This is a genomic window from Mucilaginibacter terrae (genome assembly GCF_031951985.1).
GTDB lineage: Bacteria > Bacteroidota > Bacteroidia > Sphingobacteriales > Sphingobacteriaceae > Mucilaginibacter > Mucilaginibacter terrae_A.
Map to the genome: position 1 here is coordinate 4,036,387 of NZ_JAVLVU010000001.1, position 230,686 is coordinate 4,267,072.

The 230,686-nt window shown below is 43.8% G+C and carries 174 protein-coding genes and 1 pseudogene (2 of these 175 running past the window's edge); 128 read left to right on the forward strand and 47 right to left on the reverse strand.

From position 1 onward, the window contains the following. Together QE417_RS17280 and QE417_RS17285 are read right to left on the reverse strand one after the other, a co-directional pair. Positions 1 to 129, reverse strand: partial view of a putative signal transducing protein gene (locus QE417_RS17280; protein WP_311951720.1) — the 5' portion only. Its footprint begins 84 nt before the window's first position; 129 of the gene's 213 nt are visible here — the first part of the coding sequence; its start codon is at positions 127 to 129; the stop codon falls past the left edge of the window. Further along, positions 129 to 1,061 (reverse strand): CPBP family intramembrane glutamic endopeptidase, encoded by a 933-nt coding sequence (locus QE417_RS17285; RefSeq protein WP_311951721.1) that lies wholly within the window; start codon positions 1,059 to 1,061, stop codon positions 129 to 131. The genes QE417_RS17280 and QE417_RS17285 overlap by 1 nt, the downstream gene beginning before the upstream one ends. Before the next feature lie 45 nt (positions 1,062 to 1,106). On the opposite strand from QE417_RS17285, the gene dusB reads away from it, so the two are divergent. Together dusB and apaG are read left to right on the forward strand one after the other, a co-directional pair. After that, positions 1,107 to 2,099, forward strand: coding sequence for a tRNA dihydrouridine synthase DusB (dusB, locus tag QE417_RS17290; RefSeq protein ID WP_311951722.1), 993 nt, complete (start codon positions 1,107 to 1,109; stop codon positions 2,097 to 2,099). Positions 2,100 to 2,132: 33 nt separating this feature from the next. Then, complete coding sequence (gene apaG / locus QE417_RS17295; RefSeq protein ID WP_311951723.1) at positions 2,133 to 2,522, forward strand: Co2+/Mg2+ efflux protein ApaG; 390 nt, start codon at positions 2,133 to 2,135, stop codon at positions 2,520 to 2,522. A gap of 27 nt (positions 2,523 to 2,549) precedes the next feature. Here the strand turns inward: apaG and QE417_RS17300 are convergent, their stop codons facing one another. Next, positions 2,550 to 4,409, reverse strand: coding sequence for a mechanosensitive ion channel family protein (locus QE417_RS17300; RefSeq protein ID WP_311951724.1), 1,860 nt, complete (start codon positions 4,407 to 4,409; stop codon positions 2,550 to 2,552). 125 nt (positions 4,410 to 4,534) lie between these two features. Between QE417_RS17300 and QE417_RS17305 the strand changes: the two genes are divergently transcribed. Beyond that, positions 4,535 to 5,302, forward strand: a complete 768-nt coding sequence (locus QE417_RS17305; protein WP_311951725.1) for a carboxypeptidase-like regulatory domain-containing protein — start codon at positions 4,535 to 4,537, stop codon at positions 5,300 to 5,302. A gap of 59 nt (positions 5,303 to 5,361) precedes the next feature. Next, complete coding sequence (locus QE417_RS17310; protein ID WP_311951726.1) at positions 5,362 to 6,216, forward strand: DUF2927 domain-containing protein; 855 nt, start codon at positions 5,362 to 5,364, stop codon at positions 6,214 to 6,216. 51 nt (positions 6,217 to 6,267) lie between these two features. Here QE417_RS17310 and QE417_RS17315 read toward each other — a convergent pair whose 3' ends face one another. From QE417_RS17315 to QE417_RS17325, 3 genes are all read right to left on the reverse strand, one after another. Next, positions 6,268 to 7,005, reverse strand: coding sequence for a zinc metallopeptidase (locus tag QE417_RS17315; protein ID WP_311951727.1), 738 nt, complete (start codon positions 7,003 to 7,005; stop codon positions 6,268 to 6,270). Between the two features lie 357 nt (positions 7,006 to 7,362). Further along, the gene (locus tag QE417_RS17320) at positions 7,363 to 8,664 is read right to left on the reverse strand and encodes a UDP-N-acetylmuramoyl-tripeptide--D-alanyl-D-alanine ligase (protein WP_311951728.1); all 1,302 of its coding nucleotides are present in this window, start codon (positions 8,662 to 8,664) and stop codon (positions 7,363 to 7,365) included. Positions 8,665 to 8,744: 80 nt separating this feature from the next. Then, positions 8,745 to 9,371, reverse strand: coding sequence for a LysE family translocator (locus QE417_RS17325; RefSeq protein WP_311951729.1), 627 nt, complete (start codon positions 9,369 to 9,371; stop codon positions 8,745 to 8,747). Between the two features lie 102 nt (positions 9,372 to 9,473). Here QE417_RS17325 and QE417_RS17330 point away from each other — a divergent pair, with 102 nt between their 5' ends. Then, positions 9,474 to 10,001 (forward strand): ABC transporter substrate-binding protein, encoded by a 528-nt coding sequence (locus QE417_RS17330; protein WP_311951730.1) that lies wholly within the window; start codon positions 9,474 to 9,476, stop codon positions 9,999 to 10,001. A gap of 45 nt (positions 10,002 to 10,046) precedes the next feature. On the opposite strand, the gene QE417_RS17335 is transcribed toward QE417_RS17330, so the two are convergent. Continuing rightward, positions 10,047 to 11,087: a DUF6438 domain-containing protein gene (locus tag QE417_RS17335; protein WP_311951732.1), complete on the reverse strand. Its 1,041-nt coding sequence runs from the start codon at positions 11,085 to 11,087 to the stop codon at positions 10,047 to 10,049. Between the two features lie 207 nt (positions 11,088 to 11,294). Between QE417_RS17335 and QE417_RS17340 the strand changes: the two genes are divergently transcribed. Further along, positions 11,295 to 12,587, forward strand: a complete 1,293-nt coding sequence (locus QE417_RS17340) for an HAD-IB family phosphatase (RefSeq protein WP_311954681.1) — start codon at positions 11,295 to 11,297, stop codon at positions 12,585 to 12,587. A 152-nt stretch (positions 12,588 to 12,739) separates the two neighbouring features. Continuing rightward, the gene (locus QE417_RS17345) at positions 12,740 to 13,228 is read left to right on the forward strand and encodes a universal stress protein (RefSeq protein WP_311951735.1); all 489 of its coding nucleotides are present in this window, start codon (positions 12,740 to 12,742) and stop codon (positions 13,226 to 13,228) included. Positions 13,229 to 13,336: 108 nt separating this feature from the next. Here the strand turns inward: QE417_RS17345 and QE417_RS17350 are convergent, their stop codons facing one another. Next, positions 13,337 to 14,404, reverse strand: a complete 1,068-nt coding sequence (locus QE417_RS17350; RefSeq protein ID WP_311951737.1) for a branched-chain amino acid aminotransferase — start codon at positions 14,402 to 14,404, stop codon at positions 13,337 to 13,339. A 238-nt stretch (positions 14,405 to 14,642) separates the two neighbouring features. On the opposite strand from QE417_RS17350, the gene QE417_RS17355 reads away from it, so the two are divergent. Further along, positions 14,643 to 15,791, forward strand: coding sequence for a TlpA disulfide reductase family protein (locus tag QE417_RS17355; protein WP_311951739.1), 1,149 nt, complete (start codon positions 14,643 to 14,645; stop codon positions 15,789 to 15,791). Between the two features lie 201 nt (positions 15,792 to 15,992). Here QE417_RS17355 and purD read toward each other — a convergent pair whose 3' ends face one another. Next, positions 15,993 to 17,267 (reverse strand): phosphoribosylamine--glycine ligase, encoded by a 1,275-nt coding sequence (gene purD, locus QE417_RS17360; RefSeq protein ID WP_311951741.1) that lies wholly within the window; start codon positions 17,265 to 17,267, stop codon positions 15,993 to 15,995. Positions 17,268 to 17,687: 420 nt separating this feature from the next. Between purD and secA the strand changes: the two genes are divergently transcribed. From secA to QE417_RS17375, 3 genes are all read left to right on the forward strand, one after another. Next, the gene (secA, locus tag QE417_RS17365) at positions 17,688 to 20,861 is read left to right on the forward strand and encodes a preprotein translocase subunit SecA (RefSeq protein WP_376717532.1); all 3,174 of its coding nucleotides are present in this window, start codon (positions 17,688 to 17,690) and stop codon (positions 20,859 to 20,861) included. 127 nt (positions 20,862 to 20,988) lie between these two features. After that, positions 20,989 to 21,480: an SPOR domain-containing protein gene (locus tag QE417_RS17370; RefSeq protein WP_311951742.1), complete on the forward strand. Its 492-nt coding sequence runs from the start codon at positions 20,989 to 20,991 to the stop codon at positions 21,478 to 21,480. Next, the gene (locus QE417_RS17375; RefSeq protein WP_311951743.1) at positions 21,480 to 22,664 is read left to right on the forward strand and encodes a M20 metallopeptidase family protein; all 1,185 of its coding nucleotides are present in this window, start codon (positions 21,480 to 21,482) and stop codon (positions 22,662 to 22,664) included. Before QE417_RS17370 ends, QE417_RS17375 begins: the two co-directional genes overlap by 1 nt. Positions 22,665 to 23,116: 452 nt before the next feature. Here the strand turns inward: QE417_RS17375 and QE417_RS17380 are convergent, their stop codons facing one another. The 3 genes from QE417_RS17380 to asnS all read right to left on the reverse strand — a co-directional run bounded on the left by QE417_RS17380 (position 23,117) and on the right by asnS (position 28,949). Beyond that, positions 23,117 to 26,353 carry a S41 family peptidase gene (locus QE417_RS17380; RefSeq protein WP_311951745.1) on the reverse strand — a complete coding sequence of 1,079 codons (3,237 nt, stop codon included), beginning with the start codon at positions 26,351 to 26,353 and terminating at the stop codon, positions 23,117 to 23,119. Between the two features lie 144 nt (positions 26,354 to 26,497). After that, positions 26,498 to 27,250: an SDR family NAD(P)-dependent oxidoreductase gene (locus QE417_RS17385; RefSeq protein ID WP_311951746.1), complete on the reverse strand. Its 753-nt coding sequence runs from the start codon at positions 27,248 to 27,250 to the stop codon at positions 26,498 to 26,500. Between the two features lie 262 nt (positions 27,251 to 27,512). Continuing rightward, on the reverse strand, positions 27,513 to 28,949 hold the full coding sequence (gene asnS / locus QE417_RS17390; RefSeq protein ID WP_311951748.1) for an asparagine--tRNA ligase: 1,437 nt from the start codon (positions 28,947 to 28,949) through the stop codon (positions 27,513 to 27,515). A 182-nt stretch (positions 28,950 to 29,131) separates the two neighbouring features. Here asnS and dnaG point away from each other — a divergent pair, with 182 nt between their 5' ends. From dnaG to QE417_RS17405, 3 genes are all read left to right on the forward strand, one after another. Then, positions 29,132 to 31,105 (forward strand): DNA primase, encoded by a 1,974-nt coding sequence (dnaG, locus tag QE417_RS17395; RefSeq protein ID WP_311951750.1) that lies wholly within the window; start codon positions 29,132 to 29,134, stop codon positions 31,103 to 31,105. Positions 31,106 to 31,372: 267 nt separating this feature from the next. Beyond that, positions 31,373 to 31,741, forward strand: coding sequence for a YraN family protein (locus QE417_RS17400; protein ID WP_311951753.1), 369 nt, complete (start codon positions 31,373 to 31,375; stop codon positions 31,739 to 31,741). Between the two features lie 4 nt (positions 31,742 to 31,745). After that, positions 31,746 to 32,816 carry a glutaminyl-peptide cyclotransferase gene (locus QE417_RS17405; RefSeq protein ID WP_311951755.1) on the forward strand — a complete coding sequence of 357 codons (1,071 nt, stop codon included), beginning with the start codon at positions 31,746 to 31,748 and terminating at the stop codon, positions 32,814 to 32,816. Positions 32,817 to 32,911: 95 nt separating this feature from the next. On the opposite strand, the gene QE417_RS17410 is transcribed toward QE417_RS17405, so the two are convergent. Both QE417_RS17410 and pgi read right to left on the reverse strand, forming a co-directional pair. Beyond that, entirely contained in the window at positions 32,912 to 33,187 is a 276-nt protein-coding gene (locus QE417_RS17410) for a hypothetical protein (protein WP_311951756.1), read from the reverse strand. A gap of 429 nt (positions 33,188 to 33,616) precedes the next feature. Continuing rightward, a complete protein-coding gene (gene pgi / locus QE417_RS17415; protein WP_311951757.1) occupies positions 33,617 to 35,263 on the reverse strand; it encodes a glucose-6-phosphate isomerase in 1,647 nt (548 codons plus the stop codon). Positions 35,264 to 35,544: 281 nt separating this feature from the next. On the opposite strand from pgi, the gene QE417_RS17420 reads away from it, so the two are divergent. From QE417_RS17420 to QE417_RS17440, 5 genes are all read left to right on the forward strand, one after another. Continuing rightward, positions 35,545 to 35,982 carry a hypothetical protein gene (locus tag QE417_RS17420; protein ID WP_311951758.1) on the forward strand — a complete coding sequence of 146 codons (438 nt, stop codon included), beginning with the start codon at positions 35,545 to 35,547 and terminating at the stop codon, positions 35,980 to 35,982. A gap of 93 nt (positions 35,983 to 36,075) precedes the next feature. Further along, a protein-coding gene (prfB, locus tag QE417_RS17425; protein ID WP_311951759.1) for a peptide chain release factor 2 occupies positions 36,076 to 37,168 on the forward strand; the annotation gives its coding sequence in 2 pieces (ribosomal slippage) (positions 36,076 to 36,135 and positions 36,137 to 37,168; 1,092 coding nt in all). A gap of 71 nt (positions 37,169 to 37,239) precedes the next feature. Further along, entirely contained in the window at positions 37,240 to 38,157 is a 918-nt protein-coding gene (locus QE417_RS17430) for an alpha/beta hydrolase (RefSeq protein WP_311951760.1), read from the forward strand. Between the two features lie 6 nt (positions 38,158 to 38,163). Beyond that, positions 38,164 to 38,760, forward strand: a complete 597-nt coding sequence (locus QE417_RS17435; RefSeq protein WP_311951762.1) for a hypothetical protein — start codon at positions 38,164 to 38,166, stop codon at positions 38,758 to 38,760. 381 nt (positions 38,761 to 39,141) lie between these two features. Next, a complete protein-coding gene (locus QE417_RS17440) occupies positions 39,142 to 39,468 on the forward strand; it encodes an Imm32 family immunity protein (protein WP_311951764.1) in 327 nt (108 codons plus the stop codon). Between the two features lie 51 nt (positions 39,469 to 39,519). Here QE417_RS17440 and QE417_RS17445 read toward each other — a convergent pair whose 3' ends face one another. From QE417_RS17445 to QE417_RS17465, 5 genes are read right to left on the reverse strand one after another with little or no spacing between them, the layout of a single operon-like run. Further along, entirely contained in the window at positions 39,520 to 40,137 is a 618-nt protein-coding gene (locus QE417_RS17445) for a DUF4846 domain-containing protein (protein WP_311951766.1), read from the reverse strand. Continuing rightward, positions 40,088 to 40,282: a hypothetical protein gene (locus QE417_RS17450; RefSeq protein ID WP_311951768.1), complete on the reverse strand. Its 195-nt coding sequence runs from the start codon at positions 40,280 to 40,282 to the stop codon at positions 40,088 to 40,090. The genes QE417_RS17445 and QE417_RS17450 overlap by 50 nt, the downstream gene beginning before the upstream one ends. Continuing rightward, on the reverse strand, positions 40,279 to 41,004 hold the full coding sequence (locus QE417_RS17455; RefSeq protein ID WP_311951769.1) for a M23 family metallopeptidase: 726 nt from the start codon (positions 41,002 to 41,004) through the stop codon (positions 40,279 to 40,281). Before QE417_RS17455 ends, QE417_RS17450 begins: the two co-directional genes overlap by 4 nt. 44 nt (positions 41,005 to 41,048) lie before the next feature. Continuing rightward, complete coding sequence (locus QE417_RS17460) at positions 41,049 to 41,582, reverse strand: GNAT family N-acetyltransferase (RefSeq protein ID WP_311951770.1); 534 nt, start codon at positions 41,580 to 41,582, stop codon at positions 41,049 to 41,051. A gap of 16 nt (positions 41,583 to 41,598) precedes the next feature. Further along, a complete protein-coding gene (locus QE417_RS17465) occupies positions 41,599 to 42,456 on the reverse strand; it encodes a transglutaminase-like domain-containing protein (RefSeq protein ID WP_311951772.1) in 858 nt (285 codons plus the stop codon). Between the two features lie 44 nt (positions 42,457 to 42,500). On the opposite strand from QE417_RS17465, the gene QE417_RS17470 reads away from it, so the two are divergent. From QE417_RS17470 to QE417_RS17580, 23 genes are all read left to right on the forward strand, one after another. Continuing rightward, positions 42,501 to 43,094, forward strand: coding sequence for a hypothetical protein (locus tag QE417_RS17470; RefSeq protein ID WP_311951773.1), 594 nt, complete (start codon positions 42,501 to 42,503; stop codon positions 43,092 to 43,094). A gap of 330 nt (positions 43,095 to 43,424) precedes the next feature. Then, positions 43,425 to 44,570, forward strand: coding sequence for a polymerase (locus tag QE417_RS17475; RefSeq protein ID WP_311951775.1), 1,146 nt, complete (start codon positions 43,425 to 43,427; stop codon positions 44,568 to 44,570). Between the two features lie 637 nt (positions 44,571 to 45,207). Further along, positions 45,208 to 46,188, forward strand: coding sequence for a deoxyhypusine synthase family protein (locus QE417_RS17480; RefSeq protein WP_311951777.1), 981 nt, complete (start codon positions 45,208 to 45,210; stop codon positions 46,186 to 46,188). A 585-nt stretch (positions 46,189 to 46,773) separates the two neighbouring features. Next, positions 46,774 to 48,036 carry a c-type cytochrome gene (locus QE417_RS17485; protein ID WP_311951779.1) on the forward strand — a complete coding sequence of 421 codons (1,263 nt, stop codon included), beginning with the start codon at positions 46,774 to 46,776 and terminating at the stop codon, positions 48,034 to 48,036. 40 nt (positions 48,037 to 48,076) lie between these two features. Next, positions 48,077 to 51,118 carry a TAT-variant-translocated molybdopterin oxidoreductase gene (locus tag QE417_RS17490; RefSeq protein WP_311951781.1) on the forward strand — a complete coding sequence of 1,014 codons (3,042 nt, stop codon included), beginning with the start codon at positions 48,077 to 48,079 and terminating at the stop codon, positions 51,116 to 51,118. Between the two features lie 27 nt (positions 51,119 to 51,145). After that, on the forward strand, positions 51,146 to 52,618 hold the full coding sequence (gene nrfD, locus QE417_RS17495; protein WP_311951783.1) for an NrfD/PsrC family molybdoenzyme membrane anchor subunit: 1,473 nt from the start codon (positions 51,146 to 51,148) through the stop codon (positions 52,616 to 52,618). A gap of 2 nt (positions 52,619 to 52,620) precedes the next feature. Then, complete coding sequence (locus QE417_RS17500; protein WP_311951785.1) at positions 52,621 to 53,160, forward strand: DUF3341 domain-containing protein; 540 nt, start codon at positions 52,621 to 52,623, stop codon at positions 53,158 to 53,160. Next, on the forward strand, positions 53,141 to 53,728 hold the full coding sequence (locus QE417_RS17505; RefSeq protein WP_311951787.1) for a c-type cytochrome: 588 nt from the start codon (positions 53,141 to 53,143) through the stop codon (positions 53,726 to 53,728). Before QE417_RS17500 ends, QE417_RS17505 begins: the two co-directional genes overlap by 20 nt. A gap of 13 nt (positions 53,729 to 53,741) precedes the next feature. Continuing rightward, on the forward strand, positions 53,742 to 55,013 hold the full coding sequence (locus QE417_RS17510; protein ID WP_311951788.1) for a quinol:cytochrome C oxidoreductase: 1,272 nt from the start codon (positions 53,742 to 53,744) through the stop codon (positions 55,011 to 55,013). Between the two features lie 49 nt (positions 55,014 to 55,062). Then, entirely contained in the window at positions 55,063 to 56,274 is a 1,212-nt protein-coding gene (locus QE417_RS17515; RefSeq protein ID WP_311951790.1) for a cytochrome c oxidase subunit II, read from the forward strand. Positions 56,275 to 56,292: 18 nt separating this feature from the next. Continuing rightward, on the forward strand, positions 56,293 to 58,176 hold the full coding sequence (locus tag QE417_RS17520; protein WP_311951792.1) for a cytochrome c oxidase subunit I: 1,884 nt from the start codon (positions 56,293 to 56,295) through the stop codon (positions 58,174 to 58,176). 79 nt (positions 58,177 to 58,255) lie between these two features. Continuing rightward, positions 58,256 to 59,317: a COX15/CtaA family protein gene (locus QE417_RS17525; protein ID WP_311951794.1), complete on the forward strand. Its 1,062-nt coding sequence runs from the start codon at positions 58,256 to 58,258 to the stop codon at positions 59,315 to 59,317. Then, entirely contained in the window at positions 59,314 to 60,189 is an 876-nt protein-coding gene (gene cyoE, locus QE417_RS17530; protein WP_311951796.1) for a heme o synthase, read from the forward strand. The genes QE417_RS17525 and cyoE overlap by 4 nt, the downstream gene beginning before the upstream one ends. A gap of 5 nt (positions 60,190 to 60,194) precedes the next feature. Next, entirely contained in the window at positions 60,195 to 60,779 is a 585-nt protein-coding gene (locus QE417_RS17535) for a cytochrome c oxidase subunit 3 (protein WP_311951798.1), read from the forward strand. A gap of 25 nt (positions 60,780 to 60,804) precedes the next feature. Then, a complete protein-coding gene (locus tag QE417_RS17540; RefSeq protein WP_311951800.1) occupies positions 60,805 to 61,530 on the forward strand; it encodes a cytochrome c oxidase subunit 3 in 726 nt (241 codons plus the stop codon). Between the two features lie 28 nt (positions 61,531 to 61,558). Further along, positions 61,559 to 61,918 (forward strand): cytochrome C oxidase subunit IV family protein, encoded by a 360-nt coding sequence (locus tag QE417_RS17545; protein WP_311951802.1) that lies wholly within the window; start codon positions 61,559 to 61,561, stop codon positions 61,916 to 61,918. A 7-nt stretch (positions 61,919 to 61,925) separates the two neighbouring features. After that, a complete protein-coding gene (locus tag QE417_RS17550; RefSeq protein ID WP_311951804.1) occupies positions 61,926 to 62,624 on the forward strand; it encodes an SCO family protein in 699 nt (232 codons plus the stop codon). 2 nt (positions 62,625 to 62,626) lie between these two features. Continuing rightward, entirely contained in the window at positions 62,627 to 63,205 is a 579-nt protein-coding gene (locus tag QE417_RS17555) for a DUF420 domain-containing protein (protein WP_311951806.1), read from the forward strand. A 68-nt stretch (positions 63,206 to 63,273) separates the two neighbouring features. Further along, complete coding sequence (locus QE417_RS17560) at positions 63,274 to 63,504, forward strand: hypothetical protein (protein WP_311951808.1); 231 nt, start codon at positions 63,274 to 63,276, stop codon at positions 63,502 to 63,504. A gap of 52 nt (positions 63,505 to 63,556) precedes the next feature. After that, positions 63,557 to 63,955: a DUF983 domain-containing protein gene (locus tag QE417_RS17565; RefSeq protein ID WP_311951811.1), complete on the forward strand. Its 399-nt coding sequence runs from the start codon at positions 63,557 to 63,559 to the stop codon at positions 63,953 to 63,955. Beyond that, positions 63,942 to 64,604, forward strand: coding sequence for a DUF2461 domain-containing protein (locus QE417_RS17570; RefSeq protein ID WP_311951812.1), 663 nt, complete (start codon positions 63,942 to 63,944; stop codon positions 64,602 to 64,604). Before QE417_RS17565 ends, QE417_RS17570 begins: the two co-directional genes overlap by 14 nt. 171 nt (positions 64,605 to 64,775) lie before the next feature. Further along, a complete protein-coding gene (locus QE417_RS17575; RefSeq protein ID WP_311951813.1) occupies positions 64,776 to 65,606 on the forward strand; it encodes an OmpA/MotB family protein in 831 nt (276 codons plus the stop codon). Positions 65,607 to 65,833: 227 nt separating this feature from the next. Beyond that, positions 65,834 to 66,598: a metallophosphoesterase family protein gene (locus tag QE417_RS17580; protein WP_311951815.1), complete on the forward strand. Its 765-nt coding sequence runs from the start codon at positions 65,834 to 65,836 to the stop codon at positions 66,596 to 66,598. A gap of 75 nt (positions 66,599 to 66,673) precedes the next feature. Here the strand turns inward: QE417_RS17580 and rfbC are convergent, their stop codons facing one another. Genes rfbC through QE417_RS17595 form a run of 3 tightly spaced genes read right to left on the reverse strand, consistent with a single transcriptional unit; the run spans position 66,674 to position 69,371 of the window. Further along, positions 66,674 to 67,222: a dTDP-4-dehydrorhamnose 3,5-epimerase gene (gene rfbC / locus QE417_RS17585; protein WP_311951816.1), complete on the reverse strand. Its 549-nt coding sequence runs from the start codon at positions 67,220 to 67,222 to the stop codon at positions 66,674 to 66,676. A 7-nt stretch (positions 67,223 to 67,229) separates the two neighbouring features. Continuing rightward, positions 67,230 to 67,532, reverse strand: coding sequence for a DUF4286 family protein (locus QE417_RS17590; protein WP_311951818.1), 303 nt, complete (start codon positions 67,530 to 67,532; stop codon positions 67,230 to 67,232). Positions 67,533 to 67,550: 18 nt separating this feature from the next. Continuing rightward, positions 67,551 to 69,371, reverse strand: a complete 1,821-nt coding sequence (locus tag QE417_RS17595) for a tetratricopeptide repeat protein (protein ID WP_311951819.1) — start codon at positions 69,369 to 69,371, stop codon at positions 67,551 to 67,553. Between the two features lie 154 nt (positions 69,372 to 69,525). On the opposite strand from QE417_RS17595, the gene QE417_RS17600 reads away from it, so the two are divergent. From QE417_RS17600 to QE417_RS17610, 3 genes are read left to right on the forward strand one after another with little or no spacing between them, the layout of a single operon-like run. Beyond that, positions 69,526 to 71,415: an alpha/beta hydrolase family protein gene (locus tag QE417_RS17600; protein ID WP_311951821.1), complete on the forward strand. Its 1,890-nt coding sequence runs from the start codon at positions 69,526 to 69,528 to the stop codon at positions 71,413 to 71,415. Positions 71,416 to 71,421: 6 nt separating this feature from the next. Beyond that, positions 71,422 to 73,068, forward strand: coding sequence for a sensor histidine kinase (locus QE417_RS17605; RefSeq protein WP_311951822.1), 1,647 nt, complete (start codon positions 71,422 to 71,424; stop codon positions 73,066 to 73,068). A gap of 3 nt (positions 73,069 to 73,071) precedes the next feature. Further along, a complete protein-coding gene (locus QE417_RS17610; RefSeq protein WP_311951823.1) occupies positions 73,072 to 73,764 on the forward strand; it encodes a response regulator transcription factor in 693 nt (230 codons plus the stop codon). A gap of 271 nt (positions 73,765 to 74,035) precedes the next feature. Here the strand turns inward: QE417_RS17610 and QE417_RS17615 are convergent, their stop codons facing one another. The 7 genes from QE417_RS17615 to QE417_RS17645 form a co-directional block, all read right to left on the reverse strand. Beyond that, on the reverse strand, positions 74,036 to 74,674 hold the full coding sequence (locus QE417_RS17615; protein ID WP_311951825.1) for a class I SAM-dependent methyltransferase: 639 nt from the start codon (positions 74,672 to 74,674) through the stop codon (positions 74,036 to 74,038). 1 nt (position 74,675) lies between these two features. Continuing rightward, positions 74,676 to 75,551: a hypothetical protein gene (locus QE417_RS17620; protein ID WP_311951826.1), complete on the reverse strand. Its 876-nt coding sequence runs from the start codon at positions 75,549 to 75,551 to the stop codon at positions 74,676 to 74,678. Positions 75,552 to 75,818: 267 nt separating this feature from the next. Beyond that, positions 75,819 to 77,117 (reverse strand): metallophosphoesterase, encoded by a 1,299-nt coding sequence (locus QE417_RS17625; RefSeq protein WP_311951828.1) that lies wholly within the window; start codon positions 77,115 to 77,117, stop codon positions 75,819 to 75,821. Between the two features lie 168 nt (positions 77,118 to 77,285). After that, positions 77,286 to 78,788 (reverse strand): sigma 54-interacting transcriptional regulator, encoded by a 1,503-nt coding sequence (locus QE417_RS17630; RefSeq protein WP_311951830.1) that lies wholly within the window; start codon positions 78,786 to 78,788, stop codon positions 77,286 to 77,288. An 86-nt stretch (positions 78,789 to 78,874) separates the two neighbouring features. Beyond that, positions 78,875 to 79,972: a vWA domain-containing protein gene (locus tag QE417_RS17635; RefSeq protein WP_311951832.1), complete on the reverse strand. Its 1,098-nt coding sequence runs from the start codon at positions 79,970 to 79,972 to the stop codon at positions 78,875 to 78,877. Positions 79,973 to 80,310: 338 nt separating this feature from the next. Continuing rightward, on the reverse strand, positions 80,311 to 83,697 hold the full coding sequence (locus QE417_RS17640) for a glycosyltransferase (protein ID WP_311951833.1): 3,387 nt from the start codon (positions 83,695 to 83,697) through the stop codon (positions 80,311 to 80,313). 75 nt (positions 83,698 to 83,772) lie between these two features. Beyond that, positions 83,773 to 83,934: a FeoB-associated Cys-rich membrane protein gene (locus QE417_RS17645; protein WP_311951834.1), complete on the reverse strand. Its 162-nt coding sequence runs from the start codon at positions 83,932 to 83,934 to the stop codon at positions 83,773 to 83,775. 226 nt (positions 83,935 to 84,160) lie between these two features. Between QE417_RS17645 and typA the strand changes: the two genes are divergently transcribed. After that, complete coding sequence (typA, locus tag QE417_RS17650; RefSeq protein WP_311951835.1) at positions 84,161 to 85,975, forward strand: translational GTPase TypA; 1,815 nt, start codon at positions 84,161 to 84,163, stop codon at positions 85,973 to 85,975. Between the two features lie 64 nt (positions 85,976 to 86,039). On the opposite strand, the gene QE417_RS17655 is transcribed toward typA, so the two are convergent. Then, the gene (locus QE417_RS17655) at positions 86,040 to 86,807 is read right to left on the reverse strand and encodes an FkbM family methyltransferase (RefSeq protein WP_311951837.1); all 768 of its coding nucleotides are present in this window, start codon (positions 86,805 to 86,807) and stop codon (positions 86,040 to 86,042) included. A 29-nt stretch (positions 86,808 to 86,836) separates the two neighbouring features. Here QE417_RS17655 and QE417_RS17660 point away from each other — a divergent pair, with 29 nt between their 5' ends. From QE417_RS17660 to mfd, 5 genes are all read left to right on the forward strand, one after another. Further along, complete coding sequence (locus QE417_RS17660; protein WP_311951838.1) at positions 86,837 to 88,174, forward strand: flippase; 1,338 nt, start codon at positions 86,837 to 86,839, stop codon at positions 88,172 to 88,174. Continuing rightward, positions 88,171 to 88,818: an FkbM family methyltransferase gene (locus tag QE417_RS17665; protein WP_311951839.1), complete on the forward strand. Its 648-nt coding sequence runs from the start codon at positions 88,171 to 88,173 to the stop codon at positions 88,816 to 88,818. Before QE417_RS17660 ends, QE417_RS17665 begins: the two co-directional genes overlap by 4 nt. A 4-nt stretch (positions 88,819 to 88,822) precedes the next feature. Next, entirely contained in the window at positions 88,823 to 89,596 is a 774-nt protein-coding gene (locus QE417_RS17670; RefSeq protein ID WP_311951841.1) for a class I SAM-dependent methyltransferase, read from the forward strand. 13 nt (positions 89,597 to 89,609) lie between these two features. Beyond that, positions 89,610 to 90,521 carry a glycosyltransferase gene (locus QE417_RS17675; protein WP_311951842.1) on the forward strand — a complete coding sequence of 304 codons (912 nt, stop codon included), beginning with the start codon at positions 89,610 to 89,612 and terminating at the stop codon, positions 90,519 to 90,521. A 227-nt stretch (positions 90,522 to 90,748) separates the two neighbouring features. Then, positions 90,749 to 94,102: a transcription-repair coupling factor gene (gene mfd, locus QE417_RS17680; protein WP_311951844.1), complete on the forward strand. Its 3,354-nt coding sequence runs from the start codon at positions 90,749 to 90,751 to the stop codon at positions 94,100 to 94,102. A 134-nt stretch (positions 94,103 to 94,236) separates the two neighbouring features. Here mfd and QE417_RS17685 read toward each other — a convergent pair whose 3' ends face one another. Both QE417_RS17685 and QE417_RS17690 read right to left on the reverse strand, forming a co-directional pair. Beyond that, positions 94,237 to 95,436 carry a DUF1501 domain-containing protein gene (locus tag QE417_RS17685; protein ID WP_311951846.1) on the reverse strand — a complete coding sequence of 400 codons (1,200 nt, stop codon included), beginning with the start codon at positions 95,434 to 95,436 and terminating at the stop codon, positions 94,237 to 94,239. 91 nt (positions 95,437 to 95,527) lie between these two features. Continuing rightward, positions 95,528 to 96,913, reverse strand: coding sequence for a DUF1800 domain-containing protein (locus tag QE417_RS17690; RefSeq protein ID WP_311951848.1), 1,386 nt, complete (start codon positions 96,911 to 96,913; stop codon positions 95,528 to 95,530). Positions 96,914 to 97,104: 191 nt separating this feature from the next. On the opposite strand from QE417_RS17690, the gene QE417_RS17695 reads away from it, so the two are divergent. From QE417_RS17695 to QE417_RS17705, 3 genes are read left to right on the forward strand one after another with little or no spacing between them, the layout of a single operon-like run. Beyond that, the gene (locus QE417_RS17695; protein ID WP_311951849.1) at positions 97,105 to 97,860 is read left to right on the forward strand and encodes a segregation and condensation protein A; all 756 of its coding nucleotides are present in this window, start codon (positions 97,105 to 97,107) and stop codon (positions 97,858 to 97,860) included. A 25-nt stretch (positions 97,861 to 97,885) separates the two neighbouring features. Further along, entirely contained in the window at positions 97,886 to 99,157 is a 1,272-nt protein-coding gene (locus QE417_RS17700; protein WP_311951851.1) for a serine hydroxymethyltransferase, read from the forward strand. Positions 99,158 to 99,173: 16 nt separating this feature from the next. After that, positions 99,174 to 102,305, forward strand: a complete 3,132-nt coding sequence (locus QE417_RS17705) for a PAS domain S-box protein (RefSeq protein ID WP_311951853.1) — start codon at positions 99,174 to 99,176, stop codon at positions 102,303 to 102,305. A 570-nt stretch (positions 102,306 to 102,875) separates the two neighbouring features. Here the strand turns inward: QE417_RS17705 and QE417_RS17710 are convergent. Together QE417_RS17710 and rlmN are read right to left on the reverse strand one after the other, a co-directional pair. Next, positions 102,876 to 103,568, reverse strand: a complete 693-nt coding sequence (locus QE417_RS17710; RefSeq protein ID WP_311951854.1) for a ComF family protein — start codon at positions 103,566 to 103,568, stop codon at positions 102,876 to 102,878. 102 nt (positions 103,569 to 103,670) lie between these two features. Continuing rightward, on the reverse strand, positions 103,671 to 104,735 hold the full coding sequence (gene rlmN / locus QE417_RS17715; RefSeq protein WP_311951855.1) for a 23S rRNA (adenine(2503)-C(2))-methyltransferase RlmN: 1,065 nt from the start codon (positions 104,733 to 104,735) through the stop codon (positions 103,671 to 103,673). Positions 104,736 to 104,909: 174 nt separating this feature from the next. Here rlmN and QE417_RS17720 point away from each other — a divergent pair, with 174 nt between their 5' ends. The 14 genes from QE417_RS17720 to QE417_RS17785 all read left to right on the forward strand — a co-directional run bounded on the left by QE417_RS17720 (position 104,910) and on the right by QE417_RS17785 (position 118,713). Further along, complete coding sequence (locus QE417_RS17720; protein WP_311951857.1) at positions 104,910 to 106,076, forward strand: amidohydrolase family protein; 1,167 nt, start codon at positions 104,910 to 104,912, stop codon at positions 106,074 to 106,076. A 55-nt stretch (positions 106,077 to 106,131) separates the two neighbouring features. Next, on the forward strand, positions 106,132 to 106,407 hold the full coding sequence (locus QE417_RS17725; protein WP_311951858.1) for an acylphosphatase: 276 nt from the start codon (positions 106,132 to 106,134) through the stop codon (positions 106,405 to 106,407). Between the two features lie 365 nt (positions 106,408 to 106,772). After that, positions 106,773 to 108,275: a polysaccharide biosynthesis C-terminal domain-containing protein gene (locus QE417_RS17730; protein ID WP_311951859.1), complete on the forward strand. Its 1,503-nt coding sequence runs from the start codon at positions 106,773 to 106,775 to the stop codon at positions 108,273 to 108,275. Next, positions 108,272 to 108,706 carry a dUTP diphosphatase gene (gene dut, locus QE417_RS17735; RefSeq protein ID WP_311951860.1) on the forward strand — a complete coding sequence of 145 codons (435 nt, stop codon included), beginning with the start codon at positions 108,272 to 108,274 and terminating at the stop codon, positions 108,704 to 108,706. The genes QE417_RS17730 and dut overlap by 4 nt, the downstream gene beginning before the upstream one ends. A gap of 11 nt (positions 108,707 to 108,717) precedes the next feature. Beyond that, positions 108,718 to 110,445, forward strand: coding sequence for a tetratricopeptide repeat protein (locus QE417_RS17740; protein WP_311951861.1), 1,728 nt, complete (start codon positions 108,718 to 108,720; stop codon positions 110,443 to 110,445). Further along, complete coding sequence (locus QE417_RS17745; protein WP_311951863.1) at positions 110,423 to 111,226, forward strand: DUF4292 domain-containing protein; 804 nt, start codon at positions 110,423 to 110,425, stop codon at positions 111,224 to 111,226. Before QE417_RS17740 ends, QE417_RS17745 begins: the two co-directional genes overlap by 23 nt. A gap of 20 nt (positions 111,227 to 111,246) precedes the next feature. Beyond that, positions 111,247 to 112,560 carry a murein hydrolase activator EnvC family protein gene (locus QE417_RS17750; protein WP_311951865.1) on the forward strand — a complete coding sequence of 438 codons (1,314 nt, stop codon included), beginning with the start codon at positions 111,247 to 111,249 and terminating at the stop codon, positions 112,558 to 112,560. Between the two features lie 55 nt (positions 112,561 to 112,615). Further along, positions 112,616 to 112,942, forward strand: a complete 327-nt coding sequence (locus QE417_RS17755) for a Sec-independent protein translocase subunit TatA/TatB (protein ID WP_311951866.1) — start codon at positions 112,616 to 112,618, stop codon at positions 112,940 to 112,942. An 18-nt stretch (positions 112,943 to 112,960) separates the two neighbouring features. Then, positions 112,961 to 113,131, forward strand: a complete 171-nt coding sequence (locus QE417_RS17760; protein ID WP_311951868.1) for a Sec-independent protein translocase subunit TatA/TatB — start codon at positions 112,961 to 112,963, stop codon at positions 113,129 to 113,131. 100 nt (positions 113,132 to 113,231) lie between these two features. Then, a complete protein-coding gene (gene gatA / locus QE417_RS17765) occupies positions 113,232 to 114,662 on the forward strand; it encodes an Asp-tRNA(Asn)/Glu-tRNA(Gln) amidotransferase subunit GatA (RefSeq protein ID WP_311951871.1) in 1,431 nt (476 codons plus the stop codon). Between the two features lie 45 nt (positions 114,663 to 114,707). Further along, positions 114,708 to 115,994 (forward strand): lytic transglycosylase domain-containing protein, encoded by a 1,287-nt coding sequence (locus tag QE417_RS17770; protein WP_311951873.1) that lies wholly within the window; start codon positions 114,708 to 114,710, stop codon positions 115,992 to 115,994. Between the two features lie 131 nt (positions 115,995 to 116,125). After that, on the forward strand, positions 116,126 to 116,719 hold the full coding sequence (locus QE417_RS17775; protein ID WP_311951875.1) for a hypothetical protein: 594 nt from the start codon (positions 116,126 to 116,128) through the stop codon (positions 116,717 to 116,719). Positions 116,720 to 116,910: 191 nt separating this feature from the next. After that, positions 116,911 to 117,657 (forward strand): hypothetical protein, encoded by a 747-nt coding sequence (locus QE417_RS17780; RefSeq protein WP_311951877.1) that lies wholly within the window; start codon positions 116,911 to 116,913, stop codon positions 117,655 to 117,657. A gap of 528 nt (positions 117,658 to 118,185) precedes the next feature. Continuing rightward, entirely contained in the window at positions 118,186 to 118,713 is a 528-nt protein-coding gene (locus QE417_RS17785; RefSeq protein WP_311951879.1) for a hypothetical protein, read from the forward strand. A 199-nt stretch (positions 118,714 to 118,912) separates the two neighbouring features. Here the strand turns inward: QE417_RS17785 and QE417_RS17790 are convergent. Further along, positions 118,913 to 119,824: pseudogene (locus QE417_RS17790) on the reverse strand (IS982 family transposase). Positions 119,825 to 120,454: 630 nt separating this feature from the next. On the opposite strand from QE417_RS17790, the gene QE417_RS17800 reads away from it, so the two are divergent. The 11 genes from QE417_RS17800 (at position 120,455) to QE417_RS17850 (ending at position 132,240) form a co-directional block, all read left to right on the forward strand. Then, a complete protein-coding gene (locus QE417_RS17800; protein WP_311951885.1) occupies positions 120,455 to 120,658 on the forward strand; it encodes a hypothetical protein in 204 nt (67 codons plus the stop codon). Positions 120,659 to 120,827: 169 nt separating this feature from the next. Next, on the forward strand, positions 120,828 to 121,133 hold the full coding sequence (locus QE417_RS17805) for a hypothetical protein (RefSeq protein WP_311947754.1): 306 nt from the start codon (positions 120,828 to 120,830) through the stop codon (positions 121,131 to 121,133). Between the two features lie 2 nt (positions 121,134 to 121,135). Then, positions 121,136 to 122,008 carry an IS3 family transposase gene (locus QE417_RS17810; protein ID WP_311954588.1) on the forward strand — a complete coding sequence of 291 codons (873 nt, stop codon included), beginning with the start codon at positions 121,136 to 121,138 and terminating at the stop codon, positions 122,006 to 122,008. Positions 122,009 to 122,295: 287 nt separating this feature from the next. After that, on the forward strand, positions 122,296 to 124,698 hold the full coding sequence (pheT, locus tag QE417_RS17815; protein WP_311951887.1) for a phenylalanine--tRNA ligase subunit beta: 2,403 nt from the start codon (positions 122,296 to 122,298) through the stop codon (positions 124,696 to 124,698). A gap of 146 nt (positions 124,699 to 124,844) precedes the next feature. Continuing rightward, complete coding sequence (locus QE417_RS17820; protein WP_311951888.1) at positions 124,845 to 125,135, forward strand: hypothetical protein; 291 nt, start codon at positions 124,845 to 124,847, stop codon at positions 125,133 to 125,135. Between the two features lie 24 nt (positions 125,136 to 125,159). After that, positions 125,160 to 125,453, forward strand: a complete 294-nt coding sequence (locus QE417_RS17825; protein WP_311951889.1) for a cell division protein ZapA — start codon at positions 125,160 to 125,162, stop codon at positions 125,451 to 125,453. 206 nt (positions 125,454 to 125,659) lie between these two features. Beyond that, complete coding sequence (gene rny / locus QE417_RS17830) at positions 125,660 to 127,222, forward strand: ribonuclease Y (protein ID WP_311951891.1); 1,563 nt, start codon at positions 125,660 to 125,662, stop codon at positions 127,220 to 127,222. A 76-nt stretch (positions 127,223 to 127,298) separates the two neighbouring features. After that, the gene (locus QE417_RS17835) at positions 127,299 to 127,784 is read left to right on the forward strand and encodes a hypothetical protein (protein WP_311951893.1); all 486 of its coding nucleotides are present in this window, start codon (positions 127,299 to 127,301) and stop codon (positions 127,782 to 127,784) included. A gap of 199 nt (positions 127,785 to 127,983) precedes the next feature. After that, positions 127,984 to 130,797, forward strand: coding sequence for a TonB-dependent receptor (locus QE417_RS17840; protein WP_311951895.1), 2,814 nt, complete (start codon positions 127,984 to 127,986; stop codon positions 130,795 to 130,797). Between the two features lie 74 nt (positions 130,798 to 130,871). After that, a complete protein-coding gene (locus QE417_RS17845; protein ID WP_311951896.1) occupies positions 130,872 to 131,663 on the forward strand; it encodes a hypothetical protein in 792 nt (263 codons plus the stop codon). Between the two features lie 160 nt (positions 131,664 to 131,823). Then, the gene (locus tag QE417_RS17850; RefSeq protein WP_311951898.1) at positions 131,824 to 132,240 is read left to right on the forward strand and encodes a hypothetical protein; all 417 of its coding nucleotides are present in this window, start codon (positions 131,824 to 131,826) and stop codon (positions 132,238 to 132,240) included. Positions 132,241 to 132,335: 95 nt separating this feature from the next. Here the strand turns inward: QE417_RS17850 and QE417_RS17855 are convergent, their stop codons facing one another. Then, a complete protein-coding gene (locus QE417_RS17855; protein WP_311951900.1) occupies positions 132,336 to 134,090 on the reverse strand; it encodes a lysophospholipid acyltransferase family protein in 1,755 nt (584 codons plus the stop codon). Between the two features lie 60 nt (positions 134,091 to 134,150). On the opposite strand from QE417_RS17855, the gene QE417_RS17860 reads away from it, so the two are divergent. The 45 genes from QE417_RS17860 to QE417_RS18080 all read left to right on the forward strand — a co-directional run bounded on the left by QE417_RS17860 (position 134,151) and on the right by QE417_RS18080 (position 214,233). After that, positions 134,151 to 135,008 carry a helix-hairpin-helix domain-containing protein gene (locus QE417_RS17860; RefSeq protein WP_311951902.1) on the forward strand — a complete coding sequence of 286 codons (858 nt, stop codon included), beginning with the start codon at positions 134,151 to 134,153 and terminating at the stop codon, positions 135,006 to 135,008. Positions 135,009 to 135,145: 137 nt separating this feature from the next. Beyond that, on the forward strand, positions 135,146 to 135,448 hold the full coding sequence (locus QE417_RS17865) for a hypothetical protein (protein WP_311951904.1): 303 nt from the start codon (positions 135,146 to 135,148) through the stop codon (positions 135,446 to 135,448). A 70-nt stretch (positions 135,449 to 135,518) separates the two neighbouring features. Then, the gene (locus tag QE417_RS17870) at positions 135,519 to 137,063 is read left to right on the forward strand and encodes a DUF4394 domain-containing protein (RefSeq protein ID WP_311951906.1); all 1,545 of its coding nucleotides are present in this window, start codon (positions 135,519 to 135,521) and stop codon (positions 137,061 to 137,063) included. Between the two features lie 154 nt (positions 137,064 to 137,217). Then, positions 137,218 to 137,964: a rhamnogalacturonan acetylesterase gene (locus QE417_RS17875; protein ID WP_311951908.1), complete on the forward strand. Its 747-nt coding sequence runs from the start codon at positions 137,218 to 137,220 to the stop codon at positions 137,962 to 137,964. A gap of 87 nt (positions 137,965 to 138,051) precedes the next feature. Next, positions 138,052 to 139,713, forward strand: coding sequence for a glycoside hydrolase family 28 protein (locus tag QE417_RS17880; protein ID WP_311951910.1), 1,662 nt, complete (start codon positions 138,052 to 138,054; stop codon positions 139,711 to 139,713). A 7-nt stretch (positions 139,714 to 139,720) separates the two neighbouring features. Then, positions 139,721 to 140,725: a pectinesterase family protein gene (locus QE417_RS17885; RefSeq protein ID WP_311951912.1), complete on the forward strand. Its 1,005-nt coding sequence runs from the start codon at positions 139,721 to 139,723 to the stop codon at positions 140,723 to 140,725. 377 nt (positions 140,726 to 141,102) lie between these two features. Continuing rightward, positions 141,103 to 143,010 (forward strand): glycoside hydrolase family 88 protein, encoded by a 1,908-nt coding sequence (locus QE417_RS17890; protein WP_311951914.1) that lies wholly within the window; start codon positions 141,103 to 141,105, stop codon positions 143,008 to 143,010. A gap of 18 nt (positions 143,011 to 143,028) precedes the next feature. Further along, positions 143,029 to 144,534, forward strand: a complete 1,506-nt coding sequence (locus QE417_RS17895; protein WP_311951916.1) for a tagaturonate reductase — start codon at positions 143,029 to 143,031, stop codon at positions 144,532 to 144,534. Between the two features lie 6 nt (positions 144,535 to 144,540). Then, positions 144,541 to 146,193, forward strand: coding sequence for a UxaA family hydrolase (locus tag QE417_RS17900; protein WP_311951918.1), 1,653 nt, complete (start codon positions 144,541 to 144,543; stop codon positions 146,191 to 146,193). Positions 146,194 to 146,516: 323 nt separating this feature from the next. Then, on the forward strand, positions 146,517 to 147,353 hold the full coding sequence (locus QE417_RS17905) for an amidohydrolase family protein (RefSeq protein WP_311951920.1): 837 nt from the start codon (positions 146,517 to 146,519) through the stop codon (positions 147,351 to 147,353). 8 nt (positions 147,354 to 147,361) lie between these two features. Beyond that, a complete protein-coding gene (locus tag QE417_RS17910) occupies positions 147,362 to 148,375 on the forward strand; it encodes a zinc-binding alcohol dehydrogenase family protein (RefSeq protein ID WP_311951921.1) in 1,014 nt (337 codons plus the stop codon). Positions 148,376 to 148,664: 289 nt separating this feature from the next. Beyond that, entirely contained in the window at positions 148,665 to 150,239 is a 1,575-nt protein-coding gene (locus QE417_RS17915) for an MGH1-like glycoside hydrolase domain-containing protein (RefSeq protein ID WP_311951923.1), read from the forward strand. A gap of 389 nt (positions 150,240 to 150,628) precedes the next feature. After that, positions 150,629 to 153,403 carry an alpha-d-galacturonidase gene (locus QE417_RS17920; RefSeq protein ID WP_311951925.1) on the forward strand — a complete coding sequence of 925 codons (2,775 nt, stop codon included), beginning with the start codon at positions 150,629 to 150,631 and terminating at the stop codon, positions 153,401 to 153,403. A 440-nt stretch (positions 153,404 to 153,843) separates the two neighbouring features. Then, complete coding sequence (locus tag QE417_RS17925) at positions 153,844 to 156,720, forward strand: glycoside hydrolase family 95 protein (protein ID WP_311951927.1); 2,877 nt, start codon at positions 153,844 to 153,846, stop codon at positions 156,718 to 156,720. 10 nt (positions 156,721 to 156,730) lie between these two features. Next, complete coding sequence (locus QE417_RS17930; protein ID WP_311951929.1) at positions 156,731 to 160,459, forward strand: malectin domain-containing carbohydrate-binding protein; 3,729 nt, start codon at positions 156,731 to 156,733, stop codon at positions 160,457 to 160,459. Positions 160,460 to 160,465: 6 nt separating this feature from the next. After that, complete coding sequence (locus QE417_RS17935; RefSeq protein WP_311951931.1) at positions 160,466 to 163,279, forward strand: family 78 glycoside hydrolase catalytic domain; 2,814 nt, start codon at positions 160,466 to 160,468, stop codon at positions 163,277 to 163,279. Between the two features lie 209 nt (positions 163,280 to 163,488). After that, positions 163,489 to 164,616 (forward strand): glycosylase, encoded by a 1,128-nt coding sequence (locus tag QE417_RS17940; RefSeq protein ID WP_311951933.1) that lies wholly within the window; start codon positions 163,489 to 163,491, stop codon positions 164,614 to 164,616. A 341-nt stretch (positions 164,617 to 164,957) separates the two neighbouring features. Next, positions 164,958 to 166,169, forward strand: coding sequence for a sugar-binding domain-containing protein (locus tag QE417_RS17945; protein WP_311951934.1), 1,212 nt, complete (start codon positions 164,958 to 164,960; stop codon positions 166,167 to 166,169). After that, positions 166,141 to 167,361 carry a DUF4982 domain-containing protein gene (locus tag QE417_RS17950; protein ID WP_311951935.1) on the forward strand — a complete coding sequence of 407 codons (1,221 nt, stop codon included), beginning with the start codon at positions 166,141 to 166,143 and terminating at the stop codon, positions 167,359 to 167,361. Before QE417_RS17945 ends, QE417_RS17950 begins: the two co-directional genes overlap by 29 nt. Before the next feature lie 252 nt (positions 167,362 to 167,613). Beyond that, entirely contained in the window at positions 167,614 to 168,174 is a 561-nt protein-coding gene (locus QE417_RS17955; RefSeq protein ID WP_311951937.1) for a sodium:solute symporter family transporter, read from the forward strand. Continuing rightward, entirely contained in the window at positions 168,122 to 169,192 is a 1,071-nt protein-coding gene (locus tag QE417_RS17960; RefSeq protein WP_311951939.1) for a sodium:solute symporter family transporter, read from the forward strand. The genes QE417_RS17955 and QE417_RS17960 overlap by 53 nt, the downstream gene beginning before the upstream one ends. Before the next feature lie 31 nt (positions 169,193 to 169,223). After that, the gene (locus tag QE417_RS17965; protein WP_311951941.1) at positions 169,224 to 170,174 is read left to right on the forward strand and encodes a dihydrodipicolinate synthase family protein; all 951 of its coding nucleotides are present in this window, start codon (positions 169,224 to 169,226) and stop codon (positions 170,172 to 170,174) included. A gap of 472 nt (positions 170,175 to 170,646) precedes the next feature. Further along, complete coding sequence (locus QE417_RS17970) at positions 170,647 to 172,275, forward strand: fucose isomerase (RefSeq protein ID WP_311951944.1); 1,629 nt, start codon at positions 170,647 to 170,649, stop codon at positions 172,273 to 172,275. A gap of 12 nt (positions 172,276 to 172,287) precedes the next feature. After that, on the forward strand, positions 172,288 to 172,983 hold the full coding sequence (locus QE417_RS17975) for a DUF3826 domain-containing protein (protein ID WP_311951946.1): 696 nt from the start codon (positions 172,288 to 172,290) through the stop codon (positions 172,981 to 172,983). 164 nt (positions 172,984 to 173,147) lie between these two features. After that, positions 173,148 to 176,462 (forward strand): SusC/RagA family TonB-linked outer membrane protein, encoded by a 3,315-nt coding sequence (locus QE417_RS17980; RefSeq protein WP_311951947.1) that lies wholly within the window; start codon positions 173,148 to 173,150, stop codon positions 176,460 to 176,462. A gap of 11 nt (positions 176,463 to 176,473) precedes the next feature. Then, entirely contained in the window at positions 176,474 to 178,297 is a 1,824-nt protein-coding gene (locus tag QE417_RS17985; RefSeq protein ID WP_311951949.1) for a RagB/SusD family nutrient uptake outer membrane protein, read from the forward strand. Between the two features lie 382 nt (positions 178,298 to 178,679). Next, on the forward strand, positions 178,680 to 180,341 hold the full coding sequence (locus tag QE417_RS17990) for a polysaccharide lyase (RefSeq protein ID WP_311951951.1): 1,662 nt from the start codon (positions 178,680 to 178,682) through the stop codon (positions 180,339 to 180,341). A 79-nt stretch (positions 180,342 to 180,420) separates the two neighbouring features. Beyond that, the gene (locus tag QE417_RS17995) at positions 180,421 to 183,510 is read left to right on the forward strand and encodes a DUF6298 domain-containing protein (protein ID WP_311951953.1); all 3,090 of its coding nucleotides are present in this window, start codon (positions 180,421 to 180,423) and stop codon (positions 183,508 to 183,510) included. Between the two features lie 6 nt (positions 183,511 to 183,516). Then, the gene (locus QE417_RS18000; protein ID WP_311951955.1) at positions 183,517 to 184,914 is read left to right on the forward strand and encodes a glycoside hydrolase family 140 protein; all 1,398 of its coding nucleotides are present in this window, start codon (positions 183,517 to 183,519) and stop codon (positions 184,912 to 184,914) included. Positions 184,915 to 185,044: 130 nt separating this feature from the next. Next, entirely contained in the window at positions 185,045 to 185,953 is a 909-nt protein-coding gene (locus tag QE417_RS18005; protein ID WP_311951957.1) for a glycoside hydrolase family 43 protein, read from the forward strand. Between the two features lie 21 nt (positions 185,954 to 185,974). Then, positions 185,975 to 187,819, forward strand: coding sequence for a six-hairpin glycosidase (locus tag QE417_RS18010; protein ID WP_311951958.1), 1,845 nt, complete (start codon positions 185,975 to 185,977; stop codon positions 187,817 to 187,819). Next, on the forward strand, positions 187,819 to 189,255 hold the full coding sequence (locus QE417_RS18015) for a sialate O-acetylesterase (protein ID WP_311951960.1): 1,437 nt from the start codon (positions 187,819 to 187,821) through the stop codon (positions 189,253 to 189,255). Before QE417_RS18010 ends, QE417_RS18015 begins: the two co-directional genes overlap by 1 nt. 10 nt (positions 189,256 to 189,265) lie before the next feature. After that, complete coding sequence (locus tag QE417_RS18020) at positions 189,266 to 189,748, forward strand: sugar-binding domain-containing protein (protein WP_311951961.1); 483 nt, start codon at positions 189,266 to 189,268, stop codon at positions 189,746 to 189,748. Further along, positions 189,645 to 192,056 carry a glycoside hydrolase family 2 protein gene (locus tag QE417_RS18025; RefSeq protein ID WP_311954682.1) on the forward strand — a complete coding sequence of 804 codons (2,412 nt, stop codon included), beginning with the start codon at positions 189,645 to 189,647 and terminating at the stop codon, positions 192,054 to 192,056. The genes QE417_RS18020 and QE417_RS18025 overlap by 104 nt, the downstream gene beginning before the upstream one ends. 2 nt (positions 192,057 to 192,058) lie before the next feature. After that, complete coding sequence (locus QE417_RS18030; protein ID WP_311951963.1) at positions 192,059 to 194,824, forward strand: alpha-L-rhamnosidase; 2,766 nt, start codon at positions 192,059 to 192,061, stop codon at positions 194,822 to 194,824. Positions 194,825 to 194,854: 30 nt separating this feature from the next. Beyond that, positions 194,855 to 195,580: a DUF3826 domain-containing protein gene (locus QE417_RS18035; RefSeq protein WP_311951965.1), complete on the forward strand. Its 726-nt coding sequence runs from the start codon at positions 194,855 to 194,857 to the stop codon at positions 195,578 to 195,580. A gap of 9 nt (positions 195,581 to 195,589) precedes the next feature. Then, positions 195,590 to 196,738, forward strand: a complete 1,149-nt coding sequence (locus QE417_RS18040; RefSeq protein WP_311951967.1) for a sialidase family protein — start codon at positions 195,590 to 195,592, stop codon at positions 196,736 to 196,738. 118 nt (positions 196,739 to 196,856) lie between these two features. Next, entirely contained in the window at positions 196,857 to 198,260 is a 1,404-nt protein-coding gene (locus QE417_RS18045) for an alpha/beta hydrolase family protein (protein WP_311951969.1), read from the forward strand. A 298-nt stretch (positions 198,261 to 198,558) separates the two neighbouring features. After that, on the forward strand, positions 198,559 to 199,461 hold the full coding sequence (locus QE417_RS18050) for a sugar phosphate isomerase/epimerase family protein (protein WP_311951971.1): 903 nt from the start codon (positions 198,559 to 198,561) through the stop codon (positions 199,459 to 199,461). A 144-nt stretch (positions 199,462 to 199,605) separates the two neighbouring features. Further along, positions 199,606 to 202,155, forward strand: coding sequence for an L-rhamnose mutarotase (locus tag QE417_RS18055; RefSeq protein WP_311951973.1), 2,550 nt, complete (start codon positions 199,606 to 199,608; stop codon positions 202,153 to 202,155). Positions 202,156 to 202,206: 51 nt separating this feature from the next. Next, entirely contained in the window at positions 202,207 to 203,292 is a 1,086-nt protein-coding gene (locus QE417_RS18060) for a Gfo/Idh/MocA family protein (RefSeq protein WP_311951975.1), read from the forward strand. A 9-nt stretch (positions 203,293 to 203,301) separates the two neighbouring features. Then, entirely contained in the window at positions 203,302 to 204,897 is a 1,596-nt protein-coding gene (locus QE417_RS18065; RefSeq protein ID WP_311951976.1) for a sodium:solute symporter family transporter, read from the forward strand. A gap of 3 nt (positions 204,898 to 204,900) precedes the next feature. After that, positions 204,901 to 208,197, forward strand: a complete 3,297-nt coding sequence (locus QE417_RS18070) for a glycoside hydrolase family 2 TIM barrel-domain containing protein (RefSeq protein WP_311951977.1) — start codon at positions 204,901 to 204,903, stop codon at positions 208,195 to 208,197. A 248-nt stretch (positions 208,198 to 208,445) separates the two neighbouring features. Next, complete coding sequence (locus QE417_RS18075) at positions 208,446 to 211,811, forward strand: glycosyl hydrolase (protein WP_311951979.1); 3,366 nt, start codon at positions 208,446 to 208,448, stop codon at positions 211,809 to 211,811. 382 nt (positions 211,812 to 212,193) lie between these two features. Then, a complete protein-coding gene (locus QE417_RS18080) occupies positions 212,194 to 214,233 on the forward strand; it encodes an aceric acid hydrolase (protein ID WP_311951980.1) in 2,040 nt (679 codons plus the stop codon). Between the two features lie 80 nt (positions 214,234 to 214,313). Here the strand turns inward: QE417_RS18080 and msrA are convergent, their stop codons facing one another. Continuing rightward, positions 214,314 to 214,859, reverse strand: a complete 546-nt coding sequence (gene msrA / locus QE417_RS18085) for a peptide-methionine (S)-S-oxide reductase MsrA (RefSeq protein WP_311951982.1) — start codon at positions 214,857 to 214,859, stop codon at positions 214,314 to 214,316. 170 nt (positions 214,860 to 215,029) lie between these two features. Between msrA and QE417_RS18090 the strand changes: the two genes are divergently transcribed. Beyond that, positions 215,030 to 215,872, forward strand: a complete 843-nt coding sequence (locus tag QE417_RS18090) for a ThuA domain-containing protein (protein WP_311951983.1) — start codon at positions 215,030 to 215,032, stop codon at positions 215,870 to 215,872. Positions 215,873 to 216,039: 167 nt separating this feature from the next. Here the strand turns inward: QE417_RS18090 and QE417_RS18095 are convergent, their stop codons facing one another. After that, a complete protein-coding gene (locus tag QE417_RS18095) occupies positions 216,040 to 217,923 on the reverse strand; it encodes a DNA topoisomerase IV subunit B (RefSeq protein WP_311951985.1) in 1,884 nt (627 codons plus the stop codon). A gap of 163 nt (positions 217,924 to 218,086) precedes the next feature. Then, positions 218,087 to 218,749: a hypothetical protein gene (locus tag QE417_RS18100; protein WP_311951987.1), complete on the reverse strand. Its 663-nt coding sequence runs from the start codon at positions 218,747 to 218,749 to the stop codon at positions 218,087 to 218,089. Between the two features lie 104 nt (positions 218,750 to 218,853). On the opposite strand from QE417_RS18100, the gene QE417_RS18105 reads away from it, so the two are divergent. After that, positions 218,854 to 220,188 carry an APC family permease gene (locus QE417_RS18105; protein WP_311951988.1) on the forward strand — a complete coding sequence of 445 codons (1,335 nt, stop codon included), beginning with the start codon at positions 218,854 to 218,856 and terminating at the stop codon, positions 220,186 to 220,188. 26 nt (positions 220,189 to 220,214) lie between these two features. Here the strand turns inward: QE417_RS18105 and QE417_RS18110 are convergent, their stop codons facing one another. Beyond that, positions 220,215 to 220,808 (reverse strand): helix-turn-helix domain-containing protein, encoded by a 594-nt coding sequence (locus QE417_RS18110; protein WP_311951989.1) that lies wholly within the window; start codon positions 220,806 to 220,808, stop codon positions 220,215 to 220,217. 204 nt (positions 220,809 to 221,012) lie between these two features. On the opposite strand from QE417_RS18110, the gene QE417_RS18115 reads away from it, so the two are divergent. Both QE417_RS18115 and QE417_RS18120 read left to right on the forward strand, forming a co-directional pair. After that, positions 221,013 to 221,594: a Crp/Fnr family transcriptional regulator gene (locus QE417_RS18115; protein WP_311951990.1), complete on the forward strand. Its 582-nt coding sequence runs from the start codon at positions 221,013 to 221,015 to the stop codon at positions 221,592 to 221,594. A 98-nt stretch (positions 221,595 to 221,692) separates the two neighbouring features. Next, positions 221,693 to 222,766, forward strand: coding sequence for an SDR family oxidoreductase (locus QE417_RS18120; protein ID WP_311951991.1), 1,074 nt, complete (start codon positions 221,693 to 221,695; stop codon positions 222,764 to 222,766). Between the two features lie 81 nt (positions 222,767 to 222,847). Here QE417_RS18120 and QE417_RS18125 read toward each other — a convergent pair whose 3' ends face one another. From QE417_RS18125 to QE417_RS18155, 7 genes are all read right to left on the reverse strand, one after another. Further along, positions 222,848 to 223,258, reverse strand: a complete 411-nt coding sequence (locus QE417_RS18125) for a nuclear transport factor 2 family protein (RefSeq protein ID WP_311951992.1) — start codon at positions 223,256 to 223,258, stop codon at positions 222,848 to 222,850. A gap of 346 nt (positions 223,259 to 223,604) precedes the next feature. Beyond that, positions 223,605 to 224,246, reverse strand: coding sequence for a PAS domain S-box protein (locus QE417_RS18130; protein ID WP_311951993.1), 642 nt, complete (start codon positions 224,244 to 224,246; stop codon positions 223,605 to 223,607). After that, on the reverse strand, positions 224,212 to 225,057 hold the full coding sequence (locus QE417_RS18135; RefSeq protein WP_311951995.1) for an alpha/beta fold hydrolase: 846 nt from the start codon (positions 225,055 to 225,057) through the stop codon (positions 224,212 to 224,214). The genes QE417_RS18130 and QE417_RS18135 overlap by 35 nt, the downstream gene beginning before the upstream one ends. Positions 225,058 to 225,180: 123 nt before the next feature. Continuing rightward, a complete protein-coding gene (locus tag QE417_RS18140; protein ID WP_311951997.1) occupies positions 225,181 to 225,318 on the reverse strand; it encodes a hypothetical protein in 138 nt (45 codons plus the stop codon). A gap of 22 nt (positions 225,319 to 225,340) precedes the next feature. Continuing rightward, complete coding sequence (locus QE417_RS18145) at positions 225,341 to 227,176, reverse strand: ATP-dependent nuclease (RefSeq protein WP_311951999.1); 1,836 nt, start codon at positions 227,174 to 227,176, stop codon at positions 225,341 to 225,343. A gap of 90 nt (positions 227,177 to 227,266) precedes the next feature. Beyond that, positions 227,267 to 228,859: a 2-oxoglutarate dehydrogenase complex dihydrolipoyllysine-residue succinyltransferase gene (odhB, locus tag QE417_RS18150; protein WP_311952000.1), complete on the reverse strand. Its 1,593-nt coding sequence runs from the start codon at positions 228,857 to 228,859 to the stop codon at positions 227,267 to 227,269. 114 nt (positions 228,860 to 228,973) lie between these two features. Continuing rightward, positions 228,974 to 230,686: the 3' portion of a 2-oxoglutarate dehydrogenase E1 component gene (locus QE417_RS18155; protein ID WP_311952001.1), read on the reverse strand. 1,101 nt of this gene lie beyond the right edge of the window; the window shows 1,713 of its 2,814 coding nt (coding positions 1,102–2,814); its start codon lies off the right edge, out of view; its stop codon occupies positions 228,974 to 228,976.

Genomic DNA, 230,686 nt, shown 5'->3' on the forward strand with positions numbered 1-230,686 from the left:
GTTTTGGTGCGATGAAGCCTGCTTATTGAGCAGTACGGCACCAATTTCGTGCTCTAAAAGCACCTGCTTTATAATTTCGGCCTGATAGTAGTTTGAAGAAGTATAAATTTTAACCCAGTTTTTTTCCATTAAATGCTGCCGGCAATTGTTTTGCGAGAGGCCACCTTGCGGTAACCCAGCAACAAAGCTACGGTAAAAAGTATACTTAATAGCGGTAAAATGTAATCAAACTTAGCATCAAGTTTTACATCACCGTTTAGCCCGTATATATAAGCAAATACCACAGCCGTACCATTGTTTAAAAAATGGGCCCAAACAGCGGGCCATATGCTGCCGCTCCAAACGGTAAAGTAGCCAAACAGCACACCTAAGGCCATGCGGGGTAAAAAGCCATAAAACTCCATATGAAAGGCACTGAATAAGATGGCTGTAAGCCAAATGCCCACATGTGCGTTTTTTTGCCAGCGAATTAAAATGGTTTGCAGGCATCCTCTAAACATCAGTTCTTCGGCAATGGCGGTGGCTAAGCCTACCAGCAGCAAGGCTTTGATCATATCCCACCACGAATTCATTTTGAGCAGAACGGCGGTAACTTTTTGAGCACTTGCTTCAGACTCCTTTACAAATTTTTCGAGTTTTTTTAAGGAATCGGGAAATACCATTTTTCGATTGAATGTAATCAGCGATTCCATAAAGGGCATTGATGCAGCCATAGTAGCTAACACAATGAGTATAAGTAGTGCCGAAAATTTGGTATTTATGCGCAAATAGGCCTCCGGCTCATGCATAATAAGCTTGCCAAAAACAATGGGTATAAAAAGTATAGGTAGCGTTGTACCAACTACCTGGAGTAGCCACAGGTTATTTAAAACCACGGGCGAGGCTAAGTTGAGCGAGGCTAATTGTGATACAGCAGCAGGTCCGTAACGTAAATATATATAACCAAATACAATAGCTGTCCCAAGTGTTAGCAGGCCTATGGTAAGTCCGGTAAAGGCTACTAACTGCATTGCCGGACTCATAGCCCGGTTGTGGTTATAATATGGTTTTTCTGTGTTCATTGATTTTCTGCAAATTATGTATTTTTGCAGTTGTTAAATATAGGCATGTCTGTACAAATAGGAAATATTGATTTAGGAGAGTTCCCGCTGCTGCTGGCACCAATGGAGGATGTAAGCGATCCGCCGTTCCGTTATGTGTGCAAGCAAAACGGGGCCGATATGATGTATACAGAGTTCATCTCATCGGAGGGTTTGATACGTGATGCCGCCAAGAGCCGTAAAAAGCTCGATATATTTGATTATGAACGCCCGATAGGCATACAGATTTTTGGCAGCGACATTAACAGCATGCGCGAGGCCACCGAAATATCAACCCTGGCCAATCCTGATCTAATGGACATTAACTACGGCTGCCCGGTTAAAAACGTGGCTTGCCGTGGTGCAGGTGCCAGTTTATTACAGGATATTGATAAAATGGTGGCCATGACCAAAGCTGTTGTGGAAGCTACCCATTTACCGGTAACCGTAAAAACCCGCTTAGGCTGGGACGATAACACCAAAAATGTTTATGAAGTAGCCGAACGCTTACAGGATGTAGGCATTAAGGCTTTAACCATACATGGCCGTACCCGCGCACAAATGTATAAGGGCGTGGCCGATTGGTCGCTCATCCGCGATATTAAAAAGAACCCGCGTGTTAAAATTCCCATTTTTGGGAATGGAGACATCGACTCGCCCGAAAAAGCAGCCAACTGGAGGCTTGAATATGGCGTTGATGGTATGATGATCGGCCGTGCAGCTATTGGATACCCGTGGATTTTTAGAGAAGTGAAACATTTTTTTGAAACCGGCGTACACCGTGAAAAGCCAACTATAGCAGAACGTGTTGATGTATGCAGAACGCATTTGCAAAAGTCAATTGAATGGAAAGGCCCTAAAACCGGCGTTTTTGAAATGCGCAGGCACTATTCTAACTATTTTAAAGGGCTGGAAAATTTTAAAGAATTCAGAACCAGGTTTGTGAGTACCGAGAATATTGACGAATTATACGATATTTTAGAAGAAATTACCGAACGTTACACAACTGAACTGGCTTGATTATTGATTAATAGGTACTTTAACCTTAAACACATGGCAACAACTATTATTACAGATGGGGTTAAGGTTTCGGTTGAAACGCAGTATCAACCTGAATATTCAAACCCGGCAAGCGAGCATTACATGTTTGCCTATAAAATACATATCGAAAATTTAAGTGAGTATACGGTGCAATTAATGCGCCGTCATTGGGATATATTTGATTCTAACGGTACCCACCGCGAGGTAGAGGGCGAAGGTGTGGTAGGCTTACAGCCCATCATCGAACCCGGACAATCGCACGAGTATATATCGGGCTGCAATCTTAAAACCGATATGGGCAGCATGAAAGGCCAATACCAAATGCTGCGCTTGTTAGACAATACTTTATTTGATGCACATATACCGGAATTTTACCTGGTAGCACCGTTTAAAATGAACTAAATTAATGAGCCGCAACAGCGTTTTTTTTTATTTTTTTAAATTAAAGCCCGGCGACGTGTAATCTTTAGGCAAATGCTCGGGTGGAATGGTTGAGGTATTGCCATCGCGCACGGCATGGTAACTCGGAGATAATAACTCGATACCTGCCTCGTTAAACTTATCCTGCAAATTTTTATATAACTCCGAATAAATTACAGCTTGTTTACTGGCTTGTTTAGTGTATGCGTTAATTTGATACGCCACGCTAAAATCGTCGAAACTGGTTTGCAGTACATATGGCCCGGGCTCAGCTTCGATCATAGGAGTTGCTTTGGCCGCATCAATTAAAATTTCATGTACTTTGCGCCACGGAACATCATAGCCTATGGTTACGGTTTTGTATATGATCAGTCCTTTATTGGCTGTTTCAATAGTGTAGTTTACGGTATGGTTATTCATCACCATAGAATTAGGGATGGAGATAACCTCGTTTTTAATAGTACGAATGCGGGTGACCAAAAGTGATTTTTCGATGATATCGCCCGTGGCATCACCAATTTGTACGCGGTCGCCTATTTTAAATGCACGCATGTAAGTGAGCACCAGCCCGGCTACCACATTACCCAGGGCACCTGCCGAACCAAAGGTAAACAGCACCCCCACGAATACCGATACGCCCTTGAATATGGGCGACTCGGACCCCGGCATGTACGGAAATATAACAATGAGCATAAAGGCCAAAACCAAAATGCGGATGATCTGGAAAGTTGGATTGGCCCAATCGGTATAAAAGCCCGGTATACGCAGTACTCCCCGTTCTACCTCGTCCTTTAAAAAACGCAAAAACCTGATGATGTACCTGAACACCAGCACCAGCACGATGATGGTAATGAGGTTAGGGATATAATCCCATATGGCTGCCAGTATTTTTTTAACAGGGTTAATGAAGTAGCTGAGCAGTTTTACCGAGTAATCCTTCGTCCACGGGAATATGCCGAAGAGTATGGGCAAGGCCAGGTAAACTACCAGTAAAATAAAGAACCATTTGATAAGGGTATCGGCAACTAACAATGCACTTACCGAGCGGTCGGCCGTTAACAACTCATAGTTTTTAATGCGCAGGCCTTTAATAAGCTTGCCTTTTTGTGCTATAATTTTTTGCTGGCTCCAGCTAAAAAGACGACTAATAGCATAAATAAGCAGTAAGGTAATAGCAATAACGCCCAAAGCCATTCCTGCCTCTTTAAGTAAGGTTTGCCAGCTTGTTTCACGCTGGTAATTTTGTATGGCTTTACCTATAATGCTTTTGTAGGTTGCAGCAAGCTGGTTAGGTTTAGTATTCATCCACAACGCATCAATGGCGGCAACACTCATAATCAGAGTACTGCCATATTGAATATCGGTTGTTTGCTCGGCTTCAATAATTTTGAGTGAATCGGGGGAAAACAAATGATCGTTACTAACCTTTTCAATGCGCTGCGATATAGCATTAGCCCTGTCATGAGCCGAAAAACTACCTTGCCTTGTATAAACGTTAAACAGTGTGTCATTAAAAAACACCGCCGGAAATCCCTTTACGACCTTCCTCAATGAATCGACCTGTTGTTTTTGCCTGGCCGCCCGTAACGAATCTTGCCCTTTAAGCTGCGCCAGTTCTTTTTGCAGTTCCGATTTGCGCAGGTTATCGGTTGATTTAAGCATGCTGATCTGAATTTGCAATGCTTCTTTCCTGAGCGAATCGGCCACATGCTCAACCTGTAATTGTTGCAGCCGGTTTAGCTGTGCGCCAATGGCTTTATTTTGAGTGGTATCTGTAGCTTTATTGGTTGCATTAATGGTGTCTTGAGCAATGGAATGCATCGCAGTCAAGTTTAAAATGGTAATTAAAATAAATCTATAAATGCTCATTAACGGGTTGGTTGGTATACAATGATAACTAAAAATGATACATTGTGTTTAGCTGCTCAAAAAACCAATAAAATTACCTCTGCAACACTTAACTTTACATTACCAATTTAATAAACCTAACCTACATGAAAAGCTTGCTGTTTTTAATTGCATGTTTGCTTTTGCCATACTTACTGTTTGCCCAAACCCTCCGCGGAATGGTTTACCACGAAGGCACCGACAGCGTTATAGCCAATGCCAGCGTTTACTACAGCGGCTCAACTATTGGCACAACAACCAACAGCATCGGGGAGTTTCATTTGCAGGCCAAAAGCGGACAAGTGCCTTTGGTTATTAGCTGTGTTGGCTATCAATCGGCCGAAGTAAGTAATTATACACCTGAGCAGCCTTTAAAAATTTATCTCAAACCAAAGCAATTTGAGTTGGAGGGCGTAATCGTAACTTCTGATGGAATGAGCCGGGAAGAAAAGGTGCGCATTTTTACCCGGGAGTTTATAGGCACATCACCCTATGCCCAAAGTTGTACCATTGAAAATATTGATGATGTTGACTTATATTACAACAGGGGAACTCAAACGCTCACAGCTGAGTGCAGTAGGCCCCTCATTATTAACAATAAGTTATTTGGATATAACATTAATTATTATCTCAATAATTTTAAAAGAAGTAATGAGCATATATCTTTTACAGGTAACTATGTTTTTAAAGATGTGGCTTTACCTGCCGATCAAAAAAGGGTGATCCGTAATCGTGCCCATGTTTATGAGGAATCACGTATGCAGTTTATCAGGGCATTGTGGAGTCGCACACTCAATAATAACGGGTTCAAAATATATCGCACTAATTACACACGGTTAAACGCGATTCGGCACGACAGCAATACTTGTATTTAAAAAAACGAATTATTATAGCCCAGCACGTTAGCGGCGGCATGCTGACCTATACAACTCTTATGCCGCTAACCAAGTTTTCGTACATTGATAAAGATGGATTTTATGGCGCAGGGCTACGGTGGTCGGGTAAGTTGAGTAACCAGCGTATTGGTGATTTGTTACCGTTCGAATATCAGCCCCAAAACAAAATAATTAACAAAGCAGATACAAACGACGACCAGATAAACGCCGTGTTTGATAATGAAAAAGTAGCGGAAACCATTAAAAGCGTATCTATAAATAAAAGTAAATCCCTCAAGCTTTTTAAAAGCATTGTTTTAGGCAAAGGCTATGTGGCCAATGATCTGCAGTTTGTGCGTAAATGGCAAAGGCCGGTTTACTACAAAATATATGGTGATCTGAATGATACCAGCAGTAACAATGCGCTGCAATACAATATCAGGCAGTTTTTTAAGCGCTTAGCAGGTGTCTCGGGGTTAACTATACAATCTGCAACAAGCGATAGTTTGGCCAACTTCAGCATTGTATTGGGCGATATAAAAAAGTACTACGATGTGATTGCCGATGATGCCCGTGCATACTTTACGGCCAATAAAAGCAGTACAGGGTATTCAAATTACAATCCCAACGGTATAAGCCGTACAGTACAGCGCATTGCGGTTGATGGCTTTACCTATCAGCTGACCTGGGTAAAGGTGCGGTCGCAAATTTTGAACGGGTTGGGTTTTATGGGTAAGGTTAATGCTCCGGCCAAAAGTCTTTTTTATGAGGGGGTGTACTCGTGGTCGCCGGGCAAGCCTTTTGAAGATTTTGATGATGAAATAATAAAGTCTTTGTACAGCAACGCTGTACGCACCGGTATGGAGGATGCCGATCTGGATAATTTAAAAATAACTCCAACGATAAATAATTAGTAACAAAAAAGGCCGCCAAAAAATGGCGGCCCTTGGCATTTAAAGTAATATTTAGTCTCTGCGGCTGTTTAGCAATTGCAGGTAGTACAATAAAGTAGCTAACGAACTTAATGCCGCTACTACGTAGGTCATGGCGGCCCACCATAGGGCATCTTTGGCTTCGGCATGTTCCTGCTTGGTTTGCATAACGTTGTAATTGTTATCTAACCAGGCCAAAGCACGACGACTGGCATCAAACTCAACCGGTAGTGTAACAAAGCTGAATGCGGTTACCACACCCAAAGCAACTACACCAATGAATAGTACGGTAGGGCTGTTTGAAAAAAATAACAGCATAACACCAATCATTAGCGTCCACTGCACCATGGTTGAAGCTGTTTGCACAATAGGCACCATGGCCGAACGGAAGCTTAACCAGCTGTAAGATTGCGCATGTTGAACGGCATGGCCGCATTCGTGCGCAGCAACGGCAGCAGCGGCAACGCTACGGCTGTGGTAAACATCGGGGCTCAAATTTACTGTGCGATTTTCGGGATTGTAATGGTCGGTAAGTTGTCCTTCAACCGACATTACCTGTACGTTGCTGATACCATGATCGCGCAGCATACGCTCGGCCACTTCAGCACCCGATAATCCTGATGTTAGCGGTATTTCAGCGTACTCTTTAAACTTGCTTCTGAAACGCCATTGTACGATCATGCTGATGATAGCAATTGCAATCATCAGCAACCAGCCCGAATTTAATCCGCCGGCACCTATATAATTTAGTATGATGAGGTAATTATTCATGTTTTTCTAATATGTATAGCTAAACAACATCAAAAAGCGTTCCCTCCGGGTTTGAAAAGCTATCCTGCTGATAATGAGTATGGGTGCTATGTCAATTATGCAGGTATGATGAAAAAATGGCGCTAAATCTTATGATTTTCTAATAAGTTGTAGCGTAAGTGTATGCAATTACGTAATAACATCAACAAAGCATTGTACACACGAGGTACTTGCTTGTTAAAAAGAATTTATACTCATGTAAACTTTATCACAGCTTGGCGCTTAGGTGTGCGCACAAGCAATTGTTTTGGGTTTTAAAGCCGGGTAATGTGCGAGGGGTTGTACATCCCGGCACATGAGTATATTTAAAAAGGTGAATTATAAATGGGCTACCAAACGTTCAAGTGCCATGCCGCGCGAGCCTTTGATAAGCACCGTGGCTTGAGTTACAGGATTGGCTTTTATGCTTTCAATTGCCTCCTCGGCAGTTTTGTAAAAAGTGCCTTTACCGGGGTTTTGTGCGTAAAACTCATGGCCAACAAAAATATGTTCATCGGCTGGTGTGGCTAAAGCCAGTTTAATTATCGATTGGTGTTCGGCAGCGGCCTCTTTGCCCATTTCAAACATATCGCCCAGTATCATTACTTTACGGTCGGCCTGTAAGTTATTTAGGTTGGCAATGGCCACGGCCATGCTGCTGGGGTTAGCATTATAATAATCGCAAATCAGTGTATTGGTATTGGTTTTAACAATTTGCGATCGGTTGTTTTTAGGCTGATAGCCCTCAATGCCGTCGTTTATCTGCGTAGCCGATAGCTCAAAGTAATTACCAATGCAAATAGCAGCTAAAATATTATCAAAGTTATACTCGCCGGTAAGGTGCGAGGCAATATGCTGCTCGGTTAAGTTATTAGCCGTTGCCCATTGTAACGACAAGTAAGGCGCATTACCGGTTAGGTTACCATGCACTGCCGACATAGCCGATTGCCCGTAATACACCACGTTGGTCAATTCGCGGGCTTGCTGCATGAGCATTAAATCGGCACTGCTGCTGTTTATAAATGCAACCCCGTTGGTGGTTTTCAGGTAATCGTACAATTCGCCTTTGCCTTTTTTAACGCCTTCCATACCGCCAAAGCCTTCGAGGTGGGCTTTGCCAATATTAGTTATTAAACCGTGGGTAGGTTGGGCTATGGTGCATAAAAACTCTATCTCTTTTTGATGATTGGCACCCATTTCAACCACTGCCATCTGGTGGCTGTTATTTATACTTAAAACAGTAAGCGGAACACCAATATGGTTGTTTAAGTTACCTTGCGTAGCCAGCGTGTTAAACTGTTGCGATAGCACGGCATAAATGAGCTCTTTAGTGGTGGTTTTTCCGTTAGAACCAGTTAAGCCGATAACAGGTATTTGTAGTTGTTTGCGGTGGTATCGGGCTAAATCCTGTAAGGTGGTCAGCACATCCTCAACCAAAATAAACTGCTCCGAAACGCGGTAAGCTGCATCATCAATTACAGCATAAGCAGCCCCGGCTTCTACGGCTTGGGCGGCAAAGGTATTGGCATCAAACTTATCGCCCTTTAAAGCAAAAAATAAACTGCCGGGGGCAATTTTGCGCGTATCGGTACTGATAATAGGGTGCTGCTTGTAGAGGGCGTATAATTGTTCGATTACCATAGGGCAAATATAACGGAGAAAAGGATTGGTAATATACCTTGCTGGCAAGTGCCCGAAATTAGTTTCGAATTAAAATATATTTATGCAACCTTAAAGAAAGCCAAATACACCTGCTTACCCACATGATACAGCGCCAAAGCAAAAAATAAAGCCGCAATACTTTTGTTAATGAGCTGCGTGCTCAGTGCAAACTTACTTTGAATATATTTGGCAAAATGCGCGTAAGCATACAGGCATAAAAATGAACCACAGGCCGAACCCAAGCTAAATACACAAAGGGCAAACATGCCGGGCAATATCCACTCATGGGCCAGCATGTAAGTGCCGGCTATCATCCAAAACGGAATTTGCATGGGGTTTATAAAACCCATAATAATGCCATAGCGAATGCTCTCGCGATCTGAATACTTAGGCTTGGGTGGTTTATTGCGGTTAAGCCAGGTAATGGTTCCCATGGTGGTGAATAGGGCGATCATCACCCAATCAATAATGGTGCTTACGTGCGGCTGCTCGGCCAGCCATTGCGCGGCCTGCATAATAAACATGGTGAAAAAGAACTCAACGCAGGAAAAGGCGGTAACAAATCGCAATGCCTGACGCATACCGCGGTTAATGGTAATTTGCGTAAGTGTTAGGTTGATATTACCCGGTGGAATATAGCCGATAAAATTAGCTATCAGTCCCAGGAAAAACGTCAGGAAAATCATTGCTCCAAAATTAATCCGTTTTTTGAAATTAGAGCCATCATTTTATTTTGAGTTACAAACTAAAATAAACTTTCTTTGCACTTTGTTTTTATTTGGAATTGAATGCCCGCAAACAACATTATATACCAACTCTCTAATATTACCCAGCAATCATTAGAAGAACTACAGGAACGCCTGGATATTATTGAACACAAGCTTAAGTTTATTGATAAAAAGCCAACGGTAGCTTGCCTTGAATGGCTCGACCCGTTAACTATTGCCGGAAACCTGTTGCCCGAAATGGTAACTATAGCTGGAGGTACCCCTGTTTTAGTAGCTGCCGGAGAGCAATCATTGGCAATTGACTGGCAAGACATTCAACAAGCCGACCCCGAAATTCTTGTTGTGATAGTTCGTGGTTTATCAGTTGAGCGCACCATGCGCGAAATTGGCCTCCTGTTGCAACAGCCCGGCTTTGCCGATTTGCAGGCTATCAAAAACAAACGGCTATATATAGCCGATGGTGAACAGTTTTTCTACTACAACAATGCCGGTATAGTGGATTCGATAGAAATGCTGGCCGAAATTATCCAACCTAAACAATTTATTTTTGGTAATGAAGGGGAGGGGTGGATTAAGTTTGAGGTGTGAAGTAGGTTTTATGTTTATACGTAACGCGTAACTATACTATTTAAACTAATGGCGCTTGATAAACTTCTCATTCCGTTCAAAAAAATTATAGCCTAAATCATAGCTAATGGGTTTCGCCTTTTCATATTGCAATGTAAATATCCGGCCGTCGGTCACTACATAATTTTTTGGTATTTCATTGGGGGCTTTACTATTAGCCTTGGTTTTTAATATTTTATTACTAAAAGGGCTTTTGCGAAGTTGATTGACTAAATAAAACCATTCTATGGAAGATAGAATAATAGGATGGTACTTGTTATTTGTTAAATAAGCTTCACCATAAAGCTCCCGGCTAACACTTGGTAGCTCAATTCTGCTTTTGATTTTTACTTGCTGATATAGATATTGCAGAGACCTATATGCATTTTGAAACTCAACTGGACTGGAATATGCATAGTCCGAAATTTGCTTAATTATTTTACCATCTTTAACAAATGCAATATAGGTCGTGCTCATGTCGGTAGGGCCGTCTTCATAACTGTTGTTTAGTTGTAAGGGGGTACTTTTTTTAAATGCCATTTCAACACTGTCAAATTTTGCCTTACCAATATTGGAGGTAAATGTGTAGTTAATAGTATTATATTCCAACCCATGAAAAACAAATTCGCCATTGCGCTTTAACGAGATGAAGTTTATTGGGCAATAGCCATAGCACCCCGATGAATATAAGATAACTTCGTCAAACAAAGGTTTGCCATCATCATGGTGCCTCATTTTTACGTATCTAAAAGATATGCTGTCGCGATATAAGATCAGTGTATCTGCTGTAAGCTTACAAATCTTAAACTTATTACTCCGTTTATTGAAAATATCAACAAAGTTTAATGTGCTATCATGAAGTTTATAGCTGCTTTTGTTCCCCTTATAAATTACTCTTGACGAATCTCTGATCGCTTTCCGCTCGTAATCCCAATAGCCGACTTTATTGTCGCAAGTTTCATCGTCATAAAATATGAACCCTCCTTGATATGGTTCTAATTCATATTCGTAGGAATTAACGTATTTGTCTATATAACTTACTTTTTTAGCCTCGTGCCAATAATCCACAAACGTCCACTCCCCTAAAATTAACTTCTTGTTTTTTTGCGTTAATGGGTTGCACGAGTAAAAAGCCAGTGCCAACAAAAGTAATAATAAGGTGCGGTTTTTCATTGTAAATGAGTGAAGATGCTAATATGATAAAAAAGCATGATTAACTTGACCGCTAATCGGCAACTCAACCATTCAACAAAAAAACTATATTTGCCCGCAACCATGGGCCAGTATTATATTATAGATTTTGATAGCACTTTTACGCAGGTTGAAGCGCTCGACGAGTTAGCGCGCATTAGCCTTAAAGATCATCCCGGTCGCGAAGAAGTATATCAGCAAATAGAACACCTTACCAATTTAGCTATGGAAGGCAAGCTCTCGTTTGCCGATAGTTTAGAAGGTCGCATTAAGTTACTTAAGGCTAACCGCAATCACCTCGATTTGTTGGTGAAGCATCTGCGCAAAAAGGTATCACCGTCGTTTTCGCGTAACAACAAGTTCTTCAAAAATCACCAGGATGAGGTATTGATCGTGTCGGGCGGATTTAAAGAATTTATTACGCCCGTAGTAAGCGAGTATCACATTAAAAAGGAAAATATCTACGCTAACGATTTTGAGTTTGATGCCGAAGGCAACATTGTTGGTTACGACCGTAAAAACCCGCTTTCGCAAGAAGGCGGTAAGGTAAAGCTGTTGAAAGAGCTTAACCTGCCAGGCGATATTTTTGGCATCGGCGATGGCTATTCCGATTTCCAGTTAAAGGAATCGGGCCTGATCAAAACTTTCTTTGCTTTTACCGAGAACATCGAACGAAAATCGGTAGTGGAAAAGGCCGACCACGTAACGCCAAGCCTTGATGAGTTTTTGTACATCAACCGCTTGCCAAGGGCTATATCGTATCCTAAAAACCGCATTAAATGTTTAGTGGTAGGTAATGTGGAAGAAGAAGCGCTATCGCAAATGCGCAAAGAAGGCTATAATATTCGTCACCAGGAAGAAATTTTGGACGAATACCTGCAACAAGCCGGTGTGTTGTTTTGCGATGAAAACCATCAGCCTACGCCCGAGCAACTTCAAAATGCAGGACGCTTAAAGGTAATTGGTTGTTTTGGTAAAATAAACAACCGCAAAGTACTTGATGCTGCTTGCGAAAACGGTATCATTATTTTTGACGACCCTAAGCACAATCCACGCAGCGCCGATTTTATTCCTAAACGCGTAATTGCCTTTATGAACGAGGGTAAAACGCACATCAGCTGCAACTTCCCTGATTTGCAGCCGCCACGCATCAATAATGCACACAGGCTCATACACATCCATAAAAACATACCCGGCATTCTGGCTAAAATAAACGAAGTTTTTGCCCGCCATAACATTAACATTGTAGGCGAGTTTTTGGTAACCAACCCGCAAATTGGCTACGTAATTACCGACGTTGATGCCGGTTACGATGAGCAGGTATTAAGCGAGTTAAAAAGCATTGAGCATACGATAAAGTTTAGATTACTCTATTAAGAGAATCAAGAATATAGAGTCAGGAATCAAGAGTGGGATTTGACAGTAAAAAAAGTTGTCTGTACTCTTGATTCTGTATTCTTTACTCTCTTCTCAAAAACATATCGTGTTTCGCCTGTTTATAATAATAAAACCATTAAGCCTTGAAATATATGGAAACTAACAGGATTTTGATTGGTGTAGATGAAAGCAAGTACGCCGATCATGCAGCTGCCTACGGATTTAGCCTGGCGCGTAAGCTGAACGCGGCGGTGGCTATCGTAAATATAATTGAACCGGTTATTGCCCCGGTATCACCCATGACCGATACCACTTTTGGACTTACTTTTGAGGGTACGGCCGATGTTACGGCTTTGGATATGGTTTCGGCCCAAAATCAATCTGCCGATAGTTTGCTTCACCGCATAACCCAAAAATACGGCGAAGGGTTAGAGGTAACCCAATACACCGACCATGGTGCCGCAGCCGATGCTATAATTGGTTGTGCCGCCCAGTTTAACGCAAGCATGATCATTGTAGGTACCCATCACCGCAGTGGTTTCGACCGTTTACTGATGGGCAGTGTGGCCGAGGAGGTTGTACGCAACTCTGAAATACCGGTACTGGTAGTGCCACTTAAAGACGATAAAAACGAAGAGTAATCTTATCGCATAAAAAAGAAAACCGCTTTACATTTTTGCAAAGCGGTTTTTCTTTTTTTGGATGAATTTGAATATTTATTACTCCCCCTTCAGGAGGGGCAGGGGGACTTAGATCATATAGTTCCAACCATGCGTATCAGCCGCACGTCCGTAACGTATATCGTTAAGTGAGCTTAACAGTCTGGTCGAAAATTCGCGCGTTGATGGATCACTCAATTTAAACTCTTCACCTTCATGGTTAATAGCTCCGATAGGAGCAATGGTAGCAGCGGTACCGGCACCAAAGGCATCGGTAAGTTTTCCGCTACGGGCAGCCTCAACAATTTCGCTGATTGGCACACGTCGCTCCTCAACGGTAATGCCCCAATCTTTAGCCAGGTTAATTACCGTGTCGCGGGTTACGCCATCCAAAATGGTATCGCGGGTTGATGGCGTGATCAATTTACCATCGATCATAAACATTACATTGGCTGCGCCTAATTCTTCGGCATATTGATGCTCTTTCGAGTCGGTCCAAATCATTTGGTCAAAGCCTTCTTCAACCGCTTTGCGGCTTGGCAGCATAGAGCCGGCGTAGTTACCGGCAGCTTTGGCAAAACCAAAACCACCTTCGGCAGCGCGGGTATATGTGGTTTCAAACTTAACACGCAGCGGCTTGGTAAAATATGGGCCAACAGGGCAGGTTAATACGATGAATTTATAAGTGCTTGATGGTACCACGCCCAAATATGGGTCGGTAGCAAACATAAACGGGCGGATGTATAACGAATAACCATCTGCAGCAGGTACCCAGTCACGCTCCACATCAACCAGGGCGGCAATGCTTTGCACAAATAGGTCTTCGGGTATTTGAGCTGCACATAAGCGCTCGGCCGATTTGTTAAAACGTGCCGCATTTTTATCCGGACGGAAAACCGACACGTTACCATCAGCATGGCGGTAGGCTTTTAAACCCTCAAAAAAGGCTTGCCCGTAATGTAGCGATGAAATAGCTGGGCTAAGGGCAATAGGGCCGTAAGGTAAAATTTCAAAGTTTTTCCACTCGCCGTCGGCATAATCGGCCACCAGCATATGGTCGGTAAAAGTGTGTCCAAAGGTCAACTGGCTAAAATCGGTTTGAGCCAGGCGCGATTGGGTGGTTTTTGTTATCTTGATGTCAAGCGTTTCAGTAGTCATGGCCTGATGAAATAAAAATGTAAGGCTGGCAATTTAAGGTTTTTTGACCTAAATGGCTAATAATAGGCGAATTAAAACTGATTTGTGTCAGGATTTACATAGTTGCCTTGTATAAATGCCAAATTGTAGTATTAATTACAAGTTTGTAAAAAGTGGTTAAAAGCTTGTATTTGAGTGCAGGAACATTAGATTTGTAATACATAAATCCTTACTCATTTATTATAGAAACAATTAAATCATGAAGAAAATATTATTAACCGCACTTGCTTTACTACCTGTTGCAGCAATGGCGCAAAGCGGTACTTTTACCGTTAAAGGAAAAATAGGCAACGTTAACGCACCGGCCAAAGCCTACATTCAATACCGTAAAGATGGTAAAACCATCATGGATTCGGCTGTGGTAAAAAATGGTGAGTTTGAGTTTAAGGGTGATGTGGCTGCGCCAAGCCAAGGCTATGTTCTTTTAAATAAAAAGGGCGATGCCATGAACAAAACCCGCGATTACCAGCAGATTTATTTTGAAACAGGTACCATTAATATTAACAATACTGCCGACTCGTTAGGTACGGCCACCGTAAGCGGTACGCCAACCAACGTTGAAAATCAGGCTTATAAAATCATGAACAAGCCGGTTAGCGATGCTTACGCTGCTATGAGCGCTAAAATGAAAGCTGCTACTCCGGCTCAGCGCGAATCGGCTGAGTTTAAAAAGGAGATGGAAGAAATTGAGAAAAAAGCCGATGAGCAGGGCGATGTTATTAACAAAAAGTTTGTTAAGCAATACCCTAAATCATTAATTAGCTTAAACCTCATCAGCAGCCTGGCTTACGGTATGGATTATGCCGAAATTGCACCATTATTTGAATCTTTGGCTCCAGCTGTAAAAGACAGCGAAGCGGGTAAAAGAATGGCCGACCAGTTAGCTAAAATGAAGGTTGTAGCCATTGGCGCCGTTGCTCCTGATTTTGCCATGGCCGATACAGCAGGCAATATGGTTAAGCTATCATCATTACGTGGTAAATATGTATTGGTTGATCTTTGGGCATCATGGTGTGGCCCTTGCCGCCAGGAAAACCCTAACGTGGTACGTACCTTTAATAAATACAAAGACCGTAACTTTACCGTTTTAGGCGTATCGTTAGATCGCCCTGATGCTAAAGATAAATGGCTTGCCGCCATCAAAAAAGACGGCCTGACCTGGACCCACGTATCTGATCTTAAATTCTGGGACAACGAGGTTGCAAAAGCATGGGGCGTACGTGCTATCCCTCAAAACTTTTTGTTAGACCCTAACGGCAAAGTAATCGCCAAAAACCTTCGCGGCGATGCGCTGGATGCTAAGTTAGGTTCTATATTAGCTAAGGCTGAGAAAGTAAAAGCTGAGTAATCAATATTTAACATACAACGAGAAAAGGCCACAATTAGTGGCCTTTTCTCGTTGTATGTCTTTTGTATGTATGTCCCGTTTCATACTCCTGTCATTTCGAGTGATAACGAGAAATCTTGTTCGAGCGTATAAGTTTTGCAATTTGAACAGGATTTCTCTCTCCGTTTAGAAATGACAGGGAAGGGTAAAGATTGATGTCACCTATATCAAATCAAACCCAATATCTTTCCTAAAGTATTTGCCATCATAGTAAATGCGGCTGGCGTCTAAGGTAGCTTGTTGCAGGGCGGTAAACATATCATCCTGTAACGAGGTTATGGCAATTACGCGGCCGCCGGTGGTAATCACGTCATCGCCTTGCATGCCTGTACCTGCGTGAAAGGCAATAGAGCCGCGAACATTTTCCAGGCCGCTCATTACTTTGTTTTTAAGATACTCGCCGGGGTAGCCACCTGCCACACACATAACGGTAGCCGCCACTTTGGGCGATATGGTGAATTGTTTTTCGATCAGGTTTCCTTCGGCAACGCCTAACAACAAGTCAACCATGTCCGACTCAATGCGTGGTAGCACACTTTCGGTTTCCGGGTCGCCCATGCGGCAGTTGTATTCAATTGTGTATGGCTCACCCTCACAGTTCATCAGGCCAATAAAAATAAAGCCTTTGTAAGGAATGCCTTCTGCTTTTAAGCCTTCAACGGTAGGTATAACAATGCGTTGCTCAACCTTGGTTAAAAACTCTTCATCAGCAAACGGAACTGGCGATACCGAACCCATGCCGCCGGTGTTCAACCCGGTGTCGCCCTCGCCAATACGTTTATAGTCTTTGGCCGAAGGTAATATTTTATAGCTGTTGCCATCGGTTAATACAAAAACCGAAAGCTCAATGCCTTGTAAAAACTGTTCAATAACTACTTTCGAGCTGGCATCGCCAAATTTGGCCTCGTTCAGCATCTCAATAAGTTCCTGCTGTGCTTCCTGCAGGCTGGTGCAAATTAAAACACCTTTACCGGCAGCCAAACCATCAGCCTTTAAAACTATGGGTAAGCCTTGTGTGGCCAGGTATTCCAAACCATCCTGCAATGTATCGCGTGTAAACGTGCGCGATGCTGCGGTTGGAATATTATGGCGCTGCATAAACTGTTTCGAAAAATCCTTACTGCCCTCTAATTGTGCGCCTTCTTGTTGCGGACCAATTACGGGTACGTTTTTCAACTGTTCATCAGCCAAAAAGAAATCATGAATACCTTTTACCAACGGCTCTTCGGGGCCAACCAAAACCATGTTAATGCCTTTTTCGAGCACAAGGGTTTTGATGCCTTCAAAGTCGGTAACCTTTAGGTTTACGTTAGTGCCGTACTGGCCGGTGCCGGCATTACCCGGAGCTATGTAAAGCTGCTCGCACAGCGCACTTTGTGATAATTTCCAGGCAAAAGCGCTCTCGCGGCCGCCCGAACCAATGATCAGGATATTCATGCGGGCAAAGATATGCTTTATGTTGTGAGTTGCGGGTTGTGAGCGGTGAGATTTTAAAGTTTAGCTGTCAAAAAGCCACCTGTTCGGAAGATGTGTCATGGAAATATCATCAAAGTTCGATTTATCCTGCTCAATCATTTCCGATAGTACTATCATGATTGAAGGTGCTTAGTTTAACTATCCTGTTGCAAACTATGAACTAAAATTTATAAAGCGTAACTTCGCGCCTGTCATAATGCCACTATTGGGCGCGTTGGCTTAATTGTTGGGATAGGGGACGTATTATATCAAAATTATGTTAGGATTTATTAGTAAGCTTTTTGGAAGTAAATCAGAGCGCGATGTGAAAAGCATCCAACCGCTGGTTGTGAGAAAATAAAAAGCGAATTTGCCAAGCTCGAGAACCTGAGCAACGATGAGTTGCGGGGTAAAACCATATACTTTAAAGAGAAGATAGCCGAAGGCTTAGCCTCAATTGATGAGCAGATACAAGCTATTAAGGCTGATATTGATGCTAATCCTGATATGGATGTAAACGCCAAAGTGGAGTTATACACCAATATAGATAAGTTAGAAAAAGACCGCAACAAGGAACTTGAAGTTATCTTGTTGAATATACTGCCCGAGGCATTTGCCGTGGTTAAAGAAACTGCACGCCGCTGGGCTGGTAACCCGCATATTGAGGTTACCGCAACCGAATTTGACCGCCAGTTGGCTGCCCGCAAAGGCAACGTGGTAATACAGGGTGATAAAGCCTTGCACGCCAGCAGATGGATAGCCGCCGGTAACGAGGTTAAATGGAACATGGTACATTATGATGTACAGTTGATAGGTGGTAGCGTATTGCACAGCGGTAAAATTGCCGAGATGGCTACCGGTGAGGGTAAAACCTTGGTGGCTACCTTACCTGCTTACCTTAATGCGCTTGCCGGACAAGGCGTACACATTGTAACCGTGAACGATTACCTTGCCCGTCGTGACTCGGAATGGATGGGTCCGCTGTATGAGTTCCACGGTTTATCGGTTGATTGTATCGACAAGCATGAGCCTAACTCTGAAGCCCGCCGTAACGCTTACCTTGCCGATATTACCTTTGGTACCAATAACGAGTTTGGTTTTGACTACCTGCGCGATAACATGACCCGTACGCCCGAAGAGCTGGTGCAACGCAAATTGCACTTTGCCATGGTGGATGAGGTTGACTCGGTGTTGGTGGATGATGCCCGTACCCCGTTAATTATTTCAGGCCCTATTCCTCGCGGCGATGAGCACGAGTTTTATATGCTTAAACCACGCATTGAGCGTTTGGTTAATGCACAAAAAGATTACGTAAACAAAGCTTTAAACGAGGCTAAAAAACAAATAAACGACGGCAAAACTGGTACCGATGAAGGCGGCATGGCCTTAATTAGAGCGCACCGTGGTTTACCTAAGAGTAAGGCTTTAATTAAGTTTTTGAGCGAAGGTGGTAACCGTACCGTATTGCAAAAAACTGAGAACTATTATATGCAAGATCAGGGCAAAGAAATGCCTAAGGTGGATGCAGAACTGTTCTTTGTTATCGACGAGAAAAACAACTCGGTTGAACTGACCGAAAAAGGTATTGAATTGATCACGGCATCGGGCGAAGATCCTAAATTCTTCGTGATGCCTGATGTAGGTACTGAGATAGCTAAAATTGAAAAATCGGATTTGAGCGCCGAAGATAAAGTTGCGCACAAAGACGAGCTGATGCGCGATTTTTCTATCAAATCTGAGCGTATTCACTCTATAAACCAATTGCTTAAAGCCTACACTTTATTCGAAAAAGATACCGAATACATTGTTGACGAAGGCAAGGTTAAAATTGTAGATGAGCAAACCGGCCGTATTTTAGATGGCCGCCGTTACTCTGATGGTTTACACCAGGCAATTGAGGCTAAAGAGAACGTTAAGGTGGAGGATGCTACCCAAACCTTTGCTACCATTACGCTGCAAAACTACTTCCGTATGTACCACAAACTTTGCGGTATGACGGGTACTGCCGTAACCGAAGCTGGTGAGTTGTGGGAAATTTATAAGTTAGATGTGGTTGAGATACCTACCAACGTTATTGCCAAACGCGATGATCGCCAGGATTTGGTATACCGCACCATGCGCGAAAAATACAATGCCGTTGCCGAAGAAATTGTTACGCTAACCACAGCCGGAAGACCGGTACTGGTGGGTACAACCTCGGTAGAAATTTCGGAATTACTGAGCCGTATGCTTAAACTGCGCGGCATCAAGCATAACGTACTCAACGCCAAAATGCACCAAAAGGAGGCCGATATTGTGGCCGAAGCTGGTAAGGCAGGTACAGTTACCATTGCTACCAATATGGCTGGTCGTGGTACGGATATTAAGTTAGGCCCTGGCGTTAAAGAAGCCGGAGGTTTAGCCATTGTGGGTACCGAGCGCCATGAGTCGCGCCGTGTCGATCGCCAGTTGCGCGGTCGTGCCGGTCGTCAGGGCGATCCGGGTTCGTCACAGTTCTTTGTATCGTTAGAGGATAACCTGATGCGTTTATTCGGATCGGAGCGTATCTCTAACCTCATGGTGCGTATGGGTATCGAAGAGGGCGAGGTTATTCAGCACTCAATGATCTCTAAATCTATCGAGCGTGCGCAAAAGAAAGTAGAAGAAAACAACTTTGGTATACGTAAACGCCTGTTGGAGTATGACGACGTAATGAACTCGCAGCGTACCGTTATTTACACCAAACGTAAAAATGCCTTGTTTGGCGAACGTTTGGATGTGGATATTAACAACACCATTTATGATGTGGTTGAAGATGTGGTAAGCGAATACAAAGAATCGAACAATTACGAAGGCTTCCAGCTGGAAATGATCCGCTTGTTTTCGGTTGACCCTGAGGTTACACCTGAAGAATTTGCCGGTGGCAATGCCAATAAAATTACAGAAGCAGTTTTTGCAACTGTAACCGCATTCTATCACCGTAAAATGGAAAGCATTGCCGAGCAGGCTAACCCTGTATTGCAAGATGTTTACCGCACCCGTGGCGAATACATTGAGAATGTAATGGTTCCGTTTACTGATGGTGTTCATGGCATACAGGTGGCTGTTCCGTTGAAAAAGGCAATTGACAATAATGGTTTAGAGGTGTTTAAATCGTTTGAGAAAAACGTGAACCTTTATCTTATTGATGATGCCTGGAAAGAGCACCTGCGCGAAATGGACGAGTTAAAGCAATCGGTACAAAATGCTGTTTACGAGCAAAAAGATCCGTTGCTGGTTTACAAATTCGAAGCTTTCGAATTGTTCCGCCAGATGCTGGCCAACGTGAACAAAGAGTTGGTTAGCTTCCTGTTCAGAGGCGGTATTCCAATTCAACAGGCTCCCGAAGAAGTACACGAGGCTCAGCCTCTTCCACGTACCGATATGCGCCAAATGCGCATGAGCAAGCCGGAATTAGTGCACGAAACCAACGGCGTGCCTGATGAGGAACTTGTTCAGGAAAAACAGCAACCGGCACGTGCCGAGCAAAAAATAGGCAGAAATGACGCTTGTCCGTGCGGCAGTGGTAAAAAGTTTAAAAACTGTCACGGCGCATAATTAGAGCTGAATAACAGCAATATAAAATAGTACGTCATTGCGAGGTACGAAGCAATCTCTGCATAGGACAGTAACCACCAGAGAGATATTCGTATTTTGCAATGGCGTTTTTCATTATAACAGGTACATGGTATATAATAGCAGCATCAAATTAATAACAAAAACTATTCGCTCGTTGCGGGTTTTGATGGCTATAGCTGGCTTTTTGCTGTTATCCCACTTACCGGCCCTGGCCCAAGCCCAACAACCCGAACGCGGTAAGCTCGAGGTAATTAAAGACCCGCGTATCGACTCATTAATAGCAAACCGTGCCGAATTATCAAAAGGTATGGGGCGCGCAGTAAGCAACGCATCGGGTTACGGCTACCGGGTACAGTTTTTTATTGGCCCAAACCGAAAAAATGCTTTTGATGCGCAAAACAGAATGCAGCAAATGCATCCCGAATTACGTACTTACATCAATTACGCCGAGCCTAATTTCAAGGTAAAAGCCGGCGATTTTCGTACCCGGCTCGAAGCCAGTAAACTTATGCAGGAATTGAAGGGGACATTTTCCTCTTTATTTATCATATCCGAAAAAATTAATCCGCCCAAACTGGACGCTAACCCCAATTTGTAATGATCAAAGAACAAATACAGGAATTATCGAAAAATATATTTAACAACATAGTTGGCTATCGCCGTCACCTGCATGCCAACCCCGAGCTGTCGTTTAACGAGGTGCAAACCTCTGCTTACGTAGAAGCGCGTTTAGATGAACTGGGTATTCCGCACAGCCGCTTAGCCAATAACGGCGTGGTGGGCTTGCTGAAAGGCAATAAGCTATCTGATAATGTAATTGCCTTACGTGCCGATATGGATGCCCTGCCTATTACCGAGGCTAACGATGTGCCCTACAAATCGCAAAATGTGGGCGTAATGCATGCTTGCGGTCATGATGTTCATACCTCATCATTATTAGGTACTGCCACCATTTTAAGCAGCCTTAAAGACGAGTTTGGCGGCACCATTAAACTAATATTTCAACCTGCTGAAGAGAAGCTACCCGGCGGTGCCAATCTCATGATACAGGAAGGTGTGCTGGAAAACCCTAAGCCGCAGGCTGTATTGGGTCAGCACGTAATGCCTTTGATAGATGCCGGTAAGGTAGGCTTTCGTGCAGGTAAATACATGGCCAGTACTGATGAGATCTATGTAACTGTACACGGCAAAGGTGGACATGGTGCACAACCGCAACAAAACATTGACCCGGTAATTATTACCGCGCACATACTTACCGCGCTGCAACAAGTGGTTAGCCGTTTTGCTGATCCTAAAAGCCCGTCGGTACTATCGTTTGGTAAGGTAATTGCCAATGGTGCTACCAACATTATTCCTAATGAGGTTTATCTTGAAGGCACCTTCCGTACCATGGACGAGCAGTGGCGCAAAGAGGCCCACATTAAAATGAAAAAGATGGCCGAAGGCATTGCCGAAAGCATGGGTGGCAGCTGTGATTTTGAGATCAGGAATGGTTATCCCTTCCTCATTAACGAAGAGAAATTGACCGCCGCCGCACGTGGCTACGCCGAAGATTACTTAGGTAAAGAAAACGTGCTCGACCTGGATATATGGATGGCCGCCGAAGACTTTGCCTATTTCTCGCAAGCTGCCGATGCCTGTTTTTACCGCCTCGGTACCCGCAACGAAAGCCGCGGCATAACCTCAGCCGTACACACACCAACGTTTGATGTGGATGAAAATGCACTGGCTATAAGTACTGGCTTAATGGCTTATATGGCCGTTAAGCAGTTGGGGAATTGAGGGTTGGGAGAGAGTCAAGAGTACAGAATCAGGAATACAGAGGAGGCTATAAATGATAACGACTTATCATCTCGAACGATAGTGAGAGATCTTGTTCAATTGCAAAGCTTGTCCGCATTAACAAGATTTCTCCTTGGGTCGAAATGACAGGTAGTATAGTTATTCCTGGCGCAAGTATGTAGCGTCGGAATGTGTAATGGCTACTTGTGCATAAGTACAAGGCACAAGTAGCCACCGCATAGTGGCCAGCCCCACATACTTGCGCCAGAAAAAAGGAATACATTAAACGCAGAAAGCGGCTCCATGGAGCCGCTTTCTGCGTTATAAACCCCTCGTCATTGCGAGGTACGAAGCAATCTCTGAACTATGCATATTCGCTTTGCATCCGCAGAGATTGCTTCGTACCTCGCAATGACGAGGGGTAAGTTTACTTAATTGTACTCAACATCTCCTTAACCGCAGTTTCCATTTGGCTGGTCTTGCCCGTTCAGGAATTTGGTGTATTCGTTTAGCACTCTAATATCTGGTTCAACCTGTGCGTTTTCGGTAGGGTGGGTATCGCCTATGCCCCAGGTTGATACCATGGGTATACCGAATACAAGCGTGCCGTCAATTTGACGTTCCCACCAAACGGCGGTACCTGTTCCTGCTACCGGCATACCTATCAGCTTGCCCAGTTTCAAGGTTTTGTAAGCCCATGGGAAGATGAATGCATCCGAATAGTTGCCCTCGCTCATTACCACACAGCTTGGTTTATTCCATTTGCTTAATGATTCGCCGCCCTCGGTTGGATGCCCTTGCGGACGCAGTTCCATGTACATTTTACCGCCCAAAAAAGTAACCAACTCATCATGCAGCCAGCCGCCGCCATTAAAGCGGGTATCAACAATTAATGCTTTTTTGCTAAAGTTTTTACCCAATACTTTATCAAACGTTACGCGGTAGCTCGGGTCGTTCATGCCTTGTACGTGCACGTAACCCACTTTTCCGTTCGAAAGGCTATCAACTAAATGCTCCATCATACGGGTCCAGCGGTTGTATAACAGCACACTGCGCTCATAGCCCGGTGGAACCGGTTTTACGTTTTCCTCGTAAGTGGCATTGGTTTTAGGGTCGTGGAAACTGATGAGCGTGTACTTATCAACCTTGCGGTTAAGCAGCTTGGCCCAGTCGGCATCACCGGTAATAGCTTCGCCGTCAATTTTATCAATCACATAACCTTTTTTCATTTTGGTGCGCGCCACATCAAACGGGCCACCCGTAATAATATCGGCTACCACAAGTCCGTCGCCGCCTTTGGTTTGGTCGTATAAAAGGCCTAAAGCAGCTGTAACATCCCCATTAGGAAATTGCGGCGAATAACGGCCACCGGTATGCGAGCCATTCAGTTCGCCTAAAAACTCGCTCAGCAATACCTGGAAATCGTAATTATTATTAATGTGCGGCAGGAATTTGCCGTAAGTGTTGTGGTAATAGGTCCAGTCAACACCCTGCAATTTAGGGTCGAAGAACTTTTTGGTCACCTGTTTCCATGAGTGATCAAAAATGTAGGCTCGCTCGGCAGCGGCATCTAAATCCATGCTGCTGTTAATTTTAACAGGCGTTACTTTACCATCGTCAACTCCAACCTTCATCACGTTGCCACCGGCCAGTACAAACAGGGTCTTGCCATCGGGCGTAAGTTCAAGCGAGCCACCGCCTGAATTTAGTGCGGCCAACACCTTGGTTTCTTTGGTGCGGGTAGATGTTACCCATAAATCGTAACCCTTATCATAACGGGCCAGGTAAAACAGTTTCTCACCATCTTTCGACATTACGTCGTCGGCCATATCGGCCGAGCCAACGGTTAAGCGCACGGTACGGTCTTCCAGGTTTTTAAAGTTTGGCTCGTAAGCATACGGCGCAATACCGGCGGGAGTTTTGGCATTTTTAGGGGTGGATTTTGTGGTTTTATCGGCAACTTTGTTGGTCGAATCACGCTTTTCCTCTTGCTTGCGAATGTCTAAGTCCTCTTTGCTCAGGCGGAACCTGTCCCAGGCTGCCTGGTCAAAAAACATGGCATACACATCAGTTTGTGATCCGCGCGATAGGTTCTTCATACCCAGGCGGTCGCTTTGCCAGTACATCATTTTGCCGTTCATTCCCCAGCGTGGGCGGCCGTCGTCAAAACCGCTTTCGGTAAGGTTAAGGCGCTTGCCGGTACCATCGGCCTTAACAAACGCAATTTCGCTGCGGCCAAATGCTCCCTCTTCTGATTGAATGAGCAGATACTTACTGTCGGGCGACCATGAAAAATATTGGTCACCATCGGAATAAGAAAAATTAACACCCTCCGGAAGCACGGTTGTTGTCTTTTTGGTGGCAATATCAAATACTTTAACAATGTTACGTTCCTCCAGGTAAGCTATTTTTTTGCCATCCGGAGAATATATGGGCTGAAACTCTTCTTTATCGGTATTGATAACCGGCTCGGTTTTAAGTGTGGTTGAGGCAAAAAAGTAAGGCTCGGTAGCACTGGCTAAAGTGGTTTTGTAAATGTCCCATGAGCCTGCGTTTTCTACCGAATACAGCAAAGTGCGGCCATCTGGACTAAATTGTACCATGCGTTCCTGGTAAGGGGTGTTGGTAATGCGCTTGGTAATATTGCCATCAACTGATGTTACAAATATTTCGCCTCGGTAGATCAAGGCTACTTCCTTACCATTGGGCGATACCGCAATTTCGGTTGCATCGCCGCGTACCGGCATGTTTTGCACCTGGCTACCGTTAAAATCGGCACTCAGGCTAATGTTTACTTTTTGGGGCTGACCGCCATCTTTCAAAGTGTACAATTCGCCGCATTGGGTAAAGGCTAAGGTGCCATCCTCGGCGCGCGACAGGTTGCGAACCGGGTCTTTAGTAAAGTTGGTTACCTGTGAAGGAGTATTAGCAGATGCCAAACTTGCCTTAAACAGGTTTTGGTTACCATTGCGTTCGCTCAGGTAATAAAAATTATCGCCGCTGCCCCAAACCGGTTCGCGGTCTTCACCCACAAAAGGCGATACCTTGGTGTAGGCTTTGGTTGAGGTATCGTAAACCCATATATCGCGCGTTACGGCCGATGTATGGTGCTTGCGCCAGGGGTCTTCATAGCCTTTACGATCCTGAAAAATCATTTTATCGCCTGCCTTGTTCAGGTGCATGTTGTCCATACCTGCGGCGTTCACCATAATGCTGCGGCCGCCTTTTGCCGGTACAGTATACAGTTTCATAAACAGGGCATTGCTTGGGAAACGCACCGATGAGGCCAGGTCATTACGGTCGGTACCGAAATACACCTTTTGATTATCGGTCGAAAACTCGTACGGAATATCCCGCTCTGATGCAAAGGTTAAGCGGGTTGCAGATCCTCCGCTGGCAGCCATAATATATACATCAAAGTTACCATAACGGTCGGATGCAAAGGCTATCGACTGCCCATCGTGGCTCCAAACCGGGTAACCGTTATAGGCACTGTTAATGGTTAAGGGGATGGCGGTACCACCAGCCGACGGTACTTTAAACAGGTTGCCTTTATATTCAAAGGCTATCCACTTGCCATCGGGCGATAGGGATGGTTGCTGCATCCACAATAAATGCTCTTGTTGCTGGGCAAAAGTTGGTTTTTGCGTTAGTACAAAAGCCGAGAGCAGGAGTAATAATTTTTTCATGAGTTGGCTTTATAGAATGTTTAACACTCTAATGTAGTTAAAAACAATATCACTTGCCTTTGCCTCATGATAATTTACCTGTAACGCACAAGGCCGGTTAATTTTAACCGGCCTTGTGCGTTGTATAATAGAAGTAGTTGTAGCTTATACGGCGGTATAACCCCCATCAACCAGGTAATATGCCCCGGTCATAAAAGAGGCTTTATCCGAACTTAAGAACACAACCAGGTTAGCAACCTCCTCGGCTGTACCCAGGCGGCCAATAGGGTGTTTTTGCTTTAATGCCTCAAGCTGTTCGGGCTTCAGATTTTTCTCTAACAAAGGGGTATCAATATAAGCCGGACCAACCGCATTACAACGGATATTCTTTTTTGCATACTCGGCACCAATATTTTTGGTTAAGCCCACCACGGCATGTTTTGAGGTAGTATAAGCGCTCGAAAATGGAGCCGCCACCGAACCATGAATTGACGCCATATTAACGATAGAACCGCCGCCGTTTTGCTCCATGGCCGCAAGCTGATATTTACAGCCGTAAAATACACCGTCGAGATTGATGTCGAGTACTTTCTTCCAGCTCTCGAGAGAATAGTTGGCCGTTTCGGCTGCATCGCCGCCAATACCGGCATTGTTGCAGGCAATATCCAGTTTGCCAAAGGTTTCAACTGTGGCTTTTACTAATGCTTCATTATCTTCAGCGGTAGAGGTATCTGCTTTAAAAAATGAGGCTTTACCGCCTTCTTTCTCAATTAAAGCAACGGTTTCTAAACCGGCCTGCTCGTTAATGTCTGATACCATAACAGCTGCACCTTCGGCTGCATAACCAATAGCCACCGCTCTGCCAATGCCCGAACCCGCTCCTGTTACCAAGGCTGCTTTGTTTTCTAAACTTTTCATGGTAGAATATTTAAAATTGATAGATGATGTACAACATAAAGTTTAATTAATGTTGTGACATGTATTTAACGCTACAGGAATGAAAATGTTGGAAGTGCAGGTGTCATTTTAATGCAATGGTTCAACAAATGCTTCAAAACACAAGAGCCGATTGATTTACTCAACCGGCTCTTGTGTTACTTTATAGTACTCGTCATTGCTTCGTACCTCGCAATGACGGTAGGAGAGTATTTAGCCTATCGTTGGTGTTATCACCAACCAACTAAAACTCTGCGTTTTTAGGGAAACGTGGGAACGGAATAACATCGCGGATGTTACCCATACCGGTAACGAACAATACCAAACGCTCAAAACCCAAACCAAAACCGGCATGCGGACAACCACCAAAGCGGCGGGTATCCAGGTACCACCAAAGCTCATCTTTAGGAATACCTATTTCATCCATACGTTGTTCCAGTCTTTCTAAACGTTCTTCACGCTGCGATCCGCCTACAATTTCGCCAATACCGGGGAAGAGAATGTCCATAGCGGCAACGGTTTTACCGTCATCGTTTTGGCGCATGTAGAAAGATTTGATCTCTTTAGGATAATCGGTTAAAATAACCGGTTTTTTAAAGTGTTTCTCTACCAAATAACGCTCATGTTCCGATTGTAAGTCGGCACCCCAGCCCTCAATAAGGTATTGGAATTTTTTCTTTTTGTTAGGTGTCGAATCTTTCAGTATCTCGATAGCCTGAGTATAAGTTAAACGCTCAAAATCGTTGTTTAAGCAGAATTGGAGTTTCTCCAGTAAGGTCATTTCTGAACGTTCCTGTTGTGGTTTGCTCTTCTCTTCTTCTAACAGGCGTTGGGTTAAAAACTCAATATCCTCAGCGTTGTGCTCAAGGGCGTAGTTAATCACGTATTTCAATAAACCTTCGGCCAGGTCCATGTTATCGGCCAGGTCATAAAATGCCATTTCGGGCTCAATCATCCAAAACTCGGCTAGGTGGCGGGTAGTATTTGAGTTTTCGGCACGGAAAGTAGGGCCGAACGTATAAATGTCGCTCAGGGCCATTGCACCCAGCTCACCCTCTAACTGCCCTGATACGGTCAGGTTAGTAGCACGACCAAAGAAATCTTGTTTGTAGTCAATTTCGCCGCTTTCGGTACGTGGAAGGTTATTTAAATCAAGATTGGTTACTTTGAAAGCCTCGCCGGCACCTTCAGCATCTGATGCTGTAATTACCGGGGTATGCAGGTAAACAAAGCCTTTTTCCTGGAAAAACTGGTGTACCGCAAATGATAAACTGTTGCGTACCCTGAAAATAGCACCGAACGTATTAGTACGGAAACGCAGGTGAGCAATTTCGCGCAAAAACTCAAGGCTGTGTTTTTTAGGCTGTAACGGGTATTTTTCCGGGTCGCTGTCGCCCAGTATTTCAATGCTGGTGGCTTTTACATCAACCGCCTGGCCTTTACCTAAGCTGGCTACTAAAATACCGGTAACGCTAAGTGCCGCACCGGTGGTAATACGCTTTAATAAGGCTTCGTCGGTATTCTGAAAATCAACAACTATTTGTATGTTGCTATTGGTTGAGCCATCATTTAAAGCAATAAACTGGTTATTACGAAAGGTGCGTACCCATCCTTTAACATTTACTTCCTGTTCTGCCGGCGTGGTTTGCAGCAGTGCTTTAATCTTAATTCGCTCACTCATATATCTTAAAAATTGAGCGGTAAAAATACAATTTAGATGTAAGAAACAAGAGGTAAGAAACAAGAGATATGTGGTGTTTATGCTGGATTAAAATTTCCATGTTTTTAAACCGTTTAAAATTACTTACCTTCATGGTTGGGGGCATAAAATGCTTACCTTTGCAGCCCTGTTTTTTAGCGCACATGATAACTAAAGTCACCATTGATCGAATAATGGAAGCCGTCGACATCGTCGAGGTTATTGGCGAATTTGTGCAGTTAAAAAAGCGTGGTGCTAACTACGTAGGCCTTTCTCCATTTGCTAACGAAAAAACACCTTCGTTCACGGTATCTCCGGCAAAAGGAATTTTTAAGGATTTCTCGACAGGCAAAGGCGGTTCAGCGGTTACCTTCCTCATGGAGCTTGAAAAGTTTTCGTACCCCGAAGCTTTAAAGTGGCTGGCCAAAAAGTACGGCATCGAGGTTGAAGAGCTGCAGGACAAGCCCGAAAATATAGAGGCCGACAACCGCCGCGAAAGTCTGATGGTGGTAAGTAATTACGCCGCCAGGTTTTTCCAGGAAGCCATGTGGGAAACGCCCGAGGGCAAAAGCATTGGCTTAAGCTATTTCAGGGAGCGCGGTTTTACCAACGAAACCATTAAAAAGTTTGAATTGGGCTACTCGCCCGATCAATGGGAGGCTTTCACCAGCGAAGCCATTAAGAATGCCTACCAGCCCGATTTTTTGATAGAGAGCGGCCTCTCGGTAAAGCGCGATAATGGCACCCTGTACGACCGTTACCGTGGCCGTGTAATGTTCCCTATTCATGGTTTTACGGGTAGGGTAATTGCCTTTGGCGGCCGTACGCTCAAAACCGATAAAAACGTACCCAAATACGTTAACTCGCCCGAATCGGAGATTTATCATAAATCGAACGTTTTATACGGGTTGTACTTTGCCAAAAAGTCAATTCGCGATGAGGATAACTGTTACCTGGTAGAAGGTTATGCTGACGTGCTATCGGTACACCAAGCCGGTATCGAAAACGTAGTAGCCTCATCGGGCACCTCACTTACGGTTGAGCAAATACGTTTAATAGGTCGTTTTACCAAAAACATCACCATTTTGTATGATGGCGATGCCGCGGGTATTAAGGCATCATTACGTGGTTTGGATTTAATTCTGGAAGAAGGCCTCAACGTAAAAGTAGTTTCATTCCCTAATGGTGATGACCCCGACTCGTATATACGGAAGGTGGGTAGCAGTGCCTTTAAAACACACATCGAGCAAAACAAGAAAGACTTTATTCTTTATAAAACCAGCATCTTACTCAAAGAAGCTGGTAACGACCCTATACAAAGAGCCAATGTAATCCGCGAAATTGTAGAGAGTATTGCTAAGATACCTGATTCTATTAAGGCGTCGGTATTTATACGTGAGTGTAGCCAGCAGTTACAGATTGATGAGCGCATCCTGTTATCGGAACTGAACAAGATGAAGCTTGGCAGGGCCAAAAAGGAGCAACAAAAGCAGCAGTCGCGGCCTGAACAGCAAGCGGAAGCTTTAGAAGGCAACCCGTATGGCGATATGCCGCCGCCTGATGAACTTGGTTATTATGACGAGCAGGCTGCCCCGTCAAAATCGGTGGAAGCCAGCCTTAATCAGGAGCGTGAGATTATCAGGCTGTTATTAGTTTACGGGCACCAGATCATTAATTGGGATAATATTACCAATATCTATATAGGTCCGTTTATAATTGCCGAGCTGGCCGACGTGGAGTTTGAGAACCCGGCTTGCAAAAACTTTGTAGCGCTGTATAAGCAGCAGTTAGAGAACGGTGTACTGCCCGAAGAGAAATTCTTTATTCATCACCCTGAAAAAGAAATGGTTGACTTGGCGGTTGATATGCTCTCCACCAAATACACGTTGAGCGAGAACTGGTACAACATGCATAAGATATTTATTTCGGGCGAGGAGGCCAATATGAAGGGTACTATCCTGGGTGCTATATTTCACCTCAAAAAACAGAAGGTGGGCAAGATACTCGACCAACTGCGCACCGAGTTGCAAAACACGCAAGACCCGATTGATCAGGATGCCATAATGGGGCGGTACCTGCAAATGAAGAAGATAGAGAAGCATATTTCTGATTTTTTGGGGTCGGTTATTATTAAATAACAATGATTAGGTACGTTTATCTTGCATTATTTTTCATATTTCAATTTTGTGCCACATGGTTCTTTTCAACCTTAAATGAACCTTATGCCATGATAGGCTCATTTTTATTAATTTCTATCACAGGAGTTTTAATTTATAAAAACACCAAGTTTAGCACACCTATTAGAAATTTGGGATGGGGAATTATGTTTGGAAGCTTCACATTCTTGTTGTTTATAGTTTCATTATTTATTATTCTTGGGATTGGTTTGTTGATTCAACAGTCTAATGGCTAAGCACCACGAACTCGGCCGCCGCGGCGAAGCCTTAGCCAAAGCCCACCTCGAAGCTGCCGGTTACGAAATACTGGACGAAAACTGGACTTTTGGCAAAGCCGAGGTAGATTTAATTGCTTATAAAGACCGTATCATTATATTTACCGAAGTAAAAACCCGTACAGGTACCGGCTTTGGCCAACCCGAAGATTTTGTAGACACACGAAAGCAAAAGCTGCTGGCCGGTGCGGCCGATGAATACATTTACCTTATGAACCACCAGGGCGAGGTGCGTTTTGATATTGTATCCATACTATTTACACCCCAAAATACGTATACACTAAAACATATTGAAGATGCCTTTTGGCCATCGCCTTATTAAACACATGAAACGTACATATATCCTTGGCATAGCCACATTTATATTAGCACTTTACAGCTGCGGCGATAAAAATAAACCCGTAAACATTAGCATTAGTCCCGATGCGGGCACCAGCTATAAACAGGGCGATAAGGTGGCTGTTAAATTGACTCTCCCGGCCGATTTTAAAGCCGATTCGATAGTTTACCTGGTAGATTCGGTACGGTTGGCTGCCAAAACCGACTCATCTTCCTATAGCCTTGCAACCGATAGTTTGGGTTTAGGTGCCAGAGTATTAACAGCCCGCATATACAGCGCCGGGAAAGTTGAGGAGCAAAGCACCAATATTAACCTGCTGGCAGCCAAAGCCCCTGAGTTGTATACCTACCAATTAGAGAAAACCTTTGCACACGATACGGCTTCGTTTACCGAAGGATTGGAGTACCACGATGGTGTTTTATATGAGAGTGACGGCGGTTACTGCCGCGAAGGTTTAAAATCGAGCCTTCGTAAAACCAATGTAGACGGCAAAGTACTTCAAAGCATTGATATTGATTGCAACACATTTGCCGAAGGTATTACTGTAATTGACAATAAAATTATCCAGCTTACTTACCGTGAGCGGGTAGGTTATGTGTACGATAAAGCTACACTTAAGCTATTATCCAACTTTACTTTTACCCAGGGCGATGAAGGCTGGGGCATGTGTAACGACGGCAAGAACCTGTACTGCAACACTGGTTCGAACCAGATATACGTGATGGATAAAACCAGCTTCCGCACGCTGCGTAACATTGATGTATACGACGACCAAGGGCCTATTGACGACCTGAACGAGATGGAATACATCGACGGCATGATATACGCCAACGTTTGGCAAAAGGATGATATTGTGGTTATAGACCCTAAAACCGGCGCCGTAGTAAAACGTATTGACCTAAGCGAACTAACCAAACAAGCCACCGTAGGTATTAATAATAGTGATGCCGTACTAAACGGCATTGCCTGGGATGCAGCAGGTAAACGCCTGTTTGTAACCGGTAAAAACTGGCCTAAATTGTATCAAATCAAGGTGGTGAAGAAACAGGGAGTTTAAGTTGTGCTTATCAGTATTGCTCATTACTTTCCAGCAATATCCATTTAAAACAGAAGTGCCGCTTTAAAGCGGCACTTCTGTTTTATACACGTCGCTTATATATCAGGTTGATGATATTTACTGGCGGGTTCCCACTTATCTAACTTACCGTTCACAAAGTATAGCCAGTAACCATCTGATTTTTGGCCGTTAAAATGTTCGTTGTATTCCAACACTTCTATAACTGTTTTGGTTTCGGGATAGCTTTTGGCAGATATGGTGCCGTAGGGTTTCTTTTTTAAAGCTTCTTCAACCTCTGCTTTGGTCATGCCTATTTTAAGCACCGAGGTGTTAACACTCCTCAACGACGAGCAAGAGGCAATGATTGCCATCAAACAACTGCAGATTAAAAGTTTTACTAAGATTTTCATAGGTTGATGTTGTATTGTTGTTTGATGGGTTTTAACAGCACATGGTTTAACAGCAAATGGGTAAAAATGTATAGCGTAATATTAAAATTACAGGTAATGAAGAAAAGATAAAGCTATCCGACCAGGTCTGGCAAGACTGTTTTTTGACATAACCCACGCCGATATGCAAACCACCATTGTCCGGTCTGCGGTTATGACTTTTAAAATGATGCTGATAGAGGCGGAGTAGCACATAAACAAAAAATGTCATCTCGAACGATAGTGAGAGATCCTGTTAATTATGCAAAGTCGCCGCCTGCATGTTTTAACAAGATTTATCGTTATCACTCGAAATGACAAGTTTTTATAAAAAGTCTTGATTCCTGGCTCTTGTCTCTTAATTCTATTCCCTTATCTCCACTCTTTATACTGATTGATCAAACCATTAGTCGATGCATCGTGAGTACTCACCTCGTCGGCAGTACGTAGCTCAGGTAGTATTTTGCCGGCCAGTTGTTTGCCCAGCTCTACACCCCATTGGTCGAAGCTGTAAATGTTCCATATAATGCCCTGTACAAATATTTTGTGCTCATACATGGCAATTAACGAACCCAGCGCACGCGGGGTGATCTTTTTAAGCAATATAGAGTTGGTTGGGCGGTTACCTTCAAATACCTTGAATGGTGCCAGGGCTTCAATTTCTGCTTCGGTTTTACCGGCGGCTTTCAGTTCGGCTACTACTTCTTCGTAGGTTTTGCCGTTCATTAGGGCTTCGGTTTGGGCAAAAAAGTTTGATAGGAGCAGGGTATGGTGCTCGCCAACCGGGTTTTGCGACTGTGCAGGCGCAATAAAATCGGCAGGGATCAACTTGGTGCCCTGGTGTATTAACTGGTAAAACGCATGCTGTCCATTGGTACCCGGCTCGCCCCAAATAATAGGACCGGTTTGGTAATCTACAGGTTGGCCGTTGCGGTCAACGTATTTGCCGTTGCTCTCCATATCCCCTTGTTGAAAATAGGCAGCAAAGCGGTGCATATACTGGTCGTACGGTAAAATGGCCTGGCTTTCGGCATCAAAAAAGTTATTGTACCATACGCCTAACAGGGCGGCAATAACCGGTATGTTTTGTTCAAATTCAGTTTCTTTAAAGTGGTTGTCCATAGCATGGGCACCACCTAATAACCCTTCAAAGTTATCAAAGCCAACGCTCAGGGCAATTGATAAGCCAATAGCACTCCATAACGAGTAACGACCGCCAACCCAATCCCAAAAACCAAACATGTTTTGCGTATCAATACCAAATTTTTCAACCGCGGCAGCATTGGTGCTCAAGGCAGCAAAGTGCTTGGCAATATTAGCCTCGGCAGCGCCGCCGGCTAAAAACCACTCGCGGGCACTGTTGGCGTTGGCCATGGTTTCCTGCGTGGTAAAGGTTTTTGATGCTATGAGGAAAAGCGTAGTTTCGGGATTTAACTGTTTTAACGTTTCGGTAATGTGCGTGCCGTCAACGTTCGATACGAAGTGCAGGTTCAGGCGGGTTTTGTACGGCTTTAAAGCCTCGGTAACCATCACCGGCCCAAGGTCCGATCCGCCAATGCCTATGTTTACCACATCAGTAATTTCTTTGCCGGTGTAGCCTTTCCATTCGCCGCTAATTACTGCTTCGCTAAACTCTTTCATATGCTGCAGCACGGCGTTTACATCGGGCATAACATCTTTACCTTCAGCTAATACCGGTGTATTGCTTTGGTTGCGCAAGGCGGTATGTAGCACCGGGCGACCTTCGGTAACGTTAATAGCTTCGCCGTTAAACATGGCGGCAATTGCCTCATTTAACCTACACTCTTTGGCCAACTGTATTAATAAAGCTATAACCTTATCGTCGATGCGGTTTTTTGAATAATCGAAGAGCATTTCCTCAAAATAAACCGAAAACTTGCTAAAGCGTTGTGGGTCAGTTGCAAACAGGTCTTTAAGTTGCTTAGGCTCCAGCTCGGGGAAGTAGTCGGTTAAGTACTCGTAAGCCTGGGTGGTGGTAAAATCAATGTTTGGCAGCATAATTGATATGTTATAGTACGCCCAAATGTAAGCTTTTAAACCGCTTTGCAAGTAAAATTTTTCATCCGTTCAACCGGGGCTTAGCGTGTTAAATACACTAAAACTTAATGTAAAATCTACACTAAATCTTAGTGTTTTAAATACACTTTCAAATTGTCATATTTTCAAAATATTTCACAAAATATTTTGATTTTAAAAACAATTATTTATTATATTTGATTTACTGTTAAAATATCAGCCGAAACACAACCATTTTATTAATCTGCTAAAAAATGAAGGCCATGTTTGAAAAACTTTTTTTATTGGTAAAAAATAATGCCGGAATGGCAATTATGAACAACCCGGTAATTCCTGCCGGTTCGCGCGAGGCGGTGTTGACCGAGGCCTCAAGCTCAATTATTGATGTGTTAAAGAATTTGATGGAGACAGGACGTGTTAATGACATTATTAAGTTCTTCCAGTTTTCGGGTTCGTACAACCAAAGTTTGGTAAGCAGTATAACCAACAAGTTTGCAAACAGGTTAAATAAGTTTTACAGTATTGATATGCCTGCTGCTCAAGCTGCAGCAGCTTCATTAATACCCGCTGTAATGACACAGTTAGTACAGCAAAGCAACAGCAAGCAAACCGAAGAATTTGCTTTAGGCACCATGCTATCACAACTAAACGGAAACCAGGCCGATTTAAACGGACTGGTGAACAAGCTGATGATTGCCTAAAGACAACCTTCGCAGATAATAAGAAAAAGGCTTGCCAAACATGGCAGGCCTTTTTTGTGTTTTGAGCTAAACCAATTACCTATATTTGCCATTATGACTAAAGAACAAGTACAAGACTTGAGGGATAGAACAGCTTCCCTGAGGAGGCATCTTTGACATTGATAACAAGCTTGAAGAATTAGCCCGCGAGCAGGAAATAACTATTGGCCCCGATTTTTGGAACGCACCCAAAGAGGCCGAAAAGGTATTGGCATCCATCAAACTTAAAAAAGTATGGACCGATGCCTACCAGAAAGTATTAGCCAGTGTAGAAGATACCGGTGTACTATATGAGTTTTACCAGGCTGGCGACGCTACCGAACCTGAAATGCAGGAGCAGTTTAATTCATCGTTAAAGGCGGTAGAAGAACTGGAGTTCCAAAACATGCTATCGGCCGAAGAAGACCAATTGAATGCCGTATTGCAGATTACCGCAGGTGCCGGTGGTACCGAAAGTTGCGACTGGGCAGCCATGCTGATGCGTATGTACATTATGTGGGGCGAAAAGAACGGCTACAAAGTAACCGAGCAAGACTCGCAGGAAGGTGACGTAGCCGGTATAAAAACTGTAACCCTACAATTTGAAGGCGATTTTTCGTATGGCTATTTAAAAGGTGAAAACGGGGTGCACCGTTTGGTGCGTGTATCGCCGTTTGATGCCAATGCCAAGCGCCATACCTCGTTTGCATCGGTGTATGTATACCCGCTGGTTGATGATACCATTGAGATAGATGTTAACCCGGCCGATATTGAGTTTGAAACCTTCCGCTCGGGCGGTGCCGGTGGACAAAACGTGAACAAGGTTGAAACCGCCGTGCGTTTATACCACAAACCATCGGGCATTGTGATCAAGAACCAGGAATCGCGCTCGCAGTTGCAAAATAAAGATAATGCAATCCGTTTGCTAAAATCGCAGTTATACGAAATTGAGATGCGTAAGCGTATGGAAACCAGCAACGCTATTGAGGGTAATAAAAAGAAAATAGAATGGGGATCGCAAATACGTAACTACGTACTGCACCCGTACAAACTGGTTAAAGACCTCCGTACCGATCACGAAACCTCCAACGCACAAGCCGTGCTCGACGGCGATTTGAACGAATTTCTCAAAGCATACCTGATGGAGTTTGGCGGGCCAAAAAGTTAAGTAAGAAGAAATAACAACAGCTTGCTTATTACAAAGCATAGGGTTAGCTTTGGTGACCAATACTCTTTAAAATGAGAAAAACCATACTACCTCTATGCTTTGCTTTTGTTATGGCTACTGCAAGTGCACAAACTAATCCGCCCATTAAACTTTACCCTAAAGGCGTACCCAACTCCAAACCCGCCCCGGCTACCTACGTAGAAAAAAATGAGGGCAACCGTGTAGGCATGGTAACCGACCCTACACTTACCCCATTCTTCCCCGAAAAAGGCAAAGCCAATGGTGCCGCCATAATTGTGTGCCCCGGTGGTGGATACTCGCGTTTGGCTATTGACCACGAAGGTTGGGCTGTAGCTAAAAAGTTTGCCGATATTGGTGTTACCGCATTTGTGCTCACCTACCGTTTGCCCAGTGATGTTATTATGGAAGATAAATCCATTGGGCCGCTGCAGGATGCACAACGCTCGGTACAGTTAATACGCCAGCGTGCAAAAGAGTGGGGGATAGATACGGCAAGGGTAGGCATCATCGGCTTCTCGGCAGGCGGGCATTTGGCTTCAACAGCTATTACACATTTCAACAAAGCGGTAATCGATAATAAAGACAACATTAACCTGCGCCCAAGCTTTGGCGTACTGCTGTACCCGGTGGTTACCTTCGGTCCCGAAATGCACCGTGGCTCTAAAGAAAACCTGATAGGCAAAACACCAACCCCCGAACAAATAGACCTCTATTCTAACGAAAAACAGGTAACCCCGGCAACCCCGCCTACGTTTTTAGTACACGCCCAGGACGATAAAACCGTACCCGTTGCCAACAGCATTATGTTTTACCAGGCCATGGTTAAAGCCGGTGTAAAAGGCGAACTGCACGTATACCAGGCAGGCGGCCACGGCTTTGGGCTGGTTAACAAAACCACTAAGGACGAATGGTTTGAGCTTTGCAAACATTGGATGGATGCTAATGAGTGGTTAACGGCGGCGAAGTAATCGTTAATGCAAAATCTCGATAAACTTCAGGCGCAATTAAAAACCGGTTCGGAGCCATTGATTGCAGATGGAAATAGACTCGGTTTTTCTCTACTGGATTTTTGGCAATGGAGCGTATCTGATATTTTGAGTAATGCCACGCGGGGGCGATTTGCCGAATTTATTGTAGCTACTGCTACAGGCATAGATATAAAACAAGTTAGAGACGAATGGGCAGCTTATGATTTAGAAACACCCGACGGAATAAAGATCGAGGTAAAGTCGGCTGCATACTTACAATCCTGGTATCAAAAGGTGTTATCCAAAATATCATTCAGTATTAAACCGGCATTTTATTGGGATTATGAAACCAATAAACCATCACCCGTTGCAAAACGCACTGCCGATGTCTACGTATTTTGCTTACTGCATTACAACGATAAGCAAACCGTAAACCCGTTGAATCTTGACCATTGGGAGTTTTATGTTGTGGCTACCGCTCAACTCGATTCACAGTTTCCAAATAGTGGTTCGATAAGTTTAAATAGCTTGAAGAAGTTAACTGAAGAAGTTTCTTATCATAAATTGTTACCAGAGATAAACCGGCAGAATAATGCTGTTTAGTAGCCTATAGCTAACGATTCACTAACAAGCATGCGAAATTACTTTAAGCCATCATTTTTTGTAACCATTATATCGGGTGTAAATTTGCTATTGCATTATTCGTTCTGGTTTCATTTAATAAGGTTCAAAGGATATGAATATTCTTTCATTGTATTGATGGGATTTTATTTTCCCGTAGTTCTTTTTGTTGGTACGGTCATCGTTATGTTTTACCGTAACAAAGCAAATTTGAATCAATGGACAATTCTTTTGATAAACGCAGTAACCATTGTAACTACCCTTTATAAATTATGGCAGTTACAAGTAAATATTTAAGTTCAAAGTCCAAATTCGCGTAATTTTAGCCTATGGTTGGCGTTGTCACAACCATTTACATATTTTATGAAAAATTACCAATCTGAAATTACAGGCCATGTAGATATTTTCGTTGCCAATAACGAAGAAGAATTTGAAGGCACAGTAGAAAAGTGGCAGGAAGTATTAATTCATGGCGACCCTGAAGGACTGAGATCATTGGCAAAACTTTTAGTTAAAATTGCCGATTTTAACCAGGAGGATGAAATAAGTTTACCAACAGGAGCAAGAGAACATGTGCATTTGCGACCTGATTTACATATAAGTAAAAGTTCGGTACAAGTTATTGTAGGTAGACTTGACGCAAAGAGTACAGGTGCTTTTTATGACCGCTACGTGCCAAAGTCTAAATAATTTGCAGCTAAAACTAAACAATTCGTATTAATTCCCTAAATTAGTTTTAACTCAAAACCTCCTCAAATAAGTAAAATCAACCAATTCCCCATAAGGTATATTAGCAGGCTGCCCCAAACTAAACCATGGCGAACCATTTTGCACGATCTGGATGTTTTGCGCAGGCATAAAGCTTTGCGCTAACAGGAGCACCTTTTTACCATTGGCAGCTGTGGCAGTGTTTACCACTATAAAGCAATGCCCCGGCGATCCGCCTTTAATAAATACATCGCCAATTTGCAGGTCGGCGGCGTTGGTTACCTTTTTCAGTTCTTTTTCGAGCGATAGGGTACCGGCGTATGAGAACACGAGGTTCATGTAACGTAAAAAGTTTTTGTAGCTATAATCTCTGGCAGACTGTTTTTTCCAAGTGCCGTTTTGCTGATAGCGATAGCCGTTGGCATAATGTACAAAATCGCATTTAAAGCCGCTGGTGAAGTTAAAGCTGATGGCATCATAATCTTTACGGGCAAACAGGTATTCTGCACGAAGGCGCATAACCGCATCGGCACATTGCTGTAAGTCCTGGCTGCCAATGCTCATGTTAATTACTCCCGCGGTATAGGCGTCGGTACGGGCTTTATTGCCTTGATAAGTAAGCGTGTGCGTTCCGGCAGGCAACAGGGGCAAGGTTTTGCAAATAACTGGCAAAGCTTCCGGCTGGCGTTGTTGCTGTTTTATACCCCTGTGGTGGAGCGAAACGTTGTTGCACAGTATCGGGTTTGGTAAAAGCCATTAGCAGACTTACCGATAGTAGTAAAATTAATTTTTTCATAAGGTAGAGGCTTTGATAAGATTTTGATACGGATTAAATGGCACCGGCAATCCGTTCACCAACCTGAATGCCGAAAAGTGCAAATGTGTAGGCGAACGCTTTTTGTAAGCATTCAATCCTGTGCGACCAACCTCGGCAATTTTTTGTCCGCGTTTTACCACATCGCCGGTTTTTACAAAAAGCTGTCGGTTGTGCGCGTAATAGCTAAATAAGTTTAAACCGGGGTGATACACCCATATGCATTTGCCGCCCCTTAACGCACTACCTACATCCCATTGCGGTGTGCACGATACTACAACCCCGTCTGTTACGGCCAACACCTCTACCGGTTTCAGGGTTTTATCATCAAAGGTGTCCTGGTTGCGGTCGGTAATAAAAATATCATGGGCGGGGTGCGCCGTGTGTTTATTGCCATCTAAAAAATGATAGCCCTTGTCAAAATAACCATTGCCCTTAACCCCGCCAATAGCATTGGCCTTGTAGCCTTTCAGCGGAAAGGTCCAGGCATCGGGACTATTGAAACCGGCATTTTTGTCGATTTGGGTAATGAGGTGGGTCAGCTTTTTAGTTGCCGTTTTACGGTCGATGGTATTATTGGTAACTGTTTTATTTAGACTATCTAACTGGATACAATAATTTACTACCGCATTTTGCTGGGCATATAGTTTAGTGCCGCAAAAGATAAAAAGCAGTATGATGGTCAGAAATTTAGGCGTATTCATGGCATGCCCAAGGTAGACATTTCTTTCAGGAATTTAATCTGGGTTTACTTCTTTTGCCAATCGGCTTTATCAATACCATACACAAAATTCAACTTTGGTGCTTCGCCGTAATAAGTTACCTCCTGCTCGCCGGTTTTATTAGCGCCCAACCGGCCAATGGCAATTTGCGAACGGATATTATTTGCCCCAATATGAAAGTAAACGCTCTCCACAAACTGAAAAGCATAATCCAACATCAGGGCTTTAACCACCGGGTTTATACCTTTGCCCCATGATGCTGTGCCGTAAAAGGTGTAACCAATAAACAGGTTTGAATCTTCGGCATTGTAATCATAAAAGCGCGTGCTGCCAATGGTTGCCCCTGTTGTTTTATCAATAACCTTAAACGCACCACCACTTTGTATAGCCCCATCAAAAAAGTTCCGGAAAACGTCTTCCTTCCAGCGATCCTTGTTAGGATGCTGTGCCCATACCTCCGGATCGGATGCCACGGCATATAGCGCGTCAAAGTCTGCTTCGTGTAACGGAATGAGAGCGATGGTTTCGTTTTCGAGTACGGGTTGCAGTTTAATGCTCATTTGGGCTAAGCTTTATTTATTGCAATACCGCCAATAGCTCATTCAGCTCCTGTACTTTCTCCATCGACCCTAATTGTTCATAGGAACTGATGAGGTTGCGCAATATGCGGCGCACAATATCGGTATTGGTGCAGGGTTCATAAAACTGCTTGTCGGTATTGAGGTTAAGCTGTTTTAAAAACATATCTACATCGCGCCTGCCAAATATGTGGCCTTTATTAAAGGCATTGATGTAAAATAGCACCCCGCTCTCAAATTCCGATTTGGCAGCCTCATCCATGTAAGCCAGTATAAAATGCTGCGGCAGGTTTACCCCATATACAGGAATATCCAGCTTTTGCGCAATTACCGAATAAATAATAGCCAGCGATATCTGATTGCCTTTTTTGCTTTCCAAAACCTGGCTCAGGTAACTGTTTTGCGGGTCTTGATGATTGCTGGTATTACCACTAAAACCATGCAGGTTGTACAGCACATGGTTTATGAGTTTTATCTGATCGGCAGGGCTGCCCTCAAACATCATTTGCATCCATATATCGCGTTTTATTTCCTCGATCTGGTTGATGATCTTTTGCTCGTCGAGGTCGGGGTACTGGTATTTATTGATGATGAGTGCACCGCGTAACAGGTCGAATGCGCCGCTTTGATGCCAAAGTTCCAGTTCGTTTTTAGTGATGCTGAATTGTATTTCGTGCACCAGGTTGGCTATGCGGTCTTGTTGTATGGGATCAAAAGCCTGCTCCCAGGCGTTTTCCAGGTAGCCAATTGCCTCGGGACCATATGATATCAGTTTATCATGTACATGTTCAAAAATCTCGCGGTCGGGATCATCCAGCAAACGGATGAGAGAGTTTATTTCAGCTTCGTTAATCATGTTCACCTCTTTCAAAATGTAAAGCTTTGTCTATTTTTACAACCATGTTCAGCCTTAAGTTTGCTTTCAGCCATTTTTTGCATCAGCATAAAGCCATAAACCGGCATGGGCTGCATTCGCCCTTTGTGTACCGGTTGGTTGATGAGGTAATTTACGATTTTTCTGAAAAAAAAGTATACGCCGATATTGAAAAAAAGCTCTCCACAGGCAAAAAATTAGATGGTACCGACAAACTTCTGCACCGTTTAATAGCAGATGCCAAGGCTCAAAATGTATGGGTTTTAGGCAAGTATCAGGCTGTAAAACAGCTGGTTATTGACGGTTCAGCAACTGCCCTGAGTCTGAAAAATATCAATAAGCCAGAGGACTGGAAAGACAGTACAGCGCCTGATGTGATTTACCTGGATGCCAAGCTCAATCCGCAATCGGCTATGGATTATTTCAACAAGGTAATACCCCGTATGCAGGCCGATACATTGCTTGTGGTGGATAATATTCACCATAACCCGCTAACCAAAACCACCTGGGGTATCATGACCTCACACGTTAAAGTAACCGCATCAGTTAACCTGTTTTGGCTGGGGCTGGTTTATTGCCGGCCAGGGCAGGTGAAAGAAGATTTTTTCATCAAGTTTTAGTTGGGGAGCGAGGATGGGGGAGCGGTTTGAATGGTGTTTGAAGTTGCCCCGCTCTCCGCTCCAGCCCCCTCGCTCTTAACACCTGTTATTCTCCGATTTTTTCTTCTGAAAACCACGAAATTACACGAAAAGTTACGGTTTTTTCATGGTGTTCAATTTTAGTGTTTCATAAAGGTATTAAACGCATGCAACGCAGTTGAACACCTTGAACACCGACATAATCCTGTCGGTACTTTTTGGGGGGTGGGGGAGGAGTGATTACAAACCAGCTGCACTTTGCAAACAATAACCCTACCTTTGCGCTTTAATCAACCTGTGGCCGCTGCTTAAATGAAAAAATACTTTATACTTTTTTTACTGTGTACCCTAAGTGCGTTGCCCGCGCTTGCCCAACCTAAATTCATAAAAAATATTACCCCAAAATTTGTGCGCAAAATGCTGTTCGAAAAAGACAGCAGCCGTAGTGCCAGCTTCTTTTTGCTGCCTGTAGTTAGCTCGGCACCCGAAACCGGTTTGGAGCTGGGTGCATCAACCCTTTACTCGTTTTATACCGATACCAGCAGTATAACCCGCGTATCAAATGTGTTTGCCTATGGCACTTTTACCACCGAAGGGCAGCAGCGCGTTAGTGTAAGCACATCCTACTGGACGGCTCAAAACCGTTACCACTATAACGGGTTGGTGAGCTATGTTAATTTCCCTTTCAATTTTTACGGTATAGGTAATAATACGGTGAAGGCCGATGAGCAACGCATCAGCGAAAAACGGCTGCGTATAAATTTTAACGGCGAAAAGCGTTTTGGTAACTGGTACCTGGGCTATGTACTGGGCGGTTATAACTACACTTACCGTATTGATAATTTAGGCAAATCTTTTGAAGCACAACTTACGCCTTACGACCGCAACGGCGGCGCCGGTATTTTTGCCGGACCAAACATCACCTTTGATAACCGCAACAATAACACCTACACTACCAAGGGTATGGTGGTAAACGCTTACCTAAACGTTATGCACGGCCTTTTTGCCGATAATAACTACAAAGGAAGCCTTTTTAACATCGAGTATGCCCAGTTTTTTAAACTGCATAAGCGCTGGGTGCTGGGTATAGATATTCAGGAGCAAAGCTTACTGGGCAGCCAAACCCCATTTTACCTGCTGCCCGAAATGGGTAACGACGAAATAATGCGGGGCTATTACAACGGCCGCTACCGCGACAAAAACTTGCTGGCCGGCCAAACCGAACTGCGTTACCGCCTGAGCGACCGTTTTGGCCTGGCTGCCTTTGCCGGTACTGGCGCTGTTTTCAGGAATGATTTAAACCTTAAACAGTTTAAGCCCAACTACGGCGGCGGTTTACGTTATTTCTTTGATACCGAAAAGGGCTTAACCATGCGTGTTGATTACGGCGTAGGCCAGCAAGCGGCAGGGGAGAAGCGGCAGCAAGGGTTTTATATGAGTTTAGGGGAGGCGTTTTAGGTAGAAGACACACACCGGGCCTACCCGGGAGGGAGGGGAATATGCGTCATTGCGAGGTACGAAGCAATCTCTGCGGATGCAAAGCGTACATGCACAGTTCAGAGATTGCTTCGTACCTCGCAATGACGTGAATTGTTACTGCAGTTTGCGTTAGGGATAGTAGTGGAAACCCCGGAACGCAGCATAGCGGAGTGAGGAGTTGGAACGAATAGCCCGGGCCGGAGGCAACGCCCATATTTAAATTATTAAGTTATTGGGTTAATTAGTTATTAGTTTGCAAGTGTTCAGTAGCACAAGTCACCTATCTCACCACTCATCCGCGCTAAAACTTGCGTTAAAAACGTATTGTGATTTTCTCCTTGGGTCGAAATGACAGGATGGAGGATTATATCAAAAAGCATTCTGTCAGTTCTAAAACTTCCATCCAATTCTGGTTCAAGAAATGTTCAGAGGTTGCTTCGACGGCACTGCTTTTGCCCCTCTCTGTCTCGCAAGGACGTGTTAGGAAGTTCAGCCGATATTCTGTTAATTCTCCAATTCTGAAAATTCTGATCCAGGCACTTCCCACACAAAACTTTAATAATTCTTTAATAAACAAAATAGCTACTTTTGCGGCTATTATAAAAAACGATTGATCATGAGCACTACAAGAGGACCCATATCGCAGTTTATTGAAAAAAACTACCTGCATTTTAACGCTGCGGCTCTAATGGACGCGGCCAAAGGATATGAAACACACCTGCTGGAAGGCGGTAAAATGATGGTAACCCTGGCTGGTGCCATGAGTACTGCCGAGCTGGGTATTTCGCTGGCCGAAATGATCCGTCAGGATAAAATTGATATTATTAGCTGTACAGGCGCTAACCTCGAAGAGGATATTATGAACCTGGTGGCGCACTCGCACTACAAACGCGTGCCTAACTACCGCGATTTGAGTCCGCAGGACGAGTGGGATTTGTTAGAGAACCACTACAACCGCGTAACCGATACCTGTATACCCGAAGAAGAAGCTTTCCGTCGTTTACAAAAGCACATCCACAAAATATGGAAAGATGCTGATGATGCCGGTGAGCGTTACTTTCCGCATGAGTACATGTACAAAATATTGTTGAGCGGTGAGTTGGAGCAGTATTACGAAATTGACCCTAAAAACTCGTGGATGCTGGCCGCTGCCGAAAAGAACCTGCCTATCGTAGTACCAGGTTGGGAAGACTCGACCATGGGTAACATATTTGCCTCCTATGTAATTAAAGGCCAAATTAAAACCACTACCATGAAAAGCGGTATAGAATACATGGCATGGCTGGCCGACTGGTACCCGAAAAATTCGGGCGGTAAGGGCGTAGGTTTCTTCCAGATTGGTGGCGGTATTGCCGGTGATTTCCCAATTTGCGTGGTACCTATGCTATACCAGGATATGGAGATGGAAAATATTCCATTCTGGAGCTATTTCTGCCAGATTTCAGATTCGACCACTTCGTACGGTTCGTACTCGGGTGCAGTACCTAACGAGAAAATTACCTGGGGTAAACTTGATGTAAATACACCTAAGTTTATTGTAGAGAGTGATGCTACTATTGTGGCTCCGTTGATATTTGCCTGGTTGTTGAATCAATAACCTCTCCTAAATCCTCTCCAAAGGAGAGGACTTCATAAAGTTATTTGCAGGGCTTTCCGAAAGGGAGGCCCTGTTTTGTTTTCGATTTTTTAGTCATGCTGAACTTGTTTCAGCATCCCACAGGACAAGTATATAGCTTGACAGGCATTAACGGAGAGCTTAGCATATGAGGTGCTGAAACAAGTTCAGCATAACGTGTAGGTGATAGATACATACAACCTGCCTTTCCCATAATTTAAAAGCAACTTGCCACCACTCTAACTCATGATGTACATCAAATTTTAAAGTGACTATCAACAGTAGAATTTACCTCTGCTTCAAAACAATAAAATACTTTTTTGAAATTGCAACAGTCTTGTTGCAAGATAATTATATTAATAATAAAGAAAATGTGCCATTTAAATGCAAATTAGGCATTTTTGCGAATTGTTTAGACTGATTATAAATTAGAAACAACTGTCACTAATTTGTCAGCCATAGTTTATAAAATTTTACTTTTGTGGACTGAAATTTTAAGGATAGTTACGCCCTTTCAGTAAAACGTTTATCATAAACACAAAACTTATCTTAGTATAAATACGCTTTATGAGGAATATCTCATTACTTTTTAAACAGTTTTCAAGGACAGTTTTACTTATTGCAGGATTAACTGCATTAAGTTTTGCTGCCCAGGCTCAGGGTGATAAAGCCAAGGGCGAAGCCTTGTTTAAGGCAAAATGTTCTGCATGTCACAAACTGGACATCCGTGTGACCGGTCCGGCTCTTGGTGCTTTAATGACTTCGGAGACTGATGACAAGTGGTTAACCAAATGGATTCAGAACAACCAGGCCCTTATTGCTGCCAAAGATCCTAAAGCGCTAAAAATTTACAACGAGTACAACCAGGCGGGTATGACCGTGTTCACCGAGTTGAGCGATGGTGATGTGGCCAACATCATTACTTACGTTCGTGAAGAATGGAAAGTGATGCAAGAGCAACCGAAAGGTGGTGGCGGAGATTCAGTTGCAGCCGATAGCGGTCCAAGCAGCACCATGGTGTTTGCCTTAATCGGTATCATCATCGTAGCGTTCATCGTAATATTGGTTTTAAACCGCGCCATTGGTACTTTAGAGCGTTTACTGGTTAATCGTAAAGATTTAGTAGTGCCTGCCGAAATTACCGAAGGTGTTGAGGTTGATCGTTTTGCTACTTTCAAAAGGTTAATTAAAAATAAAAAACTGGTATTCTTTGTGGTATTAGCAGGTACGGTTGCCTTTGGCAGCTTTAGCTGGGTAACCATGTGGAATACTGGTGTACAGCAAGGTTATCAGCCGGTACAGCCAATTGCTTATTCGCACGAGTTGCACGCCGGTGTAATGAAAATTAACTGTCAGTACTGTCACGGTGGTGCTTATAAGAGCAAGAATGCATCTATACCATCACTTAACGTATGTATGAACTGTCACAAAGTGGTTAAAACCGAGTCGAAAGAAATACAGAAAATTTACACTGCTTTAGGTTACGACCCGGCTACGCAGAAATACGATACCACCAAGGCTCGTCCTATTCAGTGGGTACGTATTCACAACCTGCCTGATTTAGCTTACTTTAACCACTCGCAACACGTTAAGGTTGCCGGTTTAGAGTGTCAAAACTGTCACGGTCCTATCCAAACCATGAAAGAGGTTTACCAATACTCTCCTCTAACCATGAAATGGTGTGTGCAGTGTCACAAACGTACCAACATCAATGGTTTAGGCAATGCCTACTATGATAAGATGGTGGATGTGCACGAGAAGCTGAAGAAAGGTGAGAAAGTAACCGCCGCTATGATGGGTGGTTTAGAGTGCGGCAAGTGCCACTATTAATAATTAAGAAACTTAGCAATTTACAGTTTATATAGCTTAAATGGAAAGCAATAAGAAATACTGGAAAGGTTTAGAGGAGCTGAACAACACACCAGAGTTTGTTGAAACAAGCAAGCACGAATTTGCTGAGCCTATTCCTTTAGAGGAAGTGCTGGGCGGTACCGGGCTTATGGGCAAAACACCTCGCCGTAACTTCCTTAAAACAGTTGGTTTTGGTATTGGTGCCGTGTCGTTGGCTGCTTGTCAAAAAGCTCCTGTTCACAAATCTATCCCTTACTTAATTAAGCCCGAAGAGGTAACTCCGGGTGTAGCTAACTTCTACGTATCAAGCTACGAAGGTCAGGCCATATTGGTTAAAACCCGCGAAGGTCGTCCTATTAAAGTAGAAGGTAACCCGGCCGATGTATTTGGCCAGGGTGGTGTTAGCGCACAAACGCAGGCTTCGGTATTAAGTTTATATGATACCAACCGCTTAAAAGGCCCTATGCAAGACGGTGGCGACACTGCCTGGAGCGCTTTAGATAGCTTTGTTAAAAACGAATTAGTTTCGATCAAAGCAAGCGGTAAACAAATACGTTTGGTTACTTCAACCATTAACAGCCCGTCTACCTTAGGCGTAATTGCTGCTTTTGCTGCCCAGTATCCAACTGCTAAACACATTACTTATGATGCCGTATCATATACCGGTATCATTCAGGCTAACCAAAACAGCTTTGGTAAAGCCGTTTTACCTCACTACAACTTTGATAAGGCCGACCTTATTGTAAGCTTCGGTGCCGATTTCCTGGGTTCATGGATCTCACATTCTGAGTTTACCCGTCAGTACGTATCAAAACGTAACGAGGCAGCCGTAAAAAGCGGTAAAATGTCGCGCCACATTCAGTTTGAAAGCGGCATGAGCTTAACCGGTAGTAATGCCGACGTGCGTATACCCATCAAGGTTTCGCAAGAAGGTTTAGCTATTGTTAACCTGTACAACGCTATTACCGGCACTACTTTACCTGGTTCTAAAAAATTAGGCAATAACATTGCCGATAACGCCATCATTCTTGCTGCTAAAGAACTGGTTGCTGCCAAAGGTCGTGCCCTGGTCGTATCAGGTAGTAATGATGTTGCTGTTCAGGTTTTGGTAAATGCTATCAACTCTATCTTAGGCAGCTACGGTACTACTATCGATCTGGATAATCCATCATACCAATATAAAGGTAACGATGCCGACATGGTAGCTTTAATTGAGGAAATGAAACGCGGCGATGTAGGCGCGGTAATGTTCCTTGATGCCAACCCGGTTTATAACTTCTACCAAGGTGCTGCATTTGCAGATGCTTTGAAAAAAGTTCGCTTAAAAGTATCATTTGCACCTTATGCTGATGAAACTGCTGCGGCTTGTAACATTGTAGCTCCAAACCACCACTACTTAGAATCATGGGGTGATGAAAACGCTGTTGAAGGTTACTATACCTTAGTACAGCCAACTATTAACCCGGTTTATGATACCCGTAAGGCTGAGCAAAGCTTACTGGTATGGAGCGATAATGCTGTTAAAGATTACTACACCTTTGTACGCAATACCTGGAATACCAGCATTTTAGCCAAAGGTGGTTTAACCGGCCAAAACGGTTGGGAAACTGTACTGCAAAGCGGTATTGTTAAAGTTGCAGCAAAACCTGCTACCCCGGTTACCTTTAACCGTGATTTAAATGCAGTTGCTCAAACCATTATTAGCAGCGGCGCTAAATTAGCAGCAGCAGGCGAAGGTAAATTAGAATTACAGGTTTACGAAAATACTACTGTTGGCGATGGTAAACACGCTAACAACCCATGGTTACAGGAATTGCCTGAGCCGGTATCAAAAGTTACCTGGGATAACTTTGCTGCCATTGCTCCAAAAACTGCCGAAGAGCATAAACTGGAGCAAGGCGATCTGATTAAAATTACTGCCAATGGTTACAGTATCGAATTACCGGTATTGATACAACCGGGCCAGGCACAGGGCACCTTATCAGTAGCCTTAGGTTACGGCCGTACCAAAGCTGGTAAAGTAGGCGATGGTGTTGGTAAAAATGCTTATCCGTTCATGGCACTAAGCAACGGTACCTTCCAGGGTAATGCAGTTGCCGAAATTGAGGCTTTGGGTGGTGACAAATTTGTTTTTGCTCAAACTCAAACTCACGGTTCATACGAAGGCCGCGACATTATTCGTGAAACTACTTTACAGGAGTACCTGAAAAAGGCCGAAGAGAAAGAACAAGAAGAGAAAAAAGAAACCTACGATTTGTGGGAAGCTCATGACCGTCCGCGTTATGACTGGGTTATGGCTATCGACCTTAACGCTTGTACCGGTTGTGGTGCCTGTGTGGTAGCTTGTAACGCTGAGAACAATATCCCGGTTGTAGGTCGTGACGAGGTTCGTCGCAGCCGCGAAATGCACTGGATACGTATCGACCGCTACTATAGCTACGACGAGAAAGGCAAAACCGTTACCGAGGAAAAAGAGATCAATAAACTGGAAGACTTAGACCACGTATCGGTTACTTACCAGCCAATGCTTTGCCAACACTGTGACCACGCACCTTGCGAAACAGTATGCCCGGTATTAGCAACTACTCACTCGAGCGAAGGTTTAAACCAGATGACGTACAACCGTTGCGTGGGTACCCGTTACTGCGCTAACAACTGTCCGTACAAAGTACGTCGTTTCAACTGGTTTAACTACTGGAACGATTCGCGCTTTGAGAACTACCTGCAAAATGATTACACCGAGCTGGTGTTAAACCCTGATGTTACTACCCGTTTCCGTGGTGTAATGGAAAAATGCTCGATGTGTGCTCAACGTATACAGGCCGGTAAATTAAATGCCAAGTTGCAAAAACGTCCGTTAGAAGACGGTGATATTAAAATGGCTTGTCAGCAAACCTGCTCGGCCAACGCTATCATTTTCGGTAACCGTAAAGATCCTAACTCAGAAGTATCGAAAGCGCTTGCAAGCGACCGTACTTACTATGTATTGGAAGAATTGAACGTGCAACCAGGCATCGGTTACCAAACCAAAGTAAGAAACAGACTGACAACAGAGGCTTAAACTTAAAATACGAGATATTAATACACTATGGCATCTCACAGTGAATCAATAATCAGGGAACCGTTAATTACGGGCAAGAATATTACCTATGCCCAAATTACTAACGAGGTTTTAGCCCCTGTAGAAAATAAACCCAACATGGCCTGGTGGATAGGCTTTGTACTCTCGGTAATGGGAGCGAGTGTTTGGCTCTTCTCTATCAGCTGGACCTTTTGGTACGGTATAGGCGAGTGGGGTTTGAACAAAACAGTAGGCTGGGCTTGGGATATCACCGGTTTCGTGTGGTGGGTAGGTATTGGTCACGCCGGAACACTTATTTCGGCAGTACTCCTAATCTTCCGTCAAAACTGGCGTAACTCCATCAACCGCTCTGCCGAGGCGATGACCATCTTCGCGGTAATTTGTGCGGCCACCTACATCTTCGGTCACATGGGCCGTGTATGGTTAGCCTACTGGACTTTACCTCTTCCTAACCAATTCGGTTCGTTATGGGTAAACTGGAACTCGGCGCTAATGATGGACGTGTTCGCGATCTCAACTTACTTTTCAGTATCGTTAGTATTCTGGTACACCGGTTTATTACCTGATATTGCATCAATCCGCGACCGTGCAACAGGCTTACGCCGCCGTATTTATTCAATCATGTCTTTCGGTTGGACCGGTTCGGTAAAAACCTGGCAGCGTTTCGAAACGGTATCATTAATTCTTGCAGGTATATCAACTCCTCTGGTACTTTCGGTACACACCATCGTATCATTTGACTTTGCAACCTCGCTTGAACCAGGATGGCATACTACCATCTTCCCTCCGTATTTCGTTGCAGGTGCGATCTTCTCAGGTTTTGCCATGGTACAAACCCTGTTGCTAATTGCACGTAAAGTATTAGGTTTAGAGAACTACATCACCATGTTCCATATCGAATCGATGAACAAGATCATCGTGTTAACAGGTTCGGTTGTGGGTGTGGCTTATATTACTGAGTTCTTCATCGCATGGTACTCTGGTGTTGAATACGAGCAATATGCATTCATCAACCGTGCAACCGGTCCGTATTGGTGGGCATACTGGAGCATGATGACCTGTAACGTAATTACGCCTCAGCTATTCTGGTTCAAAAAAATCCGTATCAACATTCCGTTATCATGGGTTCTGTCGATCATTGTAAACATTGGTATGTGGTTCGAGCGTTTCGTAATTATTGTTACCTCGTTACACCGCGATTACCTGCCATCAAGCTGGGTTATGTTTTACCCAACCTGGACAGATGTGGGCATCTTCGTTGGTTCGATAGGCTTCTTCTTTGTGATGTTCCTGTTATTCTTACGTGTACTTCCATCAGTAGCTATGGCCGAGGTGAAATTACTGTTGAAAACATCAAGTGAGCAAGCTAAGAAGAAACTGATTGACGAAGGTCATCTTGACCCAACTCATGTTGACGATTACGTAACATCATTAGAAAAATACGACAGTGTTGATTTAACTCAATACCATAAAGCATAATCATGAGCAGCACTAAATTTATATTAGGTTGTTTTGAGGATCCGGACCAAATGATGGATGGGATCACCAAACTTCAAAAAAATAGTATTCCGATTTATGACGTTTATACCCCAATGCCTATTCACGGTATTGAGGCTAAACTGGGCGTTAAAGAATCACGTTTGGGTTACGCAGCATTTTGCTGTGGCTGTATAGGTGCTACTGTTATATTCAGTATTGTATACTACACCCTGGTACACGATTGGCCGATGAATATTGGTGGTAAGCCAAATTTTTCTATTCCAAACTTTGTACCGTTTACCTTTGAGTGGACTATCCTTTTCACCGCTTTCGGTATGGTGGCCACCTTCTTTGCAGCTACACACCTGTTCCCGGGCCGCGCTCCACGTGTAATGGACCTGCGTGCTACCGACGACCGCTTTGTAATTGCAGTTGATGCCAAAGGTAATGTACCACATGATGATATAACCCGCCTGCTTGAAGAAGCCGGAGCTGTTGAAGTAAAGCACAATAAGAGAAAGTATGTTAGCTATGATGAATAAGATCAAGATATTCGGCGCAACCATGATCGCTATTGCTGCTATTGCGGTAACGTCATCATGTCACGATAAAAGAAGCACGGGTTATGAGTATGCTCCAAACATGTATGAGCATATTGCTTATGATCCTGACCAAAAGAACCCTAATTTTAAAGACGGTAAAACAGCACAGGTTCCGCCTGCAGGCACTACGCCAATTGGCTTTACCCGTTTTGATTATCCTAATACTAAAGCCGGTTACGACCAGGCCAGTTTAGAGGTTAAAAATATGATAGCTGCTACCCAAGCCAATTATGCTGAAGGTAAGGTATTATATGAACACTTCTGTTCGCCTTGCCATGGTTTACAAGGCCAGGGTGACGGTACTGTGGTAGCCCACGGCTATCCTGCTCCGCCATCATACTCAAAAGGACAATCATCACGCGGTGGTGCCATGAAAGACCTTACCGATGGTAAAATTTATCACACAATTACTTACGGCGTAAATGCCATGGGTTCATACGCTTCACAGTTAGCTCCCGAAGAGCGCTGGAAAGTAATCATGTATGTTCACAAATTGCAAACCTTATAATTATTAAAGCTGAATGGGCACTCATCATCCACATAGTTTTGACGAACGTTTTGAATTTGCCGGCAAAGCAAAAACATTTAGCCTGGTGGCTATTGTAATTGGTGTGCTGGGCATTGTGTACGGCTTTGCGATCGATCATCATGAGCATCACGCGGTTCGTACATTTTCAAACCTGCTGCTTATGAGCTACTATTTTGTAGGCGTTTGCGTTGCAGGTGTATTTTTCCTGGCTTACCAGTATATGGCACAAGCAGGCTGGTCGGTAGGCTTATTGCGCATACCACAGGCTTTTGCCCGCATATTAGGTATAGCTGTATTAGTTTTATTAATTGTAGTAGGAGCAGGTTTATTTTTAACCCACCCCGAAATGCATGAAGGCCATCAGGTTGATGCTCCTTACTTATATGCACACTGGGCCACTAAGGGTTTAGCTATTGAAGGCAGCCCTATTTATGATGCCGTAATAGCAGGTAAATCAGCATTCCTTAACAAGCCTTTCTTTTACGGAAGTTTAGTGGTAATGCTTGGTTTGTACTCATTGTTTGGCAAATTACTGGTAGATTATTCTAACAGTGAAGATAGCTTAGGCGGTATGCTTAACTATAACAAGAGCTTTAAAATCTCGGCTATATTCCTTGTTATATTTGGCTTCACTTTCCCAATCTACTCATTTGGTACCATCATGTCTTTAGAGGCACACTGGTTTTCAACAATGTTTGGTTGGTATAACTTAGCTGCGGTACACGTTAGCGGTTTAGCTGTAATTGCCTTAACACTTGCCATCCTTAAAGAGAACGGATATTTTTCATGGGTTAATGAAAACCACATGCACGATTTAGGTAAACTGATCTTCGGTTTCTCTATCTTCTGGACTTACGTTTGGTTTGCACAATTCTTCCTTACCTGGTATGCTAACATGCCCGAGGAGAGTGTTTACTTCTACCGTCGTTGGGAGCCTGAGTACAAATGGTGGTTCTGGTTAAATATTGTATTAAACTTCTGTGCACCATTATTCCTGCTGATGAAGAACGACAACAAACGTTCATTTACACGCATGAAAATTGTAACTATCATTATTATCATCGGTCACTGGTTAGATTACTACCTGATGATTATGCCGGGTACAATGGAGAACCATAGAGAGTTTGGTATCACTGAACTATTTACTTTCATAGGTTTTGCAGGTTTATTTAGCTTCCTGATGCTTAATGCATTAAGCAAGTTCGAATCATTAGTGCCTAAGAAACACCCTTTACTGGACGAGAGCCTGCACCACCACATTTAATAATTGCTAACTTTGTAATACATTTTAGAATATCAAACCACTGATACAAATGGCATTCAAGCATCTGATAAATTATAAAAAGTTCTTATCGCTGTCGGCGATGATGCTTTTGCTGGGTACCAACCTGGTAATGGCACAAGCTGCCAGTTCAAACTCTACTGCTACCGAAACCGGTAATACATCTGCACAAACAGCCGGTGTATGGACAACCGCAGGTTACTACACTCTATTGTTTTTAATTGTGTGTATTGCCGTAGCTGTTATCGGTAAAATATTTAAGGTGTATGACCTTACCCTGCAAATGCAAGGTAAAAAGGGCGTAAACTGGAATAACGTAATGGCAGTTGGTTTCCTTATTTTCCTTGTTGCCGGTATAGTTGGTGTTTACTATTCATTTAGTGTACAGGGTAGCATGATTATAGGTGATGCCGTTTCGGTACATGGTAAAACACTTGATAGCATGTTCTGGATAACATTTGGTATCACTTTCGTAGTGTTTTTACTTACCCAAATTTTGCTGTTTACCTTCTTGTTCAAATACAAGGGATCTGATAAACGCAAGGCTTACTACTATCCGCATAACAACACTATTGAGAAAATATGGACTGTTGCACCGGCTATCGTATTAACTGTTCTGGTAGTGTTCGGCTTCCTAACCTGGAGAAAGATCACCAACACGGTTGACGCTAAAGGCGAAGTTGCTTCATTAGATATTGATGTTACCGGTCACCAGTTTGCCTGGGAACTACGTTATCCTGGTAAAGATGGTAAATTGGGTAAAAAGAATTACAAGCTGATTAATGGTACCAATAAACTTGGTGTTAGTTATGATGATAAAAACAGCTTTGATGATTTACAGGCAGATACACTGGTAATACCGGTTAACAAATCGGTTCGTCTAAACATTATTGCCCAGGATGTGATCCATAGCGTTTACATGCCAAACTTCCGTGTACAAATTAACGCTGTACCGGGTTTACCAACCTACTTTAAATTTACGCCAACTGCTACTACTGCCGAAATGCGCAACAAGTTGGATCAGCCAGACTTTAATTATCACCTGTATTGCAACAAAATTTGCGGAGGAAGCCATTACAACATGCAAAAAGTAGTATTGGTGGTTACACAAGCCGAGTATCAAAACTGGCTTGCACAGCAAAAACCTTATTTAACCGACCAGTTAAAAAAGGAGCTTAAGCTGGCAGATAACCCGCTTTACAAGCAAACAGTATTACAAAACAGATTAGCGTCAATTAATTAATCAAGATATATAGCGATTATGTCAACATTATCAGTTCACGATCACGGCGTTGCACATCATGATCACGATCACGAACATCATCATAACGAAACATTCTGGACGAAGTACATCTTCAGCCAGGATCACAAAATGATAGCACGCCAGTTTTTAATAACTGGTATAATCATGGCCGTAATTGCCATGATACTTTCTATCCTGTTCCGTATACAACTGGCTTACCCCGAGAAAGCATTTCCTTTACTGGAAGTATTACTGGGTCGTTTTGCACCAGGTGGTCGTTTAGATACTAACTTTTACCTGTCGTTAGTTACCATACATGGTACCATCATGGTATTCTTTGTGTTAACAGCAGGTTTGAGCGGTACATTCAGTAACTTATTAATTCCTTACCAATTAGGTGCGCGTGATATGGCTTCGCCATTCATGAACATGCTTTCGTACTGGTTATTCTTTATTGCCAGCGTTATCATGATGGCTTCTTTCTTTGTTGAAAAAGGCCCTGCCGGTCCGGGTTGGACTATATACCCACCACTATCTGCTTTGCCAAAAGCAATGCCGGGTTCGGGTATGGGTATGACGTTATGGTTAGTAAGTATGACCTTATTTGTTGCATCGCAATTAATGGGTGGTATTAACTACGTAAGTACCATCTTAAATATGCGTACCAAAGGTATGGATCTGTGGAAAATGCCTTTAACCATCTGGGCATTCTTCTTAACTGCTATCTTGGGTGTATTAGCATTCCCTGTACTGGTTGCAGGTGTGGTATTATTAATATTCGACCGTAGCTTTGGTACAAGTTTCTACTTGTCAGATATAGTTATTCAAGGTCAGGTAATGCCTTTTGAAGGTGGTAGCCCGATACTGTTCCAGCACTTATTCTGGTTCCTGGGTCACCCTGAGGTATACATCGTTATTATGCCTGCACTGGGTATATCATCTGAGGTTATTGCTACTAACTCACGTAAACCAATTTTTGGTTACCATGCCATGGTTTACTCACTAATAGGTATTACAGTATTGTCGTTCATTGTATGGGGTCACCACATGTTTGTTACGGGTATGAACCCGTTCCTGGGCGGTGTGTTCATGATCACTACCTTGATTATTGCGGTACCTTCGGCTGTAAAAACATTCAACTATTTAGCTACGCTTTGGCGTGGTAATATACAGTTCACTCCGGCTATGTTGTTCGCTATCGGTTTGGTATCATTCTTTATCTCTGGTGGTATTACCGGTATCTTCTTAGGTAACGCTGCGCTTGATATTAACCTGCACGATACTTACTTCGTAGTAGCTCACTTCCACTTAGTAATGGGTTCGGCAGCTATATTTGGTATGTTGGCCGGTGTATACCACTGGTTCCCTAAAATGTTCGGCCGTATGATGGACGAAAAATTAGGTTACCTGCACTTTTGGTTAACTTTCATCGGTGCTTACCTGGTATTCTTCCCAATGCACTTTATGGGCTTGGACGGTGTACCACGTCGTTACTATTCATTCACCGAAATTGAGTCGTTAAAACAATGGGTATCGGTTAACACCTTTATTACCTGGGCTGCTATATTCTCTGCATTGGCACAAGTAGCATTCCTGTTTAACTTCTTCTATTCAATATTCTTTGGTAGAAAAGCGCCTCAAAACCCATGGAACTCTACTACCTTGGAGTGGACTACACCGGTTGAGCACATCCACGGTAACTGGCCTGGCGAAATTCCAACCGTATACCGTTGGCCATATGATTACAGCAAGCCTGGCCATGACGAGGACTTTATACCTCAAACAACACCGTTCTCTCAAACATTGAGTTCGAACTTGCCGCACGATTTTGAAGACCATGCGTCGCACGATAATGGCGAATGGGTAAACACCCAAAAGTCAAACGAGGAAGAAGTTAAATAATTCCTTCCTGAAAACATGATTTAGGGTATCTGTACCGGGAAGTATCCCTCACAGATACCCTAATTTTTTAGCAGTATAAATGAGTAAAGCAACTAACAAAACAAGATTTAAACAAGCCAGCCTTATTACAATTGTTTTGCTTTTTGCATTGATATTAGCCGGAGGTATAGTACGTAGTTCGGGTTCGGGTATGGGATGCCCAGATTGGCCTAAGTGTTTTGGCCGCTACATTCCACCTACCGATGCAAGCGAGTTACCTGCCGACTATAAAGAAACATATGTAGCCAAACGCGCTGCCAAAAACCAACGTTTTGCCAAAACCTTAGATGTATTTGGTTACAGCGAACTGGCAACCCGTATACGCGAAGATAAATCGATATTGGTACCCGAAGAGTTTAATGCTGCCCGTACCTGGACAGAGTATATAAACCGTTTGGTGGGAGCTCTATCAGGGGTTGGATTACTCGCCATTGTGTTCTTTTCATTCAGTTACTGGTCCGAAAATAAGTGGATACCTGTTTTAAGCGTTATAAACTTGCTTTTAGTAGGGTATCAGGCCTGGTTAGGATCAATAGTGGTGTCAACCAACTTAGTTGATTGGATAGTCACCGTACACATGCTGTTGGCGCTGGTTATTTTAGGCATTACCATTTATGCTTATCATTTAGCCAAAGTACAGGGCAAGCCCTTACTAAAAAGCGATGTGCTATTGAAAGTGATAGCATTTATAGCCATTGCATTAAGCGTACTGCAAATTACCTTTGGTACCGAAGTACGCGAAAAAGTTGATGAGGTTGCCGACCATATGCAGGGCGCCAACCGAGACCAATGGGTAAGCAAGGTAGGTGAGATATTTATAACCCACCGCGATCTGGCTTTACTGGTTTTAGTAATAAACGTTATGATGTACGCTTTAACCCGTCGTAATTTTGACAGGCATTCGTTACAGCAGCAGTTAATGAGTTTTATATTTTTGATGATAGTGTTACAGATAGGGGTGGGGATAGCGTTATCATACGCAGCATTACCACCTGTGGCACAGGCATCACACATAGTATTGGCCAGCCTGGTATTTGGAGCACAGTTTTACTTGTTACTCAACTTTAGGCGTACAGTAAAATACACGGAGGTGAGCAGATGATTTGGAGGGATTTAATAAAGCTTGTTAAATTAAGGCTTACGTTCCTGGTGGTGTTTTCGGCCTCCATATCATTTTTGATAGGGAGCCAGGTTCCATCAGAACATAACCCGCTTGGCGTTATTAACTGGCTTAATTGGGCAAAGCTTATTATCGGCGGTTTCCTGATCACTGGTGCTGCAAACGGTTTTAACGAGATCATTGAAAAAGACCTCGACCGATTGATGACCCGTACCGCCGACAGGCCTTTACCGGCCGGCCGTATGACCAATGGACAAGCGCTGGTGCTAAGTTTATTAATGGGCATATTTGGTACTTACCTGTTAGGTAGTTTGAATTTGCTGACCGGATTTTTATCGGTATTTGCCATTATATTATATGCTTTTGCTTATACTCCGTTAAAGCAAAAGTCGCCCATATCGGTATTTGTAGGTGCAATACCCGGAGCGCTGCCGCCGCTGATTGGTTACGTAGCAGCTTATCCTAAAATTGATGATATTGCGCTGATTTTGTTTGGCATACAGTTCATCTGGCAGTTTCCGCACTTTTGGGCTATTGCCTGGGTGCTGGATGATGATTATAAGTTGGCTGGTTTCAGGTTATTGCCAACCGGCCGCCGCGACAGAATGAGCGCTGTGGTTGCTTTTATATTTACATTGGTATTAGTTCCGGTAAGCTTGTTACCAACCTTCTATCATCATGGCGGTTATTTTGTAGGAGGAGTATCATTAGTGTTTAGTTTGGTGTTCTTATACCAGGCCTTCATGCTGATGCGTAATCTGGATATTAAATCGGCCAAGACATTGATGTTCGGGTCGTTTTTATACCTGCCGGTAGTACAGTTAATGTTTTTGTTTGATTTTATAGGGAAGTAGAAAAGATGATGGCACAGTTTCAGCAAGACAAAGGGAAATTAGATTTAACGCCTAAGCGGTTTAACATGTGGCTGTTTTTGTTCACATCGTTTATGTTTTTTGCGGCGTTAACCAGCGGTTTCATTGTATATATTGGTGGGAAAGGGCATGGCCTCAGCATTAAAATGCCCGATGCATTTATGTACAGCACTGCTATAATTATGGTGAGCAGTGTATCCATGTTTTTTGCATCAAAAGCTGCTAAACAAAGTGACGTTAGCAAACAGCGTTTATTTATTTGGATAACGTTGCTATTGGGTGTTGCGTTTTTTGCTATGCAGGTTTACGCCTGGAATGTGCTTACATTTAAAATGCATGCCTGGTTTGTTAACGCTAATGCAGCAATTTCGTTCGTATATGTATTTTCGGTAATGCACCTGCTACACATTTTGGCAGGATTAGTGTTACTTATTATAAGCCTGGTAGGCACCTACCGGAAAAAGCCTCAGGCAATAAATTTATTCCGGATGGAGATGTCCTCATTATTTTGGCATTTTGTCGATATTATATGGATTTATCTCTATGTTTTTTTACTTTTGAACCAGAATTAATCAATCTACACAATAAGAAGTACAAATGAGTACAACAGCGGTTACATCCCCTATAGACGAAGTTAAGTCGACGCCATGGGCTGGCGGAAGAGAGCCATTTTCGGTAGAATACGGCAAGATGATGATGTGGTTTTTCCTTTTATCGGATGCCTTTACATTTTCATCTTTATTAATTGCTTATGGCGCTTTGCGTTTCAGCTCAACAGCATGGCCGGCTGCCGACCATATTTTCCAATCGGTTCCGTTAACCTCCATTGAGCACGGTGCTCCACTTGTATTTGTGGGTATCATGACGTTCATCCTCATTTTAAGTTCGGTTACTATGGTACTGGGCGTTGAGGCTGGTCACCGCGGTGCTAAAAAAGAAGTTGCCGGTTGGTTAGTTGCTACCGTAATTGGTGGTTTCATGTTCCTGGGTTGCCAGGCTTTAGAGTGGAGCCACTTATTTCACGAAGGATTTGGCTGGGGTAAAATTCCTCCTGCTGAGGAGCTGAAGCATTTCTTCCCTCACGGAGTTGAACCATCGGCTGTATACACGCAACAGTTTGCAAATCTTTTCTTTACCATTACAGGTTTCCACGGTTTTCACGTATTTACAGGTGTAATTATTAATATTATCATTTTAATCAACGTTTTAGCAGGTACTTATGAGCGCCGTGGCAGCTACCTTATGGTAGAAAAAGTAGGCCTTTACTGGCACTTTGTTGATTTGGTTTGGGTATTCGTATTTACCTTCTTCTACTTAGTTTGATTTCCATTCAACCATTTACAAAAAGATTATGTCAGATATTAAGCATACAGAATTACACCACGACGACCATGCAGAACATGGTGGTATGACCCGTGGTAAAATATGGCAGGTGTTTTTCATCCTGTTGGGTATTACCGTTATTGAGTTTTTTATAGCCCTTTACATGGTGCCTAAAGGACACATGACTTTAAATGTAGCAAACCCTATTTATATCCTTTTAACGCTTGCTAAAGCCTTCTACATTGTAGCGTTCTTTATGCACTTAAAGTTCGAAAAAGTAGGTTTAATTTATTCTATACTGGTACCAACACTGTTCATCATTGGTTTGATCCTGGTGCTTACCAATGAAAGCCACCACTGGGTTGATGTTTGGCAATGGATAAGGTAAGCTGCTAATGAGCAAAGTATCCTCTTCTGTAAAAAAGGTATTAATCCTGGTGCTCATATTAGCAGTACCAGGATTTTTATATTATTTACTAACCGCAAAAGGTAAAAACAGGTATAAACCACTGGCTATTTACGGGCCAAAACAAGTAGCTAAAACTGGCCACAAGTTCCATGGTAATTATATACCCGATACCATTTACCACAAACTGCCCGGCTTTCAATTAACCAACCAGTTGGGTAAACCGGTAACCTCTAAAGATTTTGACTACAAGATATTTGTGGTGAACATGTTTTATACCCACTGCCCTGAAGTTTGTGGTGTGGTAAACAAGAATATCGATCGCCTTGCAGGAGCATTCCGCAAAAACAGGATGGTTAAATTTGTGAGCATAACCGTTGACCCCGACCGGGACAACGAAGCCGCTCTGCAAGCCTATGCCAAGCCATGGGGCTATGCTGCCGATAAGTGGATGTTTTTGAAAGGTGATACCACTGCTGTGTACAACCTTGCCCGTAATGGCTTACTTATAAATGCCCTGAAGGTTAACAACGAATTTGTATTTGATAACAAACTGGTGCTCATAGACGCGGAGAAACGCATACGAGGCTATTACGATGGCACCAATTTGCAAGATATTGTGAAGCTGAACGATGAGATCAAAGTACAGATTGCAGAAGAATTGCGTAAAATAAAAGCCCCTGATTGATAATGAACGTAAGCGATAAATTCATATTCCGGTTTGTGGCCGGCATTTCCATATTTGTGTTGTTGGTGGTTATTATACTTAACCGCAAAGTATTACCAGCTCCGGCTATTTCGGCCGATTGGTTGTATTTTTTCCCTAAGCTCAACGCCATACTCAATGGTACTTGCAGCGTGTTACTGGTTATTTCTCTTTACTTTATACGTCACGGGCAGGTAACATGGCATAAGCGTACCAATATACTGGCGTTCGTGTTGTCGTCATTGTTTTTGGTATCGTACATACTGTTCCATTGGCTGGCACCGCAAACCTTGTACGGAGATTTAGATGGCGATGGAGTAGTATCGGCACAAGAACTGGCTAATGTAGGGGGTATGCGTACCGTTTACTACATAGTTTTAATTCCGCATATTATACTTGCGGCCATTGTATTGCCGTTAATACTGATGAGCTTTTACCGAGGCTTACAAATGGATATTCCCAAACACCGCAAACTGGTACGCTGGACTTTTCCTGTTTGGTTTTATGTTACCGTAAGCGGTGTAATTGTGTACATGTTAATACAGCCATATTACAACTTTTAATTATAATTAGGTATTTTTGCTATATGAAGAGTGTGAAGGTCTTAGTTCTTGGTTTTGTTCTCGGGCTGATGCTTATAGGTAATCAACCTGCAAAGGCGCAATGTGCCATGTGTTCGGCAACCGCCGAGGCTGGTGTTAAAAACGGTAATACCGAAGCTAACGGGTTAAATAACGGCATCTTGTACTTACTGGCAGCACCCTACATTGCACTTGCCGTAGGCGGTTATGTTTGGTACAAAAAATATCGCCGTAAAGACGTTGACCTCAATATGCAAAAACAAGAACTACACTTAAATTAATATTACTAAATCCGGCTTACGCGCCGGATTTTTCATATAAACACATCTGCTTATGCCCCAAACACCACAAGGCCCTGCAATGCTGCAGGCTAAATGCCCTCGCTGCCGTAGAGGCAAAATGTTCAAGGGAGGCGTTTATCACTTTGGCGGCAACAAAATGCTGGAAAACTGTCCGCGCTGCGGCTTGCATTTTGAATTAGAACCAGGCTATTTTTACGCCGCAATGTATGTAAGCTACGCCTTTAACGTTGCCGAAGCCGTAATACTGGCTTTTATAACTTACTCTATAACCGGCAATATGGAATCGCCCTGGTTATACCTCGCCGTTATTTTAGGCGGATGTTTTATACTGGCACCGTTCAATTATCGTTATTCGAGGGTGATATTACTCTATTGGTTATCGCCCAAAATACATTACCAGCCACATTTAGATACCGATGCTACAAACTGATACCCTAAACTTTCTAACCAACCTCAAGGAAAATAACAGCCGCGAGTGGTTTCAGGCTAATAAGGAACGTTATGATGAGGCACACCAGGATATGCTGGGCTTTGCCACTCAACTTATAAAAGAGTTAAGTAAAGCCGATACCGGTGTTGACAGTAATGTGGAGCCTAAAAAGAGTTTGATGCGCATTTACCGCGACATCCGTTTTAGTAAAGATAAAACGCCTTATAAAACACACTTTGCAGTGGGCAGGCTAACCAAACATAAGTCGGTAGAGATTGGCTATTACCTGCAAGTTGAACCGGGTAATAAATCGTTTATTGCCGGTGGTTACTGGATGCCGCAGGGTGAGCATATTAAAGCCATAAGGCAGGAAATTGATTATAATGCCGCCGACCTTACAGCTATCATTGATGAGCCACAGTTTAAAAAAGCCTTTGGAGAGTTTCGCGAACAAGAGAAACTGAAAACATTACCCAAAGGCTACGAGGCCGATAACAAGCATATAGAGCTTTTAAAACTCAAAAGCTTTATAGCCTACCGCAACCTCACCGATAAGGAAATACTCAGCGCTGATGCGCCTAAAAAGATAGCTACGCTATGCGAGCAGATACATCCTTTAAATGTGTTCTTGAATAATGCCATTGGTTAAACTTCAGCAACGATGCTATTAACAATTCCTGATTTCACAGGTAGTTTCAAAATTTCTGTGTGGCAAATAGCAGCAGTTTTAGCTATTATAGCTATATTAATTTATTTGTTCAGGAGAAAGCGTACATAAACTTTAAATCCGCATTTCATCCTTTCAATTCAACTTACATCTATGAAGATAAAAATCTTTTTTTTTGCCCTGATTTGTGGAATGGCACTGCATTCCTGTAAAGTAATGTCGCCTAAGGCTTACAAAGCATTGATTGCCGGGCGCGATTCATTGCAAGCCCGTACAAATACTTTAGAAGAAGAGCGTGCTAAACTCCAGGCCGATACCGCACACCTGCACCGCGAACTGAATGATTTGCAGTTAACGTATAACGAGCTGAACGCTAAGTATACCATGCTGAATAAAAATTACAGTGCAAACTCAACCAAACTAACCCAGCTATCGGGCGATTTACAAAAACGTGAAGCCCGCTTGCACGAAGTAGAAGATATTTTACGTAAGCGCGATGAAGCCACCAATGCCTTAAAGAATAAATTGCAAAAAGCCTTATTGGGCTTTCAGCAGAGCGGGCTTTCGGTTGATGTGCGTAACGGAAAAGTTTATGTATCACTAACCGATAAATTACTTTTCCCATCAGGAAGTATAGTAATTGACGATAAGGGCAAGCAAGCCTTAAAGCAACTGGCAGCCGTACTGAATAAAGAAGCCGACATTAACCTTTCGGTTGAAGGCCATACCGATAACCAGCGTGTGGTAAATCTTGGCCAAATAAAAGATAACTGGGACTTGAGCGTACTGCGTGCCACATCGGTAAGCCGCTACTTAACCGAGGTTGAAAAGATTGATCCTACCCGGATTACTGCAACAGGTAAAGGCGAGTTTCAACCCCTCGACCCAGCTAAAACGCCTGAAGCCCGCGCCAAAAACCGCCGTATAGAGATTGTGCTTACCCCTAAACTTGACGAACTGTACAATTTGATCAATAATAAATAAGCAGTATTTTATTCTGCACTGAACGCCATTTCGAAGTAGGAGAAATCTTGTACGGTTAAACTAATCAGCTGTATAAGATTCCTCTCACATTCAGAGTGGCATTTTTTTGTTTGGGCAGTATTATATTATTGATTTAACTATGGTAACAAATTAGCTTTCGTTTGCGTATAATTAAGCCAAACAAGCTCAAATGAGCCACGTTTAATTTAATCTATACTAAATTCACTATGAAAGCTTACGCCATAATATCTGACGTGCATGGCAACTGTTTGGCCCTACAGGCCGTTTTAGCCGATATTAAAGCCAAAAAAATCAATACCATCATTAATTTGGGCGACCATGTTTTTGGTGCACTCGAACCCGAAGAATGTGCTCAGATTATACGCAATACCCCCATGTTTTGTATCAGCGGCAATACCGACCGTGAAATACTGGAAAATCTCGACAAAACATCCGAAAAGGAGAATATGGAGCGGGTAAAAAGTGCGCTTTCTAAAGACAGCATTACCTGGCTTAAAAGCCTTCCGCCAACTGCCGTTTTTGATGATACCTTTTTTGTTTGCCATGGCACTCCCGAAAGTGATAATGAATATTTGCTCGAAAAAGTGACTCCCAATGGCGTATTTGTTTATAACGACGAAGATCTGGTAGATAAAACAGCTCATATACAGCAAAAAATTATCCTGTGCGGGCACTCGCACGTAAACAGGGTAGTTTATTTAAGCAATGGTAAAATTATACTTAATCCGGGTAGTGTTGGGCTGCCGGCTTATTTGGGCGTGGGCGAGCACCGCTTTGCCATGGAATCGATGACACCGCACGCAAAATATGCCATTGTGTGTACCGATGGTGTTACTGTAAATATTGAGCAGGTGAACGTAAGCTACAACTGGACCCGCGCCTCAAATGTAGCTAAAGCTAATGGAAGTAAAAATTGGGCATACTTTCTGCTCAACGGACGTATGCCTAAGGATTTGAGAAACCCCTCCTAAATCCTCCCCAAAGGGGAGGACTTTAAAATATTTTTTTTGTTTTGCTCCTCTCCTTTGGAGAGGCTGGGTGAGGTCTTAAAACGGGCTCACAAAGTCGGCAAATTTAGGCAGCAGCTCATCTTTGGGCGATAATAATACTTCGGCTTCGTTAGTACCCCAGCCAATGCCTAAAGTAGGGTCGTTCCATATCACGCCAATTTCTGATGCTTTATCGTAAAAATTGGTTACTTTATAAGTGAAGATGGTATTGTCTTCGAGGGTTACAAAGCCATGCAAAAAGCCCGGCGGTACCCAAAATTGCTTGTGATTATCGCCGCTCAATTCTACCGAAACATGCTGTCCATAGGTTGGAGAGTTTTTTCGAATATCAAGAGCTATATCCAGTACCCGGCCTTGCAGCACGCGTACCAGTTTTCCCTGGGCAAACGGCTCGGCCTGTCCGTGTAAGCCACGTAAGGTGCCTTTTTGCGAAAAAGACTGATTATCCTGAACAAAATCGGCAACTATGCCGGCTTCGGCAAATTTGTTTTTGTTGTAGCTTTCGTAAAAGTACCCGCGGTCGTCGGGGAATATGCGCGGTTCGATAATAAGCAGGCCTTCAATGGCGGTGGTAGTAACTTTCATGAGGTTATTAGTCGATGGTTTTCATCAGGCTGTTAAACAATACGTAACGGTTTTCAAATTGTTGATGGTGGCGTACATGTAATTCGTGTACGTGCTTTTCGTGAAACTGCTGGTATTTTGCCAAATCGGGCGTTTGGTACTGAATACAATAAGTAACGCCCTCGTTAGGCGAATCCAAAACTTCCAGTATTTGATGGCCGCTAAAGCAACCAGTTTGCATAGCCGCCGGAATATGTTGCTGCTGCATCCATTGCAGCCACTCGGCACCGGCGCTGGCTTCAACCACAAAGGTTTCGTTGTAAATTATCATCGGCAGCAAAAATATAAATTAAGAGGAGCTATCGGGCTTATCACCGCGTAATATTCTGAAATGTTTACGGGCATCGCCAATCCATATGCTGCCGGGGTAGTCGGTTATAATTTTCTGATAGTAACTCTTGGCGGTTTCTTTATCGTTGAGTTGTTCTTCGTAAATGGTGCCCAGCATGTACACGGCATCATCGGCCCAAAGGTCGTACTGGTGTTCGGTCACTATTTGTTTAAGCGGAACTACTGCTGCCGCATAATTTTTTTGTTGAATGAGTATCCGCGCCTTAGCCATTAAAATATCATCGGCTAAAGCGTTGTTAGGATATTTCTTGTCGATGCTGTCTAAAGTTATTAATGCCTTTGCGGGTTCTTCCTTAAAAATTTGCAAATCGGCATGTGCATACATTTTAAGGGCTTTGCCAGCGGTATCGGCCACCAGGTTATCGCCAATTAATAACGACAAGTTAAGCGCATCGTTAGCAATTAATTGCGAGGTGGCTGCTTTGAGTACTTTAAGCTGATTTTTAGCCCATTTAAAATCGCCGGTGTAGTAGGAGAGTTTAGCATTACGATAATTAGCTTCCTGCGCCATGGGTGTACCTTCAAAGGCTTTTTCAACCTGGCTGTAGGTCAACGTTGCTTCCCAGGGTTGGTTGTTGATGAGGTATAAATCGCCCAAATCAAGTTTACATGAGGCCAGGGTTTGCGGTCGGAGCGCTGTAATGCTCACGGCTTCTTCCAATAACTTTTGAGCCTCGTTTAGCTTGTGTAGTTTGAATGCCTGTAAATTAGCCAGCCTTTGCATAGCGAAGGCTGTACCCGCATTTTTACCAAATTCGCTTAGTAAATCGGTATAATCTTTTTCTAAACCCAGCAGATCGGCCTGTACATATTTGCCTGATGTTATTTTGAGATTTTTGGCATTGACCAACTCAATTTTAGTGGGAATATATAGGTCGTCGGTTTTGGCATTTTTCCCAATTAAATACTCATATCCGCGTATGGCGGTATCATAAGCACCGTTGGCTACCAGCGTTTGGCACAGTTCAAAAATATCGCTGCCATTACTGTTGGCTTGCCTGCGGTTTAAAGCCAGGGCTTGGTTCAATGCCTGGTCGTATTGCTTTTGCTGCAAATACTGCCATGTTAATAGGCTGGTAAAAACAACCTGCTGCGGGTCTTTTTGTATCCGTTTTAATAAGGCCGTGCGCAGCATATCATAATCGGCCTCGCCCTCATATAAAGCCCCGAAGGCGTTTTGAGCCTGGTTGATGTAAATAGGATTAACCGAAAGTACGTTCAAATACTCGTTGGTAATGGCAGCTTTATCGCGTTTTAAGCGATAAAGGCTAATGAGTTCCGTGCCAAACATCTCCGGGTTGTGCAGTATATCGCGCCCTTTAAGCAGTATTTTAATGGCAAAGTCGGTGTTTTCGGCCTGGTAAAACTGGGTGGCTAAACCACTTATTGCAGCCTGGTTGGCCGGGAGGTTTTTTAATAGGCCTTCGTAAACGGCGTTGGCTTTATCGCTGTGACCTTGCTCATTATATATTTTGCCTAATAATATAGCGTATTGGGGTTCTTCGGGGTGCTTGCGTACAATTTTTTTGGTAATACTTTCGGCCTCGTCGTATTTTTTTAGGTTAATGAGGCTTTCTGTATAAACAAAAAAATAGGTTTCGTTATCCTGCCGGTACAAGCGCTGGTATATATCGGCCGCTTTTTGAAATTCGCCGTTTTGGTTGTATTGTCGCGCCAATAGCAATTCGTTATTATCCTGTGCATGCAAGCAAATTGTTACAGCAAACAAAGTAAAAATCAGGACAAGTAAGCGCTTCATGTATCTCAAAAATAATAAATTGCAGCCCAAACCAATTATATATTTACTAATAGTTTAGGTACATTACTAACGGGTAAAATTGTGGTGACATTATACTGTAGGTTAGTAAATTTATATAATTTGACCTAATTTGAAAGAGAATGGACCTATAAAGATGCTTAGCCGATTAAAATATTTTTTACTGATCATAATTCTGCCCGTATTTTTTTCGTGCCATGAAGAAGAACACAGGCAAATACCTGTGCGTGATTTTTTTAAAACCCCCGATAAAAGCTTCTTTAAAATATCGCCCGATGGCAAATACCTGTCATACCTAAAACCTTATAAAGAACGCCAAAACCTTTTCATTCTTTCGCTGGCCGATGGCAAAGAGCGTATGGCTACATCATTTACAGATAACTCCGTACGTGATTATACCTGGACTTTTAATAACCAGCTCATATTTAGCCAGGATGTAAACGAGATGGACGAGTTTAAAATGTATGCCTTAGATGTAAATACATTACAAACGCGTACACTCCTAACACAAAGCAAAACCCGCATTAAACTTTTAAGCCGTAACCGTTTGAATCCAGCAGAGGTTACCATCATCATGAACAAGCGTAATCCGGCTACGTTTGATGTTTATCGCTTAAACACCAAAAACAATGAATTAACGCTTTATATTAACAATCCCGGCAATATTACCGATTGGTACCCTGACAACAACGGCAAAATATTATTGGCCAAAGCATCAGATGGTGTTGACGAAACCATACTGTACCGCGCTAACGAGCAAGCTCCTTTTAAGCCCATCATTAAAAATAACTTTAAAAACAAGGTTGACCCTGTTGCCTTTACTGCTGCAGGCAAAACTTTTTATGCCCTATCAAACGTAAACCGCGATAAAACTGCGTTGGTAGAAATTAATGCAAATACAGGTCGTGAGGAAAAGTTTATTTATGCTACTGATAAAGCCGATATTTTAGACGTAAGCTACTCGCGCAACAAGCACCGGTTAGAATATGTAGGATGGGAAGATGCCTGGCCGCACAAGCATTGTTTAAACGCAGAGATGGATAGCATTTATAAAAACCTGAAAAGGAAACTAAATAAAGGCGCCATCAGGTTTGTAGATCGGGATACTGCCGAAACTAAATTTGTAATTACCACCTATACAGATCGTAACCCGGGCACTTCTTATTTGTACGAAAAGGCTACCGATAAACTTACCCAGCTGAGTAACCTCAACACCAGCTTAAAACCCGAAGAGTTATGCGCCATGAAACCGGTATCGTTTAAAGCGAGTGATGGCATGCTCATTAACGGTTATTTAACTTTGCCATTGGGCAGCAAGCAAAAGGACTTACCGGTGGTGGTACTGCCGCACGATGGCCCCTGGAACCGTAACAACTGGGGATATAGTGCAGAGGTACAGTTTTTAGCCAACAGGGGGTATGCGGTGTTTCAAATTAACTACCGTGGTTCTACCGGGTATGGCAAAGCATTTATGAGCGCCGGTTTTAAGCAAATAGGGGGCAAAATACAAAGCGATATTTACGATGGTGTGCAATGGCTGATAAAAGAAGAAATTGCCGACCCTAAAAAAATAGCCATCATGGGTGCCCGTTTTGGCGGATTTTCGGCTTTATACGGCATGTCATTTCACCCCGAGGTTTATAATTGTGCCGTGGTGCAGTATGGGCTTATCAACTTTTTTAATTACTTAAAAGATGTGCCGCCGTTTTTTAAACCGCGTCTGCAAATGACATACGAAATGGTAGGCAACCCCGAAACCGATGCCAATATGTTCAGGGCTATATCGCCGGTTTTCCACACCGATAAAATTAAAGGACCGGTCCTGATGTTTCAGGGAGCAAAAGACCCACGTGCCAATATTAGCGAGTTAAACCAGTTTGTACGGGCACTGCAAAAAAATAACGTAACAGTTAAGTACGTTTTAAAAGATAACGAACGCCAGTTTTTTAAAAGCGAGCATAACCGTATGGATATGTATTCTGAGATTGAAAAGTTTCTGAATAACCACATGAAAGTTAAGCAATAACTTATCATGGTTACCAAGGCACATAATAACGTTTACCAGAAAAATTTTTCGCTCATAGGTGCTTTCCTGGTGCTCATATCTATTATGGTGGTTGTGGCGCTGGTTATTGCTTACAATTTTACTGCACGCTTGGTTGAAAACGAGTTTGCCTCCAAAAAACTCGACGTACTGGAACAAACCATTAAACCGTACAATAACTTTTTTCAAAACCGCATTCCCGAAATTACTTCATACCAGGGCTTTCTCGATTCATCTTCGGCCGCCAATTATGCCCGTTCGGTGTTTCAAGATTACCCTTTTGTAAAAGTTATACGCTATGATGAAATTGCCATAGGCAGCCAGCCTGGCAGTAACACGGGTAATGCTATGGGTATATCGGTAAAAGCGGTTTACGAGTATCGGCAGGTAAATAAGCAGGTGCAGGGCCTAAGACAATCAATTGCCACAGCTGGAGATGAATTTAATACCATGGCTGCCAAGTTTAATTACTTTTTGGTAAATGCCGATACCTCCCGTGTGCCCAATCAGGATGAAATTTACCGTACCTTTTATGATGTTAAGCCCAGCAAAATAAGCTACTTAAATATTCCCCGCCGCGAAGAAATACGCCAGTACCGGGAGTTACAAAACGGTAAGCGGGTTTTGGCCGTATACAAGCAAAACATGATGACTTTTATGCTTGATGTATATACCATTAAGCTTAAAAATACACATCCCGAGCTTTATGAACACGTATCTATACAACCGGTGGTTTACGACCCTTTAACCACCGATAACAGCGAAATACGTACCGAAGTAGCTTTCCCAGGTGCATTTGCCGATTATAAACTCTACTTCCGCTCAAACCGCGAACATTTAAACGATGAAATTAACCGGCACTTTATGCCTACAGCCGCCGTGGTAATTCTTATCTATATATTTCTGGTTTTAATAGGCTGGCTCATATACCGCAACCTCAACGTTAACCTCAAGCTTTTTAAGCTCCAGTATGATTTTATTAACAACTTTACTCACGAGTTTAAAACCCCGGTAAGCGTTATAAAAATTGCCGGATCGAACTTACGTGGAGATGGTGAGTTAACCGAGCGTCAGCGCAAGCACTACGGTAAAATATTGGATGAAGAGGCCGATAAGCTTAACGAACTGATGAACAAGCTGCTCTCGTTCACCCAAATCGAAAATCGTTCCATCAAGCTCAATAAAGAAGAAATTAATATCGAAAATTTTGTACAAAAGTATATCAATACTTTCCGCATCAAGTACCCTGATTTTGAATTGGCATATAAAGTGGAAGAGGTATCGAATTTTTATACCGACCCCGTGCTTTTAGGCAGTATTTTCCAGAATTTAATAGAGAATGCCTACAAGTATTCAAACCCCGGTAAAAAAGAGTTGTTTATACATATTGGCTACGAAAAACGGAATATTGTTTTTTCATTTGCCGATAAAGGAATAGGTATTCCAAAGAGTGAGATAAATAATATATTTAAAAAGTTTTACCGCATCGAAAACCAGTACAACCAAAACGGCAGCGTAGGGCTGGGTTTGGCTTTTTGTAAAGAACTGGCTAACTTTATGAACGGAGATTTGCAGGTAAAAAGTAAAGTAAACGAAGGCTCGGAATTTATTGTAACCCTGCCGTATGAAAATTAAAGCATGAACACAGAAATTAAGATTGCACTGGTTGAGGATGATGAGAATTTACGCTTTTTAGTAGCCGAACGTCTCGAAACCGAGGGTTATAAAGTACTGGAAGCAGCCAACGGCATTGATGCCGAGCAAATGATTTTAGAAGGCAGCCCTGATATTGTACTGCTGGATTGGATGCTGCCCGGTAAGCAGGGCTCTGAAGTTTGCACCACTATACGCGAAAAAGGCTTTGATAAGCTGGTGATCATGATGACCGCCAAAGCGCAGGACGTAGACAAGATAGAAGCTTACAATTTTGGCGTTAGCGATTATATAACCAAGCCGTTTAACATGGACGTGCTGGTGGCCATGATTGATAATAAGATCAAATTCTCGTTAAACAGCGAAAAATCGGAAGTGCACCGCTTTGCCGATATGGAGCACCACCCCAACACCCACCTGTTGATTAAGGGTGGACGTAAGGTTGAGTTAACCATTTTAGAGAACCGCATTTTGCTATACTTCCTCAAAAACAAAAACAAGGTAATTAACCGCGAAGAACTGATGATGGAGGTATGGGGCTATAACGCCGATGTAAATACCCGTACGCTCGATATGCACATTGTTCGCCTGCGTAAAAAGATAGAAAACAACCCCGATTCGCCGCAATACCTGCAAACGGTACGAGGTGTGGGCTATAAGTTTGCTTACGAAGCATAGAGGGAAGTATTAACTCAGGATGTCATTTCGAGTGATAACGAGAAATCTTAGATAAGCAGCTTGACTAAATGTCTAAGATTTCTTTTTAAGTCAAGCTGGACTGCTTTAACTTAGATAACTAATCAACCATTCAACTAATTAATTAAAATTGGGGCGTTTCCGCCTCAGGCGGATCAGGCTATCCGTTACAAGTCCCCGTTTCGCTATCGCTGCACTCCGGGCTTTCCACTTATATCCCTAATGCAAACTGCTATATGATGGTAATAATCATTCAGCAATTTAAATTTCTGCTACTTCTTGTGTACACCCGCGCTGCAATAAAACTGCCGTAATATAGCTTCTCGTTAGTTTGATGATAGCCGTATTGTTCAAACACTTTTCGGGTGTTGGGCAGCTTGGTTACTTTAACAGCCTTCATCAGCTTAAAAAATAAATACATACTTTTAAGCATTAGCTTTTGCCATAAAGGGCCTGTTAACTGGAAATCGGTATTGAGCCATATACCACCTTGCTTTACCCATTTATCTATTTGAGGGAATATGGAAGCCAAAGCATCATTCGAAAAATTATCGAACAGGAACGCGGTAATAACCACATCAAACTTGTGCGTAAAAGTTATACGGGCTATATCATCAGTAATAAATTCAACCTTGTTTTGCCCAATATTGCGTTTGCGCGATAATGCCATCATTTTGGGCGAAATTTCAACATACGCTATATTCAATCCCGAATGATGTAACCGGTTGATACTTTCGAGTATTTGGCCGGTACCGCCGCCAATAATTAGGAGATTTGATTGCGGTTTAATTTGGTTAAGAAAATACTCCTGCGCCTTTACCTGCGCCTGCCCAAACACCACTTTTGATAAGCTTTCGTAAAACCAGGTGGTATTATCGTATCCGGCAGCCATGTTAAAAAAGCTTAAACACCTGCAATGCTACATATTGCAGTATGAGCACACCATCGAGGTAAAAGAAATAGTAGTACTCGTTGCGTTTCCAATTCGACTTAAAAATTAACCAACCTGTAAGTATGGCAACCAGCGATAGTGCAAAAAAATCGCTCGTGAGGCGATAGTTACGCAACAGGAGCAACAGTATAATATGCCCGGCCAGTAAAAACTGGCAAATAATGTAGGCCGTTTTTTCGCCAAAGGCTACGGGTATGGTTTTAAGGCCAGCAATCTGGTCCTGAAATAGGTCGCGTATATCAAACGGTACGGTAAGCGCCGCTATAAATAAAAAGCGCTTAGCTAAAATGATCAGGGTGTTGGTGTTTGATACCGCAATATGCATGGTATATTTTGCCTCAAAAATGGGTAGCAATACACAGCTTAAAACCCAAACCAGGGTAATAAGTAATGCCTTTAATCCGGGCACATTGCGCAGGCCTGTTTTGCGCCCTTTGTTACTAAATAACGGCAAGCCATAACCAAATGATAATGCCGCCAAACAAAGCAGCAGTATTTTAGACTGATTAGCCAGCAAAAAGAACAAGGGTATAAGAGCCAGCAGGCAAACAATGGTAATGCCTATCATTAAACTATGATGCTTAAAAAACCAGCGCACACGTAAGTAAGGAGAGCTTTCGGGCTTTTTGGGGCGAATGATGAGAATGCAGAAATTATACAAGCCCAGTGTAGAGGCAAACAACAAGGCCAGCACCGGCACCGATGGCTGCGACCCCAGTATATGAAAAGTAACCAACCCCTGTGCTACGGCACAAAGCGCCATAAACACATTGCTAAATAGCAACGCATCTAAACCGGCTTGCAGGAGTTTTTTCATTGATCATACAATGATAAGCACTGTTTGATGGTATTCCGAAATTCGAATGTTCAATTTCGAATTTTATTTCATGATAACATTGTCTTTGCGAGGAGCCGTCAGGGCAAAGGTGTGGTGGGGCGACGTGGCAATCCCAGCCGTTTCAACATTGCAATGGGAGATTGCCACGCTATCGCTCGCAACGACACTGACTGTTAGTTAATTATGCTTAATGTCTTATATTACACAACTTGAACCTGTGGTTGGTGTTGTCACCGCGCCACTCCACTATCCCAACTTAGGATCTTTCCCCGAGCGCAATTCAAATATGCTAATCTCCGGCAAAATACCTACCCGGCCGGGGTAGCCTAAAAAGCCATAGCCTACGTTCACATAAATTTGCTGCTGTCCTTCGCGGTACAGGCCGCCCCATTCTTTGTATACGAACTGGATAGGGCTCCACTGAAAATGTTCGGTACGTACACCAAACTGCATGCCGTGGGTATGCCCCGAAAAGGTCATGTCGATTTGCGGGTATTGCGGTATAATTTGTGCGCGCCAGTGCGATGGATCGTGCGAGAGGAGCAGCTTAATCGGCAGGTCGTCGGTGTTCTTTACGGCCTCGTCCAGTTTGCCATACTTAGGAAAACGGCTTAGTGCCCCCCAGTTTTCAACGCCCAAAATGCCTATTTCTTCGCCATCTATCTTTAAACGGCGGTTCTCATTCATTAATAAGTCCCAACCCATGTTTTTGTGGGTAACCATTAAATCGTTGAGGTTTTTTTGTTTGGATGCCGCATCGGGCCACCAGGCGTAATCGCCATAATCATGGTTACCCAATACCGAGTATACACCCAGCGGTGCTTTTACTTTGGCAAAAATATCCTGGTATTCGCGCATTTCATTACTCAAGGTATTTACCAAATCGCCGGTAAAGAAAATGAAATCAGCCTTTTCGCCCATCAGCATTTCTACACCACCTAACACAGCTTTTTTGTTATAAAAGCTACCCGAATGTATGTCGGAAATCTGCCCCAGTTTAATGCCGTCGAATTTTTTTGGCAGGTTGGGCAGGTAAATAGTGCTGCGCCTAACACGGTAATCGTATACACCGTTAATGATGCCGTAAGTTAAGCCGGCCAGTGGCAGCGAGCCGGCGAGTAAACCGGCTTTCAATAAAAATTGCGAACGGGTAATGTCAGTTGGCTTAGCACTTTCCGGCTCAACTTCGGGTTGTCTTACGGGTTTGGGTGCCGGTTCAGGTTGCTTATCTCCGCGTGTAAATTTCAAAAAAAGCCGACGTAGGTCATCAATCAAAAATAGCGGTAGCATGCATACCTTACAGCTTAACAGCAAAAAGAACAGCATGAGTACCGCACCCTTAAACCCAACACTAAATTTAATATAGATGCTTGCAATTAGGCCCGATATTAAAAAAATAGAAACCGCCCAGTAAACACGCAAAAAGAACTTGCTTTGCAAAAAACACCATTTTTTGAGGCCTTTGCGTAGGGTATTGGTAATATAAAAATCGACCAGGACAAGGCCAATACAGATCAGGAAAATTACAGGGGCTTGTCCCTCCATGTGTTGTTAAGCTTTCTATGTAAAGTAAAGCGTCATTGCGAGGTACGAAGCAATCTCTGCGGATGTAAGACGTTATGCACAGTTAAGAGATTGCTTCGTACCTCGCAATGACGCGGGGTTATTATGTTATATTCCTTCCGCCTTAGGCGGAGAGGGTAGGTGTGAGGCTTAATACCTATCGTCGTCTAACTCATCCTCATCATCGGGCTGCAAGTTAAACAGGCTGTCGAACATGTCCGAAAACGCAAAGCCGTTGTCAAGGAAACCTTTGCTTAGTTGCGAAAACTCGGCCAGGCCATGCAGTACAAACTCCATCAACAGCAATTGCTGGTTTTCGCTCAAACGTGGATGAAACTGTTTGATTACATCCTTTAAACCAGTTACCGAGTTCAGTGCTTTTTTATATTCAGCTAAAGGTAAATCATCATTTAAAGATAAATTGTTGCCACTTGCAAACCAGCCAATTACCTCATTGTAAGGGTTAGCCTTTTTGCTTTTCTTGGCCTTTTCCGGGTCGGGGAAGAATTGCAGCAATAGCGTTTTGATGGCCTTGCCAATTAATATGTTAGCCACTTTGGCCGGGCCTTCCAGCTCACCTTCGTAAACCAGTTCAATTTTACCGGTAATAGCCGGAATTACACCTAAAAAGTCGCATATGCGTACAAAGGTGTTTTTCTCGCCATTGATGATCATCCGGCGTTCGGCATTGCTAATTAAGTTTTCGTAAGCCGATATAGTTAAACGTGCCGAAACCCCCGATTTTTTATCGATATACTCCGAATTACGTGCCTCGAAAGCAATTTGCTCAACCAGGTCTTTTACTAAACCATCAGCTTCTACTGCGTTGCGCTGCTCATCGGTTAGTAAAGCTTCCTGCTGCGTTATTTTACGCGATATTTCAACCGAGCGTGGGTAGTGCGTTAATATCTGGCTTTCAATACGGTCTTTCAACGGCGTAACTATCGAACCACGGTTGGTATAATCCTCAGGGTTGGCGGTAAACACAAATTGCAGATCTAAAGGCAAACGCAGCTTAAAGCCACGGATTTGAATGTCTTTTTCCTGCAAAATATTGAATAGTGATACCTGTATACGGGCCTGCAAATCGGGCAACTCGTTTATTACAAATATGCCGCGGTGTGCACGAGGGATCAACCCGAAGTGAATTACGCGTTCGTCGCTATAAGTTAGTTTTAAGGTTGCCGCTTTAATCGGGTCAACGTCGCCAATTAAATCGGCCACGGTAACATCGGGTGTAGCCAGTTTTTCGGTGTAACGCTCAGAGCGGTGTACCCACGATATGGGGGTTTCATCGCCCAGGCTTTCAACCTGGCTATGGCCATACCATGATATAGGTGCCAGCGGATCGTCAAACAGTTCCGAGCCGGTAATGTACGGCATGTATTCGTCCAGCAGGTTAACCATGAGTCGTGCAATACGGGTTTTTGCCTGTCCTCGTAAGCCCAGCAGCAATATGTTATGGCGTGATAGTATTGCTGTTTGCAAATCGGGTATTACAGTATCCTCAAAGCCAATAATACCCTCAAAGCCGCCTTCGTGCTTTTTTTGCAGTTGTTTTATCAGGTTCTCTCTTAATTCTTCTTTAACCGACCTGCTTTTGTAACCGGTTTGCTTTAACTGACCAAGGGTTGTTATATTCTTAATGTTCATTTAGTGTTTTATGGTAGTATTATTTGCCTAAGCAAACAGGTAATGTTATTTAAATTTGCACATCTGCATATCCACGCATTTGCACATTATCTCACCGTTTTCCTTCTGTTCTTAATGTAATCCTCAAATATGTATTCGCCCAAACCATTCAACGAGCTGTAGAACGCACGGCCGCCGTTGGTTTCGGTAAACTTGCGTACAAACTGTTGCAGGTAGGGGTCGCGGGCAATCATAAACGTGGTAATGGGTATTTTTAAACGTTTACATTGTGCGGCCATATTCAGGGTTTTGTTTACCACCTTGCGGTCAAGACCTATGCTGTTTTTATAATACTTGGTACCCTCTTTTAAACAGGTTGGTTTACCATCGGTAATCATGAAAATTTGCTTGTTGTGCGTTTTACGGCGGCGAAGCAGATCGGTAGCCAGTTCAAGCCCTGCATAAGTATTGGTATGATACGGGCCAACCTGCAAATAAGGCAAATCTTTAATGGTAATAGGCCAGGCATCGTTGCCAAACACTACAATGTCAAGTGTATCTTTAGGGTACTTGGTACGAATAAGCTCCGATAGTGCCATGGCTACTTTTTTAGCCGGGGTAATGCGGTCTTCGCCGTACAAAATCATGGAGTGCGAAATATCGATCATGAGCACCGTAGAAGTGAGGGTTTTGTAGTCCATTTCCTCTACTTCGAGATCGCGCTCGGTCATCATAAAATCGCCGATGCCGTGGTTTACCTGGGCATTGTGGATAGATTGGGTCATGTCTATCTGGTCTAAACTATCGCCAAACTCAAACTCACGGCGCTCAGAGTTTTTCTCATCGCCCTGGCCCGATTGTGGTGAACGGTGATTACCCTTACCCGATTTTTTGAGCTTGCCAAAAATCTCTTCCAACGCCGATTGCCTGATGCTTTGCTCGGTTTTGGCCGTAATGTTAAACTCGCCTTTTTCGTTGTCTTCGCTCAGGTAACCTTTTTGTTTAAGGTCGTCAATAAAATCGCCCATGCCATATTCGTCATTGGTGATGTTATATTGCTTGTCAAGCTCGTTCATCCACTGCAAAGCCTCACCGGCATCGCCCGATGAATAGTTAAGCAATTCCAGGAAGAGTTTCAGAAGTTCGTCAAACCCGCCTTTGGGTAATTCGTGGGGTGTATATTTTGAGAAGCCGAAGCCACGCATGTGCTATCCTTTCTTTAGAAATAAAGTAACGGAAAAATATTGGTTAAAGTTTGAAGTGAACACGCTGAAACTCTCACAAGTGTTGAATTAATAGAATTGCATGACAAATTGAGGAGAGTCAAGAGTATAGAATCAGGAATCAAGAGAGGTGGAGAATGATGTTTAATATTTCCCATTATGTCATTTCGATCGATAGTGAGAAATCTTATGAAAGCGATTAGCTTCTCAACTCGAAAAGATTTCTCCTAACGTCGAAATGATATGAATGTTAGAAAATTAGTGAAACTGCATATGTTCACTTCAAACCAATCAAGGCTAAGCGCTTGTTATAAATGATTTTAATCCGTCTTTGGCTGTTCCACCTTAACATTACCCGTACGTTTTAAATTACCCCAACCGCTGTGCTGGCCTTTTAATGCTCTGCGTAACGACTTAAACAGGATATAATACATCAACTGCCTCCACACAAAACGTTGCGGAATAATATATATCAGCTTGCGATAGTCTTCTTTTTCCATCTTGAAAGCAATAACCGCTACCAGTAGATCAATAACGATGAATGCGAGGTAAAAGAAGAATATCTTTTCAGGGTGATCACTAAAGAAACCGGCGATCATCATTAAATCGGCCAGGGGCGAAAACAACGGCAGTATAATCTGGAAGATGAGGATATTAGGCATACCCACCATACCAAAATATTTGTACTTGCTGTTAAATAATACTTCGCGGTTCTTCCAAAAGCTCTGCATTACCCCAAAACTCCACCTAAAGCGCTGTTTCAACAACATCTCAATAGTTTCTGGAGCTTCGGTATAGGCAATGGCTTCGCCCGCGTTGCGAATAATGTAGCCTTGTTTCAGTATGCGCATGGTTAAGTCACAATCTTCGGCCAGGGTATCAGTCGTAAATCCACCCGCTTTTGCCACGGCCTCTTTCCTAAACGCACCAATAGCACCCGGAACTACGGTAATGCTGTTGAGCAGATCAAATGCCCGGCGATCCATGTTTTGCGCGGTAATGTACTCGATGGATTGCCAACGGGTAATCATGTTGGTTTCGTTACCTACTTTAACGGTACCTGCTACGGCACCAATTTCGGCATCGGTAAAGTAAGCCATCATGTGCATAATGGCGTCATTTTTTAATAAGGTATCGGCATCAATGCAAACCACAAAGTCATATTTAGCCTGTTGAATACCAAAGTTTAAGGCTGATGCTTTGCCACCGTTTGGCTTGGTAAGCACCCTAACCGACGGGTGATTTTGATAGGCTGTGTTAACTATCTCAAACGTTTTATCTTTAGAGCCATCATCAATAAATAAGATCTCCATCTCCGGATATTCGAGCAGGAGCAGGCTTTGGATGGTTTTTATGGCAGTTACCTCTTCGTTATATGCAGGTACAATTATACTTACCGGCGCAAGTGCGCTTACATCAACATTATGGTCGGGGTTCTTTTTGTTGACTGCAAACTGGCGCATGGCCAGTATACCTATCAATATAATACGGCCAACCGCCAAAAATATAGCCGATAAAAACAGGTATAGCAATACCCAGTTGGTGTAAAACAGGCCAACGTTAAACATGTCGTAAAGCCTACCGGTAACACCTGTATCTGCATCATCTTTTACAGGTGGCATCAAATCGTCCTTCTTTTTATGAAGAACATCGGCAATGGTAGTAAACTCGTACTTATGCACGCCATCGTAAGTATGGGTTTTAAAGTACTCAATAATGCGCGGAAGTGCTTTGATGGTTTCTTCGCGGGTATCGCCGCCGGCATCGTGTAATAATAACATGGAGCCATTATTTGCCTGTTGTATGGTGCGTGCCACAATACTATCGGCCGTAACGCCGGGCTCCCAGTCGTGCGGGTCAATAAATTCGCCAATATTAATATAGTTCTCTTCCTTGCTCTTGGCCACCGGTATAATTTCGGCTATGGTTTGCGGCTCGGCATCGGCGTTAAAAGGCGCACGAAAAAGCACCGTACTATGCCCGGTAATTGATTCGATAAGCTTACGGGTGGCATTCAGCTCAAAACTTACCCGCTGCACGCTTATTTGCGAAATATCGGGGTGGAAGAAGGTGTGGTTACCAATTTCATAGCCCTCATCATAAATGCGCTTAAGCAGCGGCATGTTTTTTTCAACCATTGATCCTACCACAAAAAACGAGGCCGGAACATTTTCTTTTTTCAGAATATCGAGTATGCGCGGAGTATAATTTGGGTCGGGACCGTCATCAAACGTTAAAACTATTTTGCCCGGTGCATAACCGTAACGCCTTATAACATATTTGGTAGGCAGCTTAACATACTTTTGGTTGGTTATGGTAAATGTTTTAGGGTCAAAATCTACATCAATTTGCCCGGGTTTTGGAGTGGTGATCAAATCGAGTACCTCGCCGTCGCCCGTGTAATCAATACGCTGATTTAAACCCACTGTCGAAAATTTCTTTAGGTCGATACCGGTTTTACGCAACGAATCGGTTGAGAGATTTTTGGCAAAAAACGACCACAAGCGCGGGTCTTCTGAGCCTAAGCGCCACAAGGCCACGCCACCCGTAGCCCAATCATCGGCCATGCGAATGATATTGAAATTGGTAGCAGCATCGGCAAAGTAAACCGTGTGGTTCAGCGTATCAGTACCCTTGTAGGTATACATCAAATTAGCCGATTCGGGGTCGTAAATTACCTGGCTTTTGTTTTCGGCAGCGGTACTCACTGCCTGCTGGTAGCCAATGGAACGTCCGTATTGGTTTTCGGGCCAATCGTAACCACCGGCCGCAAACGTAAGGATGATCTTATTGCTCGGTATTTTCTGGCAAACGGCATCAAGCTGCTCTTCTACCCAATGCTGGTGCGATACATCGCCTGCATTACTGCTCTCGTTATGCTGGTCTATGGCCATGGCAAACAGGTAGTCGTTATTCTTTTGCAAAAACTGGAGGTCGTACCCATCATCCTCAGGCCAAAAGCTTTGGGTTACTAAAAAGCCTTGCTCATGCAGGGTGGCATATAACTCTCTTTGGAAAGCCAGGTAGTCGGCCGATTTTCGGTTCTTGATGTCGTCAAAATTCAGATCAAGACCGCGAAGCTTATATTGCGTAAGCTTATCGGCAATATTGTTTATAAAAGCGGTACGCAGCTTCTTATTGCCAACAATGCGCATTACATCTTTTGAATCGAAACCTCCGGTATTATTAGTTTTATTAATGTAATTGGTGAGCCTTACAATAATCGGTTTTTTGTAACGCTTGTTCAGGTTGGTTAAGCCGGTATCAAGCTTTACAGTTATGGTGTCTTTACCGGGAGTCATGGCAAAACCTTCGCTCACGATCATATCCAGCCTTGATATATTCTCGGCAAGCGAAAAATAAGCCTGAGGCTCCCAAGCCAGGTAAAAGCCAACGTTTAAGCGGCTGGCGTTATTAGGATATTTAAGCTGATGGCGTTTGAGTGCGCGACGGGTTTCTTCAATGCGTTGTTTTTCAACCTTAAAATCGCGGTACTCAGCCGATTTTTTTAATTTGCTCAGCTCAGCGGTGGTTAGTTTTTTTTGCGTGGGTACAAGATTGGGTAAGCTGGGGTACTGCTTAGAGGTAACCGTAATAGCAGCAGCCACCACACCACTTAAAAGAACGATTATAATAAAGCGGCTAAGCCATTTAAAATTATTCCAACGTTTAGGGTTATCAGCCTGAAAAATCTGTTTATGAGCCATTGGCACTTAATAGGTTGCACAAAAAGGCAAAGCTAACGGTTTTAGGTGTAAACCGTATTAAAAGAAGATTAGTAATTAAGTGCGGGGCTTGGGTGTGTCGATATCAGAGAAATCGACCCCGCACTTACAGTTTGAGCCGCAGCCTTTTTTAACATACAAGCTACGGTATAGCATGCGGCCCACATAAATTATAGCGGCAGCAAACAGCAGTATGATAATTATGGTTTGAAAACTCATAGTGCAAAATTAAGAATTGTTATATAATGTTAACGTAAAAATGGCAGGATTGGTTCAGGGGCTTAAAATAATGGTTGTTTAACTTATTAAGTGCATTATAACCTTTAAATTCATAATATGTAACTGCTTGTTTATTAATTATATTCACAAAATTGTAAAAAGCTAACAACTCTTTTAAATGCCATAAATTAAGCCTATCTTTGCGCAAAATTTAAGAGGCATTTTCATGCAAAATCAAATTCGTAATATTGCTATTATAGCACACGTTGACCACGGTAAAACCACTTTGGTTGATAAAATCCTTCACAGCTGCGCAATTTTCCGCGACAATCAGGAAACCGGCGAGCTTATACTCGACAACAATGACCTGGAGCGCGAACGTGGTATTACCATCGTTTCTAAAAACGTTTCGGTTCAGTATAAAGGCATCAAAATTAACATTATTGATACCCCTGGTCACGCCGATTTTGGTGGTGAGGTTGAGCGTGTATTAAAAATGGCCGATGGCGTTTTGTTATTGTGTGACGCCTTTGAAGGTGCCATGCCTCAAACCCGTTTTGTAACTCAAAAGGCTTTGGCTTTAGGCTTAAAACCAATTGTGGTTGTAAACAAGGTTGATAAAGAAAACTGTCGTCCTGAAGAAGTTTACGAACAAATTTTCGAATTGTTCTTTAACCTTGATGCTACCGAAGAGCAACTGAATTTCCCGGTTATCTACGGTTCATCAAAGCAAGGTTGGATGAGCACCGACTATAAAGTTAAAACCGAAGATATCTTCCCGTTAATGGACGCTATCTTAGAAAATATTCCTCCTGCGCCAATTAGCGAAGGTACTTTGCAAATGCAGATCACTTCGTTAGATTACTCATCTTTCGTTGGTCGTATTGCAGTTGGCCGTGTTGCCCGTGGTACCATTAAAGAAAACCAGCCGGTATCTTTAGTAAAACGCGATGGCACTATCCAAAAATCACGTATTAAAGAGCTTTATACTTTCGAAGGTTTGGGTAAAGTTAAAGTTCAGGAAGTAAAATCGGGTGATATTTGCGCTGTTGTAGGTATTGATGGTTTTGATATTGGTGATACCATTGCCGATTTTGAAAAACCGGAACAACTGGAAGTAATTCACATCGACGAGCCTACCATGAACATGTTGTTCACCATTAACACTTCACCGTTTTTTGGTAAAGAAGGCAAGTTTGTAACATCACGCCACCTGCGCGATCGTTTGTACAAAGAGATGGAGAAAAACCTGGCCTTAAAGGTTGTTGAAACAGAATCGCCTGACTCTTACTTAGTATACGGTCGTGGTATTCTTCACTTATCGGTATTGATTGAAACTATGCGTCGTGAAGGTTACGAGTTGCAGGTTGGTCAGCCACAGGTAATTGTTAAAGAAATTGACGGCGTTAAATGTGAGCCTATTGAGGTTTTAACTGTTGACGTACCTGGTGATGTTGCCGGTAAAGTAATTGAACTGGTAACTCAACGTAAAGGTGATTTATTGGTAATGGAGCCTAAAGGCGATTTACAGCACCTGGAGTTTGATATTCCTGCACGTGGTATTATTGGTTTACGTAACAACGTATTAACTGCAACCGGTGGCGAGGCTATTATGGCTCACCGCTTTAAAGCATACGAGCCTTGGAAAGGTGTTATTCCTGGTCGTGCAAACGGTGTATTGGTATCAATGGATACCGGTAAAACTACTGCATTCGCTATTGATAAATTACAAGATCGTGGCCGTTTCCACATCGATCCGGGAACCGATATTTACGAAGGTCAGATTTTGGGTGAGCACATCCGCGATAACGATTTGGTTATTAACTTAACTAAAGGTAAGCAGTTAACTAACATGCGTGCATCAGGTAGCGATACCAACGTGCGTATAGCACCTGCTATCAAATTCTCATTGGAAGAATCGATGGAGTACATACAGGCCGACGAGTACATTGAGGTAACTCCACAAAGTATCCGTATGCGTAAAATTTACCTGAGTGAAAACGAACGTAAAATCAACGCTAAAAAGTTTGTAAATCAATAAGCATTGATCAGCATATAAAACAACAAACCCCGGCAATAGTCGGGGTTTGTTGTTTTATAGTGTTTTACACTTGTTTAAACAGTAGCGTACGGAGCGTTTTGTTTACTATACGGTAACCCTGGTCGGCCAAAAAGCTGTGCGCTTCAGAGGCATCAAGGTGGCTAAAATTATCGTCAACATCTTCAACCAATACAAACTTCGGGCGGTACTTACTCCAGTTGTTCGATTGCAATACCTTTACATCAAGCCCGGCCACATCAATGCTCATAAAATCAATAACAGATTGACCTGCGGGCAGGTGCTGGTTTAAAACCTCGGCAAGCGTATATATTTCAACCTCGGCTGTTTCAACTACGTGAAAGCTGCTTTGATCTTTATCGCGCTGGCGGGCGGTTGGCTCATCAAAAGTGTTAAAGGCCGAATCATTAAAACAGTAAAGCGTTTGTTTAGAATGTGCATCGCCTATACCAACGTTCAGATTAATATCGCGCTCGCGGTATTGGTTAAACAGCTGTATGGCGGTAGGCGTAGGTTCGATGTTGATACCGCGCCAGCCTTGCTCATAAAAATGCATAGTATTTGAAAACCGGAACGGGTGGTGCGCGCCAATATCGATAAAGAAGCCCTTGTAGTCTTCATAGTTAGGTGTGCTCTCTTTTAAGAGGGAACGCAGCACCATGTCTTCGCCATCTTGAGAGTACGAATGCAGCGGTTTAAAATATGGATGGTCGGTTGTCATATGCAAATGAATGTCTTCAATGGCAAAAAAAGCATAAAATATCCAAAATTCAGCATCATCATTCAGCTTAATGCATTTTAAGTGAGCGTACAACTACACATTTTATACATTTGCAATAAAATATGCGTATTCCAAGTATTCCCGGTTTCGATCAGCAGGCTTTTCAAAAGTATTTTAAAAATACAGGGATGCTCATGATGGCGCGTGTTGGCAGCATGGTTATTAAAATGGTGGTCAATACGTTTGTATTGTCGAGCTATTTGGGGCCAACTCAAAACGGTATACTCAATTACCCCATGACCATTGTGGTTTTTTCCATGGCAGTAGCTGCCTTGGGTTTAGATGGCTTTGTTACCCGCGAACTCATCAATCATCCCGAAAGGAAATCGACCTTGTTAGGTACCGCCTTTTGGATGCGCTTGTTGGCAGGTGTAGTTACCTTACCGCTGGTGTATGTAGCTTACGAAGTTATCACACACTTTAAACACCTTAATACGCCGTTTACGTTTGTGCTTATAGTGGCGTTTACAGCCATTATACAGGCATTTAATATTATAGAGAGCTATTTTCAGGCTAAGGTGCAGGCCAAGTACATTATGTATGTTCAGGTAGCGGGTAACCTTACCTCGGCAGGTATTAAACTTACCTTGGTGCTGTTGCATATGCCTCTCCTATGGTTTGTATATGCCTTATTGTTTGATGCATTGATTATAGCCGTTGGATACATTATAGTTTACCGCAAAACCCATAACACGATTACCGAGTGGAAGTACAAAGCTCCGGTGGCTGCCTATTTGTTCAAAAAATCGTGGCCTTTGGCGTTTTCGGCTATACTGGTATCTATCTACATGAAAATAGATCAGGCTATGATAACCAGCTACCTGGGCGAAGCTGAATTGGGTATATATTCTACAGTGGTTAGTTTGAGCGAAAGTTTTTACTTTTTACCGGTTGCCGTGGTAACATCGGTATTCCCGGCAATAGTTTATGCGCGTAAAACAGATATTGACCGCTACTACAAGCGGCTGCAAAATATGTATGACCTTATGGTTATAATTAGCTTGTCGGTAGCCATATTTATGACGTTTGCCTCATCATTTATCTATAAAATAGCATTTCATAACCATCCTGAGTTTTGGTCCGGAGCACCGGTATTGGCCGTACACGTTTGGGCTGGCATATTTGTATTTTTAGGGAGCGCCAGCGGTCAATATTTAATTGCCGAGGGTTATTTTAAGCTGTCTATGTTGCGTACAGGGGTAGGGGCTTTGGTAAACATTATTCTTAATATTTACTTTATTCCGGCGTACGGAATAATTGGAGCTGCTTATGCAACGCTGGTAGCCTATGCGGTAGCCACGTTTTTTATACTGCTTATACCAAAAACTCGTAGTCAGGGAGTGCAAATGTTAAAATCTTTATTCTTAATTTCACTTTTTCAAAAAGCATTTAATCGTTGAGCAATTTTTCGTTACTAATAGATGTTCTGAAGCAGCCTAAAAGGCTGAAATCGTTGTTATCATTCAACAGCAAGGGGTATTTAAATACCATTGGCTGGTTCAATGCATTTGATACGCAGTCGCCGGTTGATGAAAAAGGCAATCCCATCCCATGGGTAACTTATTCTTTTATCGATTTTATTAAAGACCGCTTAAAGCCTGAGCATGCGGTGTTTGAATTTGGCTCGGGTAATTCAACCATATTTTATGCACAGCGCACGGGTATTGTGGTATCGGTTGAACATGATAAAGAATGGTTCGACAAAATAACATCTACCAAACCCGAGAATGCCGAAATGATTTTTTGCGAACTACAGCGCGACGGCGATTACTGCCGCATGCCGGTTAAACTGGGCGAGGAGTTTGATATTATTATTGTTGACGGCCGCGACCGGGTGAACTGCTGCATTCAGGCTGTTGAGGCGCTTTCGGCAAACGGAGTTATCGTACTTGATGATTCGGAACGCCCCGGTTACCGCGATGGGATTAATTACCTGTTGGATAAAGGCTTTAAGCAAATCCCGTTCAGCGGTATATCTCCGGGCTTGTTTTATTATAAAACCACCACAGTATTTTATAAACCTGATAACTGTTTAGGAATATAACCCCATGGCCGATGACAAGCTGAGCGGCAATGTAAAAACTGCCTACGACGAATTTTACAAAACGCACGACGAAGCCTGGCGCATGCTGGGTGCCAAGTACAAAGCCCAGCATATTATCGACGTATGCAAAGGCCGCACGTTTGCCAAAGTGCTCGAAGTTGGCGCGGGCGATGGCAGCATCCTCAAAATACTTTCTGAACAAAATTTTGCGCCCGAGTATCACGCTGTCGAAATTTCGGATAGCGGGGTAGAGTACATCCAATCGCGTAATATTGGTAATTTAAAATCGGTACAGGTGTTTGATGGTTATCATTTACCTTTTGAAGACGACAGCTTCGACCTGATCATATTGTCGCACGTGCTGGAGCATGTAGAGCATGAACGCATGCTGCTCCGCGAACTGAAACGTGTGGCTAAAATGTGTGTTATCGAGGTTCCGCGCGATTACAAGAAGAATGTAGACGGGCGCATTAAGCATTTCCTGGCTTACGGACACATTAATGTTTATACGCCAACATCATTACGTTACCTGCTGCTTACAGAAGGTTTTAAGGTAGAAACAGACCTTACCTCCATGATTGAACCTGAGGTAACCAAGTTTAATACCTACATTAATCAAAAAAAGCCTAAGAGCTTTATTACCGATTTAAAGATAACTACCGAGTTTATGGTTAAAAGTGCTGTTGGTACCTTTTTAGGTAAAAACAAGCAGGAAGAGTTGGCCAATGCCTACACCGTGCTTTGCAGCAAAACCAATAAACAAGCCGATATTTTTTAAGCCCCGATAAGCCATGCAAAACCTGGCACCCATAGCCCTGTTTGTTTATAACCGGCCCGAGCATACGCGCCGCACCATCAGCTACCTGCAAAAAAACCAGTTGGCCGATGATTCGCGCCTGTTTATTTACTCGGATGGCGCCAAAACAAAGGCCGATGAAGATAAAGTAGATGAGATACGTCGCTATGCCCAAACGGTTACGGGCTTTAAATCGGTAAATGTTATTGAGCGCGAAACTAATGTAGGGCTTGCCAATTCCATCATTAGCGGTGTGACACATTTGGTTAACGATTATGGCAAGGTTATCGTTTTTGAAGACGACCTGCTATCATCGCCTTATACCCTGCAATATTTTAACGAAGCGTTAGACCGCTATGCCGCTAATGAAGAGGTAATGCACATTGGCGCATACATGTATAACCTCAAAGCCCAGGGCTTAACACAATCCTTTTTTTACCGTGCGGCCACCAGTTGGGGTTGGGCCACCTGGGCCCGTGCCTGGAAAAACTTTGAACCCGATGTTGACAAGCTTATACAACAGTTCGACAAAGAGAAAATAAACCAGTTTTCTATCGAAGGCACCATGAATTTCTGGAAGCAAATACAGCAGTTTAAGGCCGGTAAAAACAACTCCTGGGCTATACGCTGGTACGCTTCTATATTTTTAAAAGGTGGCTTAACGCTTAACCCGGCGCATTCGCTCATTCAAAATATTGGTCACGATGGCACAGGAGTGCATTCCAATAACGAGGATATTTACCAGGTGCAAGTTAGCCGTCAGCCGGTTACGTGGTTCCCATCGGTGTTGCAGGAAGACAAAAAGGCTTATGCGGCTATAAAACACTTCTTAAAAAACAGGAAAGGTACTTTGTTGCAGAGAGGGGTAAGATTTGTTAAGCAAATGAAGGAGAAATATTTGAGCTGATTTCAAATGTTCAATTTCGAAGTTTAAGATAAACTGTCTTTGCGAGGTAGCATGCGCGACAATTAGCAAAACGCAAATGAGGCTCAAGTATCATTACACTACGCCATCGTTATATACTTGTGCCAGCAGAAAAGCGGTAAGCCTACAACTATTAAAAACACTTTAAACATTCCCCTGACACCCAAACCTACCACAGCGGCATCTTTTTTGATTACATTTGCATTGCTTTGAATATTAGAGATATTTTAGACAGGTATAAGGCTGATGATAGGATAAAAGAATTGGCTCAGGCCATCAATAGTTCTAAAAATCCACGCATTCAGTTACGCGGACTAGTGGGATCGAGTGATGCCACCGTAGCCGTTGCATTGTATTTTTTACAGCACAAACACCAGTTATTTGTACTTCCCGATCGCGAGGAGGCCAGCTATTTTCAGGCCGATCTGGAAAACCTGACCGGCAAGGAAGTGCTGCTATTTCCATCATCATACCGCAAACCATTTGAGTTTACCCAGCCCGATAGCAGCAACGTGCTGGCCCGTGCCGAGGTTTTGAACGAGTTGAACCATAGTACTGAGTACGGACAAATCATAGTTACTTACCCCGAGGCCGTTGCCGAAAAGGTGATCGATCGCTCATCGCTCGAAAAAAATACGCTCGAAATTGCGGTTGAAAACAAACTGAGTATTGAGTTTATCAACGAGTTTTTAATTGAATACGATTTTGAACGGGTTGATTTTGTGTACGAGCCGGGGCAGTTCTCTATACGCGGTGGTATTGTAGATATTTTCTCATTTTCGCATGATCTACCTTATCGCGTAGAATTCTTTGGCGATTTCATCGAATCTATCCGCACTTTCGAAATTGAGAGCCAGCTTTCGGCCGAGAAGGTAAAATCCATTACCATTGTGCCTAACGTACAGTCGAAGTTTTTAACCGAAAACAATATTTCGATACTGGAATACATTGAGCGCGATACCCAGGTTTGGATAAGAGATGTGCAGTTTACGCTGGATATTATTAAAGACGGTCACAAAAAAGCTACCCAATTATGGAAAGCCCTTTCGGCCGAAGAAAAGAACCAAAACCCGGATTGGATAGACCCCAAGTTTGCCTTTACCGACGAGAAACTGATTGCCGACCAACTGCACGACTTTGCCGTAATTGAGTTTGGTAAACAGTTTTTTTACGAGGCCACACACAGTATCAATTTTGATATACGTCCGCAGCCATCGTTCAATAAAGATTTTCAGTTGCTCATCCATAACATCAAAAACAATGATGCCGAGCGTATTGAGAACCTGATCTTCACCGACTCGACCAAGCAGGTAGAGCGCCTGTATGCCATTTTTGAGGATTTGGATAAGACGGTGAAGTTTACCCCGGTACACGTATCCATACGCGAAGGTTTTATTGACCGTGAGCAAAAACTGGCCTGTTATACCGATCATCAAATTTTTGACCGTTACTATAAATATAAACTGCGCAAAGGTTACCAGCGCACACAGGCCATTACGCTTAAAGAGTTACGCGAGCTTAAGCCCGGCGATTATATAACCCATATAGATCATGGCGTAGGTAAATACGCAGGACTGGAAAAAGTGGACGTGAACGGCAAAATGCAGGAAATGATTCGCCTGATTTATGCCGATAACGATTTGCTGTATGTGAACATTAACTCGCTTAACCGCATTTCTAAATTCAGCGGCAAAGAGGGGGCTGTGCCTAAGATGAACAAACTGGGTACCGATACCTGGGAGAGGCTCAAAAAAACCACAAAAAAAAAAGTTAAAGACATAGCGCGCGACCTGATAAAGCTTTACGCCATACGTAAAACTAAGGAGGGAAATGCCTTTGCACCCGATAGCTATTTGCAAACCGAGCTGGAGGCCAGCTTTATTTACGAAGATACCCCCGACCAGGAAAAGGCCACCAACGACTTTAAACGCGACATGGAAGCGCCCCACCCTATGGACCGCCTTATTTGCGGCGACGTAGGCTTTGGCAAAACCGAAATTGCGGTGCGTGCTGCGTTTAAAGCCGTAGCCGATAGTAAGCAGGTAGCCATATTAGTACCTACTACTATTTTAGCAGCCCAGCACTACAAAACATTTTCAGACAGGCTGAAAGGCTTCCCCTGCAATATTGATTATGTAAACCGGTTTAAATCGAGCAAGCAAATCAAAGATACCCTGACTAAGTTACAAGAGGGCAAGGTTGACATCATTATAGGCACCCATCGTTTGGTGAGCAAGGACGTGAAGTTTAAAGATCTTGGCCTCATGATCATTGATGAGGAGCAAAAGTTTGGCGTAGCCACCAAAGAAAAATTGAAAGCCATGCGTGCCGATGTTGACACCATGACTTTGACGGCAACACCTATACCGCGTACGCTGCACTTTTCGTTAATGGGCGCGCGCGATCTGTCCATTATATCAACTCCTCCACCTAACCGCCAGCCGGTAGTTACCGAGTTGCATGTGTTTAATGATAAGCTGATTAAAGAAGCCGTTGAGTACGAAATGGAACGCAGCGGGCAAGTATTCTTCATCCACAACCGCGTGGCCGATCTTATTCAACTGGGCGGTATGATACGCAAGTTGGTACCCAAAGCCCGCATTGGCGTAGCCCATGGCCAGTTAGAGGGCGACGACCTGGAAGACGTGATGCTCAAGTTTGTGAACCACGAGTATGATGTATTGATAGCCACCACCATTATTGAGGCTGGTTTGGATATTCCCAATGCTAACACCATCATTATTAACCATGCCCACATGTTTGGTTTGAGCGATTTGCACCAGATGCGCGGTCGCGTAGGCCGGAGCAACAAAAAGGCATTTTGTTACCTGCTGAGTCCGCCGTTATCAACCCTTACGCCCGAAGCCCGCAAGCGTTTGAGCGCCATTGAGGAGTTCAGTGATTTAGGTAGTGGCTTTAACGTAGCCATGCGCGATTTGGACATACGCGGCAGCGGTAACCTGCTGGGCGCAGAACAAAGCGGTTTTATTGCCGAAATTGGCTTTGAGATGTACCATAAAATTTTAGACGAAGCCATACAGGAACTGAAAGACGACGAGTTTAAAGAGGTATTTAAAGACGAAAAACCACGGCCGTTTATCACGTTTACACAGATAGATACCGATATGGAAATCCTCATCCCGAATGAGTATGTAACCAGTTTAACCGAGCGGTATAACCTTTACAGTGAAATATCCAAGCTGGAGAACGAAACCCAGCTCATGGCTTTTGAACAAAAACTGGCCGACCGCTTTGGCCCTGTACCGCCGCAGGTAGCCGACCTGTTTAACACCATACGCCTGCAATGGCTGGGCAAGGCCATCGGCTTCGAAAAAATATCGCTCAAAAAGAACGTGCTGCGTGGTTACTTCATTACCAACCAGCAATCGGCCTACTTTGAGTCGATGGCGTTTATGCAGGTGCTGCAATTTGTTAAAAACAACCCCCGCCGTGTAAATATGAAAGAGGTAAAGAATACCTTACGTATTAGCGTTGAGGGTGTGCGCAGTATTGATGAGGCTGTGGAAATTTTAATGGAGATTGGGGTAGGGGTACCGGCGTAATTTTAATACTCAATCAATACCATGTGTCATTGCGAGGAGCGATAGCGACGTGGCAATCTCCGTAATGCCGTCAACCTTGCATGAGCGGATTGCCACGCTACGCTCGCAATGACAAAAAGGGCAAAAGCATCTCCCTACACCAAATCCAACCCCGCAAAATTCTTATTCAAAATACTGCCGTTATCAACCTCCAGCCATTTGTTGAGCAGGGTGGCGTAAACATCTCTAAAGTCTACCTTGTATTTTAAATCGCCGTTTTCGAGGTTTTGCAAATCGGGGGCATCGTTATAAATGCCGGCTTTTGCCAGTTTGCCACCAAATAGGAAAACGTTATTTGCCGTACCGTGGTCGGTACCGTTGCTGGCGTTTTGCTCCACGCGGCGGCCAAACTCCGAGAAGGTCATGATCATCGTATCGTCCAGCTTGCTGGTTTGCTTCAAATCTTTAACAAAGGCGGCTACGGCATCGGCATAAATTTTTAACTGGCGGCCTTGCTGGTTTTGCTGACCAACGTGCGTATCAAATCCTCCTAACGATACATAGTAAATGCGCGTATCCAATCCCGAATTAATAAACTTGGATACGCTTTTTAATTGATTGCCTAAGCCGGTAGACGGGTAAGGTGCAACCACATTATATGTCTTCGAGGTCTTCTGTATATAATCGGCCGATGAGTAGGTCTCTATCATGGTTTTATACAGGTAGCCTAAATTGTCTTCGTGCAGGTGATCGTCGGTTGGGCCATTCACCAAATCTTTAAAAAACGGCTCGCGTGTGGTTTGAAAAAGCTTGTTAGGGTCTTGTACAGCAATACCCTTCATTTTTTGCCCTTTCATGGCTAATGATAATGTATCATCAACCTCAATGGCTGTGTATGGGTTTTGACAGCTTTGGCAATTCGAATCCAGGTAACGGCCAATCCAACCTGTGCTCAAAAACTCGTTGGCATCGCTGGCAGTTTGCCATATATCCATGGAGCGGAAGTGCGACCTGTCGGGGTTAGGGTAGCCTACCGAGTTAATGATGCTCATCCATCCCTGGTCGTAAATTTCCTGCAAGGCGGCCAGGTTAGGGTTGAGCCCCTGCATGTCATTCAGCTTAATAATTTCGGTGTTGGGAATGGCTATAGTTTTGCGCTTTTGATAATACACATCGCTGCCAAAAGGCACAATGGTGTTCAATCCATCGTTACCGCCCGATAGTTGTATAATAACCAGGTTTTTATGCCCGGTTAACGCATCTTTAGCCAAAGCCTCAAATGGTTTTAAAAAAGCAGGTATTAAAAACGCCCCCGATGCCAGGGTGCTGTTTCTTAAAAAATCTCTTCTTTTCATAGCGTTTCACTTTGGTGAGTAGTTGATTGGTTGAATAGTTGATTGGTTTTAAACTACTCACTCAATCAACAAATCAACTATTTAACTAATCCTAACACAACTGATACTCCGGTGTGCTTACCAGCTGTATCACCATGTTTTTAATATCGGTGGCCTTTGTTATTTCTGCTGTTATGCGTGCATTTATGGGCGGTTCTAACAAGTAAGTTGCCACCTCTTCACGCGGAACCTTAATAGGGATACCCTGTAAAAAGGTGTTCCAGTCGGCATTGGCCTGTACGCGTTTAATAACGTTAAACTGCTGTTTGCGCTGAGATGCCAGGTATGCCTCATCCTCGGGTGTAGCCTTTCCCGCAAAATCAATAACCCCGGCATTAAGAATAGTCGACGGTATTTTCATGCGGTACATGAGCGATGAGCTGTCGATCCAGTTTTTACCGCCCGGCCATCCGGCCACATTAGGAGGCCGGAACAATACCTGCCCCAGCGTGCGCTGAAACTGTATCAACACATCGGGGTTTTCGTATTTAATATGAAAGCGGCGATTTAAGTCAACCAACAACTCTACCGGCGATTTAATAAGGTTGCCAATATTTTTATCCTCGTAAAACCAATCGGATGTAAACACAAATTCAAGCAGCGGTTTTAACTCGTAATTAGCATTGTAAAACACATCGGTCATTTGGTTAACGTGAGTCTCATCGGGTGTTTCGTTAACCAGGTATCTATATAGTTTAGTGCTCATGTATTTGGCCGTTTGTTTGTTGGCCAGTATCATGTCAATAATATCTTCGCCGCAAAAATTGCCGGTTTTGCCCATAAAAGTTTTGGGCTTATCATCATGATTGCCCGGTCTGAAGTTGAACTCACCATTTTTGCCGTTGTACGCCCAGCCGGTAAAAGCCCGGGCCGATTCTTTAATGTCCTGCTCAGTGTAATGCCCTCTTCCCAGCGTAAATAGCTCCATTAGCTCACGGGCAAAGTTTTCGTTAGGATGTGCTTTGCTGTTTTGCTGGTTATTTAAAAAATTAAGCATAGCCGGCGATTGCGACACCCCGGTGAGTAAAGTTTTAAAGTTGCCCAGTGCATGGGTGCGCATAATATTATTCAGCTGTTGCTGGTAGTAATAATTGCCAATATTACAGGCAAAGTGGTTATGCCAAAATAAAGTAAGCTTTTCGCGCAGCTGAGCATTAGTGGTACTCAACTGGTTCATCCAGGCGTTATTGAGTGCCTTTTCCTGCTGATTGCGCTTTTCCTGCTGCGCTTTGCGTGCTTCCTCACCTGCCTCTTTAGGCAATGGGTTAAGGTCGATGTTTTCGGTTACGGCAGTAAGCGTTTGTATCGGCTCCGAATCTTTAAACAACCGTTTCAGTACTTTTTTAGCACTCCAGTTGCGTTGCTCTTGTAACTGATGGTAATCAATACCAAAAGCAGCACGGGCATATAAGTGTTTTACCTGTTTCGAATTATCCATAACTAAACAGTTTATAATGGATTATTTAACTTAAAGTTAGGTATAAATGTTGGGTGTGTATGAGATAGTTAGACTGTTATTTAATAAATGGTTTAATGCTGTAATTGTTTTGAACACAAAAGCTTTGTAATAAACTACTCATTTGGTCGATTACTCACAACTCACTCAAAAACACTATATTTGGCGGCATCATGGCCGATGACAGTTTTGCAATACGGTTACCGCAGTTTGAAGGCCCTTTTGATCTGCTGCTTTTCTTCATCGAACGTGATGAACTGGACATTCACGAAATAGCCATTTCGAAAATTACCGACGATTTTTTGCAATACATTCACCAAATGAACAGCCTTAACATGGAACTGGCGAGTGAATTTATTTTTGTGGCGGCCACGCTTATGCGCATTAAGGCCAAAATGCTCTTACCCCGCTACGAGGCCGAAACTGGTGAAAGCGAAGCCGACAGCAAGGAAGACCTGATACGCAAACTCATTGAGTACAAAAAGTTTAAAGATCTGTGCGAACAGTTGCGCCCGCTGGAAGAAGAACGCTTTAAACAGGAACGACGCGGCAACATTGCCGAAGAATTGAAAGGAATAGAAGCCGAAGCTTTGCCCGGCGAAGAACTATCCGACCTTACGCTATACCGTTTAATGCAGGTTTACGCCCGTGTTAACCGCCGTTATTTAAACCGTGCCGAGGAGGTTACCCATACCGTGGTACAATACCCGTACACCATTGAGCAGCAAAAAAAGGCCATAACCGATTTGCTGCGCATTAACCAACGGCTCGATTTTAAGGCCTTAGTGAAAAACTCCGAAAACCGGGTGCATTTTATTTATAATTTTTTAGCCATGCTGGAGATGCTTCAGCAGGAATTAATAGACATACAGGTTGGGCTGAATTACAATAATTTTTGGATTTCGCCTAAAACAGCCCATTCATTTTGATTAACTTAGACACCTCGTAAAGATCATGAAAAAAGACAAACTGATATTTGAACTACTTGAGGATGAGCAGAAACGCCAGGAAGAAGGCCTGGAGCTTATCGCATCCGAAAACTTTGTAAGCAAGCAGGTAATGGAAGCTGCCGGTTCGGTAGCCACCAACAAATATGCCGAAGGCTTACCCGGTAAGCGCTACTACGGCGGCTGCCAGATTGTTGACGAAATTGAAACCATTGCCATTGAGCGTGCAAAACAACTGTTTAACGCCGAGTGGGTGAACGTTCAGCCGCACTCTGGCGCTCAGGCTAACGCTGCGGTAATGCTGGCCGTGTTAAATCCGGGCGATAAAATTCTGGGTTTCGACTTGTCGCACGGTGGTCACTTAACCCACGGTTCGCCGGTAAATTTCTCGGGCAAGTTATATCAGCCTCATTTTTATGGTGTAGTTAAAGAAACTGGGTTAATTGATTACGAACAACTGCGTGCCACTGCCTTGGCCGAAAAACCAAAGCTGATCATTTGCGGTGCATCGGCCTACTCGCGCGATTGGGATTATGCATTCATACGCCAGGTGGCTGATGAGGTTGGTGCTTTGGTACTGGCAGATATTTCGCACCCGGCCGGTTTAATTGCCCGCGGTTTGCTAACCGATCCGCTGCCGCATTGCCACATTGTAACCACTACCACCCACAAAACCCTGCGCGGTCCGCGTGGCGGCCTTATTATGATGGGTAAAGATTTTGAAAACCCATGGGGTTTAACTACACCAAAAGGCGAAGTGAAAAAAATGTCGGCTTTGTTAGATAGTGCCGTATTTCCGGGTACGCAAGGTGGACCGTTAGAGCATATTATTGCGGCTAAAGCAGTTGCCTTTCACGAGGCGCTGAGCGATAGCTACATGAAGTATGTTTTACAGGTTAAACTAAACGGTGCGGCTATTGCCAAGGCATTTGTTGACCGTGGTTACGAAATTGTTTCGGGCGGTACTGATAATCATTTGATTTTAATAGATTTACGTAATAAAGGAATATCAGGCAAGGCTGCTGAAAATGCGCTTGTTGCTGCCGATATTACCGTAAATAAAAACATGGTTCCTTTTGACGATAAATCGCCGTTTGTTACCTCGGGTATACGTATTGGTACAGCTGCGGTAACCACAAGGGGCATGAAAGAAAAGGAAATGGAAAAAATTGCCGAGTTGGTTGACGAGGTAATAAAAAATCCGGAAGACGAACATTCTTTGAAGAAAGTACGTAAAAGTGTTCATGCGTTAACGGAGAAGTTTCCGTTGTATGAATAATGAGCACAAAAAATAAATGACATTAGAACGGGGTATGGTAATTCCTGATAATGAGGACGAACGCCTGAGAGCGCTGCATACTTATGATATTCTGGACACGTTTCCGGAGGCAGAGTATGACGCCATTTCGCGTTTAGCCTCTTACATTTGCCAAACCCCGTTCGCTGTTATTTCTTTTATTGATGATAAGCGCCAGTGGTACAAATCATCGGTTGGGATGCCCAATACCGAAATAGAGCGTAGCAAAAGTTTTTGCCAGTACACCCTGCTCGACAATGTGTTAATGGAAATTCCTGATGCACGCTTCAGCGAAATTTTTGCCAACGATGAAAATGTAACGGGTGGCTTTGGTGTACGCTTTTATGCCAGCCAACCCCTTATTGATGCTGATGGCTATTGTTTAGGAACGCTTTGTGTTTTTGACCAACAACCTAAGCATCTGAGCGATGAACAACGCGATGCGTTGAAGACGCTGGCATCTGAAGTAATATCGCACTTAACGCTGCGTAAACAAAAAAAGGAACTCGAAAGGAGTTTAAAACTTCACGAAGACTTTTCTATCCTCTTCAACAGTTCATCCGAAATACATTACATAGCCGACGAAACCTCAAAAATTGAGCTGATTAATGATGCAGTTGAAACCATTTTAGGTTATAAGCCCGCACAATTGGTTGGCCGTTCGTTGTGGGAGTTTGTGGTAGGGCAAACACGTGATGATTTTTCCCATTTAATTGAAACCGGTTTACGCACCAAGCAGGCATTTGAAATGGAAACCTGCGTGTACAATATTAAGGGCGAAGAGCGGTGCATCAGCTGGTCGGCCGTAAACAACATGGGCAGGTGGTATGCCAGCGGCCGCGATGTTACCGAGCAAAAAAAGGTTCAGGAACAATTGGAGCAGCTATCACTGGTAGCCAGTAAGGTGAGCAATGGCGTGGCCATTACCAACGCCCATAACAAGGTTATATGGATAAATGATGCCTTTACAACGCTTACCGGGTATAATTTAAATGATATTGCAGGTAAGCAAATGCGCGAGGTTTTTAAAGGTGATTACGTTCAGCAACACACCACCGACCGTATTGACGAACTGTTAAACACCCGCAAGGCTTTCGAGATAGAGATTAGTGTACAACACAAAGATGGCCACCCGATGTGGTTGTCGGTTTTAAACTCACCGGTACTTAACGCTGCAGGTAAAGCCGAAAAGTATATTAAGGTTTTATTGGATATAACAGAGCGGAAAATTGCCGAGCGGGATATTGAGATCCTGTCATTCGCATCAGAAAAATCTCCAAGTGGCGTAGTGATCCGCGACCGCGAAAGTCGTATAATCTGGATGAACGAGGCTCTCGAAAATATTTTAGGGTACAAGTTAGCTGAGTTGCAAGGAAAGGTTTTTGGCGATATACTGATTGGCGAAAAAACCGATCTCAACGTTTTAAAAGAGGCCAAGGTGGCTTATGATGAAAATAAGCCATACGAAATAGAGATACTGATCTACAAAAAAGACGGTACGCCTTACTGGGCTTACCTGGCTAATAGTCCTTTCTTTAACAAGGCTGGCGAACTGGAACGTCAGATAACCGTATGCGTTGATATTAATGAACGCAAAAAGGCCGAAGAACAGTTAACCATGTTATCATTAGTGGCCAGCAATACTGTGAGCGGTGTGGTTATTAATGATGGGTATGGAAATGTGGAATGGGTAAATAAAGCTTTTGAAAATATTACCGGTTATGGCTTGGCCAATGTACAAGGCCGCCATTTAGGCGATGTACTTAAAGGTGAACTTACCGATGTTTCGATTATCGAAAAAGCGCGAGAATTATCTAAAAACAAGCAATCATTTGAGGTTGATTTGCTGATTTACCGTGCCGATGGCGAGCCTTTGTGGATATCGGTTATCAACTCGGTGATATTAGATGAAACCGGCAAGGCTAAAAAATACATTGAGGTAATTATTGATATAACGGCCAAAAAGAAAGCCGAACTGGAGCTGATTGCCGCCAAAGAGGAAGCCTTACAGCTGAGCCGGGCAAAGGATATGTTTATATCGGTAATGAGCCACGAGATACGTACACCTCTAAACGCGGTAATTGGTATGTCGCACCTGTTGGCCGAGGAAAATCCTACCGAATCACAAAAAGAGAATCTGGATGTATTAAAGTTTTCGGCCGAAAACCTGATGACCCTGATTAATGATGTACTGGACTTTACCAAGATAGAAACCGGCAACATTGAACTGGAGAAAGCCAGGGTAGATTTGCGCGAGCTGGTGCAAAGCGTAGTAAGCTCGATGCGCCACAATGTAAGCGGCAAGCAAATTTACTTTAAAGGTAACGTTGAGAATGAAATTCCGGCCTGCGTTTTGGGGGATCGTACTCGTTTAGTACAAATATTGCTTAATTTAGCCAGCAATGCAGTTAAGTTTACCGAAACCGGCGGTGTAACTATTGATTTAAAAGTTGTAGAACAAACTGCGCAGGAGGTGCGTATAAGGTTTGCAGTAACTGATACGGGCATTGGTATAGCAGCCGATAAAACAGGCACTATATTCGAATCGTTTAAGCAGGCCGCAGCCGATACCACCCGCAAATATGGTGGTACTGGTTTAGGTTTGGCCATAACCAAACGATTGATAGAACTACACGATTCGCGCATTAACGTGGAGAGTATATTGGGCGAAGGCTCAACGTTTTGGTTTACCATAACATTTAAAAAAGCAGATAATAATAACCATATGAGTAACGAAAGTGCCGAAATAGGTTTAAAGGTAAACGTACTTGTTGTAGATGATAACCAGATAAACCGTTTACTGGTAAATAAGGTATTGAAAAAATGGAACGTTCAGGCCGATTTTGCGGAGAACGGATTAGAAGCCATTCAAAAAATTACAGCCAACCGCAATTACGACGTAGTGTTAATGGACATTCATATGCCCGAAATGGGAGGCCTGGAAGCCACTCAGATATTGCGCTCTAAAGAAGACGACTACTTTAAAAAGTTACCTATCATAGCACTTACTGCATCCATGCTTAACAGCCAGCTAAACCAGATCGAAGAATCGGGAATGAATGATTTTATTTTAAAACCATTCGATCCTAAAAACTTGTACGAGAAGCTGAGCAAATATCAGCAGCAATAGAAAATTACAACGATAGATGAAGCCGGGCATGATCCGGCTTTTTTTGTGGCTTTACTTTTGGAAAAAAAAACACAAAAAAACAGGAGCTGCCTTTTAAAACAAACTCCTGCCATTAATTATGATCAAACGCTCCGGGTATTTATACGCAAATAATTTTCAGGATGTTACGTGATTGTTGGAGGTTTTGATAAATATTTTCTCATGTTGAAAAATTGATGGTCATATATGTTTAATTCACCTTTGGGGCAGATAGGTAATGAATATGCAATTTGTGAAGTAGATGTGTTAATTCTTCGCAGAATACGATCAATGATATATACACATCCTTTAATACATGCAATATGCGCCGTAGGTGCTACCTATTTATAGAAAGAAAAAGCCAAGTTCTTTATGTCCCAGCGGGACTACCATTTATAAACATGCACAAATTAGGGTAGCTCCTAACGGAGCAGGTTCAATTTCACCAAGAATATTCTATAATAGGTAGCACCTACGGCGCAGAAATGTTTTTGAGCAGAAAAGGTAGCCCTCAGGGAAAGATTCGAAAGTTAAGGAATTTATAAATTAAAACTACACTGCATATGCGATCGCAGCTATACTTAACCTCAATCCTGGCACTTTTAACAATTCCTGTGCGCAGGCTTCCAAAGTTGAACCAGTAGTTACAATATCATCTACCAATAAAACATGCTTGCCTTCCAATACCTCAGGGCTCTGCAAAACAAACACCTGCTGCATATTCTCAAACCTTGCAAAGCGCGATTTACGGGTTTGCGTTGAAGTTTTAACCGCTCGTGTAAGATTGTCTTCTAAAACTGCGGCTTGTAGTTTACCTGCCAAGCCCCGGGCAAAATTGGTGCTTTGATTGTAGCCACGTTCGCGCATACGGCTTACATGTAAGGGTACGGGTATAATGTAATCAATAGTAGGTAACAGTGTGTTTTGCAAGAGTTGGCTACCGGCTATGTTGCCCAGTTTATCCCCGATTTTTTGCATACCCCGGTATTTAAACTGGTGCATCAAATGCTGTACCTTACCTCCTTTTTCAAAATACAAAAGGGCATAAGCATGCTCCAGTTTTATTTTACCCCAAAATTGCCGGGCTACAATATTATCGGGTTGTAAATGAAAATTCGTGAACGGTAAATTATACAGGCAATCGGTACAAATCAAGTCTTCGGTACCCAGCAAATTAGCCTTGCATGCATGGCAAAGCCTCGGGAAAAGCAAGTTGATAAAATCATGAAGGTAGGTATTGCGCATGGGAATAGAGCCAAGAGCTGAGAAGCAAGAGCCAAGATAGGAATTAAACCATAGATTGCAATCAGTTATCCTGCTTTCTGGCTCTTGTTCTTGGTTCTAATTTTAGGCTTCAGCCGTTGCTTTATCCTTCACCGCCAATTGCCCGCAGGCGGCATCAATATCTTTACCACGGCTACGGCGTACGTTGGTGTTTACGCCTTGTTTGCGCAGGTAATTGGCAAACGCTTCTATCTTGTCTTCGCCGGCGTTGGTAAAATCGGCAAACGATATGGGGTTGTATTCAATAATATTAACCTTGCAGGGTATGTGCCTGCAAAACTTGGCCAGCTCGGCTGCGTCCTGCAACTCGTCGTTAAAATTATGGAAAACAATGTACTCGTAAGTAACAACGTTTTTAGTTTTACTATAAAAATACTTTAAGGCATCGGCCAGGGCAACCAACGAGTTTTGCTCATTAATAGGCATAATTTCGTTGCGCTTGGTATCATTAGCCGCATGCAGTGACAGGGCCAGGTTAAAACGCACCTGGTCATCACCCAGCTTTTTAATCATTTTGGCAATACCAGCGGTTGAAACCGTAATACGCTTAGCGGCCATATTGAGTCCGTCTTCGGCAGTAATACGCTCAATCGACTTTAAAACGTTGGCATAATTGAGCAAAGGCTCACCCATACCCATATATACGATGTTAGTGAGCGGAATTCCGTAGTTTTGCTGTGCTTGCTGGCTAAGCAGTACTACCTGGTCGTAAATTTCATCGGGGTTAAGATTGCGTTTTCGATCCATATATCCCGTAGCGCAAAATTTACAGGTAAGGCTGCAACCCACTTGTGATGATACACAGGCGGTCATTCGCTCGGTTGTGGGTATTAAAACGCCCTCAATTAAGTGAGTATCGTGCAACTTAAAGGAATTTTTTATAGTTTTATCCGCACTATACTGTGAGTTATTAATAACGACGTGGTTAATAGTAAAAAGATCGGCCATCTTTTGGCGCAGGTCTTTTGAAAGATTGCTCATGTCTTCAAATGAAAAACATGATTTTTTCCAAAGCCATTCATACACCTGTTTGGCTCTAAATGCTTTTTCGCCCATGGCGGTAAAGTGTTGTTGCAGAGCCTCCAGGCTTAGGCTGCGGATATCGATCTTGCTATTATTTGCGCTCACATGGCAAAGATAATTAAATTTGCCCGGCTGTGTTTTATTGCTGCGTTTTAGAATTGTAAAAATATAAAACAATAACTAAAAGTTAAATGTAATAGATTGCTGAATAGTGTTATATATGCTGTTGATACGTTTGTTTAGGATAGGTGTGGTAGATTGAATGATAAATTTCATTAAATGAAAAGTTTTAGAGCCGATTACGTTTTTCCTGTTAGTGCCGATCCTATTAAGAATGGAGTTATTACCGTTGATGATTACGGTAAAATTGTATCAATTAGCACCTATGCCCAGCCGGGTGTTGAAGTTGAGCAGTTGAGTGGTATTATTTGTCCGGGTTTTGTGAATACTCACTGTCATGTTGAGCTTTCGCATCTTCAGGGCAAAACCCCCAAAGGGTCGGGGTTGGTAGAATTTATAAAAGCTGTGCAAAGTTTGCGCACGGTTGACGATGATATTATACAAGCTGCCGCCGCCGAGGCAGATAAGCAGATGTATGATAACGGTATAGTTGCCGTTGGCGATATATCAAACAGCGCACATAGTATAGCTATAAAAAAAGCCAGTAAAATTTACTATCATACTTTTGTAGAGGCATTCAGCTTTTTGCCTGCAAATGCCGATAATGCATTTCAGGCAGCTATTGAATTGCAAAAACAGTTTAAACCATTGTCGGCATCGGTTGTGCCTCATGCGCCTTACTCCGTATCAAAGGAACTGTTTAAGCTCATCAAAAATTATAGCGATACACATGGCAACAACCTGCTGAGCATACACAACCAAGAGTGCGAAGACGAAAATAAATTCTATCGCTACAAAAACGGCAAGTTTTTGGAGCTGTACGATGGCTTTGGTATTGATATTAGTTACTTTAAACCACAGGCACGTAATTCTATACAATCTGTAATTCCGTTGCTCAGTAATAAGCAAAAAGTTTTGCTGGTACATAACACCTGTACCAATTTAAAAGATATATACTTTGTAAAGCGTTTCGACCGTAACATTAACTGGTGTTTTTGTCCTAATGCTAACCTGCACATTGAAGGCCGACTGCCTAAAATTGAACTGTTTTTGGATGAAGGCTTTAACATTACACTGGGTACCGATAGTTTAGCTTCAAATGATAAGCTGTCGATACTGAGCGAAATGGCTACCATTCACCAAAAATTCCCGTCAATACCTATTGGCAAAATGCTGGAATGGGCTACTATAAACGGCGCCAGATTTTTAGGTATTGATGATGAAATTGGCACCCTCGAGCCCGGTAAAACTCCCGGACTAAACTTGATCACCAATTTAGATGGTTTAAAAATCATCCCCGATACACAAGTAAAACGTTTGCTATAATCCCCTTGTTATTGCCTCATAAGCCGTATTATTGTAATTGAAATTTTGTGGCTATATGATCAAACATTTAAATATAACCGTACAGGGTAAGGTGCAGGGCGTGTCGTACCGTGCTACCACTAAAGCCGTGGCCGACCAGTTGGGCGTGCGCGGACTTGTGCGTAATGAAGCGAACGGAGACGTATACATCGAAGCGGAAGCCGAACCCATGCTTATGGAGATGTTTTTAGAATGGTGCCAAAAAGGCCCCGATGCCGCCCGGGTATCCGAAGTTATTACCCACGAAGCCGAATCCAAAAACTATCGTAACTTTGAAGTAGTGAAGAGATAGGGGGGAAGAGAGGCAAGAAACAAGAGCCAGGAACCAAGAGTTATAAAAATCGTCATTGCGAGGTACGAAGCAATCTCTGCGGAGGACAGGTAATCATGCCGAAGTTTGCGTTAGGGATAGAAGCGGAAAGCCCGGAGTGCAGCGTAGCGAAACGAGGACTTGCAGCGGATAGCCCGACCCGGAGGGAAACGCCCAAATTGAGGTAATAGTTATTGGGTTGGTTAGTTATTGGTTTTAATGAGCGTTTCAGTAACCTTAAACAAATAATTAAATCAAGCCAATCTCCATAACAGTAAATGTAACTTTACAAGAAGGCCATGAACGATCAACAATGAACCATGACCTCTTAACAAAGAATAAGAATTTTGTCGACAGCTAAAAAATTTGCAGGCCAAACGGCGGTGTACGGGTTAACTACTATTGCGCCGCGTATACTCAATTTCTTTTTAACCCCTGTTTACGTAAAAGCGTACCCGGCAAAAGTGTATGGTGTTTTCACTACCATGTTTAGCTGGGTATCAATGATAAACCCTATACTGGCCTTTGGTATGGAAACCACGTTTTTCAGATACCTCAATAAGCGGCCCGATGAAAAACAGCAGGTTTACAACAATACTTTTGGTGCTATACTGGCTATCAGCTTTTTGTTTTTGCTGAGTGTATTGCCCTTTATTGGCGATATTGCCGCATACGTTCGCATTGATGAGCAATCGCCGCTTGATGATTATAAGCAATACGTTGGCTACTTTATTGCGGTATTATTACTGGATGCCTGGTGTGTAATTCCGTTTGCGCAAATACGGGCCAACGGCAGGCCGGGACGTTATGGTATCATAAAGTGCACCAATATATTGGTGTTCATACTGCTCAACCTGCTTTTTATTTATGGTCTGCCTTTTTTAATTAAGCATGATATAAGTGCCGAGTGGCTCAAAACCTGGTTCAGGCCCGGATGGATAGGTTACGTGTTTTTATCTAACCTTATTGCCAGCGCACTTACGCTGTTACTTTTGCTACCCGAAATTATGCGTCTGCGCCCCAATTTTGATAAAGCCATGTTTAGCGAAATGTTGCTGTACAGCTGGCCGGTGCTCATTGCTAACCTATCATTTGTAATTAACGAAAACCTCGATAAACTTTTATTAGGCAAGTTTTTGCCCGAGAGTATAAGTGCAAGTCAAACCGGTATTTATGGTGCCTGCGCCAAAATTGCGGTGTTCCTCAATATTTTTGTTCAGGCTTTCAGGCTGGGTGCCGAGCCCTTCTTTTTTAGCAAGGCTAAAGATAAAAATGCGGGCACTACGTATGCCTTTATTATGGATTATTTCGTAATAGCAGTATCGCTCATATTTGTGGCGCTGGTTGCTAATATCGATATACTCAAATACTTTATTAAAGGCCGCGATGCCGTGCAGCAGGAGCTATACTGGTCGGGGTTAAAGGCGGTGCCGCTGTTATTATTGGGCTACGTAAGCCTGGGTATTTACATGAACCTCTCCGTATGGTACAAACTGTCTGATCAAACCCGTTACGGTTTATACATCTCAGGCGTGGGGGCTATCATAACCGTTGTACTCAACGTGGTATTTATTCCAAAGTACAGCTACATGGCATCGGCCTGGGCATCATTAGCGGCTTATGCCAGTATGATGATACTCTCGTATGTATGGGGGCAAAAAAACTATCCTATACCGTATAACGTTAAAAAAAACCTGGCTTATCTTATAAGTTCAATCATAATTGTATTTTTATCATTCAGCGTGTTTAAGCGTAATTTGTTCATAGGCAATGGCCTGCTCGTATTATTTGCAGGCACTGCTTTTATGGCCGAACGTAAACAGGTACTCGCTATACTTAAAAGAAAATGATCATCCGCATTATCAATAATTCTCAAAACGCCTTGCCGGCTTACGAAACCTTGCATGCCGCCGGTATGGACCTCCGCGCCGATGTTGCCGAAACCGTAGTATTAAAGCCAATGGAACGCAAACTGATACCAACCGGGTTACATATTGAGCTTCCGGAAAGTTTTGAGGCACAGATACGCCCGCGTAGTGGTTTGGCGTTTAAGCATGGTATAGGCATAGTAAATTCGCCGGGTACCATTGATGCCGATTACCGTGGCGAAATAAAGGTGCTGCTTATTAATTTTTCGGACACCGATTTTGAGATCAATACCGGCGACCGCATTGCACAAATGGTTGTAGCCAAGCATGAAAAGGTGGAATGGGAGCAGGTAGAGGTTTTAACTGATACTGCACGCGGTGCAGGAGGTTATGGGCATACAGGCAAAGCATAATTAACAAAAGCATGAAAGTAGGTTACTGGGCATTAGGTTTGTTGTTGATTCCGGCTTTGGCTGTTGCGCAGGGTAACGGCAAAAACGGTTCTGTGCAGCAAGGCCGCAAGCCCATAACCTCGGCCGATAGCGTAATGGTACAGCAAATGTTTTTTGAAGGTTTGCGCAAAAAAACCATCGAAGACCAAAAAGGCGCTGCCGAACTGTTTGCACGCGTGCTACAGATGGATAGCAGTAACGATGCCGCCATGTATCAGCTGGCCATGCTCAATAAACTGCAAAACGGCCAAACCGAAGCACAAACGCTGCTCGAAAATGCAGTTGCCCTAAAACCCGATAACGAGTGGTATTGGGTAGCCCTGGCCGATACGTACGAAAAAACCAATAACCTGCCACGCTTGCAGCATGTGTTTGATGAGTTATTGCGTATTAGCCCAAACAAGCCCGAGTATTATTTTGATAAAGCCAGCGCCTTCTATATCGAAAAAAAGTACGATGAAGCCTTGGGCGTTTACAATAAACTGGAGCAAATGACCGGCTTAACCGATGATTTGGTAGCTAACCGCCAAAAAATATACTTACGCCAAAACAAAGTTGACCAGGCCGCTGCCGAAATGGAGCGCCTGATCGAGACTAACCCCGACCAGATACGCTATTATTTACTGCTGGGCGAAATTTATAATTCCAACAACCTGCCCGATAAAGCCCTGCAGGTATTACAACGTGCCGAAAAGGTGAAGCCGGATGATGGCCTGTTGCACTTAGCCCTCGCCGAAACCTACCGCGCTAAAAAAGATACCGAAGCCAGCTATAAACAACTCGAACTGGCGTTTAACTCTCCATCATTAGATGTGGAGCAAAAGGTGCGCATTATAATGGGGTATGTGCCTAAGTTTCCTGATGCTAATGCCAAGGCCAGTGCTTTGGAACTAAGCAGGATAGCTGCAGGAATTCACCCTAACGAAGCTAAAATACAAGCTATTTACGGCGATATGCTGGCGCAGAATAATAAACTGAAAGAAGCCCGCGAAGTGTTTAAAAAATCGGTACAGCTTAACCCTGATGTGTACATTGTGCACGAGCAGCTGGTGCGTTTGGATTTAAGCGAAAACAGGATAGACGAAGCCATTAAAGACGGGGAAAACGCACTGTCGCTATTTCCAAACCAGGCCTGGATGAACTATTTGGTGGGTGTGGCTTACCTGCAAAAGAAGAATGCCCAGCAGGCGATCAGTTATCTTAAAAATGTAGTAGCTATTGAGCCCGATGATAAAGACCTGGCATCACAAGCTTATGCAGCGTTGGGCGATTGCTATCATGAGTTACGTGATAACGGTAAATCGGATGCGGCGTATGATAAGTCGCTTGCCTATAATCCAAATAGTGCGTACACATTAAACAACTACGCCTATTATCTGTCTATACGTGGAGAGCAGTTGGAAAAAGCCGCGCAAATGTCCAAACGTAGTATTGATCTGCAGCCTAACACGGCATCGTTTGAAGATACTTACGCCTGGATTTTGTTTAAGCAAAAAAAGTATGCCGAGGCTAAGCAATGGATAGAAAAAGCCATGGAGCATAATAAAAACAGCGCCGTACAGGTTGAACACTATGGCGATATACTGTTTTACCTGGGCGATGTCGAAGCTGCCGTTACCAACTGGAAAAAAGCCAAGCAAGCAGGTGCCACATCACCGCTTTTAGACCGTAAGATAAATGAGAAAAAATATATTGAATAAGGCGCTCATCGTGCTAAGCGTTGCTGCCCTATATAGCTGCAAAGCAAAAAAACAACTGGTAACCCGCACGGCCGATTCATCGGCCACAACGGTTATTACCAAAGCCGCCAACCCGGTGGTGGCCAAAATTGATGCCATTAAAGCTAAGCAAACTGCTTTTACCACGTTTTCGGGGCGGGCAAAAACCAAACTCACCATTGATGGCAAAAGCAACGATGTTACGCTGAATATCCGCATCCAAAAAGATAAAAAAATATGGGTATCTATTACCGCCCTGTTAGGTTTAGAGGTAGCCCGTGCCCTCATTACTCCGGATAGTATACAGGTAGTAAACAAGTTCCAATCGGTGTACATGAAAAAGCCGTTTAGCTATATTTACAACTATGCCAGCCGCCAGGTAAATTATCAAACGGTAGAATCACTGCTGGTAGGCAACGCTATTAACGAGTTATTGAACGAGAACGGCCAGTTGCAAAACGGTACCAACGGCAATACAACTATAACCGGTAATTTGCAAGGCCTGGTGTATAATTTGCTCATCGGTCCCGACCAAAAAGTAACGCAAACCAGCTTAGCTAATGCTGCTGCAAGGCAATCGTTAAAGGTGGGCAACAGTCAGTTTATCGAGGCCGATAACCGTATCATTCCATCGCACATCAGTATCACATCGGCGGTAGCCAACAAAAATATACAGGCCGAACTGGAGTACAACCGCACCGAATTTAACCGCCCGTTAGATTTTCCGTTCAGTATCCCATCCGGATTTTCACCTGCCAATTAAAATCAATATTTTTGGAGCGGATGAAATTTTTAAAGCTTGTACTAATTCTGGTTTGTGCCTTATTTGCGTTTGAATCGTACGCTCAAAGCAGTGCCGATTTAAAGCGTAAACGCGAGAGGCTGAACAACGAACTGGAAGACCTTAACCGCGAGTACCAGGAAACCTTAAAAAATAAAAAGGCTACCATTAAACAGCTTAACATCCTAAAAGCACAAATTTCCCTTCGCGAAGAAAAAATTAATACCGTAAACTCCGAGATCCGCCTGCTTAACGGGCAAATTAACGAGAACACCAATACGGTACATACCTTGCAAGGGCAGTTGGAACAGCTAAAAAAAGAGTATGCGGCCATGGTGGTGTTTGCTTACCATAACAAAAGCGCTTACAACAAACTGATGTTTGTTTTTGCATCTACCGATTTTAACCAGGCTTACAAACGTTTAAAATATTTACAGCAGTTTGGTACTTACCGCGAGCGCCAGGCGGCATCAATACAAGGTACTCAAAAAGACCTGAACGTAAAAATTAACCAGCTCGACCGTACCAAAAACGAAAAAAGCAACCTGTTGCAAGAACAGAAGAAAGAAAAGGAAACTTTAGGTAAAGAACAAAACAACCAGGCTGCCGTAGTACAAGATCTATCGAAACAGGAAGGTACGCTTAAAAAGCAGCAACGTACATTAATGGCGCAACGCCGCCAAATTGACCGCCAAATACAGGCAACTATTGCCCGTGAGGTTGCTGCTGCCCGCCGCAAGGCCGAAGCTGAAGCAAGGGCCGAAGCTGCCCGCCAGGCTGCATTAGCTGCTAATAAAGCCCGTGCCGAAAATAAATCGGCTGCCGAAATTGCCGAGGCTGCTAAACCAAAACCAATTACCCGCAGTACCGTAACCGAAGCCTTGACTGCCACACCTGAAGCTGCCAAGCTCAACAACGACTTTATGGGCAACAAGGGTTTGCTGCCATGGCCAGTAGCCACGGGGCAAATTACACAGGATTTTGGCCCCTATGTAAGCGATGGTATACGTAATGATAATCATGGTATTGATATTCGTACATCAAGCGGGGCAACAGCACGCGCTGTATTTGAGGGTACGGTAATTAGTATTAACGATATTAGCGGTACTTACATGGTACTTATACGTCACGGTTCGTTTATTACAGCTTATGCCAACTTAAAATCGGTAAGTGTGAGCGATGGGCAAAAAGTGAATACCCGCCAGGCTATAGGCAGCGTGGCCACCGATCCGTTCACAGGTGAGACCGTTATTCACTTCGAATTAAATAAGGCCGGAGCCATCATCAATCCAAAAACATGGCTGGCCTCACAATAACTTTACATATTGTGAAGTTATAATTGTATATATTTGTATCTTTAATTAAATGGTTATGCACAGTCCGGTTCTTTTAGAGTTTTTTAACATAGGCGGACCCGAATTTATACTGATAATATTCGTGGCGTTATTGCTGTTTGGCGGTAACAAACTGCCCGAACTTGCCCGCGGACTGGGTAAAGGTATACGTGATTTTAAAGATGCCTCAGAAGGGGTGAAGCGTGAGATACACAATCAAATAAATAGCTTCGACGAAAAACCAACTGAGCCTGAATATCGTATTAAAGATAATACCGTTACTGAAACAGAAACCGAAACACACACCTCAATTGCCGAAAGCGAAACTGCCCAGGCTGATACCAGTGTTAAAAAAGAATATTAAAAATTAAATTATCAAATCATGGGTTTAGGAGCACCAGAAATTATTCTGATCATCATTGCCATCTTAATTCTGTTCGGCGGACGTAAAATTCCTGAACTAATGAGAGGTTTAGGTCAGGGCGTTAAAGAATTTAAAGACGCATCAAACAAGGATACAACTACCGAAGAGAAAAGTAAAGTTTCTCAATAAGGGAAATTTAATTCGGTTTTTTATACTATTTGAAACTTATTAGTTGGTAAATTTTATTATCAACTAATAAGTTTTTTTATTTTAGCGGCCTATGTTAAAAATGTATACCACTTTAATAGAAATTCAGGACGACCTTAAAAGCGGAACAATTACTGTTAAAGAACTGGTAAATAATTACCTGGCCAAAATCAAAGAATATCAACGCCTTAATGCCTTTAACGAGGTATTTGAGCAGGAATCTTTAACGCAGGCAGCTGCACTTGACGAGAGCCTGCAAAAAGGCCAGCCAGCCGGCCGCCTGGCAGGTATGGTAATTGCCATTAAAGACAATATTTGCTACAAAGGCCACGTAGTAACCGCTTCCTCCAAAATACTGGATGGCTTTACCTCCATTTTTTCATCAACTGTGGTTGAACGCCTGTTGGCCGAAGATGCCATTATTATTGGCCGTTGCAATTGCGACGAGTTTGCCATGGGCGGCGCTAACGAAAACTCATACTTTGGCCCGGTAAAAAACCAGGCCGATGAAACCCGCGTTCCGGGTGGCTCATCGGGCGGTTCGGCAGTGGCGGTGCAGGCAGGTATGTGCCATGCAGCCATTGGTACCGATACAGGCGGTTCCATCCGTCAGCCAGCCTCGTTTTGTGGTGTAGTGGGTTTAAAACCTACTTATGGCAGAGTATCACGCCATGGTATTATTGCCTACGCTTCTTCATTTGATCAGCCGGGGCCAATTACCCAGTCGGTCGAAGATGCTGCATTACTATTAGAGATTATTGCTGGTGCCGATGATTACGACAGTACGGCATCACGTAAACCTGTTGAGGCTTATGGTGCCGAGCTTGCTCCATCCACCGGTAAAAGAAAAATTGCTTATTTACAGGAGGTTTTAGATAGCGAAGGCCTTGATGCCGAAGTGAAACAAACCCTGCTTGCCGCCATAGGTAGCCTGAAAGCCGATGGGCACACGGTTGAGCCGGTATCGTTCGAGTACCTCGATTACGTGGTGCCCACTTATTATATACTCACCATGGCCGAAGCATCATCAAACCTGGCCCGGTACGATGGTGTGCATTATGGCTACCGCAGCCCCAACGCGGTTGATTTGACAACCACCTACAAACGCTCACGCTCCGAAGGTTTTGGCACCGAGGTTAAGCGCCGCATTATGCTGGGTACTTTTGTGCTGAGTGCCGGTTATTATGATGCTTACTACGCTAAAGCCCAAAAAGTACGCAGACTGATCAAAGAACGTACCGATGCTATTTTGGCCGAATACGATTTTATACTCACACCAACTGCTCCCGAGCCGGCATTTAAGATCGGTCGTGAGGATATTGACCCCATTGTAACTTATCTTGAAGATATATTTACCGTGCAGGCTTCTTTAGCAGGAGTACCGGCAATATCATTGCCTATTCAAAATAATAGCGCGGGTTTGCCGTTAGGTTTACAACTGGTTACCAAGGCCTTTGCCGAGGCCGATTTGTTAAATTTTGCAACTTATTTTGTGGGATTGCGTAAAAGTTAATACTTTAGTAAAGTGCGAACAGCACGCAATCATATAAGCTTGAGAATGAAGAGACTGTTTACGATTATCTTTTGTATTGCTGCATTTCAATCTGTTACTACGCTGGCCCAGCCGGTTTACTCTGATACCTCCATGTATGAGGAGAATTTCAGACCAAACTATTTAGGTTATAAGCCCGCAGTAGCCCCCATTATTACTGAACTTAAGAAAAAATCATACGATAACTCCACTTTAGGCACCCGCCTTAGTGCCATTGAGCGCGATGTGCAGCTTGATTACAATGAGTTTGTGCAAGCCTACATCAATACGTACACGGCGCCCGGTCGTCGTGAGGATATGGGCCGTATCATGGGTCTATCTAAATACTACTTTCCTATTTACGAAAAGGCTTTTAAGGATGCCGGTATCCCCGAAGAAATTAAATACCTGTCGATAGTTGAATCGGCCCTTAACCCTAATGCGGTTTCGAGGGTAGGGGCAACCGGTCCGTGGCAGTTTATGTTTTCGACCGCTAAAATTTACGGCCTCAACATGGATAATTATGTTGATGAGCGCCGCGACCCTATACAAGCCAGCTATGCAGCTGCCGCTTACCTGCGCGATGCCTACCAGGAGTTTGGCGACTGGCTGCTGGCCATTGCCTCGTACAACTGCGGTAAAAATAGTGTGGAGCGCGCCATGCAACAGGCCGATGCAACTGATTTTTGGTCGATACGCCAATACCTGCCTGCCGAAACCCGTGGCTATGTACCGGCCTTTATTGCCACTACGTACATTATGAAGTATTACAACGAGCACGGTATTATACCACAGGCTTGCAGTATTACACTCAATACCGATACCGTGCTGGTGAACAAATTCATTTCGTTAAATAACGTGGCCAAAGCATTAAATATTGATGCCAACGAACTATCGTTGCTAAACCCTGCCTATACCAAACGGGTGATAAATGGTACCACCAAAGCGCCACGCCGCATAGTAATACCGCAAATAGGTAAAGAACAATACCCTCAACTGTACGCTGCCTTAAACGGCGAGCCGGTTACGCCAATAAAACACGTAGTGTATGCTGCCCAACCGGTTGAAATACCAGATGCAGCAGCAAAAGCAGGCAATTTACATACCGTTAAAAAAGGCGAAACTTACAGCAGCATTGCCGATAAATACGGCGTTGATGTAGAAGACCTGCGCATATGGAACAATGCCAAAGGCAGCAAACCAGCCCCCGGCCAAAAACTAAAAACAAGTGCACCAAACCTGGCCGCCGGAGCAGCCAAACCTGGCAAAGAACTGGCCACTTTAGGCACAACCCCTGCCGCCGGAGGAAATTAAGATAACCATTTATAAACTTGAATACCGCGATAGCTTGGATGTTGTCGCGGTTTTTTTATGTTTAAATTTGTTTGTAAAGAAATTTTGTGCCTGAGTGGAAATTATTTATAATTGAGGATAATCTTATTTCAATGTTTCTCAAACAACCTAAGCCCGGTTTAAGGCACCTCCTGCTTATTGCCGTAATTTTAATGATTGGCTGTAAAAAGGCCGGTGATACCAACGAGGGCGAACTAAAACCCGAAGTTGCCGAAGCTAAATTATGGTACGATAAAGCCTATACCGCTTTAAAGCCCGCCAAGCACAATGCAACTGTTACAGCCAATAAAACTTTTGATTTTAGTGTATTAATTAATCCCGATTGGCAAAACGCATTAACCTACCAGCGCCATGGTGATGAGGTGATAGAAATTCCGGTAGAGCAACCCGGCAAGTTTGGAGTAGGTTTAATTGGCAAGGGCGATGCCGCTGTTGAGTATAAACCCGAAAACAGCAAAACCATTTTTGTTTTACTTAAAAACGCAGGTGGGTACAGGGCTTTTATTATGACCCTTATAGCCGATGCCGATTATTTGAAAGGCGATTACACAAAGCTGCAAAACAACCATTACAACAAGCGCGACCCTAAATTTAGCGGTGTACTTGTATATTATACACCCGAAGGCAAATACAGTAACAACTGGACGTATAAAGACGGCAACTGCTTAGTAAACAACAGCCTGTAAATAGCAATGCCATAGAAGACAATACAAAAACAATACAAGGCAAGAAAAACACAGGTGTAAGATGGGAATGCATAGATTTTTATACCTGGCTCAGATACCCGGATGGTACAGAAAGTGAACATGAATATAGTTATTCTACCTGCAAAGCTGTTGCTTATGTAAGTGCAGATGATGATGGGTGGATACCGGGCATGCCTTACACAGGTGGAGAAGGTGGTGGTGGAACTATATCAAACCCATGTGCAACAATACCCGGTGGTAACACGCAAACCAACGCTTATAAAACTTTAGATAATGAGCAAAGCCCGATTAGTATTATTGATGATGGTGGGTATCCGCCGCCGACAACAGTAGAGTGCTCTACTGTTAAAAGTAGAATTATGAATAATATAAAAGATTCTTGTTTGAAAAAAATGGTCGATCAATCCATTGCGAAGAATTTGGATAGTTATACTTCAGAAATAGTAAATTCAATTTTCGGAGAAAGTTTGGATTTTAATCTGTTTTTTGAAGAGGCGGCTTTAGTTCCTACGTTAGACGGAAAAAATGATCCACAAGGAGACCCAGGTACTCAAGGTGTGTTCAACAGTACAATAACAATTAATTCATTATTAAACACAAGTTCAGTTGAATATATAGCTGCTACAATAATACATGAGGCTACCCATGCTTATATGACTTATCAAGGTAAACTGGGGGAATTCAATCAGCACACACAAATGGGAACAAATTTAGCTTATACATTACAACATGATTTACAAAGTATGTTTCCTGGAATGACAGATAAGGATGCTAAAGCACTTTCTTGGGGTGGCTTGAGCGAAACTCAGGCGTGGAAAGATTTAGTAAATAATAATCCTCAAGAAGCGAACGATATATTGGATATAAATAAGAAATACAAAGATGCTACAGGAACAAAAGGTCAGCGATGTAAATAAAAAACGACTTACATTAAGTTTGTTGTTAATCATAATAGCAACTGTAAACCTCAATTCAACTTTTGCGCAAGTGCAGAGTTTCGAATTTCAAAAATCATTTATCAGAAACTTTCGATACCCTAAAGATTTAACCGAGAAATGTACCTCCACCTTTACTAATCTGCAAATAACTGTTTCCTCAAGTGGTAAACTTGGTGAAATGCTAATATCGGACAGTGCCAGCGAGAGTTTTAAAAGTGCATTTAATGCTATAAAAATCAACCTCGATACGATAATTCTAAAACAAATTATTGAGGCCAATAAGCTAAAAGGCTGTTATATTATAATTCCTATCTTTTATGTGTATGCATCTGATTACTGTACCAATTCATTTGAACCGATAGGATATTTAAATGATAACTACGTGTTATTTAAGGGCAGAACTTTAACTAAAATGTCTTATATCATGAAACCAATAATGATTAGCATGTATAAGCCATTGCAATAATATAATATTTATTGCAGCGGGTGGATACCGGGTATGCCTTTATGCCCGCACTGCTTGATACAACTGGATTATGGAAATATCCAAAATTCAAAGATATAGTAACAGATTTGCCTGGCTTTTTAAAAAAATACCCTAATGTGCTTAAAGCAATTGCCTACTATACTGGGTTTTCAGAAGCTCAAGTAAAACAAATGATGCAACCGGGGAAGGGACCCAAGGTTGTAGTTGTACATAATTTAGTAGATGGCTATGGCTTACCAGTTTTGGGGCATTATTATCCTGTAACAAGAACTCCTCAGATTCGTGAAAGTTACGTACTTGGATTAGATGCTGCTAACCTTCCTAAAGTTTATCAAGCAACAGGCTTGCTTTTAGCTATTACAACATTTCATGAGTTTGTTCATTATGGTAGAGATGTAAACCGACTTTCGTATCTATATTACGATCCCGAAACGCATAATTCTGGCGAAGCAGGAACTTTTTTCGAAATGAATATAAACCCTTATGGTAATGACATGGGAGCTAATAATGCAATTCAATGGATTAAGTTTTACCTATATAATTTTTAATATTATATTATGAAATTTAGATTATCATTTTTCTGCATTTTAATGATATTACTAACAAGCTGCAATAGCAAGCTGGTGAGTAATAATACAGGTAAAGATTCCGCTGAGATAATGCAAGCAGTATTCACGCACCATGAGTTGGAATTAGATATAAAACAGTATCTTAAAGCTGATACTATTTATTTAACGTGAGTTCGGTTTAAGCGGCTAAAATTAATTGTTTGTCGTTAGTTTCAAAGACGATATTTAGAGAAGGCTTTTTAGGGAAGAAATGATAGGCGCAAAGTACACCCATGGTATTCATTAAAAATTTGTTTACGGATCGGTGCCGGGTGTGCTGAAGTTTACAAATGTTTTTTAGTTCATCGTTAACGCACTCGATGAGGACCCTTTTTCTAAGCATGATCCTGTCAGCTTGTGAGATATTAAAGTCCTTCATGTTCTTGCGTGGTTTGGTGATCATTTGAATTCCGTTCCCCCAAAGTAATTCAGCCAATGCTTTAGAGACATAACCTTTATCGCCGAATAGCTTACCAAATATTTGTTCGGTCATGGAGGTCATCAGTTTGACGTTCCTATCATCCACATTGCCCTTTGTAAGGTAAAAAGACAGTATTTCACCCTGATCGTTAATGATCAGGTGTAATTTGAAGCCATAGAACCAGCCCAGCGAACACTGGCCTCTTTCTGCTACCCCTGTAAAAACTTTATGGTTATGTATGCGCCTGTTATGGCAGACATGAATATGCGTGGAGTCGATAAAGTTGATACCACGGGATTCTCCCAGGCACCGTGCTTTAAGGAAGAGCATCATGGGTACAGCCACCCTTTGCTGTAATTCCACAAAACGGTTGTATTACACCAGGCCGGGGAAATGCCCCTTGTAATAAGCGCATATATAGCCGAGGTAAAAGTGTTTCAGATTGGTGAAATGACCGCTGTGAAAGGCGATCAGAATGGTGATGATCTCACTGTCTTCCAGCGACGCTTTCCGGTTCCGTACCCTGTAATTACCTGCATTAAGCTGATGATCAGCTATCTCAGTTTCAAATTCTTTGCAGAAATCATCCACTTTGACGAAAATTTCTATAATTTTATCAGGAGTAAGCATATGATGTTGTTCTTTAAATTCGACACTTAAATATAACAAATTATGCTTACTTATTGATATTCAAATACTTAGAAATATATAACTTCCTCCTCTTTCTATTATTCCTTATCCCGAACTCACGTTATTTAGTAAAATCTAAAGTCTATAATCAATCCTGGCCGGGGAAGATAAAGGATGTTACTGTTAAATACATTGCAGATACTAAGGCTGCCCAAAGCCCTCAGATGCCAAAAGGAGTAACTGACCGAAGAGCACGTTTTGGAATCAGGTATTTCACAATTCGAAAAGACTCATGCAGCATGACAGTTTATAACTTTAATTTTAGAAAGCGGAATGACTTTACATTAAATAAAAAAAATGACAGTTGGCATATAACAGAATTGAGAGTCGGTTTAGATTAGCTTTCCCGGCATAGCTTCCCTTGCGGTTTTATGTCCGCGCAGGGTCTCTCGGAGAGGAACCTGCGATGTTGGATAGACTGTTGTGTCTAAACGCGGCGCAGGGTCCTCCTTGAGAAACCCTGCTTAAACAAAAAGTAATAAAATAGTTTGTTACGAAATTCTTAATGAATTTTGGCCAGAGATTAATAATTATTTCAAATTGATAAATGGATACCAGTTTAATAAGAAGATGTCTATTCATCAGCATCCTATGATCTTTTGCACGACTTTCGAAAATCATAACACCGATTGTATTTTACAAAACCGTACCGTGCCTACCGATATTTTAAAAGAAACTTTCGCTGCCCTGTCTGTACAGCTACGGGCCGATCCTAAAACCATAGTGCTGTATGATATAAACACTGCTACTTATAACCACGACCCGATTGATTGAATTACTAAATGGCCTATTAACTGAACGTAAATATGAAAGTGGCAAAAGGCCTGTTAATATTGTTGGATGTAAGTCCTTTAATATATGCAATATGTTATTCTATCATCAATGGCTTATCGAGTGACTTGTCCTGGCTAAGGTTTACACAATAAAAACAGAAAGTGTAACCATGAACAAGAGCCAGATAGCGAAGATCCTTCATGACCGGATCACGCACGGGCTAAGTTTTCGTAGCTTAGCCAAAAAGTATAGTACCTCTGCGGCTACTATCCATCGAATTGTGAAAAAAGAGCACCCCATTAAAAAAACCCAGGAAGAGCAGGACACGTCCATGCCTGATGATGTAGCACAGCTCAGAGAGCTGCTGCGCAAGGAGCGTTTAAGGAACGAACTGTTGAACAATATCATCGATATAGCAGATCAGGAGCTGGGCACTAACATCAGAAAAAAGTCTGGCATCAGGCGGTCGGAGTAAGTATAACGGCACATTCACGTGGCTTGCGTGAACTGTGCGGACTGCTTGGTTACAGCACACAAGCTTATTATCAGTATTTAAAAGCAACGGAACGTCGGAGCTTCGGCCAGGAAGAGCTCGTCCAGCAGGTACTGGCTTACCGCAGGGAGCAACCCCGTATAGGGACGAGGAAGCTGTTTTCACTGCTGCAGCCGGCTATAGGCCGTGATGCATTCTTTGTGTTGTTACGGGAAAGCGGGCTGCTGGTGCGGCAGAAGCGCCGTCATGCACGCACCACGTTTTCCTACCACCGCTTCAGGAAGTACCCGGACCTGGTAAAAGAGATGGTTATAGACCGTCCGGGCCAGCTTTGGGTGAGCGATATTACCTATATCCGCATGGGGGAAGGCTTTGCCTATCTGAGCCTGGTAACAGATGCTTACAGCCGAAAGGTCATTGGCTTTTCAATGAGCCATGACCTTTCTACGGACAATTGCCTGCAGGCTTTAAAGATGGCACTGAAGCAACGGGAAGGAAACCATCCCCTGGTGCATCATTCGGACCGGGGCATACAATACTGCAGCGGGGCATATACGGAGTTATTAAAGCAAAATGGGATCTCTATCAGCATGACGCAAAGTGGTAACCCGCGCGACAATGCCATTGCAGAACGGGTTAACGGGATCCTCAAGATGGAACTATTGCAGGAAAGATACGCAGATATCAGCAGTGCCAGGCAAAGCATCAGGCAGGCTGTTATTATCTATAATACCCTGCGCCCGCACAGTAGCCTGGATATGATGACACCTGAACAAGCCCACAGGCTGACAGGGCCGATCAAACGAAGGTGGCAGAATTACTACCCGGTAAAGCAACAGTATGCGGATGTTGTGTAAACTTATTTTAGTACGTACCTTTAAAGTGTAAATCAATAACAGTATTAACCACACAAAGTGTAAACTTTTTTCAGGACGGGTCAGCGTTCAATGCGTTGCAAGTGCTCAACATGTTTCATGAAACACTAAATTGAACACCACGTAAAAATGAGGATCTTTCGTGGAATTTCGCGGTTTTCAGAAGAAAAAATCAGAATAGAGCAGGGAGCTAAAAAGATGTATTCCCACAGCCAAAAAATCGGCATCCCAACTCAAAAAATCTTATATTTGGCGGATTATAGAGTATAATGAAGATTTCGTATAACTGGCTTAAAGAGTTTATTCAAACTGATAAGTCGCCCGAAGATATATCGCAAATACTAACCGGCATAGGGCTGGAGGTAGAGAGCCTGGAAAAAGTGCAGGCCATACCCGGAGGCCTTGAGGGACTGGTAATTGGCTACGTAAAAGATGCCCAACAACACCCCAACGCCGACCGCCTCCGCGTAACCAAAGTTGATGTTGGCGGTAACGAAGACCTGCAAATTGTATGTGGTGCACCCAATGTGGCCGCCGGTCAAAAAGTGGTAGTGGCCGTTGTGGGTTCAACTGTGCATCCAACTACAGGTGAGCCATTTAAAATAAAAGAATCCAAAATTCGCGGTGAGCTATCGCAGGGTATGATCTGTGCCGATGATGAAATTGGCTTAGGCCATAACCACGACGGTATTATGGTCTTAGATGCCGATGCCCCGGTGGGTTCCCTTGCTAAAGAGTACTTCAAACTTAACGACGATTACCTTTTCGAGATAGGCCTTACACCTAACCGTGCCGATGCCGCCTCTCATCTGGGTACTGCGCGTGATATTGCCGCTTTCCTGAAAATTGGTATTACCAAACCCGATGTTTCGGCCTTTAAGGTTGATAACCAAGAGCGTACCATTCCGGTAACTGTTGAGGCTGAGGCTGCTTGTCCGCGCTACGCCAGCGTAACTATATCGGATGTAAAGGTGCAGGAGTCGCCGCAATGGTTAAAAGAGCGTTTGGCTGTAATTGGTGTGCGTTCTATTAATAACATTGTGGATGTTACCAACTATGTGCTGCACGAGTTAGGGCAGCCTTTGCATGCTTTTGATGCCGATGCTATTACAGGTGGCAAAGTGTTAGTGAAAACTTATGCAGAAGGTACCTCATTCACCACGTTAGATGAGGTTGAACGCAAGCTTTCGGCCGATGATTTGATGATAGGCAACATCGAGGAGCCTATGTGTATAGCGGGTGTTTTCGGTGGTGCAAAATCGGGCGTAACAGAGGGTACTACAGCGGTTTTCCTGGAGAGTGCTTACTTTAACCCGATATCGGTGCGTAAAACATCAAAACGTTTTGGCTTAAAAACCGATGCCTCCTTCCGTTTTGAGCGTGGTGTTGATCCTAACATTACCGTATTTGCCCTTAAACGTGCCGCCCTGTTAATTCAGGAGGTTGCGGGTGGTGTTATCTCATCGGAAGTGTCGGATATCTATCCTGCACCCGTTGAGCCGTTTAACGTGGAGGTTACATACCGTAATATTGACAGGTTAATAGGCAAGGCCATTGGTAACGATACCATCAAGTCGATTATACAAGCGTTGGACATTTCCATCGTAAACGAAACCGCCGAAAGCTTATCATTACAGGTGCCGCCCTACCGTGTGGATGTAACCCGCGATGTGGACGTGATAGAAGAAATTCTGCGCATTTACGGTTATAACAATATTGAAATACCTACTCAAATACGTGCCTCGTTAAATAACAGCAATCGTCCTGAGAAAGACACGGTACAAAATGCCTTGTCTGACTTATTGTCGGCCAATGGGTTCAACGAGATGCTGGCTAACTCGTTAACCAGCTCATCATACACCGAAAGTTTGGATAACGCGGTTAAGTTGCTTAACCCGTTGAGCAATGATCTGGATATTATGCGCCAAACGCTGTTGTATTCGGGTTTGGAGGCTATTGCTTATAATCAAAACCGTCGTCAGGCCGATTTAAAGTTGTATGAGTTTGGTAAAACTTACTTCTTTGAGGATGGTAAGTACACCGAAACGCAGCGCATGTCGGTTTTTATAACCGGGGGCAACCAGCAGGAGCAATGGAATCAAAAGGCATCGCCAGTATCGTTCTATAACCTTAAAGCTATTGTTGATGGTTTGCTGAGCCGTTTAAGCATTACCGACTATACCACCGACGAAATAACCGACCATGAGTTTGCTTATGGTTTACAATACAACTTCCGAGGTGGTAAAACGCTGGTTAAGTTTGGTTCGGTATTGCCGGGTGCACTAAAAAAGGCAGGTGTTGATAAAGAAGTGTTTTACGCCGATTTTAACTTTGATACTTTGTTAAACATCGTTCGCAGGAATAAAATTATAAACAAAGATATATCCAAGTTTCCTGCCGTTCGCCGCGATCTTTCGATGCTGGTTGATACCGCTGTAACTTTTGGCCAGTTAAAGCAAATTGCTCAAAAAACTGAGCGTAAGCTGCTTGCCGAGGTTAGTGTATTTGACGTGTACCAGGGTGATAAGCTTCCGGCAGGTAAAAAATCATACGCGCTGAGCTTTGTGTTGCAGGACGAGGAAAAAACCCTTACCGATAAAGCCATTGATGCCATAATGCAAAAGCTTATATACAACTTTGGTAAAGAAGCCGGAGCTGAGATAAGAAAGTAATATCTTTAGGATTTCGAATTTCGAATAATCAATTTCGAATTTGATTTTAAAATATGATATTGCTTTAATTAGATAATTAAAAATTTTATTTCCCACTTTGGGGATATAATTCGAAATTGAACATTCGGAATTCGAAATAAGACATAATGCCATCAGTAACTGACCAGCTAAGCATAGTAGTAGAAAAAACAGAGCGCCTGATAGCCCTTTGCGGTGCCTTACAGGAAGAAAATGACTTGCTGAAACTGGAAAATCAGTCGTTGAATACAGCTTTGGACGTGAGTAAAGAAAAGACCAAAGAGCTTGAAGAAAAGCTTCGTGTATTGAAGCTGGCCAAATCATTTTCAGAAACAAATGAAAAAAGCCTTGACATCAAGCAAAAAATTAACGAATTTGTGCGGGAAATTGATAAGTGTATCGTGTTGCTTAAAAAGTAACACTGTAAAGTGAACAAGCTCAAAATGGGAGAAATCTCGATAAAAATAAATATTGCTGACCGTGTTTACCCTTTAAAGGTAGATACCGAGGAAGAGGAATTAATACGCCGCGCAGCTAAGTTGGTAAACGACCGTATAAAAGACTATCAGGAAAATTATGCGGTAAAAGATAAGCAAGATCTGCTTTCGATGAGTGTGTTACATTATGCAACAGCATCATTAAAGGCAGAGCGCAAGGTAACGGTTGAAGATACTACCGTGGCCGAAAAAGCTTACCAGTTAGACCATATGTTGACGGAATTTTTTAACAAGCAATAACGTTCTTACATATTAGAGCATTGTAGAATTTAACGCGGTTAAATTTTAAGTTTCACTGGCAGGCACAGGCTTGTTGCTGAATGGTTACCGGCAGGTTGTAGTTTTAACCTGTTTACGGCCCGTTTTGCAATTAGTATTGTGGGATGGCACTTAAAATTTAGTTGCGTTTTTTTTTAACATATAATATACATCACACAAACACCAAAATGGATTTTTTATATACCATTATAGGCTTACTGGTAGGTGCAATCATAGGCACATTCATAGGCCGGTTTCTGCTCCGCAAGCTATTTAAAGAGCAGGAAATATCAGCTCAGAATAAAGTAAAAAAGATACTTAAAGATGCTGAGAACAATGCCGAGATACTGAAGAAAAATAAGTTACTTGAGGCTAAGGAGAAGTTTTTGCAACTGAAAGCTGAGCACGAGCAGGAAGTAAATACTAAAAACAACAACATCAACCAGCGCGAAAACTCTATTAAACAAAAAGAGCAATCGTTAAACCAAAAACTGGAAAACGCCAACCGTAAAGAGAACGAGTTGGACGGAACCCGCAAGAACCTGGAGAAACAAACCGAAATTCTGCATAAAAAGCAGGAAGAGGTTGATCATTTGAAACAACAGCACGTTGAGCAACTGGAAACAATTGCCGGTTTAACTGCCGAAGAAGCCAAGAACCAGCTGGTTGATACCCTGCGCGAGGAAGCCCGTACCAAAGCCATGATGCAGATCAAGGACATTGTGGACGAGGCCAAGCTTACCGCTACCAAAGAGGCTAAAAAAGTGGTTATTCAAACCATTCAGCGTACTGCTACGGAGAGTGCCATCGAGAATACAGTTTCTATCTTCAACATCGAGAATGATGAGATTAAAGGCCGTATTATCGGTAGAGAAGGTCGTAATATACGTGCGCTGGAAGCTGCTACAGGTATTGAGATTATTGTAGACGATACGCCTGAGGCTATCATTCTTTCGGGATTTGACCCGGTACGCCGCGAGATTGCCCGTTTGGCTATGCACCGTTTGGTAACTGATGGTCGTATTCACCCGGCACGTATTGAGGAGGTGGTTGCCAAAACCCGTAAGCAAATTGAAGAAGAAATTGTAGAAATAGGCGAGCGTACCGTTATTGACTTAGGCATACACGGATTGCACCCTGAATTGATTCGTATGGTAGGCCGTATGCGTTACCGTTCATCTTACGGGCAAAACTTGTTGCAGCACTCACGCGAGGTGGCTAATTTTTGCGCTACCATGGCTGCTGAGTTGGGCTTGAACGTTAAACTTGCTAAACGTGCAGGTTTACTGCACGATATTGGTAAAGTGCCTGATGATAACCCTGAATTGCCACACGCAATTTTAGGTATGCAACTGGCCGAAAAATATAAGGAACATCCGGAAGTATGTAACGCCATTGGCGCTCACCACGATGAAGTGGAAATGACTTCAATGATCTCGCCTATTATCCAGGCTTGTGATGCTATTTCGGGTGCACGTCCGGGTGCACGCCGTGAGGTGGTTGAAAGCTATATTAAACGTTTGAAAGAACTGGAAGAGCTGGCTTTATCATACCCTGGTGTTGAGAAAACCTTTGCTATACAGGCCGGTCGCGAGTTGCGCGTGGTTGTTGAGAGCGAAAAGGTAACCGATGCACAATCAGAAATACTGGCTGCCGATATATCAAACCGTATACAAACCGAAATGACTTACCCTGGTCAGATTAAAGTTACCGTAATACGCGAAACCCGCTCGGTATCATACGCCAAGTAATTAATATTAATAAAATATTACCAAGCGACAGGGGAGTAGTCTTCTGTCGCTTTTTTAATAAATATAACCCCTCATCATGCCATCTAAAATTGAACAACGCCCGGTAGACCGCTATTTTGAAGAAGTTGGTACAGCTTACAATAAAAATGCAGGAGTAGCTGCGCTATTTGTTTTACTGATGCTTTTTGGTTTAGTAACCCTTGTTTGGGCACTCCCGTTTCCGCATCTGGCTTTTTTGGGTAAGTACAATGGCTATTTAAATTGGGCTTCGTTTTTAATAGCAGGTTTAATTTATTACCTGCTGCGGTTATCGCCCATGGTATCATACCTTATGTTGTTTTGGTTATTTGGCTTTAGCTACGGTATTATACAATTAGAAGGTTGGCAAAAAGCTGGCGGCCCCGCGTTATGGGTTATTGGTTTTAGTGTATTTGCATTTACCTTAGCCGTGCAACTATTTGCCATCAGCGCATCTAAGATTAGTAAAGGTTTTAATTTTCTGTTTAAAGCACCTGTGTGGGTGCTTGTATTATTGCTTAAAAAATTAGGTTTAAAATATTAGTAAGCCACAAAAAGTCTTGTTTAAGTTTATAGACATGTTATATTAACTTAATCTATAAATATTAACTTCTAATCAAAAAATACAGTATTTGAGGTAGTTATAGTAGTTGTTAATATTAACTTAACAATTATAACCCACACAGTTAATTTCATAATAACATTAAGCTAATGTTGCGCTAATACTTTTGCTGCATAATAATATGCAAGTGAAAAAATTAGCTATTACCTTATTAAAATTAACTATCTGCTTACTGCTAACAGCATCATTTAGTTCGGCAAATGCCCAGGGTGGCGGTAAGTTAACCGGTAAAATTACCGACCAAAAAACCGGTGAAGCCCTTATCGGCGCATCTATATTAGTTGAGGGCACAACAAAGGGTTCTGCAACCAATGTAAACGGCGAGTATACCATTAGTGATGTTCCGACCGGTGCACGCAGTATTTTAGTGCGCTATGTAGGATATCAAAACAAACAAATTTCTGATATTGAAATTAAGGCGGGTCAGCCAACGGTATTAAACATTGTTTTAACCGAGGCCGCTACGCAACAATTAGCAGCAGTAACAGTTAAAGCCAGTTTTCGCCAGGAATCGGCTAATGCTTTATACTCGCAGCAAAAAAATAGTACCCGCGTGTCTGACGGTATCTCGGCCGAAGCTATCCGCCGTTCACCAGACCGCAACACCGGCGAAGTACTTAAACGCGTAAGCGGTACCAGTATCCAGGACGGTAAATTTGTGGTAGTACGTGGCTTGGGCGATCGTTACAATACTACCATGCTTAACAATGCCGTGCTACCAAGCTCGGAGCCTGATAGAAAAGCGTTCTCATTTGACGTTATACCATCAAGTTTAGTTGATAACATTGTAATCAGCAAAACCGCTACCCCCGACCTTCCGGGCGATTTTGCCGGTGGCGCGGTACAAATAACTACTAAGGATTTTCCTGAAACCAAAGTAGTAAGCTTACAACTGGGTGTATATGGTAACACAAAAACTACCTTTAAAGATTTTAAGCAAGGTACCACAGGTTCACTTGATTATTTAGGTGGTTTTGATAACGGTTCGAGAGCGTTGCCATCTACCTGGAAAAAGTTAAACAAATCAGAATATCTTTCTTATTCTTCATCGCAGCAAGTTGCTATAACTCAGCAATTCAAGAACACATACGGCTTAAGAAAGCAGTTTAGCGGCTATCCGGGCCAAAACCTGCAGTTTGTTGTGGGCAATACCTTGAATTTGAAAAATGATTCTAAAATAGGGTACATAGCTTCGGTAAACTACAGTAACAATATCGAAAGATTTGACAGGCAACGCGACGCTTACACCGTTGCCGATGGCCAGCCTCTGTACAATTTAAATGACGGTTTATATAACTTCACCAATACCTTAGGTGCTTTATTAAACCTTTCATACTCGCACAAAAACAGCAAGTACTCTCTCAAAAATTTATATAACAACGTATTTACCAATAACTATACTGAGCGTAGCGGAGCCTATGTTGAAGGTGGAGATATTACTAACGTAAGAAGTGCGCAAACTGATGTTACCCGCAACGGTCTGTTTAGCTCGGTATTTGAGGGTCAGCACTTTTTACCAACCAGCAAAATCAACATCGATTACAACTTATCTTACGGCTATTCTTATCGTAAGCAACCTGACCAAAGAATTTTAGAGCAATTTCAAAGACCATCGGCAAGCCCTGATTGGTATGTAAGCTTGTCAAACTTTAACCAGGCTGCAATACAAAACGCTGGCCGCTTATACTCTGATTTAGGTGAGAATATTTACGGTGGTAAAGTGAATGTGAGCATCCCTTACACGCTGTTTAAGCAAACAAATAATAAACTTAAGTTTGGCTATTTAACGCAGTTAAGAGACCGTACTTATAGTATCGAGACTTTGGGTTATGCTATAGCAGGTGGCGCTAACGGCCGCAATATTTACTTAAATAACGGCATTACTGTTGACAATATTTTTAGCAGCACCAATTTAGCGCAATACAATATTGGCATTTTCCCGATAAACGGTTACAATATTAACTATGATGGTAAGGTGTACTTAAACGCCGGCTATTTAATGACAGAGAACAAACTGTCTGACGATTTACGTTTAATTGCTGGCGCAAGGGTAGAACGTTATGAGCAAACCATACAACAACCGGGAACTAAAAAGCAAAGGTATCTTAACACAGACGTATTGCCTTCGGTAAACCTTATTTATGCTTTAAACGCTAAATCAAACTTACGTGTAGCAGGTTCGCAAACTGTAGCCCGTCCTGAGCTAAGAGAGCTTGCATTGTTTTCGTACTATGATTTCGTAACAGACTTTAACGTAATAGGTAACCCTAACTTAAAAAGGACGTTGATTACCAATGCCGATATCCGTTATGAGTTCTTCCCGTCGGCGGGTCAAATTATGTCGGTATCTGCTTTTTACAAGCACTTTAACAATGCTATCGAAAAAACAAACGATGGTAACCGCACATTCAGCTTTAATAATGCTAAAAGCGCTTATGACTTTGGTGCCGAACTGGAATTCAGAAGACGTTTAGATATTTTGGGTACTCAAGCCTATCTTAAAAACTTAACGTTTTATGTAAATGCATCATACATTAAATCTCGTGTAACGGTAGCTAATAGCAATCCAAACAGACCATTGCAAGGTCAATCGCCATACCTGTTAAATGGTGGCTTGCAATATGTGGGTAACACCAATGGTTTAGTGTTAAACCTGTTATACAACCGCATAGGGGAGCGTATTGCTTACGTAGGTGAAAATTCGGGCCGTGATATTTATGAAAACCCAAGAGACTTGTTAGACTTTCAGGTGGGTAAACGCATCATAAAAAACAAAGCCGAAATTAAGCTTAACATCTCAGACATTTTTGCACAGCCTATACGCCTGTACACCAATTATGATAACAAAAGAGTGTACAACGCATCGGTTGATAAAAACTTTCAGGCCACAAAACCTGGCCGTAACGTTAGTTTACAATTTGTTTACAACTTTTAATTCATAACAAATTCTTAACATACATTCAAGCCTCAGTTAATAATAAACGTCGAAAATTGTAAAAAAAATAGAAAATGAAAAGATTCAACTATTTGTTAGTTATCGGCTTATTGGCCACAAGTTTATTTTCATCATGCAGCAGCGATGATGATAACGTAGATACAGGAACTGTTGTTCCAGGTAGCACAACCTTAACCGGTGCTATTACTTCAAGCGTTACTTTAACAAAAGATAAAGTATGGACTTTAGAAGGTTTCGTTTATGTAACCGGTGCTAATACAACCTTAACTATTCAACCAGGTACAAAAATTATAAGCAAAAGAGCCAATGCAGGTGTATTGGTAATTACCAGAGGCGCTAAGATTCAGGCCCGTGGTACTGCTGCTGAGCCAATTGTATTTACTTCAGGCGAAACTACTCCTGCTCCGGGCGATTTGGGCGGTGTAATTGTAGCTGGTAGCGCTACAGGTAACGGTAACCACGCTCAAATGGAAGGTGTTACTGATGCTACTTACAACAAGTTTGGTGGTACTAATGATGCTGATAACTCAGGTGCTTTACAATATATCCGCATTGAGTACGCTGGTAAAACTGCTAACCCTAATGACGAGGTTAATGGTTTATCAATGTACGGCGTAGGTAGCGGTACTACTGTTGACCACATTGAGGTTTTACGCGGCTTAGATGACGGCTTTGAATTCTTTGGTGGTTCATTTAACGCTAAATACCTTATTGCTTATGCATGTGCTGATGACGATTTTGACTTTGATGACGGATACCATGGTAACCTGCAATACTTAATCTCTTTTAAAGATCCGGCTTTCACCGATACTAAAAACCGGTGGCGACGTTTCAAACAACCTTGAGTGGGATAACGTAGGTAGCGGTAAAGATTATAACCTTACTCCTAAAACTCACGCCCGTATATCAAATTTAACTGCCATTGGTAACAACGGTGTTGCAAGTGATGTTAGAGCTAACTACGGTTACGGTGCACGTTTCAGAAGAGGTGCTGAGTTTGAAATTGTGAACTCTGTATTCTTAGGTAGCCAATTAGCTTCGTTCTCAATCGAGTCAAACGAAAGTGCTGCTGCTTACAATGCTGGAACAAGCGTATTCAAAAACAATTCAATTTTCTCTGTAGCTGCTTCTCCATTTAACATTGGTAGCGACGTTACAACCGTTACAGGTTTTGATCTTGCTAAAATGGAAAGCTTAGCAACAAGCTTAAACAAACTTGGTACTGCTGCCGGTGCTGGTTTAACAGATCCGTTCAACGTAGCTAACGCTAATCTGGTTCCAACTTCAGGCTCGGTATTGCTTACTGCAGGTACTTCATTTGCAGGTAACTTTACTACAGCTAACGGTTTTGATACTAACGTAACTTACAGAGGTGCAATTGGTACTACTAACTGGGCTACCGGTTGGACTTTATTCAAATAAGCCACTGATTTAAAGAAATCAATAACAAACCAAAAAGCTCCCGCTAATATTAGCGGGAGCTTTTTAGTTTTATAATAAAAACGGGAAGATATCTTTTACAAATTCCTTCCTATTTTCTCCAATACATCTTTAGGCACTTTCTGCAAATCGAGCACCAGGAAACCGTCTAAGCAGTCGGCAAATTTAGGGTCGATGTTAAAGCAAATAATTTTGGCATTGAGTGATATGTACTGGCGCAGCAATACAGGTACCTTAATGTTGTGCGTTTCAATTTCAGATATCAGGTTATCCAGTTTCTTAAAGTTTTCCTCGCCGGCCATCAGCAGGTCGGTATCTATGCTCGAAAAATCAACCTTAAACTGTTTGCGTGGCTTTACATATTGCGCCATTTCATGGTCAAAATGGTGGCGGGTAATGTAATCTACTATAAGCGATTTAGAGAATTTGGAAAAGGTGTTGCTAATACTTACCGGACCAATTAAATAGCGGTAGCGCGGGTTATCAATAACAAACTTTAAAATGCCTTTCCAAAGCAAAAAAAGCGGGAGAGCCTTTTGCTGATATTCTTTACGAATCCAGGAGCGGCCCAACTCTAAGCTGCTTTGCAGCACATCGCTAAACTGCGACCTTATTTTAAACAGGTTGGCGGTGTAAAAACCTTTTTTGCCAAAGCTGTCAAATATTTCATCGCCCATACCTATACGGTAAGCGCCTACAACGCTTTTTGCATCGGTATCCCAAATAAACAGGTGATGATAGTAAATATCATACTCGTCTAAATCGGTGCTATTATTGGTGCCCTCACCAACCTCGCGGAAGGTGATTTCGCGCAGCCGGCCAATCTCGCGTATAATGTTAGGGATTAGCGCGGTAGGAGTAATAAATACCTCGTAGTTTTTCTCGGTCCAAACCTTGTAATTTTCGCGCAGCGGAACCAATTCCCGATCCATGAGTTCGGCTTCAGTAGGGGGCACAATTTCTTTAGGCTCCTTTTTTATTTTAAAAAGGTTACGCGGGTTAAATAAACGTTTCTCGTCTTCTAAGCCCGTGCCCAAAGCATAGGTTTTGGCCCTTAAAAAGTTGAGTAATTGCGTAACGTTGTTGTAATTAGGAATTTCTTCAACCTTTATAGGCTTGCCAATTCGTAGCTTGATGGTGTGCCCCTGCTTGTTAAATAGCTCAGATGGTAGCTTAGCCGTACGCAGGGTAGGATGTATCAGGCTCAGCAAATTAAATAATAAGCCGTTGTTGCCATGAAAATAAATGGGAACTACCGGTACTTTAGCCTTGGCAATGAGCTTACCCACCACCGGGTGCCACATGCGGTCGGTTACCTGCTTGGTGTCAATTTTATAGGTGGAAACCTCGCCCGCCGGAAAAATACCGATAGGGGTACCGTTTCGCAGCAATTCCATGGTAGATTTTATACCGCTTATACTTGATGAATGCTCAATGTTCTCAAACGGGTTAACGGCAACAAAATAATCGGCCAGGTTGGGTATTTTTTTGAGCAAAAAATTGGCCATCAGTTTTGAATCGGGCCGGGCCATGCATAATATTTTTAGTAAGATCATGCCCTCAATACCGCCATAAGGGTGGTTGGCAATGGCTATAAATGCACCATCGGCAGGAAGATTTTTCAGCTCACTTTCGTCAAAATCAATAGTTACACCGCAGCCTTCTAAAATAGCGTCCACAAACTCAGGGCCTTGTTTGGGCTGGGCAGCGGCAAACAAATCGTTTACCTGGTTAATTTTCATTAACTCCATCAGCAAAGCTGACAGGCCGGGCATCCGCAACTTATCAAGCTTGGTGGCCTTGGCAAATTCATCTGTGGTTATAATCTTCATATAGGTAAATACGTAGGGAATATTATAAAATTACTAATTTAACCATTTCTAAGCCATTAAGTGAAAACGCGTATTAAAAATTACCTGTCGGTAACTAAAACCGAATGGAACGGACTCATTATTCTGCTATTACTCATTGTTGCAGTTTTAATTGCGCCATACGTATACAATAGGTTTTATAAAGAGCAACCGGTTAATTTTAAGCGTTTAGAAATAGCCGTTGCCCAATTGAAGAAAGCTGGCGTTACCGGCGATATACCTGAAGAAGAAGGCAACCGGAGTAAAGTACCATTGGTGTTATTCAAATTCAAGCCTAATAATCTCCCGGCAGCACAATGGCAAAAGCTGGGCTTAACCGAACGACAAATAAAAGGCATTAAAAACTACGAAGCCAAAGGCGGCCGTTTTTATACCAAAGCTGATGTTAAGAAAATGTATACACTTACTGCTGATGATTATAAACGGCTGGAACCATACATAGATTTACCAGCAAGTAATTACGGCGATATAAAACCCTTAACAATAGTCGAATTAAATACGGCTGATTCGGCTAAATTGACCCGCTTAAAAGGCATAGGCCCTGCATTTGCCCGCCGCATAGTGCAGTACCGTAAAAGGTTGGGCGGGTATCACAGCAAGCAGCAGCTAAAAGAAGTTTTTGGCATAGATGATATGCAGTATCGTGATATACAGGCGCAGTTTACAGTTAATGTTCGGAAACTTAAAAAGATCAATATCAATGCAGCCGAATACGACGATTTGAAGAACTTTCCATACTTGAGCTACAAGCAAATGAATGCCGTTATACAATACCGCAAGCAGCACGGCGATTACGAAACTTTTGATGAGTTGAGCAACGTAGCCATTTTAGATGAAGCCGTACTGAAGAAGATAAAGCCTTATATCGTATTGAAATAAATCTAAAGGTTGTAAGTAGTTAACAGCCAAATTAAAACTTTATTCTCTTTGAAAACTTTACTCATGCAAACCCCGTAGGTTGCATTAAATGAGTAGCAATAAAAATATAGTTAGCAGGCTGTTTTCCTTTTAGGGGGATGTACCTGACTATAGCTTTTATTCTTTTGATTGCTTTTGCCGGGAAAATATATACGTTTAACCCTATCGGCATAAAAAAGAGCTTGTGGAGTTATGTGAACAACAATAGTGAGCAGGAAGATAGCAATGATACCGAAGAAGGTAAATTTGCCGATAAGCAACTAACCGGTTATTTCGAAATGGCAATGCTGGATTTTGCACCCCTGTTTCATGAAAATCTCCAATCCCCTATATATCATCATAGTACAGCGTTTTCAACGTCGCACGTTTTAACTGTGCCAACACCTCCGCCAAACTGCTAACCTATTTTTTGCAGTTTATTTTTTAAGTACTGTTATAGTACTTTACTTTATTACGTATTTCCTTATAATTATGAAAAGATACACAACTACCTTTATGCTAAAGGCCGTTGCCGCTTGCGCAATAGCTTTACCTTTATTATTGAGTTCGTGCTCAAAAAACGATGATAATAACAATAACAACGAGGGTAATGAGATTATTGCACCCAATGTAAACGTAACCGCACTTTTGCAGAGTAATCGCATCACCTCTTTTAATGCGCAAACAAGCTCGGCTTTAACACAAATACTCAATATCTCGGGTTTGCAAAACGGCGAAAATATATTGGCTATTGATTATCGCCCGGCAACAGGTGAGTTATATGGTGTGAGCAGCGGCAGCCGCGTTTATATAATTAATCCGGCTACTGGTGCAGCTCGTGCTATCAGCACTACTCCTTTTACACCAGCAATTGACGGAACCAATGTGGGTATTGATTTTAACCCAACGGTAGATCTGTTGCGTTTGGTAAGTAACAACGGTCAAAATTTGCGCATTAGCCCAACAACTGGAGCTGTAGTAGGCACCGATGCTGCGATTAATGGTGCTACCGGAGCTAAAATTTCATCAGTAGCGTATACCGAAAACTATGCAGGTGCAACCACAACAACATTATTAGATATTGACCCTATTACCAAAAAGCTATACAAACAAGATCTGCCAAACAACGGTACGCTGGTAGCCATAGGCGATTTAGGCGTAAATGCTACCGCCGTAAGCGATTTTGATATTGCACCTGATAGCAAATCGGCATTGGCTACTATGACTGTTGCTGGTGTACAAAGCCTTTACGGAATTGATTTAGCTAACGGGCGTGCATACAAGGCATATACCCTAAATGCAAACGTGCTTGGTTTAGCTATATTTACCAACCCGGTAGCCTATGCAGTAGGTGCAAATAACGAGTTAGTGTTTTTCAATCCGGGCAGTACAGCTACACCTCTAACCAAACCCATTACCGGTTTACAAGCTAATGAGCAAATAGTGGGTATTGATTTTCGTCCGTTAAATGGCCAGTTGTATGGTTTAGGCAGCACAAGCCGTTTGTATGCCATCAATACAGGGACCGGCGCCGCAACACAAGTTGGTACAAATACGTTCAGTACAGCTTTATCGGGTACTTCATTCGGATTTGATTTTAACCCGGTTGCCGATTTAATACGTGTAGTAAGCAACACCGGCCAAAACCTGCGTGTTAATCCCAATGATGGTACTATTGCAGGCGTAGATACTCCATTACCGGCAGCTACCCAATTTGTAAATGCGGCAGCATACACCAATAATTTTGCCGGAGCAACAACAACTGTACTATATACCATTAACTCGCAAACAGGAAGACTTTATAAACAAGACCCTAATCCTAATACTGGCGTAATGACCGATATTGGTTCATTAGGCATCACAATAACCGAGGCCAACGGCTTTGATATTAGTGCTGCCAACAATGTAGCTTACGGTGTATTTACCGTAGGTAACGTTACCCGTTTATATAGTGTAAACTTAACTACGGGGGCTGCAACTGCCGGAGTAACTATTCCGCAAACGGTACGTGGTTTTGCTTTAGGCTTAGGTTTCTAAGCACATTCATATAAAAATTCTGCTACAAAGGGCTTGTTCGTATACCGGGCAAGCCCTTTGTGTTGTTTTATAAGTTGTTATGTTTAACTTTAGTGCGGCTACAAATCCTGTAAAATACATTATAAACCGCTTATTACAGTAGCCCAGTCAATTTATGAGAACAAACCTAACATTACTTAGTGTACTGTTTCTGGCTTTATGTGCCTGGATTTCCCCTCCGCAAAAAACAACCGTTTACATGATCGGCGATTCTACCATGTCGATCAAAGAAAAACGTTACTACCCCGAAACCGGTTGGGGTATGCCCTTTGCCAATTATTTTGATAGTACCATAGTAATTGAGAACCGGGCTAAAAACGGCAAGAGTACAAAAACGTTTATAAACGGCGGTTGGGCATCGGTTAACGAGGGCATGAAAGCAGGCGATTACCTCATCATCCAGTTTGGGCATAACGACGAAGTGCCCACCAAGAAAAGTGCAACTACCGAATCCGAATTTAAAAAGAACCTCGAAATGTTTGTAGCTGCTGCCAAAGGCAAAAAAGTTACCCCGGTTTTAATTACTCCTGTAGCCCGCCGCAAGTTTGACAGTACCGGTCACATTTTACAAACGCACGAAGTTTATGCACAAATAGTGCGCAATGTGGCAAAAGATACCAAAGTAGTACTCATCGATTTGGATATCCAAAGCCAGCAGATGTTTCAGCAATTGGGCGATGAAAAATCAAAAATGCTCCTTAATTACCTCGAGCCCGGCCAAAACCCTAACTACCCCAAAGGTAAAGAAGATGATACCCATTTTAGCGAATTAGGCGCCCGCCGCGTGGCCGAAATTGTGCTTAAAAACATAATCGAATTAAAGCTTGGTTTGGCAGAGCATATTGTTAAACCTAAATCGTGATAACTTATAATAACAAGTTGGGCAACATTAGTCAACCCGTTTCGTTGGTAATTGCCTTAATTTGAAAACCACATAAACCACACCTAAATGGTAAATATTAAAAAGTACAGTATTGTTGCCTTGCTACTTACGGGCAGCGCTCATTTTGCTTCGGCACAAACCGCAGCTAAACCTTACAGTTGGAGTAACCTGCCTAAAATTGCAAAACCGGTATTTAAAAAAGATACATTCAATATTGTTAAATACGGCGCTAAGCCCGATGGTATTACCCTCAATACGCAAAGCATAAACAAGGCAATTGATGCCTGCAGCAGTAAAGGTGGTGGCGTGGTTTTAATACCACAAGGCTTATGGCTAACCGGCCCGGTTAAGTTAAAAAGTAACGTAAACCTGCATGTAAGCAGGGCTGCCTTGCTACAATTTACAGCCGATAAAAGCCAGTACAAAATAATAGAAGGTAACTGGGAGGGCCATGCAGCGTACCGTAACGAGTCGCCAATATCAGGCACCAACCTTACCAATATAGCCATAACCGGCGAAGGTATTATTGACGGTAACGGCGAAATATGGCGCTTAATTGGCAAGGACCGCTTAACCGAGGAGGAATGGAAACGCAAAGTAGCATCGGGCGGTGTAATAAGCGAAAACGGTAAAACATGGTACCCTTCGGCAGCTTATTACAAGGCGGCCAAAACGCCAAAAGCCGGTTATATTGAGCCGGGCACAACGGCCGAATCGGCTAAGGAGTTTAAGGATTATTACCGCCCTAACATGCTGGTGCTTGCCAACTGCAAAAAAGTTTTGTTGCAGGGTGCTACGTTCCAAAACTCAGCTGCATGGTGTTTGCATACCCTAATGTGCCAGGATTTAACGGTTGATGGCGTACGTGTGCGAAACCCGTGGAATGCGGCAAATGGCGACGGTATAGACGTAGAATCATGTAAAAACGTGATGATCGATAATAGCACGTTTGATTGTGGCGATGATGGTATCTGTATCAAATCGGGCCGTGATGAAGAGGGACGCAAACGTGGTATGCCAACCGAAAACATGGTGGTAAAAAACAGCATTGTATACCGTGCACATGGTGGCTTTGTTATTGGCAGCGAAATGTCGGGCGGGGCGCGTAACCTGTTCGTGAGCGATTGTACTTTTATTGGTACTGATATTGGCCTGCGTTTTAAAACAACCCGTGGCCGTGGTGGTGTGGTCGAAAATATCCACATTAAAAACATAGCCATGCGCGATATTGTAACCAGCGCCATTTTGTTTGATATGTACTACACTGGTAAATCGCCAACGGATGAGGAAATGGCTAACGATACCAACATCCCACCGGTAACCGAGGCTACCCCTGTGTTTAAAGATTTTTGGGTGAGCAATGTATCATGTAACGGTGCCGACCGTGCCCTCATGATTCGCGGATTACCCGAAATGGCCATCAAAAACATCAATCTCGAAAACGTTACCATTAAAGCCAATAAAGGCATCGATATAATTGAGGGTAAAGATATCACCCTTAAAAACTTTTACGTAGAAGCCAAAACCACTACGCCGTTAGTAAACATCATTAACTCAAGCAATGTAAAATTCAGCAACCTGCGTTACGGTACTGGTACCGAACAATTGTTTGGCATTAATGGCAAAAAAACTACCGGTGTACAGGTTACAGGGTCTGATTTAAGTAAGGCTAAAGAGAAGGTGGCGTTTAAAAACGGTGCCGAGCAAAAAGCATTTGTCACCAAATAACACCGCTATGAAAGTATTGAAGTTATTAGTACTTGCATTGTTGACGGTTGGCAACGCATTTGCTCAGCAACCCATACTGCCAAACGAACTTACCGTTGCCCCTGATGGCAGCGGTAATTATAAAACTATTCAGGAAGCCGTAAACTCGGTGCGCGATTTAGGCCAAATGCGGGTTGTCATCCATATTAAAAAAGGTATCTACCACGAAAAACTGGTGGTTCCAAGCTGGAAAACCAATATATCATTGGTGGGCGAAAGTGCCGAAAGTACTATCATCACTAATAACGATTATTCGGGCAAGGCTGTACCGGGCGGTAAAGATTCTTACGGTAAGGATAAAATGACAACTTACACTTCGTACACCGTTTTGGTACAGGGCGATGGTTTTGAGGCCAGCAACCTCACTATCGAAAATACGGCAGGCAGGGTAGGGCAAGCAGTAGCTTTACATGTTGAGGCCGACCGTTGCGTGATAAGCAAATGCCGCTTATTGGGCAACCAGGATACTTTGTACACCGCCACAGGCAGCAGCCGCCAGCTTTACCAGGATTGCTACATCGAAGGTACTACCGATTTTATTTTTGGCGAGGCCACTGTGTTGTTTCTGCGTTGCACCATTAAAAATTTGACCGATTCATTTATAACAGCGGCAGCCACCACCCCCAACCAGGAGTTTGGTTATGTGCTGATGGATTGCAAACTGATAGCCGATAGCACAGTGAAAAAAGCCGTACTCGGCCGCCCATGGAGGCCTTATGCTAAAACCGTATTTATCCATACCGAAATAGGTGCGCACATTGCCCCGGCCGGTTGGAACCCATGGAAAGGTGATGCCATGTTCCCCGATAAAGAGAAGACAACGTATTACGCGGAGTATAAATGTTACGGTGTAGGAGCCAAAACAACAGAGCGCGTAGCTTGGTCGAAACAGCTTAGCGATAAGGAAGCGAAGCGATACACCCTAAAGAATATACTGGGTGGTAAAGACAACTGGCAGCCCGGGGGAAATTGATTTTGATACTAAAGGGTAGTGGCCCTGAGCGGTTCCCCTCTTGAGAGGGGGGAGGGGTGTGTCCTTTTAGAACAGTCCGAATGACACACCCCGGCCAACGCGCTGCCTTACCCGCCCCCTCTCAAGAGGGGAAAAATATGAACCGTTAAACAATTCTTGTAATTCGTCACATTCGTAGTAATTAGTGTAGAATTAAATTGGATTATAGTAAAAGCAAGGTTACGGAAACGTTTGCATTGATTTTTACGGGGATAAGCACCTGTTTATCCTTTCAATATTACTAAAATTGTATCCTGAAGATAATGCAGGGTACTAACCAAACCATTTGATGGGCAGCAAGTCTATCATTAACTAATTATCAGAAGAGAAAAATATTTATGAGAAAGATCTTTTTTGCATGCCTGATCCTGTTTACTGGTTCACAATTGGTGCAGGCCCAAACCCAGCCCATGTCGCAGCGTATGGCCGAAACTGCCATGAAAGTTTGGCCCGATACCGGCAGGGTACACTGGACTTACGAGGATGCAGTAGTTTGGAAAGGCCTGGAAGATGTATGGTTGCAAACCGGCGATCCTAAATACTTTAAATACATTAAAGCCAGGGTAGATAAGCATTTGAACGATGATGGCACCATTAAAGGCTACAAACAGGAAGATTATAATATAGACAACGTTTTACCCGGCCGTAGCGTGCTGATGCTATACCAGGTAATTGGCGGCGATAAATACCTCAAAGCAGTTAAAACCCTGCGCGAGCAACTAAGCCAACAACCGCGCGTACCCGAAGGTGGTTTTTGGCACAAAAAGCGCTATCCTAACCAAATGTGGCTGGATGGCTTGTACATGGGCGAACCTTTTTACGCCGAGTATGCCAATGCTTTTCATGAAGACACGGCCTTTAACGATATAGCCAAACAATTCATATTGATGGAGCGCATGTCGCGCGATTCTAAAACCGGCTTATTATACCACGCCTGGGATCAAAGTCACAAAGAGCGCTGGTCTGACCCTAAAACCGGTAAATCTCCCAATTTTTGGGGCCGTGCCATGGGCTGGTACGGTATGGCCCTGGTTGACGTGTTGGCACAAATGCCCGTTAATCACCCCAAACGTGCCGAATTGTTAGTGATCTTAGGCCGCTATGCTACCGCTGTTGCTAAGTATCAGGACAAGCAATCGGGCTTGTGGTACCAGGTGTTAGATAAGCCAACCGGCAAAGGCAATTACCTGGAGTCTTCGGCATCGAGCATGTTTGTTTATGCCTTGGCTAAAGGTGTGCGCCTGCATGTATTACCCAACTATTTCCGTGGCGTAGCCGAAACCGGTTACAAAGGCATCCTCAAAAAATTTATCGAAACTGATGCTAACGGTCAGGTAAACTTAACGGGTACCGTAAGCGTGGCCGGTTTGGGTGGTAATCCATACCGCGATGGCAGCTATGAGTATTATTTGAAAGAAAAAGTAGTTACCAATGATGCCAAAGGTGTTGGCGCGTTTATACAAGCCAGTGTAGAAATTGAGCGCATTGCCAATTTGCACAAAGCCAACAACAAAACCGTTTTGTTAGACAGCTACTTTAACGACGAACGCAAAAAAGACGTAACCGGCGCCGTAGTACCTTACCACTACAAATGGGAAGGCCGTGATAATAATGGCTTCTCATTATTAGGCCACATATTTAACAACTACGGTTTAGAAACAGGCACACTGTACCAGGCTCCAACTGCGGCTAACTTAAAGCCGGCTTCTATCTATTTAATAGTTGATCCTGACATCCCTAAAGAAAACCCTAATGCCAAATACGTTGAGCCTGCCCATGTAACTGCAATACAAGATTGGGTTAAACAAGGTGGTGTATTGTTAGTGCTGCATAACGATACCGGCAATGCCGAGTTTAAGCACTTTAATACGCTGATGAGCCGGTTTGGTATGCCGTTTAAAGAAAACAGCATCAATCATGTGGTTGGTCAGCAGTTTCAGCAGGCAGCGGTACCCATCCCGGCCGGAAACCCGGTGTTTAAAACGGCTAAGAAAATTTACATTAAAGAAATCAGTACCTTTAATTTATCGGCTCCCGCTAAACCGGTTTTAAACCATGCAGGTGAAGTGGTTGTGGCTATGGCCAAGTATGGTAAAGGTACCGTAATAGCAGTTGGCGATCCATGGTTTTACAACGAATACCTTGATGGCCGTAAGTTAACACCCGATTTAGAAAATTTTAAAGCTGCCAATGATTTAGCAGGCTGGTTGGTTGATCAAATTCCAACTAAAGCAGTTAAAAAGTAAGGCACATATATAAAGCAAATGTTACTATCAAGATATAACTTAAAGAAGATAAATGTACCGGGTTTAATACTTCCGCCTGAGGATGTATTTAGCCTGCCCGAAAAAGTACTACAGTTTGGCACCGGCGTGTTACTGCGCGGCCTGCCCGATTTTTATGTGGATAAGGCAAACCGCGAGGGCATATTTAACGGCCGTATTGTGGTAGTTAAATCTACCGATACCGGCTCGGCTAATGATTTTGATCGTCAGGACGGTTTGTACACGCTCTCTATTAAGGGTATTGAAGACGGTGCCGAGGTTAATGAGCAAATTGTTTGTTCGTCTATAAGCCGGGTACTATCAGCCGGTGAAGATTGGGAGGAAATACTTAAAATAGCGCAAAACACCGACCTTAAAATTGTTACCTCAAACACTACCGAGGTAGGCATTCAACTGGTGCAGGACGATATATTTAAAAATCCGCCGGTATCATTCCCCGGCAAACTGTTAGCCATACTTTACAAACGTTTCCGTGCTTTTAACGGCCGTGCCGATAGCGGTTTGGTAATTGTACCTGCCGAACTGATTGTTGACAACGGCAAAAAACTGGAGGCAATTGTATTAGAACTTGCCCACCTGAATAAATTAGAGCCTGCCTTTATGGATTGGCTTGAAGAACATAACCGTTTTTGCAACACTTTGGTAGACCGTATTGTACCGGGTAAACCCGATGCCAAACTGGCCGAAGAACTTGAAGCCGGTTGCGGTTATAAAGATGGTCTGCGCATTATATCAGAGGTATACTCACTTTGGGCTATTGAGGGCGACGATTATGTTAAAGACGTATTATCGTTCCATAAGGTTGATAAAGGTGTGGTTATTGTACCCAACATTGATATTTACCGCGAACTTAAACTACGCTTACTGAACGGTACCCACACGTTAAGCTGTGCGGTGGCATTCCTGTCGGGTTTCCGTACCGTTAAAATTGCCATGGACGATGCCGGCTTTACGCATTTCATCAACCAGTTGATGTTGAAGGAAATTGCTCCGGCCATTCCATATGATGTTGACCACGATACCGCCGTTGACTTTTCGGGCAAGGTGTTAGACCGTTTCCGTAATCCTAATATCGAGCATATGTGGATCAGTATTTCGGCACAGTTTTCATCTAAAATGCAGTTAAGGGTTGTACCTTTGATCATTAATCATTTTAAACACCATACCACTGTTCCGTGCCATATTGCACTGGGCTTCGCGGCCTTCATCAGGTTCATGAAATCTGTTAAGGATGAGGACGGCAAGTATATAGGTACAAACAATGGTCAGGACTATGTAATTACCGATACCAATGCCGAAATTTTTAACCAGGTATGGCAAAAAAATGAGCTGCATGATGTAACTTATACTATCCTGAGCAATAAGGAACTTTGGGGAACTGATTTAACGCAGCTTCGCGGATTTAAGGAAGCGGTTTTAGATCAACTCCAACAAATTGAGGCTTATGGTACAAAAGAAGTTTTAGCTAAAGAAGTAACTGTTTAACAACAAATGAAACAAAATATTTTAAAGATTCACCCTAACGATAACGTGCTGGTAGCCTTGGTTGACCTGCCCGTAGGTGAGGTGATCAATTACGATGGTGTTACCGTAACTACTGTTGACCCAATTGCGGCCAAACACAAGGTAGCCATTAATGATATTAAGGCTGGCGACAGTATTTATATGTACGGTGTACTGGTTGGTAAAGCCCAGTTCGATATTCCTTCGGGCGGTGTTATTACTACTAAAAATATTAAACACGCGGCCAATAGCATGTCGGCAGCAAGCAAACATACCGATTGGAATAAGCCTGATGTAAGCCAATTTGAAGGTCGTACCTTTAACGGTTACCACCGCCCCGATGGCAGCGTAGGTACCGCAAACTACTGGTTGGTAATACCTATGGTGTTTTGCGAAAACCGTAACATCGAAGTGTTGCAGGAATCGCTGATTAAACCTTTGGGCTACGGTCGTAAAAAAACTTACGAAACCAAGGCACAGCAGCTCATCGGCAAAATTAAAGCGGGTAGTGGTGTTGATGAAATTCTTTATACCGAGATCAATGCCGGTGATGCTGCTTCGCAAGAGAGCAAGGTGTTTCCTAATGTTGACGGTATCAAATTCCTGAACCACTCGGGTGGTTGCGGTGGTACCCGCCAGGATGCTGAAGCCCTTTGTGGTTTATTGGCCGGCTATATTACACACCCTAACTGTGCGGGTGCAACTGTGTTAAGCTTAGGCTGCCAGAACGCACAGGTAAGCATCCTGGAAAACGAAATTCAAAAACGTTCTCCTGGCTTCAAAAAACCATTATATGTCCTCGATCAGCAAACCATTGGTAAGGAGTCAGACATGATGGAGCAGGCTTTGCGTAAAACCCTGGCCGGTTTAATTCAGGCTAACGAGTACACCCGTCAGCCAGCCCCACTAAGCAAAATTACCATTGGCTTAGAGTGCGGTGGTTCGGATGGTTTTTCTGGTATTTCGGCTAACCCGGCAATAGGTTACACATCAGATTTACTGGTAGCTATGGGCGGTTCGGTTATCCTGGCCGAGTTTCCTGAACTTTGTGGTGTGGAGCAAAACCTTATCGACCGTTGCATTCAGCAGGAAGATGCTGATCGCTTTGTAAACCTGGTGCGCACTTACGCACAACGTGCCGAAGAGGCCGGATCGGGCTTTGATATGAACCCATCGCCGGGTAACATTAAAGACGGTTTAATTACCGATGCCATTAAATCGGCAGGTGCGGCCAAAAAAGGCGGTACCTCACCGGTGGTAGATGTGTTAGACTATCCCGAAAAAGTGGTTAACCCAGGTTTAAATTTATTATGTACCCCGGGTAACGATGTAGAAAGCACCACTGCCGAAGTTGGCTCAGGCGCTAACGTAGTGTTATTTACCACAGGTTTAGGTACGCCAACCGGTAACCCTATCGTTCCGGTAGTAAAAATTGCTACCAACACCAACCTGTACAACAAAATGAGCGACATTATTGACCTTAACACAGGTACCATCATTGAAGGTGATGAAACCATTGAGCAGGCCGGTGCCCGTATTTTAGATTATGTAATACAGGTAGCCAGCGGCGAGGTAGAGGTTGCCGCCGTACGCCACGGACAAGACGACTTTATTCCGTGGAAACGCGGGGTATCGCTGTAAGAATTTCAGCTTATGAGCTTATAAAGTTTTCAGGTTAATATCCTACATAAAACCCCGTTGCTTATGCACGGGGTTTTATACTTTTTAATCATATTTTAATGCACTTGAGTTAAATATGTATTACATTTATACAGGCAGTTGCTGCTTTCTACCGGCTGTAAGTTTTCTGTTAATGGCAACATCGTATAAAAAACAGGCAATTACTGATAAGTATCTGTCTTAATTTTTTAATCTCTTTGGAAATGCCATTTATACGTCCGGCCTGTATTGGGCAATTGTTAACCGTTTAACAACAGGATTATAAACCATACACAACACTACCTATGTATAAAATTGATGCTCACCAGCATTTTTGGAAGTTTGATCCGGTAAGAGACAGTTGGATTACCGAGGAAATGGACGTTATCCGCCGCGACTTTTTACCGCAGGATTTGATGCATATTTTGATGCACAACCAAATCCAGGGCTGCGTGGCCGTTCAGGCCAGCCAGTCTGAAAAGGAAAATCAATTTTTACTGGAACTTGCCGCCTCTACGCCATTTATCAAAGGTGTTGTGGGTTGGGTTGATCTCCAGGCCAATGATATTGAGGAGCAATTGAAACACTACGGCAAAAACGAAAAAATGGTTGGTTTCCGCCACGTATTGCAAGGCGAACCACAACGCGACTTAATGCTTAAGCCTGAGTTTAAGCATGGCATCAGCTTGCTCAACAAATATGGCTTTACATATGATATACTCATTTTTACCGATCAGCTTAAATATACTGCCCAACTGGTAGCCGAGTTTCCTAAGCAGCGTTTTGTAATAGACCATATAGCCAAACCTGATATTAAAAACAAGGAGGTGAAAGAATGGGAAAAAGATATAAGCGAGGTTGCTAAATATCCTAATGTTTACTGCAAAGTATCGGGTATGGTGACGGAAGCCAACTGGTACGATTGGGAAGAAGAAGACTTTAAACCCTACATGGACGTGGTGTTTGATGCCTTTGGTATCGACCGTTTAATGTTTGGATCTGACTGGCCCGTTTGCATGGTAGCCGGTGGTTATAACCGTGTGGTTAAAATGGTAAGGCATTACATGGCCGATTTTAGCGATACCGACAAAGCCAAGTTTTGGGGTGGCAACGCCATCAAATTTTATAATCTCGAAGTTTAAAACTATAAATGAAAATATTAACCTGTACTACGCCCGGCCAGTTTGACTATGGCCAGGCCAATAAACCCGAACTAAAAAAAGATCACGCCATCATCAAAATAAAACGTATTGGCGTATGCGGAACCGACTTGCACGCGTTTCGTGGCACACAGCCGTTTTTTAGCTATCCCCGCATTTTAGGCCACGAGCTTTCGGGCGAGTTGGTAGAGGTTGATGGCGCTCCTGGGTTTGAGGTGGGCGAAGCAGTAACTTTTATACCGTATTTTAACTGTGGACATTGCGTGGCCTGCCGTACAGGTAAACCTAACTGCTGCGCCAGCATACAGGTATGCGGCGTGCATGCCGATGGCGGTATGGTGGAGTACCTGCAAGTGCCATCATACTCGTTAGTACATGGCGAGGGCTTAACGTACGACGAACTGGCCTTAGTTGAACCATTGGCAATTGGCGCTCATGGCATACGCCGTGCTGGTATTAACCCGGGCGATTTTGTGCTGGTAATAGGCGCAGGCCCAATAGGATTAGGAACTATTGAGTTTGCCCGCATAGCAGGAGGCAAAGTTATAGCTATGGACGTAAGCAACGAACGCCTGCAGTTTTGTAAAGAAAACCTGGGAATCGAATATACCATTAATCCTTTGGATGGCAACGCCGTCGAACAGTTACGCGAGATTACCGGTGGCGATATGGCATCGGTTGTAGTTGATGCAACGGGTAACCTGAAAGCCATTAACGGCGGTATTGATTACCTCGCACATGGTGGTCGTTATGTGTTGATAGGCTTGCAAAAAGAGGCGTTCAGCTTTAATCATCCCGAGTTTCACAAACGCGAATCGACCCTGATGAGCAGCCGCAACGCCACCCGTCAGGATTTTGAGCACGTAGTAGCCAGTATGAAACAAGGCCTGGTTGACCCGAAAACTTACATCACCCACCGTGTACAGTTTGACGAGGTAAAAGACAACTTTGAAAGCTGGCTAAAACCGGAAACAGGAGTGATAAAGGCGATGATAACGGTGTAACCCCACCCCGGCCCTTCCGCCTTAGGCGGAGAGGGAGATAAAATAATACTCGTAATTACGAGGAACGAAGCGATCTCTGAGCTATGCAAAAAGTGCGCGGGGCTTCCAGCGCACCCGGCCGGGAGTATGGCCTGTGTGGTGGAAGGGATTGCGCTGGATAGGCCTTTTTGTTTCTTTTGTGGCTATGACAAAAGAAAAATAGCCCCCGCGGCAATGAGCGGTAAAAAAGCGATAAGTTAACCACGCGATATTTAAGCGATTGCATAGCGGGCATATGAACCAATTATAAATGAAGAAGACATTCACCATATTACTACTCCTAACAGCAAGCATTGCTTACAGCCAAACCAAACCCGGCCTCAGCAACGATAAGCTCAAAACCTACGTTACCTATTTCAATAAAATAGATACCGAAACGGTAAAGAACTACGTGACCAACGATCAGGCAATTGACTGGCTATCGCAAAATATTCCACTGTTCGAGTGCCCCGATTCAACCCTTGAAAAAATATACTATTACCGCTGGTGGGCTATGCGCAAGCATCTAAAGCAAACACCCGATGGTTTTGTATTTACCGAATTTATAACCCCGGTTAATCATGCCGGTAAATACAACACGGTGAGCAGTGCCTTAGGACATCACATTTACGAGGGGCGCTGGCTGCGCGATGCGAAGTACATCAACGATTATATTAATTTTTGGCTGTACGTCGACCCTAAAACACCAAAGCCACATTTGCGCAATTTTAGCAGCTGGTTACAAAACGCGGTTTACAACTACTATTTAGTTAACGGCAACAAGCCCATGGTGCAAAAGCTTTTGCCTGTGTTAGATGCCGATTACCGCGCCTGGGAAAAGGACAAAAAGCTGCCCAACAATATGTTTTGGCAGTTTGATGTAAAGGACGCCATGGAGGAATCTATTAGCGGTGGACGTAAGGATAAAAACATTCGTCCAACCATTAACAGCTACATGTATGGTAATGCCATCGCCTTATCAAAAATGGCGGCATTGGTAGGTAACGATACATTGAAAAAAATTTACGCTGCCAAAGCCAAAGAGCTCAAGAAACTGGTGCAGGACACCTTGTGGGATAACCAGGCATCGTTTTTCAAAGTAAAACAAGTTGCCAAAAATCAACTGGCTGATGCCCGCGAAGAGCTGGGCTATATTCCATGGTACTTTAACCTGCCCGACGATAAGGCCAAATACGCCGAACAATGGGAGCAGTTGGTTGACGAAAAAGGCTTCAATGCTCCATGGGGAATAACTACCGCCGAGCGCCGTCACCCCGGTTTCCGTACGCATGGTACCGGTCATGGCTGTGAGTGGGATGGAGCAGTGTGGCCGTTTGCCACAACCCAAACGCTTAAAGGATTGGCAAATTTGCTCACCAATTACAAGAACAAAGATGGCATGAGCGCCAAAATTTTCTATGATGAACTGCATAAATACGCGGCATCGCACCAAAAGCGAGGCTTGCCGTATTTAGGCGAGTATCAGGATGAAAAGAATGGCTATTGGCTAAAAGGCGATAACCCGCGCAGCAGCTATTACAACCACTCAGGTTTTGCCGATTTAATTATCAGCGATTTGGTTGGTTTAAAACCCCGCGAAGATGATAAGCTGGAAGTATACCCGCTAATTCCTGAAGGCCAGTGGGATTGGTTCTGCCTGGATAAGGTGAACTACCGTGGCCGTACCATTACCATCCGTTGGGATAAAACCGGCACCAGGTATAAGCAGGGCCAAGGATTGTATGTATATAGTGATGGTAAAGAAGTAGCCAAGAGCAAAGAGTTGAAGCATATTATGGTAAAATTGCCGTTACCTGCACTTACAAGAGATAAAATAATACAATAGCATGAAAAAATGCTATATGAATAACTGATAGGGTACTTTTAGATTTGAACCTGATAGAGTGAGCAATTTTGTATCGTAGTAGTACAGATTGTTAAGTTTAGCAAAACAGGTTAAAACTGTTTTTGCCGCAGTGATTCCCCTCTCGAGAGGGTTAGGGGTGTGTCATTAGCCATGCGTGGTAACTAACACACCCCTGCCACTTCACCCGGCAGCCGCACCCCTCTCAAGAGGGGAATTTGTTAAGCTGACTTTCAAAGCTACAGTACAGTAAACTTTTAAAACCAATAATAAACTTTTCACCTGTTTGTTAAGCTGGGTTAAAAATCAGTTTCAGGACGACTCAAAACACCGTCGGCCATAAACAGGTAAATCGTTTTTGATAACTTGATATGGCCAAATTATACAACCGCTTTTTTCTGAGCGTAATCATCGCTTTTACATGTTTTGCTAACGCGCAAGCCCAAAAGTCAGCAACCAAAACCGTTGCCATTGTTACACCTGCGGGTGCACATGTACGTATAGGTTACGGTGCCGGTCAGTTGGTAAAAGCGCTTCAAAAAAGCGGATATCAGACTGAAATAGTTAAGCAGGTACCGGCTTCGGGTGCCAGCATTGTAATTGGCCGCGCGCAAGATGCCGTGGTAAAAAGCAGCATCACCAAATACGGCATTAAAACCAACGGCAAACCCGGTAAAGAAGGTTACGCCATTGGCACAGGTAAAAACAGCATGGTTATATCGGGTACCGATTATTCGGGAGCTATGTACGGCTGTCTCGAACTGGCCGACCGCATTCTCACCCAAGGCAAACTCCCAACCACAATAAACTTTACCGACCAGCCCGAAATGGTTATGCGCGGAGCCTGTATAGGTGTGCAAAAACCGGTATTGTTAGAAGGTCGTGGCACTTACGAATATCCTTACACCCCCGAAAACTTCCCGTGGTTTTATGATAAGGCGCTGTGGCTGCGCTACCTCGATTCGTTAGCCGAGAACCGCATGAACGCCCTTTATCTGTGGAATGGTCACCCGTTTGCATCACTGGTGCGTGTTAAAGAGTATCCGTACGCCGTTGAGGTTGACGATGCCACGTTTAAAAAGAACGAAGAGATATACAAGTTTATAACCGACGAGGCCGATAAACGCGGTATTTGGGTTATACAGATGTTTTATAACATCATCGTGTCAAAACCATTTGCCGAAAAAAATAAGATGGCAACACAAGACCGCAATCGCCCCATCATCCCCATCATAGCCGATTATACCCGCAAGTCAATTGCCGAGTTTGTTAAAAAGTACCCCCACGTAGGTTTAATGGTTGCCTTGGGTGAGGCCATGGAAGGTGTTGGCCAGGATGACATCGACTGGTTTACCAAAACTATTATACCAGGTGTAAAAGATGGATTAAAAGCTATTGGTAAAACAGAGGAGCCGCCCATTGTACTGCGTGCTCACGATACCGATGCTCCTGCGGTAATGAAGGCCGCATTGCCTATCTACAAAAACCTGTACACCGAAGCTAAATTCAACGGCGAAGCTTTAACTACTTATACCCCCCGTGGCCCATGGGCTGAGTTGCACCGCACCCTAAGTCGTTTAGGTTCGGTACAAATTGAAAACGTACACATTTTGGCTAATTTGGAGCCATTTCGCTATGGATCGGCCGATTTCATACAAAAGAGCGTGCAAGCCATGCACAATGTTTACGAGGCTAACGGTTTACACCTATACCCGCAGGCATCATACTGGGATTGGCCTTACACCGCCGATAAAGCCGACCCGCGCCTGCTGCAAATTGACCGCGATTGGATTTGGTACAAGGAGTGGGCTCGTTATGCCTGGCAATGTAACCGCGACCGTGCGCAGGAAATCAAATACTGGGGCAAATTACTGGCCGGTATGTACGGTTGTACGCAGCAACAAGGCGAACAAATACTGAAAGCTTATGAAGAAGCAGGAGAAATATCGCCGCAAATACTACGTCGGGTAGGTATAACCGATGGCAACCGCCAAACCATGACTTTGGGTATGCTGATGGCACAATTTACCAATCCGGAAAAATTCGGTTTGTTCAGCCTGTTATATAACTCCGAGGCTCCCGAAGGTGAGATATTGAGCGAGTATGCCGAGAAAGAATGGAAACACGAGAAGCACATTGGCGAAACCCCGTTGGACGTGGCTAACAATATCGTGGCTTTTGGTAAAAAATCGGTAGAAGCCATTGAAAAAGCATCACCGGGTGTAAAGAAAAATAAGGCAGAGTTCGATCGCCTTAAAAATGATATGTATATCCATGAGGCCATGGCCAATAGCTATTCGGCTAAAATAAAAGCGGCTATTACTATTATGCGTTATAAGTATACCGATGATGTAGCCGATCTGGAAAAAGCCGTTCCTGATATGGAAGCCAGCCTGAACTATTACCGTGAACTGGTGAAACTTACTAAAGACACCTACCTGTATGCCAACAGCATGCAAACCAAACAGCGCAAAATTCCGGTAAGCGGCAACGATGGTAAAATGAAAACCTGGGTTGAATTGTTACCTGTTTACGAAAAAGAGCTGGCTAATTTTAAAAAGAATATCGATTCGTTGAAATCACCATCTGCCAAGTCTAAAAAGACCGCGCTGACCACACTGACTAATGCGCAGGTAGCTGTTACCGCCGGCGCCGAAGGTAGCTATATTATTGGCGAGGGAGCCAAGCCATTTGCCGACACCACAGTAGCCATTACCGATTTTGCCAAAGAATTGAAAGGCCTGAAAGCTGTTCAGTTAGACAGGGACAAGCAACGTAAATCGGGCACTAAAATCAGCTTTACCAACACACAACCGGTAAAAGTACTGGTTGGCTATTTCAATAAAACAGGTTTCATCAATCCCGATACCTGGCCTTACCACGTGCCATCACAATTGGAAACCGATGCGAGTGCCAATGATTACGGTCAGGCCGACGTAAAGCTATCGAACGGCTTACTCATACCAACACAACCATCAGTAAACATACACACCTTCAGCTTTAAACCGGGCAATAACACCCTAACCCTAAGCAAAGGCATAGCCTTGATATTAGGTTTTGTACCCGATAGTCAGCCCGTACCAGTATACGACGCAGGCCTGAGCACAACCGGAAATATTAAAGATTTGAGGTGGTTGTTTAATTAGTTTGGTGAGTGGTGAGTGGAGAATAGTGAATAGTTGAGGATGGTGAAAGGGAAGGGAAAAAGGAGCGGAGCGAGGTGCGAAGAGCGAGGGGAGAGCTATCAAACCATACAAAAGCACTGACTCAACGACACCGAAATAAAACCGGCATCAGCCTGTTCGGCAACCACAGGCTTAAATAAAAGCAGAAACGTTGTAGAACAGGGTGCAGCCGGGAGTTTTTCTTTGGTTACTTTCTTTTTGAGGAAAAAAGAAAGTAACATCCACAGGCTGGTGTAAAATCACTTTACCAAGCCTAACGGAGAACTGAAGAAAGTAAAAGCAGAAGCCTAAGTTTTAGGTGAAAGGATAAAGGTGAAGACACGTGAAACAAGGTGATTGAAAGTAGAACCACTTTACCAGTCCTAATGGAGCACAGAACCAAGTAAAAGCAGAAATCAAAAATGAAGAGAAGACTTATCCTACTAACCATAGCAACACTGCTTTGCCATAACCCTCTTTCAGCCCAAACCCTCAAACTCTGGTACACCCAACCCTCCAAAAAATGGACCGATGCCTTACCCATAGGTAACGGCCGCATAGGAGGCATGATATACGGCACAGCCGACACCGAACGCTTACAATACAACGAACAAACCCTGTGGACCGGCAAACCCCGCGACTACCAACGCGAGGGCGCATACCAATACCTGCCTCAAATGCGTCAGCTCCTGTTCGATGGCAAACAAAAGGAAGCCGAAGCCATGGGCGAGGCCCACTTTATGGGCCGTAAAATGAACGAGGAGGATTACGATAAACAGAAAGCAGTTTGGTTTAAAACAATAAGCGCAGTTAAAGCACCGGGAGCTATTGCTTACAACGATAGCAAATGGAAAAACATTAACTTACCTACAGAAAAAGGCTGGGAAGTAATCCCCGGCTTTGAAGGCTTAGACGGCGCAGTTTGGTTCCGAAAAACGTTTGAACTGCCTGCCGATTGGGTTGGTAAGGATCTAATACTAAGCCTTGGCCGCATGCGCGATATGGATTTTACCTTAGTGAACGGCGAACAGGTAGGCTCTGTTGACGGTGCTGATTATCGCCGGTATACCATCCCGGCAAAGCTTTTGCACGCAGGTAAAAACCAGATAGCCATACAGGTAATTAATTACTGGGATAAAGGCGGTTTAACGAGTAACGCCCGCGAACTGGCTATATACCCTGTGGGGTATGATCATAGTGAAGTAAAAGGAAGCAAAGTGACAGATGACATTGCAATTGATCCTAAAACCGGCGAACTTGTTAAAGTCATCAAACTCAATGGCCCATGGAAATACTGGATTCAGGATAACCAACCGCCACAACTCCCGCGCTATAATGCCGATTACCAGCCCTTTGCCGACCTATTTTTGCAAATGGCCAAAACCGGCACCATCACCAACTACAAGCGCGACCTCGACATTAGCAACGCTACCGCCCATGTTACCTACACCGCAGGCGGCGTAAACTATACCCGCGAATACATTGCCAGCAACCCCGACCAGGTAATGGCCGTGCACCTCACTGCCGATAAACCCGGTAAAATATCATTTAAAGCATTGCTGCAAACCTTGCATCAGTCGGTAAGCATACGTAAGGTTGATGCACATACATTAAGTCTATCTTTCAAGGTGCGTAACGGGGCTTTGCGTGGCGTAAGTTATTTGTACGCCGATGCTAAAGGTGGTAAGCTGACCGTTACCAATGAGGGTATTAGCATCAGCGGCGCTAACGAAGCTACCTTATATTTAACCGCCGCTACCAATTTCAAAACTTATAAAGATGTATCGGGCAACCCTGAAACAATTTGCGCTAAGCAAATAGCCGCTGTTCGTACCAAAACTTATGCAGCGGTTAAGGCAGCCCACGTGGCCGATTACAAAAAATTGTTCAACACGTTTACGGTTACCTTTGGTACTGGGAGTAATGATGCCCTGCCAACCGATGAGCGCATTTTAAAATACAACAGTAACACTGACCCTGGGTTGGTAAGCCTGTTCGTACAGTATAGCCGCTACCTGCTTATCTCTAGTTCGAGACCCGGCAGTAAGGTGCCTGCTAATTTGCAGGGCTTGTGGAACGATTTGTTGACTCCGCCATGGGGGAGCAAGTTTACCACCAACATTAACCTGCAAATGAACTACTGGGGTGCCGAAATGCTGAACCTTTCGGGCTTAACACAACCACTGTTTAGTATGGTTGATGATCTGCGCCAAACCGGTGCCGCAACTGCCAAAGCACACTACAATGCCCCCGGTTGGGTACTGCACCACAACACCGATCTGTGGCGCGGCGCGGCCCCGGTAAATGCATCTAATCACGGAATATGGGTAACCGGTGCCGCTTGGATAAGCGAGAGCCTGTGGGAACATTACCAGTTTATACAGGACAAGGCCTTTTTACAAACACGCGCTTACCCCACCATGAAAGGTGCTGCCGAGTTTTTTGTAGCCAATTTGGTTAAAGATCCCGTTACTGGTTATCTCATCAGCACGCCATCAAACTCACCAGAGCATGGTGGTTTGGTGGCAGGGCCAACCATGGATCATCAGATCATCCGCGAGTTGTTTAAAAACACCATCGCGGCAGCAAAAATATTGGGTGTTGATGCGGAGTTCAGTAAAACCTTGCAGGAAAAATACAGCCAGATAGCGCCGAACCAAATAGGTAAGTACGGCCAGTTACAAGAGTGGATGCAGGATAAAGATGATACGACAGATACCCACCGCCACGTGTCGCACATGTGGGGTGTGCATCCGGGTACCGAAATTACCGCTGCTACGCCCGACTTGCTGAACGCTGCCAAAAAATCAATGTACTACCGTGGCGACGATGGCACCGGCTGGAGTATTGCCTGGAAAATAAACATTTGGGCACGCATGCGCGACGGCGACCATTCCTACCTCATGCTCACCAAACTGCTTTCACCTGCCGATGCCGTGCCTAATCACGAAAAGGGCGGCGTGTACCACAACCTGTTTGATGCGCACCCGCCGTTTCAAATTGATGGTAACTTTGGCGGCGCTGCCGGTATTGGCGAAATGATACTGCAAAGCCAGTTCGGTACACTGGATATATTGCCGGCCTTGCCCAAAGCCCTGCCCAACGGCGAGGTTAAAGGCATCAAAGCCCGTGGCGGTTTCGTGCTCAACATCAAATGGCAAAACGGTGCACTGCAACAGGTAGAAATTACTTCCGAAGCGGGTAAGCCTTGTGTGGTAAACTATCAGGATAAACAAGTTAAATTCGATACTGAAAAAGGCAAATCGTACAAGTTGAATGGCGATTTGAAAAAGATATAATATGGCGTTCATGACACACCCCTTAACTCAATTCAGTGCAAAAACTAATGCCCTGCAAGTCCCCTCTCCAAAGGGGAAACTACTGCCGGTGCGTTTTGTACAGATGATAGTTCGGGTGCTCAAATATGTAGTAGCTGCTAAAAACACAACCCTAAGTTTCCCCTCTCGAGAGGGGATAGCACAACCCCAACGTTACTTGCTGGCGGTTGTCAGGGGTGTGTCCTTCGTCGCGCTAATCCAAGTAAGCATTATTGCCTCCGCCCAAACCAATCCCCGTCAGGATATTCTCCTCAACAACGGCTGGCAAACCGTAGCACATGATACAAAAGCAGATGCCTACACCGGCTTCGAGCAATCGGCCTATAAAACAACCAACTGGAAATCCGTAACCGTACCCCACAACTGGGATGGTTACGAAGGCTATCGCCGTTTAAAACACGGCAACCGCCACGGCTATTCGTGGTACCGCAAAACATTTACGGCAAAGCAATTGAAGGCCGGTCAGCGTTATTTTTTATGGTTTGAAGGGGTAAGTTCATACGCTACGGTTTACCTTAATGGTAAAAAAGTAGGCTATCATGCAGGGGGGCGCACAACTTTTACGCTCGATGTAACTAATACTATTAAACTGAATCAGCCAAACTTACTCGCTGTTAAAGCCGATCATCCAGCCAATATTCAAAACCTACCCTGGGTTTGTGGTGGCTGTTCGGATGAGGTTGGCTTTTCGGAAGGTTCGCAGCCAATGGGCATTTTTCGCCCGGTGCATTTGATCGCTACCAACCCGGTGCGCATCCAGCCTTTTGGGGTATATGTATGGAACGATACTACGGTTACCGAAAAATCGGCGACCCTGCATCTCGAAACGGAGCTGAAAAATTATGGCATCAAGGCCGCATCGGTACAAATTATTAATCGCTTAACCGATGCCTCGGGCAAACAGGTTGCCTTGGCGCAATCGACGGTCAACCTATCATCTGCAAAAGAACAAACCCTTAAACAGGATTTTAAGGATATAAAAAACGTACACTTATGGTCGGATAAAGATCCGTACCTGTACACCCTGTACACGCAGATCATCAAAAACGGAAAGGTGATTGATGAAGTGCAAACCCCGTATGGCATCCGTTGGATAAAATGGGGTATGGGCGTTAATGGCGATAACCGCTTTTACATCAACGGCAAACCGGTGTTCATCAATGGTGTGGGTGAGTACGAGCATTTGATGGGCAAGAGTCATGCCTTCAGCAACGAAGAAATTAAAGCGCGCGTAATGCAATTGAATGCCTCGGGTTTCAATGGTTTCCGCGATGCGCACCAGCCGCACAACCTCGAGTATCAAAAATATTGGGATAAACAGGGTACCATTTGGTGGCCGCAGTTTTCGGCTCATATTTGGTATGATATGCCCGAGTTTAAGGAGAATTATAAGGCCTTGATTGTCGATTGGATAAAGGAGCGCAGGAATAGCCCGTCGGCTATGCTGTGGGGTTTGGAGAACGAGAGCAAACTGCCCGAGGCCTTTGCCCGTGAGTGTACCGAACTCATCCGCTCGCTCGATCATACCGCATCATCGCAACGCAAGGTAACTACCTGCAACGGTGGTAAGGGTACCGATTGGGACGTGCCGCAAAACTGGACCGGCACCTATGGTGGCAACCCGCTCACTTATGGCGAAGACCTGAAACGACAGGTTTTGGTAGGCGAATACGGCGCATGGCGCAGCCTCGAACTGCATACCGAAGGGCCATTTATAGCTACTGGTCCGTTAAGCGAAGACCGCATGGCACAGATGATGGAAACTAAAGTGCGCCTGGCCGATTCGGTTAAAAACGAGGTGGCAGGACATTATCACTGGATATTTTACTCGCACGAAAACCCCGGCCGTATACAAGGCGGCGAGGGCTTGCGCGAACTGGATAGAGTTGGTCCCATCAACTACAAAGGGCTGTTTACCCCTTGGGGGCAACCGTTGGACGCATTTTATATGTTCCGCTCCAACTATGCGCCAAAAGATAAGGAGCCGATGGTGTACATCGTGTCGCACACGTGGCCTAACCGCTGGCTCAAACCCGGCAAAAAAGACAGCATCAGCGTGTACTCTAACTGCGATGAGGTGGAGCTGTTCAACGATGTAAAAACGGTATCTCTTGGCAAACGCAAACGCGGAAAAACAGGTACGCATTTTCAGTGGGATGGCGCCAATATTCAGTACAATATGCTTTATGCCGTTGGCTATGTGAACGGTAAAGTTGTGGCCGAGGATTACATTGTGCTTAATCATCTGCCTAAAGCACGGAATTTAAAAAAGCTGACAACAGATAACTCACAACAGACAACCAGTATCACCAAACCTGCATCGGGTAAAAAATATCTCTACCGCGTAAACTGTGGCGGAGCAGAATACAAGGACAGCAACGGCAATATCTGGTTGGCCGACAAGCATCAATCAAACCCAAAAACATGGGGTTCAACCTCGTGGACGGATGATTTTGAGGGAATGCCGGATTTCTTCGCCAGTCAGCAACGCACGTTCGATGCCATCAAAGGCACTGCTGATGGCGCATTGTTCCAAACCTTCCGTTACGGGATGGATAAGCTCAAATACGAGTTCCCACTGCCCGATGGTAAATACCAGGTAGAACTTTATTTTAACGAACCATGGTACGGTATAGGCGGTGGTATGGATTGTACTGGCTGGCGTTTGTTTGATGTGGCGCTGAACGGCAAAACGGTCATCAGTAACCTTGACATCTGGAAAGAAGCAGGTGTTAATCAAGCCCTCAAAAAAACAGTTACCGCACAGGTTACCGGCGGTAGGCTGATTATCAGTTTTCCGAATGCTGCTGCGGGTGAGGCCATTATTTCGGCAATTGCCATCAGTACGCCTAATCAGCAAGTGAATGTACCGCAGGTTTCAAATGAAGGAATTATTGCCAGCCTGAAAGCTCCGGCTAACTGGTCGGCCAAATCATGGCTGGATGTGGGCGATAAGCTTTATGCCGGCAATGCAAATGTTATTGTTCACGAGTTACCGCCTACTTTATTTGGGGCCGAATGGCTGCAAACATCGGCTACGTCAGGTTCGGCTAATTTTAACATGAATGAGGATGGAACCGTGTATGTAGGCATGAACGCCGTTGCAGGCAATCGCCCCGAATGGTTGAAAGGTTATGAAGTAAGCGGCTTAAAAATACAAACGGATGCGGCCAATGGCGCAACGCTTAATCTTTACCGCAAAGCTTATAAAAAGGGTGAAACCGTTACTTTGGGAGCCAATGTTGGTACGCAAATGTACATGGTTGCGGTGTTACCTAACGTTACACTTGCACCCGCAACCGATCTCCGCAAAACCATCACCTACCGTGCCGATGATGCTTTAGCACAAGGCAACGGCGCCGTTAAAGATACGCTGAGCGGCCGTAAGGTTGTCCGCTTTACGCAGCAAGCGGGCGGAGTTGCAACTTTTGCCATTACCCCGGGTGTGGGCGATGTGTATGCCCTCCGCATTAAATACTACAACTTTACCGATAAGCCCCTCACTGGCAAAATGAAGCTGCTGGCCGAGGATGGCACCGTAATGAAAGAAGAGGACATTACCTTTGGCATTGTTAAAAAAGGAAAATCGGGCACGCATGCTACCAGCACGGGTACCAGCATAAATGCGGGTAATTACCGGGTAGTAATAACGGGTGTTGATGCTAAAGACCTTAATCTTTCGGGCGTTGAAATGCAATAATTAACCATGGTAAACAAAAAATTATATATCGCATTTTTACTGTTGCCTTTGCAGGTATTTGCGCAGGCGCTAAAGGTAAACAACCTGCAATGCGAGTACAAAGCCGCACCGCAGGGTGTGGAGGCTGCATCGCCAAAATTGAGCTGGCAGTTGCAAAGCAGCGGGCATAATATTCTCCAAACCTCGTACCGGGTACTGGTGGCCGATAATGCCGAAGCATTGGCCAAAAACACAGGCAACATTTGGGATTCGAAAAAGGTAAGTTCGTCGGCATCTATACAGGTACTATACCAGGGCAAGCCCCTGCAGGCGGCCAAAACTTATTATTGGAAGGTGATGGTTTGGGATAACCAGCAACACACCTCAGGATGGAGCAAACCTGCCGAATGGCAAATGGGCCTGTTAACCAAAGCCGACTGGAAAGGCGCGCAGTGGATAGCCTATGATAAACTCCCCGACTCATCGCACATTACCCCGCTTATTCACTTACGCGGCCCCAAAAAGTTAGGCTTAGCCAATGATGTGCTGCCCTTGCTGCGCAAAACAGTTTCGATTAAAAAGCCCGTTAAAAAGGCTACCCTATACATAAGCGGCTTAGGCCATTTTGAGCTGAGCGTAAACGGTACCAAAACCGGCGACCATTTCCTCGACCCGGGATGGACGGGCTATGATAAGCAAGCCCTGTACGTGGCGCTTGATGTAACCAAACAACTCAAGCAAGGCGAAAATGCCATAGGGGTAATGCTGGGCAACGGTTTCTTTTTTATTCCGCGCGATGTGCGTTACCGCAAAATGACTGGGGCATACGGCTATCCTAAAATGATATGCCGCCTGGTAACCGAATATACCGACGGTACTACCGAAAGCGTAATAAGCGACCCAAGCTGGAAAACCGCACCAGGTCCAATTACCTATACCAGCATTTACGGCGGCGAAGATTACAACGCTAACCTGGAGCAGAAGGGATGGAACAAACCCGGCTTTAACGATGCGGCCTGGAAAAAGGCTATCGTTGTTGATGGCATCCCCAATTTAGATGCACAGGTTGCCGAGCCGCTGAAAGTGTTTGAGCAATTCACCGCCAAAAGCATCAAGAATTTGGGCGAGGGCGTTACCGGTCAGTATAGCAAACCTAAAGACAGTACCATTAAGCAGCAGGTAATGCGCAGCCGGTATTTGTATGATTTTGGGCAGAACCTCTCGGGTATTTTTGAATTGAAGGTAAAAGGCAAAAAAGGCGATACCGTGCGCGTTTATCCTGCCGAGTTGCTGGCTGCCGAGGGAACGATAAACCAAAAAGGTTCGGGTAACCCGCATTATTATGATTACGTGTTGAAAGGCGATGGCGAAGAAGTTTGGCAGCCGCGTTTTACCTACTATGGTTTCAGGTATATTCAGGTAGAAAATGCCGTTGCACCGGGGGAGACAAATCTGCACAAACTGCCTGTGATAAGCGGGTTGAAGAGTTTGCACACGCGTAATGCTGCGCCAATTGTGGGTGAGTTTTCTTGCTCCAACGAGTTGTTTAATAAAACTTTTGCGCTGATAGACTGGGCGATAAAGAGCAATATGGCCAGCGTGTTTACCGATTGCCCGCACCGCGAAAAGCTGGGATGGCTGGAGGAAGCGCACTTGGTGGGTGGTTCAATACGCTATATTTATGATATTTCTAATTTGAGCCGCAAGTGTATTAACGATATGCAGGTATCTCAAACAGCCGAAGGCCTGGTGCCCGAAATTGCACCGGAGTTTACCAATTTTGGCGGCATTTTCCGCGATTCGCCCGAGTGGGGGAGTAATTCCATTATCATGCCCTGGTACGTTTACCAATGGTACGGCGATAAAAAAGTACTGGCCGATAGCTACAGTATGATGCAGCGTTATCTCACTTACCTGGCAGGTATGGCCAAAGAAAATATACTGAGCCAGGGTTTGGGCGATTGGTTCGACATCGGTCCAAAATCGCCAGGATTATCGCAAAACACCCCACAGGGCATCACAGCAACGGCTATTTATTATTACGACCTGAACATCATTAGCCAGATAGCCCGCATGCTGGGCAAACCTGCCGATGCCGTTAAATATGAAAAACTGGCTGTTGAGGTGCGCAAAGCCTTCAACCAAAAATTCTTTAACCCGCAAACCAAGCAATACGGCACCGGCAGCCAAACGGCCAATGCCATGGCGGTATACTTTAGTTTGGTGGACGCTAAAGACAAGGAAGCCGTAATTGCCAATATTGTACAGGAGATAAAAGATCACAATAATACACTCACCGCGGGCGATATTGGTTACCGTTACCTGCTCCGGGTACTTGATGATGCCGGCCGTTCGGACGTGATATTTGACATGAACAACCGCTCAGATGTACCGGGTTATGGCTATCAGTTGGCCAAGGGTGCTACTGCGTTAACCGAATCATGGCAGGCGCTGCCTGGTGTGTCAAACAATCACCTGATGCTGGGCCACATTATGGAATGGTTTTACAGCGGTCTGGGTGGCATTAAACAGCCTGATAATGTCAATGGTGTTGGTTTCAGGGCTATCGACATAAGGCCCGAACCAGTGGGTGATGTAACATCGGCGCAAGCCAAAACGCAGTCGCCTTACGGTACCATCAGCACTAAATGGGAGAAAAAGAACGGCACTTTTGTGCTGGATGTAGAGATACCCGCCAACAGCCGGGCAACGGTTTACCTACCGGTTGCCAAAACTGCAAAGCTGAGCATGAACGGTAACGTTGTGCAGGCTTCAGCGTATGAGAAGGGTAAGGCTATAGTAAAAGTGGGTTCGGGAGTTTATAGGTTTGAGGCGAGGTAAGTGCCCCACCCCGACCATCCCCGGTAGGGAGGGAGATAGGGAAGAGATTGCCCCGCCGTTGTCTGTGTCCTCACAGACAACTATGTAGGCGAGTGTATAAACACTGTTCAATACATTTAATTAAATACCTGATTGAACAGAGGAGTAATTAAGAAGAAAAAGAGATTATTTTCGATTTTTTCATGATTTTCAGAGATAAAAAGTACGAGATGAAATATAAAAAAATAGGTTTAGTGCTGAGTTTGTTATTTTTTGCAGCTGCTACACTTTTGGCGCAAAAGGCAAAAAAGGAAGTGCCCGAAAGCGTAATGAACGACATTTACGAAAAGATAAAAACGCCGCACAAATATGGACTGGCGCTGGTTCCAGTGGAGAACAGCAAGAAAATGGATTGCCCAACCGTGTTCCGTAAAAATGGGCAGTGGTACATGAGCTACATTATTTTCGACGGCCGTGGTTACGAAACCTGGTTGGCTCACAGTACCGACTTATTGAACTGGAAAACCACCGGCCGCATCCTCTCTTTTACCGATACTACCGATTGGGACAGCAACCAAAAAGCGGGCTACGTAGGCCTACAAGATCCTAAATGGGGTGGCAGCTACGAACTTCAAAAGTATGATAATAAGTACTGGATGTCGTACTTTGGTGGAAACAGCACCGGTTATGAAAAAGGTCTGTTATCAATCAATATGGCTTACACCGAAAAGGACCCCGCCGTGGTACACGAGTGGAGCCGTTTGCCAAAACCAGTGCTCATGTCTACCGACAGCAATGTGCAGTGGTGGGATAACCACACCATGTATAAGGAAACGGTGCTTTGGGATAAAAAGAAATCGTTGGGGCATCCTTTCATTATGTATTACAATGCCAACGGCGACAGCGTGAACAAAAAGCGTGGTGCCGAGCGTATAGGCATGGCTTTTTCGGACGATTTAAAAACCTGGACGCGTTACAAGAACAACCCGCTATTAGACCATAACATTGGCATAACCGGCGACCCATACCTGCAAAAAATTGGCGATGTTTGGGTAATGTTCTATTTCGGGGCATTTTGGAAAGACAAGGGAGGCGCGTTCAACCGTTTTGCCTGCTCATACGACCTGGAAAACTGGACCGAATGGAAAGGTGACGACCTAATCAAATCAAGCGAGCTGTATGACGATATGTTTGCGCATAAATCATGCGTAATAAAATGGAAAGGTGTGATTTACCACTACTATTGCGCAGTAAATAAGGCCGATCAGCGTGGTATTGCGGTAGCTACCTCAAAAGATATGGGCAAGAGTAAATTGAACTTTATTGCTCCCCCGCCGCCGAAAGCGAAGAAGAATTAAGGGTTTCTACAGATATAGAAACCTGTCATCTCGAACGATAGCAAGCGATTAATATAACGCATAGGATTCCTCCTAACGTCGGAATGACAGGTGGTGAAATACTGCGAGAGGTGCAGTTTGCGTTAGGGATAGTAGCGTAAAGCCCGGAACGCAGCATAGCGAAGTGAGGACTTGCAGCGGATAGCCCGGGCCGGAGGCAACGCCCATATTGGTTATAGAGTTAATTAGAAACAAAACCGTCATTGCGAGGAACGAAGCAATCTCTGAACTTAGCATAGTGACGCCTACGCAGCGATTGCTTCGTTCCTCGCAATGACGTGTAAATAAAAAAATATTACTCCATGCGGTTAAAGTTTTTAAGTGTATTAGCAGTATTAATGTTTAGCCTGGCTGTGGCGTATGCCCAAACCGGACGTAAGGTAGAAAGCTTCAACAGCAACTGGCGGTTTTATTTAGGTGACGAAAATAACGCTAAATATGCTGATTATAATGATAGCGAATGGCGGCAACTTACTGTTCCGCATGACTGGAGCATTGAGGGAAAGTTTGACGAAAAGAACCCGACCGGGCAGGCCGGAGGTGGTTTGCCAGCCGGCATAGGCTGGTACCGCAAAACGTTCACCGTACCGCAAACTGCGCAGGGCAAGAATGTTTTTATTGATTTTGACGGTGTGTATTGCAACAGTGAAGTTTGGATAAACGGGCATTCGCTGGGTAAGCGGCCTAACGGGTATATCTCGTTTCAGTATGATTTAACGCCTTATTTAAATTATGGTGCGCAAAAAAATGTTATAGCCGTTAAGGTAGATAATTCGGCACAGCCTAATTCGCGCTGGTATAGCGGGTCGGGTATTTACCGCAATGTGTGGTTAACCACTACCTCAAAATCATACATACCGCAGTGGGGAACGTTTGTAACTGCACAGGTTAATGCGGCTAATGCTATTGTGCACATGCAAACGCAGGTAGTGGTTAAGCAAAAAGGATTACATTTAAAGGCTTCGGTACTTACGCAATCGGGGCAGCTGGTTAACTCTATTACCACTGCTTTAGATGGTAACGACAGTCTGGCTACCATCAATCAAAATATCATAGTAGGTCAGCCTAAATTATGGTCGGTTGATAACCCTTATTTGTACAAAGTGGTTTTTCAGGTGCTTTCGGGTAAGCAGGTTATAGATAAGTACGTTACGCCAATAGGCATCCGCAGCTTTAATTTTGATGCAGATAAGGGCTTTTCGCTCAATGGTGAGCGCATGAAAATAAAGGGTGTTTGTATGCACCATGATTTAGGTGCGTTAGGCGCGGCTGTAAACGTGCGTGCTATGGAGCGCCAGCTGGAGATTTTGAAAGCCATGGGTTGTAATGCTATCCGCACCTCACACAATCCACCTGCGCCGGAGTATCTTGGTTTGTGCGACCGTATGGGCTTTATTGTGATGGATGAAGCCTTTGATATGTGGGCCAAAAAGAAGAACAAGCAGGATTATTACCAGTATTTCCCCGCATGGCACAAGGCGCGATTTGGAAGACCAGATCAAGCGCGACCGTAACCACCCATCGGTTATGATGTGGAGTATTGGTAATGAGATACGCGAACAGTTTGACAGCACAGGAATTACCATCACCCGCGAACTGGTTAAAATTGTAAAGGACTTAGATAATACCCGTCCCGTAACTACGGCATTGAGCGAGGCCGATGGCAAGAAAAATTTCCTGTATAAATCGGGTGCGCTGGATATTTTGGGCTTCAACTATCACCCCGAAACTTATGCCGATTTCCCTAAGAATTATCCCGGCGAAAAATTTGTAGCGGCCGAAACCATTTCGGGCTATGCTACCCGCGGATATTATGATACCCCTACCGATAGCACCCGCCACTGGCCTACCAGTTCTAAAGCCAACTTTACGCAGGGTAACGACCAATTTGCCGTGCCTGCGTACGATAATGTGGCTGCCTATTGGGGATCTACCCATGAGGAAACCTGGAAGCTGATAAAAAAATATGACTACCTATCGGGCGAATTTGTATGGTCGGGTTTTGACTTTATTGGCGAACCGGTACCTTACCCATGGCCTGCCCGTAGTTCGTATTATGGTATTATTGATTTAGCGGGTTTCCCTAAAGATGTGTACTATATGTACCAAAGCGAGTGGACCGATAAGCCGGTGCTTCACCTTTTACCCCATTGGAACTGGGAAACCGGCAAAACGGTAGATGTATGGGCGTATTACAATAATGCCGACGAAGTAGAGCTGTTTCTGAACGGCCGCTCCTTAGGCACCCGTAGCAAACAGGGTGAAGACCTGCACGTAGTTTGGAAAGTACCTTTTGAACCGGGTGTGCTCAAAGCGGTATCACGTAAAGACGGTAAAGTGGTGTTAACCGAAGAAAAGCGTACCGCAGGTAAACCTGCCAAAATTGAACTGATTGCCGACCGTAAGCTTATTAAATCTGACGGTAAAGACCTATCTTTTATAACAGTGCGCATTTTAGATGCCGCCGGTAATGTGTTGCCCGATGCTGACAATCTAGTGAACTTTACCATTAAAGGCAAAGGCACTTTAGCTGGGGTGGATAATGGCGCGCAGGCAAGTATGGAATCATTTAAGGAACCACAACGTAAGGCTTTTCATGGGCTTTGTTTAGCTATTGTACAAGCAAGCAAAAGCCCGGGTTTAGTAACCTTTACCGCTCGTGCTGAAGGTTTAATGCCCGCTACGGTGACTATAAAAGTGAAGTAATTAACCCCACCCAACCCTCTCCGCCTTAGGCGGAAGGGCTCTTTTTAGCATGTGACTTTTTTAAGAATTTAGCCCTGCAATTTTTTAAAGCCCTCCCTTTTGGGGAGGCTATAACTGGTTAAGATAATATGTTACAATAGGTGGCGAAGATGATATAGGGTAACGTATTATCTATCCGATAGTTTTGCTTGCAAGGCAATGGCGTTCTCAGCCATGCCGACCAATTAAACCCAATTATCAGTTTTTATATAGATGAAAAGCTTACCGGCTCTCGATCTTGGTGTTATTGCTATATACCTGTTGGCCATGTTGCTGGTTGGCTTTTACTTTTCGCGCAAAAACAAAAGTGCCGAACAGTTTACCAAAGCATCGGGCACCATACCTGGTTGGGCCTTGGGTATATCAATATATGCTACTTTTTTAAGCAGCAATACTTTTTTGGGCGTGCCGGGCAAAACCTTCGGCACCAACTGGAACGCTTTTGTGTTCAGCCTTTCTATGCCGCTGGCGGCCTGGTTTGCAGTTAAATACTTTGTGCCTTTTTACCGTAATACGGGCGAGGTTTCGGCTTACACCCATCTTGAGCACCGTTTTGGTGCCTGGGCACGTACTTATGCTGTAATTTGCTTTTTGCTTACACAATTGGCGCGTATGGGTTCAATATTTTTCGGTATAGCATTGAGTTTGCAGGCGCTTACCGGTTTTAGTATGAAGATGATCATCATCACCATGGGCATCTGTATCATCATCTATACCGTTCTTGGGGGCATCGAAAGCCGTGATATGGACCGAGGTGGTACAAGGGATTATTAAAACCTTTGGTGCGTTGCTCATCCTCTATATTATTATTACCAATATGCCGGGCGGCGTAAGTAAAATGGTTGAAATAGGTAACGCTGATAGCAAGTTTAGTTTGGGCAGCCTCGCGCCCGATTTTACTACCTCCACCTTTTGGGTGGTGCTGTTGTACGGCTTTTTTATCAACCTCAATAATTTTGGTATGGACCAAAATTATGTGCAGCGTTATCATACGGCAACATCATCCAAACAAGCCGCAAAATCAATTTGGTTATGCGTTTGGCTGTATGTTCCGGCCTCGTTATTGTTTTGTGTTATTGGTTCGGCTTTGTATGCTTACTACCAGGTTAATCCAGAGCTTACCGAAGCTATTCGTCATCAGGTGGCAACAGAGCGTTTGCCCGGAGCATCGGCTGTCGATATCGCCCAAATGGCTTCATTATTAAAACCCGAAGATTATGGCGATAAGGTGATGCCCAACTTTATGGTTACCAAAATACCAGCGGGCTTGGTAGGGTTAATAGTTTCAGCCATCTTATCGGCCGCCATGAGCACCATTAGTTCAGGTATGAATGCCTCGGCCACGGTGTTTGCCGAAGATATTTACAAGCGCTACTTCAAATCAAATATTAGCCAGAAACAAAACATGAACTTGCTGCATACAGCTACTGTTGTGGCAGGTGTTGCTGGTGTAGCCGCAGGTATAGCCATGATAGGCGTAAAAAGCGTACTCGATGTATGGTGGCAACTATCGGGCATATTTGCCGGGGGTATGCTGGGCCTGTTTTTGCTGGGTATCATCAGTAAGCAAACCCGTAACCATGAGGCTATTGTTGCCATCATTATCGGTATCATCGTTATTTTGTGGATGACGCTTTCGCCGCTTTTGCCGGCCAGTTATGGCATGCTGCGCAACGTGTTGCACCAAAACATGGTAATTGTTATTGGTACGCTGGTTATCTTTTTAACAGGTATTATACTCACCCGCATCAAACAAAATAAGGCTGCTCAAACAGCGGCTGCAAATCATTAATTCATTTATCTATTTGTTCCCTTATACTATAATGACTACCAATAATTCAACATCAGCCAAAAAAGGTTTTATCCCGGTAATGGTTACCCCATTTACTGAAACAGGTAAGATAGATTTTAATGCCCTAACCGGCTTAACCGAATTTTATCTCGAAGCCGGTGCGGCAGGCTTGTTTGCCAATTGCCTCTCGAGCGAGATGTTTGAACTGGATGAAGCAGAACGTATACAACTTATTGAGCATGTGCTAAAAGTAACAAACGGTAGTGTACCTGTAGTAGCAACCGGCACCTTTGGCGGCCCAATAGCCAAACAAGCCGGATTTGTAAACCGCGTAGCCGATACTGGTGTACAGGCCGTGATAGGCGTAACAGGTTTGTTGGCCGATGAAAACGAAAGCGACGAAGGGTTTAACGGCAGGGTAGAGGAACTGATGCAGTTAACCGGCAATGTATCGTTGGGGTTTTACGAGTGCCCCGTGCCTTATAAAAGATTGATATCACCAAAACAGTTAGAGCAATTTGTGGCAACCGGCCGGGTAACTTACCATAAGGATACCTGTTTAGATATTGAGCAGATTAAGGCAAAACTGAAAGCCACGGAGAGCAACCCTAACTTTGGTTTGTACGATGCCTACATGGCGCATGCCGTCGATTCATTAAAAGCAGGCTCGGCTGGTTTATCGTGTATACAGGGTAATTATTTCCCTGAACTGATTGTATGGTTATGCGATAATTACAACAATGAGGCGTTAGCGGCTGAGGTTGATCGTGTACAACAATTTTTTATCAGCAATATGGATGTAATGCACAACGTGTATCCAAAGGTTGCAAAATATTATCTTCAAAAGCGGGGTGTTAATATTACCGATTTTACCCGTCGCGATGTTGGTGTTTTTACTCCCCAGATTAAGCAGCAGGTTGATACATTATACGATGATTACATGGGCTTGCAACAGCATTTGGAATTGAAAAGTAGCATTTGATCAAGAGTTTCAGGTTTGATCATTTTATTAAGTCGTTTTTGAGTCTGTAAGAATTTTCGATTTATCAAATTTGTACCAATTGTGCTAAATGATTAACTATTTCTTTATATACAATTCAATTATTTATGAGCTTATTATAAAAACGAATATTAACAATATTCTATAAAATGTAACTGGCTGTAACATTGCTTTAAACGGTCTTATTTTGCTGGAATTCAATGTCAATATCATACAATAAATTGATAAGAAGTGTTAAAAAACTGTTTTTACGATATTGGATATTTGTAATCTAACCAGTTCGTAAAAGCTAATATAATTCATAAACCAATACTTTAAACCTATTCAAATAGCTAATAATCAGTTTTTTGTGTAGTTGGTACACTAAGGTGCGCGGCTGAGGTAACTGTTTATAAGCAAGGTGAGTAACCGTAAGTATGATGATATATTTACAAATTGGTGTTTTATCGATAATATGTTAAATACAAGCACTACACAACAAGTTTTATTAGTAGCCAGCGGTGATCTTCGCCTGTCGGCCAACCAAAATTGCTGGGCAGCTCAGGCTGAGATGGAGCGCTTGTTAACCGCTGCCATCGAAAAGCAGGGCTGGACAGCTAAACGTGCTCATGCTTACAACGAAACCAAGCAACATGGTTTTATCGATTCTCAGAAAATGGGTATCGAGGTTTTCCGCAATATTGATACAAACCAACCCATTATAATTGCCGAAAGTGTTTGGCAATATACCCATCACGTTTTAGCCGGTTTAACCACTCATAAAGGGCCCATTTTAACTTTGGCCAATTGGGATGGCACCTGGCCAGGTTTGGTTGGTATGCTTAATCTTAATGGATCATTAACCAAAGCCGGTGTTAATTACAGCACCCTTTGGAGCGAAGATTTTACCGATGCCTTTTTTACCCAAAAACTACAGGAGTGGTTGCAAACCGGAAATATAGAGCATAGCCAAAACCACGTAAAAAGTTACAACGAGGTTGATCTTCCTAAAGAAGACGGAACCGCCGGCCGTAACTTTGGGCAAAAGCTTAAAAGCAATAAAGCCATTATGGGCGTGTTTGATGAAGGCTGTATGGGCATGTTCAACGCCATTATTCCGGATGACTTGTTACACGCTACCGGTTTATTTAAAGAACGTTTGAGCCAGTCTACCCTTTATGCTGCCATGTTGCAGGTTAAGGATGAAGAAGCCCGTGAGGTATTGAACTGGTTGCTGCAAAAAGGTATGCAATTTAGCTGGGGTACCAATCCCGAAACTGAACTTACCGAAGTGCAAACACTGGAGCAATGCAAAATGTATGTTGCCGCCCTGCGCCTGGCCGACGAGTTTGGCTGCGATACGATAGGTATACAATACCAGCAAGGCTTAAAAGACCTTACCGCTGCCAGCGATTTGGTAGAAGGTCTGTTAAATAATCAGGATCGGCCTCCGGTTAAATCAACCGACGGACGTGAGCTTTACGCTGGTGACGCATTACCTCATTTTAACGAGGTAGATGAGTGTGCCGGTTTAGATGCCCTGGTAACTTACCATTTATGGAAAGAACTGGGTATGCCTGGCGAAACCACCTTACATGATATACGTTGGGGCGAACACTTTAAAGGTGATGGTATCGATGATTTTGTATGGGTGTTTTTAATCTCAGGAGCAGCTCCTCCGGCCCATTTTATTGATGGTTATAAAGGTGCCTCGAGTGATAGGCAGCCGGCTATGTACTTCCGTTTGGGTGGTGGTAGCTTAAAAGGCATCAGCAAGCCGGGGTATTTGGTTTGGAGCCGTGTTTATGTGATGAACAATGAGCTGCATTGCGATTTAGGCGTAGGCGAATCTGTTTTGTTGCCTGATGCTGAAACCCATCGCCGCTGGAACCTGACTACACCACAATGGCCTATTATGAACGCTACGTTAAAAGGCGTATCGCGAGATGAGTTAATGGCACGTCACAAGGCCAACCATATACAGGTAGTTTACGCCACTAATGAAAGCAAAGCACACCAGGCCTGCCGTATAAAGGCAGCTGCATTGAGCGCGATGGGTTTGCAAGTACACTTTTGTGGCGACGTTAAATTTTCAAATAACTAATTAGTAACGATAATGAGAAGAGTGATTTATGCCGTACTATCAGTAATAATGCTAATGAGCTTTACTGCTGTTATGGCACAAGACGGAACGAGTGCTGCCGAAAAAGAGATTGCTTACCGTAAAGTGGTTTTTGAACGTTCGGCCAAAATTGTAAAGGGACTTAATTTAACCGATTCGGCTAAAGCGCTGGAGGTAACCAAGGTTGTTGCCAAGCAGTACCAGGACCTGAATGATATCTACGTATTCCGTGATAACCGTAAGGCTGCAATTAAAGCCGAAACCGGTGATAATAAAGAAGCCGCAGCTACGCAGTTAAAAAAGCTTGAGGAAGAAACCACTGCTAAAATTGACAAACTGCATCCGCAATATCTGAGCCGTTTAACCAAAGCCGGTTTAACAGCCGAACAGGTAAACGCGGTTAAAGACGGCATGACTTACAATGTGCTTAATGTAACCATGACAGCTTACAACGCCATGTTACCAAACCTTACCACCGAGCAAAGAACGCAAATACTGGCCTGGCTTACCGAAGCGCGTGAGCATTCTATGGATGCCGAATCATCTGAAAAAAAGCATGCCTGGTTTGGTAAATACAAAGGACGTGTAAATAATTACCTGTCTGCAGCCGGCATCGACATGAAGAAGGAAGAAGCTGCGTGGCTTGCCCGTGTGAAAGAAGAAAAAAACAAGCAGCAAAGCAACAACTAAAAGGCATTTGAGCATGGGGCCTTAAGCCCTATGCTCATTGTATATACTATATAATTAAGTTATCACAATAAAAGCTAATTACATGAATAAAAAAATACTATAACACTCCACACATCCCCAATTTTTAATAAAACCCAATTTGTGAACTATACTAAATTAAAAAGATGAAGAAAATTCTACTTTTCTTATCGTTATGCTTTTGTGCTGTTACCATGGCATATGCACAAACTCGTACCATTACCGGTACAGTTGTAAGCGATAAAAATGAGCCGCTTGTAGGCGTAACCATTCAGGTAAAAGGAGGTTCTACCGCAGCTCAAACAGATGTTAATGGTAAATACTCCATTAAAGTTACCAACCTTCAAAACGTAGTGCTTACCGTTAAATATGTAGGCTATGCTTATCAGGAGCGTACGCTGCGTGTTGGTGAAAATAACTTTGATGTTAAATTGATGCCATCAACCGAAAACCTCGAAGATGTTGTTGTGGTTGGTTACGGTACCCAGCGCAAAGCTACCTTAACAGGTGCGGTATCAAACGTTGATATTAGAAAGGTTGAAGATGTACCCGCGCTTAATGCCAGTGCTTTGTTAAGAGGTACTGCTCCGGGCTTAAGCGTTTCGGGAGGTACACAACGTCCGGGCCAATCAGCTACCATTACTATTCGTAATCCTGTTGCATTTGCCAAAGACGGTGGCCAAGGTACTAATCCGTTGTTTGTAATTGATGACGTTATTAGAACACAGGCTGATTTTGATTTGCTTGATCCTGTACTTATCGAAAGTATTAGTATCATGAAAGATGCTGAGGCTGCTATTTACGGTATTTCGGGTGCTAATGGTGTAATTTTAGTGCGTACTAAAAGAGGTAAGCAAGGTGCTCCTAAAGTAAACTTCAGTAGCTCGGTGGGTATTTCAAACGCTACCATGTTGCCTAAAATGATGAACTCATTGCAGTTGGCAACATTTAACAACGATTACAATCAAGGTCGTGCTGCAATTACCACAATATCTGGTAGCAACTCTTACCTTACAGATCCATCTTTCCAAACAAATTACTACAATGCTGATGGTTTTTTAGTTAGACCAGGTTTTACGGTTACTAACGGAACTTATTTTGGTAACGGAACAAGTACTACTGATAATACTCGTTTTGCCGACTGGTACACACCTGATGAGTTAGCTTATTACGCCAACAATAGTCATAACTATTTAAAAGAAGCATTTAAAAATGCTGTAGTACTGCGCGAAGCACTAAGTATTAGTGGTGGTACTGATAAAATTACTTATTTTCTTGGTGGCGACTATGTAAAACAAGGGTCGAACTTTGAAGGTATTAACTCTAATAAGTATGGCTTAAGGGCTAATATTGAAGCTAAGCCAGCCAAAGGATTAACCACATCAGTATCTATAAGTACAGATGTAGGTTACTCAAAAAGTTACTTTTATAAATTGAACAGTACTTCGGAGAGTTTGGACAACGACGTTGCTACGTTGCAGAATATCCAGCCATGGCAAGAGTATTTTATTAATGGTAACCCGGTAGTTTTAGGGGCTTCCAACACAGGTGGTATTGATAATATCAACTACTTCCATATTCGTAATACTGATAACTTTACCGATAGCAAAAGCTTTGTTACAAACCTTTTAGGTAAAATTACTTACGAAATTCCGGGTGTTAAAGGTTTAACCGCCACTGCTACCTTAAATAAAAATATTAATAATACTTTAGGTAAGCAGTTTGGTACAACTTTCCAGTACTATAAATACGCAGGTACCGGTACAAACAAACATATACCAGGCGGAGCTTTATTAAACACTTACAACATTTCGAATGGTGACAGGGTACGTTTAAACCCGGTTTTTGCTGATAACTATCAGTTAGATGCCGGCTTAAACTACAGCCGTACCTTTGGTAAACATAGCATATCTGCATTATTACTTTACGAACAACGTGAGTCAAACTCTGAAGGCGTTGCAGCAATGTCAGAGGGGGTGATAGCCGGTGCATTACCATATCAAACCTTTACTACAGGTGCCCAAACATCAACTCAGTCAAGCCAAATAAGCCAGTTCGGTTTTCAATCGGTAATTTCACGATTGAATTACTCATATGCTGATAAATACTTAGTGCAATTAGTATATAGGGCCGATGGTAGCTCACGTTTTGCACCTGGTAATAATTGGGGTAGTTTCCCGGCAGCTTCATTAGGCTGGGTTGTTTCTGAAGAGCCCTTCTTTAAAAGCAATGTTAAATGGATGGATATGTTAAAATTCCGTACATCGGTAGGTTTAACAGGTACCGATAATACAAGGCCATACCAATTTATTGCAAACTATAACCTGGGTACTGGTAGCAGCGGTGGTGCAGTATTCAATGGTAATGATGCACGAACCATAGCTATCAGATCAAACCTTTCTATTCCAAACGCAGGAGTGGTATGGGATCATGTATTTAAAACCAACTATGGTGTAGATATGCAGTTCTTAAAAAATCGTTTAAATGTAACTGCTGAATATTTTTACAACTATGGTTATGATTTATTAACCAGCTTATCATCTTCTGTTCCTGCTACAATAGGTGCCAGCGTACCTACCGAAAATTATTCAAAAGTTAACATGTTCGGTTATGAGATACAGGTAGGCTGGAGAGATTCTAAAGGCAAGTTTTCTTACAGCTTTAGTCCGTTCTTTGCCTGGAATGATAACAAGAATATCAAAATTGATGTTTCATCTGGTAACATCGGAACTATTCAGGACTTAACCGGTAAATCAAGTGATCCTGGTGTTTTAGGTTATAAATCATTAGGTATCATTCGTACACAGGAAGAAGCCAACGCTATTATTGCCTCTCGCGCAGCAGCAGCAGGTGGTGCTGCCAACGTGAAAATATTAGGCCAACGTATTATGCCTGGTATGATCAACTATGAAGACTTGAATGGTGACGGTGTAATTACAGAGGGTTTTTCCGACCAGAAATACTTAACTAAAAAACAATCTAACCACTACAGCTTAGGTTTAAACTTTGGTGCAGGTTATGGTCCGGTAACGCTTAACGTAATCATGGGCGCATCATGGGGTGGCTGGACAAACATTGATGGTAAAAAGCCATTTAACCAATCAAGTAGCGGTGCTTCAATTTATGATAACCGTCCGGTTTACTGGGCTGATCACTGGACGCCAACTAACACCAGTGCCAAGTTCCCGGCACCAGGTTACTTAGCCACGTATGATGTTACCAGCGATTTTTGGTTAGTTCGTGCATCGTCATTCAATGTTACCAACGCAACACTTAACTTCGCTATGCCATCTAACTGGTCTCGTAAAGTTGGATTTAATAGTGTAAGAATTTATGCAACTGCAACCAACCCTATCCAGTTTATCAATCCTTTCCCCGACGGCTACCGTGATCTGCAAACCGGATTATATACCTATCCTACTTTGAGAACTGTATCATTTGGTTTAAACCTTGGTTTATAAACTTTTGAGTTATGAAAAAATTAAACATTAATATATTAATCCTTGGCGCAACTGCGCTTATAGCAACAAGCTGTAAAAAGGTTTTAGAAAAACAGGATCTTGGAACGTTTCAGGTAGATCAGGTTTATAATGATTCTGTTACAACCAAACTAAGTGTTGATTATCTGTATAGTCAAAATCAGCCCGGCTGGTTTGGCAATTCAGGCGGTTCAATCAGCGGAACTTTAAGTTCGTTAACAGATGAACAATATGGCGATAACGTATTTACAAGAGGGTCTGTTACTATTGCTTCGGTAACTGATATAGCAACAGCCAATGCCGCTAATAACAACTATGGTAAAATACGTAGTATTAATATGTTCATCCGTGATGTAAATGGTGGAACAATGCCTTTGGAGGTTAAACGCAGGTTTAACGCGCAGGCATACTTCTGGCGTGCATACCGCTATTTTGAGCTGGCTAAAGTTTACGGTGGCGTGCCTTTGGTAACTACACCTCTTGAAGCCGTTGGCGATGAAGCAAAACAAGCTGCGTTACTTCCGCGTAGTAATGCAGCTGCAACTTTTGCCTTAATCAAAAGTGATTTGGATTCGTGTGTAAAATACTTACCGGGTAAATGGCCTAATACCAGTGATTATGGTCGTATTACCTCAGGAGCTGCAGCCGCATTTTTAGGACGTGTATTGTTAACTTACGCCAGTCCATTATTTAACCCCACTAATGATGTGACACGCTGGCAAGCAGCTTATGATGCTAATCTAAAAGCTGTAACATTACTTAAAGCAAACGGATTTGGTTTATATAACAAGTTTGATTATACCATGTGGACTAATGAAAAAAATATCGAGTCTGTTTTGGTAACCGGTTACAACACTAATCAGACTGATAACGGTAAAAACAACAATACTTATACTAACAACACGGTTCCCCGTTATATAGGTACTGGTAGTGGTTCAAATCAACCTACCTGGGACATGGCCCGTGCTTTCCCAATGAAAGATGGTAAAGATACCCTTACATCTAAGTATCAATATACAGCCCAAACTTTCTACAAAAACCGTGATCCTCGTTTTGATCAAACTATTGCTTATAACGGTGCCCTTTGGCCATTAGTAGGTAACTCAAATTACCGTGTTTGGACTTATTTTTATTCAAACAACAAAAATAGCCCTAATAACTTAACAACAACAGAAACCAATGCAAGTGCCAGTGGCTTGTATTTGCGTAAAGCAATCGATCCATCGTTAAGCCAAACCAATTTGCAGTTTGCGGGTACTGATTGGATTGAGATTCGTTATGCAGAAGTATTACTCAACTTAGGTGAATGTGCTGCTGAATTAAATAAATTAGGAACTGCCGAAGAAGCTTATGCAGGTATCGTAGCAATCAGACAGCGTGCCGGTATTGAGCCTGGTACCGATAACCTTTATGGACTTACCGCTGGTATGAACAAACAGCAAATGATCGATGCTATCATGAAAGAAAGGCAAATTGAATTTGCTTTTGAAGGTAAGCGTTTCTGGGATCTTCAACGCAGAAAACTAATTGAAACTGTACTTAATGGCAAGAGAAGAATGGCAGTTGTTTTTGTGTTAAACAATAACAATTCTTACACCGATTATATAGCAAGCTCGCGCGATGCTTCGGCTAATACCAATTTTGATAACTTATATACTACCAGCTTTAAGGTAACTACTAAGTTTTTAGATAACTCTGCAATAGCCTATCAATCGGCTGCTACCTATTTCTATGGTTTGCCTGTTGGAGCTATTCAAAACAACGTTAAGTTAGAACAAACAGTAGGTTGGGGCGGAAGCTTTGATCCGCTGAAATAGTAAATTATAATAAAATTAATATGAGGGAGGCATTTTTGCCTCCCTTTTTGTTTACTAAGTTTATATAATCTTAACTAAACCAAGTTGCACTTAAATGGTCTCATTTAGTATAAAATGCGGCTGTTTTGCAGGTACTGTAACATGTTTGCTATATAGCTTCCTAAAGTGGCTGTAAAAGGGGCAATGCTAACATCTCATAATAGTTTGTTAATATTTTATATAAAATCCGCCGTACTTCATTGCATATTTGAATAAAGTAATCAGAAACCAAATATTACCAACGTTTCCTGCAATTTGTTTGTTTAAAGCTTTTGCACATGGGGTATAAACTGTGGTTCGATAAGCATAACCACCGGTAATAACCAATACAAATAAACTGAAAATGAAGAATAAGTTTTTGCTGGCTTTACTATGTTCGGCAACTTTTGCTACCAAAAGTGCATGGGCACAGTACCCCGATATTCCTGCCGATGTAAAAGCGGCAAGCGAAGCCATGATGAAAGAAAATCAACGCAAGTCAGACTCTGCCTGGCAAATTGCTTACAAGCAGGTTGATTATGATATGCGTCATGGTAAACCTTTCATTCCATGGGCATCACGCCCAACTGATTTACCTCAGGCTGATATTAAAGCATTTCCGGGTGCCGAAGGTGGTGGCGCTTACTCATTTGGTGGCCGTGGTGGCAAAGTATACGTAGTAACCAGTTTAGCCGATAGTGGTCCGGGTACTTTACGCTGGGCTTGTGAGCAGGGCGGGGCACGTATTATCGTGTTTAACGTATCGGGCATCATCCGCATCAAAACACCTTTAATTATTCGTGCACCATACATCACTATCCAGGGGCAATCTGCACCGGGCATGGGTATCTGTGTGGCGGGCGAATCGGTTTGGATTAATACGCACGACGTGGTTTTACGTTACCTGCGTTTCCGCCGTGGTGAAACCAATGTTGGCCGTCGTGACGATGCCTTGGGGGGGAATCCGGTGGGTAACATTATTATTGATCATTGTTCAACCAGCTGGGGTTTAGATGAAAACATGTCGATCTATCGCCACATGTTCGACCCTGAAGATGGCAGCAAGGACGAGAAAAAAGGTACCGTTAACGTAACCATATCAAACTGTATTTATTCAGAATCATTAGATACCTGGAACCATGCATTTGGCAGCACCACCGGTGGCGAAAACAGCATGCTGGTACGTAACCTTTGGGCCGATAATACCGGCCGTAACCCATCAGTGGGCTGGAACGGTATTTACAATTTTGTAAACAACGTGGTATTTAACTGGGTACACCGCTCAATGGATGGCGGCGATTATACTGCTAAATTCAACATCATCAATAACTACTTCCAGCCCGGACCGGCTACGCCTAAAAATGAGCCTGTGGGTCACCGTATTTTAAAACCGGAGTCGGGCCGTAGTAAGCTAAAATACAAAGTATATGGTATGTGCTACGTTAATGGCAACATTATGGAAGGCAATGCCAAAGTAACTGCCAACAACTGGGATGGTGGTGTGCAGGTAGAAGGCGAAAAAGGTGAGGAAATGGAAGGTACCGGTAAATATACCGACTACATGAAGTGGAACAAGCCATTCCCAATGCCGGCTACCAAAATAATGGATGCCAAAACCGGCCGTGCGTTTGTATTAGCCAATGCTGGTGCAACCTTGCCGGTACGTGATGCGGTTGATACCCGAATTGTTAAACAGGTTACAACAGGTAAAATAGAATATAAAGAAGGTGTTAAATTACCTGAAACTCAGTTTAAGCACCGTCGCTTACCTATCGATTCGTATAAGATCGGCATCATAACCGATCCAAGCCAGGTAGGTGGTTACCCTGATTATAAAGGCACTCCTTACAAAGACAGTGATAACGATGGCTTGCCTGATGCATGGGAAATTGCCCACGGCTTAAATCCTAAAAATGCTGATGATTCGGCTGCTATGGCTAAAAATGGCGGAGGTTACAGCAACATCGAAGTTTATTTGAATACACTGGCTCAAAAAGGTGAGAAAAGTGTAGCACCAGTTAAGTAACTTTAATGGAATGATAAGTAATTCCAATTTAAATAAAGGCATTAAGGTTTTGGTTGGTTGCATGTTTGGGTGCGTGCTTATGCACGCGCCCGCATGGGCCCAAAAAGCAAATAAAGTTAAACCCCAGCCTCCGGTTGCCGCTGAAAAGAGCGGCAAACTTGTTTATGCGGTTAACGGTAAAGGAGATCGCATTCCCGATTATTCGTACGCAGGTTACAAGGCTTCCGAACAACCCATACCCGATGCACAGGTAAAAGTAGTGGTGCCTGTTAAACCTGGCGATGCCACTGTGCGCATACAAGCTGCAATTGATTATGTAGCAGGTTTAACCGCTAACAAAAGTGGCCTTAAAGGTGCTGTGCTTCTACAAAAAGGAACTTACGAAGTAAACGGAAGCCTGAAATTCAAATCATCGGGCGTGGTTTTACGTGGCAGCGGAATGGGTAACGATGGCACCACGTTGATAGCCGCCGGTACCGACCGTGAAACGTTCATAAGAATTGCAGGTAAAGACGACCGTAAGATTAGCGACACTGTTAAAATAGCCGATGCCTATGTGCCGGTTAACGCCACTTCATTCAATGTAACAGGGAAATATAAAGTAGGTGACCATGTCTTCATTCGTCGCCCGAGTACCAAAAACTGGATAGAACTATTAAAAACCGACCACTTTGGCGGCGGCATCACCGCATTGGGCTGGAAACCCGGTGAGCGTGATGTGATCTGGGACAGGACCATAACTGCTGTATCTGGTAATAAGATCAATATTGATGCACCGCTTACCACAGCTTTGGATACTGCTTACGGCGGCGGTTTAGTAAGTAGCTATCAGTGGGCTGGTCGTATCAGCAATATTGGTATCGAAAACCTTAAACTGAAATCAACTTACGACGCTCAAAATTCTAAAGACGAAGCACACCGCTGGATGGCCATCACGATGGAGAATGTTCAGGATGCCTGGGTACGCCAGGTAGCATTTGAGCATTTTGCAGGTTCGGCCGTTTTTGTATTAGAAACAGGTAACCGCATCACCGTTCAGGATTGTAAATCAACTGCCCCCGTTTCCGAAATAGGAGGACAGCGCCGTTATACTTTTTATACTATGGGTGGGCAAACGTTGTTCCAGCGTTTATATGCCGAGCAGGGTTATCATGACTTTGCCGTGGGCTATTGTGCTCCTGGTCCTAACGCATTTGTACAATGCCAGGCCTGGCAGCCGCATAGCTTTAGCGGAGCTATAGATAGTTGGTCGTCGGGTGTGCTGTTTGATGTAATTAACATTGATGGCCAAGCCTTGAGTTATGCAAACCGCGGACAAGACGGACAAGGCGCAGGGTGGACATCAGCCAATAGTATGTTTTGGAATTGCAGTGCTGGCCGTGTAGATTGTTATCAGCCACCTGGCGCTCAAAACTGGGCTTACGGTACATGGGCTCAATTTCAGGGCGATGGTTACTGGGAAGAGTCAAATAACACCATAAACCCACGCAGTTTTTACTACGCACAGTTAAAAGAACGTTTAGGTAAAGATTTGCCTAAACAACAATCAGATATTTTGCCTTTTGAGGGCGAAGCATCAAGCAGCCCAACCGTTGAGGTGGCTATGGCTTTAACCGCTAACTCGGTTAAGCCTGCCGTAACCATTGGCGATTGGGTGGAGCAATCATCGCAACGAAACCCTATTGCTGTAAATGCGTCAGGCGCTAAAACTATTGATCAACTTGGCTTCAAACAACCTGTTACCCCTGCCTTAGCCCCCAAAATGGCAGTAAGCAATGGTTGGTTGGTTAGAGGTAATACCGTTTTGAGCGGTGCCCGCATGGATTCGCCATGGTGGAATGGTTCGGTTGACCCGGTTTATTTGAAAAAGAATGCCAAACCGGCAATCACGCGTTGGGTTCCGGGCCGCACGGGTACTGGTTTAACCGACGACTTAAATGAGCTGGCAGATGGAATGGAACGTAAGCATATCGTAGGCTTCGAACAAAACTACGCCCTTTGGTATGAGCGCCGCCGCGACGATCATGAGCGCATCCGCCGTATTGATGGTGATGTTTGGCCTCCGTTTTACGAGGTGCCTTTCGCCCGCAGTGGTAAAGAGAGTGCTTGGGACGGTTTAAGTAAGTATGATATAACCACGTACAACAAGTGGTATTGGAGCCGCTTAAAACAGTTTGCTACCCTGGCCGATCAAAAAGGACTGGTATTAATTAACCATAGCTATTTTCAGCACAATATTATAGAAGCCGGTGCGCATTATGCCGATTTCCCGTGGCGACCGGTAAACAATATCAATAACACAGGTTTCCCCGAGCCGGTGCCTTACGCGGGCGATAAGCGCGTGTTTATGGCCGAGCAGTTTTATGATGAAACGCATCCGGTTCGCCGTAAACTGCATCAAGCGTTCATCCGCCAAAATTTAGATGCATTTGCCGATAACAATGGAGTGATCCAATTCATTAGTGCCGAGTTTACCGGCCCGTTGCATTTTGCCCAGTTTTGGGTAGAAACTATACAGCAGTGGGAAAAAGAGAAAGGTAAAAATGCAATTACCGGCATCAGCACCACCAAAGATGTACAGGATGCTATATTAGCCAACCCTGCACTTGCCCCTGCAATGGATGTTATAGATATCCGCTACTGGCACTACCAGGCCGATGGCAAAGCGTATGCTCCTGCCGGAGGTCAAAACCTGGCTCCGCGTCAGCAAGCCCGTCAGTTTAAGCCTAAGGCTACATCTTTCGAACAGGTTTACCGCGCGGTTAGCGAGTATGGCCAAAAGTACCCCGACAAAGCAGTGATTTACTCGGGCGACGGATTTGACCGTTTTGGCTGGGCGGCATTCATGGCTGGTGGTTCGTTGCCTAATCTTCCGGCAGCGGTTGATCCCCGGTTACTGGCCGATGCTTCGACCATGAAAATTGTGACTTTAAATGGCGATCCTAAAGATCAATGGGCATTAGGTAATGTTACTAAAGGTTTCATTATTTACAGCAACACTGCTACCGTTGCTACACCTGCTGTAGATGCAAATGCCAATTATGAAGTAAACTGGATAGATACCAAAACAGGCAAAACCATATCAACAAGTAAACAAAAGGGAGCAAAGCTTACTGCTTTACAAAGCCCTGCCAATGGCCCGGTTGTGCTGTGGTTAAAACGAATTTAAAATACTATGTCTAAAAAAGTCATCTGCATATTACTTTTAGCAGTAATAGGTTTGGCCTTTGTAACCGAAGGCCCGGCTGTGTTGCCTCAACTTAAAATATCGGCCAATCACCGTTACTTTTTGACCGGTAACGAAAAGCCATTTTTTTGGCTGGGCGATACCGGTTGGTTACTGTTTGCCAAACTTAACCGTTCCGAAGCCGAAAAGTACCTTGAAACGCGCAAGCAACAAGGCTACAACGTAATACAGGTAATGGTTATTCATGACATAAAAGAGGTGAATGCTTATGGCGATTCGGCTTTGGTAGCATCAAATATTGCCAAACCCAAAGTAACCGAGGGTAGCAACCCGGCCAACGCCACAGAGTACGATTACTGGGACCATGTTGACTATATAGTTGACCTCGCCGCCAAAAAAGGCATTTACATGGCACTGGTGCCCGTTTGGGGCTCGGTAGTAAAATCAAAAAATCATGATGTTCCGGCTGATAAGGCCAAAGTATATGCCGACTTTTTAGCCAAACGCTATAGAGACCGCAGCAACATCATTTGGATGAACGGAGGAGATATTGCAGGTAGCGATTCGACCAAAGTTTGGAACACTATTGGTGCAACTTTGCGCGAGAGTAACCCCGATAAACTGATTACCTACCACCCACGTGGCCGTACCCAATCATCAACCTGGTTTCATAACGAGCAATGGTTAGACTTTAATACTTTCCAATCTGGTCACCGTACTTACGCACAGGACACCTCTAAAAAAGACCTTAAATACGGCGAGGATAACTGGAAATACGTAAACGTTGATTACAACAAAACTCCCATCAAGCCTACCCTTGATGCCGAGCCATCATATGAGAAAATTCCATGGGGACTGCATAACGTAAAGCTTCCACGCTGGACGGCTGCCGATGTGCGTCGCTACGGTTACTGGTCGGTTTTTGCGGGCGGTTGCGGTTACACCTACGGTAATAACGATGTAATGCAAATGCACAAACCAACCGATAAGAACAGTGCATACGGTTCAAAACAATACTGGTACCAGTCTATCAACGATCCTGGTGCTAAGCAAATGGTGTATATCAAAAAGCTGATGCTATCACGTTCATATTTCGACCGTGTGCCCGACCAATCACTTATTGCCGGCAAACAAGGTACCCGCTACAACTACCTGCTGGCTACCCGCGGTAAAAGCTACGCCTTTATTTATACTTATAATGGTAAAAACTTTTCGGTAAATACAACCAGCTTGCCGGGTACTAAAATCAAATCATCGTGGTTTAACCCGCGTACGGGTGTTACCACAGCTGGGATTACCCAGGCTAAAGCTAAAACATTAGCTTTTAACCCGCCGGGAGAACCTAAGAATGGTAATGATTGGGTGTTGGTTTTGGATGCTATTTAAAAGAGGGACGGAGAGGATGCTCAATTCAAGAAAAAATAATTATTTGTCATTGCGATCCGCCTTAGGCGGAGGTGCATCCCCTCGTGCAACTAAGCGTGCTGGGATTGCTTCGTCGTTATCACTCCTCGCAATGACAATTGTATTTATCCTGTTAATCACCTCATGCGCTTCCAAAAAAAACGTATACCTCTTCACCTCATTCCACGAACCGGCCGACGAAGGCTTGCGCATGCTATACAGTACCGATGGCTATCACTGGAACGACTTTAAACATGTACTCCTGAAGCCCGAAGCTGGCGATGCCAAAATCATGCGCGACCCATCCATTGTTCAGGGCCCCGATGGCACCTTCCATTTGGTGTGGACCACCGGTTGGAAAGGCGACCAAGGTTTCGGTTACGCATCATCAAAAGACCTTATCCATTGGTCACTTCAGCAGCACATCAACATTATGGCTACCGAGCCAACTACCGTAAATGTGTGGGCGCCTGAGATTTTCTTTGACGATGAGAAAAAGCAATACATCATCGTATGGGCATCATGTGTACCAGGTCGTTTTCCTAATGGGCAGGAGGATGCCAACAACAATCATCGCCTGTATTACACCACCACAACCGATTTTAAAACATTCGCCCCGGCCAAATTATTCCTCGACCCCGGCTTTAGCGTAATTGATGCACAGATATTGAAACGCGGTCATGAAGATTATGTGCTGGTGATGAAAGACAATACCCGCCCTAACCGCAACATATTAGTAGCTACTGCCAACGACCCGCTTGGGCCTTACAGTAATTACAGTAACCGGTTTACGGAGTTATTTTCGGAAGGGCCGAACGCTACTAAGGTGGGCGATAACTGGCTCATTTATTATGACTCGTACCGCTTAAAAAGATACGGGGCTATGCAAACCACCGACTTTAAAACCTTTACCGATGTATCAGACAAGGTTACCGTCCCCGAAGGGCATAAGCACGGTACCATATTTAAGGTGACCACAAAAACGTTAAATAATTTAAAGAAAGAAACAGGTGTGCAGTAATGCACGCCCTTTTAAGTTTTTATGAAGTTATTGAATACCAAATATATTTTTACGGCAACCGCACTGCTTTCGGCATTGGCTGTACAAGCGCAGGACACTGTGCATTACAGTGGTACAACCGTAGCTAATGTTGATTACCATAACGGGCAACTGGCTCCGGTTGTGGGCGTGCATAGCCAACAGGTTTTTCGTGCCAACCGCGAGCATCCTGAGGAGGCTGATGGCTTTGGCTTCACTTACAACCACGCGCCCATGCTGGCTTACTGGAAAAATACATTTTATGTAGAATACCTGAGCGATAAGGTAGGGGAGAGCATTCCGCCAGGACAAACATTGGTAGTCACCTCAAAAGACGGCAACACCTGGACTAAACCTGTGGTGGTGTTCCCTCAATACAAAGTGCCCGATGGTACCCGTAAAGAAGGCCATGAAGGTGTAGCTAAAGACTTAATGGCTGTAATGCACCAGCGTATGGGTTTTTACACATCAAAATCAAACCATCTGCTGGTATTAGGCTTTTACGGAATTTGTTTAAACCAAAAAGATGACCCGAATGATGGGCAGGGTATTGGCCGTGTAGTACGCGAGGTATTGCCTGATGGTAAATACGGACCTATCTATTTTATACATTACAATCCCAAATGGAACGAGAGCAACACCTCATACCCTTTCTACAAAAAAAGTAAGAACAAGGCGTTTGTACAAGCTTGTGATGAGTTAATGGCTAATTCTTTGATGATGATGCAATGGGTTGAGGAAACCGACCGTAAAGACCCGATTATTCCGTTGCATAAAGAATATAAGGCGTTCAACTACTACCACCTGCCTGATGGTCGCGTGGTTGGCTTATGGAAGAACGCCTTAACCGCTATTAGTAAAGACGGCGGCAAAACCTGGCCTAATGCCACGCGCGCGCCACGTTTTGTTAATGCTGCTGCTAAAATTTGGGGACAAAAAACAAGCGACGGCAAGTATGCCACAGTATACAATCCCTCGGAGTTCCGTTGGCCGCTGGCCGCCTCAGTGAGTAAGGATGGTTTAGATTATACCAACCTGCTGCTCATCAACGGCGAAATATCAACCATGCGTTACGGCGGTAACTACAAATCGTACGGTCCTCAATATGTGCGTGGTATTATTGAAGGCAACGGTGTGCCTCCGGATGGTAAAATGTGGGTTACTTACAGCATGAACAAGGAAGACATCTGGGTATCATCAGTACCGGTACCTTTAACCGAAATAGCTTCCGGTCATGCTAACGATAATTTTGCCCAATTACCAGCCGGTAAAGAACTTGACAAATGGAACTATAACAGCGGCTTATGGGCTCCTGTAAGTATTGATAAAGCCCCTGATGGTACTAAAAGCCTCACCCTGCAAGATTGGGACCCTTTTGATTATGCAAAAGCAGAACGAATTGTACCCGAATCGAAGGTGTTGGAAGCCGAGTTTACCGTTATTCCGGCTCAAAACAGCAATGGCCAGTTAGATATAGAGTTCCAGGATGCCAAAGGTCAGGCCGGTATTCGTTTAGCGTTCGATTCTGCTGGTGTTTTTAAGGGAAAGGCCGGCTATCGCTATAAAAACTTCATGAAGTACGAAGCAGGTAAAGAGTATCACATTAAACTCAAAATGAATGTAAATAACCGCTTTTACACCATGAATGTGAACGGCAAAGAGTTGTCGTTATCATTAATGTTTGCACCGTTAACCAGCGTTAATAAAATTGTTTTCCGTACGGGCGATGTGCGTCGTTTTCCGGATGCCGATACCCCAACCGATCAAAGCTACGATTTGCCAAAAGCGGGCGAAAAGTCTAAGAAAGCCACATTTTATATTAAATCATTATCTACAAAAGGTAACTAATGCTCAGGAGATATTACATAGCTTTTGGTTTAGCATTGGCCGGTTGCTTGAGTGCATTAAGTAGCAATGCTACCGTGATATTGCCTAAAATTTTGGGTAATGGTATGGTATTGCAACGCAACCAGCCCGTACCCATTTGGGGTACTGCTGCCAAAGGGGAAAAGGTGACCGTACGTTTTGCAGGTCAAACCAAAACCGTTACGCCCGATACCGGTGGTAGATGGAAGGTGTATCTGAAACCGATGGAAGCATCAGCCAAAGGCCGCGACCTGACCATTTCGGGTACAAATAAAATTGTATTGACCGATGTTTTAGTTGGTGAAGTTTGGTTATGCTCGGGCCAAAGCAATATGCAGTACGAAATGCGCAAGAACAGCAAGGTTGCCCGTCCCGATACCAGTAGCGATAAGTCGCCTATTGATGAGTTGGAGCGCGCGCACAACCCTGCCATACGTATTTTTTTGGTGGACAGGAAACGCCAGCCCAAACCCGATTCAACCCATAGCGGCTGGAGCATAGCACAGGATTCGGCCTTACGAGCGTTTTCGGCAGCAGGTTATTTCTTCGGCAAAAAGCTTTATGCTGAACTGAAAGTTCCTATCGGCGTAATTTCATCGGCCGTAAGCGGTAGCCGTATTGAGCCGTGGATTAACGAAACAGCATTCAATTCGGAACCTTATTTTAAAACCATTAAGGTAGATGGTGATCCGGGTAAGTTTTATCATCCTATGATAGAGACGCTGGCTCCATATGCCATTAAAGGCTTTTTATGGTACCAGGGAGAAAGTAACGTGGGCGAAACCATGAGCTACATCTACAAAATGCAGGTGCTCATTAACAGCTGGCGCAAGCTTTGGAATAATGATAAACTGCCGTTCTACTATGTGCAACTGGCACCCTATACAAATTCACAGGATAAAAAATTCACCACCGAAACCCTGCCCGAATTTAGGGAAGCGCAGGTACAGGTATTACAAATACCCCGCACGGGCATGATTGTAACTACTGATTTAAACGACAATGTAAAAAATATTCACCCGCCGTTTAAGTGGGAAATTGGTCGCCGTTTAGCGTTGGTTGCTTTGGCAAAAAGCTATGGTTCTAAAGCCGAATATTCGGGCCCTGTATACGCAAAAATGGATATAGACCGCGACCAGGTAGTACTTAAATTCGATCATGTAGGTAAAGGGCTCATCAGCAGTGATGGCAAACCTTTAACCCATTTTGTGATTGCCGGTGCCGATAAAAAATTTGTACCTGCCAATGTGATGATTAAAGATGATGTATTGGTACTATCATCGCCCGAAGTGAAAAAGCCCGTAGCCGTGCGTTTTGCATGGGACGAGGCCGCTCAACCTAATTTTTACAATAAAGACGGCTTACCGGCAATGCCTTTCCGCACCGATAATCCGCTAAACTATAAACCCGCTAATTGATATTGTTTTAATGAGTTCTGCTGTTCGTCATATCACCTTAATTTGCCTGTTAACTTTAGCGGGGTTGACTTCTTTTGCCCAGCAAACGCAAAAAATGTACCTCTCGGGAACAGGGAGTGATAAAACGGTTAACTGGCAATTCTACTGCTCTGCAGGCCGCAACTCGGGCAAATGGACTACTATTCCCGTGCCCTCAAACTGGGAATTGCAAGGCTTTGGCAAGTACAACTATGGCTGGGCTAAAGACACCGCACGAGGGAAAGAAGTAGGGCAGTACAAATACAAATTCAAAGTTCCGGCATCGTTCAAGGGCAAAACCGTTCAGATAGTTTTTGAGGGTGCCATGACCGATACTGAAGTGAAGATAAATGGCAAACTTCGCCGGGCCAATGCACCAGGGTTCGTATTATGCTTTCAAATACGATGTTACCTCGCTGATAAAATTCGATGGTACCAACTTGTTAGAAGCAACTGTTGCCAAGCATTCAGCTAATCAATCGGTAAACGAGGCCGAGCGTAAGGGGGATTTCTGGATATTCGGCGGTATATTCCGCCCGGTGTATTTGCAGGCTTTGCCGGTGCAGCATATTAGTCGCGTAGCACTGGACGCGCAAGCCAATGGCGATTTTAAGGCTGATGTTTATTTGAAAAATGTACCGACTAATAGCACTGCATCGGTACAAATAACTACGTTGAACGGTCAAAAAGTAGGCAACTCTGCAAATGCCACAGTTACTACCGATTCGGTTGTTCACCTGCAAGCCAACATAGCTAACCCAAAACTATGGTCGCCCGAAACACCTGATTTGTACAATGCCGTAATCACCATTACTCAAAATGGCAAAATCTTGCATACCGTTACCAAACGCTTCGGCTTCCGCACGGTGGAGGTTAAGCAGCGCGATGGTGTATATGTTAATGGCAGCAAAATAAAATTCAAAGGCGTTAATCGCCACTCGTTTTGGCCTACTACTGGCAGGGCATTAAGCAAGGCTCGCAGTATTGACGATGCTAACCTCATTAAAGATATAAACATGAACGCGGTGCGCATGTCGCACTACCCGCCCGATGATCACTTTTTGGACGTGTGCGATTCATTAGGCCTTTTTGTGCTCGATGAACTGGCCGGATGGCACGGGCATTATGATACGCCAACAGGTACCAAACTCCTGAAGGAAATGATGGAGCATGATGAAAATCATCCGTCGATTGTACTTTGGGTTAACGGCAACGAGGGTGGACATAACCGCGAACTCGACCCGTTGTTCCGTAAGCTGGATATGCAAAAGCGTGCCGTATTGCATGCTTGGGAAGATTTTGGCGGCTTTGATACTCAACACTACCGCGATTATAACTACGGTATAGGCACGTACGATAACGGCCACAGCATAGTTATGCCAACCGAATTTTTGCACGGCATGTACGATGGCGGCCACGGTGCCGGTATTGACGATTACTGGAAAATGATGCTGACTAGCCCGCTATCAGCCGGAGGTTTCTTGTGGGATTTTGCCGATCAGGGCGTGCTACGTACCGACCAGAACGGCAAGATTGATACAGATAAAGACCACGGTCCCGACGGAATAGTTGGCCCTTACCATGAAAAGGAGGGTAGTTTTTTTACGGTGAAAGAAGTATGGTCGCCGGTGTTTTTTGAGCGCCGCGAAATTGCTTCGGGTTTTGATGGCGTGTTTCATTTGGAGAACCGTTACAACGTGACCAATCTTAACCAATGCACCTTTACCGGTAAACTGGTTAGGGTGAGCGATACCTACGGCAAGGCCAAACCTGCCGAGCTGAACATTGCTATTGCATCGCCCGATATTAAACCCTGGGAAAAAGGCGACCTCAAAGTGAATATGCCATCCGACTATAAAAGCTACGACTTTTTATACATCACCGTAACCGATAACCACAAACGCGAACTGTTTACCTGGAGCTGGCCCATAAGCAAACCCGAAAAGGTTGCGCGCAAAATTGTGGTTAAAGACGGTAAACAAACCATCGATGTGTCGACGGTTGATTCACTTTATCAGGTGAGCGCCAACGGTATTAAACTGTGGTTTAGCAAAACTAACGGCATGCTTAAAAAGGTGGAGAATGCTAAAGGCGTAATTCCGTTCAACAATGGTCCGGTTTTGCAGGAAGGTGCGAACAATTTTAAAAACTTTACGCAAAAGCTGGACGGTAAGAACGTGATTATCGAATCAACATTTGACCGCAAGGCGGCTTATAATAACCTGCAGTGGACCATTTACCCAACCGGTTGGGTAAAAATGCAGGTGCGCTACTTCCCCGGCGATTACTTTACCAATTTTGTGGGTGTAAACTTTTCATTCCCCGAAAAGGAAATGAAAGGGGTGGAGTACATGGGCAGCGGCCCGTACCGCGTGTGGAAAAACCGCATGAAAGGTACTAAACTGGGCGTTTGGAAAAAGGATTACAACGATACCGAAACCGGCCAAACCTGGAATTACCCGGAGTTTAAGGGCTACCATGCCAATATGTACTGGTGTAAATTCATTACCACCGGGCAGCCGGTTACCGTATTTACAGATGATGAAGATACCTTCTTCCGCCTGTTTACACCTACACCTCATGACGACCAATGGCATAATTATGTGGTGAAATTCCCCTCGGGCGATATATCGTTTATGCAGGGCATAGGTGCCATAGGCAACAAAACGTTAGGCGCCGAAGATACCGGGCCAATGGGTATGAAGCACATTTTTTACGATTACGAAAAGGAGCCGATGCGTGCCAAAGAGATGAACCTTTATTTTGATTTTTCGGGAAGGTAATAATGAATTTATTTAAACATATTAAAGCGGTCTTGCTGGGTTTGATGAGTGTTTGGCTCATTAGTAGCAATATACTTGCAGCCGATATTCAGCTGCAAAATTTGCGTTGCGAAATGCTGGTAAACCCGCAGGGAATTGATGCGGTACAGCCGCGTTTAAGCTGGCAGTTAACAAGTGCTGCACGCAATGTAAAGCAAACGGCTTATGAGGTTTTAGTGGCCTCATCGGCGGCTAAGTTGGCGGCAGGTGATGGCGATTTGTGGACTTCGGGTAAGGTGGCTTCTAACGAGTCTATCATGATTGCTTACAAAGGCAAAGCCCTTAAAAGCGGTACTGCCTGTTACTGGAAAGTGAAAGTGTACACCAACAACGGCGATAGCCAATGGAGCACCCCTGCCAAATGGAGCATAGGCTTATTAGCCCCTGCTGATTGGAAAGGCAAATGGATAGGTTACGAAAAAGGTTTTGCCTGGGATAGCGTATCTAAATTCTCGCGTTTATCGGCCCGTTATTACCGTAAAGAATTTTCATCGGCAGCAAAAGTAAAAAGGGCTACGGCCTACATCTCGGGTCCGGGCCATTTTGAACTGTATATGAACGGCAAAAAGGTGGGTAACGAGGTATTGGCACAAATGCCTACGGATTACACCAAGTCGGTACAATACAGTACTTATGATGTTACTGCCAATGTGCAGCCCGGCAAAAACGCAATTGGTGCGGTGTTAGGCAACGGACGCTATTTTACTATGCGCCCTAAGTATAAGCCTAAAAAGATAAAGGAGTTCGGTTTTCCTAAACTGTTGCTGCAACTGGATATTGAATATGCCGATGGCCATCATCAACTGGTGGTAAGCGACCAAACCTGGAAAATGACCGCCGATGGCCCCATCCGCAGCAATAACGAGTACGACGGTGAAGAATATGATGCTACCAAAGAACTAACGGGTTGGAGCAAGGCAGGCTACAATGCTGCCAAATGGTTTAAACCCCAGTTGGTTGAAGATCCGGGCGGTAAGTTAGTCGCCCAAATGAGCGAACCTATCAAGGTGATGCAAACCATTCAGCCTAAAAAACTGAGCCAGCTTAAACCCGGCACCTGGATTATGGACATGGGCCAGAACATGACCGGCTGGATTAAAATCAAAGTAAAAGGCAAACGTGGCGACAAAGTAACCATGCGCTTCTCCGAAACTTTAGAGAAAGACGGTAACCTGTACATAGCCAACCTGCGCGATGCCAAAGTTACGGATGTGTACACCCTTAAAGGCGCTGCCGAAGAAACTTGGCACCCTGTTTTTGTATATCACGGCTTCCGTTATGTTGAAATCACCGGCTACCCCGGCAAGCCTAAAGAGAGTGATTTTACAGGCGAGATGGTGTATGATGCCTTGGCTACAATTGGTGAGTTCACCACATCAAACGATGTAATTAACAACGTTTACCGCAACACCTGGTGGGGCGTGGCCGGCAACTACAAAGGCATGCCGGTTGATTGTCCGCAGCGTAATGAGCGTATGCCTTGGTTGGGTGACAGGGCAACGGGATCGTTAGGTGAGAGCTTTATTTTTGATAATCAAAAGTTGTACACCAAATGGCTGGATGATATTGAGGAATCGCAAACTGCTGAAGGTGCCATACCCGATGTGGCACCTGCCTATTGGAATTATTACAGTGATAACATGACCTGGCCGGGTACCTATGTGCTCATTGCCGATATGTTGTACAAACAGTACAGCGATATTGCCCCGATACAAAAGCATTATCCATCCATGAAAAAATGGCTTATCTACATGAAGGGTAAGTACATGAAAGATTATATCGTAACCAAAGATAAATATGGCGATTGGTGCGTGCCGCCTGAATCGCCGGAACTGGTTCATGCTAAAGACAGCAGTCGTACTACTAACGGACAGTTGATTGCTTCTGCTTACTATTATCGTATGCTTTTCCAAATGAAGCGTTTTGCGCAAATGTTAGGTAAGCAGGACGATGCCAAAGAGTTTTCAGATTTACAAGGCAAAATTGCCGATGCCTTTAATGCTAAATTCTACAATGCGCAAACCCAACAGTATGATAATGGTACGGTAACCGCTAACCTGTTGCCGTTGTACTTTGACATTACCCCGGTTGCTAACCGTAAAGCCGTTTTCGATAACATTGTTAAACGCGTTACCACTACCGATAATAACCACATTGCAACCGGTGTGATAGGTACGCAATGGTTAATGCGTGGACTGACTGAATACGGTCGCCCTGATTTGGCTTACCGCATTGCCACCAATAAAGATTACCCAAGCTGGGGCTACATGGCCGAGCGTGGAGCCACCACCATTTGGGAACTTTGGAACGGCGACACCGCTAACCCAAGCATGAACTCGGGTAACCACGTGATGCTTTTGGGCGATCTGATAGTTTGGTATTACCAAAATCTCGCCGCCATTAAAGCAGGGATCAACCAGCCGGGCTTTAAGCAGGTTATTATGAAACCAACCCTGCCCGATGGACTGAACTTTGTAAAATCATCATATAAAACCCCTTACGGACTGGTAAAAAGCGAGTGGAAAAAAGGAAGCAATTTTGATTGGAATATCAGCATCCCGGCTAATGCTGTGGCTCTGATCTCTATCCCTGCAAAATCGGCCGATGGGGTGACCGAGGGTGGCAAAAAAGCTGTCGAAGCCGAGGGCTTAAAGTTTGTAAAAATGGACAAGGGCTACGCGGTTTACGAGGCAGGCTCGGGTAACTACAGCTTTAAATCGGATTTATAAGAAGAGAAAAACCAATATAAGCACACCGATATGAAGAAGAATTTTAAAACATCGATAGCATTTTTAGCTGCAGGATTGCTTGCGCTGAGTGCTTATGCCCAAAATACGGGGACTGTACCTGATGTAAAGCCAATAAGTGCCGAGGCTCGTGCAAAATCTGACGAGGAAACTGAGAAGAAAGCCGCTGAATGGGTAACATCGCTTAATCTCAATAATCCAAACAAAGAAACAGCGGTTAAAGGTATCATTGCAACACACCTGAAAACCATTCGCGACTGGAATAATGAGCACCCGGCATCTACGGTTCCGGCAGGTATAAACCCGGCTACGGGTAACCCGCTTAGCGCGCTCGACAGGCAGGTTATTGCCATATCGGCCATGCCAAAATCGGTACACGAAAACCTGATGGCTGGCCTTCGTCAAAATTTAGATGAGGCACAGGTGGAGGCTATTTTAGATAAATACACCATTGGTAAGGTCGCTTTTACATTGAACGGCTACAAATCTATCGTGCCTGATTTAACTGCTGCAGAAGAAAAGGTAATTGTAGATAACCTGAAAAAGGCCCGTGAACAGGCGGTCGATTATAAGAACATGACCCAAATTTCGGCCATTTTCGAGATATACAAAACCAGGAACGAGCAATACTTAAACACTCATGGCCGTAACTGGCACGATATGTTTAAGGCTTATACCGATGCTGTAAAAGCTAAAAAGGCCGCGGCCAAAGCTGCCGAGGCCAAACCTGTTCAATAACATTATACCATGAAGATAAAAAGCATAATAAAGAATAGTTTAGTTGCCGCCACTTTGCTGGTTGCCGCTGGCTCAAATGCACAAAGCATAAGTAATCCATGGCGCAGCGGTATAACTGTTGACGAATTTATTTATGAAAAGGCTCCTTACAAAGAGTGCCATTCATCTACCATGGCCGAAACACCTAAAGGTTTGGTGGCATCGTGGTTTGGGGGTACCAAGGAGCGTAACCCCGATGTGTGTATTTGGGTAAGTCGTTATGTGAATGGTAAATGGACCGAAGGCATCAACGTAGCCAATGGCATACAGAATGATACTCTGCGTTATCCAACCTGGAACCCGGTATTGTACCAAATTCCGGGGGGCGATTTGCTGTTATTTTATAAGATAGGTCCAAGCCCATCTACCTGGAAAGGCTATTTAAAACGCTCTAAAGATAACGGCGTTACCTGGGGCGCTCAGGAAGCACTTCCCGAAGGTTATTTAGGCCCAATCAAGAATAAGCCGGTTTTAGTAGGCAAAAACTTGTTTTGTCCAACCAGTGTGGAAGGCAAAGGTGGCTGGCGTATACATTTTGAAGTAACTGCCGACTGGGGCAAAACCTGGAAACAAATAGAAGTAGCCAAAGGACCTGATACGCTGGAAGGCATCCAGCCCAGCATTTTGATACACAAGGACGGCCGCTTGCAGTTATTAGCCCGTAGTCGTAACCGTGCTTTACTAACTGCATGGTCGAACGATAAAGGAATGACCTGGACGCCGCTATCTAAAACCAACCTGCCTAACAACAATTCGGGTACCGACGCCATAACGTTAAAGGATGGCCGTCAGCTGTTGGTTTATAACCACGTATTGCCTCCGGGTAAACTGGCCAAAGGTCCGCGCACTCCATTAAATGTATCGTTATCAAAAGATGGTAAAACTTGGTATGCAGCTTTGATTTTGGAAGATTCGCCTATCAGCCAGTACTCATACCCATCGGTTATTCAAACCAAAGATGGTATGATACACTTTATCTACACCTGGCGTCGGGAGCGCATTAAGCACGCTGTTGCCGACCCTAAGAAGTTGAAACTGGTAGAAATTAAAAATGGCGAATGGCCGGAAGTCAAAGGTTATAAACTGCCGGAAATTAAGGCAGAGAGTAAGGATTTGTAATAAACTAAAAATAATAAAACCCGTCATTGCGAGGAACGAAGCAATCTCTGAACTGTGCATAAACGCATTGTATTCGCAGAGTTTGCTTCGTTCCTCGCAATGACGTAAGGTGTTAAAAATGAGGATACATAAAAAAATAAGGCTATTCATCCTGCTCCTTTTAGGCGCCTGCAACGCTTTTGCTCAAAACACTTCCGACAACGAATACAAGAAACCCCTTAAACAGGTTCTATCCGAAATTGAAGCCAAATTCAAGGTATCGGTAAAGTATTCGGAAGATATGGTGAAAGACCGTTGGGTGCCTTATGCCGACTGGCGTTACAAACCAACCGCTGCCAAAACGTTGGCTGCCGTGCTGGCTCCGCTGGATATGAAGGTGAACGAGGAAAAGCCCGGCAACTTTAAGCTAAAGTATTATGAATACTCGCGCTTAACGCCCGAGGAGGGCAAAGAAAAGCTGGCTTACCTCGAGTCTTTTTATACCGATAAGGCCAGTTGGGAAAGGCGTAAGGCCGATTTACGTCCGTGTATGTTCGAAGCTTTGCAGTTATCGCCCATGCCGGCTAAGCCCAAATCGAAACCTATTATTACCAACAAACGGGTAATGGATGGTTATACTATTGAGAACATTGCCATTGAAACTTTGCCCGGCGTTTACGTATGTGGGTCATTATACAAGCCATTAAAATTTAAACGTAAGATACCCGTAGTGCTATGCCCCGACGGGCATTTTGGTGATGGCCGTTACCGCGCCGATGGGCAGTATCGCTATGCTATGCTGGCCAAAATGGGCGCTATGGCTATCAGTTACGATCTTTTTGCCTGGGGCGAATCATTGCTGCAGTTTGATGGTAAAGACCATCGCCGCAGTTTAGCAATGACTATACAGGCACTTAATAGTTTACGTATACTCGATTACCTGCTATCCTTAAAAGAAGCCGACCCAACCCGCGTGGCTATTACCGGTGCGTCGGGTGGTGGTAGCCAAACCATGTTGATTACGGCCTTGGATGATCGCATTAAATTGAGCGTTCCGGTGGTTATGCTCTCGAGCTATTTTTCGGGTGGATGCCCTTGCGAAAGCGGTATGCCGGTGCACTTGTGTGGTGGCGGTACTAATAACGATGAGTTTGCTGCCATGGCGGCACCTCGTCCGCAATTGGTAATATCGGATGGTGGCGATTGGTCGGCCAATGTGCCCGATACCGATTTGCCATATCTGCAAAAAATATACGGCTATTACGGCAAACCCGAAATGGTAGCCAATGTGCATTTCCCTAAAGAGGGGCATGACTACGGTAAATCGAAACGCCTGGCCATGTATGATTTTGTGGCGAAGCATTTCGGGTTAAACATAGCCGCCGTTAAAGGTGCTGATGGTAAGGTTGACGAAAGCAAAGTAACGATAGAAAAATACCCGGCTATGTATGTTTTTGGTGATAAGGGCGAGAAACTGCCGGCTAATGCGGTGCATGGGCTTGCGGAGTTGGAGAAGGCGTTTGCGGCGGCGAAAGGGAAATAAAATATAACCACGTCATTGCGAGGAACGAAGCAATCTCTGCGGACGCAAGGTGTTTATGAATAGTTCAGAGATTGCTTCGTTCCTCGCAATGACGAGCGGTTAAGATGCAGTTTGCGTTAGGGATGGCAGCGGAAAGCCCGGAGTGCAGCGATAGCGAAACGAGGACTTGCAGCGGATAGCCCGGCCCGCCTCAGGCGGGAAACGCCCTGATTTTAGTTATTGGGTTTATTGAGTGAATAGTTATTAAGTGTTATAATCAGATCGTTAATGACGATCTGAAATAAATGAGTAATAAATTATGAAAACCACACGTCGGGGCTTTATAACCCAAACATCGCTGCTCGCTGCCTCGGTTGCCCTGTCGCAAAGCGGCTGCGCAACAGTATTAGCGGGCGCGGCAAAAGGCGGCCGTTATAAAGTTGCCGTGGTTGATTTAATGATACTAAAGCGTCAGAAACTGGGCGCATTTCAGCTTGCTAAAGATATTGGTGCCGATGGTGTGGAGGTGGATATGGGCGGATTGGGTAACAGGCCAACTTTCGATAGTCAGTTAAACAATGCCGAAACCAGGCAGCAGTTTTTGGATAAGGCTAAGGAATTAAACCTCGGCATATGTTCGCTGGCCATGACCGGCTTTTTTGCACAGTCATTTGCTACACGGAATGGGGTTGACCGCATGGTGCAGGATTGTATTGACACCATGAAGGCCATGAATGTGAAAGTGGCATTCCTGCCGTTCGGTGTAAATGCTGATTTGACTAAGAACCCGGAGTTACGCCCGGTAGTGGTTGAACGCCTGAAAATGATAGCCCTAAAAGCTGAAGAAGCAGGGGTGGTGATCGGCATCGAATCATCATTAAACGCTACCGATGAAGCTAAGCTGCTGGATGAGGTAGGTTCGAAAGCGATAAAGAGTTACTTCAATTTTTCGAACGCGTGGACCAATGGCCGCGATGTATGCGAGGAGTTGCAAATTTTAGGTAAGAAACGCATTTGCCAGATTCACTGCACCAATACCGACGGTTTCTGGCTGCAAAACGACCCTAAGGTTGATTTAAAAAAGGTTAAGAAAACCCTCGATAAAATGAAGTGGGAAGGCTGGCTGGTAATTGAACGCTCGCGCGATGCCAAAGACCCGCGCAATGTAAAATGGAACTTTACGGCTAATACGGAATATGTAAAGTCGATTTTTCAGGGGTAAGAGAATATAAGAAGGAATAACCCAACTTGTCATTTCGACCAGCGTGAGAAATCTTTTCGAACTGACAAGCTAATCGCTTCGAAAAGATTTCTCGTTCCTCGAAATGACAGGGGGGTGAAATAGAATATACAGAACACAACACACATGAATAAAGCACTACGTAAATCACTCCTTTTGTTATTGATAATAACATTATCGGCAGGCGTGCGTGCGGCTGATATTTATGTGGCTCCTAACGGAAGCGACGCTAATCCCGGTACTAAGGCCAGTCCTAAAGCTTCTTTGAATGCTGCTCTGAGACAAGCAAGGGAGTTACGCCGGTTGAATGACGAGAGTGTTAAAAACGGTATTCATATTATACTGGCAGGCGGCGAGTACAGGTTGAACGAGCCGGTTTTCATCCGCCCCGAAGATTCGGGAACGGCAGCATCGCCTACCTGCATAGAGGCGGCAGCCAATGAGCAGCCGGTTTTAAGCGGAGGTGTTGATATTAAAGGCTGGCGTAAAGCTGCTGCTAAAGTCTCCGGTTTGCCTGCCGCTGCACAAGGTAAAATATGGGTTTCCGATATTCCTGCTTTTGAGGGACAAAGTTTATTGTTCAGACAGTTATGGGTGAACGGCAAAAAGGCGGTTCGTGCCCGTGAGGTAGATAATGATAATTTGATGAACCGCATTCTGTCGCTCGACAAGGTTAAACAGGAAATGTGGATACCTGCACCTAAGACTAAAACGGGTGCCATCGGTCAAATGGAAATGGTAATTCACCAAATGTGGGCAATTGCCAATTTGCGCATTAAAACCTTGACTGTTGAGGGCGATAAGGCCAAGGTAACTTTTCAGCAACCCGAAAGCCGCATACAATTTGAGCACCCCTGGCCACAGGCGGTTATTGATAAGGAGAAGAAGATGAATGGTAATTCGGCCTTTTACCTCACCAATGCCATTGAGTTTTTAAACCAGCCCGGCGAATGGTATGCCGATGCCAAAACCAACAAGATATACTACTGGCCGCGTAATAACGAAGCTATGACCAACGCCAAAGTAGTTGCCCCGGCACAGCAAACGCTGCTGAAAATGACCGGCACGGCTGACCGCCCCGTTAGCTATGTATACATAAAAGGCATCGGCTTTGAACATACCACGTGGTTGCGCCCATCGCAACAAGGGCATGTGCCGCACCAGGCGGGTATGTACATGACCGATGCTTACAAGCTGAAAGTAGCAGGCACTCCTGAAAAGAAAGGCTTGGAAAACCAGGCATGGGTTGGTCGCCCTACCGCTGCCGTTGAGGTGGCTTACGCACATCATACCGGGTTTGAGGGTTGCCGTTTCGAGCATATGGCTTCTACCGGGGTAGATTACCAGCGTGGCACGCACGATAATGAAATTAAAGGCAACCTTTTTAAAGATATAGGTGGCACGGGAATACAGGTAGGCACGTTTTCGGACGAGGCATTTGAAGTACACCTGTCTTATAACCCCGAAGATAAGCGCGAGATATGCACCAACGAGCGCATCAGCAATAACCTCATTACCGATGCGACCAACGAGGATTGGGGCTGCGTAGGCATTGGCGCCGGCTATGTAAAAAACATCAGCATCGAGCATAACGACATCAGCGAGGTATCGTACAGCGGCATCAGCATGGGCTGGGGTTGGACAAAATTGCCTAATGCCATGAGCGGCAACAAAATTACCGCCAACAAGATCAGTCGTTACGGCAAGCACCTATACGATGTATCGGGCATTTACACGCTTTCGGCTCAGCCCGGTTCAGTAATTGCCGAAAACTATGTGGATAGCGTTTATAAGGTGCCTTACGCACACGATGTGCATCACTGGTTTTATTTGTATTGTGACGAAGGTTCATCAGGTTTCACCGTAAAAGATAACTGGACCCCGGCCGATAAGTTCCTTCAAAATGCCAACGGGCCTGATAATAAGTGGGAAAACAATGGTCCGCAGGTAAGCGGCAGCATTAAGCAAAATGCAGGCTTGCAGGATGCTTATAAGCAGTTGTTTAAAGGCGTTTCGACAACTGCAACTTCGGCTATAAATTATGTGGGTTATGATGCTTATGCTGATAATCCGCAGGTAATTGAGATTGTAAACAATGATGATAAGGCGGTGGATATTGAACAGGTAAAAGATCTGTGCATCCGTAACGGTATACCTAAATCATCGGTGTATCAATGGACTAATAGAGTGGTAATATTTAGCTATATCTCCAACGCTGAAGCTCAGGTTAAAAAGCTGAAAGAGATGTTCCCTAAAGCCGAGGTGAAACTGTATACCGACAGGTTTTACACCTTTAACCGCAAAAAACATTGCCCCGATGGTAAAACCGTAGCCGAGTGGGATAACATAGTACTGAGCACAAATCTGGTTGCCGATGCTAAGAAGCAACAGGAGTATTTAAATTACCATGCCACGCAGTTTACCAAATGGCCCGAGGTGAGCAAGGGTTTCTGCAATGCCAGTTTCCAGCAGTTGGTAATATTGAAAAACGAACGCCAGCTCATGCTCATCATCAGCATACCTAAAGGTGAGAATCTGGATAAGTTGAACCCCAAAACAACCGAAAATAACCCGAGGGTTGATGAGTGGAATAAGATTATGAGCCAGTACCAGGAAGGTGTAAAAGGCACCAAGCCGGGCGAGGTGTGGGTGTTTTTTCAACCCGTGGGAAAATGAGGTTTTAAGTACAGAATTTGAAGTTTTATAAAGAAACACGAACATAATATTATGCTGAAAATAGGAATTTTAGGTTTGGGCGAAGGCCGCAGCACCATGTCGGCCGCGCTGCACAGTTCAAAATGTGAGCTTACCATGGTATGCGACCGCAACCTCGATATGTGTAAAAAACGTGCCGAGGAGTTTAACTTTCATAGCTATACTACCGAGTATGGTGAAATGCTGAGTAAGCCCGAGATTGACCTCATTGCCATATACACGCCCGACCACCTGCATGCTACCCACGTAAAACAGGCACTATCGGCAGGTAAGCATGTAATTTGCACCAAGCCGTTTATTGATGATTTGAGCGATGCTATGGAACTTATAAAGCTTTCAGAATCAACCGGCAAAAAGGTGTTCATCGGTCAAAGCTCACGCTTTTTTGAGCCGGCCAAACGTCAGCGTAAAGATTTTGAAGCAGGCTTAATTGGCGATCTTATTACTATTGAAGCACAGTACCATGCTGATCATCGTTGGTTTTTAGAAAAGCCCTGGGCTTTGGAGCAGGCATTTAAATGGCTGTACGGTGGCTTGAGTCACCCGGCCGATTTTATACGCTGGTATTTGCCTAATGTAGAAGAGGTAATGGGCTACGGAATGATCAGCAGCAACGGCCAAAAAGCCGGGCTCAAGAATGAGGACACTATGCACTTTATCTTCAAGGCTACTGATGGCCGCGTAGCCCGCGTGAGCGGTTGCTATACCGGCCCTACCCAACCTGCCCAGCGCGATAGTGGCATGAGCACCATCCTCCGCGGAACTGAAGGCGCATCGCAAGCCGATTATCATGAACTGCGCTATGCCATAACCGATAAAACCGGCGAAGAGAAGATCATCGTTTGGGGCGATTCGACCTTGAAATATTACTTCCGTTTTGAAGGACAAAGCCATCATGCAGGCGAGTACCAAAATTACTTAGAGTATGTAGCCGATTGCCTTGAAAACGGAAAAACTGCCTACCCCGACGTAAAAGAAGGTGTTGGTACCGTAGCGCTTTTACAAGCCATGGACCGCACCCTGAAAACCGGTATGCCGGTAAAAATAAACGATATACTGGCCGAGTTTAATATTTCACCCGATATACTTAAAACCTAACCTTACGGCATGGGAAACATTGTACAACATTTAACCATACTCGATTATGCCATTGTTGCTGCCTATTTAGGGGTGCTGTTGTTTTTGGGTATACAGGCCAGTTTCAAAAATCGCAACCGTGGCGACGAAGAAGGGACTTTGTTCCTTGGCGATAAATCGCTGGGATGGTCGAGCATTGGCTTTAACATGTGGGGCACCAACGTTGGCCCATCAATGCTGGTGGCTTTTGCGGGTGTGGGTTTCAGCACGGGTATTGTGGCGGTAAACTTCGATTGGTACGCCTTTGTGTTTTTAATGCTACTGGCGCTGGTGTTTGCACCACGTTACCTGGCTGCCAAAGTAAACACCATGCCCGAGTTTATGGGTAACCGCTACGGCGATTCAACCCGGACTATTTTGGCCTGGTATGCTTTGATCAAGATACAAATATCATGGTTATCACTCGGTTTGTATGCCGGCGGAACATTGGTAAGGCAAATCTTAGGCATCCCCATGTGGGAATCGGTTATCGTACTGGTGGCCTTTGCCGGTTTGTTTACTTACATGGGTGGCTTAACCGCTATTGCCAAGGTGAACGTTTTCCAAATGCTGTTGCTCATCGCCGTGTCTATTTTATTGACGGTGTTGGGCCTTCAGCGCGCAGGCGGCTTATCCAATGTAATTAGCAAAACACCATCAGGCTTTTGGAACCTGTTACATCCAACCTCCGATCCTTCTTATCCATGGCATGCCATTTTATTAGGTTACCCCGTGGCGGCGGTGGCTTTCTTTTGTACCGATCAATCTATGGTGCAATCGGTACTGGGTGCCCGCAACCTTGAGCAGGGGCAACTGGGGGTTAACTTCATCGGCTGGTTAAAAATTCTGTCGCTGCCGTTATTCATATTTACCGGTATACTTTGCCGTGTAATATTCCCCGATCTTAAAGACGAAAACCTGGCCTATATGACCATGGTAACCAACCTGTTTCCTGCGGGGTTGAACGGTTTGGTAATCGTAGTGCTGATAGCTGTTTTGGTGGGTACCATCGGCTCGTCGCTTAACTCGCTGAGTACTGTGTTTACCATGGATATTTACGCCGAGCGCATCAATAAAAACGCTACCAACAAGCAGCTCATCAGCATTGGCCGTATGTCAATCATCGTGGGTTGTATCTTGTCGGTAGGGGTAGCCATTGCGTTGGATAGCATTAAAGGATTAAAGTTTTTCGATGTGTTCCAGTCTATATTAGGCTTTATTGCGCCGCCTTTATCGGTAGTGTTCCTGCTTACAGTATTTTGGAAACGTACTACCCGTTCGGCCGTGAACACCGTGCTTTCGGCCGGGTCGGCTTTCAGTCTTTTGGTTGGGGTGCTCTACCTGTGGGTTTTCCCTAAAGATATTTACCATTTCTGGCCACATTACCTGCTGCTGTCGTTCTATGTGTTTGCGTTTTTAATGGTGGTTGCAATTATTGTATCTCTGTTAGACCCTAACCCTAAAGTTTACATAGCCGACGTAGACGAAGAAAAAAATACACCGCAAACATCATCAAAAGTAAAAATGGCCTGGGTGCTGTTAACCGTGGTGATGATTGGCCTATACCTTTATTTTAATGGACATTAATTGATGAAGAAACAGATCATCTACATAATAACTGCCTTATCGCTGCCTGTAAGCGTTTTTGCGCAGCTGGTTGATAAAACCCCTGCTGCTGTGCCCAACGCGCCTGCCGTTTTTAGTACCGAACCCTGGGAAGATCCTCTGGTGAGCGGTATCAACCGCGATGCCTCACGTGCCACAGCATACTCATTTGCCACAGTGAACGAGGCCGTGCAGGGCGATCGCGAAAAATCGGGTCGTATGATTTCTTTGAACGGTCAATGGGATTTCTCGTTTGCCGAAAAACCTGCCGATGCACCTAAAGATTTTTATAAAAGCCGTGTTAGCGGTTGGAAGAAAATAGCTGTGCCTTCAAGTGTGGAAATGCTGGGTTATGGCAAGCCTATTTACAAAAGCGCGGTATACCCGTTCCGCCCGGTTAACCCGCCGTATGTACCGCATGATGTTAATGGTGTGGGCAGCTACCAGCGCACGTTTACCCTGCCTGCCAACTGGAAAGACATGAACGTTACCCTGCATTTTGGCGGCGTAAGTTCGGGCTTTAAGGTTTGGCTGAATGGCAAGTTTTTAGGTTATGGCGAGGATAGTTTCCTATCATCGGAGTTTAATATTACTCCGTATTTACAGGCTGGTGAAAATATCGTTTCCGTACAAAACATCCGCTGGAGCGATGGCTCTTTTTTGGAAGATCAGGATCAGTGGCGTTTGAGCGGCATTCACCGCGAGGTAATACTACTGGCCGAACCTAAACTACGTATTGCCGATTTCTTTTATCAAACCAAACTGGATAAGCAGTATAAAGATGCTGTGCTTAGCATTCGTCCGCGTATGGAGAACTTGACCGGTAAAGCTATAAACGGTTATCAACTTAAAGCGCAGTTGTTTGATAAGAATAGCGAAGCAGTTTTTGAAAAACCATTGCAACGTAGTGTAAACGATATTATAAACGAGATATACCCGCGTTTAGATAACGTGAAGTTTGGTTTGATGGAAGCAAAAGTAAGCAACCCGGCCAAATGGAGCGATGAACAACCTAACCTTTACACGCTTACGCTGTCGTTAGAAGATAGTACCGGCAAAGTATTGGAAGTTAAAAGCTGCAAATTAGGTTTCCGCAGTGTAGAGTTTGCGAAGGATAACAGCAAGCTGCTCATTAACGGTAAGGTGACTTACCTGTACGGTATCAACCGTCCCGACCACCATGCAGTTAAAGGTAAAGCCCTTTCGCGCGAAGATATTTTAGAGGATGTGCGCACCATTAAGCGTTTCAACTTCAATTGCATCCGTACCAGTCATTACCCTATGGACCCGTACCTGTACGACTTGTGCGACCAATACGGCATTTTAGTGATAGACGAGGCTAACCTCGAAACTCACGGTTTAGGCTCGAAACTAAGCAACGACCCTCAATGGACCAGCGCTTACCTTGACCGTGCCACCCGTATGGTTATGCGCGATAAAAATCACCCAAGCATTGTGATATGGAGTTTAGGCAACGAGGCCGGTCGCGGACCAAACCATGCTGCTATGGCAGCGTGGATACACGATTTTGACATTACCCGCCCGGTACATTACGAACCTGCACAGGGAACACCACAGGCCGAAGGCTACATTGACGTAACCGATGCGCGTTACCTCAAACCAAACGACCACTCGCACCGCCTGCAAAACCCTATTGATGAGCCTTATGTAGATATTGTGAGCCGCATGTACCCGGCATTATATACCGCGCCATTGCTGGCAAACCAAAAGAACGGCGATAAGCGCCCCATTTTCTTTGTAGAATACTCGCATGCCATGGGTAACTCGAACGGTAACCTGAAAGACCTTTGGGACCAATGGCGCTCATTACCGCGCGTAATTGGCGGTGCCATTTGGGAATATAAAGACCAAGGCTTGCTGAAACGCGATTCATCAGGAACAGAGTTTTTTGCCTACGGCGGCGATTACGGCGAAAAGTATTTCGATAACTTTACCATTAAAGGAACGGTAGCGTCCGATGGTCGCCCTAAGGCTGCCATGTTTGAAAGCAAGCATGTTTTTCAACCAGTGGTAAGCGAGTTGGTTGATGCTGCCAAAGGTTTAGTGAAAATCACCAACCGCAGTGCCGTACAATCTTTAGCCGGTTTTGGTATTTTGTTACAGGTACGTGAGGACGGTAAAGTTGTGGTGAGCAAACCGATACCATCTATTAACCTTGCGGCTGGAAAAGATACCGTTATTAACATTAAGCCATACTTGCCCTCGCTAAAAGCAGGGCACGAATATTTGGCCGATATACATTTCAACTTAGGTAAAGATGAACTTTGGGCCGCTAAAGGTTACGAAATAGCTTCAGACCAGTTTGCGCTGACAGGTTTAGTACCAATCAAAGCAGTATCAGCCAATGGTGCGGTTGCATTGAATGATGGCGCTGATGCTTACACACTAATCGGTAAAGGCTTTAAAGTAAGTATCAACAAGCAAAATGGTGCGCTAAGCTCGTACGTGTTTAATAACCAGGAGCAAATATCAGCCCCTTTACTACCGCATTTTACTCGCCCGGTAACCGATAACGACCTGCGTGGCTGGAAATCTAATAAAAAATTGAAGCCGTGGTATACATCAGTTCCTAAACTTAAAAACGTTGCTGCCAGTAAACTGTCCAACGGTTCGGTTGCCATAACCAGCAACTATAGTATTGTAGGTGATAGCGCCGCTGTTACTGTAACTTATACCGTTAATACAACAGGTGTGGTTAAGGTTGATTATAAGTTTGCGCCAAAAGTAAGCGGCTTGCCTAACCTGCCCAAAGTGGGTATGCAAGGAGGCATTAAACGCAGTTACGATAATATCAGCTATTATGGTCGCGGCCCGTTGGAAAACTATATTGACCGTCGCAGCGGTTTCGAGGCGGGAATTTACAGCCAGTCTATCACCGATTTTATGGAGAATTACGCCGTACCACAGGAAAATGGAAACCGCACCGATGTGCGCTGGATGTTCCTGAATGATAAAAAACAGGACGGTCTTTTGGTTGTAGCTGATAGCCTGCTGAGCATGAGCGCCTGGCCTTATACCGAAGCTAACATTGTAGGTGCCAAACACACCAACAAGTTGAAAGATGCCGGTTACATTACCCTCAATATCGATTTAATACAGATGGGCGTAGGCGGCAACGACAGCTGGTCGGACGTGGCGGCACCGCTGGATATTTACCAGATAGCGGCTAAGCCGTATAGCTATGGTTTTAGTTTGTTGCCTTGCAAGGCTACCGCTGCTAATGTGAGTGGTGTGGTGAGTAAGGTGAAGAGTGGGAAGTAGAGAGACTAAATAGTAAACCCGTTATTGCGAGGTACGAAGCAATCTCTGAACTGTGCCTGAACGCCTTGCATCCGCAGAGATTGCTTCGTACCTCGCAATGACGGAGGAAGAGGGTGGCCGCGTTAGGGATAGCAGTGAAAAGCCCGGAGTGAAGCATAGCGGAACAAGGACTTGTAACGGATAGCCCGACCCGGAGGGTAACGCCCCAAAAAAGAAAAATGGCAACGAGGTTAATAATTTAATAGAGAATGAAGAAGAACCTGATAAAATATTTAACGCTTGGTATTATATGCCTGAGTTCTTCTATCGATAAAAATTTTGCGCAAACCGGCGCAAAAAACTCCCAACAGCCCGATCTTGAAAAACTGTTTAAGAATCCACCTTACGCGGCAAAATCCTGGGCTATATGGTATTGGATGCAGGCTTCGGTGAGCAAGACGGGTATAACCGCCGATTTGGAAGCCATGAAGAATGCCGGTTTGGGGGGCGCTTATTTAATGACCATTAAGGGCGTGGCAAACCCGCCGTATATGACGCCGCCGGTTGAGCAATTGTCGCCCTTGTGGTGGGATATGGTGAAGTTTTCGATGCAGGAAGCCGACCGCCTGGGGCTGAAGATGGGCATGCACGTGAGCGATGGTTTCGCGCTGGCTGGTGGTCCGTGGATTACGCCCGAGCTATCGATGCAAAAGGTGGTGTTTAGCAAAACCATGGTTAGCGGCGGAAAGCAGTATAACGATACATTGCAATGCCCCGAAAGCTACAAAGGCTTTTATAGAGATATTGCCGTGCTGGCCTACCCATCGCCGCAAGGAGCGGGTGTTAGCAGTGCTGCCCTAAAGCCTAAAATAACAACCAACTTACCCAATACCGATGTACAGTATTTAGCCGAACCGGGAAATAAAAAGACTTTTGCTACTACCGATTCGTGCTGGATACAGATGGAATTTGCACAGCCGTTTCTGTGCCGTTCGCTGGTGGTTCATACGGCATCACCCAATTACCAGGCGCAGCGTTTGCGTGTTGAGGTAAGTGATGACGGTAAGGTGTTCCGTAAGGTAGGGCAGTTGTTGCCACCGCGCCACGGCTGGCAGGATGCCGGTATAGACGTTACGCATACCATTACGCCAACCACAGCCAAGTATTTCAGGTTTTACTATAATCGCGAAGGTTCGGAGCCGGGCGCGGAGGATCTGGACTTTGCCAAGTGGAAGCAGTCGTTAAAAATTACAGGTATTGAGCTATCGTCCGACCCAAGCATTAGTCAGTTCGAAGGTAAAACCGGCGAGGTTTGGCGCGTAAGTAAAAACACAACGGCCGAACAATTACCGGCTGAACTGTGCATCAATAAAAATAAAATTATTAACCTTACCGATAAGCTGGATGCCAGCGGCCGCCTCAACTGGAAAGCGCCTGCCGGCAACTGGACTATATTACGTATTGGCCATACCTCAACCGGGCATACCAATGCTACGGGGGGCAAAGGTGCAGGTTTGGAGTGCGATAAGTTTAACCCGGTTGCCGTTAAAATGCAGTTTGATAACTGGTACGGCGAAGCTTGGAAACAGATTGGACCCGAGCTGGCAAGCCGTGTATTAAAGGTATTCCATATGGATAGCTGGGAGTGCGGCAGCCAAAACTGGTCGGCCTCATTTGCGCAGGAGTTTAAGCAGCGCCGCGGGTACGATTTAATGCCTTATTTGCCTGTTATGGCGGGTATTCCGGTGGAAAGCGCGGCAGAATCGGAACAGGTACTCGCCGATGTGCGCCAAACCATTGCCGAGCTTATTGTTGATAAATTCTACGTTACTTTGGCTGACTTGGCGCACCAAAAAGGCTGCACGTTTACTGCCGAAAGCGTTGCTCCAACTATGGTGAGCGATGGCCTGCTGCATTACAGCAAAGCCGATGTTACCATGGGCGAATTTTGGCTGAATAGTCCTACACACGATAAACCTAATGATATGTTAGACGCCATCTCGGGCGGGCATATTTATGGTAAAAACATCATCCAGTCAGAATCATATACCGAGTTGCGTACCATGTGGAACGAGCATCCGGGTATGCTGAAAGCCTTGGGCGACCGTAACCTGGCACTGGGTGTCAATAAAATTGATTATCACGTAAACATGCACAACCCCTGGACCGACCGTAAACCCGGAATGACCCTCGATGGTATTGGCTTGTTTATGCAGCGCGATCAAACCTGGTATAAGCCCGGTCGGGCATGGATTGAGTACGTAAGCCGTTGCCAGGCATTACTTCAGCAAGGACACCCGGTTACCGATATTGCCGTGTTTACCGGCGAAGAAACTCCGCGCCGGTCGTTATTGCCCAATAGGTTGATACCTACACTGCCCGGTCTGTTTGGTAATGAACGTGTTGCCCGCGAAAAGGAACGTTTGGCTAATAAAGGCTTGCCTATGCGCACCATCCCCATTGGGGTAAACAGCAGTGCTAACATGCTTGGTTCCGAAGATTTAATAGACCCGCTGCGTGGTTATAAGTATGATTCATTTAACCTGGATGTGCTCATGCGTTTGGCTAAAGTGGTTAATGGCCGTGTTGAATTACCCGGCGGAGCAAGTTATAAGGTGCTGGTTGTGCCGGGCAGTACGCAAATGTTGCCAAATGGCGCGGTGCGGTCGGCAGCGGTGGTTAGTAAACTCAATCAACTTATTGCCGATGGTGCTACGATAATTTATCACCCGGAGGCTGGTCCGGCGTTAAAGCAAAGTGGCAAAGGCAAACTGCTTGTTGGGCCTTACGTACAGCCAGATTTGAACAGCATTGGTTTGGAACGAGATTTTATGGCGAACGAAAATGGCAAACGTGCTGATAGTATTTCGTGGAGCCACCGTTCTGGCAATGGCTTCGAGTTGTATTTTATATCAAACCAGTTGAGCGCCAAACGTAAGCTGGAAGTATCGTTACGTTTAACAAACCAAACGCCCGAATTATTTGACGCCCTTACCGGCGAAATCAGCGAAGCACCGGGCTGGAGGATAGATAATAGCAGAATATTAATTCCTGTGGAATTGGAAGTTGGCGGATCGGTATTTGTGGTGTTGCGCACACCAACCAAATCTTTAGCCGGTGCGGTAAAGACTAAACCCACACCGCAAAACGTTCAAACCTTATCAACGGCCTGGAGAGTTAGCTTTGATCCCCAATTGGGCGGACCCAAAGCGCCTGTAAAGTGGAACACTTTGCAAGACTGGAGCCTATCAGCCGATTCAACCATCCGTTATTATTCAGGAACTGCCGTTTACAAGCAAAATTTCAATTGGAAGGCTGCTGCCAAAACAGGTGAAAGTGTATGGCTTAATTTAGGTAAGGTAGATAACCTTGCCGAGGTAACTGTTAATGGTTTGCCTTGCGGTGTAGCCTGGACAGCACCTTATCGCGTAAATATTACAAAAGCCCTTAAACCGGGCAGCAACCAAATTAAAATAGAAGTAACCAATACTTGGGCCAACCGCCTTATGGGCGATCATCGGTTGCCTAAGGAAAAACAGATTACGTGGACCAACGCGCCATACCGTTTAGATGGCAAACCATTGTTGCCGGCAGGTTTGATGGGGCCGGTGATTTTGGAAAAGGTTGGCAGATAATACCAATCAACCCGTCATGCCGAACTTGTTTCGGTATCCCATGGATAAGTATTAACATGCATGTTTACTTTGCATGTGAGGTGCTGAAACAAGTTCAGCATGACAGATTTTTTTAAATGGCGCAGAATCGTAGAGACACAATACCTTGTGTCTCCCGACGAAAAGCGGAGTTTGCGTTAGGTATAGTAGCGGAAAGCCCGGAATGCAGCATAGCGGAACGAGGACTTGCAGCGAATAGCCCGGGCCGGAGGCAACGTCCTGATTAGAGAATAGAATAAGTAAAATTGTCATTGCGAGGAACGAAGCAATCACCGCCAGAAATGTAGGCGACATGCAAAGTGGGGATTGCCACGCTATCGCTCGCAATGACACAACTGGAACTATGATGAAGAATTTGACTAAAATAAAATGTGTAGTTGCGCTGTTGGCCCTGGCTGGTACGCAGGCTATGGCGCAAAGCAAGGCGCTGGTTAACACCTCCCAAAGTAAGTATGCCAAGCTGGGGAGTTTGGATATGGGTAACGTTGCCTGGACTAAGGGCTTTTGGGCCGATCGTTTTCAGGTGTGCCGCGATACCATGATCCCGAACCTGTGGAAGGTATATACCGACCCCAATGTGAGCCATGCCTTTAAAAACTTTGAAATTGCCGCAGGTTTAGACACTGGTTCGCACTCAGGGCCGCCGTTTCATGATGGCGACTTTTACAAACTGTTTGAAGCCGTGGCCAGTATGTACACCGTTACTAAAGACCCTAAGCTCGATGCCTTAATGGACAAAACCATTGCCGTTATTGCAAAAGCCCAGCGCGCCGATGGCTACATACATACACCAACCATTATTGCCCAGCACAACGACCCCAAAAACGCCAAGGCATTCGCCGATAGGTTGAACTTTGAGACCTATAACTTAGGTCACTTAATGACGGCTGGTTGCGTGCATTACCGCGCTACCGGCAAAAAAACGTTATTAAATGTAGCAATTAAGGCTACCGATTATTTGTATAACTTCTACCAAAAAGCGTCGCCCGAGTTGGCGAGGAATGCTATTTGCCCGTCGCACTATATGGGTGTGGTGGAGATGTACCGTACCACGCGCGACCCTAAATATTTGGAGCTTTCGAAAAACCTCATTGATATTCGCGGTTTGATGAAAGACGGTACCGATGATAATCAGGACCGTATACCTTTTCGCCAGCAAACCAAAGTAATGGGTCATGCTGTGCGTGCCAACTACCTGTTTGCCGGTGCTGCCGATGTTTATGCCGAAACCGGCGATCAATCGTTAAAAGATGTTTTGGATTTGATGTGGAATGACGTGGTTACCCGCAAAATGTACGTTACCGGTGGTTGTGGTGCGCTGTATGATGGTGTGTCGCCAGATGGTACCTCGTACCAGCCAACCGATGTACAGAAAGTACACCAGGCTTACGGCCGCGATTACCAGTTGCCAAACTTTACCTCGCATAACGAAACCTGCGCCAACATTGGCAACGTGCTTTGGAACTGGCGTATGCTGCAAACTACAGGTAAAGCGCAATATGCCGATGTTATGGAATTGGCACTATACAACAGCGTTCTTTCGGGCATCAGCCTTAACGGTAAAAACTTTTTGTATACCAATCCCATGAGTTATTCGGATGATTTGCCGTTTAACCAGCGCTGGTCTAAAGATAGGGTGCCTTACATTAAGCTTTCAAACTGCTGCCCGCCGAATGTGGTGCGTACCATTGCCGAGGTGAGCGATTATGCCTACAGCGTGTCAGACAAAGGCTTGTATTTTAACCTTTACGGCGGCAATGCGCTGAATACAAAACTAAAAGATGGGTCGGCCTTAAAACTTAATGAGGTGACCGAATACCCTTGGGATGGTAAAGTGAGCATTACTTTACAACAGGCTCCTAAAAGCACTTATTCGATGTTTTTACGTATACCGGGCTGGTGTAAAAATGCCACACTTTTGGTAAACGGTAAAGCTGTTGAAACTGCCCTAACCAGCGGTGAATATGCAGAGGTTAACCGCCAATGGAAAGCTGGTGATAAAATTGAGTTGAACCTGCCTATGCCGGTACAGTTATTAGAATCGAATCCGTTGGTAGAAGAAACCCGCAACCAGGTAGCGGTAAAACGTGGCCCGGTGGTGTATTGCCTCGAATCGGCTGATTTGCCAAAGGGACAAAAAGTATTTAACGTTGCCATACCGGTAAAAAATGATTTAAAGCCGGAGTTGATCAAGATAGAAAACAGCCCAATTATGAGTTTAACCGGCAAAGCCGATTTACTGGGTGAGGCAAGCTGGAAAAATACTTTATACCGCGAGATAGGTACCAACAACTCAAAAGTTAATGTGCGTTTAATACCTTATTATGCCTGGGGTAACCGTGGGCATGTAGATATGGCTACGTGGTTGCCGGTGGATAGATAAAACGAAAGCATTACTATGTTATAATCTATATTCAAATTATAACGAAGTAATGCTTTAAAATTTATGCTTTGCGTTGAATATTACAACAGCTCAGGTTTAATGTTTTCGGTAAACTGTTTGGCAAACTTGTTGAGCTTGGGCTGTATTACAAAAGCGCAGTAAGGTTTCATTTGATTATCATTAAAATAATTTTGATGATACTGTTCAGCTTTATAAAATTCGCTGATGGGTGTAACCTCAGTTACAATCGGGTTATCAAATACCTGCTCTTCGGTAAGTTTTTTTATCATGGCTTCAGCTTGTTGTTTTTGTTCATCGGTATGATAAAAAATGGCCGAGCGATATTGCGTACCCACATCATTACCTTGGCGGTTTAGCGTAGTGGCATCATGAGTTTTAAAGAATATCAGCAACAGTTCGTCAAAACTTACCTCATTGGCATCATACTCTACTTGTACAACCTCGGCATGGCCTGTATCGCCGTTGCAAATTTGCTCGTAACTTGGATTGATGGTTTGGCCGCCTGTGTAGCCAGATGTTACTGATTTAACCCCTTTTATAGTTTGGAAAATGGCCTCGGTGCACCAAAAGCAGCCGCTGCCAAATGTAGCATTCTGTGTGTTCATGATTAAAGTTACACGAAAAGCATGCCATTGTAATGATGCGAAATTAATATGAATGTAAATTCATAGGCCTTGAGTATAGCCTGTTAAAAATTAGGTGAGCAGTAATTAGTTCAATTGTGTTTTCTGAACAGGCATTTGCTACATTTGCAGTCAACCAAACTATACCTATTATGATTAATTACCTTTCATCTGCCATGCGGACGGCGTTATGCTGTGTTATGTTACTAAGCGCATTGGCTACCAATGCTCAAAAAAAGCCTTTATTTAATGTGATTGCCTTTTACACCGCCAAGGCCGATTTAGCACACATCAGTTACGTGCATGAAGCCAACCGCTGGTTACCACAAATGGCTAAAAAATACAATTTTGTGTATGATTCCACCAGTAACTGGAGTAACCTGAACGCGCAGTTTTTAGCTAAATATCAAGTAGTGTTATTTTTAGATACCCGCCCCGAAGATCCACAACAACGGCTGGCTTTTGAGCAATATATGAAAAACGGCGGCGCATGGATGGGTTTTCACTTTGCGGCCTTTGCGCTTAATAAATCGGCCGTACCGCAAAACTGGGATTGGTATCATGAAGAATTTTTGGGTTCGGGTGGGTATGGCAGTAATACCTGGCGACCAACATCTGCCATTTTGCGAGTTGAATTACCCAAACATCCGGCGGTTAAAGGCCTGCCTAAAACCTTTAAGGCTTCGCCCAACGAATGGTACCGCTGGCAAAATGACTTACGCAAGAACCCTGATATCAATATCCTCCTGGCTATTGATTCTACCAGCTTTCCGTTAGGCACCGGCCCCAAGGCCAGCGAAATATGGCACAGCGGCTATTACCCGGTAGCGTGGAGTAACAAAAAGTACAAAATGATCTACGTAAATATGGGACATAACGATATGGACTACGAGCACAAGTACGATAATACCAACAAAACCTTGTCGTACACCTTTGATAATGAAGAGCAGAATAAGTTTATTATCAATAGTTTGTTGTATTTAGGCAAGAACTAACCCCTTTGAATGAGAAAGCCCACATGAGTATGAGAAATCATTCCATTTGAGAATAAGCTACTCTTATAAGGAGAGACTTTAAAAGCCCTTCCGCCTAAGGCGGAGAAGGGTTTGCGTGGGGCTATATAAAACAAAAGGGTTAGCACTGCACTGCTAACCCTTTTGTTTTATGCTACCAATGCTTCCGGTTCTTCGGCAATGGTTGGATTAACCGTTACATCGTCCTTTTCAACACGCAGGTTTGCCACAATGTGCTGCTGGCGGGTTGGCGTGTTTTTACCCATAAAATATTCGAGCAGGCCTTTTATGTTGGCATCCTTCAAAATAACAGGGTCGAGGCGCATGTCTTTGCCAATAAACAAGCCAAACTCATCGGGCGAAATTTCGCCCAAACCTTTAAATCGGGTAATCTCGGGTTTGTTGCCCAGTTTGGCTATGGCATTGCGGCGCTCTTCGTCACTGTAACAATAAATGGTTTCCTTTTTATTACGAACCCTGAATAGCGGCGTTTGCAAAATAGAAACGTGCCCGGCCTTCACCACATCGGGGAAGAACTGCAAAAAGAAGGTCATGATGAGTAAACGGATGTGCATACCGTCAACATCGGCATCGGTGGCTATCACAATGTTATTGTAGCGCAGGCCGTCAATACCGTCTTCAATATTCAGGGCGTGTTGCAGCAGATTAAACTCCTCATTTTCATACACTACCTTTTTGGTAAGACCAAAACAGTTTAGAGGTTTACCTTTTAAGCTGAACACGGCTTGGGTAGCAACATCACGCGATTTGGTGATCGAACCGCTGGCCGAGTCGCCCTCGGTGATGAATAGGGTAGTGTCTTGTTTACGCTCATGGGTATCATCATAATGCACCTTACAATCGCGCAGTTTACGGTTGTGTAATGATGCTTTTTTGGCACGCTCGTTAGCCAGCTTTTTAATACCAGCAATATCTTTACGCTCACGTTCCGACTGCAGGATGCGCTTTTGCAAGGCATCGGCAGTGGCCGGGTTTTTATGCAGGTAATTATCCAGCTGCGTGCTTAAAAAGTCGTTAATAAAAGTACGAACGGTTGGACCGTCTGGGCCAATGTTTTGCGAACCCAGCTTGGTTTTGGTTTGCGATTCGAATACCGGCTCCTGCACTTTAATGGCTATGGCTGCCACTATAGAAGCACGTATGTCGGCCGCATCATAATCTTTTTTAAAGTGATCGCGGATTGTTTTTACCACCGTTTCGCGAAAAGCCGCCTGGTGGGTACCACCCTGCGTGGTATGCTGGCCATTTACAAACGAGTAATACTCCTCGCCGTATTGCTGGCCGTGTGTCATGGCTATCTCTATATCTTCGCCTTTTAGGTGGATGATAGGGTAGCGGATGTTCTCCGCATCTGTTTTACGGTCGAGCAGGTCTTTAAGGCCATTTTCCGAAAAGAATTTCTGCCCGTTAAAGTTGATAGTAAGGCCCGCGTTCAGGAACACGTAGTTCCATATCATATTTTGCACAAACTCCGGTATAAAGCGGTAGTTGCGGAAAATGCTGTCGTCTGGGTAAAAATTAATAGCAGTGCCGTTGCGCTGGGTAGTTTCTTTTTCGGCTTCGTCGCGTACGAGTTCGCCTTTGGCAAATTCGGCAATTTTAGTGCGGCCATCACGGTATGATTGTACGGTAAATGAGGTTGAAAGCGCATTAACCGCCTTGGTACCCACACCGTTCAAACCAACCGATTTTTGAAAAGCCTTACTGTCGTACTTACCACCGGTATTAATTTTCGATACACAATCGATCACTTTACCCAGCGGAATACCGCGGCCATAATCACGAACCGACACTTTGTGGTCGTTCATGCTCACATCAATACTTCGGCCCGCGCCCATCACAAACTCATCTATAGAGTTGTCCACAATCTCTTTAAGCAACACGTATATACCATCATCGTAAGCCGAGCCATCGCCCAGTTTACCAATATACATGCCCGGCCTTAGGCGAATATGTTCCTTCCAGTCGAGCGAGCGTATACTGTCTTCACTATAATTGATTTCTTCTGCCATGTGAATATATTACACGTCATTGCGAGGTACGAAGCAATCTCTGAACTTTGGATTAAACAAATGGCGTTCAAGTGCATACGCAGGGATTGCTTCGTACCTCGCAATGACGATTTCGTTCTCTTCAAACATACTAAAAATATTGGCAATTGCCAAAGCCGGGTATCTATTTAAAGCGCATACAATCGCGCGCTTTATTGATGTTCTTGAAAAAATCAGGCCCTTTTACGTTGGTTAAACAAACGGCCAGTAAATAGCCGGTATGGTCTTTTTGCAGGGCAATAATAAAAGCGTATTTGTAGTGCTTGGTTTCGGGTAAATCGGCCAGGTTAAGCAGATATGTTTTTCCGGCATCGGCGTTGTATTGTTCTAAGAAATCGGTTGACAGGCTACGCGTAAAAAATTTAGTATCATCGCTCAACGCAGCGGCATGTGCCCGTGCAGCTTCAACATAAGCACTATCCGGATTGGCCAGTGTTTTGCCGCTCACGTTTTTCATTTGCTCATAACTTGCCCAGTTTTGTTTAAGAGAGTGTACCTGTAACCATATTTCAAAATCTTGCCCGGGAATGTTCATCCCGTAGTCAAACGAAAAATTTTCATTATTGGCGGCAGCCACTTCTTTAAAAGGTAAGGGCTGGCGAAACTCGATCCCGGCTTCGGCTGCGTTTTTAATAAAGCTGGAGAGGGTTGTGCTCGTGGTTGGTCGTGCTGCTGGTTTTGTAATTTTAGATTTTTTATGTTGAGCTTCAACAGTAAGCACGCCAAAGCATAAAATGCCCGCAGCAAGTAGTATTATTTTGCTAATTTGCTTACCAATGGTTTTCATTACCTTAATCAGTGCATCGCTTAGTTTGTGCCTGTAAAAATACAGTTATACTGATATAGCAAATGTAAAATATTAATTGAAAAATAAAACTGTAACGTAAAATAATGAGTATAAAACCGCTTTTAAGCCGCTTCGACATTACCATGATCGTGATAAGCCTCATTATTGGTACCGGTATATTTAAAACCCCGGGCGAAGTGGCTTTGCGTACAGGTACCCCCGAACTATTTTTTGCAGCCTGGATAGTGGGCGGTATTGTTACCTTGTGTGGCGCACTCACCTTTGCCGAAATTGGTGCACGTTACCCCACCACAGGCGGTTTTTACAAGCTGTTTTCATACTGCTATCATCCTGCTTTTGCCTTCATGATCAACTGGGTAGCCATTATTGCCACCACGGCATCGGTTGCGGCAGTTGCCCTTATAGGTGCCGAATACCTGAACCCGCTGCTGTTACCTCAGGCCTTACAAAATGCTACCGGCACTAAAATTACCACCACCATTATGGTTTTGGTAGTGTATTTTATTAACCTGCTGGGTATTAAAACCAGTGCCCGTACGCAAAACTTGCTCACTATTTTTAAGGTGGGCATGATCATATTATTGTGTATGGCCATTTTTATGAGCGATGGCAAAGCTAATATTACAACCGTTGCGTTACCGCAAGGCAATGCTATAGCCTCATTTGGGTTGGCATTGGTGGCTGTGTTTTTTACCTACACCGGCTATCAGCAAACCATCAACTTTGGGGGAGATGTGGTTGATGCCAAAAGCAATATGCCCAAGGGTATTTTTATAGGTATTGCCGTGGTTATTGCGGTTTATATGGCGGTTAACTTTGCCTATTACTCGGTTTTGGGCATGGGCGGACTTCAGCAAAACACCGGTTTGGCGGCCAAAATGGCTTCGGTAGTGTTTGGGGATGTGGGCTCGAAAGTTACATCGGTGCTCATGTTCGTATCGGTACTGGCTTATGTAAATGTAAACATCATGTCGGTACCAAGAATGTACTATGCAATGGCCGAGGATGGCATTTTGCCCGCCGTTTTTAAAAATGTTAACCAGCGCACTCAAACGCAGGTATTTGGTATGAGTTTTTTTGTAGCTACGGTGCTGGGTATTCTACTATTGGTAAGCTCATTTGGCGAAGTGCTTAACTATGCTATATTTTTTGAATGTATAGGTTTGAGCACGGCCGCCATTGCTATTTTTATATTACGTAAGCGTACCCGTGAGCTTGATGGCACCGGCATTTACACCATCAAATGGTACCCGCTGGTACCCATTGTATTTATTGTGGTTTACTGGTTTGTTATTATCAGCATATTTATGGCCAATCCAAAGGCTATAATGGTTTGCCTGGCTGCGTTTATAGCCGGTTTAATTATTTATTACATAGTTAAGCCGAAACAAGCGAACGCCACTTTATCCTCACATTAAAAAACAATTGATAATGTACATAGGCCTTACCTCAACAAGGGTAATGCAGGTTGGTAAAACAACGATTTTTTGTAATGCTCTCTTACTGCATTTACGCAGATGAACAGAATATTGTAGGCGTACATGGCCGGAATGAAGAAAAATACAACCAAATCAGGGAGGAATAGTAAAGGGTTGACGAAGTGAAATATTGCTCCTCCAATCATTATTGCATTGTATACTATGAAGATTATACACCAGGTGATTTGAAAGTTTAACACTCTTTTTACGGTGCTATTTACCTCTGCTATTTGCTTTCCTTTAGTTACCCACATAAAATAAGGAACTAAAACACCAAGTAATGGGAACACAATAAAGCTTAACGCCGATAAATGTATCATTGTCAAATAGCTACTATCTACAGGCAACTGGGGTTGAAATGTTGCTGTCAGTTCACTTACTTCCACACCTAAACTGCTTGCCAGTCTTTGCAGGGTGTCTCCCCGGGGTTCGGTTTCGCCGCTCTCAATGCGTTGAATAGTGCGCAAACTGAGTTGGGTTTGCGTGGCGAGGTAATCTTGCGAGTAGCCCTTGGCTATTCGTAGGTTTTTAATTTGGTTTGATAAGTCTTGGTTTTTCATGGCTGTACATTTTTTTGTAAAGCTACCCCGTTGGGCGATAATAAATGTACGGCATGTTTACGGCATTTTTATGACAATGTGGTTTAATGCACGATTAAAAGTAGATAAGGTAACGCAGTGCTGCTAATCACCCGACTATTTTAGGGAGGTATATCACAGCAATGTTAAGCACAAGCTTATCTTTGTTCAAATTTTTCAATTCCAATGATCGATGTTCTGCTAAAGCATATTAGTGAAAAGGTTACGCTCAGCGAGCAGGACAAGGCCTTAATGTCCAATTATTTTGTTCCCAAAAGATTAAGAAAGCGCCAGTACTTACTACAGGAAGGCGACGTTTGCAAGAACATCACCTTTGTATCAAAAGGCCTGCTCCGCACCTATAATGTTGATGATAACGGCGACGAGCACATGAGCGTATTTGGCTGGGAGGGTTGGTGGATTTCTGATTTTAACAGTTTTTTAACCGGTGTGCCAGCCATGTTTAATATTGATGCCATTGAAGATTCGGAAGTACTGCTTTTATCGCGCGAAAATTATGAAGCCATAACGCTGGCCATCCCTGTAATGGACCGCTACTTCAGGATACTTTATCAAAACAGCATTGTAACCAAAGAACGTCGTTTAATGAGTTCGGTAACCGATACCGCCGAAGAAAAATACCTGAGATTAAGCCAATCAAACCCCGATATGATCGAACGCATTCCTCAAAACCTCATTGCCTCCTATCTTGGCATTGCTCCCGAAACGCTGAGCCGTATCAGGAAGAGCCTTGCTACCAAAAAATAAATCTGTTTACACTTGATACAGATCAAGTGTATTTCTTAAGCAGGGTCAAGTGTGATTGGGTTTGCTACCTCTAAATTTGACGTTATAAATTTTAACAAATGTCAGATACCATTAAAGCATTAGTTGTGGGTGCCAGCGGCATTACCGGCAGCAATCTTGCTAAAAAACTCATAAGCAAAAATATTACTACCTATGGATTGTCGCGTAACCCCGATAGTAGCCTCACTGGCGTTATACCCGTTGCGGCTAACCTTTTGGATAAGGATAGCCTTGCCACGGCAATAGCAGATATTAACCCCACCCATATATACTTTACCGCCTGGATGCGTAACGATACCGAAGCTGAAAACATTAGAGTGAACAGTCTTTTGGTAAAAAATGTGCTTGATGCCCTTTCGGTAAAGGGCAGTATACAACACGTGGCCTTGGTAACCGGGTTAAAGCATTACCTTGGTCCGTTTGATGCTTATGCAAAGGCCGGAACATTGCCCTTAACACCCGTGCGCGAAGAGCATCAGCGCTTACCTTTAGATAACTTTTATTACGCTCAGGAAGACGTGATCTACGCCGCCGCAGCCCGCGATGGTTTTACCTGGAGCATACACCGCCCGCATACGGTGATTGGCTACGCCGTGGGAAACCTCATGAATATGGGCACCACCCTGGCCACTTACGCCAGTATTTGTAAAGAAACCGGCCGGCCATTCCGTTTCCCCGGTTCGGCTGCGCAGTGGAACGGACTATCGGATGTCACCGATGCACGCTTACTGGCCGAACATATGATATGGGCATCAACCACCGATGCCGCCCGTAACCAGGCTTTCAATGTAGCCAACGGTGATGTTTTTCGTTGGAACTGGCTGTGGCAGCAAATAGCCGACTGGTTTGGCATTGAAGTCGCAGGTTTTGACGGCACCATACACCCGCTCGAAACCGAGATGGCAGACGATACCGAAGTATGGACCAGCATTGCCCAAAAGCACGGCTTAAAAGAAACCAACCTGTCGCGCCTGTCATCGGCCTGGCACACCGACCTTGATCTTGGCCGCCCTTTAGAGGTCATGACCGATATGTCGAAAAGCCGAAAGCTGGGCTTTACTCATTATCAAGACACCCGCGAATCGTTCTTTGAACTTTTTGCTTTGTTGAGAGAATTGAAGTTGATTCCGTGAGGATGAGTTTTAATATTGAAAGCCCGGTTTGCCGGGCTTTTTTGGTTTATCTCTATTCGCTCCAGCAAACGTTTAACCTATTTAAAGCCTCCGCTCAGTTTCGGTAATAACAACATCATTTATACTGGCGTAACGTTTTGCCATTAGGCCGTCTTCGTTAAACTCCCAGTTCTCGTTGCCATAAGCACGGTACCATTGGCCGCTTAGGTCCTGGTATTCGTATTCAAAACGCACGGCAATACGGTTATCGGTAAAAGCCCAAAGCTCTTTACGTAATTTGTAGTTAAGCTCACGTTTCCACTTACCGGTTAAAAACGCAACAACCTCCTCGCGGCCATTTACAAATTGCGAGCGGTTGCGCCATTCGGTGTCTATTGTGTAGGCTTGTGCAATCTTTTCAGGGTCCTGGCTATTCCAGGCATCTTCGGCTAATTGTACCTTTTCAATAGCTGTTTGGTAGGTAAAAGGCGGCAGCGGATATTTCTTATTCATAAAGTATTTATTTGATTTATACAAAGATAGCCTGCCTTACAATGCTGTTTGTGGTAGTTATTATGGTTTGTGTGGTAGTATTAGTGTTTAATAAGTTCCGCGATTAAGTTCACAAGACCACAAGCGGGCCGCTTGCGGGAGCACGGGGAGTTTTATTCTTTTCATTTAGCAGAATCGCTCAATAATCTCTTTCTTCTAACGCTAAGAAGAAAGATGAGTTTGTTAAAATTGCCGCAGAACATAGTATCGGTCTGCCGAAACAGTTAACCGCACTTGCATGAAATCCCCACACAAAAAAAGCCCGGCAAAACCGGGCTTCCTTATTTCAATAACTGAATAACTATTACTACGTACTAAGTTTATTGCTGATCTTAATCACCTCGCTATCCAGTTTATTAGCACTGGCACGCAGCATGGTAACCATGCTTTTTATATCGTCGCTAATATCCATTTCTTCGAGCAGGGCTGTGAGCCCTAAAATATTAGCTAAGGGTGCTCTTACCAAATGCGATTGATCGAAAGCTACTTCTTGCAGGGCAGCTGCCTTAGCTGCTTTTTCGGCATCGGCTTCTGCTTTTTTTCTTAAAAGTTCTTCTTCGTACATTTTACGGTGGGATACCTGGTATACCGTGGCGGCAAACAACAACTCCCCATCCTCATTTTTACGGAATGCCTTGGCGCTAAACAGGCACGGAAAACTGCATTTATCGGTCAGGATTTGAAAACTGATCTCTTTTACATCATTCTCCAACTGTAGTAACGGCTGAACAAATAACTGGTAATATATTTTGCCGCCTCTGTCTAAAAACGAAGAAACGTTTTGATACATCACTTCATGAGCATCAGCGTTTAGCCACTTTAATAAGGTTTGATTTACATGCACAATGGACCCATCGGCATGGAAAGTAAACAGGCCAACAGGGGCATTGTTATATATAGATTCGAAATCTATGTCAGATGATGATATCAGGGGATAGAGGTATTTCAAGTATTGCTGCCTTGTTGGCAGTCAAGTAACCATCTATTGCCTCAATTGTTTTATCGGGTGCGCTTAAATGCGGGCAATGGCCGGTTGCATCTAACAAAACTAACGTATTACCGGGTGTATGCTTTTTAATGTAATAACCTACCGATAGGGGTGCCAAAATATCTTCGCTACATTGTAAGGTTAGGCTTGGTACGCTAAGTGCGTGCAAATCGGTGCGGCAATCGGTATAAAAGGTAACACGGGCAAACTCGCGTGCAATATCAGGGTTGGTAGCGCAAAAATTAGCGGTTAGCTCTCCGCCCAGTTCAGGCCGGTCGGCATTACCCATAATAAGCGGTGCCATAGCGCCCGACCAGCCCAGGTAATTGCTATCCATCATGTTAAACAAGGCTTCCAGGTCTTCTTTTTCCATACCGCCAATATAATCGCCATCATTAAAATAGCAGGGCGATGGCGATACAAAAATGAGGTTGCTAAAATAGTCAGGCTTGGCAAGGGCGGCACGTGCGCCAATCATACAACTTACCGAATGGCCAATAAATATCACTTGTTTAAGCGCTAAAGCTTCGAGTACTTCTAACAAATCGGCCACGTAACCATCCATCAATTGGTAGCGTTCCGAGTTGTAAGCGGTTAGATCGGATTGCCCCGCACCCACAAAATCAAACAGCACTAATTGATAGTGTTCCTGATAAGCAGTAACAAAATGTCGCCAAACATTTTGGTCGCACCCAAAGCCATGGGCAAAAACAATGGTTTGGTCGCCTTTGCCAATTACCCTAACATTATTCCTTTTTAAAACATCCATCATATCCACCTCACATGTATGCTAACTTGTACGGTAACAAGTATATAATGTTCGCTATTATCACTATTTGATTTAAATAGTTTAGTAAAGCCAATAACCCTTGCGGTAGCGGACGGCTATTTTTTCTTAGTTATTGAAGTGCTGCTGTTCTTTAGATGCCGTTGCTTGCTTCCGCATATCCTCTAAGGAAAGCTTGGGTTTGCCCAATTGCGCTTCCTGAGCCAGCTTGTTCATTTCCGAGAATGATATTTTGTAATTCATCATTGATGCTTTTTTGCGAAAGACTTTAAGAATTATTGTCTTTAATAAAGTCTAATAATTTTTTACCGAGAGTAATAGCCTCTTCACTTAAATCATTCTCTGATTGCATGAAACTAACTGCTCTCTTAGCAAAGTTAACCTTATCATTTACCGTACCTGATTCAGCGGCATATTTTCTACTTAAATCTGGAATGTTTTTTTCGATATATGTGCCTAAATAACTGTCCTTAAAGTGATCTTTTGTAGAGAAATTTTTATTGAACTTTAATTTCGCCGTGTTATCTCCCTCGTAATCTTCTATCACTTTTTTCAGAATAGGGGAAGAGATAATATTCTCCATTTCTCGGGCTTCTAAACAATAATATCTATCTCTCAAAGTATCTTTCAACTCTTTATGCCTTTCCATTTTACTACCTGGTGAACCATTTTTCTTAAATCCAGCACCATCTTTGTCGCTAATTAAAAAAAGTTTGCCACATAATCTTTTTACTTCAATATTGGGGTGATTGCCATCTTTGTCTTTTAGAAACGACCAGTGGGTGATATTTCCACCTCCATACTCAACAAAAGAGTAATGAATATCCTCCTTAAACTGCTTATCCTCCTCACTTTGAAGTATATCAAGATATTTACGTAAATATATACGATCTGTTATTCCTTCAACCCAAATCGTACAATTTGAAAGAAATACTGAAGAATTTCTAACACCTATTATGTCTAAAATATTGGAATCTTCATTTTCGACGTTTTCTATAGTAAATCGTGGTTCTCCTTCGATTTTTTCATTCTCCTTGAAAGTATATACTGAAACCTTATCCACATCTAATGTTATATCTAAAAAATGATTTGAGTGTGTTGTAATAAAGTATTGAAAGTTTGAAAAACGTTCATGTAAGATTGTTTCAAGGAATATTCTTTGAAATCCTGGATGCAGATAATGTTCTGGTTCTTCAATAAAAATATACCGTTTTTTGCCTTGATAGAAGAATAGGGGATAAGTAAGAATAATTATTGATTGAATGCCGTCACCTAAATCATAGATAGAATGATCTCTATCACCTATCCTTACATAGACAACCTCCTTATTTATTCGTGGAACTACATTGATATCTTTACCTTCAAAAAAATTCTTACTAAGAAAATCTTCAAATTCTCTAACTCTATCTCGTTCTTGTTTAGTACCTAATAGAAGCTTTTTTAGATCTTCATACAAAGAAACACCTGTATAAATTTTATTGTCTAATGCGTCATCCTCTAACTTAAAATAATCTTTTTTGGTAGTCTTTAAATAAAGATCGTCATCAGTACCATAAATCTTTCTAAGGCCTCTTAAAGTTGGAAAGTAAATATTATCAAGACGAACCTTGGCTAAATGAGAAAATTTATCTTGAATTTCGTTTATATACTTAACGGCAATTGATTGTACTTTGCTTTCGATATCTCCTTGTGTTATGTACTTTTTCGTATTATAAGATGAGTACTTGATGTTTTTTACGTCATAAATACCCTTTAATACAATATCATTTATATTGAAATATTCCGTTATGAAGTCAATTTTTTCGATTGTTGTTAGTATATTTAGGATGCCACCATAGTCGCCAATAATGTACTCATCATAAAAATCGGTAATCTCTGATTTCAGGTCTTCTAAAAGTTTATTTAATATTTGAAGGTCAAATTTATTTAAAGTAAATTTTAGTTCATTGTTCTTCGAAAAAAAAGCTCTTGTAAATCTACTTTTTCCAGAATTATTAGACCCTATAAAAATATTTACTTTTGAAAATTTGCTTAAAACTCTACTGCCATCATACAAACAGTAGCTGTTAAAATTCTCCTCGTCAAGGTATAAAGATTCTATCATGTAGTAAGATTTAGACACTAAGCTAACAAAATAACCCACAAAAAAAGCCCGGTAAAACCGGGCTTCCTTATCTCAATAACTCAATCAAACTTAAACACCTAACAGCAAACGTGCAGGGTCTTCCAGTAATTGTTTAACACGTACCAGAAAGCTTACCGATTCGCGGCCGTCAACAATACGGTGATCGTATGACAGGGCAAGGTACATCATGGGGCGTATAACCACTTGTCCGTTTACAGCAACCGGGCGCTCGATGATATTGTGCATACCTAAAATAGCCGATTGTGGCGCATTAATAATAGGCGTGCTCATCATCGAACCAAAGATACCGCCATTGGTAATGGTAAAGGTACCGCCGGTCATGTCTTCAATGGTCAACTTGTTTTCGCGGGCTTTACCGGCAAGGTTTACTACGGCTTTCTCAATTTCGGCAAGGCTCATCGCATCGGCATTACGGATGATAGGAACCACCAAACCTTTAGGAGCCGATACAGCGATAGAAATATCAGCAAAGTTGCTGTAAACAATTTCTTCACCCTCAATACGGGCACCAACTGCAGGCCACTCAGAAAGTGCTACGCAAACCGCTTTGGTAAAGAACGACATAAAGCCTAAGCCTACACCGTGTTTCTCTTTAAACTTGTCTTTGTATTTAGAGCGTAACTCCATAACCGGCTGCATATCAACCTCGTTAAAGGTGGTTAGCATAGCGGTTTCGTTTTTAACAGCTACCAAACGCTTGGCAACGGTTTTACGCAGGTTAGTCATTTTCTCACGACGCTCTTCTCTTGCACCAGTGGCAGTTGCAGGAGCAGCGGCAGGGGCTGATGCTTTAGCCGGAGCAGAAGCCGGAGCAGCTGGTTTTTGTTGTGCGTTAACCGCATCTTCTTTAGTAATACGACCGCCAACGCCGCTTCCGCTTACAGCCTCGGGGCTCAAGCCTTTTTCGGCTAATATTTTACCCGCAGCAGGTGATGGGGTACCGGCAGCGTAACCGTTTGATGAAGGAGCGGAGATCGGGGATTGAGGAGCGTTTTGAGCAGCTGGTGCGCTTGGTGCTTCGCTCTTCGCTCCGGCAGCACCGCCACCTGTAATTGAGCATACTACCGCGCCAATGGCTAAAGTATCACCTTCGGCGGCAATGGTTTTAAGGGTACCTGCACTTTCGGCAGTTAACTCAAACGTTGCTTTATCTGATTCCAGTTCGGCAATGGCTTCGTCCATTTCAACCTGGTCGCCATCTTTCTTAATCCAGCGCGACAGGGTTACTTCGGTAATTGACTCGCCAACCGCAGGAACTTTAATTTCTAATGTTTTGGCTTCGGCAACAGGTGCTTCAGCGGCAGGAGTAGCTTCAGGTCTTTCTGCACGCTGACCAGGTGCGCTTTCGTCGGCAGCCTGTGCGGTGCTTTTGTCAACCGGTGCAGGAGCAGCGGCAGCAGGAGCGCCACCGGCTTCAATGCTGGCAACCACAGCGCCAATTGGCAGGGTGTCGCCTTCGGCAGCAACAGTTTTTAAAGTTCCGGCACTTTCGGCAGTAAGCTCAAAAGTTGCTTTGTCCGATTCTAATTCGGCAATTACTTCATCCATTTCAACCGCATCGCCGTCTTTTTTAATCCAACGCGACAGGGTAACTTCGGTAATAGATTCGCCAACCGGCGGAACTTTGATCTCTAAACTCATGTTGTTATTTATGTTGTAGTTTTGGAGTTGTCGGTTGTCTGTTGTGAGTTGTCTGTAATAGAAACCTTAAGCTTCCTCACTCACAACTGACAACTGACAACTGACAACTAAAATTTAATCTGCATTAGTTTCGGCCATTTTCTTGGTCGATTTTTTTACTTTCTCTTTTTGATCCTGGCTAACCGGGGCTTCAAAAGCTTTGGAGATGATATACAACTGCTGCGAAGCATGTTGTTTTGAGTAACCGGTTGCCGGGCTACCACCTTCTTTACGCGAAATTACCTCTAACTGCAATGGGCTCTTGCGGAACTTGCGCAGCATGTAAGGCCATGCGCCCATGTTCTCCGGCTCTTCTTGCACCCAAATAAAATCGGTAGCGTTGCTGTATTTAGCTTTAACGGCTTCCATTTCCAATACAGGAGTTGGGTATAATTGTTCTACGCGCACAATGGCAACATCGGCACGTTTATCGGCCTGTTGTTTGTCCAGCAATTCGTAGTAAATTTTACCACTGCAGAACAATACGCGTTTTACCTTTTTAGCATCGGCTGTGTAAGCATCGTCAATAAGTTCGTGGAAACCGCCTTTGGTAAACTCATCAATTTTAGATACACAAGCCGGGTGGCGCAGTAAGCTTTTTGGTGAGAAAATTACCAATGGCTTACGGAAATCGCGGTGCAGTTGGCGGCGTAAAATATGGAAGAAGTTAGCAGGTGTAGTACAGTTAGCCACCTGAATGTTATTATCGGCACAGGCCTCCATAAAACGCTCAATACGTGCCGATGAATGTTCAGGGCCTTGTCCTTCGTAACCGTGAGGTAATAACATTACCAAACCGTTACCACGCTGCCATTTAGTTTCGGCACTTACGATGTACTGGTCGATGATGATTTGCGCACCGTTAACAAAGTCGCCAAACTGTGCTTCCCAAATGGTTAAGGCGTTAGGGTTAGCCAGGGCGTAACCGTAATCAAAACCTAAAACACCATATTCAGAAAGCAGGGAGTTGTAAATGTAAAATTTAGCATCACCGCCAATGGTAGTTAGCGGAGTATACTCCTCATCCGTATCAGGCAGGGTAATAACCGCGTGGCGGTGCGAAAATGTTCCGCGTTTTACGTCCTCACCACTCAAACGTACCGGGTGACCTTCTTTTAACAAGCTACCGTAAGCCATCAGCTCACCCATAGCCCAATCAAAGGTTTTGGTTTCGTTAACCATCTTACGACGGTCTTCAAACAGTTTTTCTATCTTTTTGAAGAATACTTTGTCTGACGGCAAATCGGTTAACTTTTTACCAATCTCCAGTAATTCTTCTTCGCTTATAGCTGTATCGGCTTCTGCATATATCTCCGCTTTGGTAGGTAAATGTAAACCCTGCCACGAACCGGCAAACATGGCGTTACCTGTTTCAATACGGGCTTCGGCCTTGGTTTCGTCCAGTTGTTTTTGCAACAGGTCTTTAAAGCTTTTCTCTATTTCTTTAGCAGCCTCGGCAGTAATGCTGCCTTCGGCCAGTAGTTTCTGGTAGTAAATTTCGCGCGGGTTAGGATGTGCCTCAATTGCCTTGTATAAAGTAGGCTGGGTAAATTTAGGCTCATCCGACTCATTATGACCGTACCTGCGGTAACATAAAATGTCGATAAACACATCCTCGTTAAACTCCTGGCGGTACTCCATAGCCATGTTAATAACATAAGCTAAGGCTTCCACATCATCACCGTTTACGTGGAATACCGGCGATAAAACCGTTTTGGCAATATCGGTACAGTAAGTGCTCGAACGGGCATCTTTAAAGTTGGTGGTAAAACCAATTTGGTTGTTAAT

Coding starts and splice junctions, on each gene's coding strand:
- QE417_RS17285 (WP_311951721.1), bottom strand. CDS start 1,061: ATGAACACAGAAAAACCATATTATAACCACAACCGGGCTATGAGTCCG.
- dusB (WP_311951722.1), top strand. CDS start 1,107: ATGTCTGTACAAATAGGAAATATTGATTTAGGAGAGTTCCCGCTGCTG.
- apaG (WP_311951723.1), top strand. CDS start 2,133: ATGGCAACAACTATTATTACAGATGGGGTTAAGGTTTCGGTTGAAACG.
- QE417_RS17300 (WP_311951724.1), bottom strand. CDS start 4,409: ATGAGCATTTATAGATTTATTTTAATTACCATTTTAAACTTGACTGCG.
- QE417_RS17305 (WP_311951725.1), top strand. CDS start 4,535: ATGAAAAGCTTGCTGTTTTTAATTGCATGTTTGCTTTTGCCATACTTA.
- QE417_RS17310 (WP_311951726.1), top strand. CDS start 5,362: ATGCCGCTAACCAAGTTTTCGTACATTGATAAAGATGGATTTTATGGC.
- QE417_RS17315 (WP_311951727.1), bottom strand. CDS start 7,005: ATGAATAATTACCTCATCATACTAAATTATATAGGTGCCGGCGGATTA.
- QE417_RS17320 (WP_311951728.1), bottom strand. CDS start 8,664: ATGGTAATCGAACAATTATACGCCCTCTACAAGCAGCACCCTATTATC.
- QE417_RS17325 (WP_311951729.1), bottom strand. CDS start 9,371: ATGATTTTCCTGACGTTTTTCCTGGGACTGATAGCTAATTTTATCGGC.
- QE417_RS17330 (WP_311951730.1), top strand. CDS start 9,474: ATGCCCGCAAACAACATTATATACCAACTCTCTAATATTACCCAGCAA.
- QE417_RS17340 (WP_311954681.1), top strand. CDS start 11,295: ATGGGCCAGTATTATATTATAGATTTTGATAGCACTTTTACGCAGGTT.
- QE417_RS17345 (WP_311951735.1), top strand. CDS start 12,740: ATGGAAACTAACAGGATTTTGATTGGTGTAGATGAAAGCAAGTACGCC.
- QE417_RS17350 (WP_311951737.1), bottom strand. CDS start 14,404: ATGACTACTGAAACGCTTGACATCAAGATAACAAAAACCACCCAATCG.
- QE417_RS17355 (WP_311951739.1), top strand. CDS start 14,643: ATGAAGAAAATATTATTAACCGCACTTGCTTTACTACCTGTTGCAGCA.
- purD (WP_311951741.1), bottom strand. CDS start 17,267: ATGAATATCCTGATCATTGGTTCGGGCGGCCGCGAGAGCGCTTTTGCC.
- QE417_RS17370 (WP_311951742.1), top strand. CDS start 20,989: ATGGTATATAATAGCAGCATCAAATTAATAACAAAAACTATTCGCTCG.
- QE417_RS17375 (WP_311951743.1), top strand. CDS start 21,480: ATGATCAAAGAACAAATACAGGAATTATCGAAAAATATATTTAACAAC.
- QE417_RS17380 (WP_311951745.1), bottom strand. CDS start 26,353: ATGAAAAAATTATTACTCCTGCTCTCGGCTTTTGTACTAACGCAAAAA.
- QE417_RS17385 (WP_311951746.1), bottom strand. CDS start 27,250: ATGAAAAGTTTAGAAAACAAAGCAGCCTTGGTAACAGGAGCGGGTTCG.
- asnS (WP_311951748.1), bottom strand. CDS start 28,949: ATGAGTGAGCGAATTAAGATTAAAGCACTGCTGCAAACCACGCCGGCA.
- dnaG (WP_311951750.1), top strand. CDS start 29,132: ATGATAACTAAAGTCACCATTGATCGAATAATGGAAGCCGTCGACATC.
- QE417_RS17400 (WP_311951753.1), top strand. CDS start 31,373: ATGGCTAAGCACCACGAACTCGGCCGCCGCGGCGAAGCCTTAGCCAAA.
- QE417_RS17405 (WP_311951755.1), top strand. CDS start 31,746: ATGAAACGTACATATATCCTTGGCATAGCCACATTTATATTAGCACTT.
- QE417_RS17410 (WP_311951756.1), bottom strand. CDS start 33,187: ATGGCAATCATTGCCTCTTGCTCGTCGTTGAGGAGTGTTAACACCTCG.
- pgi (WP_311951757.1), bottom strand. CDS start 35,263: ATGCTGCCAAACATTGATTTTACCACCACCCAGGCTTACGAGTACTTA.
- QE417_RS17420 (WP_311951758.1), top strand. CDS start 35,545: ATGTTTGAAAAACTTTTTTTATTGGTAAAAAATAATGCCGGAATGGCA.
- QE417_RS17430 (WP_311951760.1), top strand. CDS start 37,240: ATGAGAAAAACCATACTACCTCTATGCTTTGCTTTTGTTATGGCTACT.
- QE417_RS17435 (WP_311951762.1), top strand. CDS start 38,164: ATGCAAAATCTCGATAAACTTCAGGCGCAATTAAAAACCGGTTCGGAG.
- QE417_RS17440 (WP_311951764.1), top strand. CDS start 39,142: ATGAAAAATTACCAATCTGAAATTACAGGCCATGTAGATATTTTCGTT.
- QE417_RS17450 (WP_311951768.1), bottom strand. CDS start 40,282: ATGAAAAAATTAATTTTACTACTATCGGTAAGTCTGCTAATGGCTTTT.
- QE417_RS17455 (WP_311951769.1), bottom strand. CDS start 41,004: ATGAATACGCCTAAATTTCTGACCATCATACTGCTTTTTATCTTTTGC.
- QE417_RS17460 (WP_311951770.1), bottom strand. CDS start 41,582: ATGAGCATTAAACTGCAACCCGTACTCGAAAACGAAACCATCGCTCTC.
- QE417_RS17465 (WP_311951772.1), bottom strand. CDS start 42,456: ATGATTAACGAAGCTGAAATAAACTCTCTCATCCGTTTGCTGGATGAT.
- QE417_RS17470 (WP_311951773.1), top strand. CDS start 42,501: ATGTTCAGCCTTAAGTTTGCTTTCAGCCATTTTTTGCATCAGCATAAA.
- QE417_RS17475 (WP_311951775.1), top strand. CDS start 43,425: ATGAAAAAATACTTTATACTTTTTTTACTGTGTACCCTAAGTGCGTTG.
- QE417_RS17480 (WP_311951777.1), top strand. CDS start 45,208: ATGAGCACTACAAGAGGACCCATATCGCAGTTTATTGAAAAAAACTAC.
- QE417_RS17485 (WP_311951779.1), top strand. CDS start 46,774: ATGAGGAATATCTCATTACTTTTTAAACAGTTTTCAAGGACAGTTTTA.
- QE417_RS17490 (WP_311951781.1), top strand. CDS start 48,077: ATGGAAAGCAATAAGAAATACTGGAAAGGTTTAGAGGAGCTGAACAAC.
- nrfD (WP_311951783.1), top strand. CDS start 51,146: ATGGCATCTCACAGTGAATCAATAATCAGGGAACCGTTAATTACGGGC.
- QE417_RS17500 (WP_311951785.1), top strand. CDS start 52,621: ATGAGCAGCACTAAATTTATATTAGGTTGTTTTGAGGATCCGGACCAA.
- QE417_RS17505 (WP_311951787.1), top strand. CDS start 53,141: ATGTTAGCTATGATGAATAAGATCAAGATATTCGGCGCAACCATGATC.
- QE417_RS17510 (WP_311951788.1), top strand. CDS start 53,742: ATGGGCACTCATCATCCACATAGTTTTGACGAACGTTTTGAATTTGCC.
- QE417_RS17515 (WP_311951790.1), top strand. CDS start 55,063: ATGGCATTCAAGCATCTGATAAATTATAAAAAGTTCTTATCGCTGTCG.
- QE417_RS17520 (WP_311951792.1), top strand. CDS start 56,293: ATGTCAACATTATCAGTTCACGATCACGGCGTTGCACATCATGATCAC.
- QE417_RS17525 (WP_311951794.1), top strand. CDS start 58,256: ATGAGTAAAGCAACTAACAAAACAAGATTTAAACAAGCCAGCCTTATT.
- cyoE (WP_311951796.1), top strand. CDS start 59,314: ATGATTTGGAGGGATTTAATAAAGCTTGTTAAATTAAGGCTTACGTTC.
- QE417_RS17535 (WP_311951798.1), top strand. CDS start 60,195: ATGATGGCACAGTTTCAGCAAGACAAAGGGAAATTAGATTTAACGCCT.
- QE417_RS17540 (WP_311951800.1), top strand. CDS start 60,805: ATGAGTACAACAGCGGTTACATCCCCTATAGACGAAGTTAAGTCGACG.
- QE417_RS17545 (WP_311951802.1), top strand. CDS start 61,559: ATGTCAGATATTAAGCATACAGAATTACACCACGACGACCATGCAGAA.
- QE417_RS17550 (WP_311951804.1), top strand. CDS start 61,926: ATGAGCAAAGTATCCTCTTCTGTAAAAAAGGTATTAATCCTGGTGCTC.
- QE417_RS17555 (WP_311951806.1), top strand. CDS start 62,627: ATGAACGTAAGCGATAAATTCATATTCCGGTTTGTGGCCGGCATTTCC.
- QE417_RS17560 (WP_311951808.1), top strand. CDS start 63,274: ATGCTTATAGGTAATCAACCTGCAAAGGCGCAATGTGCCATGTGTTCG.
- QE417_RS17565 (WP_311951811.1), top strand. CDS start 63,557: ATGCCCCAAACACCACAAGGCCCTGCAATGCTGCAGGCTAAATGCCCT.
- QE417_RS17570 (WP_311951812.1), top strand. CDS start 63,942: ATGCTACAAACTGATACCCTAAACTTTCTAACCAACCTCAAGGAAAAT.
- QE417_RS17575 (WP_311951813.1), top strand. CDS start 64,776: ATGAAGATAAAAATCTTTTTTTTTGCCCTGATTTGTGGAATGGCACTG.
- QE417_RS17580 (WP_311951815.1), top strand. CDS start 65,834: ATGAAAGCTTACGCCATAATATCTGACGTGCATGGCAACTGTTTGGCC.
- rfbC (WP_311951816.1), bottom strand. CDS start 67,222: ATGAAAGTTACTACCACCGCCATTGAAGGCCTGCTTATTATCGAACCG.
- QE417_RS17590 (WP_311951818.1), bottom strand. CDS start 67,532: ATGATAATTTACAACGAAACCTTTGTGGTTGAAGCCAGCGCCGGTGCC.
- QE417_RS17595 (WP_311951819.1), bottom strand. CDS start 69,371: ATGAAGCGCTTACTTGTCCTGATTTTTACTTTGTTTGCTGTAACAATT.
- QE417_RS17600 (WP_311951821.1), top strand. CDS start 69,526: ATGCTTAGCCGATTAAAATATTTTTTACTGATCATAATTCTGCCCGTA.
- QE417_RS17605 (WP_311951822.1), top strand. CDS start 71,422: ATGGTTACCAAGGCACATAATAACGTTTACCAGAAAAATTTTTCGCTC.
- QE417_RS17610 (WP_311951823.1), top strand. CDS start 73,072: ATGAACACAGAAATTAAGATTGCACTGGTTGAGGATGATGAGAATTTA.
- QE417_RS17615 (WP_311951825.1), bottom strand. CDS start 74,674: ATGGCTGCCGGATACGATAATACCACCTGGTTTTACGAAAGCTTATCA.
- QE417_RS17620 (WP_311951826.1), bottom strand. CDS start 75,551: ATGAAAAAACTCCTGCAAGCCGGTTTAGATGCGTTGCTATTTAGCAAT.
- QE417_RS17625 (WP_311951828.1), bottom strand. CDS start 77,117: ATGGAGGGACAAGCCCCTGTAATTTTCCTGATCTGTATTGGCCTTGTC.
- QE417_RS17630 (WP_311951830.1), bottom strand. CDS start 78,788: ATGAACATTAAGAATATAACAACCCTTGGTCAGTTAAAGCAAACCGGT.
- QE417_RS17635 (WP_311951832.1), bottom strand. CDS start 79,972: ATGCGTGGCTTCGGCTTCTCAAAATATACACCCCACGAATTACCCAAA.
- QE417_RS17640 (WP_311951833.1), bottom strand. CDS start 83,697: ATGGCTCATAAACAGATTTTTCAGGCTGATAACCCTAAACGTTGGAAT.
- QE417_RS17645 (WP_311951834.1), bottom strand. CDS start 83,934: ATGAGTTTTCAAACCATAATTATCATACTGCTGTTTGCTGCCGCTATA.
- typA (WP_311951835.1), top strand. CDS start 84,161: ATGCAAAATCAAATTCGTAATATTGCTATTATAGCACACGTTGACCAC.
- QE417_RS17660 (WP_311951838.1), top strand. CDS start 86,837: ATGCGTATTCCAAGTATTCCCGGTTTCGATCAGCAGGCTTTTCAAAAG.
- QE417_RS17670 (WP_311951841.1), top strand. CDS start 88,823: ATGGCCGATGACAAGCTGAGCGGCAATGTAAAAACTGCCTACGACGAA.
- QE417_RS17675 (WP_311951842.1), top strand. CDS start 89,610: ATGCAAAACCTGGCACCCATAGCCCTGTTTGTTTATAACCGGCCCGAG.
- QE417_RS17685 (WP_311951846.1), bottom strand. CDS start 95,436: ATGAAAAGAAGAGATTTTTTAAGAAACAGCACCCTGGCATCGGGGGCG.
- QE417_RS17690 (WP_311951848.1), bottom strand. CDS start 96,913: ATGGATAATTCGAAACAGGTAAAACACTTATATGCCCGTGCTGCTTTT.
- QE417_RS17695 (WP_311951849.1), top strand. CDS start 97,105: ATGGCCGATGACAGTTTTGCAATACGGTTACCGCAGTTTGAAGGCCCT.
- QE417_RS17700 (WP_311951851.1), top strand. CDS start 97,886: ATGAAAAAAGACAAACTGATATTTGAACTACTTGAGGATGAGCAGAAA.
- QE417_RS17705 (WP_311951853.1), top strand. CDS start 99,174: ATGACATTAGAACGGGGTATGGTAATTCCTGATAATGAGGACGAACGC.
- QE417_RS17710 (WP_311951854.1), bottom strand. CDS start 103,568: ATGCGCAATACCTACCTTCATGATTTTATCAACTTGCTTTTCCCGAGG.
- QE417_RS17720 (WP_311951857.1), top strand. CDS start 104,910: ATGAAAAGTTTTAGAGCCGATTACGTTTTTCCTGTTAGTGCCGATCCT.
- QE417_RS17725 (WP_311951858.1), top strand. CDS start 106,132: ATGATCAAACATTTAAATATAACCGTACAGGGTAAGGTGCAGGGCGTG.
- dut (WP_311951860.1), top strand. CDS start 108,272: ATGATCATCCGCATTATCAATAATTCTCAAAACGCCTTGCCGGCTTAC.
- QE417_RS17740 (WP_311951861.1), top strand. CDS start 108,718: ATGAAAGTAGGTTACTGGGCATTAGGTTTGTTGTTGATTCCGGCTTTG.
- QE417_RS17745 (WP_311951863.1), top strand. CDS start 110,423: ATGAGAAAAAATATATTGAATAAGGCGCTCATCGTGCTAAGCGTTGCT.
- QE417_RS17750 (WP_311951865.1), top strand. CDS start 111,247: ATGAAATTTTTAAAGCTTGTACTAATTCTGGTTTGTGCCTTATTTGCG.
- QE417_RS17755 (WP_311951866.1), top strand. CDS start 112,616: ATGCACAGTCCGGTTCTTTTAGAGTTTTTTAACATAGGCGGACCCGAA.
- QE417_RS17760 (WP_311951868.1), top strand. CDS start 112,961: ATGGGTTTAGGAGCACCAGAAATTATTCTGATCATCATTGCCATCTTA.
- gatA (WP_311951871.1), top strand. CDS start 113,232: ATGTATACCACTTTAATAGAAATTCAGGACGACCTTAAAAGCGGAACA.
- QE417_RS17770 (WP_311951873.1), top strand. CDS start 114,708: ATGAAGAGACTGTTTACGATTATCTTTTGTATTGCTGCATTTCAATCT.
- QE417_RS17775 (WP_311951875.1), top strand. CDS start 116,126: ATGTTTCTCAAACAACCTAAGCCCGGTTTAAGGCACCTCCTGCTTATT.
- QE417_RS17780 (WP_311951877.1), top strand. CDS start 116,911: ATGCCTTACACAGGTGGAGAAGGTGGTGGTGGAACTATATCAAACCCA.
- QE417_RS17785 (WP_311951879.1), top strand. CDS start 118,186: ATGCCCGCACTGCTTGATACAACTGGATTATGGAAATATCCAAAATTC.
- QE417_RS17800 (WP_311951885.1), top strand. CDS start 120,455: ATGTCTATTCATCAGCATCCTATGATCTTTTGCACGACTTTCGAAAAT.
- QE417_RS17805 (WP_311947754.1), top strand. CDS start 120,828: ATGAACAAGAGCCAGATAGCGAAGATCCTTCATGACCGGATCACGCAC.
- pheT (WP_311951887.1), top strand. CDS start 122,296: ATGAAGATTTCGTATAACTGGCTTAAAGAGTTTATTCAAACTGATAAG.
- QE417_RS17820 (WP_311951888.1), top strand. CDS start 124,845: ATGCCATCAGTAACTGACCAGCTAAGCATAGTAGTAGAAAAAACAGAG.
- QE417_RS17825 (WP_311951889.1), top strand. CDS start 125,160: ATGGGAGAAATCTCGATAAAAATAAATATTGCTGACCGTGTTTACCCT.
- rny (WP_311951891.1), top strand. CDS start 125,660: ATGGATTTTTTATATACCATTATAGGCTTACTGGTAGGTGCAATCATA.
- QE417_RS17835 (WP_311951893.1), top strand. CDS start 127,299: ATGCCATCTAAAATTGAACAACGCCCGGTAGACCGCTATTTTGAAGAA.
- QE417_RS17840 (WP_311951895.1), top strand. CDS start 127,984: ATGCAAGTGAAAAAATTAGCTATTACCTTATTAAAATTAACTATCTGC.
- QE417_RS17845 (WP_311951896.1), top strand. CDS start 130,872: ATGAAAAGATTCAACTATTTGTTAGTTATCGGCTTATTGGCCACAAGT.
- QE417_RS17855 (WP_311951900.1), bottom strand. CDS start 134,090: ATGAAGATTATAACCACAGATGAATTTGCCAAGGCCACCAAGCTTGAT.
- QE417_RS17865 (WP_311951904.1), top strand. CDS start 135,146: ATGTACCTGACTATAGCTTTTATTCTTTTGATTGCTTTTGCCGGGAAA.
- QE417_RS17870 (WP_311951906.1), top strand. CDS start 135,519: ATGAAAAGATACACAACTACCTTTATGCTAAAGGCCGTTGCCGCTTGC.
- QE417_RS17875 (WP_311951908.1), top strand. CDS start 137,218: ATGAGAACAAACCTAACATTACTTAGTGTACTGTTTCTGGCTTTATGT.
- QE417_RS17880 (WP_311951910.1), top strand. CDS start 138,052: ATGGTAAATATTAAAAAGTACAGTATTGTTGCCTTGCTACTTACGGGC.
- QE417_RS17885 (WP_311951912.1), top strand. CDS start 139,721: ATGAAAGTATTGAAGTTATTAGTACTTGCATTGTTGACGGTTGGCAAC.
- QE417_RS17890 (WP_311951914.1), top strand. CDS start 141,103: ATGAGAAAGATCTTTTTTGCATGCCTGATCCTGTTTACTGGTTCACAA.
- QE417_RS17895 (WP_311951916.1), top strand. CDS start 143,029: ATGTTACTATCAAGATATAACTTAAAGAAGATAAATGTACCGGGTTTA.
- QE417_RS17900 (WP_311951918.1), top strand. CDS start 144,541: ATGAAACAAAATATTTTAAAGATTCACCCTAACGATAACGTGCTGGTA.
- QE417_RS17905 (WP_311951920.1), top strand. CDS start 146,517: ATGTATAAAATTGATGCTCACCAGCATTTTTGGAAGTTTGATCCGGTA.
- QE417_RS17910 (WP_311951921.1), top strand. CDS start 147,362: ATGAAAATATTAACCTGTACTACGCCCGGCCAGTTTGACTATGGCCAG.
- QE417_RS17915 (WP_311951923.1), top strand. CDS start 148,665: ATGAAGAAGACATTCACCATATTACTACTCCTAACAGCAAGCATTGCT.
- QE417_RS17920 (WP_311951925.1), top strand. CDS start 150,629: ATGGCCAAATTATACAACCGCTTTTTTCTGAGCGTAATCATCGCTTTT.
- QE417_RS17925 (WP_311951927.1), top strand. CDS start 153,844: ATGAAGAGAAGACTTATCCTACTAACCATAGCAACACTGCTTTGCCAT.
- QE417_RS17930 (WP_311951929.1), top strand. CDS start 156,731: ATGACACACCCCTTAACTCAATTCAGTGCAAAAACTAATGCCCTGCAA.
- QE417_RS17935 (WP_311951931.1), top strand. CDS start 160,466: ATGGTAAACAAAAAATTATATATCGCATTTTTACTGTTGCCTTTGCAG.
- QE417_RS17940 (WP_311951933.1), top strand. CDS start 163,489: ATGAAATATAAAAAAATAGGTTTAGTGCTGAGTTTGTTATTTTTTGCA.
- QE417_RS17945 (WP_311951934.1), top strand. CDS start 164,958: ATGCGGTTAAAGTTTTTAAGTGTATTAGCAGTATTAATGTTTAGCCTG.
- QE417_RS17955 (WP_311951937.1), top strand. CDS start 167,614: ATGAAAAGCTTACCGGCTCTCGATCTTGGTGTTATTGCTATATACCTG.
- QE417_RS17965 (WP_311951941.1), top strand. CDS start 169,224: ATGACTACCAATAATTCAACATCAGCCAAAAAAGGTTTTATCCCGGTA.
- QE417_RS17970 (WP_311951944.1), top strand. CDS start 170,647: ATGTTAAATACAAGCACTACACAACAAGTTTTATTAGTAGCCAGCGGT.
- QE417_RS17975 (WP_311951946.1), top strand. CDS start 172,288: ATGAGAAGAGTGATTTATGCCGTACTATCAGTAATAATGCTAATGAGC.
- QE417_RS17980 (WP_311951947.1), top strand. CDS start 173,148: ATGAAGAAAATTCTACTTTTCTTATCGTTATGCTTTTGTGCTGTTACC.
- QE417_RS17985 (WP_311951949.1), top strand. CDS start 176,474: ATGAAAAAATTAAACATTAATATATTAATCCTTGGCGCAACTGCGCTT.
- QE417_RS17990 (WP_311951951.1), top strand. CDS start 178,680: ATGAAGAATAAGTTTTTGCTGGCTTTACTATGTTCGGCAACTTTTGCT.
- QE417_RS17995 (WP_311951953.1), top strand. CDS start 180,421: ATGCACGCGCCCGCATGGGCCCAAAAAGCAAATAAAGTTAAACCCCAG.
- QE417_RS18000 (WP_311951955.1), top strand. CDS start 183,517: ATGTCTAAAAAAGTCATCTGCATATTACTTTTAGCAGTAATAGGTTTG.
- QE417_RS18005 (WP_311951957.1), top strand. CDS start 185,045: ATGACAATTGTATTTATCCTGTTAATCACCTCATGCGCTTCCAAAAAA.
- QE417_RS18010 (WP_311951958.1), top strand. CDS start 185,975: ATGAAGTTATTGAATACCAAATATATTTTTACGGCAACCGCACTGCTT.
- QE417_RS18015 (WP_311951960.1), top strand. CDS start 187,819: ATGCTCAGGAGATATTACATAGCTTTTGGTTTAGCATTGGCCGGTTGC.
- QE417_RS18020 (WP_311951961.1), top strand. CDS start 189,266: ATGAGTTCTGCTGTTCGTCATATCACCTTAATTTGCCTGTTAACTTTA.
- QE417_RS18025 (WP_311954682.1), top strand. CDS start 189,645: ATGCACCAGGGTTCGTATTATGCTTTCAAATACGATGTTACCTCGCTG.
- QE417_RS18030 (WP_311951963.1), top strand. CDS start 192,059: ATGAATTTATTTAAACATATTAAAGCGGTCTTGCTGGGTTTGATGAGT.
- QE417_RS18035 (WP_311951965.1), top strand. CDS start 194,855: ATGAAGAAGAATTTTAAAACATCGATAGCATTTTTAGCTGCAGGATTG.
- QE417_RS18040 (WP_311951967.1), top strand. CDS start 195,590: ATGAAGATAAAAAGCATAATAAAGAATAGTTTAGTTGCCGCCACTTTG.
- QE417_RS18045 (WP_311951969.1), top strand. CDS start 196,857: ATGAGGATACATAAAAAAATAAGGCTATTCATCCTGCTCCTTTTAGGC.
- QE417_RS18050 (WP_311951971.1), top strand. CDS start 198,559: ATGAAAACCACACGTCGGGGCTTTATAACCCAAACATCGCTGCTCGCT.
- QE417_RS18055 (WP_311951973.1), top strand. CDS start 199,606: ATGAATAAAGCACTACGTAAATCACTCCTTTTGTTATTGATAATAACA.
- QE417_RS18060 (WP_311951975.1), top strand. CDS start 202,207: ATGCTGAAAATAGGAATTTTAGGTTTGGGCGAAGGCCGCAGCACCATG.
- QE417_RS18065 (WP_311951976.1), top strand. CDS start 203,302: ATGGGAAACATTGTACAACATTTAACCATACTCGATTATGCCATTGTT.
- QE417_RS18070 (WP_311951977.1), top strand. CDS start 204,901: ATGAAGAAACAGATCATCTACATAATAACTGCCTTATCGCTGCCTGTA.
- QE417_RS18075 (WP_311951979.1), top strand. CDS start 208,446: ATGAAGAAGAACCTGATAAAATATTTAACGCTTGGTATTATATGCCTG.
- QE417_RS18080 (WP_311951980.1), top strand. CDS start 212,194: ATGATGAAGAATTTGACTAAAATAAAATGTGTAGTTGCGCTGTTGGCC.
- msrA (WP_311951982.1), bottom strand. CDS start 214,859: ATGAACACACAGAATGCTACATTTGGCAGCGGCTGCTTTTGGTGCACC.
- QE417_RS18090 (WP_311951983.1), top strand. CDS start 215,030: ATGATTAATTACCTTTCATCTGCCATGCGGACGGCGTTATGCTGTGTT.
- QE417_RS18095 (WP_311951985.1), bottom strand. CDS start 217,923: ATGGCAGAAGAAATCAATTATAGTGAAGACAGTATACGCTCGCTCGAC.
- QE417_RS18100 (WP_311951987.1), bottom strand. CDS start 218,749: ATGAAAACCATTGGTAAGCAAATTAGCAAAATAATACTACTTGCTGCG.
- QE417_RS18105 (WP_311951988.1), top strand. CDS start 218,854: ATGAGTATAAAACCGCTTTTAAGCCGCTTCGACATTACCATGATCGTG.
- QE417_RS18110 (WP_311951989.1), bottom strand. CDS start 220,808: ATGAAAAACCAAGACTTATCAAACCAAATTAAAAACCTACGAATAGCC.
- QE417_RS18115 (WP_311951990.1), top strand. CDS start 221,013: ATGATCGATGTTCTGCTAAAGCATATTAGTGAAAAGGTTACGCTCAGC.
- QE417_RS18120 (WP_311951991.1), top strand. CDS start 221,693: ATGTCAGATACCATTAAAGCATTAGTTGTGGGTGCCAGCGGCATTACC.
- QE417_RS18125 (WP_311951992.1), bottom strand. CDS start 223,258: ATGAATAAGAAATATCCGCTGCCGCCTTTTACCTACCAAACAGCTATT.
- QE417_RS18135 (WP_311951995.1), bottom strand. CDS start 225,057: ATGATGGATGTTTTAAAAAGGAATAATGTTAGGGTAATTGGCAAAGGC.
- QE417_RS18140 (WP_311951997.1), bottom strand. CDS start 225,318: ATGATGAATTACAAAATATCATTCTCGGAAATGAACAAGCTGGCTCAG.
- QE417_RS18145 (WP_311951999.1), bottom strand. CDS start 227,176: ATGATAGAATCTTTATACCTTGACGAGGAGAATTTTAACAGCTACTGT.
- odhB (WP_311952000.1), bottom strand. CDS start 228,859: ATGAGTTTAGAGATCAAAGTTCCGCCGGTTGGCGAATCTATTACCGAA.